The sequence below is a fragment of the Paraburkholderia sp. BR13444 genome, assembly GCF_040948755.1.
GTDB classification, from domain to species: Bacteria; Pseudomonadota; Gammaproteobacteria; order Burkholderiales; family Burkholderiaceae; genus Paraburkholderia; species Paraburkholderia youngii.
Genome location: NZ_JBFPKM010000010.1, coordinates 1 through 228,697, shown reverse-complemented (window position 1 = coordinate 228,697; position 228,697 = coordinate 1). Strand labels below are relative to the sequence as shown.

203 protein-coding genes, 3 tRNA genes and 2 riboswitches (1 of these 208 cut by a window edge) are annotated in these 228,697 nt (G+C 63.6%); of the genes, 113 read left to right on the top strand and 93 right to left on the bottom strand.

What is annotated here, in order from left to right:
- The 5 genes from AB3X95_RS26790 to AB3X95_RS26770 form a co-directional block, all read left to right on the top strand.
- Positions 1-1,744 carry the 3' portion of an efflux RND transporter permease subunit gene (locus AB3X95_RS26790; protein ID WP_368622976.1) on the top strand. Its footprint begins 1,439 nt before the window's first position, so the window shows 1,744 of its 3,183 coding nt (coding positions 1,440-3,183); its start codon lies beyond the left edge, outside the window; it ends in the stop codon at positions 1,742-1,744.
- Between the two features lie 103 nt (positions 1,745-1,847).
- Positions 1,848-3,164: an efflux RND transporter periplasmic adaptor subunit gene (locus AB3X95_RS26785; protein ID WP_368622975.1), complete on the top strand. Its 1,317-nt coding sequence runs from the start codon at positions 1,848-1,850 to the stop codon at positions 3,162-3,164.
- Between the two features lie 8 nt (positions 3,165-3,172).
- Positions 3,173-4,741 carry an efflux transporter outer membrane subunit gene (locus AB3X95_RS26780; RefSeq protein WP_368622998.1) on the top strand — a complete coding sequence of 523 codons (1,569 nt, stop codon included), beginning with the start codon at positions 3,173-3,175 and terminating at the stop codon, positions 4,739-4,741.
- 218 nt (positions 4,742-4,959) lie between these two features.
- Complete coding sequence (locus tag AB3X95_RS26775) at positions 4,960-6,150, top strand: MFS transporter (protein WP_309235073.1); 1,191 nt, start codon at positions 4,960-4,962, stop codon at positions 6,148-6,150.
- Between the two features lie 283 nt (positions 6,151-6,433).
- A complete protein-coding gene (locus AB3X95_RS26770; protein WP_008923386.1) occupies positions 6,434-6,616 on the top strand; it encodes a hypothetical protein in 183 nt (60 codons plus the stop codon).
- A 102-nt stretch (positions 6,617-6,718) separates the two neighbouring features.
- Here the strand turns inward: AB3X95_RS26770 and mgrA are convergent, their stop codons facing one another.
- A complete protein-coding gene (mgrA, locus tag AB3X95_RS26765) occupies positions 6,719-7,762 on the bottom strand; it encodes an L-glyceraldehyde 3-phosphate reductase (protein ID WP_368622974.1) in 1,044 nt (347 codons plus the stop codon).
- A 227-nt stretch (positions 7,763-7,989) separates the two neighbouring features.
- Here mgrA and AB3X95_RS26760 point away from each other — a divergent pair, with 227 nt between their 5' ends.
- Positions 7,990-8,196 (top strand): DUF3185 family protein, encoded by a 207-nt coding sequence (locus AB3X95_RS26760; RefSeq protein WP_152851698.1) that lies wholly within the window; start codon positions 7,990-7,992, stop codon positions 8,194-8,196.
- A gap of 30 nt (positions 8,197-8,226) precedes the next feature.
- Here the strand turns inward: AB3X95_RS26760 and AB3X95_RS26755 are convergent, their stop codons facing one another.
- Positions 8,227-8,988 carry a phytanoyl-CoA dioxygenase family protein gene (locus AB3X95_RS26755; RefSeq protein ID WP_176367385.1) on the bottom strand — a complete coding sequence of 254 codons (762 nt, stop codon included), beginning with the start codon at positions 8,986-8,988 and terminating at the stop codon, positions 8,227-8,229.
- Positions 8,989-9,503: 515 nt separating this feature from the next.
- Here AB3X95_RS26755 and AB3X95_RS26750 point away from each other — a divergent pair.
- The gene (locus AB3X95_RS26750) at positions 9,504-9,866 is read left to right on the top strand and encodes a hypothetical protein (RefSeq protein WP_176367384.1); all 363 of its coding nucleotides are present in this window, start codon (positions 9,504-9,506) and stop codon (positions 9,864-9,866) included.
- 173 nt (positions 9,867-10,039) lie between these two features.
- Here AB3X95_RS26750 and metK read toward each other — a convergent pair whose 3' ends face one another.
- A complete protein-coding gene (gene metK, locus AB3X95_RS26745) occupies positions 10,040-11,227 on the bottom strand; it encodes a methionine adenosyltransferase (protein WP_176122339.1) in 1,188 nt (395 codons plus the stop codon).
- 285 nt (positions 11,228-11,512) lie between these two features.
- On the opposite strand from metK, the gene AB3X95_RS26740 reads away from it, so the two are divergent.
- The 9 genes from AB3X95_RS26740 (at position 11,513) to hslU (ending at position 21,249) form a co-directional block, all read left to right on the top strand.
- A complete protein-coding gene (locus AB3X95_RS26740) occupies positions 11,513-12,397 on the top strand; it encodes a lipid A biosynthesis lauroyl acyltransferase (RefSeq protein ID WP_368622973.1) in 885 nt (294 codons plus the stop codon).
- Positions 12,398-12,626: 229 nt separating this feature from the next.
- Positions 12,627-13,562 carry a diaminopimelate epimerase gene (gene dapF / locus AB3X95_RS26735; protein WP_176122340.1) on the top strand — a complete coding sequence of 312 codons (936 nt, stop codon included), beginning with the start codon at positions 12,627-12,629 and terminating at the stop codon, positions 13,560-13,562.
- Between the two features lie 57 nt (positions 13,563-13,619).
- Positions 13,620-14,366: a DUF484 family protein gene (locus AB3X95_RS26730; protein WP_176122341.1), complete on the top strand. Its 747-nt coding sequence runs from the start codon at positions 13,620-13,622 to the stop codon at positions 14,364-14,366.
- Positions 14,367-14,389: 23 nt separating this feature from the next.
- Positions 14,390-15,313, top strand: a complete 924-nt coding sequence (xerC, locus tag AB3X95_RS26725; RefSeq protein WP_368622972.1) for a tyrosine recombinase XerC — start codon at positions 14,390-14,392, stop codon at positions 15,311-15,313.
- A gap of 61 nt (positions 15,314-15,374) precedes the next feature.
- A complete protein-coding gene (locus AB3X95_RS26720; RefSeq protein ID WP_184226142.1) occupies positions 15,375-16,577 on the top strand; it encodes a class I SAM-dependent rRNA methyltransferase in 1,203 nt (400 codons plus the stop codon).
- Positions 16,578-16,811: 234 nt separating this feature from the next.
- Positions 16,812-17,912 (top strand): GTP-binding protein, encoded by a 1,101-nt coding sequence (locus tag AB3X95_RS26715; RefSeq protein WP_184226143.1) that lies wholly within the window; start codon positions 16,812-16,814, stop codon positions 17,910-17,912.
- Between the two features lie 684 nt (positions 17,913-18,596).
- Entirely contained in the window at positions 18,597-19,016 is a 420-nt protein-coding gene (gene dksA / locus AB3X95_RS26710; RefSeq protein ID WP_008923580.1) for an RNA polymerase-binding protein DksA, read from the top strand.
- 339 nt (positions 19,017-19,355) lie between these two features.
- Positions 19,356-19,892, top strand: a complete 537-nt coding sequence (gene hslV / locus AB3X95_RS26705) for an ATP-dependent protease subunit HslV (RefSeq protein WP_176367378.1) — start codon at positions 19,356-19,358, stop codon at positions 19,890-19,892.
- Between the two features lie 10 nt (positions 19,893-19,902).
- Positions 19,903-21,249 carry an ATP-dependent protease ATPase subunit HslU gene (gene hslU, locus AB3X95_RS26700; protein ID WP_176122345.1) on the top strand — a complete coding sequence of 449 codons (1,347 nt, stop codon included), beginning with the start codon at positions 19,903-19,905 and terminating at the stop codon, positions 21,247-21,249.
- Positions 21,250-21,341: 92 nt separating this feature from the next.
- Here hslU and AB3X95_RS26695 read toward each other — a convergent pair whose 3' ends face one another.
- Positions 21,342-21,884 (bottom strand): response regulator transcription factor, encoded by a 543-nt coding sequence (locus tag AB3X95_RS26695; protein ID WP_013088076.1) that lies wholly within the window; start codon positions 21,882-21,884, stop codon positions 21,342-21,344.
- Positions 21,881-23,191 carry an ATP-binding protein gene (locus AB3X95_RS26690; protein ID WP_176122346.1) on the bottom strand — a complete coding sequence of 437 codons (1,311 nt, stop codon included), beginning with the start codon at positions 23,189-23,191 and terminating at the stop codon, positions 21,881-21,883. Before AB3X95_RS26690 ends, AB3X95_RS26695 begins: the two co-directional genes overlap by 4 nt.
- A gap of 126 nt (positions 23,192-23,317) precedes the next feature.
- Between AB3X95_RS26690 and AB3X95_RS26685 the strand changes: the two genes are divergently transcribed.
- Positions 23,318-24,952 carry a tetratricopeptide repeat protein gene (locus AB3X95_RS26685; protein ID WP_184226294.1) on the top strand — a complete coding sequence of 545 codons (1,635 nt, stop codon included), beginning with the start codon at positions 23,318-23,320 and terminating at the stop codon, positions 24,950-24,952.
- A 34-nt stretch (positions 24,953-24,986) separates the two neighbouring features.
- On the opposite strand, the gene AB3X95_RS26680 is transcribed toward AB3X95_RS26685, so the two are convergent.
- Positions 24,987-25,214, bottom strand: coding sequence for a cysteine-rich CWC family protein (locus AB3X95_RS26680; RefSeq protein WP_176109814.1), 228 nt, complete (start codon positions 25,212-25,214; stop codon positions 24,987-24,989).
- A 266-nt stretch (positions 25,215-25,480) separates the two neighbouring features.
- Here AB3X95_RS26680 and argB point away from each other — a divergent pair, with 266 nt between their 5' ends.
- The 7 genes from argB to AB3X95_RS26645 all read left to right on the top strand — a co-directional run bounded on the left by argB (position 25,481) and on the right by AB3X95_RS26645 (position 32,778).
- A complete protein-coding gene (gene argB, locus AB3X95_RS26675) occupies positions 25,481-26,380 on the top strand; it encodes an acetylglutamate kinase (protein ID WP_013088074.1) in 900 nt (299 codons plus the stop codon).
- Positions 26,381-26,555: 175 nt separating this feature from the next.
- On the top strand, positions 26,556-27,323 hold the full coding sequence (locus tag AB3X95_RS26670) for a pyrimidine 5'-nucleotidase (RefSeq protein WP_368622971.1): 768 nt from the start codon (positions 26,556-26,558) through the stop codon (positions 27,321-27,323).
- A 41-nt stretch (positions 27,324-27,364) separates the two neighbouring features.
- A complete protein-coding gene (gene slmA, locus AB3X95_RS26665) occupies positions 27,365-28,063 on the top strand; it encodes a nucleoid occlusion factor SlmA (RefSeq protein WP_176380663.1) in 699 nt (232 codons plus the stop codon).
- A 320-nt stretch (positions 28,064-28,383) separates the two neighbouring features.
- Positions 28,384-29,529 (top strand): homoserine O-acetyltransferase, encoded by a 1,146-nt coding sequence (locus tag AB3X95_RS26660; protein ID WP_176367374.1) that lies wholly within the window; start codon positions 28,384-28,386, stop codon positions 29,527-29,529.
- Complete coding sequence (metW, locus tag AB3X95_RS26655; protein ID WP_013088070.1) at positions 29,526-30,134, top strand: methionine biosynthesis protein MetW; 609 nt, start codon at positions 29,526-29,528, stop codon at positions 30,132-30,134. The genes AB3X95_RS26660 and metW overlap by 4 nt, the downstream gene beginning before the upstream one ends.
- 14 nt (positions 30,135-30,148) lie before the next feature.
- Positions 30,149-31,543: an AmpG family muropeptide MFS transporter gene (locus AB3X95_RS26650; RefSeq protein ID WP_176122350.1), complete on the top strand. Its 1,395-nt coding sequence runs from the start codon at positions 30,149-30,151 to the stop codon at positions 31,541-31,543.
- Positions 31,540-32,778: a M48 family metallopeptidase gene (locus AB3X95_RS26645; RefSeq protein ID WP_309235072.1), complete on the top strand. Its 1,239-nt coding sequence runs from the start codon at positions 31,540-31,542 to the stop codon at positions 32,776-32,778. The genes AB3X95_RS26650 and AB3X95_RS26645 overlap by 4 nt, the downstream gene beginning before the upstream one ends.
- A gap of 60 nt (positions 32,779-32,838) precedes the next feature.
- On the opposite strand, the gene AB3X95_RS26640 is transcribed toward AB3X95_RS26645, so the two are convergent.
- The 5 genes from AB3X95_RS26640 to gatC all read right to left on the bottom strand — a co-directional run bounded on the left by AB3X95_RS26640 (position 32,839) and on the right by gatC (position 38,068).
- Positions 32,839-33,618 (bottom strand): exodeoxyribonuclease III, encoded by a 780-nt coding sequence (locus AB3X95_RS26640; RefSeq protein ID WP_176109821.1) that lies wholly within the window; start codon positions 33,616-33,618, stop codon positions 32,839-32,841.
- Positions 33,619-33,670: 52 nt separating this feature from the next.
- Positions 33,671-34,510, bottom strand: a complete 840-nt coding sequence (locus AB3X95_RS26635) for a PPK2 family polyphosphate kinase (RefSeq protein ID WP_368622970.1) — start codon at positions 34,508-34,510, stop codon at positions 33,671-33,673.
- A gap of 132 nt (positions 34,511-34,642) precedes the next feature.
- Positions 34,643-36,118 carry an Asp-tRNA(Asn)/Glu-tRNA(Gln) amidotransferase subunit GatB gene (gene gatB, locus AB3X95_RS26630; RefSeq protein ID WP_176109823.1) on the bottom strand — a complete coding sequence of 492 codons (1,476 nt, stop codon included), beginning with the start codon at positions 36,116-36,118 and terminating at the stop codon, positions 34,643-34,645.
- A 5-nt stretch (positions 36,119-36,123) separates the two neighbouring features.
- Positions 36,124-37,611, bottom strand: a complete 1,488-nt coding sequence (gatA, locus tag AB3X95_RS26625) for an Asp-tRNA(Asn)/Glu-tRNA(Gln) amidotransferase subunit GatA (RefSeq protein WP_368622969.1) — start codon at positions 37,609-37,611, stop codon at positions 36,124-36,126.
- A 157-nt stretch (positions 37,612-37,768) separates the two neighbouring features.
- A complete protein-coding gene (gene gatC / locus AB3X95_RS26620) occupies positions 37,769-38,068 on the bottom strand; it encodes an Asp-tRNA(Asn)/Glu-tRNA(Gln) amidotransferase subunit GatC (protein WP_176109825.1) in 300 nt (99 codons plus the stop codon).
- Positions 38,069-38,441: 373 nt separating this feature from the next.
- Here gatC and AB3X95_RS26615 point away from each other — a divergent pair, with 373 nt between their 5' ends.
- From AB3X95_RS26615 to rodA, 5 genes are all read left to right on the top strand, one after another.
- The gene (locus AB3X95_RS26615) at positions 38,442-39,485 is read left to right on the top strand and encodes a rod shape-determining protein (RefSeq protein WP_004189550.1); all 1,044 of its coding nucleotides are present in this window, start codon (positions 38,442-38,444) and stop codon (positions 39,483-39,485) included.
- Positions 39,486-39,639: 154 nt separating this feature from the next.
- Positions 39,640-40,806 carry a rod shape-determining protein MreC gene (mreC, locus tag AB3X95_RS26610; RefSeq protein ID WP_368622968.1) on the top strand — a complete coding sequence of 389 codons (1,167 nt, stop codon included), beginning with the start codon at positions 39,640-39,642 and terminating at the stop codon, positions 40,804-40,806.
- Positions 40,803-41,315, top strand: a complete 513-nt coding sequence (mreD, locus tag AB3X95_RS26605; RefSeq protein WP_176109827.1) for a rod shape-determining protein MreD — start codon at positions 40,803-40,805, stop codon at positions 41,313-41,315. Before mreC ends, mreD begins: the two co-directional genes overlap by 4 nt.
- 79 nt (positions 41,316-41,394) lie before the next feature.
- Complete coding sequence (gene mrdA / locus AB3X95_RS26600) at positions 41,395-43,770, top strand: penicillin-binding protein 2 (protein WP_176367368.1); 2,376 nt, start codon at positions 41,395-41,397, stop codon at positions 43,768-43,770.
- Positions 43,771-43,780: 10 nt separating this feature from the next.
- Positions 43,781-44,929, top strand: a complete 1,149-nt coding sequence (rodA, locus tag AB3X95_RS26595; RefSeq protein WP_176109829.1) for a rod shape-determining protein RodA — start codon at positions 43,781-43,783, stop codon at positions 44,927-44,929.
- 80 nt (positions 44,930-45,009) lie between these two features.
- Here the strand turns inward: rodA and AB3X95_RS26590 are convergent, their stop codons facing one another.
- The 14 genes from AB3X95_RS26590 to def form a co-directional block, all read right to left on the bottom strand.
- Positions 45,010-45,747 carry a tetratricopeptide repeat protein gene (locus AB3X95_RS26590; protein ID WP_184226150.1) on the bottom strand — a complete coding sequence of 246 codons (738 nt, stop codon included), beginning with the start codon at positions 45,745-45,747 and terminating at the stop codon, positions 45,010-45,012.
- Positions 45,744-46,526 (bottom strand): HpcH/HpaI aldolase/citrate lyase family protein, encoded by a 783-nt coding sequence (locus AB3X95_RS26585; RefSeq protein WP_176380653.1) that lies wholly within the window; start codon positions 46,524-46,526, stop codon positions 45,744-45,746. Before AB3X95_RS26585 ends, AB3X95_RS26590 begins: the two co-directional genes overlap by 4 nt.
- Before the next feature lie 204 nt (positions 46,527-46,730).
- Positions 46,731-47,174, bottom strand: coding sequence for a 6-carboxytetrahydropterin synthase QueD (gene queD, locus AB3X95_RS26580; protein ID WP_026228977.1), 444 nt, complete (start codon positions 47,172-47,174; stop codon positions 46,731-46,733).
- Between the two features lie 9 nt (positions 47,175-47,183).
- A complete protein-coding gene (queE, locus tag AB3X95_RS26575) occupies positions 47,184-47,816 on the bottom strand; it encodes a 7-carboxy-7-deazaguanine synthase (protein WP_368622967.1) in 633 nt (210 codons plus the stop codon).
- 54 nt (positions 47,817-47,870) lie between these two features.
- Positions 47,871-48,602 carry a 7-cyano-7-deazaguanine synthase QueC gene (gene queC, locus AB3X95_RS26570; RefSeq protein ID WP_176122360.1) on the bottom strand — a complete coding sequence of 244 codons (732 nt, stop codon included), beginning with the start codon at positions 48,600-48,602 and terminating at the stop codon, positions 47,871-47,873.
- Between the two features lie 395 nt (positions 48,603-48,997).
- A tRNA-Phe gene (locus AB3X95_RS26565) sits at positions 48,998-49,073 on the bottom strand.
- Between the two features lie 94 nt (positions 49,074-49,167).
- Positions 49,168-49,857, bottom strand: a complete 690-nt coding sequence (gene esaR, locus AB3X95_RS26560; RefSeq protein ID WP_176367365.1) for a response regulator transcription factor EsaR — start codon at positions 49,855-49,857, stop codon at positions 49,168-49,170.
- Positions 49,858-52,284 carry a PAS domain-containing sensor histidine kinase gene (locus AB3X95_RS26555; RefSeq protein WP_176122361.1) on the bottom strand — a complete coding sequence of 809 codons (2,427 nt, stop codon included), beginning with the start codon at positions 52,282-52,284 and terminating at the stop codon, positions 49,858-49,860.
- Positions 52,274-52,873: a DUF4390 domain-containing protein gene (locus tag AB3X95_RS26550; RefSeq protein ID WP_176109835.1), complete on the bottom strand. Its 600-nt coding sequence runs from the start codon at positions 52,871-52,873 to the stop codon at positions 52,274-52,276. Before AB3X95_RS26550 ends, AB3X95_RS26555 begins: the two co-directional genes overlap by 11 nt.
- The gene (rsmB, locus tag AB3X95_RS26545; RefSeq protein ID WP_176122363.1) at positions 52,870-54,309 is read right to left on the bottom strand and encodes a 16S rRNA (cytosine(967)-C(5))-methyltransferase RsmB; all 1,440 of its coding nucleotides are present in this window, start codon (positions 54,307-54,309) and stop codon (positions 52,870-52,872) included. The genes AB3X95_RS26550 and rsmB overlap by 4 nt, the downstream gene beginning before the upstream one ends.
- A 198-nt stretch (positions 54,310-54,507) precedes the next feature.
- Positions 54,508-55,365: a zinc metalloprotease HtpX gene (htpX, locus tag AB3X95_RS26540; protein WP_013088049.1), complete on the bottom strand. Its 858-nt coding sequence runs from the start codon at positions 55,363-55,365 to the stop codon at positions 54,508-54,510.
- A 105-nt stretch (positions 55,366-55,470) separates the two neighbouring features.
- On the bottom strand, positions 55,471-56,112 hold the full coding sequence (locus AB3X95_RS26535; RefSeq protein WP_176367364.1) for a LysE family translocator: 642 nt from the start codon (positions 56,110-56,112) through the stop codon (positions 55,471-55,473).
- 116 nt (positions 56,113-56,228) lie between these two features.
- On the bottom strand, positions 56,229-57,224 hold the full coding sequence (gene fmt, locus AB3X95_RS26530) for a methionyl-tRNA formyltransferase (protein ID WP_368622966.1): 996 nt from the start codon (positions 57,222-57,224) through the stop codon (positions 56,229-56,231).
- A gap of 29 nt (positions 57,225-57,253) precedes the next feature.
- Positions 57,254-57,757: a peptide deformylase gene (gene def / locus AB3X95_RS26525; protein WP_176122366.1), complete on the bottom strand. Its 504-nt coding sequence runs from the start codon at positions 57,755-57,757 to the stop codon at positions 57,254-57,256.
- Between the two features lie 278 nt (positions 57,758-58,035).
- On the opposite strand from def, the gene dprA reads away from it, so the two are divergent.
- From dprA to AB3X95_RS26510, 3 genes are all read left to right on the top strand, one after another.
- A complete protein-coding gene (dprA, locus tag AB3X95_RS26520) occupies positions 58,036-59,265 on the top strand; it encodes a DNA-processing protein DprA (RefSeq protein ID WP_176367362.1) in 1,230 nt (409 codons plus the stop codon).
- A gap of 101 nt (positions 59,266-59,366) precedes the next feature.
- Complete coding sequence (locus AB3X95_RS26515; protein WP_176122368.1) at positions 59,367-59,744, top strand: thioredoxin family protein; 378 nt, start codon at positions 59,367-59,369, stop codon at positions 59,742-59,744.
- A gap of 310 nt (positions 59,745-60,054) precedes the next feature.
- A complete protein-coding gene (locus AB3X95_RS26510; RefSeq protein WP_176122369.1) occupies positions 60,055-62,721 on the top strand; it encodes a DNA topoisomerase III in 2,667 nt (888 codons plus the stop codon).
- A gap of 195 nt (positions 62,722-62,916) precedes the next feature.
- On the opposite strand, the gene AB3X95_RS26505 is transcribed toward AB3X95_RS26510, so the two are convergent.
- Together AB3X95_RS26505 and AB3X95_RS26500 are read right to left on the bottom strand one after the other, a co-directional pair.
- Positions 62,917-64,023, bottom strand: a complete 1,107-nt coding sequence (locus tag AB3X95_RS26505; protein ID WP_176109843.1) for a LysR family transcriptional regulator — start codon at positions 64,021-64,023, stop codon at positions 62,917-62,919.
- A 338-nt stretch (positions 64,024-64,361) separates the two neighbouring features.
- Positions 64,362-66,218 carry a phosphoenolpyruvate carboxykinase (GTP) gene (locus AB3X95_RS26500; RefSeq protein WP_368622965.1) on the bottom strand — a complete coding sequence of 619 codons (1,857 nt, stop codon included), beginning with the start codon at positions 66,216-66,218 and terminating at the stop codon, positions 64,362-64,364.
- Between the two features lie 386 nt (positions 66,219-66,604).
- Between AB3X95_RS26500 and AB3X95_RS26495 the strand changes: the two genes are divergently transcribed.
- Positions 66,605-67,618 (top strand): D-2-hydroxyacid dehydrogenase family protein, encoded by a 1,014-nt coding sequence (locus AB3X95_RS26495; protein WP_368622964.1) that lies wholly within the window; start codon positions 66,605-66,607, stop codon positions 67,616-67,618.
- A gap of 58 nt (positions 67,619-67,676) precedes the next feature.
- Here AB3X95_RS26495 and AB3X95_RS26490 read toward each other — a convergent pair whose 3' ends face one another.
- Entirely contained in the window at positions 67,677-68,555 is an 879-nt protein-coding gene (locus AB3X95_RS26490) for a patatin-like phospholipase family protein (protein ID WP_018436957.1), read from the bottom strand.
- Positions 68,556-68,625: 70 nt separating this feature from the next.
- Entirely contained in the window at positions 68,626-69,030 is a 405-nt protein-coding gene (locus AB3X95_RS26485) for a PaaI family thioesterase (RefSeq protein WP_368622963.1), read from the bottom strand.
- 200 nt (positions 69,031-69,230) lie between these two features.
- Here AB3X95_RS26485 and AB3X95_RS26480 point away from each other — a divergent pair.
- Positions 69,231-69,306: transfer RNA gene (locus tag AB3X95_RS26480), tRNA-Lys, on the top strand.
- Positions 69,307-69,462: 156 nt separating this feature from the next.
- Positions 69,463-69,636, top strand: coding sequence for a complement resistance protein TraT (traT, locus tag AB3X95_RS26475; protein WP_368622962.1), 174 nt, complete (start codon positions 69,463-69,465; stop codon positions 69,634-69,636).
- 111 nt (positions 69,637-69,747) lie between these two features.
- Here traT and AB3X95_RS26470 read toward each other — a convergent pair whose 3' ends face one another.
- Positions 69,748-71,265, bottom strand: a complete 1,518-nt coding sequence (locus AB3X95_RS26470; RefSeq protein ID WP_368622961.1) for a diguanylate cyclase — start codon at positions 71,263-71,265, stop codon at positions 69,748-69,750.
- Positions 71,266-71,291: 26 nt separating this feature from the next.
- Entirely contained in the window at positions 71,292-71,585 is a 294-nt protein-coding gene (locus AB3X95_RS26465; RefSeq protein ID WP_309235071.1) for a hypothetical protein, read from the bottom strand.
- A 422-nt stretch (positions 71,586-72,007) separates the two neighbouring features.
- On the opposite strand from AB3X95_RS26465, the gene AB3X95_RS26460 reads away from it, so the two are divergent.
- Positions 72,008-72,595 (top strand): LysE family translocator, encoded by a 588-nt coding sequence (locus tag AB3X95_RS26460; protein WP_176122377.1) that lies wholly within the window; start codon positions 72,008-72,010, stop codon positions 72,593-72,595.
- 49 nt (positions 72,596-72,644) lie between these two features.
- Here AB3X95_RS26460 and AB3X95_RS26455 read toward each other — a convergent pair whose 3' ends face one another.
- The 6 genes from AB3X95_RS26455 to cadR form a co-directional block, all read right to left on the bottom strand.
- The gene (locus tag AB3X95_RS26455) at positions 72,645-73,511 is read right to left on the bottom strand and encodes an AraC family transcriptional regulator (protein WP_368622960.1); all 867 of its coding nucleotides are present in this window, start codon (positions 73,509-73,511) and stop codon (positions 72,645-72,647) included.
- Between the two features lie 141 nt (positions 73,512-73,652).
- Complete coding sequence (locus AB3X95_RS26450) at positions 73,653-74,447, bottom strand: ABC transporter substrate-binding protein (protein ID WP_176109853.1); 795 nt, start codon at positions 74,445-74,447, stop codon at positions 73,653-73,655.
- 64 nt (positions 74,448-74,511) lie between these two features.
- The gene (locus AB3X95_RS26445) at positions 74,512-75,666 is read right to left on the bottom strand and encodes a pyridoxal phosphate-dependent aminotransferase (RefSeq protein WP_368622959.1); all 1,155 of its coding nucleotides are present in this window, start codon (positions 75,664-75,666) and stop codon (positions 74,512-74,514) included.
- 332 nt (positions 75,667-75,998) lie between these two features.
- Complete coding sequence (gene dbpA / locus AB3X95_RS26440) at positions 75,999-77,402, bottom strand: ATP-dependent RNA helicase DbpA (RefSeq protein WP_368622958.1); 1,404 nt, start codon at positions 77,400-77,402, stop codon at positions 75,999-76,001.
- A gap of 23 nt (positions 77,403-77,425) precedes the next feature.
- A complete protein-coding gene (locus AB3X95_RS26435) occupies positions 77,426-77,626 on the bottom strand; it encodes a hypothetical protein (protein WP_176109856.1) in 201 nt (66 codons plus the stop codon).
- 125 nt (positions 77,627-77,751) lie between these two features.
- Positions 77,752-78,183 carry a Cd(II)/Pb(II)-responsive transcriptional regulator gene (gene cadR / locus AB3X95_RS26430; RefSeq protein ID WP_176109857.1) on the bottom strand — a complete coding sequence of 144 codons (432 nt, stop codon included), beginning with the start codon at positions 78,181-78,183 and terminating at the stop codon, positions 77,752-77,754.
- Positions 78,184-78,264: 81 nt separating this feature from the next.
- Between cadR and AB3X95_RS26425 the strand changes: the two genes are divergently transcribed.
- Positions 78,265-80,691 (top strand): heavy metal translocating P-type ATPase, encoded by a 2,427-nt coding sequence (locus AB3X95_RS26425; protein ID WP_368622957.1) that lies wholly within the window; start codon positions 78,265-78,267, stop codon positions 80,689-80,691.
- A gap of 29 nt (positions 80,692-80,720) precedes the next feature.
- On the opposite strand, the gene eutC is transcribed toward AB3X95_RS26425, so the two are convergent.
- Both eutC and AB3X95_RS26415 read right to left on the bottom strand, forming a co-directional pair.
- The gene (eutC, locus tag AB3X95_RS26420) at positions 80,721-81,512 is read right to left on the bottom strand and encodes an ethanolamine ammonia-lyase subunit EutC (protein ID WP_176122382.1); all 792 of its coding nucleotides are present in this window, start codon (positions 81,510-81,512) and stop codon (positions 80,721-80,723) included.
- On the bottom strand, positions 81,509-82,903 hold the full coding sequence (locus tag AB3X95_RS26415) for an ethanolamine ammonia-lyase subunit EutB (protein ID WP_368622956.1): 1,395 nt from the start codon (positions 82,901-82,903) through the stop codon (positions 81,509-81,511). Before AB3X95_RS26415 ends, eutC begins: the two co-directional genes overlap by 4 nt.
- Before the next feature lie 316 nt (positions 82,904-83,219).
- Here AB3X95_RS26415 and AB3X95_RS26410 point away from each other — a divergent pair, with 316 nt between their 5' ends.
- Positions 83,220-84,101 (top strand): GyrI-like domain-containing protein, encoded by an 882-nt coding sequence (locus AB3X95_RS26410; RefSeq protein WP_368622955.1) that lies wholly within the window; start codon positions 83,220-83,222, stop codon positions 84,099-84,101.
- Positions 84,102-84,587: 486 nt separating this feature from the next.
- On the opposite strand, the gene gyrB is transcribed toward AB3X95_RS26410, so the two are convergent.
- From gyrB to dnaA, 3 genes are all read right to left on the bottom strand, one after another.
- Positions 84,588-87,059 (bottom strand): DNA topoisomerase (ATP-hydrolyzing) subunit B, encoded by a 2,472-nt coding sequence (gene gyrB, locus AB3X95_RS26405; RefSeq protein ID WP_176367351.1) that lies wholly within the window; start codon positions 87,057-87,059, stop codon positions 84,588-84,590.
- A 114-nt stretch (positions 87,060-87,173) separates the two neighbouring features.
- Positions 87,174-88,277 (bottom strand): DNA polymerase III subunit beta, encoded by a 1,104-nt coding sequence (gene dnaN / locus AB3X95_RS26400; protein WP_176122385.1) that lies wholly within the window; start codon positions 88,275-88,277, stop codon positions 87,174-87,176.
- 483 nt (positions 88,278-88,760) lie between these two features.
- Entirely contained in the window at positions 88,761-90,359 is a 1,599-nt protein-coding gene (gene dnaA / locus AB3X95_RS26395; protein ID WP_217710764.1) for a chromosomal replication initiator protein DnaA, read from the bottom strand.
- 383 nt (positions 90,360-90,742) lie between these two features.
- Here dnaA and rpmH point away from each other — a divergent pair, with 383 nt between their 5' ends.
- From rpmH to yidC, 4 genes are all read left to right on the top strand, one after another.
- Complete coding sequence (gene rpmH / locus AB3X95_RS26390) at positions 90,743-90,877, top strand: 50S ribosomal protein L34 (RefSeq protein ID WP_004198824.1); 135 nt, start codon at positions 90,743-90,745, stop codon at positions 90,875-90,877.
- 10 nt (positions 90,878-90,887) lie between these two features.
- Entirely contained in the window at positions 90,888-91,376 is a 489-nt protein-coding gene (locus AB3X95_RS26385; RefSeq protein WP_368622954.1) for a ribonuclease P protein component, read from the top strand.
- 112 nt (positions 91,377-91,488) lie between these two features.
- On the top strand, positions 91,489-91,719 hold the full coding sequence (gene yidD, locus AB3X95_RS26380) for a membrane protein insertion efficiency factor YidD (RefSeq protein ID WP_013091032.1): 231 nt from the start codon (positions 91,489-91,491) through the stop codon (positions 91,717-91,719).
- Between the two features lie 30 nt (positions 91,720-91,749).
- A complete protein-coding gene (gene yidC, locus AB3X95_RS26375) occupies positions 91,750-93,408 on the top strand; it encodes a membrane protein insertase YidC (RefSeq protein ID WP_176109866.1) in 1,659 nt (552 codons plus the stop codon).
- Positions 93,409-93,504: 96 nt separating this feature from the next.
- Here yidC and AB3X95_RS26370 read toward each other — a convergent pair whose 3' ends face one another.
- Positions 93,505-93,912, bottom strand: coding sequence for an XRE family transcriptional regulator (locus AB3X95_RS26370; protein WP_368584819.1), 408 nt, complete (start codon positions 93,910-93,912; stop codon positions 93,505-93,507).
- A 380-nt stretch (positions 93,913-94,292) separates the two neighbouring features.
- Here AB3X95_RS26370 and mnmE point away from each other — a divergent pair, with 380 nt between their 5' ends.
- The 3 genes from mnmE to AB3X95_RS26355 all read left to right on the top strand — a co-directional run bounded on the left by mnmE (position 94,293) and on the right by AB3X95_RS26355 (position 97,473).
- Complete coding sequence (gene mnmE, locus AB3X95_RS26365; RefSeq protein ID WP_368622953.1) at positions 94,293-95,687, top strand: tRNA uridine-5-carboxymethylaminomethyl(34) synthesis GTPase MnmE; 1,395 nt, start codon at positions 94,293-94,295, stop codon at positions 95,685-95,687.
- A 188-nt stretch (positions 95,688-95,875) separates the two neighbouring features.
- Complete coding sequence (locus AB3X95_RS26360) at positions 95,876-97,066, top strand: tyrosine-type recombinase/integrase (RefSeq protein ID WP_368622952.1); 1,191 nt, start codon at positions 95,876-95,878, stop codon at positions 97,064-97,066.
- Positions 97,067-97,311: 245 nt separating this feature from the next.
- Positions 97,312-97,473 carry a hypothetical protein gene (locus AB3X95_RS26355; RefSeq protein WP_176109870.1) on the top strand — a complete coding sequence of 54 codons (162 nt, stop codon included), beginning with the start codon at positions 97,312-97,314 and terminating at the stop codon, positions 97,471-97,473.
- A gap of 98 nt (positions 97,474-97,571) precedes the next feature.
- Here AB3X95_RS26355 and AB3X95_RS26350 read toward each other — a convergent pair whose 3' ends face one another.
- Positions 97,572-97,901, bottom strand: coding sequence for an ecotin precursor (locus AB3X95_RS26350; protein WP_176122391.1), 330 nt, complete (start codon positions 97,899-97,901; stop codon positions 97,572-97,574).
- 273 nt (positions 97,902-98,174) lie between these two features.
- Here AB3X95_RS26350 and AB3X95_RS26345 point away from each other — a divergent pair, with 273 nt between their 5' ends.
- Positions 98,175-99,290 carry a diguanylate cyclase gene (locus AB3X95_RS26345; RefSeq protein ID WP_368622951.1) on the top strand — a complete coding sequence of 372 codons (1,116 nt, stop codon included), beginning with the start codon at positions 98,175-98,177 and terminating at the stop codon, positions 99,288-99,290.
- A gap of 27 nt (positions 99,291-99,317) precedes the next feature.
- On the opposite strand, the gene AB3X95_RS26340 is transcribed toward AB3X95_RS26345, so the two are convergent.
- Entirely contained in the window at positions 99,318-100,157 is an 840-nt protein-coding gene (locus AB3X95_RS26340) for an SDR family NAD(P)-dependent oxidoreductase (RefSeq protein WP_368622950.1), read from the bottom strand.
- 174 nt (positions 100,158-100,331) lie between these two features.
- On the opposite strand from AB3X95_RS26340, the gene AB3X95_RS26335 reads away from it, so the two are divergent.
- The gene (locus AB3X95_RS26335; RefSeq protein WP_368622949.1) at positions 100,332-101,267 is read left to right on the top strand and encodes a GlxA family transcriptional regulator; all 936 of its coding nucleotides are present in this window, start codon (positions 100,332-100,334) and stop codon (positions 101,265-101,267) included.
- Positions 101,268-101,370: 103 nt separating this feature from the next.
- A complete protein-coding gene (locus AB3X95_RS26330; RefSeq protein ID WP_018436978.1) occupies positions 101,371-101,796 on the top strand; it encodes an HIT family protein in 426 nt (141 codons plus the stop codon).
- 203 nt (positions 101,797-101,999) lie between these two features.
- On the opposite strand, the gene AB3X95_RS26325 is transcribed toward AB3X95_RS26330, so the two are convergent.
- Positions 102,000-102,179, bottom strand: coding sequence for a hypothetical protein (locus tag AB3X95_RS26325; RefSeq protein WP_176109876.1), 180 nt, complete (start codon positions 102,177-102,179; stop codon positions 102,000-102,002).
- Between the two features lie 492 nt (positions 102,180-102,671).
- Here AB3X95_RS26325 and sap1 point away from each other — a divergent pair, with 492 nt between their 5' ends.
- A complete protein-coding gene (gene sap1, locus AB3X95_RS26320; protein WP_013091020.1) occupies positions 102,672-103,010 on the top strand; it encodes a surface attachment protein Sap1 in 339 nt (112 codons plus the stop codon).
- A gap of 253 nt (positions 103,011-103,263) precedes the next feature.
- On the opposite strand, the gene araH is transcribed toward sap1, so the two are convergent.
- The 4 genes from araH to AB3X95_RS26300 all read right to left on the bottom strand — a co-directional run bounded on the left by araH (position 103,264) and on the right by AB3X95_RS26300 (position 108,627).
- Positions 103,264-104,268, bottom strand: a complete 1,005-nt coding sequence (gene araH / locus AB3X95_RS26315) for an L-arabinose ABC transporter permease AraH (protein WP_018436979.1) — start codon at positions 104,266-104,268, stop codon at positions 103,264-103,266.
- 74 nt (positions 104,269-104,342) lie between these two features.
- Positions 104,343-105,902 (bottom strand): L-arabinose ABC transporter ATP-binding protein AraG, encoded by a 1,560-nt coding sequence (araG, locus tag AB3X95_RS26310; RefSeq protein WP_368622948.1) that lies wholly within the window; start codon positions 105,900-105,902, stop codon positions 104,343-104,345.
- Positions 105,903-105,995: 93 nt separating this feature from the next.
- Complete coding sequence (locus tag AB3X95_RS26305; RefSeq protein WP_176122396.1) at positions 105,996-107,000, bottom strand: arabinose ABC transporter substrate-binding protein; 1,005 nt, start codon at positions 106,998-107,000, stop codon at positions 105,996-105,998.
- A 178-nt stretch (positions 107,001-107,178) separates the two neighbouring features.
- On the bottom strand, positions 107,179-108,627 hold the full coding sequence (locus AB3X95_RS26300) for an aldehyde dehydrogenase family protein (protein WP_368622947.1): 1,449 nt from the start codon (positions 108,625-108,627) through the stop codon (positions 107,179-107,181).
- Positions 108,628-108,797: 170 nt separating this feature from the next.
- Here AB3X95_RS26300 and AB3X95_RS26295 point away from each other — a divergent pair, with 170 nt between their 5' ends.
- Positions 108,798-109,775 carry a LysR family transcriptional regulator gene (locus AB3X95_RS26295; protein WP_176109880.1) on the top strand — a complete coding sequence of 326 codons (978 nt, stop codon included), beginning with the start codon at positions 108,798-108,800 and terminating at the stop codon, positions 109,773-109,775.
- Between the two features lie 142 nt (positions 109,776-109,917).
- Positions 109,918-110,472, top strand: coding sequence for a YaeQ family protein (locus AB3X95_RS26290; protein WP_176122422.1), 555 nt, complete (start codon positions 109,918-109,920; stop codon positions 110,470-110,472).
- A 44-nt stretch (positions 110,473-110,516) separates the two neighbouring features.
- On the opposite strand, the gene AB3X95_RS26285 is transcribed toward AB3X95_RS26290, so the two are convergent.
- Positions 110,517-110,942, bottom strand: coding sequence for a VOC family protein (locus tag AB3X95_RS26285; protein WP_176380613.1), 426 nt, complete (start codon positions 110,940-110,942; stop codon positions 110,517-110,519).
- Positions 110,943-111,348: 406 nt separating this feature from the next.
- Between AB3X95_RS26285 and ada the strand changes: the two genes are divergently transcribed.
- The 4 genes from ada to AB3X95_RS26265 all read left to right on the top strand — a co-directional run bounded on the left by ada (position 111,349) and on the right by AB3X95_RS26265 (position 116,028).
- On the top strand, positions 111,349-112,539 hold the full coding sequence (gene ada / locus AB3X95_RS26280; RefSeq protein ID WP_368622946.1) for a bifunctional DNA-binding transcriptional regulator/O6-methylguanine-DNA methyltransferase Ada: 1,191 nt from the start codon (positions 111,349-111,351) through the stop codon (positions 112,537-112,539).
- Positions 112,536-113,456, top strand: a complete 921-nt coding sequence (locus AB3X95_RS26275; RefSeq protein ID WP_368622945.1) for a DNA-3-methyladenine glycosylase — start codon at positions 112,536-112,538, stop codon at positions 113,454-113,456. The genes ada and AB3X95_RS26275 overlap by 4 nt, the downstream gene beginning before the upstream one ends.
- 218 nt (positions 113,457-113,674) lie before the next feature.
- On the top strand, positions 113,675-115,291 hold the full coding sequence (gshA, locus tag AB3X95_RS26270; protein WP_176367338.1) for a glutamate--cysteine ligase: 1,617 nt from the start codon (positions 113,675-113,677) through the stop codon (positions 115,289-115,291).
- 221 nt (positions 115,292-115,512) lie between these two features.
- The gene (locus AB3X95_RS26265) at positions 115,513-116,028 is read left to right on the top strand and encodes a hypothetical protein (RefSeq protein WP_368622944.1); all 516 of its coding nucleotides are present in this window, start codon (positions 115,513-115,515) and stop codon (positions 116,026-116,028) included.
- 51 nt (positions 116,029-116,079) lie between these two features.
- Here AB3X95_RS26265 and AB3X95_RS26260 read toward each other — a convergent pair whose 3' ends face one another.
- Entirely contained in the window at positions 116,080-117,642 is a 1,563-nt protein-coding gene (locus AB3X95_RS26260; protein WP_368622943.1) for a DHA2 family efflux MFS transporter permease subunit, read from the bottom strand.
- 212 nt (positions 117,643-117,854) lie between these two features.
- Positions 117,855-118,361, bottom strand: a complete 507-nt coding sequence (locus AB3X95_RS26255; protein WP_176122405.1) for a MarR family winged helix-turn-helix transcriptional regulator — start codon at positions 118,359-118,361, stop codon at positions 117,855-117,857.
- Positions 118,362-118,618: 257 nt separating this feature from the next.
- Here AB3X95_RS26255 and AB3X95_RS26250 point away from each other — a divergent pair, with 257 nt between their 5' ends.
- Positions 118,619-119,023, top strand: coding sequence for a hypothetical protein (locus AB3X95_RS26250; protein ID WP_176367335.1), 405 nt, complete (start codon positions 118,619-118,621; stop codon positions 119,021-119,023).
- Between the two features lie 256 nt (positions 119,024-119,279).
- A complete protein-coding gene (locus AB3X95_RS26245; protein ID WP_176122407.1) occupies positions 119,280-120,875 on the top strand; it encodes an efflux transporter outer membrane subunit in 1,596 nt (531 codons plus the stop codon).
- A 106-nt stretch (positions 120,876-120,981) separates the two neighbouring features.
- On the opposite strand, the gene AB3X95_RS26240 is transcribed toward AB3X95_RS26245, so the two are convergent.
- The 8 genes from AB3X95_RS26240 to gspG all read right to left on the bottom strand — a co-directional run bounded on the left by AB3X95_RS26240 (position 120,982) and on the right by gspG (position 127,117).
- Positions 120,982-121,761, bottom strand: a complete 780-nt coding sequence (locus AB3X95_RS26240; RefSeq protein WP_176380605.1) for a type II secretion system protein N — start codon at positions 121,759-121,761, stop codon at positions 120,982-120,984.
- Positions 121,762-121,789: 28 nt separating this feature from the next.
- Positions 121,790-122,293 carry a type II secretion system protein M gene (locus tag AB3X95_RS26235; RefSeq protein ID WP_176122409.1) on the bottom strand — a complete coding sequence of 168 codons (504 nt, stop codon included), beginning with the start codon at positions 122,291-122,293 and terminating at the stop codon, positions 121,790-121,792.
- Positions 122,290-123,699, bottom strand: coding sequence for a type II secretion system protein GspL (gene gspL, locus AB3X95_RS26230; RefSeq protein WP_368622942.1), 1,410 nt, complete (start codon positions 123,697-123,699; stop codon positions 122,290-122,292). The genes AB3X95_RS26235 and gspL overlap by 4 nt, the downstream gene beginning before the upstream one ends.
- Before the next feature lie 28 nt (positions 123,700-123,727).
- Positions 123,728-124,837: a type II secretion system minor pseudopilin GspK gene (gene gspK / locus AB3X95_RS26225; protein WP_368622941.1), complete on the bottom strand. Its 1,110-nt coding sequence runs from the start codon at positions 124,835-124,837 to the stop codon at positions 123,728-123,730.
- A gap of 1 nt (position 124,838) precedes the next feature.
- Positions 124,839-125,513, bottom strand: a complete 675-nt coding sequence (locus AB3X95_RS26220; protein WP_176126664.1) for a type II secretion system protein J — start codon at positions 125,511-125,513, stop codon at positions 124,839-124,841.
- Entirely contained in the window at positions 125,491-125,934 is a 444-nt protein-coding gene (gene gspI / locus AB3X95_RS26215) for a type II secretion system minor pseudopilin GspI (protein ID WP_176369922.1), read from the bottom strand. The genes AB3X95_RS26220 and gspI overlap by 23 nt, the downstream gene beginning before the upstream one ends.
- 1 nt (position 125,935) lies before the next feature.
- Entirely contained in the window at positions 125,936-126,475 is a 540-nt protein-coding gene (locus AB3X95_RS26210; RefSeq protein WP_368622940.1) for a GspH/FimT family pseudopilin, read from the bottom strand.
- A gap of 177 nt (positions 126,476-126,652) precedes the next feature.
- On the bottom strand, positions 126,653-127,117 hold the full coding sequence (gspG, locus tag AB3X95_RS26205; RefSeq protein WP_176109896.1) for a type II secretion system major pseudopilin GspG: 465 nt from the start codon (positions 127,115-127,117) through the stop codon (positions 126,653-126,655).
- A 136-nt stretch (positions 127,118-127,253) separates the two neighbouring features.
- On the opposite strand from gspG, the gene AB3X95_RS26200 reads away from it, so the two are divergent.
- Positions 127,254-127,667, top strand: coding sequence for a type II secretion system protein N (locus AB3X95_RS26200; RefSeq protein WP_176109897.1), 414 nt, complete (start codon positions 127,254-127,256; stop codon positions 127,665-127,667).
- A 76-nt stretch (positions 127,668-127,743) separates the two neighbouring features.
- Here AB3X95_RS26200 and gspF read toward each other — a convergent pair whose 3' ends face one another.
- The 3 genes from gspF to gspD are packed head-to-tail and all read right to left on the bottom strand — an operon-like array spanning position 127,744 to position 132,921.
- Complete coding sequence (gspF, locus tag AB3X95_RS26195; RefSeq protein WP_013090994.1) at positions 127,744-128,961, bottom strand: type II secretion system inner membrane protein GspF; 1,218 nt, start codon at positions 128,959-128,961, stop codon at positions 127,744-127,746.
- Between the two features lie 4 nt (positions 128,962-128,965).
- Positions 128,966-130,480: a type II secretion system ATPase GspE gene (gspE, locus tag AB3X95_RS26190; protein WP_368622997.1), complete on the bottom strand. Its 1,515-nt coding sequence runs from the start codon at positions 130,478-130,480 to the stop codon at positions 128,966-128,968.
- A gap of 5 nt (positions 130,481-130,485) precedes the next feature.
- Positions 130,486-132,921, bottom strand: coding sequence for a type II secretion system secretin GspD (gene gspD / locus AB3X95_RS26185; RefSeq protein ID WP_368622939.1), 2,436 nt, complete (start codon positions 132,919-132,921; stop codon positions 130,486-130,488).
- A gap of 497 nt (positions 132,922-133,418) precedes the next feature.
- Between gspD and AB3X95_RS26180 the strand changes: the two genes are divergently transcribed.
- Both AB3X95_RS26180 and AB3X95_RS26175 read left to right on the top strand, forming a co-directional pair.
- Positions 133,419-133,862 (top strand): lytic transglycosylase domain-containing protein, encoded by a 444-nt coding sequence (locus AB3X95_RS26180; protein WP_176125355.1) that lies wholly within the window; start codon positions 133,419-133,421, stop codon positions 133,860-133,862.
- Between the two features lie 145 nt (positions 133,863-134,007).
- Positions 134,008-135,360, top strand: a complete 1,353-nt coding sequence (locus AB3X95_RS26175) for a GTP-binding protein (RefSeq protein WP_368622938.1) — start codon at positions 134,008-134,010, stop codon at positions 135,358-135,360.
- A gap of 99 nt (positions 135,361-135,459) precedes the next feature.
- Here AB3X95_RS26175 and AB3X95_RS26170 read toward each other — a convergent pair whose 3' ends face one another.
- The gene (locus tag AB3X95_RS26170) at positions 135,460-135,738 is read right to left on the bottom strand and encodes an HU family DNA-binding protein (protein ID WP_013090989.1); all 279 of its coding nucleotides are present in this window, start codon (positions 135,736-135,738) and stop codon (positions 135,460-135,462) included.
- A 446-nt stretch (positions 135,739-136,184) separates the two neighbouring features.
- On the opposite strand from AB3X95_RS26170, the gene mnmC reads away from it, so the two are divergent.
- The 8 genes from mnmC to AB3X95_RS26130 all read left to right on the top strand — a co-directional run bounded on the left by mnmC (position 136,185) and on the right by AB3X95_RS26130 (position 145,555).
- Positions 136,185-138,152, top strand: coding sequence for a bifunctional tRNA (5-methylaminomethyl-2-thiouridine)(34)-methyltransferase MnmD/FAD-dependent 5-carboxymethylaminomethyl-2-thiouridine(34) oxidoreductase MnmC (gene mnmC / locus AB3X95_RS26165; RefSeq protein WP_368622937.1), 1,968 nt, complete (start codon positions 136,185-136,187; stop codon positions 138,150-138,152).
- 419 nt (positions 138,153-138,571) lie between these two features.
- The gene (locus AB3X95_RS26160; RefSeq protein ID WP_184226306.1) at positions 138,572-139,018 is read left to right on the top strand and encodes a hypothetical protein; all 447 of its coding nucleotides are present in this window, start codon (positions 138,572-138,574) and stop codon (positions 139,016-139,018) included.
- A 108-nt stretch (positions 139,019-139,126) separates the two neighbouring features.
- Positions 139,127-140,332 (top strand): cation:proton antiporter, encoded by a 1,206-nt coding sequence (locus AB3X95_RS26155; RefSeq protein ID WP_368622936.1) that lies wholly within the window; start codon positions 139,127-139,129, stop codon positions 140,330-140,332.
- Positions 140,333-140,419: 87 nt separating this feature from the next.
- Positions 140,420-141,535, top strand: a complete 1,116-nt coding sequence (locus AB3X95_RS26150; protein ID WP_176125359.1) for a YbdK family carboxylate-amine ligase — start codon at positions 140,420-140,422, stop codon at positions 141,533-141,535.
- A 569-nt stretch (positions 141,536-142,104) separates the two neighbouring features.
- Complete coding sequence (locus AB3X95_RS26145) at positions 142,105-142,743, top strand: MarR family winged helix-turn-helix transcriptional regulator (protein ID WP_368622935.1); 639 nt, start codon at positions 142,105-142,107, stop codon at positions 142,741-142,743.
- 130 nt (positions 142,744-142,873) lie between these two features.
- Positions 142,874-143,587, top strand: coding sequence for a glutamine amidotransferase (locus AB3X95_RS26140; RefSeq protein ID WP_368598819.1), 714 nt, complete (start codon positions 142,874-142,876; stop codon positions 143,585-143,587).
- Between the two features lie 109 nt (positions 143,588-143,696).
- Positions 143,697-144,809, top strand: a complete 1,113-nt coding sequence (locus AB3X95_RS26135) for an NADH:flavin oxidoreductase/NADH oxidase (RefSeq protein ID WP_176368613.1) — start codon at positions 143,697-143,699, stop codon at positions 144,807-144,809.
- A gap of 212 nt (positions 144,810-145,021) precedes the next feature.
- Positions 145,022-145,555, top strand: coding sequence for an SET domain-containing protein (locus tag AB3X95_RS26130; protein ID WP_176125362.1), 534 nt, complete (start codon positions 145,022-145,024; stop codon positions 145,553-145,555).
- An 83-nt stretch (positions 145,556-145,638) separates the two neighbouring features.
- On the opposite strand, the gene AB3X95_RS26125 is transcribed toward AB3X95_RS26130, so the two are convergent.
- Both AB3X95_RS26125 and AB3X95_RS26120 read right to left on the bottom strand, forming a co-directional pair.
- A complete protein-coding gene (locus AB3X95_RS26125) occupies positions 145,639-147,153 on the bottom strand; it encodes a sensor histidine kinase (protein ID WP_176125363.1) in 1,515 nt (504 codons plus the stop codon).
- Positions 147,154-147,320: 167 nt separating this feature from the next.
- Positions 147,321-148,007 (bottom strand): response regulator transcription factor, encoded by a 687-nt coding sequence (locus tag AB3X95_RS26120; protein WP_013090980.1) that lies wholly within the window; start codon positions 148,005-148,007, stop codon positions 147,321-147,323.
- Between the two features lie 149 nt (positions 148,008-148,156).
- Between AB3X95_RS26120 and AB3X95_RS26115 the strand changes: the two genes are divergently transcribed.
- A complete protein-coding gene (locus AB3X95_RS26115; RefSeq protein WP_176109909.1) occupies positions 148,157-148,381 on the top strand; it encodes a DUF3717 domain-containing protein in 225 nt (74 codons plus the stop codon).
- 101 nt (positions 148,382-148,482) lie between these two features.
- On the opposite strand, the gene AB3X95_RS26110 is transcribed toward AB3X95_RS26115, so the two are convergent.
- Both AB3X95_RS26110 and phhA read right to left on the bottom strand, forming a co-directional pair.
- On the bottom strand, positions 148,483-148,797 hold the full coding sequence (locus AB3X95_RS26110) for a 4a-hydroxytetrahydrobiopterin dehydratase (protein WP_368611160.1): 315 nt from the start codon (positions 148,795-148,797) through the stop codon (positions 148,483-148,485).
- 92 nt (positions 148,798-148,889) lie between these two features.
- On the bottom strand, positions 148,890-149,780 hold the full coding sequence (phhA, locus tag AB3X95_RS26105; protein ID WP_368622934.1) for a phenylalanine 4-monooxygenase: 891 nt from the start codon (positions 149,778-149,780) through the stop codon (positions 148,890-148,892).
- Between the two features lie 146 nt (positions 149,781-149,926).
- On the opposite strand from phhA, the gene AB3X95_RS26100 reads away from it, so the two are divergent.
- Positions 149,927-150,418, top strand: a complete 492-nt coding sequence (locus tag AB3X95_RS26100; RefSeq protein ID WP_013090976.1) for an Lrp/AsnC family transcriptional regulator — start codon at positions 149,927-149,929, stop codon at positions 150,416-150,418.
- An 87-nt stretch (positions 150,419-150,505) separates the two neighbouring features.
- On the opposite strand, the gene AB3X95_RS26095 is transcribed toward AB3X95_RS26100, so the two are convergent.
- The gene (locus tag AB3X95_RS26095) at positions 150,506-151,042 is read right to left on the bottom strand and encodes a class IV adenylate cyclase (protein WP_176125366.1); all 537 of its coding nucleotides are present in this window, start codon (positions 151,040-151,042) and stop codon (positions 150,506-150,508) included.
- Positions 151,043-151,282: 240 nt separating this feature from the next.
- On the bottom strand, positions 151,283-152,182 hold the full coding sequence (locus AB3X95_RS26090; RefSeq protein WP_368622933.1) for a LysR family transcriptional regulator: 900 nt from the start codon (positions 152,180-152,182) through the stop codon (positions 151,283-151,285).
- Positions 152,183-152,329: 147 nt separating this feature from the next.
- Here AB3X95_RS26090 and AB3X95_RS26085 point away from each other — a divergent pair, with 147 nt between their 5' ends.
- The 26 genes from AB3X95_RS26085 (at position 152,330) to AB3X95_RS25960 (ending at position 182,914) form a co-directional block, all read left to right on the top strand.
- Entirely contained in the window at positions 152,330-153,883 is a 1,554-nt protein-coding gene (locus AB3X95_RS26085; RefSeq protein ID WP_176125368.1) for a CoA-acylating methylmalonate-semialdehyde dehydrogenase, read from the top strand.
- 139 nt (positions 153,884-154,022) lie between these two features.
- Positions 154,023-155,738 (top strand): GMC family oxidoreductase, encoded by a 1,716-nt coding sequence (locus tag AB3X95_RS26080; protein WP_368622932.1) that lies wholly within the window; start codon positions 154,023-154,025, stop codon positions 155,736-155,738.
- A gap of 300 nt (positions 155,739-156,038) precedes the next feature.
- Positions 156,039-156,818, top strand: coding sequence for an ABC transporter ATP-binding protein (locus tag AB3X95_RS26075; RefSeq protein ID WP_018418872.1), 780 nt, complete (start codon positions 156,039-156,041; stop codon positions 156,816-156,818).
- Positions 156,815-157,573, top strand: coding sequence for an ABC transporter ATP-binding protein (locus tag AB3X95_RS26070; protein ID WP_176368609.1), 759 nt, complete (start codon positions 156,815-156,817; stop codon positions 157,571-157,573). Before AB3X95_RS26075 ends, AB3X95_RS26070 begins: the two co-directional genes overlap by 4 nt.
- Before the next feature lie 62 nt (positions 157,574-157,635).
- Positions 157,636-158,850 (top strand): ABC transporter substrate-binding protein, encoded by a 1,215-nt coding sequence (locus AB3X95_RS26065; RefSeq protein WP_368622931.1) that lies wholly within the window; start codon positions 157,636-157,638, stop codon positions 158,848-158,850.
- Positions 158,851-159,040: 190 nt separating this feature from the next.
- Positions 159,041-159,925, top strand: a complete 885-nt coding sequence (locus tag AB3X95_RS26060) for a branched-chain amino acid ABC transporter permease (protein ID WP_176109917.1) — start codon at positions 159,041-159,043, stop codon at positions 159,923-159,925.
- Positions 159,925-160,896 carry a branched-chain amino acid ABC transporter permease gene (locus tag AB3X95_RS26055; RefSeq protein ID WP_368622996.1) on the top strand — a complete coding sequence of 324 codons (972 nt, stop codon included), beginning with the start codon at positions 159,925-159,927 and terminating at the stop codon, positions 160,894-160,896. The genes AB3X95_RS26060 and AB3X95_RS26055 overlap by 1 nt, the downstream gene beginning before the upstream one ends.
- A 558-nt stretch (positions 160,897-161,454) precedes the next feature.
- On the top strand, positions 161,455-162,621 hold the full coding sequence (locus AB3X95_RS26050) for an ABC transporter substrate-binding protein (RefSeq protein WP_184226182.1): 1,167 nt from the start codon (positions 161,455-161,457) through the stop codon (positions 162,619-162,621).
- Between the two features lie 417 nt (positions 162,622-163,038).
- Positions 163,039-164,199 carry an ABC transporter substrate-binding protein gene (locus AB3X95_RS26045; protein ID WP_176380012.1) on the top strand — a complete coding sequence of 387 codons (1,161 nt, stop codon included), beginning with the start codon at positions 163,039-163,041 and terminating at the stop codon, positions 164,197-164,199.
- 220 nt (positions 164,200-164,419) lie between these two features.
- On the top strand, positions 164,420-165,475 hold the full coding sequence (locus tag AB3X95_RS26040; protein WP_176125374.1) for a branched-chain amino acid ABC transporter permease: 1,056 nt from the start codon (positions 164,420-164,422) through the stop codon (positions 165,473-165,475).
- Between the two features lie 4 nt (positions 165,476-165,479).
- Complete coding sequence (locus AB3X95_RS26035) at positions 165,480-167,264, top strand: ATP-binding cassette domain-containing protein (RefSeq protein WP_368622930.1); 1,785 nt, start codon at positions 165,480-165,482, stop codon at positions 167,262-167,264.
- Positions 167,264-168,040 (top strand): ABC transporter ATP-binding protein, encoded by a 777-nt coding sequence (locus tag AB3X95_RS26030; RefSeq protein WP_176368603.1) that lies wholly within the window; start codon positions 167,264-167,266, stop codon positions 168,038-168,040. Before AB3X95_RS26035 ends, AB3X95_RS26030 begins: the two co-directional genes overlap by 1 nt.
- A 176-nt stretch (positions 168,041-168,216) precedes the next feature.
- The gene (mnmG, locus tag AB3X95_RS26025) at positions 168,217-170,175 is read left to right on the top strand and encodes a tRNA uridine-5-carboxymethylaminomethyl(34) synthesis enzyme MnmG (protein WP_368622929.1); all 1,959 of its coding nucleotides are present in this window, start codon (positions 168,217-168,219) and stop codon (positions 170,173-170,175) included.
- The gene (gene rsmG / locus AB3X95_RS26020; protein ID WP_176125378.1) at positions 170,172-170,855 is read left to right on the top strand and encodes a 16S rRNA (guanine(527)-N(7))-methyltransferase RsmG; all 684 of its coding nucleotides are present in this window, start codon (positions 170,172-170,174) and stop codon (positions 170,853-170,855) included. The genes mnmG and rsmG overlap by 4 nt, the downstream gene beginning before the upstream one ends.
- 69 nt (positions 170,856-170,924) lie before the next feature.
- Positions 170,925-171,716 (top strand): ParA family protein, encoded by a 792-nt coding sequence (locus tag AB3X95_RS26015; protein WP_176125379.1) that lies wholly within the window; start codon positions 170,925-170,927, stop codon positions 171,714-171,716.
- 18 nt (positions 171,717-171,734) lie between these two features.
- A complete protein-coding gene (locus AB3X95_RS26010; RefSeq protein ID WP_129956626.1) occupies positions 171,735-172,622 on the top strand; it encodes a ParB/RepB/Spo0J family partition protein in 888 nt (295 codons plus the stop codon).
- A 574-nt stretch (positions 172,623-173,196) separates the two neighbouring features.
- Positions 173,197-173,742: an ATP synthase subunit I gene (locus AB3X95_RS26005; protein WP_176368600.1), complete on the top strand. Its 546-nt coding sequence runs from the start codon at positions 173,197-173,199 to the stop codon at positions 173,740-173,742.
- A gap of 165 nt (positions 173,743-173,907) precedes the next feature.
- The gene (gene atpB, locus AB3X95_RS26000) at positions 173,908-174,759 is read left to right on the top strand and encodes a F0F1 ATP synthase subunit A (RefSeq protein WP_013090956.1); all 852 of its coding nucleotides are present in this window, start codon (positions 173,908-173,910) and stop codon (positions 174,757-174,759) included.
- An 81-nt stretch (positions 174,760-174,840) separates the two neighbouring features.
- Complete coding sequence (gene atpE / locus AB3X95_RS25995; protein ID WP_007180033.1) at positions 174,841-175,110, top strand: F0F1 ATP synthase subunit C; 270 nt, start codon at positions 174,841-174,843, stop codon at positions 175,108-175,110.
- Positions 175,111-175,246: 136 nt separating this feature from the next.
- The gene (locus AB3X95_RS25990) at positions 175,247-175,717 is read left to right on the top strand and encodes a F0F1 ATP synthase subunit B (RefSeq protein WP_176125381.1); all 471 of its coding nucleotides are present in this window, start codon (positions 175,247-175,249) and stop codon (positions 175,715-175,717) included.
- 2 nt (positions 175,718-175,719) lie between these two features.
- Positions 175,720-176,259 (top strand): F0F1 ATP synthase subunit delta, encoded by a 540-nt coding sequence (locus AB3X95_RS25985; protein WP_176125382.1) that lies wholly within the window; start codon positions 175,720-175,722, stop codon positions 176,257-176,259.
- A 56-nt stretch (positions 176,260-176,315) separates the two neighbouring features.
- The gene (gene atpA, locus AB3X95_RS25980; RefSeq protein ID WP_368622928.1) at positions 176,316-177,857 is read left to right on the top strand and encodes a F0F1 ATP synthase subunit alpha; all 1,542 of its coding nucleotides are present in this window, start codon (positions 176,316-176,318) and stop codon (positions 177,855-177,857) included.
- Between the two features lie 140 nt (positions 177,858-177,997).
- Positions 177,998-178,882 carry a F0F1 ATP synthase subunit gamma gene (atpG, locus tag AB3X95_RS25975; protein ID WP_176125383.1) on the top strand — a complete coding sequence of 295 codons (885 nt, stop codon included), beginning with the start codon at positions 177,998-178,000 and terminating at the stop codon, positions 178,880-178,882.
- A 101-nt stretch (positions 178,883-178,983) separates the two neighbouring features.
- Complete coding sequence (gene atpD / locus AB3X95_RS25970) at positions 178,984-180,378, top strand: F0F1 ATP synthase subunit beta (protein ID WP_176109931.1); 1,395 nt, start codon at positions 178,984-178,986, stop codon at positions 180,376-180,378.
- 158 nt (positions 180,379-180,536) lie between these two features.
- The gene (locus AB3X95_RS25965) at positions 180,537-180,962 is read left to right on the top strand and encodes a F0F1 ATP synthase subunit epsilon (protein ID WP_008917918.1); all 426 of its coding nucleotides are present in this window, start codon (positions 180,537-180,539) and stop codon (positions 180,960-180,962) included.
- A gap of 221 nt (positions 180,963-181,183) precedes the next feature.
- Positions 181,184-182,914 carry an AMP-binding protein gene (locus tag AB3X95_RS25960; RefSeq protein WP_368622927.1) on the top strand — a complete coding sequence of 577 codons (1,731 nt, stop codon included), beginning with the start codon at positions 181,184-181,186 and terminating at the stop codon, positions 182,912-182,914.
- An 818-nt stretch (positions 182,915-183,732) separates the two neighbouring features.
- On the opposite strand, the gene AB3X95_RS25955 is transcribed toward AB3X95_RS25960, so the two are convergent.
- Positions 183,733-184,524: a transporter substrate-binding domain-containing protein gene (locus tag AB3X95_RS25955; protein WP_368622926.1), complete on the bottom strand. Its 792-nt coding sequence runs from the start codon at positions 184,522-184,524 to the stop codon at positions 183,733-183,735.
- A gap of 294 nt (positions 184,525-184,818) precedes the next feature.
- Between AB3X95_RS25955 and hemE the strand changes: the two genes are divergently transcribed.
- From hemE to AB3X95_RS25935, 4 genes are all read left to right on the top strand, one after another.
- Positions 184,819-185,919: a uroporphyrinogen decarboxylase gene (hemE, locus tag AB3X95_RS25950; protein WP_184226187.1), complete on the top strand. Its 1,101-nt coding sequence runs from the start codon at positions 184,819-184,821 to the stop codon at positions 185,917-185,919.
- A 465-nt stretch (positions 185,920-186,384) separates the two neighbouring features.
- A complete protein-coding gene (locus tag AB3X95_RS25945; protein ID WP_368622925.1) occupies positions 186,385-188,631 on the top strand; it encodes a primosomal protein N' in 2,247 nt (748 codons plus the stop codon).
- A 169-nt stretch (positions 188,632-188,800) separates the two neighbouring features.
- Entirely contained in the window at positions 188,801-190,231 is a 1,431-nt protein-coding gene (locus AB3X95_RS25940; RefSeq protein ID WP_176368594.1) for a YeiH family protein, read from the top strand.
- 5 nt (positions 190,232-190,236) lie between these two features.
- On the top strand, positions 190,237-190,473 hold the full coding sequence (locus AB3X95_RS25935; RefSeq protein ID WP_368622924.1) for a hypothetical protein: 237 nt from the start codon (positions 190,237-190,239) through the stop codon (positions 190,471-190,473).
- Between the two features lie 107 nt (positions 190,474-190,580).
- Here the strand turns inward: AB3X95_RS25935 and AB3X95_RS25930 are convergent, their stop codons facing one another.
- Positions 190,581-190,751, bottom strand: a complete 171-nt coding sequence (locus tag AB3X95_RS25930; protein ID WP_176109938.1) for a hypothetical protein — start codon at positions 190,749-190,751, stop codon at positions 190,581-190,583.
- Between the two features lie 323 nt (positions 190,752-191,074).
- Here AB3X95_RS25930 and putA point away from each other — a divergent pair, with 323 nt between their 5' ends.
- Both putA and AB3X95_RS25920 read left to right on the top strand, forming a co-directional pair.
- Positions 191,075-195,013: a trifunctional transcriptional regulator/proline dehydrogenase/L-glutamate gamma-semialdehyde dehydrogenase gene (gene putA, locus AB3X95_RS25925; protein ID WP_368622923.1), complete on the top strand. Its 3,939-nt coding sequence runs from the start codon at positions 191,075-191,077 to the stop codon at positions 195,011-195,013.
- Positions 195,014-195,101: 88 nt separating this feature from the next.
- Positions 195,102-196,250 carry a branched-chain amino acid ABC transporter substrate-binding protein gene (locus AB3X95_RS25920; RefSeq protein ID WP_176368592.1) on the top strand — a complete coding sequence of 383 codons (1,149 nt, stop codon included), beginning with the start codon at positions 195,102-195,104 and terminating at the stop codon, positions 196,248-196,250.
- Positions 196,251-196,352: 102 nt separating this feature from the next.
- Here AB3X95_RS25920 and AB3X95_RS25915 read toward each other — a convergent pair whose 3' ends face one another.
- The 8 genes from AB3X95_RS25915 to AB3X95_RS25880 all read right to left on the bottom strand — a co-directional run bounded on the left by AB3X95_RS25915 (position 196,353) and on the right by AB3X95_RS25880 (position 207,599).
- Complete coding sequence (locus tag AB3X95_RS25915; RefSeq protein WP_368622922.1) at positions 196,353-198,080, bottom strand: thiamine pyrophosphate-binding protein; 1,728 nt, start codon at positions 198,078-198,080, stop codon at positions 196,353-196,355.
- Positions 198,081-198,318: 238 nt separating this feature from the next.
- Positions 198,319-199,707: an L-serine ammonia-lyase gene (locus AB3X95_RS25910; RefSeq protein WP_368622921.1), complete on the bottom strand. Its 1,389-nt coding sequence runs from the start codon at positions 199,705-199,707 to the stop codon at positions 198,319-198,321.
- A gap of 28 nt (positions 199,708-199,735) precedes the next feature.
- Positions 199,736-200,866: an alginate lyase family protein gene (locus AB3X95_RS25905; protein WP_368622920.1), complete on the bottom strand. Its 1,131-nt coding sequence runs from the start codon at positions 200,864-200,866 to the stop codon at positions 199,736-199,738.
- 124 nt (positions 200,867-200,990) lie between these two features.
- Positions 200,991-203,927 (bottom strand): aminomethyl-transferring glycine dehydrogenase, encoded by a 2,937-nt coding sequence (gene gcvP / locus AB3X95_RS25900; RefSeq protein WP_368622919.1) that lies wholly within the window; start codon positions 203,925-203,927, stop codon positions 200,991-200,993.
- An 82-nt stretch (positions 203,928-204,009) separates the two neighbouring features.
- The gene (gcvH, locus tag AB3X95_RS25895) at positions 204,010-204,390 is read right to left on the bottom strand and encodes a glycine cleavage system protein GcvH (protein ID WP_013090937.1); all 381 of its coding nucleotides are present in this window, start codon (positions 204,388-204,390) and stop codon (positions 204,010-204,012) included.
- Positions 204,391-204,451: 61 nt separating this feature from the next.
- Positions 204,452-205,570 carry a glycine cleavage system aminomethyltransferase GcvT gene (gene gcvT, locus AB3X95_RS25890; RefSeq protein WP_368622918.1) on the bottom strand — a complete coding sequence of 373 codons (1,119 nt, stop codon included), beginning with the start codon at positions 205,568-205,570 and terminating at the stop codon, positions 204,452-204,454.
- Between the two features lie 80 nt (positions 205,571-205,650).
- A riboswitch (glycine riboswitch) is annotated at positions 205,651-205,811 on the bottom strand.
- Between the two features lie 20 nt (positions 205,812-205,831).
- A riboswitch (glycine riboswitch) is annotated at positions 205,832-205,934 on the bottom strand.
- 49 nt (positions 205,935-205,983) lie between these two features.
- Positions 205,984-206,334 carry a hypothetical protein gene (locus tag AB3X95_RS25885; protein WP_368622917.1) on the bottom strand — a complete coding sequence of 117 codons (351 nt, stop codon included), beginning with the start codon at positions 206,332-206,334 and terminating at the stop codon, positions 205,984-205,986.
- Positions 206,335-206,549: 215 nt separating this feature from the next.
- Positions 206,550-207,599, bottom strand: a complete 1,050-nt coding sequence (locus AB3X95_RS25880) for an oxidoreductase (protein ID WP_368622916.1) — start codon at positions 207,597-207,599, stop codon at positions 206,550-206,552.
- Between the two features lie 248 nt (positions 207,600-207,847).
- Here AB3X95_RS25880 and AB3X95_RS25875 point away from each other — a divergent pair, with 248 nt between their 5' ends.
- Positions 207,848-209,932 carry a UvrD-helicase domain-containing protein gene (locus tag AB3X95_RS25875; protein ID WP_176109948.1) on the top strand — a complete coding sequence of 695 codons (2,085 nt, stop codon included), beginning with the start codon at positions 207,848-207,850 and terminating at the stop codon, positions 209,930-209,932.
- 116 nt (positions 209,933-210,048) lie between these two features.
- On the opposite strand, the gene AB3X95_RS25870 is transcribed toward AB3X95_RS25875, so the two are convergent.
- On the bottom strand, positions 210,049-210,948 hold the full coding sequence (locus AB3X95_RS25870) for a cytochrome c5 family protein (protein WP_176368587.1): 900 nt from the start codon (positions 210,946-210,948) through the stop codon (positions 210,049-210,051).
- A 307-nt stretch (positions 210,949-211,255) separates the two neighbouring features.
- Here AB3X95_RS25870 and AB3X95_RS25865 point away from each other — a divergent pair.
- The 3 genes from AB3X95_RS25865 (at position 211,256) to AB3X95_RS25855 (ending at position 213,682) form a co-directional block, all read left to right on the top strand.
- Positions 211,256-211,331 (top strand) — tRNA-Arg (locus tag AB3X95_RS25865).
- A 377-nt stretch (positions 211,332-211,708) separates the two neighbouring features.
- On the top strand, positions 211,709-211,990 hold the full coding sequence (locus AB3X95_RS25860; protein ID WP_368622915.1) for a hypothetical protein: 282 nt from the start codon (positions 211,709-211,711) through the stop codon (positions 211,988-211,990).
- Between the two features lie 357 nt (positions 211,991-212,347).
- Positions 212,348-213,682: an SEL1-like repeat protein gene (locus AB3X95_RS25855; RefSeq protein WP_368622914.1), complete on the top strand. Its 1,335-nt coding sequence runs from the start codon at positions 212,348-212,350 to the stop codon at positions 213,680-213,682.
- Positions 213,683-213,847: 165 nt separating this feature from the next.
- On the opposite strand, the gene AB3X95_RS25850 is transcribed toward AB3X95_RS25855, so the two are convergent.
- The 11 genes from AB3X95_RS25850 to AB3X95_RS25800 all read right to left on the bottom strand — a co-directional run bounded on the left by AB3X95_RS25850 (position 213,848) and on the right by AB3X95_RS25800 (position 220,997).
- Entirely contained in the window at positions 213,848-214,282 is a 435-nt protein-coding gene (locus AB3X95_RS25850) for a P27 family phage terminase small subunit (RefSeq protein ID WP_368622913.1), read from the bottom strand.
- A 203-nt stretch (positions 214,283-214,485) separates the two neighbouring features.
- Positions 214,486-214,872, bottom strand: coding sequence for a hypothetical protein (locus AB3X95_RS25845; RefSeq protein ID WP_368622912.1), 387 nt, complete (start codon positions 214,870-214,872; stop codon positions 214,486-214,488).
- Positions 214,873-214,883: 11 nt separating this feature from the next.
- On the bottom strand, positions 214,884-215,201 hold the full coding sequence (locus AB3X95_RS25840; protein WP_368622911.1) for a hypothetical protein: 318 nt from the start codon (positions 215,199-215,201) through the stop codon (positions 214,884-214,886).
- A complete protein-coding gene (locus tag AB3X95_RS25835) occupies positions 215,198-216,283 on the bottom strand; it encodes a phage major capsid protein (RefSeq protein ID WP_368622910.1) in 1,086 nt (361 codons plus the stop codon). The genes AB3X95_RS25840 and AB3X95_RS25835 overlap by 4 nt, the downstream gene beginning before the upstream one ends.
- 68 nt (positions 216,284-216,351) lie before the next feature.
- Positions 216,352-216,615 carry a hypothetical protein gene (locus AB3X95_RS25830; RefSeq protein ID WP_368622909.1) on the bottom strand — a complete coding sequence of 88 codons (264 nt, stop codon included), beginning with the start codon at positions 216,613-216,615 and terminating at the stop codon, positions 216,352-216,354.
- Complete coding sequence (locus AB3X95_RS25825; protein ID WP_368622908.1) at positions 216,612-216,911, bottom strand: hypothetical protein; 300 nt, start codon at positions 216,909-216,911, stop codon at positions 216,612-216,614. The genes AB3X95_RS25830 and AB3X95_RS25825 overlap by 4 nt, the downstream gene beginning before the upstream one ends.
- Before the next feature lie 56 nt (positions 216,912-216,967).
- The gene (locus AB3X95_RS25820) at positions 216,968-218,194 is read right to left on the bottom strand and encodes a hypothetical protein (protein WP_368622907.1); all 1,227 of its coding nucleotides are present in this window, start codon (positions 218,192-218,194) and stop codon (positions 216,968-216,970) included.
- A gap of 340 nt (positions 218,195-218,534) precedes the next feature.
- Positions 218,535-218,735 (bottom strand): helix-turn-helix transcriptional regulator, encoded by a 201-nt coding sequence (locus AB3X95_RS25815; protein ID WP_368622906.1) that lies wholly within the window; start codon positions 218,733-218,735, stop codon positions 218,535-218,537.
- 144 nt (positions 218,736-218,879) lie between these two features.
- Positions 218,880-219,422 carry a hypothetical protein gene (locus AB3X95_RS25810; RefSeq protein WP_368622905.1) on the bottom strand — a complete coding sequence of 181 codons (543 nt, stop codon included), beginning with the start codon at positions 219,420-219,422 and terminating at the stop codon, positions 218,880-218,882.
- The gene (locus tag AB3X95_RS25805; protein ID WP_368622904.1) at positions 219,419-220,570 is read right to left on the bottom strand and encodes a tyrosine-type recombinase/integrase; all 1,152 of its coding nucleotides are present in this window, start codon (positions 220,568-220,570) and stop codon (positions 219,419-219,421) included. Before AB3X95_RS25805 ends, AB3X95_RS25810 begins: the two co-directional genes overlap by 4 nt.
- Positions 220,571-220,865: 295 nt before the next feature.
- Positions 220,866-220,997: a hypothetical protein gene (locus tag AB3X95_RS25800; protein ID WP_309235106.1), complete on the bottom strand. Its 132-nt coding sequence runs from the start codon at positions 220,995-220,997 to the stop codon at positions 220,866-220,868.
- A 167-nt stretch (positions 220,998-221,164) separates the two neighbouring features.
- Here AB3X95_RS25800 and AB3X95_RS25795 point away from each other — a divergent pair, with 167 nt between their 5' ends.
- Genes AB3X95_RS25795 through rffA form a run of 7 tightly spaced genes read left to right on the top strand, consistent with a single transcriptional unit; the run spans position 221,165 to position 228,372 of the window.
- Positions 221,165-223,420, top strand: coding sequence for a glycosyltransferase (locus AB3X95_RS25795; protein ID WP_368622903.1), 2,256 nt, complete (start codon positions 221,165-221,167; stop codon positions 223,418-223,420).
- A complete protein-coding gene (locus tag AB3X95_RS25790) occupies positions 223,417-224,115 on the top strand; it encodes a WbqC family protein (RefSeq protein ID WP_176368585.1) in 699 nt (232 codons plus the stop codon). The genes AB3X95_RS25795 and AB3X95_RS25790 overlap by 4 nt, the downstream gene beginning before the upstream one ends.
- Before the next feature lie 26 nt (positions 224,116-224,141).
- Entirely contained in the window at positions 224,142-224,966 is an 825-nt protein-coding gene (locus tag AB3X95_RS25785) for a phytanoyl-CoA dioxygenase family protein (RefSeq protein WP_368622902.1), read from the top strand.
- A gap of 12 nt (positions 224,967-224,978) precedes the next feature.
- Positions 224,979-225,614 carry a class I SAM-dependent methyltransferase gene (locus tag AB3X95_RS25780; RefSeq protein ID WP_368622901.1) on the top strand — a complete coding sequence of 212 codons (636 nt, stop codon included), beginning with the start codon at positions 224,979-224,981 and terminating at the stop codon, positions 225,612-225,614.
- A complete protein-coding gene (locus AB3X95_RS25775; RefSeq protein WP_254906083.1) occupies positions 225,527-226,276 on the top strand; it encodes an acetyltransferase in 750 nt (249 codons plus the stop codon). Before AB3X95_RS25780 ends, AB3X95_RS25775 begins: the two co-directional genes overlap by 88 nt.
- Positions 226,273-227,202: a hypothetical protein gene (locus AB3X95_RS25770; RefSeq protein WP_368622900.1), complete on the top strand. Its 930-nt coding sequence runs from the start codon at positions 226,273-226,275 to the stop codon at positions 227,200-227,202. Before AB3X95_RS25775 ends, AB3X95_RS25770 begins: the two co-directional genes overlap by 4 nt.
- A gap of 9 nt (positions 227,203-227,211) precedes the next feature.
- Complete coding sequence (gene rffA, locus AB3X95_RS25765; protein WP_176368581.1) at positions 227,212-228,372, top strand: dTDP-4-amino-4,6-dideoxygalactose transaminase; 1,161 nt, start codon at positions 227,212-227,214, stop codon at positions 228,370-228,372.
- The last annotated feature ends 325 nt before the right edge of the window (positions 228,373-228,697 follow it).

Below are 228,697 nucleotides of genomic sequence, written 5' to 3'. Positions count from 1 at the left end.
GCTCGTGCCGACGCTCGCGAAATATCTGCTGCGCTATCACCACAAGCCCGCTGATCTGCATCACGCACCGGCGCAAACGCGCAATCCGTTCATGCGCGTGCACTATGCGTTCGAGCGCGGTTTCTCGCGTTTGCGCGAGCGCTATCGCGTGTTTCTCGAAGCGCGTATCGCGCGGCCGGGTCTGTTCGTCACGCTGTTTCTCGTGTGCTGTGGCGCGTCGCTGCTATTGCTGCCGTTTATCGGCCGCGACTTTTTCGCCGCCGTCGATGCCGGCACGATCGCACTGCATATGCGCGCAAAAACCGGGATGCGGGTCGAGGAAACCGCGGTGCTGACCGATCGTGTCGATGCGCGCATCCGTCAGCTGATTCCGGCCGGCGAACTGCATTCGATCATCGACAACATCGGCCTGCCGGTGTCGGGTATCAACCTGTCGTACAGCAACACGGGCACGATCGGCACCTCCGACTCGGACATCCTTATCACGCTGAATCCCGAACATCATCCGAGCGCCGGCTATGTGCGCACCTTGCGGCGCACGCTCACCGACGAATTCCCCGGCGTGCAGTTCGCGTTTCTGCCGGCCGATATAGTCAGTCAGACGCTGAACTTCGGCATGCCGTCGGCGATCGACATCCAGATCGTCGGCCGTGAGGTGGCCGCCAATCGTGCGTTCGCCGCGAAGCTGCTGAACCGTCTGCGCACGGTGCCGGGTCTCGTCGATGCGCGCATCCAGCAGCCCGCCGATCTGCCGCGGATTTTCATCGACGTCGATCGCACGCGCGCGCAGCAAGCGGGCTTTTCGCAGCGCGATATCGCGAGCAATCTGCTGATCACGCTGTCGGGCAGCCAGCAGACCACGCCGACGTTCTGGCTCAACCCGCGCAACGGCGTCAGCTACAACGTGATCACGGAAGCGCCGCAATACACGATCGATTCGCTGCAATCGCTCGCGAACATTCCGTTGAACGCCAACGGCCGCAACAACATTCTCGGCTCGCTCGCGACGATGCGCCGCGAAGCCAGCAACGCGGTGCTCACGCACTACAACGCGCAAACCACGATCGACATCTACGGCACCGCCGACGGCCGCGACCTCGGCGGCGTGTCCGACGACATCCGCAGGATCATCGACGAATCGAAAGCCGAGCTGCCGAAGAGCTCGACGATCGAACTGCGCGGCCAGGTGCAAACGATGAACGAGTCGTTCGCGGGCCTGCTCGCCGGTCTGCTGTTCGCGGTGCTGCTCGTGTATCTGCTGATCGTCGTCAATTTCCAGTCGTGGCTCGATCCGTTCATCATCATCACCGCGCTGCCGGGCGCGCTCGCGGGCATCGTGTGGATGCTGTTCCTCACCCACACCACACTGTCGATCCCGGCCCTCACCGGCGCGATCATGTGTATCGGCATCGCGACCGCGAACTCGATTCTGGTGATCAGCTTCGCGCGCGAACAGCTGCTGCTGCACGGCGACGCGACCCGCGCGGCGATCGAAGCGGGCTTCACGCGTTTCCGCCCGGTGCTGATGACCGCGCTCGCGATGGTGATCGGCATGGTGCCGATGGCGATCGGTCTCGGCGAAGGCGGCGAGCAGAATGCGCCGCTCGGACGCGCGGTGATCGGCGGGCTCGCGGTCGGCACGCTGGCCACGCTGATCTTCGTGCCGGTGGTGTTCTCGATGATCTATCGACGGCTCGCGGCGCGGCATCAGCGTGCCGCGGAACACGTGGTGCAGAAGCCATGAACATCCAGCACGCGATGACCGTACCAACTGACACGCGCAACATGCGATGCCACGACACAAGAGGCGGCCTCGACTGCCCATGCAATTTCGAAGGGGAAGCTTGATGGAAGCACAACGTCCCGGCGGCTCGGGTTCGGGTTCGGGCTCTGGCTCTGGCGGTCACGCCGCGCATGATCCGGCGAAAGCGCGACGCACGCGCCTCATCATGATCGCCGCCGCCGTCGCGGTGCTCGCGCTCGCCGCGCAAGGCATCTGGTCGCGCCACGATGCGCATGCGGCGCTCGAACGCGATGCCGAGCACACGAGCCAGATTAGCGTCGAAGTCGTGCAGCCGCAGAAGTCGTCGGCCGGGTTCGATCTGACGTTGCCCGGCAACGTGCAGGCCTTCCTCGACACGCCGATCTACGCACGCACCAACGGCTATCTGAAGAAGTGGTACGCCGACATCGGCGCGCGCGTGAAGAGCGGCCAGTTGCTCGCGGAAATCGACACGCCCGAAATCGACGACCAGTTGCGCGCCGCCCGCGCCGATCTCGCCAACGCCGAAGCGAATTACACGCTGGCGAAGAGCACCGCGGATCGCTGGACGGATATGTTCAGAAGCAAGTCGGTGTCGAAGCAGGAGACCGACGAAAAAGTCGGCGACATGCTCGCGAAAAAGGCCACGCTCGACGCCGCGCGTTTCAACGTCGCACGACTCGAAAAGACCCAGTCGTTCCAGAAAGTCTATGCGCCGTTCGACGGCACCGTGACCGCGCGCAACGTCGACGTCGGCGCGCTGATCGACGCGGGCAGCTCGGGCGGTCCCGCGAAGGAACTGTTTCATGTCGCGCAGGCGGACCGGCTGCGCGTCTATGTGAACGTGCCGCAAGCGTACGCGCAGCAGGTGCGCGCGCAGCAGAGCGCGTTTCTGACGCTGACCGAGATGCCCTCGCGGCACTATCCGGGCACGGTCGCGCGCACCGCCGGCGCGGTCGATCCGCAGCAGCGCACGATGCTCGTCGAAGTCGACGTCGACAATCGCAGCGGCGAGCTGTTGCCAGGCGCGTACGCGCAGGTGCATTTCGCGCTCGGCGCGGGCACGGCGTCGTTCACTCTGCCAGGCAACGCGCTGCTGTTCCGCCCCGACGGCGTCAAGGTCGCGATCGTCGATCCCCAGCACAAGGTGAAGCTGCTGCCGGTATCGCTCGGCACGGACTTCGGCACGCGCGTCGCGATCGTGGCGGGCTTGCAGGGCAACGAGCAGGTGATCCTGAATCCGCAGGATTCGATCGTCGATGGCGCACCGGTGCGCATCGTGCCGCGCAAGGCGGAAGACGGTCCGGCTTCGGAAGGCGCGGCTAGCGCCGCCGGTGCGACCGGCGCGGCGGCCAGCTCGCCGGCGGCGCTAGCCGGCGCGCGGCCGGGCGCGAGGACGTGATGATGAAGATGTTGGTTTTGCGGCGCGTGCTTGCGTCTTCGGCTGAATTCGCGCGCGGGTCGGCGAGCGTTTCCATTCGCGCCCCGGCAGTCGCTCTGGCTCTCGCCGGCGCGCTCGGCGCCTGCACCGTCGGCCCCGACTACGTGAAGCCCGCCGCCGTCACGCCCGCGACCTGGCGCGAACTCGAGGGCACCGGCTGGAAGCCCGCGCAACCCGCTGACACGCTCACGCGCGGCGCGTGGTGGCGCATCTACGGCGACGCATCGCTCGATGCGCTCGAACCGCAGGTCGCGAGCGCGAACCAGGACGTGCAGGCCGCCGAAGCGCGCTTTCGCGCGGCGCGCGCGAGCGTCGCGCAATATCGATCGCAATTCTTCCCGGTGGTCACCGCGGGCGTCCAGTATTCGCGCACGCGGACCTCGGAGAACGTGCTGCATAAATCGACCGCCGGTCTCGCGCTGAACGACTATCTGGTGCAGGTCGACGCATCGTGGGAACCGGACCTGTGGGGCCGCGTGTCGCGCAGCGTCGAAGGCGCGAAGGCTGGCGCGCAGGCGAGCGCCGCCGACGTCGACGCCGCGCTGCTGTCGATGCAGGCCGAGCTCGCCACCGATTACTTCGAGCTGCGCGGGCTCGACCAGGAGCGCCGACTCCTCGAGGACACGATCAAGGCCTACCAGGAGGCGCTCGAACTGACGCAGCATCGCTACGCCGGCGGCATCGCGACCGATGCCGATGTCGCGCAGGCACAAGCGCAGCTGAAGACGACCCAGGCGCAGGCGCTCGATCTCGGCGTGCAGCGCGCGCAGCTCGAACATGCGATCGCGATCCTGATCGGCCAGCCGCCGTCGGGCTTCACGCTGCCGGTTGCGCCGCTCGTCGCGGTGCCGGTCGTCGCGGCGACCGGCGTGCCGTCCGGATTGCTGGAGCGGCGTCCCGACATCGCTGCGGCCGAGCGGCACGTCGCCGCGATGAACGCGCAGATCGGCGTGGCCACCGCGGCGTTTTTCCCGAACCTGGTGCTGGCCGTGACGGGCGGACTCGAAGCGACCAATTACAGCCAATGGCTGCTCGCGCCGAGCCGGCTGTGGTCGCTCGGGCCGACGCTCGCGGGCACACTGCTCGACTTCGGCGGCCGCGCGGCCGTCAAGGAACAGGCGCGCGCGCACTACGACGAAAGCGTCGCGCAATATCGGCAAACGGTGCTGAACGCGTTCGGCCAGGTCGAGGACAATCTCGCCGCGCTGCGCGTGCTGGAACAGGAAGCGGCCGCCCAGGACGACGCGGTCGCGGCCGCCCGGCGCGCGCTCGCGGTCGTGTCGGACCGCTACCGGAACGGCGCGATCACCTATCTCGACGTGGTCGTCGCGCAGACGACCACGCTCACCAACGAGCGCAACGCGGTGTCGATCGCGCGCCGCCGGATGGCCGCGAGCGTCGCGCTCGTGAAGGCGCTCGGCGGCGGCTGGGATACGTCGGGACTGCCGGGCGACGATGCGATCGGGCATCCGCCGTCCGCGACTTCGGGTGCGACGCAGACGCCGGCGCCGGCCAACGACGCCGGCGCGCACGGCTAGCACCCGGAGACGGGCGCGCGACATGCGAGGCGTGAAGGGCGCGCGCGTTGCCCACGCCACGGGCTCGATGCGAGTTTTCAGCGTATCCTTAACGCCTTTGCGCGTTTCCGTGTGACCCAAGGAGTTCTGTTGTGACCCTGCCGCCGCAATCCCAGCGGACTGCATCTGCCGTTCCCTCCCCCGTTGCAGCTTCAGTTGCTTCCACCCGCACCGCCAGCGTGTCGGACATCCCCTATCTCGAACGCGGCTCGCGCGCGTACTGGCGCGCCAGCCTCGCGCTGCTGTTCGCCGGCTATGCGACGTTCTCGCTGCTTTACTGCGTGCAACCGCTGCTGCCGTCGTTCTCCGAAGCGTTCAACGTGACGCCGGCGCAAAGCAGTCTGTCGCTGTCGCTGTCCACCGCGGCGCTCGCGCTGGCGATTTTCGTCGCCGGTTTCGTCTCCGAGGGTTGGAGTCGGCACAAGCTGATGACGCTGTCGCTGACGGTGTCGTCGGTGCTGACGATTGGCGTATCCGTGGCGCCGCACTGGAATCAGCTACTCGTGCTGCGCACGCTCGAAGGGCTCGCGCTCGGCGGCGTGCCGGCCGTCGCGATGGCCTATCTCGCCGAGGAAGTGCATCCCGACGGTCTCGGTCTTGCGATGGGTTTGTACGTCGGCGGCACGGCGATCGGCGGGATGGCAGGGCGGGTGATCACCGGCGTGGTCGCCGATCTGTTTTCATGGCGCGTCGCAATCGGCACGATCGGCGTGCTCGGCCTGCTGTCGATGCTCGCGTTCCGCGCACTGCTGCCTCCATCGCGCCATTTCGTGCCACGCCGCGGGCTCGGCTTCGCGCATCACCGCACGCTGCTGTTGCGGCAGTTCACGCGACCGGGCTTGCCGCTACTGTTCCTGCTCGGCTTCGTTCTGATGGGCAGCTTCGTCACGCTGTACAACTACATCGGCTACCGGCTGCTCGCGCCGCCGTATCGGCTGAATCAGACGGAGATCGGCGCGATCTTCATCGTCTATCTGGTCGGTGTGGTCGCGTCGCCGTGGTCCGGGCGCATGGCCGATACGTTCGGCCGCGCGCGCGTGCTGATCGGGAGCCTGCTGCTGATGGTGTTCGGCCTCGCGCTGACGATGCTGCATCCGCTCGCGGCGGTCGCGACCGGCATCGCATGCGTGACGTTCGGGTTCTTTGCCGGGCATTCGGTCGCGAGCGGCTGGGTCGGGCGTCTGGCGAAAGACGCGAAAGGCCAGGCCGCTGCGCTATATCTGCTCGCGTACTACATCGGCTCGAGCCTGGTCGGCTCGTATGGCGGCCACGTGTGGGCCGGTCATGGCTGGAACGGGGTCGTCGGGCTGGTCGGTGCGCTGCTCGTGATCGGCCTGGTCGCGGCGACGCGCCTGCGCGCACGCGAATAGCCGCGCGCGATCATCGATCCCGCATGGATCGGCGCAAAACGAAAGGCTTGCGTAAGTGAACGCTCGATACTTTGCGCCGTGTTTTGTTGCGCCGCGCCAATCGCCGCACGCCCGCCGCGCCGGGGTTCAGCAGCTTGCGAATACGCGCCGGCGCGCAAGCTCGCGCCGCCGCACCGCTCCATCCGTCTCCTATACTCGATTCGTGCACTGGTACTGCATGATTTCAAAACCGCAGCCTCTGCCGGAACGAAATAGCATCCATCCTGCATGGGAGGAGACGAAGATGACGTACTTCACGATCGGCGATTTCATCCTGGTCATTCCGATGGCGTTAGCGGGTGCGCTATTCGTCGGCGCGCTGCCCTGCAAAACCGAGTTGCGACACAACGCGCTGCGTGTGCTGGGCGCGCTGATCGGTGTGATGTGCGCGGTGGCGCTGGTCGAGGGTCTGCCGGCGCTCGTGTAGCGGCGCGGCGCGAAGTACCAACGAAAAAGCCGCACGCTGAGCGTGCGGCTTCGTTTTGCCCTTCGTTCCGTCTGCCAGTTGCGCGGACGGTTCCTCACGCGATCAGATCGCCTGGTCCGTCGATGGCTTTTCCCACAGGTTGATCCCGCCTTCGGTCGCATAGCGATCGATTTCGGCGAGTTCGTCGGCCGAGAATGCGAGGTTCTTCAGCGCGCCGACGTTCTCGCGCACCTGCTCCGCGCGGCTCGCGCCGATCAGCACCGACGTCACGCGCTGATCGCGCAAGGCCCATGCGAGCGCCATCTGCGCGAGGCTCTGACCACGGCGCTGCGCGATGTCGTTCAGCTTCCTCACGTGTTCGATGTTCTGCGGGCTCAGATGCTCGTCTTTCAGCGAACTGCCGCCCGGCTTGTTGACGCGCGCATCGGCCGGCACGCCGTTCAGGTACTTGCCGGTCAACAGCCCTTGCGCGAGCGGCGTGAACGCGATCGCGCCCGCGCCGACTTCGGCGAGCGTATCGAGCAGGTCGTGTTCGATCCAGCGGTTCAGCATGTTGTAGGACGGCTGATGGATCAGCAGCGGCACCTTGTATTCGGCGAGCAGCCTGGTCATTTCGCGGGTCTTCGCCGACGAGTACGACGAGATGCCGATATAGAGCGCCTTGCCCTGCTGCACCGCGCTCGCCAACGCGCCCGCGGTTTCCTCGAGCGGCGTGTGCGCGTCGAAGCGATGTGAATAGAAGATATCGACGTATTCGAGGCCCATGCGCTTCAGGCTCTGGTCGAGACTCGCGAGCACGTACTTGCGCGAGCCGCCGCCCTGGCCGTACGGACCCGGCCACATATCCCAGCCGGCCTTCGACGAAATCAGCAGTTCGTCGCGATACGGCTTGAAATCGTCCTTGAACAGACGGCCGAAATTGGTTTCCGCGCTGCCGTACGGCGGGCCGTAGTTGTTCGCCAGATCGAAGTGCGTGATGCCGAGGTCGAACGCCGTGCGCAGGATGTCACGCTGCGTCGAGATCGGCGTGGTGTCGCCGAAGTTGTGCCACAGGCCGAGCGACAGCGCCGGCAGTTTGAGACCCGACTTGCCGCAGACGCGGTATTGCATGTCCGAATAGCGTTCTGAAGCTGCTTCGTAAGCCATTGCTAGTGTCCTTGTCGATGAGATCGCCCGAGAATTGCGGGCGTGAGGATTCGCGCGTTGCGGGAGGCTTGCTGCTCGGGGGATTTATTGTCGTGATGTCGCCGTGGTGCGGCTAGACCGCTATGTTAGCCAATCGACGCCGCGCTTGCAGGCACCCAGTATGCGGGATGGACGAGCACGCGCGGCTCACCTACACTCTGGCCGGTTCAAGTTGATGGGAGGTGCAGATGGCGAAGGCGATTTCGATCGCGCTGATTGTCGGCGGCATCGTGCTGCTGTATTTCGGCGGGCAGGCGTTCAATTCGGTGAGCAGCGACGTGTCGCGCTTCTTTACCGGTTCGCCGAGCAACAAGGCGATCGTGCTGATCGTCGCGGGCGTGGTGGCGACGCTCGCCGGGCTGACGGGAATCGCGATGTCGGGGCGCAAGCGCTGAGCGTCCGCACGAGGCCCGCGACGAAAATAGCTAGAACGCGATCTCGGGCTTCGAGGCCGAGCGCGTGCCGGGCAGCGGCACGTTGCTTACGCCGTGATAGGTGAACACGAGCGAGAACTTCACCTGATCGCTAAGATTCTTGCCGGCCGAGTGGAGCGTGTTGCAGTGGAAGAACACCACGTCGCCGGTCTTCAGCTCCGGCGACACCGCGGTGCGGATCGCCGCCTCGTTCTCGGCGAGATCCGTGCGGAAAAACTTCGCTTCGTCGAAACGGTCGGACGTGAAGGCGGCGCCATGCGATTGCGGCACGAACCACAGCGCGCCGTTATCGATGGTTTCCGGGCCGACCGCGAGCCACACCGACACCAGGTCGTCGCGCTCGAACGACCAGTAACGCACGTCGCGATGCCAGCCGGTCAGGCTGCCGTATGCGGGGTGCTTGGTCATCATGCAGTTGTGATGCGCGCGCGACAGTCGCGGCTCCTCGCCAAAATACAGTTCCATCCAGCCACGGATTTCGGGTGCGGTCGCCCATTGCGCGAACGCGGGGTGACGACCGTACGCGTCGAGCAGGCGCCGCACCGTATGTCCGCCCGGCGCATCTTTCGATGACGGCGCGCCCGGATACTTCAGATCCGCTTCGAATTCGATCGGCGCCGCCGCTTCCTGCAGCTGCCGCTGTGCGATCCGCTTCAGCTCGTCGCAACGCTCGGGCGACACGAGTCCTGGCACGACGACAAAACCCTGCTCCCGCAACGTTTGAATCTGCTCTTTCTTCGAATGGAGTGACATGGCGTTCCGTTAACGTCGACTAACTGATGTTCGATTGTAAAACGGGCGCGATCGGGGTGCGTTGTTTCGCGGCGCGCCAATGCACCGGTTTCAGGCGTGCTGTGCACCCGCGCCGCACATTCGCTGGGCAACTATGCACGTAAATCGCCCGTCAAAAGTGAGACCAGATTGTTGTTGGCGACGATTCGATCCTGAGGGAATTCGATCTCGCAGGGTACTAACCCGACTTTCTGACGTCACGATTCCCGTGTAGCCTGCTCGCATGTCGATCGCCGCTTACGCAGTTTTCTATTGTGCGCAGGCCGTCAAGGCTCGTGCCGTCGGTTTCTCCGCGTTGTACCTTCGCTGCGCTGCGCGCCGTGTTTCGCGTCGCGATCTCTCGCGACACGACGCGCACCGAATTTCCGGCTTTCAGGCCGTTCATCGCAACCCCGTCATTGGCACATATGGTGCTGTTTGTCCGTGCACATCCGATGCACGCGCCGACGTGCGGTTCATTGCCTAAATGTGAAGCCATGCATACTCTTTTGAGCACCCGTCTTACCCGCGCCGCGCTGAAAGCGGCGCGTCCCGCGCGCCGTCATATGATGCGGGCGCTGCGTCACCATGCCGCGCGCACCCGCGCGCTCGGCGAGCAGTGGCGCGACGCGAAGGCCGTCGACGGCTTTCGCACCTGGTTCCATACGTTCTTCTCGGCGCTGCGCCAGCAGAGTGGCACGCGCCGTCTGTCGCTGCGTACATTGCTGCGCAAGCCGACACCGTTGCACCTCGCGGTCGCGAAACGCGAGCCGGCGGTGCGCACGCCTGCGAGCCGCCGACCGCGTCGGCTGTCGACGAGCAGCAGCGGGTGGTTCGCGTTTGCGTTTGCGAGCCGCTGAAATTGCTGGGCCGGTGAGTTGCTGTTGCGCGTTGAGTGGCAAGACTTCGCGCGCGACGGCATCGTTAAGCGATCGACGGACAAAGAAAAAACCCCGCCCGGCTCACGCCGGCGGGGTTTTTCGCTTTCAGGTAACGATCGACTCGCGCTGGTTACGCGCTGGTTACGCGCTAGTTACGCGATTGCCGCGACCGGCTCGGTGCCTGCCGCTTCGGCGAGTGCGAGCGCCTTGTCGGTGGCTTCCCACGTGAATTCCGGCTCTTCGCGGCCGAAGTGGCCATACGCCGCGCTCTTCTCATAGACCGGGCGCAGCAGGTCGAGCATCTGGATGATGCCCTTCGGACGCAGGTCGAAATGCTGACGCACGAGTTCCGTGATCGTCGCATCCGACACGCGGCCGGTGCCAAACGTGTTGACCATCACCGAGGTCGGCTGAGCGACGCCGATCGCGTACGACACCTGGATCAGGCAGCGCGACGCGAGGCCCGCGGCCACGATGTTCTTCGCGACGTAACGGCCGGCGTAAGCTGCCGAGCGGTCGACCTTCGACGGGTCCTTGCCCGAGAACGCGCCGCCGCCGTGCGGTGCCGCGCCGCCGTATGTATCGACGATGATCTTGCGGCCCGTCAGACCGCAATCGCCCTGCGGACCGCCGATCACGAAGCGACCGGTCGGGTTCACGAGGTACTTGATATCACCCTTCATCAGCTCGGCCGGCAGCGTCGGCTTGATCACTTCTTCGATCACCGCTTCGCGCAGCGTGTCGAGCTCAATGTCCGGCGCGTGCTGGGTAGACAGCACGACCGTGTCGATCGAATGCGGCTTGCCGTCGACATAGCGCACGGTCACCTGCGACTTCGCGTCCGGACGCAGCCAGGGCAAACGGCCGTCGCGGCGCAGATTCGCCTGACGCTCGACGAGACGGTGCGACAGGTGGATCGGCAGCGGCATCAGTTCCGGCGTTTCCTCGCACGCGTAACCGAACATCAGACCCTGGTCGCCCGCGCCTTGATCGAGGTTGTTGTCGTGCGCGCGGTCCACGCCCTGGGCGATGTCCGGCGACTGCTTGTCGTAGGCGACGAGCACCGCGCAGCCGCGGTAGTCGATGCCGTAGTCTGTGTTGTCGTAGCCGATGCGCTTGATCGTGTTGCGCGCGATCTGGATGTAGTCGACGTTCGCGGTGGTGGTGATTTCACCGGCCAGCACGACGAGACCCGTGTTGCACAGCGTTTCGGCCGCGACACGCGAGTACTTGTCTTGAGCGAGGATGGCGTCGAGGATCGCGTCCGAGATCTGGTCCGCGACTTTGTCGGGATGGCCTTCGGAAACGGATTCGGAAGTGAAGAGATAGTCGTTTGCCACGTTGCAGACTCCTGTTAGTGGTTACGGTTGCGTTCCACGTAGCCGACTTCGGGAGTCTGAAGCGGCGACGCTTTAGCGGATTACCTTACCGATGGACGCTTGACTCATGGAAACCCATGGACCGCACCCGCCGGCTTCGCCCCGCAAGTTGTCTATTAACTCGGCGAAGCCCTTATTATAGCGACTTCCTTTGAATGTCACAGAGTGTCCACGAGTGCGGTATCACGCCAATTTTTCCGCTCCCTGCAATCCCGCCCCTAGCAGCGCCGTGCGCCCGGAGGCTGCATGCTGAGCAGCTACGGCGCGAAGCTCGCGGTCGGGCTGCTCAAACTCTTTGCGTTGTTGCCGTATGGATTCGTCGCCCGTCTCGGCGACGGGCTCGGCTGGCTGCTCTATCAAATCCCGAGCCGTCGCAAGCGCATCGTTCATACGAATCTGAAGCTGTGCTTCCCCGACTGGAGCGACGAGCGCCGCGAGGACGTCGCGCAGAAGCACTTCCGTCACGCGATCCGCAGCTATCTCGAGCGCAGCGTGCAGTGGTTCGGCTCGGCGAAGAAGCTCGAGAAGCTGATCCAGCTCGACAGCGCAATCGATCTGACCGACCCGAAGCTGCCGCCGACGCTCTTTCTCGGCTTTCACTTTGTCGGCATCGAGGCCGGTTCGATTTTTCTGAACTACTCATTGAAGCGCCAGTGCGGCTCGCTGTATCAGCCGATGTCGAATCAGGAGCTCGAGGCAGTCGCGAAAGCGGCGCGTGCGCGTTTCGGCGCGGACATGGCAAGCCGCGCGGACAGCGCGCGCGTCGTACTGCGCTGGCTGCGCGAACGCAAACCGGTGATGCTCGGCGCGGACATGGACTACGGCGCGCGCAATTCGACGTTCGTGCCGTTCTTCGGCGTGCCGACCTGCACGCTGACCGCGGTCGGCCGTCTCGCTAAGGTCGGGCACGCGCAGGTGGTACCGTTCATCGGCGAAGTGCTGCCGAATTACAAGGGCTACCGGCTCAAGGTCTTCAAGCCTTGGGACAACTATCCGACCGGCGATGATGACGCCGATGCGCGACGCATGAACGAATTTCTCGAAGAGCAGATTCCGCTGATGCCCGAGCAGTATTACTGGGTGCACAAGCGGTTCAAGACGCGGCCACCGGGAGTGCCGGGGGTGTATTGAAGATGGCGCTGGGACCCGGCTCCCAGCAGTCGGAGCACGTCGATCAGTGCACGTGAGGCGGCATCCAGGCCCCTTGCCCGCCATACCGTTTCCGATGGGCCAACGTGTATCATCTGCTATTGGCCCAACCCGGCTCGAAAGGGTGATTCACCCAACAGCCGGCAAGGCCCGGATTTTCGGCTCCGCCCGCACGCGCGAAGCCCTACGCAGCAACGGATACACGAAAAACGTGAAGCTCAAATTCACCAAAATGCACGGCGCGGGTAACGACTTCGTCGTGCTCGACGGCTATACCCAACCGCTTGAACTGACCACGGCGCAGGTGCGCGCGCTCGCGAATCGCCATTTCGGCGTCGGTGCCGACCAGTTGCTGCTGGTCGAAAAGCCGACCGTCGAAGGCGTCGATTTCAGATATCGCATCTTCAATTGCGACGGCGGCGAGGTCGAACATTGCGGCAACGGCGCGCGCTGCTTCGTCAAGTTCGTGCGCGAGCGCGGTCTCACCGACCAGCGCAGCGTGCGCGTGCAAGTCCAGAAAGGCACGATCACGCTGACGATGCAGGACAACGGCGAGGTAATCGTCGACATGGGCACGCCCGTGTTCGATCCCGAACTCGTGCCGTTCGCGACCAAAGGTCTGCAAGGCCGCCGCGAAGGCGCGGACACGCTCTGGCCGCTCGACGTGAACGGCACGACACGCTGGATGTCGGTGGTGTCGATGGGCAATCCGCACGCGGTGCAGGTCGTCGACGATGCCGAGGCGTTCCCGGTGCTCGTCGAAGGTCCGGCCATCGAGCGGCACACGCGCTTCCCGCAGCGGGTCAATGCGGGCTTCATGCAAATCGTCAATCGCAACGAGATCAGGCTGCGCGTCTACGAACGCGGCGCGGGCGAAACGCTCGCGTGCGGCACCGGCGCGTGCGCGGCGGCCGCGGCGGGTATTCGGCGCGGGCTACTGGATTCGCCGGTGCTCGTGCACACGCACGGCGGCGATCTGACGATCACGTGGGACATCGCGCAACCAGGCGCGCCGCTGCTGATGGCCGGCCCCGCGGCCACCGTCTTCGAAGGGGAGATCGAGTTGGCAGAAGAGGCGTCGAGCGCATCGCCCGACTCGTCGCAGCACAATCCGTCCAGCCCGGCCGCCGTGGCGCCCTCCGTCTAACTCATTGACCTACGCGCCGCCGCAAGGCGGCCATCTCGTAGTCCTCCAGCCGAAACCATGAACGATCGCGAAGTCGCCGAATACCTGCTCGCCAATCCCGAATTCTTCGTCGAACACGCGGAAACGCTCGCGACGATCCGGCTCGCGAACCCGCACGGCAAAGCCGCAGTGTCGCTGCAGGAGCGGCAAATGGAGATGCTGCGCGACAAAAACAAGCATCTCGAACGGCGTCTGGCCGAACTGCTGCGCTACGGTCACGAGAACGACAGCATCGCGGCGAAGTTCAACCGCTGGACCATCCGCGTGATGGCTGAGCGCGATCCGTACGCGCTGCCGCGCACGATCGCCGGCGGTCTGCTCGATATCTTCGACGTGCCGCAAGCGGCACTGCGTGTGTGGGACGTCGCCGAGCCATATGCGCAAGCCGACTTCGCGCGCCACGTCAGCGAGGAAGTGCGGATTTTCGCGGGCAGCCTGAGCACGCCGTACTGCGGCGCGAACACCGGCTTCGAGGCCGCGCAATGGCTCCCGCAGGCGGCGAGCGCGTCCAACGGCGCGGCCAACCCGCCGGCGAGCGCGACCGACGACCCCAGCGCCCCGTCGAGCGAAACGGCGCAGACCACCGAATCGATCGCGCTGCTTGCGCTGCGCGACCCCGAAGGTGCCGAAGACGCGCCGACGTTCGGCCTGCTCGTGATGGGCTCGTCCGACCCGCGACGCTTCCACGAAGGCATGGCCACCGATTTCCTCACGCAGATCGGCGCGCTCGCGAGCGCCGCACTGAGCCGGCTGCTGCCGCGCTGAGCCACGCAACGTCACCGCCCACCGTGACCGCCGCCGACCCGATCGCCGCCTATCTGTCGCATCTCGAGCACGAGCGGCGGCTGTCGGAGCATACGCTTCGCGGCTATACGCATGAGCTCGCGGAACTGAAGCTGCTCGCCAAAGGCAGACAGCTCGAAAGTCTCACCGCCGTCGACATCCGCGGCGCCGTCGCGCGCGCGCATGCGGGCGGCCTCACCGCGCGGTCGATTGGCCATCGGCTGTCGGCGTGGCGCGCGTTTTATCGCTGGCTTGCGGGCCAAATCGAGCTGCCGGCCAATCCGGTCGCCGCGGTGCGCGCGCCGAAGCAGGCGAAAACGCTGCCGAAGGCGCTTTCCGTCGACGACACCGCGCGCCTGATGGACAGCGCGCCCGCCGACTCCCCCGAAGGCCTGCGCGATCACGCGATGCTCGAGCTGTTCTACTCGTCGGGCCTGCGCCTCGCCGAACTGGTCGGCCTCGACGTGCGTTTCGCCGACATCGACGGTTATCGCTCGGCCGGCTGGCTGAAGCTCGATTCCGGCGAAGTCGAAGTGCTCGGCAAAGGCAACCGGCGCCGCGTCGTGCCGGTGGGCAGCAAGGCGGTCGCGGCGCTGAATGCATGGCTCGCGGTGCGCGAACGCATGGTCCGCCACGATTCGCATCCGCTCTTCCTGTCGGCGCGCGGCAACCGGCTGTCGCCGAACGTCGTGCGCGAGCGCGTGAAGCGCGCGGCGCTCGCGGCCGGCATTCCTGCCAACGTGCATCCGCACGTGCTGCGCCATTCGTTCGCGACGCACGTGCTGCAGTCGAGCGGCGATCTGCGCGCCGTGCAGGAGTTGCTCGGACACGCCAGCATCACCGCGACGCAGGTCTATACGGGCCTCGATTTCCAGCACCTCGCCCACGTCTACGACAGCGCGCATCCTCGCGCAAAGAAACGCAACTGATCACGCGACTGCCGCCGCGCGCCACGACGCGCCGCCATCGCTAGTACCTGACCGACACCTGATGAATACCGTTACGCTCAAACCGTCGAAAGAAAAATCGCTGCTGCGCCGCCATCCGTGGGTGTATGCCAATGCGATCGAACATGTCGACGGCCGCCCCGCGCCCGGCGCGACCGTGCTCGTGCGCGCGCACGATGGCCGCTTCCTCGCGCGCGCCGCCTACAGCCCGCACTCGCAGATCCGCGCACGCGTGTGGAGCTTCGACGAAGCCGAGCCGATCGATCACGCGTTCTTCAAGCGCCGCGTGCAGCGCGCGTTCGCGCATCGTCAGGCGATGGTTCGCGACACCGGCGCCGTGCGACTGATCTTCGGCGAGGCGGACGGTCTGCCGGGCCTGATCGTCGATTACTACGTCGCCGAGGACGCGGGTCAGCGCAGCCAGATCGTCTGTCAGTTCATGGCGGCCGGCGTCGAGGCGTGGAAGGACGCGATCGTCGCGGCGCTGATCGGCGCGACCGGCTGCCCGAACGTCTACGAGCGCTCGGACGTGTCGATCCGTCAGAAGGAAGGGCTCGAGCAGGTCACCGGTGTGCTCGCGGGCGAGCCGCCTTCGGAGCAGCTGATCTCAAGCGAAAACGGCGTGCGCTATCACGTCGACGTGCGCAACGGCCACAAGACCGGCTTCTATGTCGATCAGCGCGATAACCGCCTGCTCGTGCAGCAATTCGCGAAAGATCGCGACGTGCTGAACTGCTTCTGCTACACCGGCGGCTTTTCGCTCGCGGCGCTCAAGGGTGGCGCGAAGCGCGTGGTGTCGGTCGATTCGTCGGGTGAAGCGCTCGCGCTCGCGCAGCAGAACGTCGCGGCCAACGGCTTCGACGCCGATCGCGCGAGCTGGCTCGACGCCGACGCGTTCAAGACACTGCGGCGCCTCTACGACGAAGGCGAGCGCTTCGACCTGATCGTGCTCGATCCGCCGAAGTTCGCGCCATCGCGCGAGCACGTGGACCGCGCGTCGCGCGCGTACAAGGACATCAACCTGACGGGCCTGAAGCTGCTGCGTCCGGGCGGTTTGCTGTTCACCTACTCGTGCTCGGGCGCGATCGATCCCGAACTGTTCCAGAAGATCGTGTCCGGCGCCGCCGCCGACGCCCGCGTCGACGCACGCATCCTGAAGCGGCTCGGCGCGGGCGTCGATCATCCGCTGCTCACGGCATTCCCCGAAGGGGAGTATCTGAAGGGCCTGCTGTTGCAAATCGCCTGAGCGCCCATATTTCGTGGGCAATTGCGCGTGCCGGCGGCGGCTGCGGCCAGCCTCCGCGCAGCCGGCCATCAGCCGGCCGCAAGGCGGCCGCCCCTGCGCCCGCCAGGCAAATATGTTTCAATAACCGGCTGGACAGGACCGCGCCATCTGGCCGCGGCGGCCGGCCTCACGCTTCTGGCTAGCCTTGCGCTAGCGTTCGATCACGCACCGTTTCACGACTTACAGGCGACCCACATGATTCCAGTCACCATCCTGACCGGCTTTCTCGGCAGCGGTAAAACCACCCTGCTCAAGCGCATCCTGAACGAAAAGCACGGCATGAAGATCGCCGTCATCGAGAACGAGTTCGGCGAAGAGAACATCGACAACGAGATCCTCGTGCAGGACACGACCGAGCAGATCATCCAGATGAGCAACGGCTGCATCTGCTGCACGATTCGCGGCGACCTGTCGCGCGTGCTCAACGATCTGGCCGCGAAGAAGCAGGCGGGCGAAGTGGACTTCGACCGTGTCGTGATCGAAACCACCGGCCTCGCAAATCCGGGCCCGGTCGCGCAAACCTTCTTCATGGACGATCAGATCGCGAGCGAATTCCTGCTCGACGCGATCATCACGCTGGTCGATGCGAAGCACGCGGACCGTCAGCTCGACGAGCACGAAGTGGTGCAGCGCCAGGTCGGTTTTGCCGACCGCCTGTTCATCACCAAGGCCGATCTCGTCGACGAGCGGCAGGTGGGCGATCTGCGTCACCGTCTGCTGCACATGAACCCGAAGGCGGCGATCAGGGTCGTTAATTTCGGCGAAACGGACATCAAGGAAATTTTCGATCTGCGCGGCTTCAACCTGAACTCGAAGCTCGAAATCGACCCGGACTTCCTCGCCGAAGACGAACACGCGCACAGCCACGCGCATGCGCACGACGAACACGGCCACACGCACGGCGACCATGATCACGATCACGCGAACTGCGATCACGACCATGGCCATTGCGATCACGAAGGCCACGATCATGGGCATCACCACCACGCGCATCACGACGACAAGATCAAGTCGTTCGTGTACCGCAGCGATCGTCCGTTCGATCCGAACAAGCTCGAGGACTTCCTCGGCGGCATTCTGCAGATCTACGGCGAGCACCTGCTGCGCTACAAGGGCGTGCTGTACATGAAGGGCGTCGATCGCAAGGTCGTGTTCCAGGGCGTGCATCAAATGATGGGCAGCGACCTCGCCGCGAAATGGCAACCGGCCGAGAAGAAGACCAACAAGATGGTGTTCATCGGCATCGAACTGCCGCGCGACCTGATCACCGACGGTCTCGACGCCTGCCTCGCCTGAGCGGGCGCAGCGCCGTCACACCAGCAAACCCCATAGAAGGCCCACGACACGCCGCGCATAGCGCGGCATGCGTCGTGCTACTTCTATTGCGCCGAGACGCCCGACGCCGCCTGCGCGGGCGTGAATCCTCTGCAGAAACTGCGATGCCGTGGCACCGAGACCGTGCGATTGCCGGCTATATGAAAACCGCGTGAAAACCCTGCTGCATTAAAGCGTGCACGACCATCGCTTTTTGGCTTTGTGCGCGTTATATTTTCGGGATATCGCTGCACCGCAGGCGGAATTTCGGCAGTTGCGGTGCCGGATTGTGATTCAGTTACAATACGTGCCCACTGGAGAATGACAACGAATTGCCCGGTCGCGCGTATCCCGCGACGGGCCTGAAACGGCGCCGGAAAATCTTGTCCGGAGACACGCCGAAAACGCCGGCGGGCACGGCCTGAAAGGGCAAGCGCTTGTCGGCGAGCGATGCCTCAGGAGCATGTGTGAATCGGTTTCCAGAGGAGTTCGGCCCCGCAGCGGCGTAGCTAGCAACGCCCGGTGTGTGTGGGCGCCAGGCGCTTCGGCGTCACGACAGCCCAACGTTCGTGACCACCCTGCGCCGCGCGTCCACGCGACGCGTTTGCGGGCAATACGAAAGTGCGGGCACTATGAGTTTTGCCTCACATTGAAGAAGTAAGCCAGATGACGACGAAACGACTCTTGACCGAAGCCGAAATCCTGAAGATGAGCGACAAGGATTACATGAATGAGGATCAGCTCGCCTTCTTCAAGAACAGGCTCGAACAGTTGCAGGCGGACATTCTCCGCAATGCTGGCCAGACGACCGAGAACCTGCGTGAAACGGTCATCGTGCCGGACCCGGCCGATCGCGCCACGATCGAGGAAGAGCATGCGCTCGAACTGCGCACGCGCGACCGCGAACGCAAGCTGCTGAAGAAGGTGCAGCAATCGATCGCGCGCATCGAGGCGGGCGACTACGGCTGGTGCGAAGAAACCGGCGAGCCGATCGGCATTCCGCGTCTGCTCGCACGGCCTACAGCCACGCTGTCGCTCGAAGCACAAGAGCGCCGCGAACTGCGCCAGAAACTGTTCGGCGACTGATTAGCTGAGGCGCGGCTTCGGCCTGGCGCCCTGAAAACGCTGCTTCGTCTAGAGGCGCACGGTGATCCGTGCGCCTTTTCTTTTTGCGCGACATCCGCGCAAGCTCCGCCATCCCTCCCGTCCCGCCTCGCGTTCCCGCCTCGTTTCTCAGGCTTCCTGAGCGGATTTTCAGTTTTTCTCCCAAGGCCTTCCGGCGGATCTTGATATGACCGCGCCCGCCCTAAAATAGATCGGACATGCGCTCACGAGCGCGCCAGCCGGCGCGCCGTCCGCTGACTGGATTCATGCGGTAGCGCGCAGCGCTGTCGCGTCCTACCCGTTTTGCAAAGAGGAACGCATATGGAGCAATTTCACGGCACGACGATCGTTTCCGTGCGCCGCGGCAACAAGGTGGCGCTCGGCGGCGACGGCCAGGTGACGCTCGGCAACATCGTCATGAAAGGCGGCGCGAAGAAGGTCCGGCGCATCTATAACGGCAAGGTGCTGGTCGGCTTCGCCGGCGGCACGGCGGATGCCTTCTCGCTGCTCGACCGCTTCGAGGCGAAGCTCGAAAAACATCAGGGCAATCTGACGCGCGCGGCCGTGGAGCTCGCGAAAGACTGGCGCACCGATCGCATGCTGCGTCGTCTCGAAGCGATGCTGATCGCCGCGGACGCGACCACCACGCTCGTCATCACCGGCAACGGCGACGTGCTCGACCCCGAAGGCGGCATCTGCGCGATCGGCTCGGGCGGTGCGTACGCGCAGGCGGCCGCGAGGGCGCTTGCCGACAACACCGAGCTATCGCCGCGCGACATCGTGGAGAAATCGCTGGAAATCGCCGGCGACATGTGCATCTACACGAACCATAACCGCGTCATTGAGACGATCGAGTAAGGACCCATCGATGAGCACCATGACCCCCGCCGAGATCGTCTCCGAGCTCGACAAACACATCATCGGCCAAGGCCGCGCGAAGAAAGCCGTGGCCGTCGCGCTGCGCAACCGCTGGCGCCGTCAGCAGGTCGACGAACCGCTGCGCCAGGAAATCACCCCGAAGAACATCCTGATGATCGGACCGACCGGCGTCGGCAAGACCGAAATCGCGCGGCGTCTCGCGAAGCTCGCGGACGCGCCGTTCATCAAGATCGAAGCAACCAAGTTCACCGAAGTCGGCTACGTGGGCCGCGACGTGGACAGCATCGTGCGCGACCTGATCGAAATTTCGGTCAAGCAGACTCGCGAAACCGAAATGCGCAAAGTGCGGACCAAGGCCGGCGATCTCGCCGAAGACCGCATTCTCGACATCCTGCTGCCGACCGCACGGCCGGTTGGCTTCGGTTCGAGCACGAGCTCGACCGATACCGCCGATGAAGGCAGCACGACGCGTCAGACGTTCCGCAAGCGCCTGCGCGAAGGCCAGCTCGACGATAAGGAAATCGAGCTCGACGTCGAGCAGCCGCAGGTCGGCATGGACATCATGGGGCCGCCGGGCATGGAAGACATGACCGAGCAGATCCGCTCGATGTTCGCCAACATCGGCGGCGGCAAGAAGACGCGCCGCAAGATGAAGGTGAAGGAAGCGCTGAAGGTGCTCACCGACGAAGAAGCCGGCAAGATGCTGAACGACGAAGAGGTGAAAACCAAGGCGGTGCAGAACGTCGAACAGAACGGCATCGTGTTTCTAGACGAAATCGACAAGATCGCGTCGCGCAACGAAGCCGGCGGCGGTGAAGTGTCCCGTCAGGGCGTGCAGCGCGATCTGCTGCCGCTCGTCGAAGGCACGACGATCAACACCAAGTACGGCATGGTGAAGACCGATCACATCCTGTTCATCGCGAGCGGCGCGTTTCATCTTGCGAAGCCGAGCGATCTGATCCCGGAACTGCAGGGGCGCTTTCCGATTCGCGTCGAACTCGACTCGCTGTCGGTCAACGACTTCGAATCGATCCTCGTGTCGACGGATGCGAGCCTTGTCAAGCAATACCAGGCGCTGCTCGCGACCGAAGACGTGCACCTCGAATTCGCCGACGACGGCATCCGCCGTCTTGCCGAGATCGCGTACTCAGTCAACGAGAAGACTGAGAACATCGGCGCGCGGCGTCTTTATACGGTCATCGAAAAACTGCTCGAGGAAGTGTCGTTCTCGGCCGGCAATCATTCGGGCCGTACCGTGCAGATCGACGCGGCGTATGTCGATCGCGCATTGAACGAAGTCGCGGAAGACGAGGATCTGTCGCGCTACGTGCTGTGATATGCGCGGTGACAGCGCCAGGCGCTGATGCATGAAAAGCGGGCTGCCTTTGCATAGGCAGCCCGTTTTGCTTTGTGCCGCCCGATCGCGGCCTACTGTCTCACCGGCCGCTTCGCCAGCTTGCGCTGCAACGTGCGCCGATGCATGTTCAACGCCCGCGCGGTCGCCGAGATATTGCCGTTGTGTTCGGCGAGCACCCGCTGAATATGTTCCCATTCAAGCCGCGCCACCGACAGCGGCTGCGGATGCTCGATCGCCTCTTCGGCCTGCAACGCGCTCGCCTCGCTTTGCAGCGCCGACAGGATCGTCTCGACGTTGGCGGGCTTCGCGAGATAGTTGTCGGCGCCGTCCTTGACCGCCTGCACCGCGGTGGCGATGCTCGCGTAGCCGGTCAGCACCAGCATGCGTGCATCGGGCTGCAGATCGCGTAACGGCGCGACGAGCGTCAGGCCGGAGTCATTGCCCAGATGCAGGTCCACGGTGATCTCGCTGAACTTCTGCTGATTCGCGAGCCGGATCGCCTCGTCCGCGTTGTGCGCTTCGCTCACCGTGTAGCCGCGCCGCGTCAAGCCGCGCGCCAGGATGCCGGAGAACACCTCGTCGTCGTCGATCACCAGAAAATTCTTTTCGCTCATGCCTGTTTCTCCGTGTTGGATGGCGCGGCGCCTTGCGGGCTCGCTCCGGAAATCTTGCGCGCGCCGAGCGGCAGTCGCAGCACCGCACGCGTGCCGCGCGGCCGCCCGCCGTTGGCGTCGGTCAGCTCGATCGATCCCTTCAGACGCGCCGCCGCCGAAAACGCCAGATACAAGCCGACGCCGTGACCGCCCTGCGTGCTCTCCACCGGCATCGTGCCGAGCGAGCCGCGCAGCGCGACTGGAATGCCAGGACCGTGGTCACATACTTCGAATACGATCTGGTCGCCGCGCGGCGCGCGCGTGCAAGACAGCGTCACGTGATCGCGGCTGGCGCGCGCGGCGTTGTCGAGCAGGATCGTCAGTATCTGGCTGACGGCCACCGTGTCGTTGAGACTGACATCGGCGGGCGGCGTACCGAGCCGCTCGAACTTCACGTGCGGATGGCGCAGGCGCCATTGGTCGGCAAACGATTCGAGCCATTCGTCGACCGGCTCACGGTTCGTCGTGGTCGTCGCGCGGCTGCGCAAGCGCGCGAGTGCCGACGTGCACAGCGTCATCTGCTGCTCGAGCAGTTCGAGATCGGCGCGGTAGGGCGCGAGTCCCGCGTCGGTGCGCGCCGCGTCGCGCAATTCTTCTGACAACATCGCGATTGTAGACAGAGGCGTACCGATTTCGTGAGCCACGGTGGCCGCCTGCACGCCGAGCGCGACCGCCCGTTCGTCCTGAAGCAAGCGCTGCTGCGCTTCTCCAAGCGCTGCGTCACGAAGCCGCAGTGCCCGCGACATGCGCGCGACGAACCACGCGATCAGCCCTACGCTGACCATGAAATTGACCCACATGCCCGAGCGGTAGTAGTCGAACAGGTTGGCGGGATTCTCAAGATTGAGCGGCACCGAATCGAAACTGAGCATCGCGTAGCAGGCCACCGCGAACGCCGCGAGCCAGGCCATCAGATACCACGGCAGCACGGCCGCCGCGATTGCAAGCGATGGCAGGTATAGCGATACAAACGGGTTGGTGGTGCCGCCGGACAGGAACAGCAGCGCCGACAACGCGCCGAGATCGACCCAGATCTGCCCGAACAGCTCGATGTTGGACTCGGGTCGCTGCTGCGACACGCGAAACCATGTGAGCGCATTGAACAGCACTTCGAGCCCGATCACGAGCAGCATCGCGGGCAACGGCAGATTGGCGCCGATGAAGATCTGCACGAACGCGATCGTCAGCAGCTGACCAATGATCGCGAGGCTGCGCAGCCAGAACAGATGACCGAGATTGACGCGGCCGGTGTTGGTTATACGTTGCATGATCCTAGTCTACCCGCTCGGACCCGCATGGCTGACCAGGCGGCCGAGTGCCGGTAACATGACTGTCTTCGAAATAGCATCGCGCGTCGCCAGGCTGCATTGACGACTGCTCCGCGCCATCCGTTCATGGTACCCACCGCGATTCGCGAAGCCGACGCTTCGTCCGCATTCCTGACCTTGCTGCGCGATGCCGCCGCGGCCCGAGCCAGCGGCGCCACGGCGGACGAAGCCCGTTCCCTCGACGCCGCGGACAAACTGCATCCGCTCGACGGCGCCTCGCTCGACGCGCTGATCGCCGCGTGGCTCGCGCAGAAGCGCCACGCGGAGGCGATCGAACTCGCCGCCATTATTGCCGAACTCGATGCGGGGAGCGCCGTCGCGCACTTCCGCGCCGGCTACGCGCTGCAGATGGCCGGCCGGCATGCCGACGCGATCCCTGCGTATCGTCGTGCGCTGGCGCTCGACCCCGCGCTGCCGCAGCTACGCAACAATCTCGCGAGCGCGCTGACGCTTACCGACGGAGATCTGAGCGAACGGCTCGCGCTGCTCGAAGCCGCGATTCGCGATGCCCCCGACGATGGCAACGCATGGATCAACCTCGCCAACGCGTATCGCCAGAGTCTGGACTTGCCCCACGCGCTCGAAGCCGGTGCCCAAGCCGTGCAGCGCGCGCCTGGCAGTCCGCTGGCTTACAACAACTATGCGCTGACGTTACGTGAAGCGCAACGCTGGGACGACGCCGAACAGGCCGCCACGACGGCCTGCGAGCTCGCCCCGCAGAGCCCGACGATGCGCTCGAACCTCGGCATGCTGCAACTCCTGCGCGGCCGATACGCCGAAGGGTGGGCATCGCACGAGGCGCGCTGGGACGGCTCCAGGGAGCTCGGCGGCAGCCGTCCCGTGATGCCGGCGCCGATCTGGCGCGGCGAGCCGCTCGCCGGCAAGACGCTGCTCGTATGGGGCGAACAGGGGATGGGCGACGTGCTGCAGTTCAGCCGCTATATCCCGATGCTGGCCGAGCGTGTGCATCGCGACGGCGGCCGCGTGGTGTGGAATTCGTTTCCGCAGATGGGCGCGCTGCTCGCGCGCAGCCTCGGCGCTCATGTCGACGGTTTCTCGTCCGGCGGCGGCGTCGAATCGCTGCCGCCGATGGACTATGAAATTCCGCTGCTGAGCTTGCCGCTAATCTTCGATACCCGCGAAGAGACCATTCCAGCCGCGCCCTACCTGTTCGCCGATGTGGCCGCGCTTGCGGCGTGGCGCGGACGCGTTGCCGACGGGCGCCGCCTGAAGGTCGGCCTCGCCTGGACGGGTAGCCGCGGGCATCAGCGCAACCCGTTTCGCAGCGTCGGCTGGCAGCGCTATGCCGCGCATTTCGCCGGCATCGACGACGTCACCTTCTACTCGCTGCAGCCGGGCGCGGCCGCGGAGGTCGCCGCCGCCCGCGCGGCCGGCCTGCGCATCATCGATCACACCGCGAGCCTCGCCACCTTCGACGACACCGCCGCCTTCGTCGGCGCGCTCGACCTCGTGATCACCGTATGCACATCGGTCGCGCATCTGAGCGGCGCGCTCGGCCAGCGCACGTGGGTGCTGCTCGACGTCAATCCGCATTGGGTCTGGTTGCTGGAGTGCGGCGACAGCCCGTGGTATCCGAGCGCCACGTTGTATCGGCAGCCGCGGTTCGGCGAGTGGGAGCCGGCGCTGGAAGCAGTGGCGCGCGATCTGCGAGCGCTGGTGGCGCAGCATCGCGGTGCATAGGCGGGTTCAGATTGGCCGTTGGCAAACGCAGCGTTTACGGCCGTTCAACGCCACTTGCCTCGCGTGTCGCCTGGGCAATCTCCGCGGCGAGACATTCCGGGCACAAGCAGCGGCCCCCCGGCTTCAGCCGCTCGGCCGGCAGCGGTGGCAAAGCACGGCACCAGCACGGAGATGATGTCTCGCCCTGCATGCCGCAGTCGAAGGCATTGCCGCAGCGCGGACAGCGCGCGCTGCTCCCGGAACGGGTAGAAGACGGTTTCATTGCGGATGGGCGCGAAAGGCCGGGGGCATCGGTCAGATCATGATGCCATGACTGATACGCCTAGGTGCAGCCGTCCGTTCGGCCAATGCACGGCCGTCACGCAAGTGCGTTACGCTTGCTGTTTGCCCGCCCCCGCGGCCCGTCATGGTGCGGTCCGCCAAGCCTGCACCGACCGTCGCTCGCGCCGCTGCCGAAAACCCTGTTGCAGCGCGCCAGTCCTGTACAATTCGCGCTGTTTTAACTGTTCCGTGCCCGAGCCTGCCGCCATGTCCGAGCTTCCCGACCTCTCGCAGATTGCGCCCACCCTGAAAGCCGAAATTCTGGCCGAGGCGCTGCCTTACATCCGCCAGTATCACGGCAAGACCGTGGTCATCAAATACGGCGGCAACGCCATGACCGAAGAGCGTTTGAAGCAGGGTTTCGCGCGCGACGTGATTCTGCTGAAGCTGGTTGGCATCAACCCGGTCATCGTGCACGGCGGTGGTCCGCAAATCGACCAGGCGCTTAAGAAAATCGGTAAACAGGGCACGTTCATCCAGGGCATGCGCGTCACCGACGAAGAGACGATGGAAGTCGTCGAATGGGTGCTCGGCGGCGAGGTGCAGCAGGACATCGTGATGCTGATCAACCACTTCGGCGGCCACGCGGTCGGCCTGACCGGCAAGGACGGCGGCCTGATCCACGCGCGCAAGATGCTGATGCCGGATCGAGAAAAGCCTGGCCAGTACGTCGACATCGGCCAGGTCGGCGAAGTGGAAGCGATCAACCCGGCGGTCGTGAAGGCACTGCAGGACGACGCGTTCATTCCGGTGATCTCGCCGATCGGCTTCGGCGAAGACGGTCTGTCGTACAACATCAACGCGGACCTCGTCGCGGGCAAGCTGGCGGTCGTGCTGAACGCCGAAAAGCTCGTGATGATGACCAACATCCCCGGCGTGATGGACAAGGAAGGCAATCTGCTGACCGACCTGTCGGCGCGCGAAATCGACGGCCTGTTCGAAGACGGCACGATCTCCGGCGGCATGCTGCCGAAAATCTCGTCCGCGCTCGATGCGGCGAAGAGCGGCGTGCGCTCGGTGCACATCATCGACGGCCGCATCGAACACTCGGTGCTGCTCGAAATCCTGACCGAACAGCCATTCGGCACGATGATCCGCTCGCATTGAGCGTTGCGGCATCCCCGGCACAGGGGTCGCGTCCGAGCGGCGCGACGCCTGTGCCGCACCTCGCGGCCGGCAGCCTATGCGCGCCCCCGGGCGTCGATGCGGCAAACTCTCCGCATCCGCATCCGCATCCACATCCGCAGCATGAAACGCCCGTCAGCGGCTGAAGACCTCCACCATGCGCACCCCCACTTCGCGGCGCCGCCGTCCTGACATCGCGAGCGGCAAGCCAGTCTGGCTGTTCGATCTCGATAACACGCTGCATCGCGCGTCGCATGCCATTTTTCCCGCGATCAATCGCGGCATGACCCAGTACATCATTGACGCGCTGCAAGTCGACATCGACGAAGCCAACCGTCTGCGCACCGGCTACACGCTGCGCTACGGCGCGGCACTGCTCGGGCTTACGCGTCATCATCCGCTCGACGCGCACGACTTCCTGAAGGTCGTGCACACGTTCCCCGACCTCGGCTCGATGATCCGCCACGAGCGCGGCGTCGCGCGGCTGGTCGCGGCGCTGCCGGGCCGCAAGATCGTGCTGACCAATGCGCCCGAAACCTACGCGCGCGCGGTGCTCGCCGAGTTGCGCATCGAGCGGCTGTTCGAGCGCGTGATCGCGATCGAGCACATGCGCGATCGCCGCCAATGGCGCGCGAAGCCCGATCACGCGATGCTGCGCCGCGCGATGCGCGACGCGCACGTGTCGCTGAAAGACGCGATCCTCGTCGAGGACACGCGCTCGCACCTGAAGAACTATCGGCGGCTCGGCATCCGCACCGTGTGGATCACCGGGCACCTGCCGCGCAAGCCGCACGCGGACGGCGTACCGATGCGACTGCCGGGCACCGGCCGGCCGCATTATGTCGACCGCAGCATTCGTTCGCTAAAATCGCTACGACTGGGCACGCGCGCGGTTCGATGGAAGGGACGCAAGCCGGGACAGTAGGGACGAAAGCCGCCAACGACATCAGCCGGGGGACGACAGCCATGCAGCCGATCGACAAGCCTGACGAAGCCTCAGCGGCATCCTCCGCCGCGACACGCGCAACGCGTCCGAAGCCGGGCGAGCGTCGCGTGCACATCCTGCAGACGCTCGCTAGCATGCTAGAGGCGCCGAAAAGCGAAAAGGTCACCACGGCCGCGCTCGCCGCCCGGCTCGGTGTGTCGGAAGCCGCGCTGTATCGTCATTTCGCCAGCAAGGCGCAGATGTTCGAAGGGCTGATTGAGTTCATCGAGCAGACGCTGTTCGGCCTCATCAACCAGATCACCGGTCACGAAAGCAACGGCGTGCTGCAGGCGCGCTCGATCGCGCTGATGCTGCTCAACTTCCCCGCGAAAAATCCCGGCATGACGCGGGTGCTGACCTGCGAGGCGCTGGTCGGCGAGCACGAACGGCTGACCGAGCGCGTGAACCAGATGCTCGAACGGGTCGAGGCATCGCTGAAGCAGTGCTTGCGGCTCGCGCAGACCGAAGCGCTTGCCCGTGCCGATAACCACGCCACTGGCCATACCGACCCGCAGATTGCGCCGCAATCCACCGCACTGCCCGCCGGCTACGATCCCGCGATTCGCGCGAGCCTGTTGGTGAGCTACGTGATCGGCCGCTGGCATCGCTATGTGCGCAGCGGTTTCGCGCGGCCGCCCGCCGAACACGCGGACGAGCAACTGCTGCTGATTCTTCAGTAGTCCGCGAGGACTCGCTCCCTTCGCGCGGCACCGCCCGCGCCGCTGCCGCGTGGTATTTTCCGCTATACTTTGCGCCTGACGCCGCCGCGGTCCCACGATGCATAACAGACCGCGCCAAGGCATCCCGAACGCGTTGCACCCGGTTTCACCCCCTTTCACGCGCCGATTTGCTGACTCGATTGCGGGCGCGCGAACCTTGGGCCTCAGGCCCGCGGTTCACTATAAATGCGGCTAAAGAGGTCGTCAGCTGCGCACACCGCCCTTCTCCTCGTGCTTCGCCGACGCCGTTTAGCCGCCCTGTTGACTCAATGGCGGAATGAATGGACTCCATCGGCATCGTCGCTCCCCAAAAAATGCATTTCACCGAGCCGCTGCGATTGCGCAACGGCAGCTCGCTCGCGGGCTACGACCTGATGGTCGAGACCTACGGCACGCTCAATGCCGCGCGCAGCAATGCGGTGCTCGTGTGCCACGCGCTGAACGCATCGCATCACGTGGCGGGCGTGTACGCCGACAATCCGAAGGACATCGGCTGGTGGGACAATTTGGTCGGCCCCGGCAAGCCGCTCGATACCGACAAATTTTTCGTGATCGGCGTGAACAACCTCGGCTCGTGCTTCGGCTCGACCGGGCCGATGAGCATCGACCCGGCCACCGGTAAGCCGTATGGCGCGACGTTTCCGGTCGTCACCGTCGAAGACTGGGTCAACGCCCAAGCGCGCGTCGCCGACGCGTTCGGCATCACTCGCTTCGCCGCCGTGATGGGCGGCAGCCTCGGCGGCATGCAGGCGCTCGCGTGGAGCATGATGTATCCGGAGCGCGTCGCCCATTGCATCGTGATCGCATCGACGCCGAAGCTGTCCGCGCAGAACATCGCGTTCAACGAGGTCGCGCGCTCCGCGATTCTGTCGGACCCCGACTTCCACGGCGGCAACTACTACGCGCACGGCGTGAAGCCGAAGCGCGGCCTGCGCGTCGCGCGCATGATCGGCCACATCACGTATCTGTCGGACGACGACATGGCTGAGAAATTCGGCCGCTCGCTGCGTCGCGCGGAAGGCGCGCTCGATGACTACAACTTCAGCTTCGACGTCGAGTTCGAAGTGGAATCGTATCTGCGCTATCAGGGCGACAAATTCGCCGACTACTTCGACGCCAACACCTACCTGCTGATCACGCGCGCGCTCGACTACTTCGATCCGGCCAAGGCCTTCGACGGCGATCTGACCGCCGCGCTCGCGCACACCACCGCGAAGTATCTGATCGCGAGCTTCTCGACCGACTGGCGTTTCGCGCCGGCTCGCTCGCGCGAACTGGTGAAGGCGCTGCTCGATCACAAGCGCACGGTCACCTACGCGGAGATCGACGCGCCGCACGGCCACGACGCCTTCCTGCTCGACGACGCGCGCTATCACAACCTGCTGCGCGCCTACTACGAACGCATTGCAAACGAGGTCAACGCATGAACCAGCGAGCACTTGATTACCTGGCATCGCGCCCGGACTTCCGCGCGATCGCCCGCTGGGTCGAACCGCGCGCGACCGTGCTCGATCTCGGCTGCGGCGACGGCTCACTGCTGTCGCTGCTGAACGAGGAACTGGAGGTGCAGGGCTACGGCATCGAGATCAACGACGCCGGCGTGCTCGCCGCGACGCAGAACGGCGTCAACGTGATCCAGCAGAATCTCGAAGACGGCCTGCGCCTGTTCGAAGACGGCAGCTTCGATTTCGCGGTGCTGTCGCAGACGCTGCAGACCATTCATCAGACCGCTGCGATCCTGCGCGAGACGGTGCGGGTCGGCAAGCAATGCATCGTGTCGTTTCCGAATTTCGGCTACTGGGCGCACCGGCTGTCGGTGCTGCAAGGGCGCATGCCGGTGTCGAAGTCGCTGCCTTATCAATGGCACAACACGCCGAACGTGCGCGTGCTGACGATCAAGGACTTCGAAGCGCTCGCGCCCGAAGTCGGCATCGAAATTCTCGATCGTGTCGTGCTGCACGACGGACAGGTGGTGCGGTGGGGCGTGAACTGGCGTGGTAGTCTTGCGGTCTATCGCGTCAAGAAAAGCTAACCTCAGTTATCCACATGTCGAACCCGCCGCACGAGGCGCCCGCACTTACCGCTCACGAAGAACATCCCGGCTGGCGCGCGTTTTTGAATACGCGCATGCTGATTTGCGTCTTTCTCGGCTTCACTTCGGGATTGCCGCTGTTTACGCTCGTCTACCTCGTGCAGGCGTGGCTGCGCTCGGAAGGCGTCAATCTGAAGGAAATCGGCCTGTTCGCGCTGATCCAGTTTCCGTACACCTGGAAATTCGTCTGGGCACCGCTGATGGACCGCTATGTGCCGCGCGTGCCCGGCTGGCGGCCCGGCAGACGGCGCGGCTGGATGCTCGTCACACAATTGCTCGTGGCCGGCGCGATGGCGACGCTCGGTTTCGTGTCGCCGCGCGAAGCGATCTGGAGCGTCGCCGCGCTGACCGCGCTGGTCGCGTTCTTCGGCGCGAGCTCCGACATCGTGATCGACGCGTACCGGCGTGAATTGCTCAGCGACACGCAGCAGGGCCTCGGCAACGCGGTGCACGTGAACGCGTACAAGATCGCGGCGCTCGTGCCCGGTTCGCTCGCGTTGATTTTGTCCGATCATCTGCCGTGGAGCACCGTGTTCATCGTGACGGCCGCGTTCATGCTGCCTGGCGTTCTGATGACGCTGGTCGTGCGCGAGCCCGAGGTGCACGGCCAGCCGCCGAAGAATCTGCGCGAGGCGATCGTCGAGCCGTTCAGGGAATTCATTCAGCGCGACGGCTGGCGCGGTGCCCTCTTCGTGCTCGGCTTCATCTTTCTCTACAAGCTCGGCGATACGATGGCGACCACGCTGTCCACGTCGTTCTTCCTCGACATCGGCTTTTCGCGCACGCAGATCGGCGTGATCGCGAAGACCACGGCATTCGGCGCGAGTCTCGCGGGGGGCATCATCGGCGGCATCTGGCTGATGAGGATCGGCATCGGCCGTGGCTTGTGGATCTTCGGTTTGCTGCAGATGGTGTCGACGCTCGGCTTCGCGTGGCTCGCGCATCTCGGCCCGGATTCACCCGGACTTGCCGCGATTTACAACATCGCCGTCGCGCTGAGCCAGGGCACGACGAAGCTGCTGTCGTTGGTCGGCATCGACTGGAGCGTGCAGCTCGATCCGCGCTCAGTCGCGCTCGCGCTGGTGTACGGCTTCGAGACCTTCGCCACCGGTCTGACGATGGCCGCGTTCACCGCATATATCGCGAGCACCACCGATCCGCGCTACACCGCGACGCAGTTCGCACTGTTCACGAGCCTCGCGTCGGTGCCGCGCACGCTCGCGTCGGCGGCGAGCGGCTTTGTGGTCGCGCGGATCGGCTGGTTCGACTATTTCATCCTCTGTACCGCGCTCGCGCTGCCGGGCATGCTGCTGCTGGTGCGCATCGCGCCGTGGAGGGACCGGTCGTGAAGGTACCGTTTCCGACCCGCGCGCGCCGCACCGCACTCAGCGCCGCAGGCGTGCTCGGCTGCGCGAGCGTCGCGCTGGCGATGCCGATGGGCGCCTATGCGGCCGGCACACCAGCGACTGGCGCCAGTCCGGTGAGCGGCGCGCAAGCGCCCGCGCCGGCTGCCGCCGCCGCGACCACGAGCGGTGCGACAGCCAACCCGGCCCCGACGCCTGCGGCCAAGTCCGCGCCAAGCGGCGCCAGCGCCGAAAGCGCGACCTCGGCTGCGGCCGGCAACAACAGCGGCGCCGGCGGCGCCAACACCGGCGCGAATAACAGCACCGGCGCCAACGCCAACGCCGGTCCCGCGGGCGCGTCCGGCGCTAGCGGCAGCGCTCCGAGCGCCGGCGCGTCGGCCCCCGCGGCCGTCCCGCCGCCCTACTACGTGAGCCCCCAACTGCGCTACGGCGGCTACATGGTGTTCCGCAATCTGATCCCGTCGTCGATGCTCGAGGCGCAGGCCGCCGAAGAGTTCAGCCAGATCGTCTACGGCGCCAGCCACGCGAACCGCCTGTACGGCGACACGGACGCGCGCGTGACGCGCGTGCGCTCGATCATCGACCGGATGATTCCGTACTCGCTGAAATGGAACGAGCGAGCCAAGGGCTGGAAGTGGGAAGTCGCGGTGGTGCGCTCGAACGACATCCGCATGTACTGCCTGCCGGGCGGCAAGATCGTCGTCTACAGCGGGATACTCGATCGCGTGCGCCTGAACGACAACGAGGTCGGCATGCTGATCGGCCACGAGATCGCGCACGCGTTGCGCGAGCACGCGCGCATGCGGCTCGGTCAGTTGCAGGCGAGCCAGCTCGATTCGTCCGGCACGATCCCGCAACTGTTCGGACTCGCCGATCTGGGCATGGCGCCGCTCGGCATCGGTTCGCGTCTGCTGGAAATGAAGTACGAGAGCACCGACGAAACCGAAGCCGACGTGATCGGCAGCGATATCGCGTCGCGCGCCGGCTTCGATCCGCGCGCGGCGGTCACGCTGTGGGACAAGCTCGCGCAAGCGACGCGCGGCAATCGCGAGCAGGGCTTCATCTACGTGCACCCGTACACACCGGCGCGCCGCGACGACATCATCAAGCGGCTGCCGGACATGCTGTCGCTGTATGCGAAGGCAATCGGCAAGAGCGTCGACGAGTTGCCCGATTACGCGGGCATCGGCCGGCCGACCCGCAAGACGGCGCGCGACTGACACCCCGCTTCTACCGACTGCTGGCGGGCCACGGCGCTGCACGCGCCGCGGCTGGTGGGCTTACTTGTTGACCTTGTGGTCGTAGTCGACGGTCAGCGGCGCATGGTCGCTGAACTTGATGTCGCGGAACACGTCGGTGCGCTTCGCCTTGCTTGCGATGCCCGGCGTCGCGATCTGGTAATCGATCCGCCACCCGACGTTCTTCGCATACGCCTGACCGCGATTGCTCCACCACGTGTACTGCTCGGGCCGCTGGTCGAGCGTGCGGAACACGTCCACATAGCCGACTTCGTCGAACAGTTTGTCGAGCCACGCGCGCTCTTCGGGCAGGCAGCCCGAATTCTTCTGGTTGCTCTTCCAGTTCTTGATGTCGATTTCCTTGTGCACGATGTTCACGTCGCCGCATACGATCACCTCGCGTTCCTTCGCCAGCTCGGCGAGATGCGGCATGAACTCGTCCATGAAACGGAATTTGGCCTGCTGGCGCTCGTCTCCGCTCGACCCCGACGGCACATACACCGAGACCACCGACAGCTTGCCGAAACGCAGCTCGACATAGCGCCCTTCCGGGTCGAACTCCTCGCTGCCGAAGCCGATCACCACTTCGTCCGGCTCATGACGCGTATAGACGCCCGCGCCGCTGTACCCCTTCTTCACCGCGTGCTGAAAATAGCCGGTGAAATCGTGCGGCGCCATGAACTCCGGCGTCATATCGTCCTGCGAGCATTTGATTTCCTGCACGCACAGCACGTCGGCGCCCTGTTCGCCGAACCATTCGAAAAAGCCCTTCTTCGCCGCCGAGCGGATGCCATTGAGGTTGGCGGTAATCACACGCAACATGTCGTTCCTCTTTTGTTCGATTCGTTTCTGAAGCCAAAGGGCGAGGCCGCGTTCACTCGACCTTGACGCCCTTCAGCGCTTCCTTGGCTGGCGGATATTCGAGCTTCAGCGCATTGAGCGTGCGCAGCAGCAGTTCGGCGACCATCACGTTGCGATGCGTCTTCGAGTCGGCCGGAATCACGTACCACGGCGCGTATTCGGTCGACGTCGCGGCCAGCGCGTCGCGATACGCGGACTGATATGCGTCCCACTGCTTGCGCGCTTCGAGATCCGACACGTCGAATTTCCAGTGCTTCAGCGGATCGTCGATGCGCTCCTGCAAACGCACTCGCTGCTCGTCCTTCGAAATATGCAGCATGCACTTGACGATCGTCGCGCCGCTGTGGGCGAGCAACTGCTCGAACTGACGGATGTGGCAGCAGCGCTGCTGGAACTCGTCCGCGTCGAGTTCGCCCTGCACGGTCGGCACGAGCAGGTCTTCGTAGTGACTGCGATTGAAGATCGTCAGCTCGCCGGCCGCGGGTGCCTGCGAATGCACGCGCCACAGGAAGTCGTGCGCGAGTTCGACGGGCGTCGGCGCCTTGAACGGCACGATGCGCAAGCCGAGCGGGTCGACTTCGTGAAATACCGCGCGGATCGTGCCGTCCTTGCCGCTCGTGTCCATGCCTTGCAGCACCAGCAGAACGCGACGCTTGCGCTGCGCGTGCAGCCGCTCCTGCAGGTTGTCGAGCAGCAGGCCCACTTCCGACAGACGCGCGCGGTCCGCGTCTTTCGAGCCGCTCGAAAACGGCTTCGCCTTCGGATCGTAATGGTCGAGCGAGAAGTGGTTCTTCTTCTTGCCGTCGTCGAAGTACGGCACGCGGAAATCGTCGAGATCGGGATGATTTGTCATGCACACACTCCGTGGTCTACGCTTAACCGGCTGAAGCGGGTCCGCAAAATAAAACGGGCCGTTGCCCTGCTTCGATCCGGCAACGGCCCGTGGTGACACGGCCGTGATCACGCCCGGCCGCGGCACTTCAACTCAGGACAACTTTTTCTTGAGCAATTCATTGACCTGAGCAGGGTTGGCCTTACCCTTGGTTGCTTTCATCGCCTGGCCGATCAGCGCGTTGAACGCCTTTTCCTTGCCGGCGCGATATTCGTCGACCGACTTCTGGTTCGCGGCGAGCACTTCGTCGATGATCGCTTCGAGCGCGCCGGTGTCCGAGATCTGCTTCAGCCCCTTCGCCTCGATGATGCGATCAGCGGCGGCTTCGTCGGTGGCCTTCTCTTCCCAGATCGCGAGGAAGATTTCCTTCGCGATCTTGTTCGAGATCGTACCGTCGGCAATGCGTTGCAGAATCACCGCGAGCTGCGCGGCCGAGACCGGGCACGCGGCAATGTCGAGGCCTTCGCGATTGAGCTGCGACGACACTTCACCCATCACCCAGTTCGCCGCGACCTTCGCGTTGGCCGGACCGACTTTCGCGACCACCGCTTCGTAGTATGCGGCCGTCGCCTTGCTCGAGGTCAGCACGTTCGCGTCGTAGGGCGTGAGGCCGTACTGCGACACGAAGCGCCGCTGAATCGCTTCCGGCAGCTCAGGCATCTCGCTCTTCACGCGCTCGACCCATGCGGCGTCGATCACGAGCGGCATCAGGTCGGGGTCGGGGAAATAGCGGTAGTCGTGCGCGTCTTCCTTGCTGCGCATCGAGCGCGTTTCGCGCTTGTCCGGATCGTACAGACGCGTTTCCTGCACCACCGTGCCGCCGTCTTCGATCAGCTCGATCTGGCGACGCACTTCGTACTGGATCGCTTCTTCGAGGAAGCGGAACGAGTTCAGGTTCTTGGTCTCGGTGCGGGTGCCGAATTCCTTCTGGCCGACCGGACGCACCGACACGTTCGCGTCGCAGCGGAACGAGCCTTCCTGCATGTTGCCGTCGCAGATGCCGAGCCACACGACGAGCGTGTGCAGCGCCTTCGCGTAGGCAACGGCCTCGGCCGCGCTGCGCATTTCCGGCTCGGTGACGATTTCGAGCAGCGGCGTGCCGGCACGATTCAGGTCGATGCCGGTCATGCCCGCGAAGTCTTCGTGCAGCGACTTGCCCGCGTCTTCCTCGAGGTGGGCACGGGTCAGGTTGATGGTTTTCTCGTACGCTTGCGTGCCCGTCTTTTCATTGGCCGGCACCTGGATCGTCACCTGGCCGCCCTGCACGACGGGGATTTCGTACTGGCTGATCTGATAGCCCTTCGGCAGATCGGGGTAGAAGTAATTTTTGCGCGCGAAGATGCTGCGCGGCGCCACCGTTGCGCCGATCGCGAGGCCGAACTGAATCGCGCGTTCGACCGCGCCGCGGTTCATCACGGGCAGCGTGCCCGGCAACGCCAGATCGACGGGACTGGCCTGAGTGTTCGGCGCGGCGCCGAATTGCGTCGCGGTGCCCGAGAAGATTTTCGAATGCGTCGACAACTGCGTGTGGGTCTCCAGACCGATCACGACTTCCCATTGTTTGGTCATGGTGCTCACACTCCTGCCGGTGCCTGACGGTGCCAGTCGGTGGCGCGCTGGAACGCGTCGGCCACCTGAAGCATCCGGGCTTCATTGAAATAGTTGCCGATGATCTGCAGACCGACCGGGCGCTGCGCATTCGCGCCCGCGCCGAAACCGCACGGCACGCTCATGCCCGGCAGGCCGGCGAGGCTCACCGACAACGTGTAGATGTCGGCCAGATACATCTGCACCGGGTCGTCGCCCTTCGCGCCGATGTCCCATGCCACCGACGGCGCGACCGGTCCCATGATCACGTCGCACTGCTTGAACGCTTCCTGGAAGTCCTGCGCGATGATGCGGCGGATCTTCTGCGCCTGCAGGTAGTACGCGTCGTAGTAGCCGTGCGACAGCACGTAGGTGCCGACCAGAATGCGGCGCTTCACTTCGGGGCCGAAGCCTTCGGCGCGCGACTTCTTGTACATGTCGAGCAGATCGCGGTACTCGGCCGCGCGGTGGCCGAAGCGCACGCCGTCGAAACGCGACAGGTTCGACGAGGCTTCGGCCGGCGCGATCACGTAGTAGACCGGGATCGACAGTTCGGTTTTCGGCAGAGACACCTCGACGAGCGTCGCGCCGAGCGCTTCGTATTGCTTCAGAGCGGCGTCGATCGACGCGCGCACGTCGTCGGCGAGACCGGCGCCGAAGTACTCCTTCGGCAGGCCGATGCGCAGGCCGTCGAGCAGCTTGTCCGCGCCGCCGTCCCGCCACGACTTGCCGAGGTAGCGCGTGTAGTCCTCGTGCTCGTGCGACAGGCTCGTCGAGTCGCGCTCGTCGAAGCCGGCCATCGCGTTGAGCAGCGTAGCGCAGTCCGCGGCGCTTTGCGCCATCGGGCCGCCCTGATCGAGCGACGACGCGAACGCGATCATGCCGTAGCGCGACACGCGGCCGTACGTCGGCTTGATGCCGGTGATGCCCGAGAACGACGCCGGCTGGCGGATCGAGCCGCCGGTGTCGGTGCCGGTTGCGGCGGGCGCGAGACGCGCGGCCACGGCGGCCGCCGAGCCGCCCGACGATCCGCCCGGCACGGCCTTGCGGTCCCACGGATTCTGCACGGCCCCGAAGTACGAATTCTCGTTGGACGAGCCCATCGCGAACTCGTCCATGTTGGTTTTGCCCACGCACACCATGCCGGCGTTCTGCAGACGCGCGACCACGGTCGCGTCGAACGGACTTTCATAGTTCGCGAGCATCTTCGAGCCGGCCGTGGAGCGCCAGCCCTTCGTGACGAACACGTCCTTGTGCGCGATCGGCAGGCCGACGAGCGGGCCGGCGTGGCCGGTGTGCAGCAGCGCGTCGGCGGCTTTCGCCTGCGCGAGCGTCAGTTCGGGATCGACCTGGATGAACGCGTTCAGGCTGTTGGCCGCGTCGATCCGCTTCAGGTACAACTGCGCCAGTTCGACTGCGGAGCATTCCTTGGCCGCGAGCGCGGCGCGCAGTTCGGTCAAACTTTTTTCATGCATTGCGTTTTATCCTGGAAAGCGCGGCAGCGTGGTCACGCTGCCGTGGAGGCGTTCGGTTGCCCGTCGGCAGACGGCCCGGCACGGCTCGCGGCGAAGCCGCGCGCCTGCGCACGAAAGGCTCGTGCCGGCGCCGGGCCCGGGGTCTGACCGACGGGTCTTATTCGATCACCTTCGGCACGAGGTACAGGCCGTCTTGAACGGCCGGCGCGGGGCGCTGGAAAGCCTCGCGCTCGACCGTCTCGCTGACGGCGTCGTCACGCAGACGCAGCGCGACGTCTTCGATCTGCTCGATCGGGTGGGCAAGCGGGGCGATGCCGGTGGTATCGACCGCCTGCATCTGCTCGACGAGTCCGAAAAAATCATTGAGCTGGGCACGCGTGTGCTCGGCGTCGGAATCGGCCAGTTCGAGCCGCGCGAGATGCGCGATGCGTTTTACATCGGTCAGGGTCAGAGCCATGCAATCACCGGAGAGGGTGGAATGTCACTACAGTTAAAAAGTCGCGCTTTAACAGCGGGTTACGACAAGATAGGACAATCTAAAAAAAGGAGCGGCAACGGCAAAATGTACGCTCCGTTTCCTTCAAAACATCCAAAATTATAAGGTATGATTACGCGTTCGACCCAAACCCGGACCGACTTACCAAGGCCTTACGGACAATTCAAAGAACGTCCGGCGTTTTCCGCCCTGGCTTTGCAACGGCCTCCGGTAGACTCCCCCGCGGCTTCAAGTTCATGTGGCGTCGCTACCGCCCGGTTGAAGCTGTTATTTATTCCGCTGCCGTCCTACGCATACGGTGCGAGGCCCGGCCCCCAGCGAGACAGGATTTTGAATGTTCGGTTTTTTGCGCAGCTACTTCTCCAACGATCTGGCCATTGACCTCGGCACCGCCAACACGCTTATCTACATGCGCGGCAAGGGCATCGTTCTCGACGAACCGTCGGTCGTGTCGATCCGCCAGGAAGGCGGCCCGAACGGCAAGAAGACCATTCAGGCAGTCGGCAAGGAAGCCAAGCAGATGCTCGGCAAGGTGCCGGGCAACATCGAGGCGATCCGCCCGATGAAAGACGGCGTGATCGCCGACTTCACCGTCACCGAGCAGATGATCAAGCAGTTCATCAAGACTGCTCACGAATCACGCATGTTCTCGCCGTCGCCGCGCATCATCATCTGCGTGCCGTGCGGTTCGACCCAGGTCGAGCGCCGTGCAATCAAGGAAGCCGCGCATGGCGCGGGCGCCTCGCAGGTGTATCTGATCGAAGAGCCGATGGCCGCCGCGATCGGCGCGGGCCTGCCGGTGTCGGAAGCAACGGGTTCGATGGTCGTCGACATCGGCGGCGGCACGACCGAAGTCGGCGTGATCTCGCTCGGCGGCATCGTGTACAAGGGCTCGGTGCGCGTCGGCGGTGACAAATTCGACGAAGCGATCGTCAACTACATCCGCCGCAACTACGGCATGCTGATCGGCGAGCAGACCGCCGAAGCCATCAAGAAGGAAATCGGCTCCGCGTTCCCGGGCTCCGAAGTCAAGGAAATGGAAGTGAAGGGCCGCAATCTGTCGGAAGGCATTCCGCGCAGCTTCACGATCTCCAGCAACGAAATCCTCGAAGCGCTGACCGATCCGCTGAACCAGATCGTGTCGTCGGTGAAGATCGCACTGGAACAAACGCCGCCGGAACTCGGCGCGGACATCGCCGAGCGTGGCATGATGCTGACCGGCGGCGGCGCGCTGCTGCGCGATCTCGACCGACTGCTCGCCGAAGAAACCGGCCTGCCGGTGCTCGTCGCCGAAGATCCGCTGACTTGCGTCGTGCGCGGCTCGGGCATGGCGCTCGAGCGCATGGACAAGCTCGGCAGCATTTTCTCGTACGAGTAAGCGAGCCTTCCTCCCATGTCAGCAGCGCGGATCTGGCACACGGCCCCTTGCGGGCCGCTTTGTCGTTGGCTGGGCCGACCAGCCTCCGCGCGCTGAACGCGCTTGCCTAGCGCGCCGCCGTCTCACCCAACCGCTCACGCCCCCGGCGCCGACCATGGAATACAGTCCGCCGCCCCTATTCAAGCAAGGCCCCTCCGCTCTCGCGCGACTGGTGTTCTTCGTCGTGCTGGCGCTCGTCCTGCTGATCTCCGACGCCCGCTTCCAGACGCTCGAAATCGTCCGCGGCGTGCTCGGCGCGGGTCTTTATCCGTTGCAGCGCGCGGCGCTCGTGCCGCGCGACATCTTCATGGGCGCCGCCGACCTCGCCGTGACGAGCGCCACGCTGCGCAACGAAAACGCGAAGCTGCGCGAGAAGGACCTGCAGCTGTCGCAGCAGGCCAACACGGCCGCGTCGCTCGCTGCCGAAAACAGTCATCTGCGCGCACTGATGCAACTGTCGCAGCAGCTGACCACGCAATCGCTTCCCGCCGAAATCCAGTACGACACGCGCGATCCGTTCACGCAGAAGGTCGTGATCGGACGCGGCGCGCAGCAAGGCATCCAGAACGGCTCGCCGGTCGTCGACGAGGACGGCGTGATCGGCCAGGTCACACGGGTGTTTCCGCTGCAGGCCGAAGTCACGCTGCTGACGGACAAGGACCAGGCGGTGCCGGTCGAAATTCTGCGCACCGGCTTGCGCAGCGTGATCTACGGCACGCCGAAGGGCGACACGCTCGATCTGCGCTTCGTGCCGATCAGCGCCGACGTGCAGACCGGCGACGAGCTCGTCACCAGCGGTCTCGACGGCGTGTATCCGCCGGGGCTGCCGGTCGCGAAGGTCGTGCGCGTCGACAGGCAGGCCGACACCGCGTTTGCCCGCGTGGTCAGTCTGCCGGTCGCGGCGGTGCGCGGCGCGCGTCAGGTGCTGGTGCTGCACGTCCAGAACACCGCGCCGCCGCGCCCGGCCGACGAGCCCGACGCGGCGACCGTCGCGAAAGAAGCGAAAGCGAAGAAGGGCGCCAAAGCCGCGGAAGGCAAGGGCGCGGCGGACAAATCCGCGGCCGCCAAGTCGGCCGACAAGAACACCGCCGACAAAGCCGCGGCCGAAAAGCCGGCAGCCAAATCCACGGAGAAGGCGCCGGCCAAACCCAGCGCCGACAAGAAGTCCGAAAAACCCGCCGCCGACAAGAAGTCCGAAAAGCCCGCAGCCGACCGAAAAGCCGACAAACCGGCCGCCGCGAAGAACGCGAAGCCGCAAGCCGAGCCGGGGGCTCAGCCATGAATCGCCCGCAATACATCCTGCAGCCAGTCAACCCGTACTTCATCGCGTTCAGCCTCGCCTCCGCGTTCCTGCTGAACCTGATGCCGTGGGGGCGTCTCGCCGGCGTGCCCGATTTCGTCGCGCTCGTGTTGCTGTTCTGGAATGTGCATCAGCCGCGCAAGGTCGGCATGGGCATCGCGTTTTTTCTCGGCCTGCTGATGGACGTGCACAACGCGAGCCTGCTCGGCGAGCACGCGCTCGCCTACACGCTGCTGTCGTACGGCGCGATCACGATTCACCGCCGCGTGCTGTGGATGTCGCTCGGCGTGCAAACCTTCGCGGTGATGCCGCTACTCGTCGTCGCGCAACTGGTGCCGTTCGTGATCCGGTTGTTGACCGGTGCGGCGTTTCCGGGCTGGAGTTATCTGATCGACGGTTTCGTCGAAGCCGCGCTGTGGCCGCTCGCGAGCATCTTGCTGCTGATGCCGCAGCGCCGCCCCGCCGACCCGGACGATACCCGCCCCATTTGAACCCGCATCGGGCCCACCGCCCGCAGCCAGTTTGGGCGCACACTCTTGATGGCCGCATGCCGGCCTTTTGCAGAATCGCATGACCGAATTCAAGGACACTCAACAGCAGCTCACGAAATTCCGCCTGCGCGTCGCGGCGGCGGGCCTGTTCGTGTTCGTCTGCTTCGGGCTGATTGGCTTTCGCTTCCTGTTCCTGCAGGTCTGGCACTACAGCAAGTACTCGCTGCAGGCCGATGAAAACCGCATCTCCGTCGCGCCGATCGTGCCGAACCGCGGCATCATCACCGACCGCAACGGCGTCGTGCTCGCAAAGAACTACTCGGCCTACACGCTCGAAATCACACCGTCGAAGCTGAACGACACGCTCGATAACGTCGTCGACAACCTCGCTACGGTAGTCTCGATCGACGCGCGCGACCGCCGCCGCTTCAAGAAGCTGCAGGAAGACTCGAAGAACTTCGAAAGTCTGCCGATCCGCACGCGCCTGACCGACGACGAAGTCGCGCGCTTCACCGCGCAGCGCTTCCGTTTCCCCGGCGTCGAAGTGCGCGCGCGGCTGTTCCGTCAGTACCCGCTCGGGCCGACCGCCGCGCACGTGATCGGCTACATCGGACGGATTTCGCAGCGCGACCAGGACCGCATCGACGACGCCAGCGATCAGAACGACAGCGATCCGGACCACTACGATCCGCGTCTGGACGCGAACAACTACAAGGGAACCGATTACATCGGCAAGATCGGCGTCGAGCAGAGTTACGAAACCGAGCTGCACGGCCAGACCGGCTTCGAGGAAGTCGAGGTGACGGCGGGCGGCCGCCCGGTGCGCACGCTGTCGCGCACCCAGGCGACGCCGGGCAACAACCTCGTGCTGTCGCTCGACATCGGCCTTCAGCAGGTCGCCGAGCAGGCGTTCGCCGGACGTCGCGGCGCGCTCGTGGCGATCGAGCCGTCCACCGGCGACGTGCTCGCGTTCGTGTCGGCGCCGAGCTTCGACCCGAATTCATTCGTCGACGGCATCGACCAGCAGACCTGGGACGAGCTGAACAACTCGCCCGACCATCCGCTGCTGAACCGGCCGCTACACGGCACCTACCCACCGGGCTCGACCTACAAGCCGTTCATGGCGCTCGCCGCGCTGTCGCTGCACAAGCGCACGCCGAGCTGGGGCTTCCAGGACCCCGGCTACTACACGTTCGGCGGTCACACGTTCCGCAACGACGTGCGCTCGGGCCAGGGTTGGGTGGACATGAACCGTGCGATCGTCGTGTCGAACGACACGTACTTCTACATGCTCGCGCACGATCTCGGCGTCAACAACATCGCGAACTTCATGAAACCGTGGGGTTTCGGGCAGATCACCGGCATCGACATCGCCGGCGAAGCGAAGGGCATCCTGCCGTCGACCGACTGGAAGCGCCACGCGTACCGCAAACCCGAGCAGCAGAAGTGGTACGAAGGCGAGACGGTCAGCCTCGGCATCGGCCAGGGCTACAACTCGTTCACGATCCTGCAGCTCGCGCATGCCACCGCAACGCTCGCGAACAACGGCGTCGTGATGAAGCCGCACCTCGTGCGCGACATCGAGAATCCGATCACGAAGGACACGCGGCCGGTGGTGCGCGACCCGAGTGACAGGATCGCGGTCAAGCAGCAGGACATCGACTTCATCAAGCATGCGATGGAAGGCGTGATCACGAACGGCACGGCGGCCAAGGTGTTCACCGGCGCGGCGTACCAGGCGGCAGGCAAGACCGGTACCGCGCAGGTGTACTCGCTGCAAGGCGCGAACTACAAGGGTCACGCGATCGCTGAGAATTTGCGCGATCACGCGCTGTTCATCGCGTTCGCGCCCGTCGAGCAACCGAAGATCGCGCTCGCGCTGATCGTCGAAAACGGCGGCTGGGGCGCGGAGGCGGCCGGTCCGATCGCGCGCAGGGTGCTCGACTATTACCTGGTCGGCAAGAACAAGCCCGGCGTGGTCGAAGCAGCCGTCGCGGCAGCGGCATCGAACACCGTCGAAGCGTCCGCGCCACAGGTCGGTGAGACGCCGGCGCAGCATGAGGGCGCCCAGCCGCTCAGGATTGCGGCGGGCTTCAAGGCACTGCCGGTGCCGGGGGCGGCGGCTGCCGCGGCGGCCTCGGGTGCGTCGGCGGCTGTTGCGGCTTCGGGCGCGAACGGCGCGTCGGTGCCGGTGGCGGCATCGGCTGGCGCGGCGGCAACGGTGCCGGCCAGCGCACCGGCAGCGGTTTCAGCCAGTGCGGCGCGGGCGGCGTCGGCGGCCAGGGCGGCATCGGCTTTGGCCGCGGCAAAGAAATCCGCGTCGCGTACGTCCGACGCCCCGCACAAACCCCGTCCGGCCAGCGAGCCGGCGCCGAGCGTCGCGGCCCCATCGCGCGAGGACAGCGTCCAGGGCGCGTCACCGCGCCAGCCCGCCACCGGCGGTATCGACGAATAAGGAGAAAGGCATGCAATTCGACAAGCGCGCCTGGCTCGACCGCATCAAGCGGATGTTCGCGGGCTTCGACCGTCCGCTCGCCCTGATCGTTTTTCTGCTGCTGTGCGTTGGCATCGTCACGCTGTACAGCGCGAGTCTCGATATGCCGGGCCGCGTCGAAGACCAGTTGCGCAACATCCTGCTCACCTTCGTGCTGATGTGGGGGCTCGCCAATGTGCCGCCCAACACGCTGATGCGCTTCGCGGTCCCGCTCTACACGTTCGGGATCGCGTTACTGGTCGCGGTCGCGATGTTCGGTCTCACGCGCAAGGGCGCGAAGCGCTGGATCAACGTCGGCGTGGTGATCCAGCCATCGGAAATCCTGAAGATCGCGACACCGCTGATGCTCGCCTGGTACTACCAGCGCCGCGAAGGCGTGATGCGCTGGTACGACTACCTGGTCGGCTTCGCGATCCTCATCGTGCCGGTCGGCCTGATCGCGAAGCAGCCCGACCTCGGCACGGCCGTACTCGTGTTCGCCGCCGGCCTGTTCGTGATTTACTTCGCGGGGCTGAGTTTCAAGCTGATCGTGCCGGTGCTGATCGCAGGCGTGATCGCGGTTGTGTCGATCGCGGCGTTCCAGGACAAGATCTGTCAGCCCGAAGTGCAGTGGCCGCTGATGCACGACTATCAGAAGCACCGTATCTGCACGCTGCTCGATCCGACCTCGGACCCGCTCGGCAAAGGCTTCCACACGATTCAGGCGGTGATAGCGATCGGTTCGGGCGGCCCGCTCGGCAAGGGCTGGCTGAAGGGCACGCAAGCGCATCTGGAGTTCATCCCCGAAAAGCACACCGACTTCATCTTCGCGGTGTTTTCGGAAGAGTTCGGATTGGCGGGCGGGATCGTGCTGCTCACGCTGTACATGCTATTGATCGCGCGCGGGCTCTACATCGCGGCAAATGGCGCGACCTTGTTCGGGCGATTATTGGCCGGCTCGTTGACGATGGCGTTCTTCACGTACGCGTTCGTCAATATCGGCATGGTGAGCGGGATTTTGCCGGTGGTCGGCGTGCCGTTGCCGTTCATGAGTTACGGTGGCACCGCGCTGACCACGTTGGGTGTCGCGACCGGGCTGATCATGAGTGTCGCGCGACAGAAGCGGTTGATGCAGAGCTAAGCGTCGCTTGCGGCACGCAGCAATCGAAAATGCAAAAAGGGCGCTCGTTGCGAGCGCCCTTTTGCTTGATTGCTGCCTCATTACTGCGGCTTCACTTCCTTCTGATCGCGCAACTGCGCGCTCAACTGCTGATACTTCAGGCGCGCGGCCGGATCGCCCTGTGCCGCCGCCGCCGCGTAATACGCGCGCGCCACATTCAGATTCCGGTCGACACCATCGCCGCCGCGTTCGTAGAACGAGCCGGTCACATACTGCGCGGTCATGTCACCGCCCTGCGCCGCCTTCTTGTACCAGACGAACGCCTGCTTGTTGTCGCGCTCGGTACCACGTCCGTCGAGGAACTGATTCGCGAGCGCGAGTTCCGCCTGCACATGCCCCTGTGCAGCGGCCTTCATGAACCAGCGATGCGCCTCCACCGGGTCGCGCTCGACGAACTCGCCATCGTCGTACATCTTGCCGTACACGTATTGCGCGTGCGACATGTTCGCGTCGGCGGCCTTGCGCAGCCACTTCTTGCCTTCGTCGACGTTGACCGGCGTGCCTTCGCCGTTGAGCAGCATCATCGCGTAGTTGAATTGGGCGAGCCGGCTGCCGCGCTCGGCGGCCTCGCGGAATTCGGTCAGCGCAGCGGCGAGGTTGCCGGCGTTGTAATCGGCCACTGCGGATTGCGTCTGCGGATCGTTCGACCTGGCGACGTGATCCTGTGCGTACGCGGCGCTCCACGCGGTACTCGCGAGCAGCGCCGCCGCCGTGATGGTCACTTGCGCGGTCGCCCGCGCAATCCTCGGCCCGGCGCCCCCCTGCACTCTGCCGTTCATGACCTCACCTCCTGTAATGCCTGGCGCGTCGCGCGCAACATCCAGATCACGTCGGCGGCCAGCGCCACGAAGCGAAAGCCCGCGTCGCGATGCTGCCGCGCGCCGGCCACGTCCATCGCGAAGATGCCGGCGGCAATGCCGGCTTGGTCGGCCGCGCTGACGATGCGCGCCATCGCCGCCTGCACGTCCGCGTGCTTCGCGTCGCCGAGGTGACCGAGGCTCGCGGCCAGATCAGCCGGCCCGACGAACACGCAGTCGACGCCCGGCGTCGCCGCGATCTGCTCGACCTCGCGCAAGCCGCGCGCCGATTCGATCTGCACAATCGTCGCGATCTGTGCGTTGGCCGTCTGCACGTAGTCGCGCCGCATGCCGTAGCCGGCCGCACGCACGACGCCCGCGACACCGCGCAGGCCGTCGAGCGCCTCCGCGGTCGGATATTGGGTGAGCCGCACGGCGCGTGCCGCGTCTTCAGCGGATTCGATGTTCGGGAACATCAGCGTGCGCGCGCCGGCGTCGAGCACGCGCTTGACGAGCCACGGCTCGCTCGCGGGCACGCGCACCACCGGCTCGCTCGGCAAATGGGCGGCGGCGATCGCGCGCAATTGCGACTCGACGCCGCCGCTATCGTTCGGCGCGTGCTCCATGTCGATCAGCAGCCAGTCGAAGCCGGCGTGCGCGAGCGCTTCGGCGGCGGCCTCGCTGCCGAGCGACAACCACAGCCCGAACAGCGGCGCGTTGTCCTTCAGACGTTGTTTGAGGGAGTTGGTGAAGGTGCTCATCGGCTGGCCTCGCGCAGGTTTGCGATGCGAAGCGGGGCCAGATAGCGAATCAGGCAGGCACCGGGGCGCTGACGGCCTCGATGCCTGCTGCGACGCGATGCGGTGACCGGCATGTCTCGCTCCGTGTGTTGGTCGGAACGATCATACCGTGACAATAACGCGAGAGTTCGCGCGCGCGGCGGGGGTGTGGATTCAGGCGGGAAGCTAGTCGCGGACCACGTCGGCCCAGCAGTTCGGCGTCTCGTACAGACGCACTTTATGCAAGCGCAGGTTCACGCCGTAGTGCGCGTCGTAGACGTTCGCGAGGATATCGAATGCAATCGCGGCGAGGTTTTCGACCGTGGGAATGCGATCGATCACGACCGTCTTGTGACCCGCCATGCTGTCGAGAAAGCCACGCACCTGCGTGTCGCCTTCGTAGACGAGAAACGCGTGGTCCCACTTGTCGACCAGGTGCTCGTTTGCGAGCGACTTCACGTCGGCGAAATCCATCACCATGCCGCGGTCGGGCGCGCCTTCGGTGTCGACCAGATCGCCTTGCAGCGTGATTTCGAGCACATAGCGATGGCCGTGCAGATTACGGCACTGGCTGCGGTGATCGGGGATGCGGTGGCCCGCGTCGAATTCGAGTTTTCGGGTAATCGTCAGCACGGCAAATCAGGGAATGTTCAGATACTTGTGAGTCTGCATCGACAGGCGCCACTGCGGATGACGCTTGCACCAGTCGATCGCGAGCTTCGTGTTGATGTCGCGCGACGGACCGTCCATCGGCTGGACGAGGAAATACTCGAAGTCGAGCTTCGCGTAGTCGGCGAGGCGCTGGTTGTCCTGCGGGATCACGACCTTCAGTTCGTTGCCCTTCGTCACGACGAGCGGCGCGTCGGCCTTCGGGCTCACGCAGATCCAGTCGATCGTGTCGAGCACCGGCAGCGAGCCGTTGGTCTCGATCGCGATCTCGAAGCCGGCCGCGTGCAGCGCGTCGACGAGCGGCGGATCGATCTGCAGCATCGGCTCGCCGCCGGTGCACACGACGAAGCGTTCGCCCTCGCCTTGCGGCCATTGCGACGCGATCATCGCGACGAGTTCGTCAGGTTTGCGGTACTTGCCGCCGTTCTCTCCGTCAGTGCCGACGAAGTCGGTGTCGCAGAAACGGCAGACGGCTTCCGCGCGATCCTCTTCGCGGCCCGACCACAGATTGCAGCCTGCAAAACGGCAGAACACGGCCGGCCGCCCGGCATTCGCGCCCTCGCCCTGCAACGTGTAGAAGATTTCCTTGACCGCGTACGTCATGCTGCTTTCTGTCCTGTGTTCCTGAATCAATGATGCGCGCTCTTGCGCGAACCGTCACACGGGCTCGGTGACTTTCTCACCGGCGAGGTAAGCCTCATAGCCACGTTTGCGCAACCGGCATGCCGGGCATTCGCCGCAGCCGAAGCCCCATGAATGCAGTTCGGCGCGTTCGCCGAGGTAGCAAGTGTGGGTCTCGACGCGCACCAGTTCGACCAGTGCGTCGCCGCCGAGCTCGTGCGCGAGACGCCAAGTGTCGGCCTTGTCGAGCCACATTAGCGGTGTCTCCAGCGCAAAACGCTTGTCCATGCCGAGATTCAGCGCAACCTGCAACGCCTTCATCGTGTCGTCGCGGCAATCGGGGTAGCCCGAGAAGTCCGTCTCGCACATCCCGCCGACCAGCACCTGCAAACCGCGCCGATACGCGATGGCCGCGGCGATCGTCATGAACATCAGATTGCGGCCCGGCACGAACGTGTTCGGCAACCCATTGGCCGTGGCTTCGATCTCGATCTCGCGCGTCATCGCGGTGTCGCTGATCGCGCCGAGCAGCGACAGGTCGATCGTGTGATCGTCGCCGAGACGATCGGCCCACGCCGGAAACGCACGCGCGACGGCCTGACGGAACCCCTCTCGGCATTCGAGCTCGACCCGATGACGCTGACCATAGTCGAAGCCGATCGTTTCGACCGTGTCGTAACGATCGAGCGCCCATGCGAGACATGTGGCGGAATCCTGGCCGCCGGAAAACAGCACGAGCGCGCTACGCTTAGCGTCTTTGCGGATCACCGTGATACTCCGTGAATGAGAGCGCCACGTCGCGCTGCGCGAGATGCGCTATGCGAGCAACGCGGCGCGACGTGTGCCGGCATTGTGCCGGCCCAAAGCAGTATAGGTCGCGCGTTGCGCGTGAACGTGGCTGGGCGCTTATACCGCCGATCGTCGGGCGAAGGATTGGGTGCTTCGGTGCGATACGCTCGGCACCGCATTCGCGCGGTATACGACCGCGTGCGACGCCTGCATGCAAGTCCTTGAACTGGCGCGATTTTATCACGCGACACCGAATGTCACCGACGCCTGTTGTCCTACGCGTCGCGGCTCCAACTGCATGGCGAGCCAAAGTGACGACTTGTCCGCCAAACGGAAAAGCCCCAGGAATCTTGCGATTTCCTGGGGCTGAATCCTGGTGGCCTGGGGCGGAATCGAACCACCGACACGCGGATTTTCAATCCGCTGCTCTACCAACTGAGCTACCGGGCCAACGAAGAACGAAACTATATCAAGCGATCTGCAGTTCAGCAAGCCCTTTCATAAAAAATATTGCCGGGCCGCGTTTGCATGCAACAGGTGGCGCTTACTCGCCCTTGTTCTTGCCGAGATCGACGCCGAGTTGCTTCAGCTTGCGATAAAGATGCGTGCGCTCCAAACCGGTTTTCTCCGCGACGCGCGTCATGCTGCCGTTCTCGCGCGCGAGGTGATATTCGAAGTACGCGCGCTCGAACGCGTCGCGCGCATCGCGCAGCGGAATGTCGAACGAGATGGACGCGGTTTGCGCGGCGAGCGCACCGCCGCTGACGCCATCGGCCGAAAGCATCGGCAACGCGGCCGCCGACGCGACCGACGATGCGCTGACCGGCAACGCCGGCTTCGCGGCCACACCGCCAGGCACGGCCGCCGAGTTGCCGCGCGCAAGTCCCTGCTCGACCGCCTTCAGCAGCTTCTGCAACGCGATCGGCTTTTCGAGGAAGTTGAGCGCGCCGATTTTGGTGGCCTCGACCGCGGTGTCGATCGTCGCGTGACCGGACATCATGATGACGGGCATCGTCAATTGACCTTGCGCGGCCCATTCCTTGAGCAGCGTTACGCCGTCGGTGTCCGGCATCCAGATGTCGAGCAGCACGAGGTCCGGCGCCTGACGCAGCCGGAACTCGCGCGCCTCCTGCGCGTTTTCAGCGGCCTCCACGACGTGTCCCTCGTCGCTGAGGATCTCCGAGAGCAGTTCCCGGATGCCCATTTCATCATCTACCACCAGGATGGTTGCCATTTACGCTGCCCTTGTCTGCACTGTTGCTTTTGTCGTTCCCTGCGACGCGCCACCATGCGCCAGATGCGCACCCGAACCAGGTGCACCTGGCTGCGCGGGCTCGTCCGCCAGTTGAAGGAAGAGAATCGAAATCTGCGCGCCTTCGATCACGTCGCCAGCCTTCATGCGATTGCGAATGTCGATGCGCGCGCCATGTTCGTCGACGATCTTCTTGACCATCGCAAGTCCCAGACCCGTACCTTTGGCCTTGGTCGTCACATACGGCTCGAACGCGCGCGTGAGGATACGCGCGGGGAAGCCCGGTCCGTTATCCGACACGGTCAGACGTACCGCGACGCGCGCTTTGCCTTGCACGTCGGGGTCTCCGTATTCTACTGTCCTCGTCTCGAGCAAAACACGCGGATGCGCGACTTCCGCGACCGCGTCCTGCGCGTTCTGCAGCAGGTTGTGGATCACCTGACGCAATTGCGTCGCGTCGCCGCGTATTGCCGGCAAGGCCGCAAGCTCGACCTGGATCACGCCCTTGCCTTCCTCGATACCGTACAGCGTGAGCACCTCGCTGACCAGATCGTTCAATTGCAGATGCGCGAGGACCGCGGGCGGTGTGCGCGCGTAGTCGCGGAAATCGTCGACCATCTGCTTCATCGCCGCAACCTGATTGACGATCGTCGTCGCACCGCGCTTCAGCACGTCCGCATCCGACGGCGCGAGCTTGTCGGCGAGCTTCATCTGCAAACGCTCGGCCGACAGTTGAATCGGCGTGAGCGGATTCTTGATCTCGTGCGCGAGGCGCCGTGCGACTTCGCCCCATGCAATCGACCGCTGTGCGGAAATCACGTCGGAGATGTCGTCGAACACGACCACGTAGCCCGAGGTCTGGATGTCTTCGGCATCGCGCTCGTTCGCCGCGACGAGCCGTGCGCCGCGCACGAGCAACGTCAGCGGCTCGGTCTCGCCGGGAACCGGCACCGAGAACTGCTGCTGCCAATGGCCGTTGTCGTCATGGCCGTCTTCGCTCGCCGCTTCGCGATCGGCGAATGCCTTGCGCACCATCGCGCCGAATTCGCCGAGCACGCCGATCTGATCGAGCGACGAACCGAGCACCGTCTGGAACGGCTGACGGAAAATCCGCTCGGCGCCGCGATTCGCGGTGGTCAGCCGGAACTGCCGGTCGAATACGAACACGCCCGCGGTCAGGTTCGCGAGGATGCTCTCGAGATACGCCTTCGAATGCTCGAGCGCGATACGATTTTTCTCGACGGCCCCGCGCGCTTCCGCCAATTGCCGCGTCATCGCGTTGAACGACTGAGTCAGGAAGCCCAGTTCGTCGCGCGATTTGATCTCGCGCTTCGGCGTGTAGTCGCCCTCGGTGATTTCCTTCGTGCCCTGCGCGAGCAGAAACAGCGGCCGCGCGAGCTGATTGCCGAGCGCGAGCGCGAGCATCATCGCGATGAAGGTCGCGAGAAACAGCGACAGCGTCAGCGTGCCGATGTACATCTTGCGCAGGCCGGTGCGGCCGAGCGCCTTCTCCTGATACTCGCGATATGCGCGCTGCACCGCGTCGGCATTGCGCGCGAGTGTCGTCGAAACTGGCTGCGTCAGTTGCAGGAAGCGCTCGGCGGGCTGCAATAGCGATGCGTTCGCATCGGGAATACGCTGCACCACGCGCAGACGCAGCGCGCCCTTGCCGCCCTGCGCGTGCGCATCGCCGTCCACCTCGCCTTCGATCGCCGCATAGCCGTGGCCTCGCGCCTGCTCGATCATCAACGGTGTCGGCAGATCGTTCGGCAGCAGCATCGCGTAATTGCTGGACGCTTGCGCGACCACGTGCATGTCCGGCGTCGCGCCCGACATGCTGCGGGTCGGCTCGACGATCGTCGCGTCCTGCACGCCGAACTGGTCGCGCAGACGCAGCAACGTCAGCGTGGTGCCGGCCGCATCCGCGCTCGCGATCTGCTCGGACATCAGACGCGCCTTCGTCTGCAAATCCGACAGCGACGCGTCGAGCATGCCGCGCCCGAGATTGAGGCCGGACGCTAGCGCGGTTTCGACGTTCACGTCGAACCATGACTCGATGCTGCGCGACACGAACTGGTACGACACGATGTAGATTATGCCGCCCGGCACCACGCCGACCAGCGCCATGAAGAACGCGAGCTTCGCGAGCAGCCGTGTGCCGAATTTGCCCGTGCGTAAGCGCACGACGATGATGACGACGAGCGTCGCCACCACCAGCAGAAAGATCATCGCGACCGCGACGTTGGCCGCGTACAGCCACTGGTAATAGCGGTCGAAGAATTCGGTGTTCGCGCTCGCGGCGGCCAGCAATACGAGCAGCAGCACGGCCGTGACCGCGACCGTCGACACCAGCACGCGCACGACGATGCTGCTGACACTGGTGGAAGATGAGCGCACTTTATTTAGCACGATCGGCCGCCGTGAAAGTGAAGCGCTTCCAATCGGAGGCGAGGTTCCAGTCGCGGTTGTTCACCGCGTCGATCTGGAACGGCTTGGGCATCAGCCCGATGTCGAGTTGCATGCGCACCGACGCGTTATAGGTTTCGCCGACACGCACCTCATTGCGGTCGATCACGTGCCACGACGTCACGTGTTTGATCACAGCGAGCGCATCCTTCAGCGTGGAAAAGCCGAGCTGCAAGCCGCCCGACTGCACGCTCGACACGCGATATTCGCGCGTGAGCGGCTGGAACGACAGCCGCAAGCTTTGCGACACGCTGACCGGCTGCTCGTCGAACCAGTACCAGCGCGGCCGGCTCAATTCGAAATCGGTCGTGAAATAAAGCGGAATGCCCTTGTTGACCGCGTCTTCGAGATTGCTGTTCAGCTCGAATTCGAAATGCGCATCGAGACTCCAGCCGCCGTTGTCGGCCTGCAGCGACGCCCGCTGCACCGCGATCGAGTCAGCGTGCGCCGCGCCCGGCGCTGCAAGCCAGACGGCCAGCGCGATCCAGAGCACGGCAGCGAGCCGAAGCGGGAAGAAGCGTTTTATGGTCACCGTTTCTGAAAGCGCGCGTAGAAAAATCCGTCGTGGTCTGAGTTCGTGCCGGCGCTGAATTCAGCGGGTCGTCCAGCATGAGAACCGGCCGATGAGTCGGCGGGCGCGCGAGCAACTGAGGGTAAAAGCTGCCCCGGCGCGTCCAATCGTACCGCATCCTGATGCTGGTTTCCAAACCACTGAGCCTGCAACTCGCCTTCTTCGGGGAAGACCGAACAGGTAACGTAAAGCAACTCGCCGCCGGGTTTCACGAGCGGCCACAGCGCGTCGAGAATGCGGCGCTGTTCGGCGACGAGCGCGGCGATATCCGACTGGCGACGCAGCCAGCGGATATCCGGATGACGCCGCACGATGCCCGACGCAGAGCATGGCACGTCGGCGAGGATGCGGTCGAACGGTTGGTCAAGATCGTCGTGCCACTGCGCAGGGTTGCCCGCGTCGCCGATGCGCACTTCCGCTTCGAGCTTCAGACGCCGCAGGTTTTCGCCGATGCGGCGCGCGCGCGACGCATCGCTTTCGAGCGCAACGAGTTGAATGTTGGCGAGTTCGAGCAGATGGCCGGTCTTGCCGCCAGGGGCCGCGCATGCGTCGAGCACGCGCATGCCGTCACGCACGCCGAGCAGTTGCGCGGCGAGTTGCGCGCCTGCATCTTGTACAGACACCACCCCTTCGCTGAAGCCCGGAATGCGCTCGACCGGCATTGGCATAGCGAGCGTGACCGCGTGCTCGCCGGCCTTGCTTGCGGCGATCTGCTGGCGTTGCAGCTCTTGCAGATAGGCGTCGACCGTCGAATGGCGCGCGTTCACGCGCAACGTCAGCGGACCTTGCGTGTTGCCGACGGCCAGCACCGATTGCCACGCCTCGGGCCATGCGCGCTTCACCGCGTCGATCCACCAGGCCGGATAGTTCCAGCGCGCGGCTTCGTCGGCTTGCACGGCGGCGAGCAACGTGTCGCGCTCGCGCAAGAAGTTACGCAGCACCGCGTTGACGAGCCCCTTCGCGAACCCGAACTCGCGGCGCGCGCCGATCGCCCTGACCGCCTGGTCGACGACCGTAAACGGCGTGTAAGCGGCGCTCGCTTCGTCGTCGACGAGCAGTGCGAGCGCGCACGCAAGCACATGCGCGACGTGCGGCGGTGGCGCTTTCTTCACGAGCTTCCCAATCAGCCACTCGGCGGTCGCGAGACGGCGCATCGTGCGATAGGCGATGTCCTGCACCGCGCCGCGCGCCGCTGCGGCGTTGCCCTCGGGCATCGACACGAACACGCTTTGCAGCGCTGCGGGCAAGGCCGCGCCGAGACGCACGGCGCCGACGGCCTGAGCCGCGCAGTCGAGCGCGAACCCGAGCGATTCGGGCGCCAGATGCAGCGCCGACAAACGGGATTCGCGCGAGCGCGCCGACGAGGAAGCAGAACGCGAAGAAGGCTTTGAAGTCATGAAGGGAGCAAGGGCCAGCCGCACGGTGCGCGCGGCGCAATCAGCGCACATTGTAGCGTGGCGCCGGTGGGGCGCCGCCGTGCGGGGGCGGCGGCACACGCTGTCGCGCGGTTGCGACGAACGGTGCAAAAAAAAAAGCGGGCCTCGCGGGCCCGCTCTTCAGTACTTCAGGATCGACGCGCCGAACGACGCGGCGGCTCAGTCGAAGCGCCCGGTGCGCGCCATTTCCATCAGACGCGCGATGCGTTCTTCGGTCGCAGGGTGTGTCGAGAACAGGTTCGCGATACCGCCGCCCGAGAGCGGATTCATGATCATCATCTGCGCGGTGGCCGGATGCGCCTCGGCCGTCGGGAACGGAATGCCGCTCGCATAGCGATGGATCTTGTCGAGCGCCGACGCCAAGGCCTGAGGGTCGCCCGAAATCTGCGCGCCGCCACGGTCGGCTTCGAATTCGCGCGCACGCGAAATCGCCATCTGGATCAGCGCGCCCGCAATCGGCGCGAGCAGCGCAACCGCGATGCTCGCGATCGGGTTCGCGGGACGCCCGTTTTCGTCGCGGCCGCCGAAGAACATCGCGAAGTTCGCCAACGCGGAAATCGCGCCGGCCATGGTCGCAGAAATCGTCGAGATCAGAATGTCGCGGTGCTTCACGTGCGAAAGTTCGTGCGCCATCACGCCGCGCATTTCGCGCTCGGACAGCACGCGCAGAATGCCGGTGGTCGCCGCGACCGCCGCGTGCTCCGGATTGCGGCCGGTGGCGAATGCGTTTGGCGCGTCTTCGTTGATCAGGTAGACGCGCGGCATCGGCAGGTTCGCGCGCGTGGCGAGATCGCGCACCATCCGATAGAACTGCGGCGCACTGTTTTCGTCGACTTCCTGCGCGTTGTACATGCGCAGGACCATCTTGTCGGAGAACCAGTACGAAAAGAAATTCATCCCAAGGGCGATCACGAGCGCGAGCATCATGCCGCGCGACCCGCCGATCATCCCGCCGATCACGATGAAAAGGGCCGTAATCGCGGCCATCAACATCGCGGTTTTCACCCAATTGAACATGTCTGCAACTCCTTGCCCCGAGCGTGGCCTTCGTCTCCGTGCCGCGCGATTGCGGCGCCAGATTGTAAGCGAAACGTTAGATATGGGTGATGCGGGAAAATTCAATCATCGCGAGGCGGTCGCGAGTTTGATGCCGAGGCCCACGAACGCGCTGCCGACGCCGCGATCGAGCCAACGCTTGACCGTCGGCTTGCCCGAGAAACGCTGCGTGACGCTGCCCGCGATCCACGCGACGAAGCTGTTCCAGACCATGCTCATCAGCACGAAGACCGCGCCGAGCGCCAGAAACGCGAAGGTCTTGTGTTCGCTGCCCGTCGCGACGAACTGCGGGAAGAACGACACGAAGAACAGCACGACCTTCGGGTTCAGCACATTGGTCCAGAAGCCTTGCAGGAACAACTGCCGCAGCGACTTCGGCGTGGACGGCGCACGCGCGTCGCCGGCAGGGGCAACCGCGGCCGGCTTCGTGAAGATCAGGCGCACACCCAGATAGATCAGATAAATCGCGCCGACGAATTTGACGATGGTGAACGCGGTGGCAGACGCGGCCAGTAGCGCGGTCAGGCCGAACGCGCAGGCCAGCGAGTGAATGCAGCAGCCCGCCGAAATGCCGAGCGCCGACATCAGCCCCGCGCCGCGGCCCTGGGCGACGCTGCGCCCGACGATATAAGCGGTATCCGGCCCCGGCGTGATGTTCAGGAGAAAAACCGCGACGATGAAAAACTCGAAATGGACGATGCCGAACATGTGATGAACCCTCGAAAACCTAGTCTGCTGCATGGAGGATTCTAACGCGCGGCGGGCTCGCGGCGCGCGCAGGGAACGCCGGCGGAATCGACGATGCTCCGGGGCGCGCGCCGCGCTTATTGCGCCTCGGGAAGCTCGAAGCGCTGGCCTGCGGCGAACGGCGAACCGGCAAGGAATTCGCGCACCGGCAGGCGCTTGCCACCGGGCTTCTGCAATTGCGTCAGACGCAGTGCGCCTTCGCCGCAAGCGACCAGCACGCCGTCGGGAGAAACCTCGGTGATGGTGCCTGGCGTCTTGTCGTTGCCGGAGGTCGGCGAGGCCACGGCGGTGGCGGCCCAGATCTTGACGGTGCTGCCGTCGGCGAGCGTGCCGGCGCCGCCGGGGAACGGATCGAACGCGCGCACCTGGCGCGCAAGCGCCTCGGCCGGGCGGCGCCAGTCGAGCGCCGCTTCGTGCTTGGCGATTTTCTCGGCGTAGGTTACGCCGTCGGCCGGTTGCGGGGTCGAGGCCAGCTTGCCGCTGCGCTCGAGCTCGATCAGGGCATCGACGATCAGTTGCGCGCCGTGCTCGGCGAGGCGGTCGTGCAGCGTGGCGGTGGTGTCGTCGGCGGAGATCGGGGTCCGGACTTCGGAGATCATCGCGCCGGTGTCGAGGCCGGCGTCCATCTGCATCAGCGTGATGCCGGTTTGCGCGTCGCCCGCTTCGATTGCGCGATGAATCGGCGCCGCGCCGCGCCAGCGCGGCAGCAGCGACGCGTGAATGTTGATGCAGCCGAAGCGCGGAATGTCGAGCACTTCCTGCGGCAGGATCAACCCGTAGGCGGCGACCACCATCACGTCGTGCGGCGTCGCGCGCAGTTGCTCGATGCCGGCGGCGGCTTCCTCGGGGTACTTGCCGACGCGGCGCAGCGACGTGGGCTGCGCGACTGCGAGGCCATGCTCCTGTGCGTAGCGCTTGACCGGGCTCGCCTGCAGCTTCATGCCGCGTCCCGCGGGCCGGTCCGGCTGCGTCAAGACGAGCGGCACGGCAAACCCGGCGCGATGAATCGCGGCCAGCGCGGCCGCGGCGAATTCCGGCGTACCGGCAAAGATGACGCGCAACGAATGAGTCATGAATGAGCGGCGGGCAAGTTGAAAGCGCGTTACATCGCGTGGGCGAGCTTCTTCATCTTGCTCTTGATGCGCGTTTGCTTCAGCGGCGACAGATATTCGACGAACACGCGGCCCATCAGGTGATCCATCTCGTGCTGGATGCACACGGCGAGGAGGCCCTCGCAATCGAGCTCGAACGTTTCGCCCTTCTCGTTGAGCGCACGCACGCGCACTTTCTCGGCACGCTCGACGTTGTCGTAGATCCCGGGCACCGACAGGCAGCCCTCTTCCGACAACTTCCTCTCATCGCTCGACCAGATGATTTCCGGGTTGATGAACGCGAGCAATTCGTCGTGCGTTTCCGACACGTCGATCACGATCACGCGTTCGTGCACGTCCACCTGGGTGGCGGCGAGGCCGACGCCGGGCGCCGCGTACATCGTTTCGGCCATGTCGGCGACGAGGCGGCGGATACGGTCGTTGACCTCCTCGACTGGCTTCGCCACCTTGTGCAGCCGTTTGTCGGGGTAATTGAGGATATTCAGTAAAGCCATGATTTCGAGTGTGATTTCAGACGCCGCTAACCATTGGAGGCTCGCGTTGGCCATTCGGCCAGGTTGTCAGCCCGTCGTAATACGCAGAGGATAGATGGTGTCGAACCAGTTCGATTCAACGCGCCTCGCGCGCCCGACGACGAACCCGCGCGCTCACGCGCGGCGCCGCGGTATTCGCGGCTCATTGCCGTTCTATTGCAGCACGGTTTTATTTCGGATCATGAAAATTTTAGCATGGCGCCCGCCTGCCCGCAGGCCTCGCCAGAGGAGCGACCCACATGCACACCTTGCCCGCAACCCGTATCGAACTGGCCGCCTGGCTACGGTTGTCGCTTGCACCGGGCCTCAGACCCGCGGCGTTGCGCCTGTTGCTAGCCGCATTCGGACTGCCTGAAGCGCTGTTTGCGCAGTCGCCGGATGCGCTCGCCGAGGTCGCCGGTGAGCCCGCGGCGCGCGCGGTGCTGGCGCCGCCGGGACCAGCGTTCGACGGCCAGCTCGAGGTGGTGCTCGCATGGCGCGAGCAGCCGGGCAACCAGATCGTCACGCTCGACGACCCCGCCTACCCGCCCGCGCTGCTGACGATGCCCGATCCGCCGCCGCTTCTATATATAAAGGGCCGGCTCGATCTGCTGCATACGCGCGCGGTCGCGCTGGTGGGCAGCCGCAGCGCGACGCCGCAGGGCATCGAGGATGCGCGGCGGTTCGCGCGAGCGCTGTCGGCAGCGGGCGTGACGGTCGTCTCGGGGCTCGCGCTCGGCATCGACGGCGCCGCGCATCGGGGCGGGCTCGAAGGTGTCGGCGGGACGGTCGCGGTGATCGGCACCGGCGCGGACCTCGTATATCCGGCCGCGCATCATGCGCTCGCGGGGCAGATCGGGACGCAGGGCGCAATTCTGTCGGAGTGGCCGCTCGGCACGCCCGCGCGCGCCGCCAACTTCCCACAGCGCAACCGGCTGATCGCCGGGCTGGTCAGCGGAGTCGTGATCGTCGAGGCGGCTATGCGCTCCGGTTCGCTGATTACCGCGCGGCTCGCCAACGAGATGGGGCGCGACGTGTTCGCGTTGCCAGGATCGATTTACGCGCCGTTGTCGCGCGGCTGTCATCGGATGATCAAGCAGGGCGCGCGGCTCGTGGAAACACCGGACGAGGTGCTGGAAGAGCTGGGTTTTGTCCGACGGACGGCGAACCACGCGGGACGCGCAGCGAAACAGGCCGCTCCGCTGGATCAGGCGCGTTTGCGCGTTTCGTCGGGCGGGACCGCTTTGCGAGCTGCGAGCGCCGCCTTCGCCGATACACGGCCGATCGGGCCGGCCCCACAGCCGGCACTCGCCCCCGACTCCCAACGTCTGCTCGCCGCGCTCGGCCACTCACCGACCACGCTTGAAATTCTGGCCGCTCGCACCGAGATGGAGGACGCGGCCCTGCACGCCGCCCTGCTCCGGCTCGAACTCGCCGGCGAGGTTACGCTGCTGCCCGGCGGCCGCTTCATGCGAGCCCATCATGACTGAGCCGAGACTGACCGGCATCAACGCAGATTGGCAACTCTTCGCGACCGGCCATGCTACATTCGCGCCAAAGCACCCGACAAAGCACACAAGGAAATCACTTCATGCCCGCGCTGAACCTCGACACCGACCAGGACCGGATCGCCGAGCGCGTCAACGACCCCGACACTCTGTTCGTTGCATGCCTGTGCGCGGAGTGGTGCGGAACGTGTCGCGAGTACCGGGACGCCTTCAACCAGCTGGCCGAGCGGCACCCGGAAATCTGCTTCGCATGGATCGACATCGAAACTCACGCGGATCGGTTCGACGATCTGGACGTCGAGAATTTCCCGACCGTCCTGATCGAAGACTCGGTGACGACACGGTTTTTCGGTACGGTTTTGCCACAGGTGTCGATCGTCGAGCGGATGCTGTCGGATCTGACCGCACTGCCCGGCGTGACCGGTGCGCCGAAGCTGCGGCCTGCGCTGGCGGTCGCCTGAAGGCGGCTTCGCGCGCCGCACGGCCAAACGGAAAGCCTCGCGAAGCGCGGCTTGCGGCACGGGCCGTCGCCGACCATTTCTGGGACAGCATCGCCGCTGGCATCGCTGTCCGCACGCGGCGTTTGCCGCAGTTGATCAACCGCCGGACGCCCAATTATGATGGCGCGCTTTTATCGTACTTGACCCGTTGGGTTCGCGCCTTGTGCTATAAAGCGGTCGTTATTGGGTCGAAAGAGGTCTCAAGCGAGCGTCGCGCGCCATGTTGGCGCTCAAGGCCACCAACCCGGATCTACCAACCTCACATCGAGTCATGTCCAAAGCACTGATCATCGCCGAAAAGCCTTCTGTCGCGAACGACATCGCGCGCGCTTTGGGCGGCTTTACCAAGCATGACGAGTACTACGAAAGCGACGACTACGTTCTTTCGTCGGCAGTGGGCCATCTGCTGGAAATCGCCGCACCCGACGAATACGAAGTCAAGCGCGGCAAGTGGAGCTTTGCCAACCTACCCGTCATTCCTCCGCATTTCGATCTGAATCCGATCGCGAAGAGCGAGTCGCGCCTGAAGGTGCTGACCAAGCTGATGAAGCGCAAGGATATCGACCGTCTGATCAACGCATGCGACGCGGGGCGCGAGGGCGAGCTGATTTTCCGCCTGATCGCGCAGCACGCGAAAGCCAAACAGCCGGTGCAACGGCTGTGGCTGCAGTCGATGACGGCCGGCTCGATCCGCGAGGGTTTCGCACGCCTGCGCAGCGACGAAGAGATGCAGCCGCTCGCCGACGCGGCGCGCTGCCGCTCGGAAGCGGACTGGCTCGTCGGCATCAACGGCACGCGCGCGATGACCGCGTTCAACAGCAAGGGCGGCGGCTTCTTTCTGACCACGGTCGGTCGCGTGCAGACGCCGACGCTGTCGATCGTCGTCGAACGCGAAGAGAAGATTCGACGCTTCGTGCCGCGCGACTACTGGGAAGTGAAGGCGGAGTTCGTCTGCGCGGCCGGCTTTTATGAAGGCCGCTGGTTCGACCCGAAATTCAAGCGCGACGAGTTCGATCCGGAAAAGCGCGATTCGCGCCTCTGGTCGCTGCCCGCGGCCGAGACGATCGTCGCGGCCTGCCGTGGCCAGATGGGCGTGGTGACCGAGGAGTCGAAACCATCGACCCAGCTGTCGCCTGCCCTTTTCGACCTGACCAGCCTGCAGCGTGAAGCCAACGGCCGCTTCGGCTTTTCGGCGAAGAATACGCTGGGCCTCGCTCAGGCGCTGTACGAAAAGCACAAGGTGCTGACCTATCCGCGAACCGACGCGCGCGCACTGCCGGAAGACTATCTGGACACGGTCAAGCAGACGCTCGGCATGCTCAAGGAGAGCAACAACTACCTGCCGTTCGCGAAACAGGTGCTCGACAAGGGCTGGGTGAAGCCGAACAAGCGCATCTTCGACAATTCGAAGATCAGCGACCACTTCGCCATCATCCCGACGCTGCAGGCGCCGAAGAATCTGTCCGAGCCGGAACAGAAGCTCTACGACCTCGTCGTCAAACGCTTCCTCGCGGTGTTCTTCCCGGCCGCCGAATACCGTGTGACGACGCGCATCACCGAGGTGGTCGGCCATTACTTCAAGACCGAAGGCAAGGTGCTCGTCGAGCCGGGCTGGCTGCAGGTCTACGGCCGCGAAACCAGCGGCGAAGATGCGAACCTCGTGCCGGTGCAGAAGGACGAAAAGGTTAAGACCGACAAGATCGCCGCACAGCAACTGGTCACGAAACCGCCCGCACGCTACAACGAAGCGACGCTGCTGTCGGCGATGGAAGGCGCGGGCAAGCTGGTCGAAGACGACGAATTGCGCGAAGCGATGGCGGCCAAGGGGCTCGGCACGCCGGCGACGCGCGCGGCAATCATCGAAGGTCTGCTGACCGAAAAGTACCTGATCCGCGAAGGCCGCGATCTGATTCCGGCCGCCAAGGCCTTCCAGCTGATGACGCTGCTGCGCGGCCTCGGCGTGAAGGAGCTGACCGCGCCCGAACTGACCGGCGAATGGGAATACAAACTGTCGCAGATGGAGCGCGGCAACCTGCCGCGCGACGCGTTCATGCAGGAAATCGCGCGCATGACGCAAACCATCGTCAAACGCGCGAAGGAATACGATTCGGATACGATCCCGGGTGATTACGCGACGTTGCAGACACCTTGCCCGAATTGCGGTGGCCAGGTGAAGGAAAATTACCGGCGCTTCGCGTGCTCGAAGTGCGAATTCTCGATCTCGAAGATCCCGGGTGGCCGTCAGTTCGAGATCGCCGAAGTCGAAGAACTGCTGCAGAACAAGACGATCGGACCGCTGTCTGGCTTCCGCAGCAAGATGGGGCGGCCGTTCTCGGCGATCCTGAAACTGTCGCTCGACGACGAGATCAAGAATTACAAGCTCGAGTTCGACTTCGGCCAGGACGCTGCCGGCGAAGACGGCGAACCGCCTGACTTCTCCGATCAGCAGCCGGTCGGCGCGTGTCCGAAGTGTCAGGGCCGCGTGTTCGAGCACGGCATGAGCTACGTCTGCGAAAACTCGGTCGCGAGTCCGAAGACATGCGACTTCCGCTCCGGCAAGGTCATCCTGCAGCAGGAAATCGCCCGCGAGCAGATGGCCAAGCTGCTCGAGGAAGGGCGCACCGATCTGCTGACGAACTTCAAGTCGTCGCGTACCGGCCGAAACTTCAAGGCGTTCCTCGTCAAGCAGAACGACGGCAAGATCGGCTTTGAATTCGAGAAGAAGGAGCCGGCGGCGGCGAAGACCGCGGCAGCGAAGACTTCAGGTGCTCGTTCGGCCGCGAAGGCGATGCCGGAAGCGGACGAAGGCGATACCGCGGTGGCAGTGAAGGCCGAGCCGGCGGAAAAGAAGGTGGCGGCGAAGAAGGCGCCCGCCGCCAAGACCGCGGCGGCCAAGAAGGCACCGGCGAAAAAGACCGCGGCGCGAAAAATCGGCTAATTAGGCGGGATTCGGATCGGCGGCTCGCGGGGGTAGAAGGAATGGCTACATTCCGCCGCCGCGATCGGCGATCCGTGCATAGCCCGCGCTTTGCTCCGCATCCGCATCTGCCGATAGAAAAAGGCGCAGTCACTTCAGGTGACTGCGCCTTTTTATTGTCCGCCCGCATCGCTGCGGGCTTAGACATTCAGCGATTTAGAGCGGCGACAACGCCGTCGGACGGCTGCTGCGGTTGGACGACTTCGTCATCGGCTTCGGCACGGCAGGCGCCAGCTCGCTATCGAGCAGCCGCGAAAGCGGCTCCGCGCCATCGAACGCTTCGGGGGCGCGGGACTCGGCAGTTTCGAACGCGGCCGACGTCGCCGGGCGCTCCAAACCGTCCTTGATCCACTGTTCGCCGAGCACGCTGTTCGGCGTCTGGCTGAAGTGCTCGACCAGATGATCGATGAACGTGCGCACCTTGGCCGGCAGGTGACGGCGGCTCGGGTACGCAATGTTGATCTCGACCTGCGGCAAGCGGTAATCGCCGAGCAAACGCACGAGCCGGCCACGCGTCATGTCGCGACCGATCAGATAGCTCGGCAGAATCGCGATGCCCATGCCCAGCAGCGCAAACTGCCGCAGCATCTCAGTGTTGTTGGCGACGATCACGTTCGACGGCCGCACGCGCACTTCGCCTTCCGGCCCCGTGAACACGCGTTCATCGCCCCAGTATTCGGACGGCAAGCTCAGGCACGGGTGTTCGAGCAGATGCTCGGGACGCGTCGGCGTGCCATGCTTTTCCAGATAAGCCGGCGTCGCGCAGACGGTCATACAGCCGGTGGTCAAACGCCGCGTGACGATGCTCGCGCTGCGCATTTGCCGCGCGATCACGACGCCGACGTCGAAACCTTCCTCGACCAGATCGACCTGACGATCGACCAGCGTGACGTCGGGAATGACTTTCGGATAGCGCTCCGCATAGGTTTGCAGCACGGGCGCGAGGTTATGCAGCCCGAACACGACGGGCGCCACGATGCGCAGGGTGCCGACGGGTTCGTGATTGCGAGCGACCACCATCTGTTCGACGTCTTCCAGTTCGTCGAGAATTTGACGGGCCCGCTCGAGATAGACCTGACCGGATTCGGTCAGCGACAAGCTGCGTGTCGTGCGATTGAGCAGCCGCGTACCAAGACGGCCTTCGAGGTCGGCAACATGACGGGTGGCAACCGCATTGGAAATATCCATCGCGCTCGCGGCGCGGGCAAAACTGCCGAGATCCGCCACCTTGACGAAAACTCGCATCGACTGCAAATGATCCATGACAACTCCCTGCCTTGTTACTGCTTCCTGACAATAGGTGAAAACCAGTGAAGCGAACTTGGAATTCTCCTACGACTCGCAATATCGTGCAGAAGTTGCCCGCAAAACAGGAAATATTGTCGATTTTGGTACGACTGTGTCGATAAAACCGGGTCCGACCAGCGATTGTTCCCAAATCTAAAACAATCTGCTGCGCTGCAGCTTGCACTGTCTTTTTTGTCCGAACAGATGCAACGGTCGCCCCGGTGTTGCGGAAATCGAAAGGATTGGCACAAACCCGGCCCCAAAGAAAAAGCCGCCCGAGGGCGGCTTTTCAAGCTGAGTGGGCACTCACATAGTCAAGCAGTGAGCTTTTCCTCTAGCGCCCGCTTAGCTTCGGATAGCGCCGGCGGCAGACCGTGTTGCAGTGTGTCAAACAGCTTTGTGTGCAACACGAGCTCGTCGCGCCATGCAGCGGCGTCGACGGAAATCACCTGCTCGAACTGCTCGCGGGTGAAGTTCAGACCGCTCCAGTCGATGTCCGCATAGTGCGGCGAAATGCCGAACGCATGCTCTTCGCCCTGCGCGGTGCCTTCGATGCGACCGACCATCCAGCTCAGCACGCGCATGTTCTCGCCAAAGCCGGGCCACACGAACTTGCCGTCCGGACCCTTGCGGAACCAGTTGACGCAGAAGATTTTCGGCAGCTTCGCGCTCAGCTGCTGCAAACGCTCGCCGGTCTTCAGCCAATGGCTGAAATAGTCGCTCATGTTGTAGCCGCAGAACGGCAGCATCGCGAACGGATCCCGGCGCACCACGCCCTGCTGGCCAGCGGCCGCGGCGGTGGTTTCGGAGCCCATCGTCGCTGCCATGTAGACGCCCTCGACCCAGTTGCGCGCTTCGGTCACGAGCGGCACGGTGGTCGAGCGACGGCCGCCGAAGATGAACGCGTCGATGGCGACGCCCGCCGGATTCTCCCAGTCCGCGTCGATCGATGGGCACTGCGAAGCCGGCGCCGTGAAGCGCGCGTTCGGATGCGCCGCCTTGCGGCCGGTTTCCTTTGCGTCGGCCGGCGTCCAGTCCTTACCCTGCCAGTCGATCAGGTGCGCCGGCGGCTCGTCGGTCATGCCTTCCCACCACACGTCGCCGTCGTCGGTCAGCGCGACGTTCGTGAAGATCACGTTTTCCTTCAAGGTGGCGAGCGCGTTGAAGTTGGTTTTTTCACTCGTGCCCGGCGCAACGCCGAAGTAGCCGGCTTCCGGATTGATCGCGTACAGGCGGCCGTCCTTGCCCGGCTTGATCCACGCGATATCGTCGCCGATCGTCGAGATTTTCCAGCCGTTCAGGCCGGCCGGCGGAATCAGCATCGCAAAGTTGGTCTTGCCGCACGCCGACGGGAACGCCGCCGCCACGTGATGCTTGCGCCCTTCCGGCGAGGTGACGCCGAGGATCAGCATGTGTTCGGCGAGCCAGCCCTCGTCCCGGCCCATCGTCGATGCAATGCGCAGCGCGAAGCACTTCTTGCCCAGCAGCGCGTTGCCGCCATAGCCCGAGCCAAAGCTCCAGATTTCGCGCGATTCGGGGAAATGCACGATGTACTTGGTCTTGTTGCAAGGCCACGACACGTCCTGCTCGCCCGCCGCGAGCGGTGCGCCGACCGAATGCACGCACGGCACGAACGGGCCGTCCTCGCCGAGCACGTCGTACACCTTGCGGCCCATGCGCGTCATGATGCGCATGTTGGTCACGACGTACGGGCTGTCGCTCAACTCGACGCCGATGTGCGCGATCGGCGAGCCGAGCGGGCCCATCGAGAACGGCACCACGTACATCGTGCGGCCGCGCATCGCGCCGTCGAACAGGCCGTCGAGCGTCGCGCGCATTTCGGCCGGAGCGATCCAGTTGTTGGTCGGGCCGGCGTCCTCGGCGCGCTGCGAGCAGATGAAGGTACGGTCTTCCACGCGCGCGACGTCGGACGGATCGGACGAGGCGAGATAGGAATTGGGACGCTTGGCGGGGTTGAGTTTCTTCAGGGTTCCTGCTTCGACCATCTGCGCGCACAGGCGGTCATATTCTTCCTGCGAGCCGTCGCACCAGACCACTTGTGCGGGCTTGGTCAGCGCTGCGACGCGCTGGACCCAGTCGATCAGCTTTCGGTGTTTGACCCATGTGGGCGCCTCGATAGTGGGCGGCCCTTCGAACGAGGGAAGATTCATCGACTTGTCTCCGTTTGAAGCAAAGAAAAAACGGTACAAGCCCTGGGACGCTGCATGCGAGAGGCATTGAATTCATCACGCCGACGTGCCAATTTCCGACTGCAGGCGCATGACTGCGCAGATCGTCCTGGGCCACACAGCTTGCCAGGCGGAGGCCCGCGTCTACAAGGCTTCTGCAACCTTGTGTAAAGCGGCTTGCCTCAACACGCAACAAACTGCTAAAAACGTTCTCAATTCGCCTTCAAGTAGCGCTGCCGTTCTTTTTTGGTGCGGCAACTTCTACGGTAGGGCATCTAGCCAGACCAGCGTGTGACCTAAGTCACATGCTGGGACAGTCAGCATAACATTCGGTTCGCACCACCCGGGTGCGCCGCAAATTACATACCATGAAGATTGCCATCCTCGACGATTACCAGGACGCCGTTCGGAAGCTCGACTGCTTTCAATTGCTGGCCGACCAGGAAGTCAAAGTATTCAACAATACCGTGCGCGGTCTCGGACAACTTGCGAGCCGTCTTGCGGAAGTCGACGCCCTCGTCCTGATCCGCGAACGTACCCGCATCACGTCGCAACTGCTCGACAAGCTGCCGCGTTTGCGGATGATCAGTCAGACCGGCAAAGTGGCGAGCCACATCGATCTGGCGGCCTGTACCGAGCGCGGCATTGCCGTGCTCGAGGGCAGCGGTTCGCCGGTCGCGCCGGCCGAACTGACGTGGGCACTCATCATGGCCGCCCAACGTCGTATTCCGCAATACGTGGCAAACCTTAAGCAGGGCGCCTGGCAGCAGTCGGGGCTGAAGACGTCGGCGCTGCCGCCGAACTTCGGTTTGGGGCAAGTGCTGCGCGGCCAGACGCTGGGGATTTGGGGCTACGGCAAGATCGGCCGGCTGGTCGCCGGCTACGGCAAGGCGTTCGGCATGAATGTGCTGATCTGGGGCCGCGAGCATTCGCGCGAAACCGCTCGCGCCGATGGCTACGGCGTCGCGGCGAGTCGTGAGGAACTGTTCGAGACCAGCGATGTGTTGTCGCTGCATCTGCGTCTGCACGACGACACGCGTGGCATCGTCAAACAGGACGATCTGATGCGCATGAAGCCGACCGCGCTGCTCGTGAACACGAGCCGCGCCGAGCTGCTCGAAGAGAATGCGCTGGTGAACGCGCTGTCGCACAACCGCCCGGGGATGGTCGCGATCGACGTCTACGAAAGCGAGCCGATCCTGCAGGGCTACAGCCTGCTGCGCATGGAAAACGTGATCTGCACGCCGCACATCGGCTACGTGGAGCGCGAGAGCTACGAGCTATATTTTTCGGCGGCGTTCAAGAACATCCTCGCTTTCGATGCCGGCGATACCGCCAGTGTCGCGAATCCGGAGGCACTGCAGGGCGGGCGTCGGCGGTGATGGGTGGGCGAGGTGGCCGGCGGGTCAGGTGTGTCCCGCCCCGCCCTACCGCATTTACTCACCGCGCTTCGTGCGCTCCCGCCTCCATCAATGCGGGGATGCGTTCAAGAAAGACCTCGCCGTCGGCACGGCCAAGGTTATAGGCGTGCACCATCTGCGATGGACTCGTGTAATCCCAACTCGAAATCGGCACCTTGCGCGACGGCTGCACGTAAAGCCGTTGCTGCACGCCGTGCGGCACGACAAACATCTGCGGCCGCGGATAAAGACGCGTGACCATCACGAGCACGTTGCCGGGCGTGTCGGCATCTAGTGCGCCGACCGGCACGTTATCGACCATGCCGCCGTCCAGCACCGGCCGGCCGTTGCGCCGCAGAACCGGCGTGAACGGCGGTGTACTCGACGATTGCAGGATCAGGTCTGCCAACTCGTCGACGCTCGCGCAATCCTGCGCGCGCACGAATTCAGGATGAAAGCCGAGCGTCCGACCAAGCGTCGGATGCAGCGTCTTGCGCACGTATTTTTCGATGTTGTACGCGACCAGCCCCGCCGCGACCGCGCTTCGCGCGCCGAGCCAGCGCGGCAGATGCGACACGCCGATGCGGATTTCCGGCGCCTGTGCGAGCCTCGAAAACTTGTCGCCATAGATATCGAGCAGCGCCTGCCGGTAGATCCGGTAATGCGGGAACACCGACTCGCCGCGCAGCAGGTTGCCCCAGTAGGCGTTGCGCGTGTTGTGGCGCAGCGCGTCCTCGTAATAACGCATGACCCAGTCGGAATCACCGCGCGTGTAAATCATGCACGCAGTTGCGGCGCCGGCCGAAATGCCGGTGATCACGCGCGGACGGATGTCGAGCCGCGGCTGCACGACGTCCCAGAAACCCGCCTGCCACCAGCAGCGGTTGCCGCCACCGGCGAAAACGACCTGATCGAACATGCTGCTTTTCCTTGCTTTGCTTTGCTCTTGCTACGGTGGATTGTGTGGCCGGCTCGGGTCCGTCGGGCGTTCACTCGAGCAACGCGTAGGTCGTGGTGGCATGAACGGCCATGTTGCCGCCTTCGTCGAACAGTTCGACTTCGCCGAACACGAGATTGCGGCCCATGCGCAGCACGCGCGCCTTGATCAGCACATCGCCCTTGCGGACCGCGCGCATGAAGTTGATGTTCAGCGACACCGTGCTCATCGGCTTGAAGCCGCCAAGCGCGGCGGTGATGGCGACGACCATCGCCGTATCCGCGGCCGCCATGAACACCTGGCCACTGATCATGCCGCCCGAGTGACGCCAATCGCCAGAGAACGGCAGACGCAGCGTGGCGCTCTCCTCGTCGACCTTGACCGGCGTCAGCGTGAGCGCCCGGACCCATGGCGCGAGAACTCGGTCGAGCAACTGGGTAATCTCTTTGTCATCCATGGCAATCCCGGTCGAAAGCCGCGATGCTGCACGCAGCGTAGTGTCCGCGACATGATACCGGCCGCGTTGGACGCGACGATGTTTTCTGGACGGCGGCTTTGTCGAGGGAACGCTCAAGTTCGGGCGATGCGATTTTTTTAATAAAACGGCGAATAGGGCTTGGCAATCTCGAAAAGATCCTGCATAATTTCGCTTCTGTTGGGGCGTTAGCTCAGTTGGTAGAGCAGCGGACTCTTAATCCGTAGGTCGAGTGTTCGAGTCACTCACGCCCCACCACCAGATTCAAGCAAAAAGCCCGGTCACTGCGACCGGGCTTTTTGCGTTCTGGGCGCGGTTATATCGACCATTCTCTACTCATTTCGCATAATTTCTCTACTTTCCCTCAAGTTTCTCAAACAGCAGCCGACATTCACATGCCCTTCCTTTCCTCACATGAATGGAGGGGCGAGTATCAACAAAGAAATAAATTCAAATGATTGGCCAGCGTGCAGCAGAACGTATCAGACTCGCATCTTGAGCGTCGCCAACAAAGTGAATCTCGAGTTCGCTGAAGCCGCGCCGCCGCTGCGTAGTGGGCTGGTGCGCGTGATCGCTGGCCCGTTCTAAGCCGTCGACCGCTAGCGTCAGTTAGCACGACGCGGAAATTTAAAGAGGGTTGCACGCGAAAGCGACGCAACCCTTTTTCATTTCCGACGCAAAACCATCACGAGCGACCGATCACCCAACTCTCATCTGCGCGACCATATTCCGGCCACCGGCCTTTGCCGTATACAACGCCTCATCGGCAGCGCGAACGACGGCTCCGACATCCGTCACCCGATCCGGACGAGACGTGGTCGCGCCGATGCTGACCGTCACTCGCCCAAACTCGCAGCCCTCGTGCGCGATGCCCAGTTCGCCGATCGCCGCGCGGATTTTCTCGCCGACCACCCCGGCGCCGCTCACGTCGGTATCCGGCAGCACCACGACGAACTCCTCGCCGCCGTATCTGCCGACGCAATCGCCCGGCCGCTGGATCACTCCGCGGATGCAGCGCGCGACCGCGGTCAGTGCGACGTCGCCGGCCTGGTGACCATACGTATCGTTGTAGGCTTTGAAGTGATCGATATCGACAAATAGCAGCGACAACACGCTGTCGGTGCGGCGCGCGCGCAGCCATTCGCGATCGAGCGTTTCGCACAGTGCGCGGCGATTGGGCAAGCCGGTGAGCCCGTCCGTGCCGGCAAGCCGTGCGAGTTCGTGCTCAACCTGCTGTCGTCGCCGCAACTCGGCGCCGAGCCACGCCGCCAGCACGATCACGCCGATCCCCAGGATCAGCATCAGCGAACCGATCGTCAGCGCGCGCTTCCACCAGCCCGCGTAGATATCGGCAGTCGAATCGGCGACCAGCACGATCAGCGGCAATTGTGGAATCCGTCTGAACGAGTAGAGGCGCTCGACGCCATCGAGCGGCGAAGACGCGATAAAGCTGCGCTCGTCTTTCGCAAGCAGCCGCTGGAAGAGCTCCGTCTTGCTGATATCGGTGCCGGTTACGTTTCGATCGTCGGGCCGTCGCACGATGATCGTGCCGTCCGTTCTGACGATCGACACCGAGCCGTGCTGCCCTATCCTCAGATCCGCGAACAGGCTGGCGAAATACTCCTGATCGATACCGAGCGCGACGATTCCCGCAAACGATCCATCCGGCCGCGACAGTCGCCGGCTCAGCGCGATGCTGCGCGAACCGGGTCTGAGTCTCGAGTTATACGGCGCGCTGACATAGAGTCCGAAATTCGGATCTTCGCGTTGAATCCTGAAGTACTGGCGGTCAGAGAGGTTTCCCCTGCGCGGCACGTCGTTTTCCGAATCGATCACGACGTTGCCCACAGCGTCGAGCACCACCATCGCGCCGACGTATTGCCCGGTCGCCGCGCGATCGAACAGGATCTCGCGCCACAACCGCGGCGAATCGAGCACGCCCGGACGGCCGAGGCCCTCGGCGACTGCCTGCAGCGACAGCGAGTACAACTCGAAATTGCGCGCGATGTCGCGCTGGGTGATCGTCGCGACATCGCGCGTTGAATCCAGTGCACGCGCGATCGCATCTTCGCGGCTCTGATACAGCGTGTAGCCGCACAGCGCGAGCATTGCCAGCACCACGCCGCATCCGGCGTAGATAACGCCATCGCGCGGCACCCGCCATCCGCGCGCCCGTGCGATCAGCAGGCGAAACCGGCCCTTTCTTCTGTGGATCATGTGCTCTGCGTTTCCAACGGCGGGAGTCAGTTTGTCGAAGTGCTCACTACGCTTCCGGTTTGTTGGGACAGAACACTCAGCAGATAGCGAATCCTCCCGCTATCTTCGTCGGACAGGTCGCTCAGGTGCCAGCATTCGAGATCACGCAGGTTGTCGCGTAGTCGCTTGAACGAGCGCTGCGTCGCATCGACGATCGGCCAAACGTGCAGCAGATACGCGAGCGGAATCACGCACCTGCGCTCGCACCAGCCGTCGAATAACGCGAGACACAGCTCGTTCAATTCGTCCGCAATTTTCTGCCTGCTCACATGGGGACCCACATGCACTCCTTCATCCATTCGACTGGCCGCTTCCAGCAGAAACGGAACAGCCTATTGATACTGATGAAAAGCACTCACCGCGCGCTCGATGCATTTAACTTCGTGCGCGTAAGTCGTTAAGCACTGTATCGCTGATTTTTCGAGGTCTCGGCCTGTTTATCGAGCCGAATACTTGCGCGCTGCATAGGGACATATCATAGCTATCGATCGGTACAATTTGCCTGATAATTCAGAAATTAATTTTTTGGGTAACGTTTGCGCGTAATTAGCTCTAAATTCAAACGCGTGTTTGTTATCGAATCACCGCGTCGTCGGATTATGTTTTGGTTTCAGTTGGGTAATTTCCTTCAATACATGCCCTCGCCGTCTCGTTACCGTTGAGCGTCGCAATTCATTCGCACACTCACGTTTCGAGGCATCCGATGACCGCATTACTTTCGATGGCCGCGTTCGCGCTCGCCAGTTCCATTTCTCCCGGCCCGGTCAACGTCGTCGCGCTGAGCGCCGGCGCGCAGCACGGGCTCGCCGCGAGTCTGCGGCACGTCACTGGCGCGACGGTCGGTTTCACGTTGCTGCTTCTGTTGATCGGCCTTGGCTTGCACGCATTGCTCGCGCGCTTTCCCAATCTGATCGAGATCGTCAAATGGGCGGGCGTTGGCTTTCTGCTCTATATGGCCTACAAGCTCACCATCGATAACGGCCAGCTCGGCGCGGGCAAGCCGGCGCGGGGGCCGTCGTTCGCGCACGGCGCGGCGATGCAATGGCTCAATCCAAAGGCGTGGCTCGCATCGCTGGCCGGCATGGGCGCATATGCGGCGGGCGGCGACGGCGGGCTCGTCTGGCAATTCGCGGCGCTGTACTTCGTGCTCTGCTATCTGTCGATCGCGAGCTGGGCCTATGCCGGCACGTTTTTGCGCAGGCATCTGCGTGAGGCGAAACGAGTCCGGGTGTTCAATCGCGTGATGGCGGCGCTGCTCGCTCTCAGTGCGATGTATCTGCTCGTGGAGTGACCTGAGTCGCGCCTGCTTGCCGATGCGGCTTCACCACGCCGCGTCATGCTCAGCTGCGATATTGCCCCGGCGTTGCCGCCACCAGCCGCTTGAAGGTGCGCTGCAAGTGCGCCTGATCGGCGAAGCCTGCATCGAGCGCGACATCGGCGATCAGCGCGCCGCGCCGCAGTTGCGCACGACTGTACTGGATGCGTCGGTTGATCAGATACGCGTGCGGCGTCATGCCGTAGCGCAGCTTGAACGCGCGTATCAGATGTGAAGCGGACAGCCCGGCGGCTGCGCATACGTCGTCGAGTTTCAGCGCGCGCGTGCAGTTTTCGGCGATGTACTCCGCGGCACGCGCGAGCTGGCCGCTCGCGGCACGCTCGGGCAGGCTCGCCGGATTGAGCGTTTGCTGCACGTTCGAGAAGAAAGTGATGGCCGCGCTTTCCTTGCGCAGCGTGTCGATGTCGCCATCGTTGCTGGCGAGAATCGCGCACAGCCGGTTCAGGCCGTCGAACAACGCGGCGTCGAGCGTCATGATCTGCGAAAACGCGCGGAACGCATGGCTCTCGTTCAAGCCCAGCTCGTGCTGAAGTTTCGTGAACCAGGCAACGTCGACGTGCAGCATCCGGTACGACCACCGCTCGCCGGCAACCGGGTTGCACGCGTGCACATCGTCGGGGTTCATCATCACGACGGCGCCCGCGCCGATCCATTCTCGCGCGTGTCGGTTCAGATACACGCTGCGGCCGCCCGTCACCGCGCCGATCGAGAACGTTTCGTGCGAATGCTTGGCGTAGCAGACCTTGCGGCCATCGTCGATCGAGCGTGCTTCGATGAACGGTAGCGCCTCGCTACGCCAGAAGCGCGGCGCGTCCGCACCTTTTGCGCGTGCGGTGTTTGCAGCGCTCGCCGCTTCGATCGTCTCGCTCATGCGCGCTCTCCGGTTGATCCGCCGACTTCGCCGTTGTCTGCGACTTCGCGAAGCCTCCGTATCGTAGCCGTCAAACGCCCGACCAACAAGCGAACGCGCGACGCCGCCCGCAAACGGCGCCGCCGGCCGAACGCGAGGCGATTACTTGGCGCTGACGTCGATATTGCCGAGATATTTCGCGGCGAGCGTCTTTACCGTGCCATCGGCTTGCACTTTCGCAATCGCAGCGTTCAACTGGTCGCGCAGCGCGGTATCGCCCTTGCGAATGCCGTATGCGATGCCGCTGCCGAGAATCTTGTCGTCACGCACCGGTTGACCGACGAACGCATAGCCCTTGCCTTCGGGCTTCGACAGAAAGCCCGTTTGTCCGGCCGGCGCCAACACCAGCGTGCCGTCGAGACGGCCCGCGGTCAGATCGGTATAGACCTGGTTCTGGTCCTGATACGGCAGAACGGTCACGCCGGCCGGTTCCCAATGCACCTTCGCGAAGGTCTCCTGAATCGAGCCTTGCAGTACGCCGATGCGCTTGCCCTTCAGCGACTCAGGCGTCGGCTGCAGACCGCTGTCGCTGCGTGCGATCAGTTGCGACGGCACGCGATAGACGACGGTCGTGAAATCGATCGCCTGACGGCGCTGTTCGGTCGCGTTCATCGCCGAATTGATCGCGTCGAACTTGCGGCCCTGCAGTGCCGGAATCAGGCCGTCGAACGAGGTTTCGACCCACTTGCACGTCATATGCGCGGCCGCGCAGACCGCGTTGCCCACGTCGATATCGAGCCCTTGCAGTTCGCCGTTCGGTCCTTTCGATTCGAACGGCGGGTACTGCGCTTCGAGGCCGAAACGCAGCGTCGCGGTATCGGCGGCGCTGGCGGCCGACCATGTGGCGAGCGACGCGCCGGCACAGGCCAGCGCCAACAGGCATTTAAGAATCTTCATAACGTCTCCCTTCTTTCTGCGAATACCTTGATCACTTCGATACGTGGAGTGTGCTCTCGCGCATTCAGATTTCACACAAACGCCGCGCGCCTTCGAGCAGCGTCGCGTCGTCCTTCGAGAAACTCAGGCGAATCAGCCCCGAATCCGTGCCGTCGGTGTAGAACGCCGACAACGGAATCGTCGCGACGCGCGCATCGCGTATCAGGCGCAGCACGAAATCGCTGTCGCTTTCATCGGAGAAGCCGCGGAACCGGGCGAGCATAAAGAAACTGCCTTCGCTCGGCAACAACTCGAAGCGCGATTCGCGCAGCGCATGCGCGAGCAGATCGCGTTTCTTCTGATAGAAGTCGGACAGGCCGAGATAGCTGTCGCGATTGGCGAGCGCGTCCACGAACGCGTGTTGCATCGGCGTATCGGCGGAGAACACCATGAACTGGTGGACCTTGCGGATTTCGTCCATCAGCGCGGCGGGTGCGAGGCAATAGCCGACGCGCCAACCGGTCACGTGATACGACTTGCCGAACGACGACACGATCACGCTGCGCTCCGCGAGTTCACAATGGCGCGCCATGCTCTGATGCTTCGCGCCGTCGAACACGACGTGCTCATAGACCTCGTCGGACAGAATCACGATGTCGGTATTGCGCGTGAGCGCCTTCAGCCGCTCGATATCGGCGTCGCTAAAGATCGTCGCGGTCGGATTGTGCGGCGTGTTGACGATGATCATGCGCGTCTTCGGCGTGATCGCCGCGGCGACCTCGTCCCAGTTCACGCGGAAGTGATCGAGCGACAGCTTGATCGCAACCGGCTTCGCGCCTTGCAGGCGCACGATCGGTCCATAGCTGTCGAACGACGGCTCGAAGTAGATCACTTCGTCACCCGGATGCACGAGCGCGCTGATCGTCGAGTAGAGCCCTTCGCTCGCGCTCGCGAGCACCGTCACTTCGCTGGCCGGGTCGTAGCGCACGCCGTACAGCGATTCCACCTTGTCCGCGAGCGTTTCACGCAGCGCGACGATGCCGGCCATCGGCGCGTACTGGTTGTGACCGGCGCGCATCGCCTGTGCGACGCCGTCGACGAGCTTCGGGTCCGGCGCGAAATTCGGTGCGCCCTGCGACAGGTTCAATGCATCGTGTTGCGCGGCCAGCTGGCCGATCACGGTAAAAATGGTGGTGCCGACGTCCGGCAGTTTCGAGCGGGCTTGCGTGGCGCTCTGCATAAGACTTTCTCCCTTTCTTCAGCCGCTGGCGGCCGCACGAAACGGCGGCGGCGGGGCGTTCCTTCCAGTGGGGTGATTAGGCATCAGCCACAGAACGCTCACAATCGAAACTTTGTCATGCGCGGCATGCGTTTTCGTCATGGCTCGCGGTAGGCCGCTGCGCGCCGGGGTAAGCCAGCGGGATCATGGTTTGTGGGGAGGCGGTGGCGAATGCGGGAACCCGCGTAGGTATGAAGGAATGTGATGCTGAGCGGTTTGCCTACGAAAACGGCCGCAGATGCGGCCGTTTTCGAGTTATCGGACTTTCAAGGAAAGCCGGCGCTTCGCGTGAATCACGCTTCGTCCATTAAACGGACCTTGACCTTGCGCCCCTTCAGCTTGCCCGCGCTGAGCCGGCGCACCGCCTCGCGCGCGATGCTGCGCTCCACCGCGACATAAGTCGACATGTCGGTCACGTTGATCTTGCCGATCTGCGAGCCCGCGAAACCGGCGTCGCCGGTCAGCGCGCCGAGCACATCGCCGGGACGGATCTTGTCTTTGCGGCCGCCGAGGATCTGCAGCGTTTCCATCGGCGGCAGCAGCGGGTCGTTGCTGGCCGCCTTCAGCTCGGCCAGCTTATGCCATTCGACGTCGCGCTTGTGCGCCTGCTCGATCCCGCCGACACGCCCCATCTCGTCCATGCTCGCGAGACTCAGCGCCCAGCCTTCCTGATCGGCGCGGCCCGTGCGGCCGATGCGGTGCGTGTGCACTTCCGGGTCCGGCGTCACGTCGACGTTGATCACCGCTTCGAGTTGCGCGATATCGAGGCCGCGCGCGGCTACGTCGGTCGCGACCAGCACCGAGCAGCTGCGGTTCGCGAACTGGATCAGCACCTGATCGCGCTCGCGTTGATCGAGTTCGCCGTGCAGCGCGAGCGCATGAAAGCCTTGCGCGCGCAGTACGTCGAGCAGATCGCGGCACTGCTGCTTCGTGTTGCAGAACGCGATCGTGCTGACCGGACGGTAGTGATTCAACAGCAGGCCGACCGCGTGCAGACGCTCGTCTTCGGTCACTTCGTAGAAACGCTGACGGATCTTGCTGTCGTCGTGCCGCTCGGCGAGTTTCACTTCCTTCGGGTTTCGCAAGAATTGCTGGCTCAGCTTGGCGATGCCCTCCGGGTACGTCGCCGAAAACAGCAGCGTTTGCCGCTCTTTCGGGCATTGCCGCACGACCTTCGCGATGTCGTCGAAGAAACCCATGTCGAGCATGCGGTCGGCTTCGTCGAGCACGAGCGTGTTCAGCGCTTGCAGCACGAGCGTGCCGCGTTCGAGGTGATCCATGATGCGGCCCGGCGTGCCGACCACGACGTGCGCGCCGTGTTCGAGGCTCGCCGTCTGCGGACGCATCGGCGTGCCGCCGCACAAGGTCAGCACCTTGATGTTTTCTTCCGCGCGCGCGAGTCGGCGGATTTCCTGTGTGACCTGATCGGCGAGTTCGCGCGTCGGGCATAGCACCATTGCCTGCGTGTCGAACTTGCGTGCGTCGAGACGCGCGAGCAGCGCCAGCGAAAACGCCGCGGTCTTGCCGCTACCGGTTTTCGCCTGAGCGATCAGATCATGGCCAGCGAGCGCGATCGGCAGGCTCGCGGCCTGGATCGGCGTCATCTCGAGGTAGCCGAGCTGCGTCAGGTTCGCGAGCGTCGCGGGCGGGAGCGGCAGTTCGCTGAATGCGGCGCCGGCGGGGGTGGGACTATTCATAGGGTCGTCTGTAGAAATCGCGATTACTCGGCCATCGGGCCATGATCGGGGCGGCCCGGCAGCTGCTCGTACAGCACCTCGCCGTCGTCGCCGTCGAAACGCTCGACGTAGTTGCGCGCGCCGCACAGCGGACAGCGGAACAGGAGCCCCTGGCCTTCGTTCTTGATGACGACGTCGGATTGCTCCCACTGCGCGCCGCAGGACTGGTTTCTACAGGTGAACACGTTGATTCTCCAACTGGATTCGATGATCGATCGGCAAGGTCGCTCGCGCGGCCTTGCCGTGTCTGGGGTTGTTGCGCCGGCGCCGCTTCGTGCCTTCAAAGCGCACGACGACGGCCGGCATAGCGTCAGCCGAGATGCGTATGCCGCGGACGCGGCACGGCCACATCCATGTCGGTCAGGCCGTGCACGATGCCGCAGTCTTCGACCGGATGCTCGCCGTGGCATTGATCGCGCAGCGTCGTCAGTTGCGCCTTCAATTGATGCAGTTCTTCGATACGCGTGTCGACATGCGCAATGTGCTCTTCGACCAGCGTATGCATGCCGCCGCAACCGTTCGCCGGCGCGTCGGTCAGACGCAGCAATGCGCGGATTTCGTCGTGGGTCATGTCGAGCGCTCGGCAATTGCGGATGAAACGCAAGCGCTCGACGTGCTTCGCCGTGTAACTGCGGTAGTTGGCTTCGGTGCGCTCCGCCTCGGGCAGCAGGCGCTCTTTTTCGTAAAAACGGATGGTTTCCGTCGTGCAATGAGCGATTTTCGCCAGTTCGCCGATTTTCATGGACCTTTCCTCCACGCGGCCTTGACCTTGTAGTGGCTTCAAGGTGTTTACTAGACCACAAATCGCACGAGGAAGCCACCAATGCCTGAAGTCAACCGTTATGCCACCGATCGTCCAGAAGTGGGCGAAGCCTGTAGCCACGGGGCTTGCGGGGAGGTTGATGCACGGCACGACCATGCTCATAGCAGGGATACGGATGGGGAACGCGGATATTCGCATGGGCATGAGCACGTTCATGGTGCCGACGCGGGTAGTGGTCATCAGCATGAGGGACACGATCATGACGATGGCCATGACCATGACCACGGTCACTCTCACGGCGCCTGCTGCGCCTCCACCGCGTTCACGCCGACGCAGTTGCGCCTGCCGGCGTCCGAGGCCGTCGGCGACGACCTGCGCACCGCGATCCGCATCCTGCAGATGGACTGCCCGACCGAAGAAGCGCTGATCCGCAAGAAACTCGCTCGCATGCCGGATGTGCGCAGCATGGACTTCAACCTGATGCAGCGCGTGCTGACCGTCGTCCACGCGTCGGATGCGCTCGAACCGGTCCTCGCCGCGCTGCGCTCGCTCGACTTCACGCCCGAACTGGCGAGCGATGCCAGCGCCGGCAATGCCAGCGCGGCGTCTATTGCGGCTTCTGGCGCCGTACAGAAGCCGTGGTGGCCGTTGATCCTCTCCGGCGTGATCGCGGCGACCTCAGAAGCCGCTAGTTGGCTTGGTGCGCCTGTGTGGGTAGTGGCGGGTCTCGCGGTCGTCGCGATCGCCTCCTGCGGGCTCACGACGTATCGTAAGGGCTGGGTCGCACTGCGCAACGGCAACATGAACATCAATGCGCTGATGAGCATCGCCGTGACCGGCGCGGCACTGCTCGGCCAATGGCCCGAAGCTGCGATGGTCATGGTGCTCTTCACGATCGCCGAACTGATCGAGGCGCGCTCGCTCGACCGCGCGCGCGACGCGATCGAAGGGCTCATGCGGCTCACGCCCGCCGAGGCGAGCGTGCAGCAGCCCGACGGCGCGTGGCAGTTCGTGCGCGTCGACTCGATCGCGCCCGGCGCGCTGGTGCGCGTGAAGCCGGGCGAGCGGATCGCGCTCGATGGCGAAATCGTCGCGGGCCGGTCGAGCGTCGATCAGGCGCCGATCACCGGTGAGAGCCTGCCGGTCGACAAAGCCGTCGGCGACGATGTGTTCGCCGGCACGATCAACCAGGCGGGCTCGTTCGACTACCGTGTGACGGCTGCGGCTGGCAACACGACGCTCGCACGGATCATCCATGCGGTCGAGGAGGCGCAGGGCACGAAAGCGCCGACGCAGCGCTTCGTCGATGAATTTGCGCGGGTGTATACGCCGATCGTGTTCGCGATTGCGCTCGCCGTCGCGCTGATACCGCCGATCGTGTTTGGTGGAGCGTGGCACGCGTGGGTGTACAAGGCGCTGGTGCTGCTCGTGATCGCGTGTCCGTGCGCGCTCGTGATTTCGACGCCGGTGACGATCGTCAGCGGGCTCGCGGCTGCCGCGCGCAAGGGGATTCTGATCAAGGGCGGCGTTTACCTCGAACAGGGGCGCAAGCTGAGCCGCCTGGCGCTGGATAAAACCGGGACGATTACGCATGGCAAGCCGGTACAGACGGAGTTCGAGGTCATTAGCAATGAGGCCGACGCCCTCCGGTATCGCTCGCTCGCGGCGAGCATCGCGGGCCGCTCCGATCATCCTGTTTCGATGGCGATTGCTGCTGCCGCGAATGATGATGGCGTCGAACACCTGCACGTCGATGCGTTCGAAGCGATCGCTGGACGCGGCGTGCGCGGCGACATCGGCGGCATCGCCTACTGGCTCGGCAATCATCGCCTGATCGAAGAGCTGGGCCGCTGCTCGGCGCAACTCGAAGCGCGTCTCGATGCGTTCGAAGAGCAGGGCAAGACCGTCGTCATGCTCGCCGACGCGCAACGCGTGCTCGCGTTGTTCGCGGTCGCCGACACGGTGAAGGAGACGAGCCGCGCCGCCGTCAGCGAATTGCGGCGGCTCGGTGTCAGCACCGCGATGCTGACCGGCGACAACCGCCACACTGCCGAGGCGATCGCACATCAGGTCGGCGTCGATGAAGCGCGCGGCGATCAGTTGCCCGAGGACAAAATCGGCGCGATCGCGCAATGGTCCAGCGATGGCGCGACGGTCGGCATGGTCGGCGATGGCATCAACGATGCGCCCGCGCTCGCGCGCGCCGATATCGGCTTCGCGATGGGGGCGATGGGTACCGACACGGCGATCGAAACCGCCGACGTCGCGCTGATGGACGACGATCTGCGCAAGATTCCGGCGTTCATCCGGCTGTCGAAAGCGACGTACGCGGTGCTGGTGCAGAACATCTCGCTCGCGCTGGGCATCAAGAGCGTGTTTCTCGTGCTGACGTTGATGGGCTTCGGCACGATGTGGATGGCGGTGTTCGCCGATGTCGGTGCGAGCTTGCTGGTGGTGGGAAATGGGTTGAGGTTGTTGCGAAAGTGAGTGGGTCCGAGGTCTACGCTCGTTGCACCCTACGTTGAACCGTCGCTCACGGCCGGATGCGTCGGCGCGTTTGCCAGCAGATCATCGCTGTCGTCTTTCAAACCCACTCCCGTGAGTCTCAGCGTCCTCGCCTGCGTGAGCAGATAGTGCAGTTTATGCGCGGCCTGCGGATAGTCGAGCCCTTCGGGGCGCACGTTCGAAATGCAGTTGCGCTGCGCATCGCTGCAACCCACTTTCGGCGCGTACGTGATGTAGATGCCGAGGCTATCGGGCGAACTCAAACCCGGCCGCTCGCCGATCAGCATCACTACGATTTTCGCGTCGAGCAATTCTCCGATCTCGTCGCCAAGCGCGACGCGTGCCTGACGCGCGACCACTACGGGACCGATGGTCCAATCCGCCAGCTTTGGATGTATCGCTTGCAGCAACGGTACAGCCTGCTTCGATGCGGCAAACGCCGATAGGCCATCACCGATCACGAACAGCACATCGTTTGATTGCGTTGGCAGACGCGCAAGCGTGGTGCGACTCTCATCCGACAGACGCCGCCCAAGATCAGGTCGCCTCAAATAATGCTCGCGATCCGGCGCGGCGCTATGCACGTCGAGCGTGTTGAAACCCTGTTCTTGCAATCGTGCGTGAAGCGCGTCCGCATCGAGCGGATGATGCACAGCGTCGCGTGCCTGCGCATGTGCGAGATTGAACGCGAGCAGCGGCGCGGTCGGCAGGCTGTTGCCCGCGCGGCCCAACGCGATGCGTGCCTGCGTAAACCGACGCAGCGCGTTCCACGGGTCCTTGTCGAGTGCGTCGTTCTCGCTCATGCGATCCCCATCCAGTCGCGCGCGCCTTCGAGCAGCGGTTGCCGCGCCGATGCGCCGATCAACGCGCCGCGTTCATCGATGATCTGCATCGACTCCAGCCATTCCTCGAATTCAGGCGCGCGCCGCAAACCGAGCACGTCGCGCACGTACAGCGCATCGTGAAACGACGTGCTCTGATAGTTGAGCATCACGTCGTCCGCACCCGGCACGCCCATGATGAAATTGATGCCCGCGACGCCGAGCAGCGTCAGCAGATTGTCCATGTCGTCCTGATCCGCTTCCGCGTGATTCGTGTAGCAGATGTCGCAACCCATCGGCACGCCGAGCAGTTTGCCGCAGAAGTGATCCTCGAGACCCGCGCGCGTGATCTGCTTGCCGTCGTACAGATACTCGGGGCCGATGAAACCGACCACCGTGTTCACCAGAAACGGCTTGAACTTGCGCGCGACCGCGTATGCGCGCGCCTCGCAGGTCTGCTGATCGACGCCGAAATGCGCATCCGCCGACAACGCGCTGCCCTGCCCCGTTTCGAAGTACATCAGATTGCTGCCGACGGTGCCGCGTTTGAGCGACAGCCCCGCCTCGTACGCTTCCTGCAACAGCGCGAGCGAAATGCCGAAGCTCGCGTTCGCTTGCTCCGTGCCCGCGATCGACTGGAACACGAGATCGACCGGCGCGCCTTTTTCGATCGCGGCGATCGTGCTGGTTACGTGCGTCAGCACGCATGATTGCGTCGGGACCTGATAGCGCTGGCGGAAGTCGTCGATCATCTGCAGCAGTTTCGTGATCGCGGTGAGATTGTCGCTGGCGGGGTTGATGCCGATCAGGGCGTCGCCGCAGCCGTACATCAGGCCGTCGAGCATCGAGGCGGCGATGCCTTTGACGTCGTCGGTTGGGTGGTTCGGTTGCAGGCGGACGGACATGCGGCCGGGTAAGCCGACCGTGTTGCGAAAGCGGGTGATGACCGGGCGTTTACGGGCAGCGGTGATCAGGTCCTGGTTGCGCATCAGCTTCGAGACCGCGGCGACCATTTCTGGTGTGAGGCCCTGGGTGACGCGGGTTAGTGCGTCGGTGTCGGTGGCGGTGCTGAGCAGCCAGTTGCGGAAGTCGCCTACTGTCAGATGGGAGATTTGGGCGAAGGCTTGTGGCGAGTGATCGTCGATGATCAGGCGGGTGACTTCGTCGGTTTCGTAGGGGATCAGCGGTTCGTTCAGGAACGTGCGCAACGGCACTTGTGCCAGCGCCATTTTGGCGGCGACACGCTCTTCTTCGCTTGCTGCCGCGATGCCGGCGAGCTGGTCCCCGGAGCGTTGCGGGCTCGCTTTTGCGAGCACGGTTTTCAGATCGGCGAAGCGGTATGTGCGACTGCCGATCGATTCGGTGTAGCTCATGGTTGCGGCTCCATTGCTTCGCGCGAGCGCGGGTAGGAATGGGAACGGCGGTTTGATGCTGCGGGTTGCTTGCTGCTGGTGGTGCGCACTACACGATAGCGCCAAATTGGGGCAGCGTCACGTTGCCGGGGTTGGCTGCCTACCGGGGCTGCGCCGGGCACTTCCGTTTGTGCGCGCGCATCGCGCGGTCAACAGGTGCTTAATCCGCTTGTCGCGGACTACGTTAAATCCGCAGGTTTTGGTAAACGGCTGGCATGCGCCAGCGTGGTACCTTGTTCGCATCCTCTCGCGCCAATTTTCTGCGGTCCAGTCAGTCATGCACGAATCAGATCAACGGGCTCGATACGAAACGCGACTCGCACGCGTACTCGACCATATCTACGATCACCTCGACGAACCGCTCGATATCGGACGGCTGGCGGAGATTGCCTGTTTGTCGCCATATCACTGGCACCGGATCTATCAGGCGATGTATGGCGAGACGGTCGCGACCACCGTGCGGCGCTTACGGTTGCATCACGCAGCGGGGTTTCTTGCGAATAGTTCGATGCCGATTGCTCAGATCGCCGAGCGTGCGGGGTATAGCAGTTTGCAATCGTTTTCGCGGACGTTTCGCGCGGTGTTTGGTGTGCCGCCGGCGGAGTATCGAAAGAAAGGCACTCATAGCCGGTTTCGGCCGGCGCTCTCAGGAGACGATCAGATGACGACGATTCGTGAGGTCGTGATTCGTTATGTGGAGCCGATGGAGATTCTGTCGGTCGATCATGTCGGGCCTTATATGCAGATCGGCAAGGCTTTTGATGCGTTGTTTGGGTGGCTTGGGAAACATAATCTGCTTGCGGGGCAGATGCGGATGATCGGAGTTTACTTCGATGATCCGGGGGTGGTCGAGGAAGCTGCCTTGCGGTCGAAGGCGGGGGTGTTGTTGCCGGGGCCGGTGATGGCTGAGGCGGCACGGGCTGTTGGGATGGGTGGGGCGGTTTCTGTCACGCGTATACGCGGTGGGGAGTATGCGGTGTTGCGGCATGTTGGGCCGTATAGCGATATGCGGGCGGCTTATGAGTGGATATATGGGACCTGGCTCGTGCAGTCTGGACGAGAGGCAGCAGATGCGCCGGTGTTTGAGGAGTATTTGAATAGTCCCAAGGAGACGGCGCCGGCGGAGTTGGTTACGGAGATTTGTTTGCCGTTGGCGTGAGGGGCGCGTGGCTGGGATGTTGCTGCCGTTGTGTGCGCATACGGTGCGCGGATTCCGGCTTGCTTCTCTGTTTTTATAGAGTTTGTATATGTATACGTAGTAATAGTTAACAAGTGATGCGTTCGGCTGTGGATAACTTGGAAGTTCGTTTACGGATCAACGCGCTGCGGAATCGATAACCCTTGGGAGCGCGCGCGGACAGGTTAACGGAGCCAGGGAAAATTTTTTATCGACCCGTAAACGCTGAGGCTTTATCAAGGTTTCGCCCACAACGTGTTCGGCGGCTTTTACAGGAGTTGTCCAGAGGGCGATGTGGATAAGTTGGAGGTTAACCTAACGTCATTTTTTGTAGCGACGAATATCGTAGCGCCTCTCCCTTAGGCATGCGATGGCGGCAAAAAAGAAAGGGCCTGCAAGTCTTCCAACTTGCAGGCCCGGACAAACACCGATCGCCGGTTAAATCATCGGCCCGGCCAATCCTCCACTTCAAACATCAATATTCCCCGCCCTAAGCGCATTAGACTCAATGAAAGCCCGACGCGGCTCCACATCATCCCCCATAAGCGTAGTAAAGATGCCATCAGCAGCAATAGCATCCTCAATCTGCACCCGAAGAAGACGCCGCACTTGCGGATCCATGGTCGTCTCCCAAAGCTGCTCAGGATTCATCTCACCGAGGCCTTTATAGCGCTGCTTGGACATATTCCGCTCAGCGTCGGCCAGCAACCACTTCATTGCACTCTTGAAGTCGGTGACAGCCATACTCCGCTCCCCGCGCTTGATCACAGCGCCAGCCCCAATCAACCCCTTAAACGTATTAGCGGTATTAACAAGCTGCTGATAATCGGCAGTCAGCTGAAACTCTTCATCGATCACGGAAATCTTCTGATTCCCATGATGCGTGCGCGCGACGCGCAGCGAGCGCAGTTCCCGCACCGGGTCATACATCGTGGTCACGGTCACATCGGGCTTCAGCGCATCATCCCGCAGCTTCGCTTCGAGCGCGCGAGCCGAAGCCTCGGCCGCCTGCTCGCTGGAGAGGTCGACAGCGACGCCATCCATCACCGCCTCGAGCGCGCCAGCGTCGTACAGTCGGCTCAACCGATCAACTACCGCCTGTGCCAACAGATACGACCGAGCCAACTCACCGAGCGCATCCCCAGTGATCGGAGTCGCACCTTCAGAAGCCGCCAACTCCGACCCCTGCAACGCGAGCCGAAGAATATGCGCATTAACTTCCGACTCATCCTTCAGATACCGCTCATCCTTCCCCGCCTTGATCTTGTACAGCGGCGGCTGCGCGATATAGATATACCCGCGCTCGATCATCTCCGGCATCTGCCGATAGAAGAACGTCAACAACAGCGTCCGGATGTGCGCGCCGTCAACGTCAGCATCGGTCATGATGATGATGCGGTGATAACGCAGTTTGTCGAGGTTGTAGTCTTCCTTGCCGATGCCGCATCCAAGCGCGGTAATCAGCGTAACGATCTGCTCGGAAGAAAGCAGCTTGTCATAGCGCGCCTTCTCGACGTTGAGCACCTTACCGCGCAGCGGCAAGATAGCCTGGAACTTCCGATCACGCCCCTGCTTCGCCGACCCACCCGCCGAGTCACCCTCGACGATATAAATCTCCGACTTCGCCGGATCCTTTTCCTGACAATCCGCGAGCTTCCCAGGCAAACCAACGCCATCGAGCACACCCTTTCGACGCGTCATCTCACGTGCCTTGCGCGCCGCATCGCGCGCACGCGCCGCATCGACAATCTTGCCGCAGATGATCTTCGCGTCGCCCGGCGTCTCGAGCAGGAATTCCTCGAGCGCCTTCGCGACTACTTCTTCCACCGGCGCGCGGACTTCCGACGACACCAGCTTGTCCTTCGTCTGCGAGCTGAACTTCGGCTCCGGCACCTTCACCGAGAGCACGCACGACAGCCCTTCACGCATGTCGTCGCCCGACGTTTCGACCTTCGCCTTCTTCGCGACTTCGTGATCGGCGATGTACTTGTTAAGCACGCGCGTCATCGCCGCACGCAAACCGGTAAGGTGCGTGCCGCCGTCGCGCTGGGGAATATTGTTCGTGAAGCACAGCACGTTTTCGTTGTAGCTGTCGTTCCACTGCATCGCCACTTCGACGCCCACACCATCCTTTTCACCCATGATGTGAAAGATGTTCGGGTGCAGCACGGACTTGTTCTTGTTGATGTACTCGACAAAGCCCTTCACGCCGCCGACGAACGCGAAATCTTCCTCTTTGCCCGAGCGCTGATCGAGCAAGCGAATCCGCACGCCGTTATTGAGGAACGAAAGCTCACGAATCCGCTTCGCGAGAATGTCGTAGTGATATTCGACGTTGCCGAAAATCGTGTCATCGGCCATGAAATGCACTTCGGTGCCGCGGTTTTCGGTGTCGCCGATCACCTGCATCGGCGACGTGGTCACGCCGTCGATTTCTTCGAGCACGCGGTTCTGCGGCACGCCACGGTGGAATTCCATGAAGTGCTTCTTGCCGTCGCGGCGCACCGTGAGGCGAAGCCACGCCGACAGCGCGTTGACGCACGACACGCCGACACCGTGGAGGCCGCCCGACACCTTGTAGCTGTTCTGGTCGAACTTGCCGCCGGCGTGCAGCTCGGTCATCACGATTTCGGCGGCGCTGCGCTTCGGATCGTGCTTGTCGTCCATCTTCAGGCCGGTCGGCACGCCGCGGCCGTTGTCGGTGATCGAGATCGAGTTGTCCGCGTGGATGATCACCTGAATGTCGTTGCAATGCCCGGCGAGCGCTTCGTCGATCGAGTTGTCGAGCACTTCGAACACGAGGTGGTGCAGACCGGTGCCATCCGATGTATCCCCGATGTACATTCCAGGCCGCTTGCGCACGGCTTCCAGACCTTCGAGGATCTGGATGGACGAGGCGCCGTAGCTATTATCGGGCTGCGTATTGTTCATGTCAGTCATGGATTTTTTCCGGTTCTGCGTTACTGCGAGATTGCTGCTCTGGACTTTTCAAAACGCCATAAAAACGCCAAAGGGGCGCTGCGCCCCTTGGTGTTCTTCTTGATGTTGGACGCGTCAGATGCGCATCGGCATCACCACGTACTTGAATTCGTCGTTCTCGGGAATCGTGATCAACGCGCTGGAGCTGGCATCACCCAGGCTCACCTGCAACATGTCGACCTTCAGGTTCGCGAGCACGTCGAGCAGATACGTGACGTTGAACCCGATGTCGACGCTGTCGCCGTCGTATGCGATTTCCAGTTCTTCCTGCGCCTCTTCCTGATCGGCGTTGGTCGACATGATCTTCAACTGGCCCGGCTCGACGATGCAGCGCACGCCCTTGAACTTATCCGACGTCAGAATCGCCGCACGTTGCAGCGAGCGCTGCAGTTCTTCACGGCCGATCTGGAATTTGTTCTTGTGGGACTTCGGAATCACTCGCTGGAAGTCGGGGAACTTGCCTTCCACGAGCTTCGACACGAGTTCGACCTGGCCGAACGTGAACTTGACCTGGGTCTGCGCGATGTCGATCTTGACCGTGTCGTCGATGTCTTCGAGCAGGCGCTGCAGTTCGAGAATCGTCTTGCGCGGAATGATCACTTCCTGGCGCGCGAACGAGCCCTCGATCTTCATCGACGAGAACGCGAGACGATGGCCGTCGGTCGCGACCGCCATCAGCTGATCGCCGTCCACCACCAGCAGCATGCCGTTCAGGTAGTAGCGGATGTCCTGCTGGGCCATCGAGAAATGGACCATGCCGAGCAACTGGCGGAACGTCTTTTGCGGAACCACGAGGCTCGCGCCGTAGTCTTTAGCCTGAGCGACGGTCGGGAATTCGTCCGCGGCGAGCGTCTGCAGCGCAAAGCGGCTCTTGCCGGATTGCACTGTCAGGCGCTTGTCGTTCAACGTCAGCGTGACCTGGCCGTCGGGCATGGCGCGCAGAATGTCGAGGAGCTTGCGCGCCGCCACCGTGGTCGCGACCGAATCGCCACCCACGCCGAAATCGGCGCGCGTGGTGATCTGCAACTCGAGGTCGGTCGACAGGAACGATACGTCAGGACCGTTCTTGGTGATCAGCAAATTGGCGAGGATCGGCAACGTATGGCGGCGTTCGACGATGCCGCTCACGGTTTGCAGCGGCCTGAGGAGGTTGTCGCGTTCGGTCTTGACCAGTTGCATAGGGTTCCTTCGTTGATATAACGGCCTGCACGCCTTACGGGACAAGCATTTCAGCGTACAGCCACGGCTCCCCGCCGGCGCCCTGAAAAGCGCCCGACACGGCGTGAAATCCGCCCGTCGCCGCCGGGCGGTTAAACCTGTATTGTGCCTGAAAACGGGACCGCCTCACTAAAATGGGGGCGAGTTCGGGAATAAACAGGTCGATTTTGCGGGACGTAGTCCGGGTTGCCGACGGTTTTTCACGCCGCTGCCCGGCGCTACCGGTTCGCAGGCGCGTTTTTCCGCCACTCCGCGCCGGTTCCACCGCAAATTCATCGCGGGTTCGCCGCGTTTTTGCGTCGCTTCTGCCCGCTTGCCGTCGCGTTCCTTGCCATTCCCCGTCAGGACCCGGCTGCGCCGCCGGGTTGTTGGTCCCCTGCCCGTTTCTCTATGTCACAGCGATTGGGCCGCCGTCTGTTTCGCAGTCGCGTGCGGCCAGCCCATTTAGCCCTTCAGTGTCTGTTCCAGCACGTGCAGTTCGTGGTTCAACTGCGCGTCCTTGCTGCGCTCGTCGGCGATCTTGCGCACAGCGTGCAGCACCGTTGTGTGGTCGCGCCCGCCGAACAGCTCGCCGATTTCCGGCAGGCTCTTCTGCGTCAGTTCCTTCGCCAGGTACATCGCGATCTGCCGCGGCCGCGCGATGTTCGCCGGACGCTTCTTCGAATACATGTCCGCGACCTTGATGCTGTAAAAGTCGGCGACCGTCTTCTGGATGTTTTCCACCGAGATCTGCCGGTTCTGCACCGTCAGCAGATCTTTCAGCGCTTCCTTGGTCAGTTCGATCGTGATTTCGCGGCCATGGAACTTCGAATACGCGAGGATCTTGCGCAGCGCGCCCTCGAGCTCACGCACGTTCGAGCGCAGATGCTTCGCGACGAAGAACGCCACGTCCTCGTTCAGGCTCACGAACTCCGATTGCGCCTTGCGCATCAGAATCGCGACGCGCATTTCGAGTTCGGGCGGCTCGATCGCCACCGTCAGACCCGAGTCGAAGCGTGAGATCAGGCGGTCGTCGATACCCGAGATTTCCTTCGGATACGTATCGCTCGTGATGATCACCTGCGCCTTGTTTGCGACCAGCGCCTCGAATGCGTAGAAGAATTCCTCTTGTGTGCGCGACTTGCCCGAAAAGAACTGAATATCGTCGATCAGCAGCAGGTCGAGCGAGTGGTAGTAGCGCTTGAAGTCGTCGAACGCCTTGCGCTGGTACGCCTTCACGACATCGGACACGTACTGTTCCGCGTGGATGTAGCGAATCCGCGCGCCGGGCTTGTCCATCAGCAACTGGTTGCCGATCGCATGGATCAGGTGGGTCTTGCCGAGGCCCACGCCACCGTACAGGAACAGCGGGTTATACGAGATGCCGGGATTGTCGGCGACCTGAATCGCCGCAGCGCGGGCGAGCTGATTCGCCTTACCGGTCACGAAGTTGTCGAAGGTCAGGACGGGGTTCAGCTTCGAGCGCTCGTACATCGAGTCGCTTTCGCTGGTTGCCGCCGCGCCCGCGCCTTGGCCCGGCCGCCACGTGCGGCGCCCAGCGGCGGCTTCGTTCGCGTCGAGGCTCGGCAGATCGAGGTCGGCGGCGTCTTCGGCGGCGCTGCGCGGATTCGCGTTTTGCGCGGCGAGCGCCGCTGCCGCGGCTGCGGGATTCGCGCGCGCGGCATGCGCGGCCTGCACGGCGCCAACGGCGGCATCCACGGCTGCGACGCCGCCGGCATTACCGCCTTGCGGCGCGGTCGAAGCCGGGCGCGCCGACGACGGAGTCGGCGCAGCGGCCGCCGGGCCGCGCATACCGGCTTTCGGATCCAGTACGAATTGCACGTCCACCGGCGCGTGCCAGAAATCGCGGGCCATATCCGCGATGCGGCCGGAGAACTGGCTCTTGACCCAGTCGAGCTTGAAGCGGTTCGGCGCGGCAATGCTCAACGTGTTCGCATCGGCGTCGAAGGCGACCGGGGCCAAGGGTTTGATCCACGTCACGTACTGCTGGGGCGTAAGCTCACGCTCCAGCAATGCGGAACAGTGTTGCCAGAATTCGTTCATCAAGTTGCTATCGTTATGGTGTGCACGGCGGTCGCCGCTGCCCCTGTCGCGCGCCCGCAACAAGGCCCTGAGCAGCCAGGCGTAACGGCCCCAGGCGCTTGTGCCACAAGGGTCTGCGGGACAAGCGTGCCGGAGCGACGTGCAACATTTTTGGGAAGTAAGGCGAGATTCTAACGCCAAAACGGACCCGAAAGTGAGTTATCCACAGGGTCCGATCACCGCGCCCGGCAAACCCCGGCTGCGTCGGAAGCAGGCTAAACTATTGACGGCCAACGGAAAACCAGTTTAAATAGCGGGTTCCGCGAAAACCAATTCCAGTAAACCACCGGCCATTGCGCTTTCAGCGATGATCGCGCGGTTTTTTTCGATCAAGTGAGAGCAACATGAAACGTACTTACCAACCTTCCGTTACCCGTCGCAAGCGCACCCATGGCTTCCGCGTTCGCATGAAGACCGCTGGCGGCCGCAAGGTCATCAACGCACGTCGCGCGAAGGGCCGCAAGCGCCTCGCGATCTAAGGCAAGCGGATTGCGCGCTGTGACCGAAGCCCGCGGCGAAGCGGGAGCGGCCGGGGCGCAGCAACCGGGCTCGGTTCCGTTGCGAGCGCAAGCCGCCTTCCCCAAAGCCGCAAGGCTGCTAAAAACGGATGAATTTTCATCCGTTTTTCGTTTGCGGCCGTGGCGCCGTACCGCGCACTTCGTCGTGTACGGTCGCCCCACCGGCAACGAGGCGCGTCTTGGCCTCGTGATCGGCAAGAAGTATGCGCCGCGCGCGGCCACGCGGAATCTGGTGCGTCGGATTGCGCGTGAAGCCTTCCGGCTGCGTCGCGCGGAATTCGGCGGTTGGGATGTGCTGCTGCGTCTACACACGCGTTTCGACAAAAAAGCTTTGCCGAGCGCGGCATCGCCGCCGTTGAAGGCGCTGTGCCGCAGCGAAATCGAGGCGTTGCTCGACAAGGCAGCGCGCGAAATTACCCGTCGTCAGGCGCCGCCCGCGGAGGCGCCCAGGACGGAATGACGCAGTGACCGCCCGCACAGCGGTCGCCGCAACGGGCGTTGCGCCGGCAGCTACAGGGCGCGGGCGTCGCCCGGTACTCCACGTTGCGCGGCGCCGTACGGCCGCATCTGCCATGCAAACGGTACTTCTCGCTTTATTGCGTTTTTACAAGCTTGCCGTGAGCCCCATGCTCGGCAACCGGTGCCGTTTTTACCCTTCCTGCTCTGATTACGCGCGCGAGGCAATCCAGTATCATGGCGCCGCGCGCGGGACTTATCTCGCCGTGAGGCGTGTTTGCCGCTGTCACCCGTTTTCCGCGGGCGGCATCGATCTCGTCCCGCCACCCACTTCTGAAAAGCGCTGACGCGCCGTTCCATCGACACTGAGACAACGCATGGATATCAAACGCACCGTCCTATGGGTCATCTTTTTTATGTCAGCTGTCATGCTGTTCGACAACTGGCAACGCGACCACGGACGCCCGTCGATGTTCTTCCCGAGCACGACGCCAACCCAGACCGCCGGCACTGCCGCGCCGGGCACCACGACGCCGGGCACCCAGCCGGCCGACCTGCCGGCCACTAACGCGGCCGCGCCCGGCAACGCGCCGGCGGCCGAGCAATCGCATCTCGTGAAGTTCGGCACAGACGTCTACACCGGCGAAATCGACACCCGCGGCGGCACACTGTCGCGCCTGTCGCTCATCAAGCAGGGCGACGGCAAGCAGCCGGATCTCGTGATTACGCTGTTCGACAAGACCAACAGCCACACGTATCTCGCACGCACCGGCCTGCTCGGCGGCGACTTCCCGAATCACAACGACGTCTTCACGCTGATGCCGAATCAGCCGACCCAGCTGGCGGAAGGTCAGAACTCGTTCCAGATGAGTTTCGAGTCGCCGGAAAAGGGCGGCCTCCGGGTCATCAAGACGTACACCTTCACGCGCGGCAGCTACGTGATCGGCGTCGAGACGAAGGTCCAGAACGTCGGCACCTCGCCGGTGACGCCGCAGGTCTATATGGAACTCGTGCGCGACGACCAGCCGGTCGAAACGCCGCGCTTCTCGCACACGTTCATCGGACCGGCCGTCTACACGGACGAGCATCACTTCCAGAAGATGACGTTCAGCGATCTCGACAAGAACAAGCAGAACTTCGTGGCGTCGGCCAACGACGGCTGGGTCGCGATGGTCCAGCACTACTTCGCGTCGGCCTGGATTCCGCAGGAAGGCGTGAAGCGTGACTTCTACGCCGAGAAGATCGATCCGTCGCTGTATCGCGTCGGTATGAAGCAGGCAATGCCGACCATCCAGCCGGGCCAGACCGTCAGCGTGTCCGCGCGTCTGTTCGCCGGTCCGGAAGAAGAGCAGATGCTCGCGGGCATCGCGCCGGGCCTCGATCTGGTGAAGGACTATGGCTGGGTCACGATCATCGCGAAGCCGCTGTTCTGGCTGCTGTCGAAGATCCACAGCTACGTCGGCAACTGGGGCTGGTCGATCGTGCTGCTCACGCTGCTGATCAAGGCGGTGTTCTTCCCGCTGTCGGCCGCGAGCTACAAGTCGATGGCGCGCATGAAGGCGATCACGCCGCGCATGCAGGCACTGCGCGAGCGCTTCAAGGGCGATCCGCAGAAGATGAACGCGGCGCTGATGGAGCTGTACAAGACCGAGAAGGTCAATCCGTTCGGCGGCTGTCTACCGGTCGTGATCCAGATTCCGGTGTTCATCTCGCTGTACTGGGTGCTGCTGTCGTCGGTGGAAATGCGCGGCGCGCCGTGGATTTGGTGGATTCAGGATCTGTCGCAGCAGGACCCGTATTTCATCCTTCCGGTGCTGATGGCCGTATCGATGTTCCTGCAGACCAAGCTGAACCCGACGCCGCCAGACCCGGTTCAAGCCAAGATGATGATGTTCATGCCGATCGCGTTCTCGGTGATGTTCTTCTTCTTCCCCGCGGGTCTCGTGCTGTACTACGTCGTGAACAACGTGCTGTCGATCGCGCAGCAGTACTACATCACGCGGATGATGGGCACTTCGAAGGCGAAGCCGGCCTGATATTGCGTCGCAAAGCTGAAAACGAAAAGCCGCCCGGCGCGAACCGGGCGGCTTTTTTCATGGTGCGGTCGAAGCAAATGCGACGGTTTTCGACGTTCACTCTTCGTCGGAATCTTCGCCGTAAAAGCGCACGATCATTTCCTCGACCAGATTCCGATCCTTTGGGGTCAACGATGCAATCTTCGACGCGAGCTCGATCGTTTCGGGTGTCGGCGGATATTTTTCGCCACGGGCCATCGGCCGTGCGCTGGCGCCGGGCGGCGGTCCGTAATGGAGCCAGTGCTCGTTGACGTTCAACCATTCGGCGAGCGTGCGCAACTTGTCCGGCTTCGGAATCGTCGTACCCGTCAGCCATTTGTGCGCGGTCTGGGGTGTTACGGGACGCTCGCCGTGATAGCGAAGATTGAACTGCTCGGCGAGTTTCGTCCCGCCGCGGATTTTCAGCGGCTCGAGCAGATCCTTCAGCCTCTTGGCGAAGGCGGCTTTTTCTTTGTCGGTCGGCATGGGCCAGATTGTGCAATTCAGCGTTCGACCAGTTGACAACCGACCAAGCTTTGTTTTCTCTTATTTGAGATAGTTTTAGCTTGCAGCGTGCGCCCGATAAAGCGTTGCCCGAATTCGATTTTTTTCATCTCTTTATTGACTGGCTTGGCTTTGCCTGAACAGCAGGTGCTGCCGAGTCTCAATTATTCTTAAGTAGCGCGATAATAATCCTAGCTTACTTGAGATAAATCTGAGATGTTCAAGCGATAGCGAAAACAGACGCGTCACCCGCTTCGTGTCCTTCCCGCGAGCCCTTTCGTCAGAAGCGCGCGCGTTACAATGCCTCGCGCCGACTCGACCAACGCGGCCCTGCCCTTCCCCTCCCGTTTCGCAGACTTCACATGCACACGACCGACTCCGATCCCATCGTTGCCATTGCTACCGCGCCCGGCCGGGGAGGCATCGGCGTCGTGCGGATTTCGTTCGGCCGTGCCGGCGCGGCGGCGGCCCAGCCTTTGATGCAGGCCCTCACCGGCCAGACGCTCGCGGCGCGTCACGCGAGCTACGTGCCGTTTCTCGACGCGAGCGGCAATCCGCTCGACCGCGGCATCGCGCTGTACTTTCCGGCGCCGCATTCGTATACCGGCGAGCACGTGCTCGAACTGCAGGGCCATGGCGGGCCGGTCGTGCTGCAATTGGTCCTGCAGCGCTGCATCGACGCCGGCCGCGCGTTCGGCCTGCGGCTCGCCGAGCCCGGCGAATTCACGCGTCGCGCGTTTCTGAACGACAAGCTCGACCTCGCGCAGGCCGAAGCCGTCGCCGATCTGATCGAGGCGAGCACCGAGGCCGCCGCGCGTTCAGCCGGCCGCTCGCTCGACGGCGCGTTCTCGCGCGACATCCACGCGCTGGTCGAAGAGGTGATCACGCTGCGGATGCTGGTCGAAGCGACGCTGGACTTCCCGGAAGAGGAAATCGACTTCCTCGAAGCCGCCGACGCGCGCGGCAAGCTCGCGCGCATTCGCGAGCGTCTCGCGCATGTGCTGAGCGAGGCACGCCAGGGAGCGCTGCTGCGCGAGGGTTTGTCGGTCGTGCTGGCGGGGCAGCCGAACGTCGGCAAGTCGTCGCTGCTGAATGCGCTCGCTGGCGCCGAACTCGCGATCGTCACACCGATCGCCGGCACGACTCGCGACAAGGTCGCGCAGACAATCCAGATCGAAGGCATCCCGCTCCACGTGATCGACACGGCGGGCCTGCGCGACACCGAGGACGAGGTCGAGAAGATCGGCATCGAGCGTACATGGGGCGAGATCGAGCGCGCGGACGTGGTGCTGCATCTGCTCGACGCGCGCGCCGGCATGACGACCGACGACGAAACGATCGCCGGACGTTTTCCGCGCGGAGTGCCGGTCGTGCGTGTGCTGAACAAGACCGACCTGACCGAACTCGCGCCCGCCACGCAGGCGCTCGACGCCGATCTCGAACTCAGCGAGGTGCGGCTCTCGGCGAAGAAGGGTGACGGCGTCGCGTTGTTGCGCGACGAACTGCTGCGGATTGCCGGCTGGCAGGCGGGCGCGGAGAGCGTCTATCTCGCGCGCGAGCGTCACCTGATTGCATTGCGTGCGGCCGACGAGCATCTGGCGACCGCTGCCGCGCATGCGGAGCAGAACGCGCAGGCACTCGATCTGTTCGCCGAGGAATTGCGGCTCGCGCAGGATCAGTTGAATTCGATCACGGGTGAGTTCAGCTCGGACGATCTCCTCGGAGTGATTTTCAGCCGATTCTGTATCGGCAAGTAACGCCGAACTCGCGAGTCAGCAGAATTCCGCGGCGACATAACGTTCTGCGGTCGAATAGCCGCTGCTGCCACGCAATCGAAAATCGCATTCTGTCAACCAAAAACCCCTAAGATTTTTGGTACACAACCGTGGTAAAAGTCTAAAATCCCCGCTGTCCGAACCTTAACGACGTACAGCGTCCCCAAAGCATGCCCCGCCTCGCCACCCCGCTCACCGAATCCGAGATCCGCGCGCTCAAACCGCGCGCGACCCGCTACTGTGTCGCCGACGGCAACGGCCTCGTGATCGAAGTCATGACGACCGGCACCAAGGTCTGGCGCTTCCGCTATACGTTGAATGGCAAGCGTCAGCCGCTCGCGACGATCGGCGATTACCGGATGATTTCGCTGCGCGTCGCGCGCGCGAAGGCCCAGAGGTACGCGGCACTCGTCGCGCAGGGCATCTCGCCGGTCGCGACCGCGCGGCGCGATCGAGGTGCCGAAAGCAAGGCCGACGTGCTGCGCGAAGCGGCCGAGCTTTATCTCGCGACGGCGCTAGCCGGCAAGTCGGACGAATATCGCCGCACCACCCGGCGCGCGCTCGACAAGGACGTGCTGCCCGCGATCGGCAACAAGCCGATCGGCGCGGTCACCGCTGACGACATCGTCGCGATCTGTGAGCGCATCAAAAGCCGCGGCGCGCCGAAAATGGCGCTGCACACGCGCAACGTCGTGAAGCGCCTGTACGCATACCTGATCGCACGTCAGCTTGCGACCAGCAACCCCGCGGAAGTCGTGCCGGCGCGCTCGATCGCGACCTTCGACAGCCGCACCCGCGTGCTGTCCGGCGCCGAGATCGGCGTCATGCTGCGCACCATCGACACGTCGAATATCCGCCGTCCGCTGAAGCTAGCGCTGCACCTGCTGGTGCTGACGATGGCGCGCAAATCGGACCTCATCGAATCCAGATGGGCCGAGTTCGATCTCGACAACGCGCTATGGACAATCCCCGCTGCCCGCCTGAACGCGCGCGAGGACCGCATCGTACGTCTGCCGCGTCAGGCGGTTGCGCGGCTGCGCGAGCTGCAGCGCGCGCGCACCAGCGAGACGTACGTGTTCCCGAGCGTCAGGGGCGACGATCGGCCGATCGCGAAAAGTACGCTGAACCAGGCGGTCAAGGCATTGGGGCTCGACGTCGAGCATTTCGTGCTGCATGACTTTCGTCGCACCGCGTCGACGCATCTGCGCGACATGGAGCAGCAATCAGCCGCGACACGCGACATCACGAATCGTGAAGCAACCGACGAAGCAGCGCGGGACCGTCGCATGCTTCAGAGTTGGGCGGACTTTGTCGATAGCCAGATGGAAGTCGCACGGCAGACCGCGAACGGGAAGGCTTGACGGCATCGTCATGGGTTTTGGCGAGATGTGACGCTTGCCGCCATGCCGGAATCGGGATGGTACACAGGCCGATGCGACCTCGTCGCAAACCTAATCAAACAAAGGAAAGTCATTAAAAAATAAGGTTTCTAAACCGCGCGAAAATGCGCCTTTTTCCGCTATTCACGACCGTTTCACATCATCGTTCTTTCCCCGCTTCCTTCGCCTACACTGAGAGATGGATGCAAGCAGATACGGAGGTTTCGATGCCTGAATCAATGCTCGCCTATCTGATGGGGCCTGCGGTCATGCTGGTGGTCGGCTTCGCCATCTGGATGATGTCGCGTCACCGCGACCCGTCCAAACCGCCCAAGCTCGAGCGCTGGCTCGACACGCATTACGCGGAGTGGCTGCATCACAAGCATTAAGGCGTGCCTCAATGAAAAAAGGCCGTCGCATCGAGCGACGGCCTTTTTGTCTGCGCGCTGCCAGTCTGGATCATCCGCGCATCAGAACCATGCCACGTTCACCACTGCGGCTCGGGTTGCGGCTGTGCATAGCCGTACTGTCCGGGCGGCGGTGCGCCGCACGCGACATAGGCGCGCTGATACTGGTCATAGCAATAGCCGGGCGGCGGTGCCACGTAGGCCGGCGCGGGCTGATACGCGGGCTCGGCATAAACCGGCTGCGGATACGCGACCAATGGTGCCGGCGTCAACGCCGAGCTGACCACCGCGCCCAGCACCGCGCCGCCGATCAGCGCACCCAACACGTCGCCGCCGTGTCCGTGCGCGGACGCCTGGGCCGCCACCGTCAAACTACCCGCCATTACCAACGCCGCTGCGATCTTTTTCATATTGAGCTCCCGCCGTTCAAGCATGGACGAATTGTCGCTGGCGCGGGCGGAAATAGATGCTGCAGTTGGTAACCGGACATTAACTCTGTAACAGGCGCATAACGTCGGAAGCGTCAGCCTACGCAGAGCATTGCGCCGCTTCAGCGAGGACGATTGCCGGGCTGGTCTTGTCGCGGGCGCCGACTATTATCTGACCAAAGGCAATGGTCAAAGAGCGCCCCGCCTCTCCGCAATCTGACGTGCCTTCCCTGACCTTCATTCGCGCTGAACCACATGGACACCTCTAAACCGCCCCAGAACGTCGCAACGCTGCATCCCGCAGACGAAGCACAGGCGCAGGCGCATGCGCTCGTCGCGGAGGATCCACCGCGTCTCGCCATCGACGACTCGTTCGCGCGCATCCTCGCCGGCGCGCCGGCGGGCGAGTGCCCGATCACGGTGCTGCTGGTCGATGACCAGTCGGTCATCGCCGACGCGGTGCGCGAGGCGCTCGCCGACGAGCCGGGCGTCGACTTTCACTACTGCGCGTCCTGGGAAGACGCGGTGCGCTGCGCCGAGGAAACTCGCGCGACGGTGATTCTGCAAGATCTCGCGATGCCGGGCGCCGACGGTCTGACGCTGGTGCGGCAATATCGGCTGAACGCGGCCACGCGCGACATCCCGATCATCGCGCTATCGACCAAAGAAGAGCCGCTCGTCAAAAGCGCGGCGTTCGCGGCCGGCTCGAACGATTACCTCGTCAAGCTGCCGGATCGCATCGAGCTGATCGCGCGCATCCGCTATCACTCGCGCTCGTATCTGAACCTGCAGCAGCGCGACGAGGCATACCGCGCGCTGCGGCAGTTAAAGCAGCAACTACTGGCGACGAATCTGGAGTTGCAGCGGCGCACGCATTCGGACGGTCTGACCGGCCTGTCGAACCGCCGCTACCTGGACCAGCATCTGGCCGACGAATGGCGCCGCGGCACGCGCGACAACACCGGCCTCGGCCTCCTGATGATCGACGTCGATCACCTAAAGGCCTACAACGACACCTACGGGCACGTCGCCGGCGACGAAGTGCTGAAGAGCGTCGCGCATACGATCGAAGCGTGCCTCGGCCATTCACCGGATCTCGCCGCGCGCTTCGGCGGCGAGGAGTTCGCGGTGGTCGTGCCGGGCACGTCGGCGGGCGGCTTGCGCCTGCTCGCGGAGAAAATCCGCATCGCTGTCGAAGACCTTGCGATCACGCATGCGGGCTCGGCAGAGGGTGTCGTCACGGTCAGCATCGGCGCGGCGATGGTGCTGCCGTCGGCGGCCGAACCGGTCACGTCGCTGATCGAGGCCGCCAGCGTCGGCCTGTATCGCGCGAAACACGACGGCAAGAATCAGGTCGCGGTGAGCGGCTGAGTCTTGCGCTGCCCTACCCCCTTTGTTTCACGCCGCCATGGCGCGCGTATAGCGCTCGGCCGGCGCGCTGCGCGACAGATTCGGCTGCAGATGCAGACGCGCGCTGTTCAGACGCTCCCAGTCGGCGGCATCGGGCAACGACGGGATCGTCACCAGCTCACCCTGGTCGAGACCGGCAAGCGCCGCGTCGACCATGTCCTCGGCGCTCATCACGATCTGCGCAGGCAGGTTCTCGACCGCGAGACCCGCGCGATCCCAGAACGCGGTACTCGTCGCGCCCGGCAGCACCGCCTGCAGCCGCACACCCTTGCCGCCCACCTCGTGATGCAGCGACTGCGTGAGGTTCAGCACGTACGCCTTGGTGCCGCTATAGGTGCCGTTCAGCAATTCCGGCGACAGCGCGACGATCGACGAGATATTGATCACCGTGCCCGCGCCACGCGCGATGAAACCCGGCAACACGGCCGCCGTCAGGCGCGTGAGCGACGTGACGTTCAGGTCGATCATCTTCTCGAGTTCATCGATATCGGAGTCGAGCAGCGTCGCGGTCGCGCCGACGCCCGCGTTGTTGACCAGCATCGTGATGCCGCGCTCGGCGCGCAACTCGTTCTCGATGCGGCGCACGTCGGCCTTGTCGGTCAGATCGGCGCTGACGGTGCTCACGCGCCGGCCGGTCTCCTTCGTCAGCCGCTCGGCTAGGCTGCTGAGGCGCGCGCCGTCGCGCGCGATCAGCAGCAGATCGTAGCCGCGTCGCGCGAGCCGGTCCGCGTAGACCGCACCGATCCCCGACGATGCGCCAGTGATCACCGCCGTGCCCTTACCTCCGTTCGAATCGCCTTGTACGCCCTTCTCTGCCTGCGTTGTCATTGAAGCTCTCCTTGCGGGCTGCGCACGATGCGACCGCCCTGACTGGTGAATGGGAACATCCGTGAACTCGCCGTCTCGCAGCTTTCGCACTGATGCGGCGGTGTTGACGAGCTGAGTCTAAGCGCGTACCGTCTTGTCTCAAATGTCATATTTCCCTCGTTTCAGGACATCGCAATGAAACGCATAGGCGTAGTGGTGTTTCCGGGCTTCCAGATCCTCGACATGGTCGCGGTATCGATTTTCGAACTCGCCAATCAGCACACCGACGAACCCGCGTACGACGTCACGGTGATCTCCGAGCACGGTGGCATGGTGCGCAGCTCGGCAGGGGTCGAGGTCGCGACCCGGCCGTTCGGCGATCCCGCCTACGACACGGTGATCGTCACCGGCGCGATGGAAATCGCGCCGTCGTCGCCGGGACTGCTCGCGTTTCTGAACGAGGCCCTCGCCGCCTCACGCCGCACCGCGAGCATTTGCACCGGCGCGTTCGTCCTCGCCGAAGCGGGCATCCTGGACGGCCGCCACGCGACCACTCATTGGGCGCATGCGCGCGATCTGCAGCGGCGCTTTCCGCGCGCGCGGGTCGATGAGGACCGCATCTTCATCGTCGACGGCTCGGTGTGGACGTCGGCCGGCATGACCGCGTGCATCGATCTGTGCCTCGCGCTGGTCGAGAACGACCTCGGCGTCGCGGCGTCGCGCGCGATCGCGAAAAAGCTCGTCGTCTATCACCGCCGCACCGGCGGGCAGTCGCAATACTCGGCGATGCTCGATCTCGAACCGAAGTCCGATCGGATCCAGAACGCGCTGTCGTATGCGAAGAGTCATCTGCGCGAGCCGCTGAGCGTCGAGCAGCTCGCCGACGTCGCGCATCTGAGCCCGCGTCAGTTCAGCCGCGCGTTTCGCGACGAGACTCGCCAGTCGCCGGCCCGCGCGATCGAGGCGCTGCGCGTCGAAGCGGCCCGCACGATGCTCGAAACCGGCCGTCATTCGATCGAAACGGTCGCAGCCGACACTGGCTTCATCGACCCCGAGCGGATGCGGCGCGCGTTTTTGCGCGCCTTCGGCCAGCCGCCTCAAGCGATCCGGCGCGCCGCACGCGTGGCGTAAGCATTCGGGTAGAAAATAGGAAGCCCGCGATGCGGAGCTGCGCGAAACCGCAGCGTCCCGCTCGACCCATGAATCGAAACCAGATCAAACGAAAGGAAACGCGATGAGCTACAACGACAGCAACCCGTTCGCCAAAATCTTGCGCGGCGAACTACCGTGTATCAAGGTGGCCGAAAACGACCAGGCGCTGGCTTTCATGGACTTGATGCCGCAAGCCGACGGTCATCTGCTCGTCGTGCCGAAGGAAGCGGTCGCGGAGATTTTCGATCTGTCGGATGTGGCGCTCGTCGCGTCCGCGCGCATGGCGCAAAAGCTCGCGATCGCGGTGCGCGCGGCACTGCGTCCGGACGGCGTGTTCATCGGCCAGTTCAACGGCGCGGCGGCGGGACAGACGGTGCCGCACGTCCATTTCCATGTGATTCCGCGCTGGGAAGGCCAGCCGCTGAAGCTGCATGCGCGCGAGGTCGCCGACGCCGACACACTTGAAGCGCTCGCCAAACGGATTCGCGCACACTGGCGCGCCCATTGAAGCGCGACCTGTGCGCCTGCCGACACATTGCCGCGCCAGGCATAACGGTCACGTGCGGTAACAACTGTAAAAGCCGTTGAAACCCACCGATTGGCGCGTCGCGACTAGACTGCTATTGCCTTGTGTTCCAGGCATTGAGTGTGGATCTCTTTTTTAGCCTGCCCTTGTGGCAGGCTTTTTTCTTCAGGGGTCCGCTCGCAGCCTCAGAGCCGATCGCGAGAACGGCGTAGCGGATGGCGCCAGTCGATGCGCCGCGGACGCGGTGACAACGGCCGACCGTCGTGCAGGTCGCGATGTTCTTGCCACAGTTCGTCGGAAAAAAGAAACATCACGATCAGCAGCGGAACGACCAGAAAAATCCCGAGTATTACGTGCTCGTTCACGATAGCCTCCAAGTGCGGGAGATTTGTTCCAATTGTAGAGCAGCGCCTGTATCCGCAAGCCGTTGCAGGCCCTTCACGAAAGCTGCGGGAGACGGCTGGCACTATTTGTTTTCTGCACCTGCCGCGTTATTGCACGTAGCGGCTTTCGCCCGCCGAATGACTTTGTGTGCGACGCACAAACTGGTTGATTAAATTGTACTAAATCACTTAATTGGAGCTACGCGTTTACGCGAATACGGGCGCAAAGCTTTACCAGTTAAAGCGATGAGCGAGTTGGACTTTTAGTAATTCTTTTCATTGCTATTCGATCACGCGTCTGCTCAAGCTTTAATCAGCCCTGAGAGCGGGTGCGACAATTAGCCACTGTTGCGACCGCACACAAGATGTGCTTGTCGTTCTTCTTGGTTCTCCTAAAGTGAAAGCTGTGGGTCCATCGTTAAAGTTAAATGCATAGCTAACCGAGTATTTTTTCGGCCCGCCCCGGAGGAATAAATGAAAACTCGAATTGCCGTTGTTTTCGCCATCGCGGGTTTGGCTGCCGCTAGCGTTCAGGCGCAAGACGTCGTGATCAAGCCGCAGCAAACGATCCAGTTCAAGGCCAATGCGTATGGCTGCGTATCGAAGGACAAGCTCGATGCCGTCGATCACCATGCGCAAGCCGGTGAACAGCAGCAGATGCAGGAATTCTTCTCCGGATATCAATGCGTATCGACACCGACCGACTCGAGTTTCCGGGTGGTGCGCGTGGTCGGCCACGACGTCGAGTTCGTGAATGCAGCCAATAGCGACACCGAGGGGCTCTGGGCGAACGACCGATTTATCAAGCAATAAGTACAACACCGGTATTCCGGCAAAAGCCGGAACACGGTCGCATGCGTCTGCACTGCGGCTTTAAAGTCGCAGCCGTGAACGTGTGAGCTAAAAAAGGACGGCTTGGGCATTCAGATGCCAAGCCGTTTTTTTTATTACTTTTCATACAGGCCGGGCTTCACGCGCAATAAAAAAGCCGATGCGGGTTTTATCCACCCGCATCGGCAGTACGCCTTCTCGCAAAGCGCAGGAACCGGCCAGGTGCAGCGGCGCGTCAGTGCACGCGCTTGCTGCGGCGGAACTGGTCGAACAGCACCGCGAGCAGCAGGATGCCGCCGCGGATCAGGTATTGATAGAACGTCGGCACGTTAAGCAGGCTCATCGCGTCCTGTACCGAACCCATGATCAGCACGCCGACCAGCACGCCGGAGATGGTCGCGACACCTCCTGTCAGCGACACGCCGCCGAGCACGCAAGCGGAAATCACGCCGAGTTCGAGCCCGACCGACGTCTTCGGATCGCCGAGACTCATGCGCGACGCGAGCATCACGCCCGCGAAGCCGGTCACGAGCCCTTGCAGCACGAATACGGTGATCTTGATCCGCGTGACGGGCAGCCCCGCGAGCACGGCCGCTTCGCTATTGCCGCCGACGGCCAGCACGTTCTTGCCGAACACGGTTTTTTTCAGCAGGAAGCCGAACAGCACGAAGCCGATGATGTTGCTCCAGATCGGATAAGAAATGCCGAGGAACGAGCCACCGCCGAGATCGAAAAAGCGCTCCTCGGAGATCATCACCGCGTCGCCGTTCGACGTGATGTAGGCGAGGCCGCGCACGACCTCCATCATCGCGAGCGTGACGATCAGCGAGTTGATCTTGTAGCGCGCGACCAGCGTGCCGTTGACGAGCCCGACCGCGCCGCCCGCGAGCACGCCGGCCGCGACGCCGACGAACACGCTATGTGTCGCGGTGATCAGCACGGAAGCCACCACGCCGGAAAACGCGACGATCGACGCGACCGACAGGTCCACCTCGCCGAGCGCGAGCACGAACATCATCGTGACTGAGATCGAGCCGATCAGCGTGACCGACAGCAGCAAGCCCTGGATATTGCGCGAGCTCAGAAAGCCCGGGACCGTGAACGACAGCACCGCGAACAGGATGATGAACACCATCACGATGCCGGATTTGTTGATCAGGTCCCAGGTGCGCGCGGCACGCGCGGTCAAGCCGGCGGAGGCGACGGCGGGGGTCGAGGAATCGGTGGAAGGTATGCTCATGATGTCTGTTCCATTCAATGCCGTATTCGTTGCGGTATTCGATAAGAGGTCTGGTGGCGAGAGCCGTTGGCCGATCAGCGCGGCAACGCCAGCTTGATCAGCGCATCCGGCGTGGCTTGCGCCTTCGGCAGATCGCCGACGATGCGGCCTTCCTTCATCACGATCACGCGATCGGTCACGCCGATCACTTCGGCGAGATCGCTCGATACGACGATGACCGTGCGGCCCGCCTCGGCGAGCCCATACAACAGCCCGTAAATCTCGCTACGAGCCCCGACGTCGATGCCGCGCGTCGGCTCGTCCATCAGGAACACGTCGATTTCTTCGGCGAGCCAGCGCGACAGGATCACCTTCTGCTGATTGCCGCCGGACAGCGTGCCGATCGGCGTGTCGCCGTTGCGGGTCTTGATCGCGAGCTTGCCGATGAACTCACGCGTGGTCTGCGCTTCCTTGCGGCCGTTGAGCACGTTGAAGCGACTGAAGTGGCGCCGGCAGCTGATGTTCAGGTTGTCCGACACCGACGCGATGGAAACGATGCCTTCCTGCTTGCGATCCTCGGGACACAGCGCGACACCAGCGCGCACCGCGTCGCGCGGCGTGGCGAACTGCACGCGCTTGCCCTTCAGCGCGACCCCGCCGGCGCTCGGCTTGACCGCGCCGTAGATCAGCTTCATCAGCTCGGAGCGGCCCGCGCCGACGAGCCCGAAAAAGCCGACGATCTCCCCCTTGCGCGCCGAAAACGACGCCGGTTCGCGCAGGCCCGGTCCCATCAGACCGTCGACCTGAAGCTGCACGTCGCCGTGCTCGCGCGCGCGATAGCCGTACACATCGGTGATCGAGCGGCCCACCATGCAGCTGATCAGCCGATCGCGATCGAGTCCCGCGCCTGCCTCGAAGGTGTCGATGCGGCGGCCGTCGCGAAACACGGTGACGCGATCGCACAGTTCGTAGACTTCATCCATCCGGTGCGTGACGTAAATGATCGCGCGGCCTTCGGCCTTCAGCGCGCGGATGATGCGGAACAGTTGCGTGGTTTCGCGCGACGACAGCGAGCTGGTCGGTTCGTCGAACGCGATCACCCGCGCGTCGCGCATTAGCGCTTTGCCGATTTCGATCATCTGCCGCTGACCGATCGACAGATGCTTGACCTGCTGCGACGGATCGAGCTTTTCGCCGAGCCGTTCGAGCTCGCGCATCGCGCGCGCGACCAGGGCCTTTTCGTCCAGAACCCCGAAGCGATTCGGCAGCGCGCCGAGCATCAGGTTCTCGGCGACGGTCAGCTCCGGCACCAGATGCAGTTCCTGATAGATGATCGCGATGCCCGCGGCGATTGCCGCCTTGGTCGTCGCGAACTGCTGCTCGACGCCATCGAGCGACAGCGTGCCCGACACGGGATGATTGACGCCGGACAGCACCTTCAGCAGCGTCGACTTGCCGGCGCCGTTTTCGCCCATCAGGCCGTGCACCTCGCCGCGGCGCACTTCGAGCGACACCTGGTCGAGCGCGAGCACGCCCGGGAAGCGCACGGTGATGCCGTCGAGCTGGAGATAGGGGGCGTCGGATGCGGGCGTCGGTGCAGGCGAGGGCGCAAGCGCCGCGTCGCCGACATGAGACCCGGTGAATAAGGACGTCATCGGAAAAACCTCGAACGGATGGAACCAGAGCGGGCCACGCTCACGCTAAACCCAACGCGCGATGCGGCCCGCCGTCTGCTGCGAGAACTTCGCTTAAATACCCAGTTCCTTGCGCACGTCCTGCCAGTTGCTACGGACCATCAGCTTGCCGGTGGTCTGCGTATCGGCGGGCGGCTGCTTGCCGTTCTTGATCCATTCGACGAGGTTTTCGGTGCTCTCCTTGCCGTGGTTCGTCGAGCTGACCGCGATCGTGCCGTAGAAGCCCGTCGGTTCCTTCTTCTGGAACTCGGCGAACGCCTCGCCCGCGCCGTTGATGCCGACGCCGATCACGTCCGTGCCCGGAATGTGCAGCTGTTCGGTCGCGCGCACGCCGCCGAGCACGCTTTCCTCGTTGAGCGCGAAGATCACCCACTTCTTGATGTTCGGATGCTGCGCGAGCACCGGCGACACCGCGTTGAAGCCGCCTTCGTCGTCGGTGGTTTTCTGCGGCGCGTCGAAGATGTTTTCCTTCTTGAAGCCGCCGGCGAGCAGCGACTGCGTCGCGCCGTCGGTGCGCAGCTTCGCGGTCGGCAGTTCGTAGTCGGTGATGCGCAGCGCGCCGACTTCCTCGGGCTTCCAGCCGCGGCGCTTCATTTCCTCGGAGATCGCCGTGCCGACCTGATTGCCGATCTTGAACGCGGACATGCCGAGGTGCGGCACGTTGGCAAGCGGCTTGCCGGTCGAATCGACCAGCTGGTCGTCGACCGTCACGAACTTCATGTTGTAGCGCTTCGCGCGTGCCTGGATCGCCGGTCCGAGACGCACGTCGGGCGCGCAGATCACGAAGCCCTTCGCGCCTTGCGCGCCGAGGTTGTCGATCGCGGCCAGCACTTTTTCGCCGTCGGGCGTACCGATGTTGACGACCGAGAATCCGTCCTTCTGGCCGAGCGCGGTTGCGGCTTTCTGTTCGTTGATGAACCACGCCTGTTCCGGCATCTTCACGAGGAAGCCGACTTTGAGCGGCTCGTCCGCATGCGCGGACAGTTGCGCGGCAAACGGCGCGGCGAGGGCGGCGGCGGCGATCGCGGTCAGAGTCAAACGGCGAAGCTTGCTGGTCATCTACTGTCTCCTGAGGTTGAAAAGCTGCATTGATGTCGTGGTAGTTGCAGCGGGGTAACGCGGGCGGCGCCAGCCGACGCGCGGATCTGGGTGGATCTGGGCTCGGCAAGCCGGGCGATTCGTGGCGCGGGGCGCACGGTGAGTGGCGCGGCGAAAATCGTGGTGCGGCTCATCGGTTCTAGCCCGCCACGTACGCCGTTTTCACGGCGGTCCAGAACGCGGCGTCGCTCGCGCCATAGGCCGACGCCTTGCGCCCGCCGCCGGGTCCGTGATGTTCGACGGCCGTGGTCGGCAGGTTGATCGTGACGAGACCGCTCTGCACGTGGCGGCGGAAATGCCGCGCGCGTTCGAGCGAGCGCGTGCAAATGCCGGCGCACAATCCGTAGGTGGTGTCGTTCGCGAGATGCAGCGCGTGTTCGTAATCGTCCGCACGCAGCACGACCGCGAGCGGCCCGAAAATCTCTTCGCGCGCGATGCGATGCTCCGGTTCGCCGACAAACAGCGCCGGCTCGAAAAAATAGCCGCGCGTCGCGCGCTGCAGCTGCCTACCGCCGCGCAGCAACTGCGCGCCTTCCTGTTCGCCGATGTGCACGTATTCGAGATTGCGTTCGAGCTGCGCGGCGTTCGCCGCCGGGCCGATGTCGGTGCCGTGCTTCAGCGCGTGATCGACGGTGAGTTTCGCGAGCTTCGCCTGCAACGCGTCGACGAACTGCGCGAACACCGCGCGCTCGACGATCAGCCGCGCGGCCGCGGTGCTGCGCTGGCCCGTCGCGCTGAAGGCGCCGGTCAGCGCGGCATCGACCGCGCCGTCGAGATTGGCGTCGGCCAGCACGACGAACGGATTCTTGCCGCCCATCTCGAGCTGCACGCGTGCCTGGCGCGTCGCGGCGGCCTGTAGCACACGTGTGCCGGTATCGGACGAACCGGTGAAGCTGATCGCGGCGACGAGCGGATGCGCGACGATTCGCGCACCGACTTTGCGGCCGCTGCCCATCACGAGGTTGAACACGCCGGCCGGCAAGCCCGCGCGACTGACGATCGACGCGAGCGCCGCCGCGCAGGCCGGCACCGATTCGGCCGGCTTGTACACGACGCAGTTGCCATGCGCGAGCGCGGCACCGATCTTCGCCGCGGCGATCGCGAGCGGCGCGCTCCACGGCGCGATGACGCCGACCACCCCGAGCGGCTCGCGCGTCACGTCGATTTCGACGCCGGCGCGCGCGGACGCGAGCGGTTCGGCGAACGCGCGCAGCGCCTCGGCGGCGAACAGCTTGAACAGTTGCCCCGCGCGCGTCGCTTCGGCGAGCGCCTCAGGCAGCACCTTGCCGACTTCACGCGCGAGGAGACGCGCCAGTTCCTCGCGGCGCGCGAGCATTTCGCTGCCGATCGCGTCGAGCGCGTCGGCGCGGCGCTGCGCGGAGGCAAGCGACCAGTCGCGAAACGCCGCGTGCGCCGCCTCGATTGCGCTGTCGGTCTGCCGCACGTCGGCCCGCACGTATTCGCCGACCGGTTCGTCGAGGTCCGACGGATTGAGCGACACGCCCGCGGTCGCACCCGTCTCCCATCCGCCATTGATGTAATGGCGAAACGGGCTGGTAACGAGGGGGACGAGCGGATCGCGGTTCATCGGCGGAAAAGGCGCACCGGAAGTTCACAAAAGTCCACGAATGGTATGAGTCGTCCCAATAACTTTCCAATCCCTTTTTAGGCTTCTCCGATATCAGTTTCGATATGGCATCATGGGAACTTCAAAGCAGAACGTACAAACATCGCCCGTAAAAACCTGGAGACCCTGCGATGACGCGTAGCTATTCGAACTGGTTCGTGCGCGCGCGCCTGAAGACGCGCCAGTTGTTGCTGCTTGCCGCGATGGAGGAGGAGGGCAACGTGCGCCGCGCGGCTGACGTGCTCGGCATGACGCAGCCGGCCGCGTCGCGCCTGTTGAAAGAACTCGAGGACATGCTCGGCGTGAGCCTGTTCGACCGCACGCCGCACGGTATGCACGCGACGCTGTACGGCGAGGTGATGATCCGCCACGCGCGCATGGTGCTGTCGAACCTGAGCCAGGCGCACGACGAAATCTCGGCGCTGCGCTCGGGGCTTGCGGGTCAGGTGCGCATCGGCGTGATCGCCGCGGCTGCCGCGACGATGGTGCCGCGCGCGATCGCGAGCGTGAAGGAGCGTTATCCGCAGCTGCAGATCTGGACCGAGGTCGAGACCTCCGACGTGATGCTGCCGCGGCTCGCCGAAGGCGATCTCGACATCATGATCGGCCGCGTGCTCGAACGGCAGAATCAGTTCAAGACCGACGTGCGCTACGAACCGCTCGCCGACGAACCGCTGTGCGTGGTCGCCCGTCCTGGCCATCCGCTCGAAAACGAAACGGGATTGACGCTGCGCGGTATCGTCAACGCGGCGTGGGTGCTGCATCCGCCTGGCAGCGTGCTGCGCCACCGCTTCGATCTGATGTTTTCGCAGATTGGCCTGAATCCGCCGCAGAACGTCGTCAATACGAATAACTTCCTCGCGATTTCGAGTCTGCTGCTGCAAAGCGACATGTTGGCTGTATTGCCCGATGAAGTGGCGCGTCAGTACCAACAGTACGGGGTATTGAAACGCGTACCGATCGATTTACCGTGCAGGATGGACACATTCGGTATCATCACGCGCCAGTCGCATCTGTTGTCTCCGGCGGCCGCCGTCGTGCTCGAGGCGCTGCGGGAGGCGGCTCGCGACGTGTACGGCACCGCCATGGAACCGGTGGTGGCCCGCTAAATGCTTCCTTCCGTGTCATAGGCACCGGCCGACGGCGCGGGAGGAACAGACGATGTACAGCAAACACAAGAAACGGCAACGCGCCGTCGACGATTCATTTTCGCTGCGCTCCGGTGGAGCGAGCGCCTGGTTTAGCAACGGCATGGCTCTCAAATCGACGATATACAAGGCTGAATTGCAGATCGCGGACATGGACCGGCACTATTACGCCGACCATTCACTGACGATCGCCCGTCACCCCTCGGAAACCGACGAACGGATGATGGTCCGCGTCGCCGCGTTCGCGCTGTTCGCACAGGAGCGGCTGGAGTTTTGCAAAGGTTTGTCGGATGTCGACGAGCCGGATCTGTGGGCGAAGGATCTGACCGGCGCGATCGACACCTGGATCGAGGTCGGCCAGCCCGACGAGCGCCGCATCGCGAAGGCGAGCGGCCGTGCCAATCACGTGATCGTGATCGCGTATGGCGGGCGGACCTCGGAAATCTGGTGGCAGGGCGTGCGCAACAAGGTCGAGCGCCTGCGCAACGTGACGGTCTGGACGCTCGGCGAGGACGTCGCGGCATCGCTCGACTCACTCGCCGAGCGCACGATGCGGCTGCAATGCACGGTGCAGGACGGCGAAGCCTGGCTCGGCAGTGCCGAAGCCGACGCGGTGAAGATCGACTGGACCGTACTGAAAGCGCCCGCCGACGCGTGATGGAACCGGTCCGAACCGGTTTTTGCGCAGTTTCGTTTTCGCTTTCAGAGCGACGTGATTCGCGCCGCCTCCGGCGGCCCCTTCAGTTCGACCATGTTGCCCTCCGGGTCGAACAGATACAGCGACGGTCCAAACCCGTCCGCGCCATAACGCACCCCCTGTTCGCCGAGCCGCGCGCCATGCGCGCTCAGATGCGCCTTCAGCGCGTCGGCGTCGAACGACTCGACGCGCAGACACAGGTGATCCATGTTGCGCCCCGTGCCCGCCTCACCGTTTTCCGCGCGATCGAGCTTAGCGCCGACCTGCAGCAGATCGATCAGCGATCGGCCCGCGCGCAGCTGCGTGAGGCCGAGTTCGCGCTGCTCCTTTTCAACGCTGCAACCGAGTACGTCGCAGTAAAAGCGCGCGAGGGTCTCGACGTGCGTCGCCCGGATCACGACGTGGTCGATCTCGCGAATGTGGATTTTCATGTTGAACGCCCTTTCGCTAGTTCTGAGAACCGATTAGGAAGTGTAGGAGAAAGGGCGGGGGGCGGATCGGCGGGCAAAAAAAAGCCCGCTCAAGTGGAGCGGGCTGAATCCATATCAGGAGGAGACATGGAGGAGACAGGTACTAATATACACATCGGCTTGGTGCGACGCAATAACTTTTTAAGGGAAAACCCGATATCGTGCAAAATTGTCGCAGTTTGAGGCAAAACGCCTGGCCGCGGGGCGTTCCGCGGCGTTTCGGACCGCGATTTGCCGGGTTTGACCCCACCACGGGTGAGGACAAGCGCGTCCGAATGACAGAGCAAGAACCGGCGCGTACTGTGTAGCGAACAGGCCTAGATTGATGAGCATCGACACTGACTGCCCATCCGGGCCCCAGGACATCATGAACGCCACCACTCGCCATTCCACCCCCTGGCGCACCACCGCGGACGCCGGCGCCACCCAGTGGCTCACCGACGACGAGCGCTGGGACGCCGTCACCCACCGCGACCACGATGCCGACGGCGCATTCTTCTACGCGGTCAGGACGACCGGCGTGTTCTGCCGGCCGTCGTGCGCGTCGCGCCAGCCGCGCCGCGAAAACGTCGCCTTCTTCACCGATGCCGCCGCCGCGCGCGCCGCGGGCTTCCGCGATTGCAAGCGCTGCCAGCCGGGCGGCCTGCCACGCGAGCTTGACATCGTCGCGAGGGCCTGCGCGGCGCTCGACGCCGATCCGCAGCAGCGCCTCACGCTCGCGCAGTTGAGCGACGCCGTGCACGTGAGCCCGTTTCATTTGCAGCGCCTGTTCAAGCGCGTCGTCGGCGTGTCGCCGCGTCAGTACCAGGCGGCGCAGCGCGGCGCCGCGCTGCGCGACGCGCTGCAGGGCGGCGCCGATGTCACGCGAGCGACACTCGACGCCGGTTTCGGCTCGCCGTCGCGCATGTACGACAGCGCGCCGGCCGAGCTCGGCATGGCGCCGTCCGCTTACCGGCGCAAGGGTGCCGGGCTCACGGTGCGCTATGCGAGCGCGCCGACCTCGCTCGGCTTCGTGCTGGTCGCGGCGACCGATAAGGGCATCTGCAAGATCGGTTTCGGCGACGACACCGCGCTGTTGATCGACGAATTGCGCGGCGAGTTCTCGAACGCCGAGTTGCGCGAGGACGCTGGGCGCCTAGCACCGTTCATCGCGCAGATCGATGCGTACCTGCGCGGCACGCGCCAGGACTTCGACCTGCCGCTCGACATCGCGTCAACCGCGTTCAAGCAGCGCGTGTGGGATGCTTTGCGACGCATCCCGTACGGCGAAACGCGCAGCTACTCGCAGATCGCCGAGGCGGTCGGTTCGCCGCGCGCGGTACGCGCCGTCGCAAGTGCCTGCGCGACCAATCCGGTCGCGCTCGCGATTCCTTGCCATCGCGTCGTGCAGAAGGGCGGGGCGCTCGCCGGCTATCGCTGGGGGCTGCCGCGCAAGGCCGCGTTGCTCGACAATGAGGCGCAGCACGCAGGCGGCGCTTCAGCCGGCGACGCGCCGCGCCGCCGCGCAAGCCGCCCCGATGGCGATTCCCGCCACTCCAACCTGGATCACGCCGCTTGAGCACGCTTAACGACGTCGCAACTCTGGAATTGCCGTTCAAGGCGCCGTTCGACTGGCCGCGGCTGCTGCGTTTTTTCAGCGGCCGCGCGACGCCTGGCGTCGAAGCCGTCGAGGACGGCGCGTATCGTCGCGCGATCGACTGGAACGGCGACAGCGGCACACTCAGCGTCCGGCTGCATCCTCGCAAGCGCTGCGTCGTCGCGAGCATCGAAGGGCCGGCGAGCCGGCATGCCGATGCACTCGCCGCGCCGATCGCGAAGATGTTCGATCTGCGCGCCGATCCGAAGAAGATCGCCGCCGGACTCGCCGCGGACCCGTGGCTCGCGCCGCTCGTCGCCGCGGTGCCTGGCCTGCGGGTGCCGGGCGCATGGTCGGGCTTCGAACTGGTGGTGCGTGCGATCGTCGGTCAACAGGTCAGCGTGAAGGCCGCGACGACCATCATCGGACGGCTCGTGCAGCGCGCGGGCCAACGCATCGACGGCCATCCGCACCAGGACACCGCGTGGCGTTTTCCGACGCCGGCCGCGCTCGCCGAAGTCGATCTCGCGCAGATCGGCATGCCCGGCAAACGCGTCGCCGCGTTACAGGGCTTCGCGCGCGCGGTCGCGAGCGGCGACGTCCCGCTCGACAGCAGCGACACCGTCGACGCCGCAAGCCTGCGCGCTGCGTTGCTCGCGCTCGCGGGCATCGGCCCATGGACCGTCGAATACGTCGCGATGCGCGCATGGCGCGACCCCGATGCATGGCCCGCGTCGGATCTCGTGCTGATGCAATCGATCTGTGCGCGCGATCCTTCGCTGATACGGCCTGCACAGCAGCGCAGCCGCAGCGACACGTGGCGGCCGTATCGCGCGTATGCCGCGATGCATCTGTGGAACGAGGTAGCGGATCGGGCGGGCGCGGCGCGCGGCGGGTGAGTTGAGCTGAGCGTCGTCACGACGCGCTGATGGCGATGGCGCAGTTCAGCGCGACCCCGCCATGCGCGCTCAAACCCCGCCGAAGCGGCCGCAAGCAGCCGTTCTGGCGAGATGTTAAAGTGCCCGCTACTGAAAATTCCGCCGAACGTTGTCGGCCGCTGTATCGCCTGTGAATCGTCTGGCGATACACGGCGACCGGCAACGCCCGACCTGCATCAATGCCAAACACCACACCATCCGGCACGACCGACGTGCTTTCGCACCGCCTGTCCGTGCTCGACTCGAGCCCGCAGCGCGATGCGCTGATACGCGGCCTGCGCGGCATCGAAAGGGAAAGCCTGCGCGTCACGCGCGACGGCCAGCTCGCGATGACGCCGCATCCGCGCGCGCTCGGCTCGGCGCTCACGCATCCGTCGCTGACGACCGACTACTCCGAGGCGCTGCTCGAGCTGATCACGCCGGCCGAGCAGGACGCCGCCGAAACGCTCGCGCAGCTCGACGTGCTGCATCGTTTCGTCTACGCGCAGCTCGGCGACGAGATCCTGTGGAACAACTCGATGCCGGGGCTGCTGCCCGCCACCGACGACGGCATTCCGATCGCGCACTACGGCACGTCGAACATCGGCAAGCTGAAGTACGTGTACCGGGTCGGCCTCGCGCTGCGCTATGGCCGTACGATGCAGTGCATCGCGGGCATCCACTACAACTATTCGCTGAACGAAGAAGTGTGGCGCCTGCTGCACGCCGATCAGCAATCCACCGCGAACGCCGTCGACTTCCAGTCCGACCGCTACCTCGCGCTGATCCGCAATTTCCGCCGCACGAACTGGCTGCTGATGTATCTGTTCGGCGCGTCGCCCGCGCTCGATCGTCGATTCCTCCGCGATCGCAAACACACGCTCGACACGTTCGACGCCGACACGCTGTATCGCCCGTACGCTACGAGCCTGCGCATGAGCGATCTCGGCTATTCGAACACGACCGCGCAAGCCGCGCTGCACGCCGACTACGACACGCTGCCCGGCTATCTCGACGCGCTCGCGAAAGCCGTGAGCCAGCCGTATCCCGCCTACGAGCAAATCGGTACGCAACGCGACGGCGAGTGGGTGCAGATCAACACCAACGTGCTGCAGATCGAAAACGAGTTCTATTCGACGATCCGTCCGAAGCGCGTCACGTATCCGGGTGAGCGGCCGCTCCATGCGCTCGCCGTGCGCGGCGTGCAATACGTCGAAGTGCGTTGCATGGATATCGATCCGTTCGAGCCGACCGGCATTTCGCTCGAAACATCGCGCTTTCTCGACGCTTACCTACTCGTGTGTGCGCTCGACGACAGCGCGCCATTGCCTCCGCCCGCCTACACCGAAGCGAATCAGAACTTCGGCCGCGTGACGATGGAAGGCCGCAAGCCAGGCCTCGAACTGGTTCGCGACGGCAAGCCGGTCGCGATGACCGAATGGGCCGACGAACTGCTCGTGAAAATCGACGCCGCGGCGGCCGTGCTCGACGGCTTGAGGGGCGGCGACGAACACGCGCGCGCGGTCGCCGCGCAACGCGCGAAGCTCGCGGACGTATCGCTCACGCCATCGGCGCGCGTGCTGCAAACGATGCGTGACCAGCAGCAGAGCTTTCTCGCGTTCGGCCTCGCGCAAAGCGAAGCGCACGCCGCGTACTTCCGCGCGCGTCCGCTCGATGCCGTGCAGTCCAAGGCGTTTGCGGACCTCGCGGTGCAATCGCTCGACGAACAGGCGAAGCTCGAACGCGAGGAGGTTGGTTCGTTCGACGCGTTCGTCGCCGCGTATCGGGCCTATACGCTCAATCGCTTCAGTGTCTGAGCGCTCGGACCACAACAACTCGAGAAGTGATCAAGCGGCCCACGTGGCCGCTTTTTCTTTGTCGTGCCAATCCCGCAAGTAAACTCTACGGATTGCTCTCTTCGAGCGCACGCAATCGGCAAATTCTCCATGCGCCGTCGCGATTCTCTGATCTGGGTGAAACACCGCCTGGATCGGGTGGTCCAAAATGTTATGACAGGCTTCGCAGGGGAGGTACCGACGTGAAGAACAAAGCTCTGTTGGCCGCACTGTGTCTCGTAGCGACTGCGGGATGCTCAACGCAGGGTCAGGTCAATCCGGACGTCATGCAGATCGCGACCAAGCCATTGACGTGTTCGAACAAGGCCGAATGCGACCTCTGGTGGCAACGGGCGCAATCGTGGGTCGCGAGTCATTCGAAGTACAAGATCGAGACCGCTAACGACTCGCTGATCCAGACCGCCGGCCCCGACGGTGGCAAGCGGGCTCTCGCGTTTCAGATCACGCGCGCCTCGGAACCCGATGGCACCGTTACGATCGGCTTTTCCGCGCACTGCGACAGCTCGCTCGGCTGCAAGCCGAATCCGTGGGAGGCCGGTGCTGATTTCAAGCAGTATGTGAGAGGCACCACGGGCACAGCCGACAGCGCGCCGCAAGGCAGTGCGACGCCATCGCAGAACGCGCCCGATGCGACGCATCCAGAGACGATGCCCGGAAAGACCACCAGGCTGCCGAATGGCGAGGCGATGTCGCAATAGCTGAAGCTGTGGCGGCAGCGGCGATGCATTCGCCGCTGCCGCGTGTTTGCTTCAGTGTCCTAACGAGGGCCCGCTGCCCTTGCGTGGCTTGGTGATCCACACGAGCACGGCCAGCACGATAAACGCCGCGCACGAGATGCGAAAAAAATCGTTGGTGGCCATCATGTACGCCTGGCTAGTCACCACCTGGTTCAGCTGCGCGGTGAGACTATCGCCGGACAGCCCGGCGCCCGCGAGCGCATTCGTATAGGCGTTGGTGTTGGCCGAATACGTGTTGACCGTATCGGCGAGCATCGCGTGGTGATAGATCGTGTCGTTTTCCCAGAACGTCGTGCTGATCGCAGTGCCGATCGCGCCCGACAACGTGCGGAAAAAGTTCGACAGACCCGACGCGCTCGCAAGACGCTCGTCGGGCACGCTCGACAGCGTGATCGTCGTCATCGGCACGAAGAAGCACGCGACGCCGATGCCCTGCACGAGCCGCGGCAGGATCACGTGGCCGAACGGCACGTCGAGTGTGAACGTCGAGTTCCAGAACGACACGATCGCGAACACGATGAACGCGAAGCTCGCGACCATGCGCAGATTCAATCGATGCATGTTCTTGCCGATCATCGGCGATAGAAACAACGCAAGCAGTCCGACCGGTGCCGTGGCGAGACCCGCGAGGCCCGCCGTGTAGCCCATCACCGTTTGCAGCCATAGCGGAAAGATCACCACCGAGCCGAAGAACGCCATGAAGCCGAACGAAATGATCACGACACCAAGCGCGAAATTGCGATCCTTGAACAGCGACAGGTCGACGATCGGCTCCTCCTCGGTCAACTCCCACACGAGCAGAAATGCAATCGACATGAGCGCTATCACGGCGAGCGCGACGATGAACGTCGAGTTGAACCAGTCGCGGTCCTTGCCGAGGTCGAGCATCATCTGCAGGCAAGACACGCCGCTCACGAGCAGCACGAGGCCCACTACGTCGATGCGCTGGCGCGTCGTCTGCGTTTCGCGGCCACGCAGCAGCAGATACGCGCAGAACGCCGAGAACAGGCCGATCGGAACGTTGATGTAGAAGATCCACGGCCAGGTGAAGTTATCGGTGATATAGCCGCCCATCACCGGGCCGAAGATCGGCGCGCAGATCACCGTCATCGCCCATAAGCCGAGCGCGAGGCCGCGCTTCGCGGGGGGGTAGGAGCGCATCAGAATTGTCTGCGACAGCGGCACCATCGGCCCGGACACGAGCCCTTGCGCAAGCCGGAATGCGATCAGCGATTCGAAGTTATGCGCGAAACCGCAGGCCGCCGACGCGATCGTGAACAGCAGCACCGACAGCGTGAAGAGCCGTACCTCGCCGACGCGTCGCGCGAGCCAGCCGGTCAGCGGCACGGCAATCGCCGAGGCGACCGAGTACGACGAGATCACCCAGGTGCCCTGACTGGCCGCGACGCCGAGACTGCCGGAAATGGTCGGCACTGCGACGTTCGCAATCGAGGTGTCGAGCACCTCCATGAAGGTGCCGAGCGCAAGGCCGACGGTCAGCAGCGCGAGTGTGCCGCCTTTGAGCGGAGCGGGTTCGGCTGCGGGCAGCGCGGCGTTGGAAGCCGTGGCATCCATAATTTTGGTTCTCCTCAGGCGGCAAAAGCTTGTCGTGGCAGCTTTATCGGGCGTTCCAGTCATGATGCTTACATGCCGCATCACCCTCTGCCCAGACAGATATCTGATGACAATGGCGCCTTGGAAAGGCGCCTTGTGATTGTCTTGCTAGTACTTCGTGATGAAGCGCCGCCGCCCTCCGACGACGATCGCGCCTCGACGCACGCTTCGGCTCATCGCCGCGGCTCGTCCGGCGGTGGCGCCGGTCCGCACCCCACGTCGGCTTCCCCCTCGGGACCGTTTGCGATGAAACGGGCGAGCAGGTGAATCAGCGTCGCGTGCTCCTCGGCGGTAAAGCCGCGCAGTTGGTCGTTCAGTACGGTCGCGCCGAGGTTCGGCAGTTGCCGCGCGGCCTCATGGCCTTGCGGTGTCAGCTCCAGTTTCACCATGCGACGGTCGTCGTTGCTGCGCGTGCGCACGACGAAGCCTTTCTTCTCCAGGCGATCGAGCAGTCGCGTCATCGAGCCGCTGTCGTACGACATCGCGCGCGACAGCTCGAAAGGCGTGCTCGCGCGTCGCGACGACAGCATCAGAATCACGCCGATCTGCTGCGCGGTGAGTCCGAGCGGCTTGACCGCACGGTCCGTGCGCTCGACCAGCACATTGCGCGCTTTCGTCAGGTAGTAGCCAAGACTGCTCGTGAGCTCGACTTCGTCCGCTTTGTAGGGGCCATCAACCATGGGGTATCCGAAACATCCAGGCAAGACGAAGTTTAGCTGCCTAAGCAGACAAGTCAAATCACATTTTGCGGTGCGCAACGAGCCAGCCTAAAAACAACAGTCGAATCATTTACGCCGCACAGTATCTTGAAATTTGATTGCATGGTCAATATTATGACAAGCAATGAGTTTCGCGCGTCCTGCGCCATTCGAGACCATGTTCTGACCGATCGACCGCACGCCGCCCGCCTCGCGACGCGCGCCAAAGGATTTCCCCGATGCTGTACCTCAAAAACACGCTTGGCGGCCTCAGCCGCTCACTGACCGATTCCGCACTCCAAAGCTTCCAGGGCCGGCACCGCTGGTGGAAGCTCGCGCTATTCGCGGGATTGTTCGTGCTGCCGGGCGGGTCCGTGGGCGTCGCGCTGCTCGCTTGGGCCGAGCATCGACGGGAAACGAAGCGGGCCAAGAAGGGCAACGCCGTAATCGTGGATTCCAGCGAAATCGTATTGCCGAAGGAAAGCTTCGCGATTGAGACGGAAAACGTCGTCGCCGCGACAGCCAACAGCGGCAACGCTTGCCTCGCATCCGGTGGTGCGTCGTGCCGGGCCTCGGCTGGCAGGCTCGCGTGTCAGCGTCAGCGTCAACGCCAGCAGACCCAATCAACGGAAACGAGGCTCTGAAGGGGTACCGAATCGCCGCGCCTTTCTCGCCATTTCAAACACCGCAAACCCGCTGCTCCTCGCTTCGCCGGTAACAACGCGTAACCATCGCGTCACCGCAAGTAACACACCTGCGCACCGCCTCGCATTAACCTTTCAGCTTTCGGTTTCCCGCGCTCGCGCGGGCCCATACGCTAACATTCCGGCAGACCACGATCTCGCCCTGTCGCTGGCGCCCTTCCCAGCCATACCGCGGCGTCCAGAAGGAATTCATTGCATGCAGTCTGTTCGAATCTCGCGCGCGCGGGCATTTGCACCGCGCGTCCTATCCCTTGCCGTCAGCGCGGCCTGCGCGGCACTCGTCGCCGCCTGCGCGGTCGGCCCGAACTATCAGCGGCCGGCCACCGAGATCCCCGCGTCGTTCAAGGAGGCCGCGCCCGGCTGGAAGGTTGCCGAGCCCGCCGATCAACACGACCGCGGCGACTGGTGGGCGATCTACGAAGACCCGAAGCTCAACGAACTCGAAGACAAGCTCAACGCAGCGAACCAGACCATCGCGCAATTCGCCGCGAACTACCGGCAGGCGCGCGCGCTCGTCGGCGAAGCGCGGGCCGCGTACTTCCCGACCATCGGTGCGTCGGCGGGCGCGACCCGCTCGGGCAACGGCGCGCAAACCGGCGGCAATGCGACGACGGCGACGAGTCGCGAAGGCATCAATAACAGCTTCAACGTCCAGATGACGGCGAGCTGGGAGCCGGACCTTTGGGGCTCGGTCACACGCTCGGTCAACGCACAGAAAGCCGGCCAGCAGGGCGCGGCCGCCGAACTCGCAAACGCGCGCCTGTCCGCTCAGGCGACGCTCGCGCAGACCTACTTCCTGCTGCGCGCGCTCGACTCCACGCAAAAGCTGCTCGACGACACCGTTCTCGCCTATCAGCGCTCACTGCAGCTCACGCAGAATCAGTACGCGGCCGGCGTCGCCGCGCGCTCGGACGTGATCCAGGCGCAAACGCAGCTGCAATCGGCGCAGGCCGCCGCGATCGAGAACGGCATCCAGCGTGCGCAGGACGAGCACGCGATCGCGGTGCTGATCGGCGTACCCGCGTCGATGTTCTCGCTGCCGCCGATGCCGCTCACCGCGACGCCGCCCGCCGTGCCCGCGCAGATGCCGTCCGCGCTGCTCGAACGCAGGCCGGATATCGCATCGGCGGAACGCAAGGCCGCGGCGGCCAACGAGCAGATCGGCGTGGCGATCGCCGCGTTCTTCCCGTCGCTCACGCTGTCGGCGACCGGAGGCTTCGAGAACTCGGTGTTCTCGCAATTGTTGACGTTGCCGTCGCGCTTCTGGACGCTCGGCCCGCAACTGGCCGGGACGATCTTCGACGCCGGCCTGCGCAAGGCCCAAACCGAGGCCGCGCGCGCCACCTATGACGCGGATGTCGCGACCTATCGGCAGACGGTGCTCGCCGCGTTCCAGGACGTCGAGGACAACCTTGCGTCGCTGCGCATCCTCGAGCAGGAAATCGTCGTGCAGCGGCAGGCGGTCGACTCGGCGCGCCAGGCGCTCGCCATCGTGACGAACGAGTACAAGGCGGGTACGGTCGGCTTCGTCAACGTGCTGACCGCGCAAACCACGGCGTTCACGGCCGAACAGAAGCTCGAGAATATCGCCGGGCAGCGGATGGTGTCGTCGGTGGGGCTCGTGAAGGCGCTCGGCGGCGGCTGGGATGCGTCGCAGATGAATCGCGAGACCGGCGATGTCGCGGCGCCCGCGCCGCTGCCGGCATCGGCTCCGGCGGCTGCGGCTGCGGCAGTTGGCGCGGCGTCCATCGCACAGGGCAATGCGCCGCAAGCGCGGGTGCAAAGCAAATAATTGCCCGCTGCGCCCGCCGCGCAGCAGAATCGCAATATAGAAGAGGCATGACCGCGATTCGCGGCCATGCCTCTTTTTTCATCCCGCTACGTGCGCGAAGCGCACCTCAGTGCATGAACGTCAGCGCCACCGTATCCGGCCCGCTCGGCCGGCCAAGCAGGTTCAGCAGGCCGGCGAGGTTGTCATGCTGTTCCGGCGCGGCGCTCGCCGTGCCACGAAACGACGTCGATGCGGCCGACATCGTGCCGCTGCCGGTCAGCGTCAACGGTCCTTTGATCGTACTCAGATCGAGCGCCGACGACTTGCCCTGCGCCTGAAACCTGACCCGGTACGACCCGAGCGGCTTCACGAGCGACACACGCGAGCTGACGTCGTCGAGCGTCATCGTCAGTTGGCCGAACGCTTCGCCGTTGAAGCTGCGCCAGTCCGTCCACGACAACTGCACATTGCCCTGCAGATCGAGCGTGTTGAATGGCGCGCCAAGCCCCGCGAGCAGCGACGCCGGCACCGCGAGCACGCCCGGCGTGACGGTTGCGCCGCGCGGCGTCGCATCGACGGTGATCGGGTCGGGCATTGCCTCGCTATGGCGCATGACCATGCGCACGCGTCCGGTGAAAAGCGGCCAGAACGCGGTGCGCCACTCGATCCGCCCGGGCAGCAGCGTCGCCGCGCTCATATCGGAGCCAGCGGCCAGCATCAGCGTCGCCGAGCCGTGCCACAGCGAGCCCTCGGCGTCGACAAGATTGACGTGCCCGTGCGTTTGGCGCGCGAACTGCGGCGTAATCCACGCGGCCGGCAGCAGCGCGAGCGTCACGGCCGCCACCGACAAAACGGCGACCACCAGCCACGGCAGCGCCCTACGCAGGCGCCACATCCAGTAATTCATGCGAGATCCTATAGCGAGCGGCGCGTCGTTATTTCGCGCTCGACGGTTGCAGCGCGACCGTCAGATCCACCTGGCCGTCGTCTTTCAACGCGGTGATATGCGCCTCGGAGACCTGCACCTTGAACTGCTTTCGCACGTCATCGACCCACGCGGTCCAGGCCGGAAACGCGACGTTTTTCATCTGCACCTGCACCGCGTTGCCGACGAACTGCACCTGCGTCGCGGCGAGGCCATGCTCGCTGAGCGATGCGGAGAGCGCGTCCTTCAGCGCCGCGCCGGTCGGCGCGACACCTTGCGCGGCCGCCGACAGCGCACGCGCCTCGTTCGCCTGCGCGGTCATCTGCGCGAGCTGCCGCTGCAGGCTGGGCAGCGATTGACGCAAATGCGCGCGGCCTTCCTGCGCGGGCGCCCATAGCACCGACCACGCGATCGCCACCGCGAGCGCGGCGCCGCCCCACGTCAGCAGCGCCTTTTCGCGATCAGTGCGCTGGTCCCAGAAGCCAGCCCATGTTTGAGCGAGTTCAGCTTTCATTGTCCGTTCCTGATGGTCCACTTGCCGGTGCTGCTGTCGATCGCGCCGGTCAGGCCGTTGCGCGCGAGGCGCTTGGCGAAGTCGGGGTCGACCTTGATCGCGGGTTTGAAGGTCACGTCGAGGCGGTGCTCGTGATAGTCGAGCGCGGCGATGCCGTTGACCGGCAGCGGCGGCAACGAGCGTGCGAGGCCGTCGGCGAGCGACAGGAAATCCTCCGGCGACAGCTCGCCCGCCGCGACGCGCAGCTGTTGCACCTGACGCGCCATCTGATCGGGCGCGTCGAGCACGACGGTCGTCTTCGGGAACGTGTTGAGCAGCAGCTCCGTCATCTGCGTGTTGATCGCGTCGCGCTGACGCGCGAGCATCAGCCACTGCACGTTCGCGCCGATGATCGCGACGACGAGCGCGGCGACCGCGAGCACGATCGGCAAACGCAGACGCCGCAGCGTCGCGCGATCGAGGCGCCACGGCTGCGACGCGAATTCGAACTGGCACAGGTCGAAGCGGCATTCGAGCGCGCGCCGAGCGAGCTGCTCGAACGGCAGCGGACTCGCGCCGTGGATATGCGAGGCGAGCCGCGCGGGACTCGTCGTGGGGTGGTTGGGCTCGTTACCCGGCACTTCGGTCAGCATGTACAGCGACACCGGCGCCGCTCCCGCCAGTGCGGAGAGCGTCGCGTTCACCGCATTGGCCGGGGCCGCGAGACCCTCGCCCTGCACGCCGCGCGCAATCGCCAGTTCGACGCGCGGCACGCCGCTGTCGACCGCGCCTTCGACCAGCAGCGCGGGCGCGGTCTGCACGACCGCACCGAGCACCGCGGCCACCATCGGCACGATGGACGGCGCCTCGGGCGCGACCACCGGCGCGACGCCCGGCAGCGACGTCGCGACGCTCGCCGCGCCAGCCATCACCGGCTCGCGCGCCTCGGCGGTTTCGTCGACGTTCGCGGCGACTTCGGTCACCGGCGCCGGCGGCAGGCAACGCGTGACCGGCACCGCGCGCAGGCTGCGATGACCGGCCGCCGTGAACGCCTCGCAGATGAAACGGAACCAGCCGCGATCGATGATCGCGAGCAGGTGCCGGCCTTCCCCAAGCCCCTGCGGATCGACCGCGATATGACAGGTCTGCGGGTCCTGGATCAGTTGATCCTCGACGATATTGGGCAGCGCCTGGCGCAGCTTCGGGCCGCGCAGCGGCGGCAGCGTCGCGGGCATCAGCAGCAGGTCGCGCGCGGCGACCATCAGCACCGTCGTGTTCGCGCGCGGCAGCAGCGCGAGCGCCGAGCGCCCGGCGCGCTGCATGCGCTCGGCCTTGTCGAGCAGCACGAACGGCAGCTCGGGCAGTTGCCACTCCTGCGAGGGCACCGCCGGATCACGCGGCGGCAATAAGACGATCAGCGTGCTCAAAGGCCACTCTCTCTGTGGATTGCGTTATTCATAGTTGGTCTTGTACCCGCACGATACGCGTAGTGTGAGTCAGCGGATCGCGATAGACGAGTGTCGTGCGATCCACTTCGGCGCGCTCGTGCTGCACAGTGCCGTGGACTAAAAAGTAGCTCGAAGTGACGTCGAACTGATTCGGATCGATCGACGCCGATTGCACGCCGGCGGCGGTCAGCGCGAGCTGCACGTCGCCGGCGTTGCGGAAAAACACGGTCTGGCGCCGCGCGACCAAGGCCTGCGCCTGCGACACGGCCATGCCCGGCACCACCGCCGCGATCACTTCGGCCGACGCGGTGTTCATGTTGACCGCAGTGACGGTCGGCAGCACGGTGACGAACGGCCGCAGCTTTGCGACGATCTCCGGTGTGTAGCCCGGAATGTCGAGCAGCGAATCGACGCCCGTCATCAAGAGCGGCGCGACCGCCACGTTGTCCTCGCCGTCCTCGATGCCGGGCTGGTTCGTGAAGTTGCCGCCCGTCATCCCGCCGCCGCCGACCTGCGGCGAGCCGCTGATGGACGTGCCGGTCTGAAAGCGCGTCGCCGATTGTGACAGCCCCGCGCGCACGTGCAGCGCGGTCACTTTGGCCAGCTGCCCGCTCAGGCCGAGCGACACCAGCAGGCGCTGATACGCGCCCATCTGCTCGGCGCTGATTTGCGTCACGCCGGGCGCCGGACTCGCGACCAGATTGCGCAGATTGAATCTGGACTGCGCGTCCTCGATCGAGCCCGACAGGTACGTGGCCGCGCCTTGCTCAGCGCGCACCTCGCCGATCTGGCCGAGAAAATCCGACAGCCGCGTTTTCGCGATCGGCACGCCCCACAAGCCGCCCAGATACGTGATGCCCGCCGACGTGTCGCCTTCGGAGCGCAGGATCAGCCGGGTCCAGTCGAGCGCGCCGCGCGCGACCCATTGCGCCTGGGACAGCAGCCGCTGATTCTCGATGCGGCGGATCTGCACCTGCTGGCGCCACAACATGCCGGACACGAGGATCGCCGACAACGCGACGACGAGCAGCGCGCTGATGATGGCGGCGCCTCGCTCGCGTGTACGTGCGCGCGAAGCGGATGGGGACTTCTTCGGCAACGACGAGGAGAACGTCATGTCATTCTCCGACCAGAAAAACGCGCGTGACCGGCTTTGCGAGCGATGTCGCGCCGATGCTGACCTGGAGCCCCGTCACCGAGCGCGGCATCGGCGCGTTGCCGAGTTGCGGCACCTTCAGATTGTTGACGGCCTGGTTCATCGCGGTTTGCACGTCGTTCATCTGGATGGTCCAGCCGAGCTTCGGCACATACATGCGCGCCGAGATCGAGCCGACGCCGCCCATCAGCGGCACCGCGGTCCAATCTTCGTCGCTGCCATGCAACGCGCGCCGCAAGTCGCCGACGTTGCCGACCGGCGGCGACGCATAGCGCACCACGCGGCCGTTCGAGATCTGATAGCGCACCACCTGCAGACGCGGCGCGGTGCCCGGCAGCACCATGTGCCGCACGATCTGCAGCGTGTTGCCGGAGACCGACACCGCGGCCTGGCTGGCTTCGTCGTCGCTGGCGGCCTGGCGCGCGTCGATGCGCATCTGGTCGAACAGCTGGGCGAACACCCGCTCGTCTTCCATCGCGTTGGTGATCGTCGAGCGGGCACGGATGATCTGATCGAGCCCGCGCCACGACAGCACGGCGATCACCGCGAGGATCGCGATCGCGACCAGCAGTTCGATCAGCGTGAAGCCGCGCGCGCCGTAACGGCGGCGGCGCTCACAGCGAGCGGTTGATTTCATTCGCGACCACCGTGACCATCTGGGCGAGATTGCCGGACTGGCCGGGCATCGTCACCATCACTTCGACACGGCGAAACACCGGATTCGGCGTCGCCGTCACATGCTCGGTACAGCGCAGTTGCAGATTGCCTTGCGAGCAATCGAAGCTCGTCGAGCCGATGTCCGGCCATGCATGCTTTAGATGCAGGTCCGCGAGCGCGTTGTCCGCGCTCCAGCCGGCGAGCAGACGCCGGTGCAGATCCGCTTCGCCGCTCGCCAGACTGCCGACCGCGCGCAGCGACGCGGCAAGCGCCACCGCGATGATGGCGAGCGCGACCAGCACCTCGATCATCGTGAAGCCGCGCTGGTTGCGGCACGCGATAGCGCGCGTGTTGCAAAGAGAAGAGGCATGGGCGGGCCTGCCATAACGTCGCATCCGCATGTCAGCGCACCTCGTAGCGGCCATTGCCGGTACTGACGATCGTCGCCTGTCCGGCCGCCGAAAACAGCGTGACCTGCACCGGCACGTCGATCGCCTCGGTCCCGAACACGATGCGATCGGCGTGCGAATCCGAACCCGGGAAACTGATCGCGACACTGGTCACGCCGCCTTCCCACTTACGCGGCCCGAGCAGATCGTCGCGCAACGGACGCCAGCCGTCCTGGGTGCGCTGATCGAAACGGAAGCCGCCTTCGAACGGCTGCCACGCGATCGGCCGCGCCCGCACCTGCGCTTCGTCGCCAGCCGATTCGAACAGCAGCGCGAGACGCTGCGCTTCTTCGTTCAGATCCGTGCGCGGATTGCGGGTCATCGTCAGCGCGGTCAGCGACACGAGCAGACCCGCGATCACGAGCACGACCATCATTTCGAGCAGCGTGAAGCCAGCCGCGCGGCCGCGGCGTTGCCGGAAGCGCGGCCGCGAAGCCGCACACGGAGTGTCCACACGGGACTTGCAAGCGGACGTGCGCATAGTGCCGGCCATCGACGATCAACGAATATTCAAACAGCAATGCATCGGTGAAGCACGCACGCTTCGTCGCGCCACGCAAATTGCGGCACGGCGGGCAGGGCGCCCGGTGAAACCAGCGGCCAACCCAGTGGCAACGAGGGCGCGTGCGTGAACATCATCGAGCCTGGCGGGATGCTCTGTTCAGCGTGCTTATTGCCAGGACCCGACGTCGGCATCGTTGCCTTCGCCGCCCGGCTTGCCATCGGCACCGTAGCTGAACACATCGATCTCACCGTGCACGCCCGGATTCAGATACTGATACGCGTTGCCCCACGGATCGTTCGGCAGACGCTCGAGATAGCCGCCGTCCTTCCAGTTGTTCGGCACCGGGTCGGTGGACGGTTTTTCGATCAGCGCGTGCAGGCCTTGCTCCTGGGTCGGATAGCGGCCGTTGTCGAGGCGATAGAGCTTCAACGCCTGCATCACGGTGCCGATGTCCTGTTTCGCGGCGACGCGCCGCGCTTCGTCCGGACGGCTCATGATCTTCGGCACGATCAGCGCGGCGAGAATGCCGAGAATCGCGATCACGACCATGATTTCGATCAGCGTGAAACCGCGTTGACGACGGCCGCGTGAACCCGCGTTGTCAGCGCGGCGAATGGTCGACAGTTGCATAGCTTGCTACCTCTTTTCAGGTGAAATTTTCGGCTCGGGTTGTCAGATTGAACACGCCGGGCCGGTCATTTTAATGTCATGCAGTTGAAGGCTTTCAACCCACCGCAATCTTCACAATAGTCCGTACAATGTGCGCATGAACGCCATCCAAATCCGCCTCCTGTCGCTCGCGCTGTTCGCCGCTTTCTGCGCGACGCTCACCTACTGGGTCATCACGCTCACCACGATGTCCGGCGCGCCGCTACCGGCTGCCGCCGCACACGCGCAGGTCTCGACCGACCAGGCCGCGACGCTGTTCGGCGGACAGCTCGCGCGCAACGTAAATCAGGACATCCATCTGTTCGGCATCCTCGCGTTGAGCGAAGGCGCCGCGGCGATCGTCAGCGTCGGTGGCGAGCCGCCGCACGCGGTGTCGCTCGGCAGCACGCTGATGCAAGGCACGAGGCTCTCCGAAGTTCGCGCCCGCTCGATCATCATCGACCGCAACGGCGCCCACTCGGAAATCTTCCTGCCCGCCAATTCCAGCGGTCCCACCATCTACGTGCGCTGAAACTTGAAGCGGTTGCGCGGCTGATACGGCACGCCGCGCAAATCCTTTCTCTTCCTTCCTCGCGCTACGGCTACCGCTACTGCACGAGGTTGTTCAGCTCGATGATCGGCAGCATCACCGCAAGCACGATCACGAGCACCACGCCCCCCATCGCCAGAATCAGCAGCGGCTCGAGCAGGCTCGTCAGGAACATCGTGCGACGCTCCAGTTCGCGCGCTTCGCCGTCGGCCGCGCGATCGAGCATCGTCGTCACGTCGCCGGTCGCTTCACCCGAGCGGATCAGGTGCACGAGCACCGGCGGAAACGTCTTCGTGTTGCCGAGCGCGCGCGACAGCGACGTACCTTCGCGGACCCGCACGATCGCATCGTCGATGTTCTCGCGCATTGCGTTGTTGCTGAGCGTATCGGCCGCGGCCTGCAACGCGCGCAGAATCGGCACGCCCGCCGCGGTCAGAATGCCGAGCGTGCTGGCGAAGCGCACGGTGTTATAGCCGCGCACCAGCTTGCCGAGCAGCGGCGCGGTAAGCAGCCAGCGGTCGAAGGCAAGACGCGGCCCCGGTTGCCTGAGCGTCGCGCGCACCAGATAGACGACCACGATCACGCCGATCAGCATCGCCCACCACCAGTGCCGCACGAAACCGGACAGCGCCATCATCATGATCGTCAGAAACGGCAGCTGCTGCTTGGTGCTCGCGAACACGTTGACGACCTGCGGCACCACATAGCTGAGCAGGAACGTAACGATGCCGAACGCGATGATCGTGACGATCGTCGGATACGTGAACGCCAGCACGATCTTCTGCTTCAGGGCATTGCGCTGCTCGATGTAATCGGCGAGCCGCGACAGCACCAGGCCGAGCTTGCCCGTGTGTTCGCCGGCCGCGACGAGCGCCCGGTAGATCTCGGGGAAATCCTTCGGATGCTGCTGCAGCGCGTTCGCAAGCGAATGACCGCCGAGCACTTCGGCGCGAATCGCCGCCATCAGCTCGCGGATGTAGTCGCGCTCCGACTGCTCGGTCAGCACCGAGAGCGCTTCGTCGAGCGGCAGGCCCGCGATCAGCAGACTCGCGAGCTGCCGCGTCAGAATCGCCTGCTCGCGCTGCGACAGACGACGCCCGAGCGCGAGCCGCTGATTGCGCTCGCCGCGCGTGCGCGACGCCGCCGGTTCGACGACGAGCGGTGTGAGTCCCTGCGAACGCAAGTTGGTGCGCGCGCCGCGCGCACTGTCGGCGTCGAGCACGCCTTTTTGTGCCTTGCCCGCCGCGTCGATCGCTTCAAAACGGAATGCCGGCATGCGCTTATGCTCCGCCCGTCACGCGAATCACTTCTTCGAGCGACGTCAGTCCCGATGCGAGCCAGCGCTCCGAATCCTCGCGCAGCGTGCGCATGCCTTGGGCGCGGCCCGCTTCGAGAATTTCGGCATCGGCCGCGTTGCGGTGGATCAGCGAGCGGATCGTTTCGTCGATCAGCAGCAGCTCGTAGACGCCGCGGCGTCCCGCGTAACCCGACTGGCCACAACGGTCGCAGCCGACCGGATGCCAGCGCTTGCTGCCGTCTTCCTCGGTGCGCTCTTCGCGGCACACCGGGCACAGTCGCCGCACCAGCCGCTGCGCGAGCACGCCGAGCAGCGACGAGGCGAGCAGATACGGCTCGACGCCCATGTCGGTCAGACGCGTGACGGCCGATGCCGCGTCGTTCGTGTGCAGCGTGGCGAGCACCAGGTGGCCGGTCAGCGATGCCTGCACCGCGATCTGCGCGGTTTCGAGGTCGCGGATTTCACCGATCATGATGACGTCCGGGTCCTGACGCAGAATCGAGCGCAATGCGCGCGCGAAGCTCATGCCGATCCGCTCGTTGACCTGCGTCTGGCCGATGCCGGACAGGTCGTATTCGATCGGGTCTTCCACCGTCATGATGTTGGTGGTTGCCGTCTCCAGTCGCGACATCGACGCATACAGCGTCGTCGTCTTGCCTGAGCCGGTCGGGCCCGTCACGAGCACGATGCCGTGCGGCTTGCCGATCAGCTTGTCGAACTGGCCGAGCGTGTCGGATGCCATGCCGAGCGCTTCGAGATTGAGCCGCGCCGCGTCTTTCTCGAGCAGACGCAGCACCGCGCGCTCGCCGTGGCCCGTCGGCAGCGTCGATACCCGCACGTCGACCGGACGACCGCCAACGCGCAGCGTGATGCGGCCGTCCTGCGGCAAACGTTTTTCCGCGATGTCGAGTTGCGCCATGATCTTGATCCGCGAGATCAGCGCGCCGTGCAGCGCTTTCTTGGGCCGCACCACGTCGCGCAGCGTGCCGTCGACGCGAAAACGCACTACCGACGCATTCTCGAACGGCTCGATATGGATATCCGATGCCTGCTCGCGCGCCGCTTGCGTGAGCAGCGCGTTGATCATGCGGATGATCGGCGCGTCGTCTTCCGATTCGAGCAGATCCTCGACCTCGGGGATGTCCTGCATCAGCCGCGACAGATCGACTTCGCCTTCCACTTCGCCGACCACCTGCGCGGCGCTGCCGTCCTGGCGCGCATAGGCCTGGTTGATCGCCTGCGCGAGATCGTCGGCGGGCACGCGCACGACCGACACTACGCCGTAGTTGCGCGCGATTTCGGCAAGCGCGGCTTCGCTCGTGCGTTCGCTGATCCAGACTTCGAGGCTATCGGCATGCTGATGCGCGACCAGGATCTGGCCGCTGCGCGCAAAACCGTATGGCACGAGCCGGGCGGCGAGCGGCGAGGGTGCCGCGCGCTCGCCGGCCGCGGCATCGCCGTTCAGCGGACGTTGCGAGGGCGCGGTTTGCGCGGGCATCTGCGTCACGGACGCGCTCCCGGCGACACCGTGCTCGGCACCGGGCCGCTCGCCGGCTCGACGACGGCCGGTTGCGGCATGGTTTGCGGCACCGTCTGCGGCACGGGTTGGGTTGTAGTCTGCGCGCCAGCTTGCGGCACGGCCGGCGCGCCAGCTTGGGGTACGGCCTGCGGCGGTACCTGTTGAGGAACCTGTTGCGGTGCCTGCTGCGGCATCATCTGCTGGCGGCGCATCTGGTTCAGGTCGAACAGGTTCATCGCCGGCGCCCCGCCCTGGCTCGGGCCGAGCGGCATCGGCGGCACGACCGGATCGTCGCGATCCCTCATGATGTTGTTGTCCTGACGGTACGCGCCCTGCACACCCTGGATGTAGTCGTAGCGGTTCGCCGTGACGGCCTGCGTGGTGTCGCGGTCGGCGAGAATGACCGGGCGCAGGAACACCATCAGGTTAGTCTTGTTGCGCGTCTTCTGCTCGGAGCGGAACAGCTGGCCCAGCCAGGGAATGTCGCCAAGCAGCGGCACCTTGCTGTTGCTGACCTGGTAGTTGTCCTGCATCAGGCCGCCGAGCACGATGATCTCGCCGTTATCGCATAGCACGGTCGACTGGATCGAACGCTTCGTGAATTCCGGGCCCGCCGGGTTCGTCGCCGCGTTGTTCGTACCGTTCACGATCGCCGAATCTTCCGTGTAGAGCAGCAGCTTCAGGATGCCGCCGTCGGTAATCTGCGGCTTCACGTGCAGCGTCAGACCGACGTCGACCCGGTCGAACGTGTTGAACGCCGCGCTCGTCGTGCCGCTCGTCAGGTTCGAGTACGAACCGGTCTGGATCGGCACGTTGGTACCGACAATGATCTTCGCTTCTTCGTTGTCGAGCGTGATCAGGTTCGGCGTGGACAGCACGTTCGCGTCTGCGGTCTGCGACAGCGCCTGCAGCAGTGCGCCGAGACCCTGCACGCCGAAGATGTTGTGGATCCAGCCGACGTTCAAGCCCTGTTGCAGGCCCTGGCTGCCCAGCGCCGTCGCGAGACCGCCGGTCGAACCAGCCGCGGCCGCCGCGGCCGTCAGGTTGATGATGCTGTTGCCCGAGCCAGTCGCCAGGTTGGTACCGGCAAACAGGTTGCCGTTCGCGACCTGCCACTGAATGCCGAGGTTGCCGCTCGTATTCGAGTTCAACTCGACGATCAGTGCCTCGATATACACCTGCGCGCGACGCGCATCGAGCTGGTCGATCACCGCGCGCAAGTTGCGGTACGTCGCTTCGGGCGCGGTGATGATCAGCGAGTTGGTCGCGGAATCGGCGGTAATCATGCCGCCGCCCTGATCCTCACTCTTTTCCTTGTCGCCGCCGAGAAATCCGCCGGTATTACTGCTCGAGCCCGAAGCGCCGCCGCCCATCGGCGAGTTCATCGAGCCGCCGCCGAGGCCGCCCGACGGCAACGGCGGCGTGCCCGACGAGCCCGTCGAATAGCTGCTGCTCGACAGACCGCCACCGCCGCCACCACCGCCGCCGCCGCCGCCGCCGCTCGTGTTCTGGTTGAACGAGTTCGCCTCGTTCGCGCCACCCGACGAGCCCTCGCCTCCGCCCTTGCCGAGCATGCTGCGCAGCGTGCGCGCGAGCTTCGTCGCGTCGGCATTGCGTAGCGGCACGACGTGGATGTTGCCCGGCATCGCGGTCGGCATGTCGAGCTGCTTGGCGAGCTCCTTGGCCGCCGCGAGGCGTGCGGTGTTCGACGCGCGCATCAGCAGCGAGTTGGTGCGCGGATCGGACGAGATCGACACCTTGAGCGTCGCGTCCGTGCTGCCGATCGAGCCCGGATCGAGCATCTTGTTCATCTGCTGCGCGATGTCGATCGCATTCGCGTTCTTCAGCGGCACGACTGCAACCGCCTGGCCGGCCGCGCTATCGACACCCGCGATGATCTGGGCGATGCGCCGCACGTTGTCGGCGTAGTCGGTGACGACGATCGTATTGTTGGAGGGGTAGGCCGCGACCGTGTTGTTCGGCGAGATCAGCGGACGCAGAACCGGCAGCAGATTGTTGGCCGACTCATTCCTCAGCGTGAAGACCTGCGTGACGACCTGGTCGCCGCGCGCCGTCGGCGCGTTGCCGACGTAGGTCGGCACGCCCTGTAGCTTGGCGTCGGCCTCGGGCACCACTTTCAGCACGCCATGATCCTGCACGAGCGCGAACCCCTGCATGCGCAGCGCGGACTGCAGGGTTTTGAGCGCCTGATCCTGAGGCACAGAATTTTCGGACACGAGGTTCAGTTGCCCCTTCACCCGCGGATCGACGATGATCGTCTTGCCGGTCGCCGCGCCGATCGCCTTGGCGACCTGGTCGATGTCGGCGTTGACGAAGTTGAGTGTCACCTGCGCCTGTGCAGTTTGCGCGGTGATCAGTCCAGCCACCAGCAGCGCCGTTGCCACCCGACGCAAAGTCATACAATTTCTTCTCATGGGATGTGATATCGATGCCGGCAGCCTCTGGCCACCGACGGTCATGCGATGCGGACCCGGCGGCAAGTTACCGCTCGGTCGGTTTGTGAGCCGGCCCTAAAAGCGAGTTTCGCTTCGAGCTCCAACGTCCCGACGTCCGAAAAAATCGAACAGTAACAGCTTTTCATGTCGGAATTGAAACAAAACAAGGGGCCCCATGCGAATCCACGAAGATCGCAGAGCTGTTATTAAATTGAAAGCTACCCGTCACGGCACACTCACGCCATTACCCGGCCTTGTGCGGTCTTATGTCGGTTAGCCAACTTGACGAAGGTCGGACTGCCGGTATGATACGAGCCGTTCGACCCACTGTTATGTGTTTGCTGACGCGGGTTTTCCCCGATGCTCGACAAACGCCCGGCCAGCTTGCCGTTGCGGCCGAGAGGCGGTCGGTGAACTGCCTTACCGATTCTTACCTCGGGTTTGCTTAGTCCTATTGACCGATGAAACGTCCGCTCCTCACCGTTGCCGCCACGCTCGCGCTGCTCGCCGCAGCCGGTTCCGCGCGCGCCGACTGCTTCGATGAAGCCGCGAAGTATCAGAAGGTCAATCCGCTGATCTTACGGGCTATCGCGTGGCAGGAGTCGCACAACCGGCCGGACGCGCAGCACAAGAACGCGAACGGCTCGACCGACTACGGTGTGATGCAAATCAATTCGGTGCATCTGCCGGTGCTCGCCCAGTACGGGATCTCGCAGGGCACGCTGATGGAGCCGTGCAAGAACGTTTACATCGCGGCGTGGCATCTGCGCCGCCAGATGAACAAGTACGGCAATACCTGGCAGGCGGTCGGAGCATACCACTCGGAGACGCCGACGTTGCGGGACAAATACGCGCAACAGATCGCTGCGATTCTGCGCAGCTGGAAGTTGATGCCCGCGCAGTAAGCCATTCCAACGCTGTCGCTCGCACGAGCCGGACGCATTTTAATGCACAATGCGACTTCGTGCTTTTGTCGCGCCGTCGCAGCGACGCCGACGATTTGGCCCCACGCCCGGCACGCCTTCCAATCTTCCCGTATTTCGTACCGCGATGAACCAGCCGCTATTGCCCATCACCGTGCTGTCCGGTTTTCTGGGCGCTGGCAAGACCACGCTCCTGAACCACATCCTCGCGAATCGCGCCGGTTTGCGCGTCGCCGCGATCGTCGACGATCTGGCCGACGTCAATATCGAGCCGACGCTCGTGCGTGATGCGGCCGAGCTGTCGGGCGTCGACGAGCAGATCGTCGAACTCAGGAACGGCTGCATTTGCTGCACACCGCGCGACGATCTGCAAAGCGAAATCCGTCGCCTCGCCGGCGAAAAGCGCTTCGACGTGCTGGTGATCGAATCGAGTGGCATCGCCGAGCCCATGTCGATTGCCGAGACCATCACATTCGATGGCGACGAACCATCGCCCGGCGAAGCCGCCCGGCTCGATACGATGGTCACGATCGTCGATGCGTTCAACTTCCTGCGCGATTACGCGTCTGCCGATGCGCTCTCCGAACGCGGCGTCACGGTCGACGAAGGCGACGACCGCATGATCGTGGAGTTGCTGATCGAGCAGATCGAGTTTTGTGACGTGCTCGTCGTGAACAAGATTGATCTCGTCAGCGCGGACGAGCTCGCGCGTTTGCAGCGCATCCTCGCGCGCCTGAACCCGCGCGCGGTGCAGCTCGCGAGCCGCCTTGCCGACGTGCCGCTCGGTCAGGTGCTGAACACCGGACGCTTCGATATCGACGAAGCGTCGAATGCGCAGGGCTGGCTCGCGGCGCTCGAGCACAAGCACGAGAATGAGCACGGCGGTAAAGATGGCCGCATGCATTACAGCGAAGCCGACGAATACGGCGTCGGCTATTTCGTCTATCGCGCGCGCCGGCCGTTTCATCCGCAGCGGCTATGGGAGCTGCTGCACCAGGAGTGGAAGGGCGTACTGCGCAGCAAGGGATTCTTCTGGCTCGCGACGCGCAACGATATCGGCGGTTCGCTCTCGCAGGCCGGTGGTGCTTGCCGGCACGGCCCCGCGGGCATGTGGTGGGCCGCGCAGGATCGCAGCGAATGGCCGGAAGGCGACGACGAGCTGGCCGCCGAAATCGCCGCCGACTGGTACGGCGAGCCGGACGATATGAGCATCGGCGATCGTCGTCAGGAGTTCGCGCTGATCGGCGTCGATATCGACCCCGCCCTCTGGCGCGCGAAGTTCGATGCCTGTCTGCTCACCGACGACGAATACGCGCTCGGGCCGCAAGCCTGGCAGCAGTTCCCCGATCCGTTCCCGGCATGGGAGTTCGACGACCACGATCACGATCACGACCAGCATCACCATCATCATCACGGGCACGGCGACGACTGCGAGCATTGTGGACATGACCACGGCAAGAACGCGCATCGTCATGACTGAACGAAGCACGCCGCGCATTCGAACCTCATGCACGGACGAAAAAAAACCCGCCACTGGCGGGTTTTTCTCGCGGGTGTCAACTGCCCGGCAGTAGTCTGCTTAGCGCTTGTTGACTGCGTCCTTGAACGCCTTGCCTGCCGTGAACTTGACAGTCTTGGCAGCCGGGATCTTGATGGTTTCGCCGGTCTTCGGATTACGCCCCGTACGCGCTGCGCGCTTGCCCGAACCAAAGCTACCGAAGCCGATCAACTGGACCGCCTCACCCTTCGACACAGACTTCTTGATCACTTCAAGCAACGTGTCCAGCGTTTCACCGGTTTGAGCCTTGCTGGCGCCCGTCTGTCCTGCGACAGCGTCGATCAGTTCCTGTTTGTTCATTAAGGTTCCTTTCTGAGTTTAGGTTGATACGAACAGCGCGACCGCGCCGATTATACGTGCGCGCACCGCGCCGTCGAGCAGCTACGGCCCCGATCCTGAAGATCTCCCACGCCGGACAGGATACTGTTCGGCGGCCGTGCTGCCGCTCCCTTCGCGGCGCTTGCTATGATAGCGCAGCGCAAACCCAATCAGGATAAGGGTTTCGAGGAATTGCACGGTTTTCGGGCCGTTCTTGCAAGTAAATCGAAATTTTGCCCTTCAGCACCCCCTAAACGAGGGCTGAAACCCAGTCCTGGCGGGGGTTAGCGTTGGTTTTTGCCAACGCAGCAAAGCGTCTGAAAGCGTCCTGATGGGTCTCTTGCGGCGACTCGCGCGCGGCGCGCGCCGACTCCGACCATCGAACCCGCTCTTTCGAGCGATCTTTTGAGCGTGTTTTCCCGTCGCGCATGACCGATCCGCTGATCCCCGCCGTCCTCGCTTTCCGCGACAACGGCAGCCCCTTTTCACCGCACTACGACGACATCTATCACAGCGCCGTCGGCGCGCTCGAGCAGGCTCGCTACGTCTTTCTGCGCGGCAACGAATTGCCCGAAAGATGGCAGAGCCGTCGAACCTTCACCGTGCTCGAAACCGGCTTTGGCATCGGCATCAACTTTCTCGTCACGTGGGCCGCGTGGCGCGCCGATCCCGCACGCTGCGAGCGGCTGCATTTCGTGTCGACAGAGAAGCATCCGTTTAGCGCCGCCGATCTGCGCCGCGTCCACGCATCGACGATCTCCGATCCGCTGATCGCCCAACTCGCGGACACGCTCGCGAACGCATGGCCGATGCTCGTGCCCGGTACGCACCGGCTGGAATTCGAAGGCGGCCGCGTCGTGCTGACGTTGATCTTCGCCGATGCGCTCGACAGCCTGCCCGCATTGCGGCTGCGTGCCGATGCTTTTTATCTCGATGGTTTCGCGCCCGCGAAAAATCCCGAACTGTGGAGTCCGGCGATCTTCAAGGCGCTCGCGCGCGTCGCCGGCGACGACGCGACCTTCTCCACCTATAGCAGCGCGGGCGACGTCAAGCGCGCGTTGACGCAATGCGGCTTCGAGTATCGCAAGGTCGACGGCTTCGGCTGGAAACGCGCGATGCTGGTCGGACGCTTCGCGCCGCGCTGGCGTGTGCGCCGTTATGAACCGCCCGCGCCGTTCGGCCATGATGAACGACATGCGGTCGTGATCGGAGCGGGGCTGGCCGGCTGCGCAGTGATCGAACGGCTTGCGGCACGCGGCTGGCGCGTGACTTCGCTCGAGCGGCATGGGTCGGTTGCGCAGGATGCGTCGGGCAATCCGGCCGGCGTATTCCACCCAATGATTTCGCGCGACGACAGTGTCGCGTCGCGCGTCACGCGAGCGGGCTTTCTGTACTCGCTCAATCGTTGGACCGCACTCGAAAACGCAGGGCATCGACTGGCCCGCGGAGATCGCGGCCTACTGCAGATCGCCGCGGACGACGACGAATCGCGCGCGATCGGCGCGGCCATCGCCACGTTTCGCTATCCGTCCGACTACGTGACGCCGGTCTCCGCGGACGATGCAGCGCAACTTGCCGGCATGCCGCTCGCGCGTGGCGGCTGGTTCTTTCCGCGCGGCGGCTGGATCGATCCCGCCTCTCTTTGCGCGGCGCAATTGGCATCGGCAGGCGGCTTGCTCGAACGACGCTTCGGCGTCGACGTCGCGCGGCTCGAACGTTGCGGCGACCAGTGGACCGTGTTCGATATCGCGGGAAAGGTGGTCGCGCGAGCGCCGGTCGTGATCGTCGCCGGTGCGCATGAAGCTGCGCGCATCGCTGGCTTGCGTCATGCGCCGACTCGCAGCATTCGCGGTCAGTTGAGCTTGCTGCCGGCGGGGACCGTCGCGCCGCTCGCGCTGCCGGTGATCGGCGAGGGCTATGCCGTGCCGCTCGCGAACGGCGTCACGCTGACAGGCGCGACCTATGAGCTCGACGACCACGACACGTCGCTGCGCGCGGACGGTCACCGCGAGAATCTCGAGCGCGTCGCGCAGATGCTGCCGTCATTCGCAAGCGCACTCGATGACGCCTCGCTGACCTCGCTCAGCGGACGCGTTGCGTTTCGCTGCGTGACCTCGGACCGCATGCCGATGATCGGCCAGCTCGCCGACGAAGCCGCTGCCGCACGCGATGCTGCCCGCCTGCGCGGCGCATGGCCGCTCGATCTGCCGCGCGTCGATGGTCTATACGGCGCATTCGCTTATGGTTCTCGCGGGCTGGTATGGGCCGCGCTCGGCGCTGAACTGATCGCATCACAGATCGAAGGCGAGCCGTGGCCGCTGGAACGCGATCTCGCCGAGGACATCGACCCCGCGCGTTTTCTGCTGCGTTCGTTGCGGCAGGGGACGATCGGTTAACCGGCTTCGACCATCGCGGCAGAGTTAACGCCCGGCACGTTAACTCCGCCCGCGCTGTAAACCACGTTAACCGACACCTCCGCTTATCCACCGCAACCTGTGGATAACCGCGCAGTTAACCGGCGCAAGTGGTGTGGAGCCGTTGTGGACGTAAACGGGGTAACTGGGACATCGAGAAAAAGTGCGAAAAGTTGCTCGCGTATACCGGCCGCAGCCGCACATGCTGTCCATCCGGTTATGCGGCCGACAACCTGATGATTTATTTCGGTAAACATAGGTTATCCACAGAAACCGAGGCAGCTTGTTAACTGTTACTACGTATACATACGGTAAACCAGTAAACAGCAAAGACGGGGGCTAGCGCCCCGCCTATCGGGCTGGATGAATTTCGTTCGAGCTCACGTAAACGGATTAACTCGATGCGCGCCGTTAACCTGGGAGGAGCGAAAGAAACGCAGACCAAACCGCGCATCAAGGTCACGCACGCGGACGTGACGCCAGGGAGCGGATTCACCGTTCGCGATGTTGTTGAAATTGACGGGATACCTCGAAAAAAGGTCGCTTTTTCCGTTCGGTATGAAAATAACGTACTTTTTTACCGTTTTGCCAGCGAGTTAACGTGTTTTCGGTTAACGCGGAACAAGCTATGGCACAATCCCGGTTCTTTTCCGCGTCGTGCCACCGCATCTGACGGCACGCGCAGCAACGGAACGGTGCCGGTCAAACAGAATCTGATTCAGGTCGACGGCGTTCCTTCACCGTGCCTGTTGCTACTGCCGCATCCCGTGAATGTGCCCGACTCAGTGCGGTTTTTTGCGGCCGCGGCGCATTCCGATCATCCGATCATTGAAACCTCGCAACGCTGACTTCGCGAAGCGCTTGCGACAACGAGCGCTCTCGTTTCGCTCGTGCCACGGCGTGCGTGTGCGCCGGTTCGTGTCGTCTGCCGTTGCTGCCAAGGAGAACCCATTACGATGAATTCGGCGTTTTCGTTTCTGCCAGCGTGGCCGCTTTCACCAGACGCCATTTTCTGGGCAGGTCTCGCATTGCTTGTCGCTGGTCTGTGCGGCGAGCTTTGCTTTCGCGCGTGGCATTTACCGCGCATTTCCGGCTATGCGGTGATCGGCCTCATAGCCGGCGGGGCCGGTTTTGGCGTAATCGATGCGGATTCCGCGAGCGCCGCGCGGCCGCTGCTCGACGTCGCGCTCGGCCTGTTGCTGTTCGAACTGGGCAGCCGGCTCGATCTGCGCTGGATCCGCCGTAATCCGTGGCTGATTCTGTCGAGCGTGGCCGAAGCCACGCTGACTTTCGTGCTGGTGCTGCCGGTGCTCCTATTCCTTCACGTGCCGCTGATGGTCGCGACCGTGCTGGCCGCGATCGCGATGGCGACATCTCCCGCGATGGTGATCCAGCTCAAAACCGAACTGCGCGCCGAAGGCCAGGTCACGCAGCGTCTTCTGACCTTGACCGCGCTGAACAGCATGTACGCGGTCGTGATCGAAAAGCTCGTGTCGAGCTGGCTGCATCAGGAGGTTTACGGCAACGTGTTCGCGACGATCCTGCAGCCGTTGTACCTGCTGGTCGGCTCGCTCGTGCTCGCATATCTGCTCGCGCGCACCTGTACGTTCTTCTATCGGCGCCTGAACATGCACGACGAGCATTCGTTCGTCGCGCTGTTCGGTCTCGTGCTGCTTGCGATCGCAATCGCGCATCTGTTCAAGCTATCGACGATTCTCGCGCTGCTCGCCGCGGGCATCATCGTCAAGAATCACGAAGCGCGTCCGCAGTTGTGGCCGCAGCATTTCGGCACCGCGGGGTGGCTGCTGACGGTGATCCTGTTCGTGCTGACGCTGACGTCGTTCGAATGGAGGCACATCGCGTTGGGCGGAGTCGCGGCGCTGGGCCTGATCGTTGCTCGTCTCGTCGCGAAGCTGGTCGGCGTGCTGGCTTTCGCGAAGCCGAGCGGCCTGAACCTGAAGCAGGGCATCGCACTCGGCCTGTCGTTGTCACCGATGTCGGCGCTCGCGTATCTGCTCGTCGACGACACGTACAACCTGTATCCGAGCTTCGATCCGCAACTGCGCGCGATCGTCATGTGTTCGATTTTCGTGCTGCAGATTCTCGGGCCGTGGCTCGTCTATCGCAGCCTCGCGCTCGTCGCCGAGCGGCGCGTGGGGTGAGCGTGAAACGCGCGTGGGTGCCATGCGCGTTTCACGAACCCGTCTTTTCAATTCCTTCGCCTCAAACGACCTGACTCAGGGGACGCCATGTCACTCGAACCCTTCATCGATTCGAAACCGTTCACGTTCGGTGTCGAACTCGAAATGCAGATCGTCAATACGCACGACTATGATCTGACCAAAGCTGGCACCGATTTGCTGCGCCTCATCAAGGACGAAAAAATCCCCGGCAACATCACGCCGGAAATCACCGAAAGCATGATCGAGCTGTCGACCGGCATCTGCACGTCGCACGAACAGGCGGTCGCCGATCTGCGCAAGATTCGTGACACGCTGGTATCCGCGGCCGACCATCTGAACGTCGGTCTGTGCGGCGGCGGAACGCATCCCTTCCAGCAATGGAGCGAGCGGCAGATCGTCGATACGCCGCGTTTTCAGTATCTTTCCGAGCTGTACGGCTATCTCGCGAAGCAGTTCACGGTGTTCGGCCAGCACGTGCACATCGGTTGCCCGAATCCGAACAGCGCGCTGTATCTGCTGCATTCGATGTCGCGCTTCATCCCGCATTTCATTGCGCTGTCCGCGTCGTCGCCTTTCGTACAGGGTGTCGATACCGGATTTCATTCGGCACGACTGAATTCCGTGTTCGCGTTTCCGCTGTCGGGCCGCGCGCCGTTCGTGCTGACGTGGGACAGCTTCGAGGAGTATTTCTCGAAGATGGTCCACACGGGCGTGGTCAACAGCATGAAGGATTTCTACTGGGATATCCGTCCGAAGCCGGGGTTCGGCACGATCGAGGTTCGGGTGATGGATACGCCGTTTTCGGTGGATCGCGCCGCGGCGATCGCCTGCTACATCCAGACGCTCGCGCGTCATTTGCTGCTCGACAAGCCGATCACGCCGCAGGAAGACGACTATCTGGTCTACACGTTCAACCGTTTCGAAGCCTGCCGTTTCGGACTCGGCGGCACCTGCATCAATCCGCAAACCGGTGAACGAAAGACGATTTCCGAAGATATCCTCGAAACGCTCGAACAGATCGGATCGCATGCAGAAGCGCTCGGCTCGGTCAATGCGCTGGCCGAAGTCGGCGCGATCGCGCGTGGCCAGGTCAACGACGCGACGTGGCTGCGCAGCGTGTTTGCGCAGGAGAAGTCCTTGCATGAAGCGGTTCGGCAGCAGTGTTTGCAGTGGCGAGCCTAGCCGCGAATACCTCATGAAACCGTTTGCGTGCGGCAGTTGCGCGACGTTCCGACGAAACCCGCCCCGTGCGGGTTTTTTTTCGTAAAAAAATTTTTATGACTTTTCGTGCGCGCAACCCTTCAGGTTTGTCGAAAGTTTACGTATACCAGCCTAGGGGCAGTGAGCAGGCGTCGTCAAAGGCTGTGGACAACTGAATAAATACCTGCAAAGTCAATGCTCTGGGGAATTGATAACCAGGCTGACGAGAGGCGCTCCGGCCACGCCTGGCAAGGGCAACCGAGGAAACGCTCGACACGCTGCAAGTCCTTGTTGCAAAACGGTACACAGGCTATCCAAACGTTTTCCCCTGCTTATCCACAGCTCGCGTTGGATAAGTTAGCTGTACGATTTGCAGGTCTCGCATAGAATGTCGTTTTTCGCCGCCTTCGGCTTCCAAGGCGGTGTATTTTTGAGATAGTACAAACGGCTTCATCCGCGGTTGGACGAAGCTACCCACACACGCGACGGGTGTACCCCGGCAGGCAACCGCCGGCATCGCACCAAAGCGGTAAATAAACGAATCGAAGATTATGAGCGAAGGCGTATACGGAGAACAGGCAAACGGGCGAGTGACCCACAGCCTCTTGCGATTGAGCACGGCGATGCGAAGCCAGGCTTGGGAATGGGCGGAAGGCGCGGGCCTGACGCCGACCCAGGGTGAGATCCTCGTGCTGTTGATGCAACGCAAGGGGCCGATGCGTCTCGGCGAGATCGCGCGCGAAACGGCGTTGACCGCCGCGACCACCAGCGATGCGGTCAGCACGCTCGAGACCAAGGGTCTCGTCGAAAAGCGTCGCGCACTCGACGACGGTCGCGCGCTCGCGGTACGCCTGACCTCGCGTGGCCGCACCGCTGCCAAACGCGCCGCGCAATGGCCGGACTTCCTGTCCAAGGCGGTCGGCACGCTACGCGAGGACGAACAGTCGGTGTTCTATCGCACGCTGCTCAAGACCATCTATCAGCTCGAAGCGCAAAACACGATTCCGTCGCATCGTATGTGCCTGAGCTGCACGCATTTCCAGGCAAGCAAGAATCCGAAGAAGACGCCGCATCATTGCGCGCTGCTCGACCTGAACATGTCGGATACCGATGTGCGTCTCGACTGCTCCGTGCACGAAACGGCGGACATCGCCACCCAGAAGAAGACCTGGAGGATCTTCGCCCAATAACCGGCAATCCGCTAACATGACCTGGCCGGCTACGGCGGGCGGTATACGCCGCCTGCTTGCCGGCTGGTGCCGTGCAAGGATAAAGTCGTTGGCGGCAACTCGTTAGTCAACCTGAAGATAGGGCAGGCCGATGAATCGGGAAGTACTCGCCATCCGCCATGTGCACTTCGAGGATCTGGGCAGTCTCGAGCTCGTGCTCGGCGAGCGCGGGCGTCCGGTCCGCTATCTCGACGTGGGCGTTGCCCGTATCGAGGCGCCCAATCCGATTGCCGCGTCGCTGATGGTCGTGCTGGGCGGCCCCATCAGTGCCACCGACGATGCGCTGTACCCCACGCTCGCGCCGCTGCTGTCGTTGATCGAAAAGCGCATCGCGGCCGGGTTGCCGACACTTGGTATCTGCCTTGGCGCACAGCTGATCGCCCGGGCGCTCGGTGCGCGCGTCTACCCCGCGGCTCAGGCCGAACTAGGCTGGGCACCGCTTACGCTGACCGATGCGGGCCGCGCCTCGCCACTGCGTCATCTCGATGGCGCTCATACGTCGATGCTGCATTGGCACGGCGACACCTTCGATCTGCCCACCAACGCGACCCGTCTCGCATCGACTCCGGCCTGCGAGAATCAGGCCTTCGCATGGGGCGATCACGTGCTGGGCTTGCAGTGTCATCCCGAGATCCGCACCGATCGGTTCGAACCCTGGCTGATTGGCAATGCCAATGAACTGTCGGGTCACGGCATCGACGCGCGTCAGTTGCGCGCCGACACCGCTCGATACGGTCCCGCGCTCGAAGCCGCCGGGTGCCGCATGTTCGGCGAATGGCTCGATCAGGTCGAGACGAAGGTCTGAATGGCTGGCCGCATGGCGACGTAAGTGGCCAGCGAGGTGTCCCCTTTCTGCAGCAAACCGCGTGCGGTGCTATGCTCGATCGCTCTCGGGCTTTCACTGGACGTAATCCATGAGCGCGCTTTTTTCTCCGCTCACGCTGCGCAGCGTGACGCTTCCCAACCGTATCGTCGTCTCCCCGATGTGCCAGTACTCCGCCGAGCGCGGCGAAGCGACCGCATGGCACATGATTCACCTCGGCGGGCTCGCGCTGTCCGGTGCGGGCATGCTGTGCATCGAAGCGACCGCCGTCGAACCGGATGGCCGCATCACCCCCGGCGATCTCGGTTTGTGGGACGACTCGACCGAAGAGGCGCTCGTGCCGGTGCTGGCCGCGATCCGCAAGCATTCGCACATCAACGTGACGATGCAACTGGCGCACGCGGGCCGCAAGGCGTCCAGCCATGTGCCGTGGGAAGGCGGCCAGCTGATTCCGGTGTCGCAAGGCGGGTGGCTGCCGCATGCGCCGTCGGCGCTGCCGCACAAGCCAGGCGAGGAGCCGCCGCTTGCGCTCGATGTCGCCGGCCTGCACCGGATTCGCGAGGCGTTCGCCGCGTCCGCGCGCCGCGCTGCGCGTCTTGGCATCGATGCGCTCGAAGTGCATGCTGCGCATGGCTATCTGCTGCATCAGTTCCTGTCACCGATCGCGAATCAGCGCACCGACGACTATGGCGGCTCGCTGGAAAACCGCATGCGTTTCCCGCTCGAAATCTTCGACATCGTGCGGGCCGCATTCCCTGCCGACAAACCGGTCGGCGTGCGCGTGTCGGCGACCGACTGGGTCGAAGGCGGCTGGACGCTGGAAGACACGATCGCGTTTGCGCACGAGCTGGAAAGGCGCGGCTGCGACTGGATCGACGTGTCGTCGGGCGGCGTGTCGCCGCTGCAGAAAATTCCGCTCGAGCCGGGCTATCAGATTCCATTCGCGAAGGCGGTCAAGCACGCAACCGGTCTCGCGACGATCGGCGTCGGGCTCATCACCGATCCGCTGCACGCCGAGCAGCTGATCGAAGCGGGCGATGCCGACCTGATCGCGCTGGCTCGTGCGCTGCTCTATAACCCGCGCTGGCCGTGGCATGCGGCCGCCAACCTCGGCGCGACCGTCGAAGCGCCGCCGCAGTACTGGCGTTCGCAACCGCGCGACCAGAAGGCGCTGTTCGGCGACATTACGTTCGGTCAACGGTGACGCTCGTCGCACGTTGAACACACGCATCGGCTGACGGTTGAAGGAAGCCGTCGACAGCGTGTAGGATGCCGGTTGTGGCGCGATGCGCGTCGCAAGTCGACGCGGCGCTCGCAGGGCGCCGCGTTTGCTATTCGCGTCAGAAAAAGCCGCGCGCGAGACGCGCCTGACGATTGCCAGACTTGATCCCCCAGTTCTTCACAAGGATTCATTCAATGAATTCACGCAGGATCGCCGTGCGCCGTTCGGGTGTGCACGGCAAAGGCGTGTTCGCTCTCGAACCGATCGCGGCGGGCGAACGACTGATCGAATACAAGGGCGAGCGGATTACCTGGAAAGAAGCGTTGCGCCGTCATCCGCATGATCCGGCTGAACCGAATCACACGTTTTATTTCGCGCTGGATAACGGCAAGGTTATCGACGGCAAGGTGAATGGCAATAGCGCGCGCTGGATCAATCATTCATGCGCGCCGAACTGCGAAGCCGAGGAAATCGACGGACACGTGTACGTGCATGCGCTGCGCGATATCGCGGAGGGCGAGGAAATCTTTTACGACTACGGCCTCGTGATCGACGCGCGGCAGACGAAGAAGCTGAAGAAGGAATACGAATGCCGTTGCGGCGCGCGCAAGTGCCGCGGCACGATGCTGGCGCCGCCGCAAAAGGGCAAGGGCGGCGGCAAGTCGGGTAAAGGTGCCGACAAGGACCAGAAGTCCAGCAAATCGGCGAAGAAATCGAAGAAGAAATGAGCCACGGGCCGGCGCGCGGCGTTAGCTGTCCGCGCTGATCGAGGCGCCAAGGCGAACGCCGCCGGGGCAGCCCGACGAACCTTCTACAAATCAACCGGCGCCGAGTGCGCCGGTTTTTTCGTGGCGCGTCGCTCGTTGGCATCGCTGGCGGTGGCAGCGTCTGCCGACGCGCTGGGCGGCAGCAACGGAATCCTCACGATAAAGCGTGCGCCACCCTCCGGCGCGTCCTCGTAATGCACGCTGCCGTGATGCAGCACCATGATGTCGTGGACGATCGCAAGGCCCAGACCCGCGCCGCTTTCGACGCCCGCCTCGGTCTGCCCGTCGCCGCGGAAGAACCGCTTGAACAGATCCGCCTGCTGCGAACGCGGCACGCCCGGCCCGTTGTCTTCGACGACGATCTCGGCCATGCGCAGATCGTCGATCAGGGTCTGCGAAACCGTCACCGTGATGCGTCCGCCGTCGGCCCGCGAAGGCGGCACATACTTCAGCGCGTTATCGAGCAGATTCGCGATCACTTCGTGCAGCAGTACCGGGTTGCCGCGCGCCATCAACGGGGTGTCGTTCGACGGATCGTCGAGGCGCTGGAAGCCGAGGTCCACGTGTACCGCTAGCGCGCGCGGCACCCATTCGGCGCCCGTATCGAAGGCGAGCGCGGCCATGTCGAGATTGACGAAGCGGGCCGCCTGTTCGCCCGGCTCGGCGCGCGCGAGGGACAGCAATTGATTCGACAACCGCACGGCGCGATCGGCCGCGGCGCGCAGTTCACGCACGGCGGCGAGCGTCTGCTGCGGATCGCGCGCGACCACCGCCTGCTCCGCATGCAGCTTAACCGCGGTTAGCGGCGTGCGCAGCTGATGCGCGGCATCGGCGATGAATTTGCGTTGCGCATCGAGGGCGGCTTTCAGACGATCGAGCAGCGCGTTCAGCGCGCCCGTCAGCGGACGGATCTCGACCGGCACATAGGTTTCATCGACCGGCTCGAGCGACGTGTGCGTTTGCCGGTTCAGCGAATCGGCGAGCGCGGTCAGCGGATTGAGCTGCTGATTGACGACGCGCCACACGATCACCCAGCCGGCGAGCAGCAGCAGCAGCAACGGCATCATGATCGCGATCAGGAACTCCGCGGCGATGCGGTAGCGGTGATGCACGGGCTGCCCGACTTCGACGACGATCGGATTGCCGCTCGGCTGATCGACGCGCACCTGAGCGACCCGCACGGTCACGCCTTCGTGCTGCGTCTCGAATACGTACGCGTAATGCATGCGGCGCACGTTGGTGCCTTGCAGCGGCAGATTATGGTCGCCGGCGATTTCGCTGTCGCCGGTGCTGATCCGGTAGACCAGATGTTCAACCGGGTCGGAGAACATCGCTTGCGCGAGCGGCGGCACCGTGATCGGCGCTTCCGGTCCGGCAATCTGGATCTGTTTGGAAATAGCGGTCGCGAGGTCCGCGAGCGAACGGTCGACCACGTGCTGCGTGTACTGCCAGGCGAGCCAGTAGGCGATCAGGCCGCTCATCAGCGCGAGCAGCGACAGGGGAGCAGCGAGGCGCCGCAGCAGCGTGCGGCGCAGACTATTGGCGGCCGGCTGGTGCATGATCTTAGGCGCGGGAAAGTTGTGACTGCGGTGGAAACTGCGGTAGCAACGGCGCGAAGCGCCTTGAGGCAGTCCGGTGGCCGGCACGACGCGCAGCGGGCACAGCCGATGCGCGGCGCCGGTCCGGCGCAGTCAGGCCGCGACGCAATGCGCGGCCTTCACGACGATCATGCGGCTTGGCGGATTTCCTGCAACAGATAGCCAAAGCCACGCACGGTGACGATTTCGACACGGCAGTTCTCGAGCTTCTTGCGCACACGGTGCACATAGACTTCGATCGCGGTATCGCCGAGATCGCCGCCGAAGTGCGTCAGGTGATCCTGCAATTGCGCCTTGCTGACGACGCGGCCGTGACGCAGCAGCAGCATTTCGAGCACTGCGAATTCGCGCGGCGACAGTTCGAGCGGTTTGTCGTCGTTGAAGATGCGGCGGTCGACGCCCGACAGCCGCACGCCACCCAGTGACACTTCCGGACGCGGCATGTCACCGTGCGGACCGCTGCGGCGCATCACCGCGCGAATGCGCGCTTCCAGCTCGGCCGGCTCGAACGGCTTCAGCATGTAGTCGTCCGCGCCGGAGTTCAGGCCTTGCACGCGGTCGTTCAATTCGTCGCGCGCGGTCAGGATGATCACCGGCGTGTGACGGTTGCTCTGGCGGAAACGCGACAGCAGCGTCATGCCGTCGATACCCGGCAGACCCAGATCGAGGATCACGAGTTCGTGGCGGTTTTGGGTGAGGGCCTGTTCGGCAAAGATGCCGTCATGGACCATGTCGACGGTGAAGCCGGCTTGTTCGAGACTGCTTTGGATGCCGCGTGCGATGGGGCGGTCATCTTCGATCAGAAGGAGTCGCATGGATTTCGCTCAAGTACAATGGGTTTAGGCGTTTTGGCAAGCGGTTCGCCGGGGCGCCTGCAACACAGCCAGCGTGCGACGCGGTGGCAGGGGCCCCACGAAGCAGCTGTCGAGCCGACTCGAAGCGCCGTGCCAGTCATCACGAAGTCATGTCCGAGATCAGCATTCACGAACTGGAAGCCGCGATCAACTTCTGGCGCGCCCGCTCACCTTCGAGCGGCGACGAACACGTTCTGTGCAAGGAGGCAAGCGCACTATCCAAGCCGTATGCGCTGCTGATTGTACAGCGTCAGAAGTCGCTATCACTCGATCGTTTTGACCCGATTGCAAGGCAGGCCTGGGAAGCTTACGTTCAACTTAAAGATAGCCTGTAAAACTGAAGGTTTGCCCAGGATATTGCCTGCATTGTCCTTTCATTGTGGACCGATTACGCGGCAAGTTGTATATAAACACGCATAAGGGCCCGCAATTTGTATTAGGTAGTAACACTGTCGATGAATGTCGCAAGCGCGATGTCGCGTTCGGTCACGCCGTTCGCTTCATGGGTGGACAGCGTGATATCGACCTTGTTGTACACGTTGAACCACTCCGGATGATGATCCATTTCCTGCGCCTTGATCGCCACGCGCGTCATGAAGCCGAACGCCTCGTTGAAGTCGGCGAATTCGAAGCTGCGGCGAATCGCGTCACGCTCCGCCACGCTTTCCCAGCGATCCAGTTTGGCCAGTTGCTGGGTGCGCTCGTCGGAAGTCAGTTTCTGAATCATGGAGTCACCTCGTTGGTCGAACACGCTCGCCGGCAGGCGGGCGAAACCGGTATTTTTTCACGATTGTGCAACGCTCGCCGTGCGCCGGGCCGGGTGGGTCTAAGGCGGCTTGGCGTTTAAACGTCGCCGCTGGTTTGCCATCCCTCTCGGGTTCCGCGCGAGATCACGCGGTCGCCGTCGAGCACGTCGCCCGCTGCGTAGGCCGGTGCATGGGCGAGCTTCGCCAGCAGCGGCGCGAAGTCCGTTTGTGCGACGCGGAACAGTTGCGCGAAGTCATCGATGACGAAGTAGGTTTGCTGGAACGTATCGATGCGGTAACGCGTGCGCATCACACGTTCCAGCGCGAAGCCGAGCCGGTTCGGCGCCGCGCTTTGCTCGCTGTATACCGTCTCGGCCTTGCTCGAGACGATGCCGGCGCCGTAGATCTTCACGCCGTTCGGACTCGCGGCATCGCGGATCAGCCCGAACTCCACTGTGTACCAATAGAGCCGCGCGAGCAGCGGCAGCGCGCCCGCTTCATTGGCGGCGAGCGCGGCGCGGCCGTACGCGTGCATGTAGTCGGCAAACACCGGGTTGATCAATAGCGGCACATGGCCGAACAGATCGTGAAAGCAGTCGGGCTCCTGCAGGTAGTCGAGCTGGTCGGGTCGGCGCATCCACCACGTAACCGGAAAGCGGCGATTCGCCAGATGCTCGAAGAACACCTGATCCGGCACGAGGCCGGGCACGGCGACGATGCGCCAGCCGGTTGAGGGTGTCAGCTTCGCGTTGACGTCGTCGAAAGACGGCACGCGCTCCGACGGCAGGCCGATACGCTCGACGCCCGCGAGGAATTCATCGCACGCACGGCCTTCCAGCAAGGCGGTTTGGCGCGCGTACAGTTGTCGCCAGACCGCATGGTCAACCGTGCCGTAGCGTCCGAGCGGCTGGTCGATCGTAAAGTCGGCTCGGGTCTCGAGACCGGCGTCGAACTGTTCTTTGAGTTTGGCGGTGTTGGCGGCGGACATGGCGAAGCTTTAACGGGGAAATCGCAGGAAATCGGTACATGCGAGTGTAGAGCGGAGTACATGCGGAATGGGCGCAAGTTAGGCGTGAAAACCAAGAGGTATGCAATAATCGTGCGTTAACTAGCCAATTTATGCGGGATATCAACATGCTTGAACTCGACCACTTCGATCTCGCGCTGCTCGACGTGCTGCAGCGCTTTGGCCGCGCCACGCATCAGCAGTTGGCCGAGCAGGTGCCGCTGTCGCCGTCGCAGATTGGGCGACGGCTGCAGCGGCTGGAACAGGTCGGCGTGGTGGATGGCTATCGGGTCGTGTTGCGGCCCGAAAAGCTCGGCCTCGGCGTCACCGCTTTCACGAGCCTGAAGCTGAAGCATCACGGCGATTCGATCATCGAGCAGTTTCAGCAGCAGATCGACGTGCTGCCCGAAGTACTGGAGTGTCACGCGGTCGTCGGCGATGCCGACTATCTGCTGCGCATCGTCGCGCCGGATCTGAATTATCTGTCGACCTTCGTGATGAAGAAGCTGATGCGCGTGCCGGGTGTCGATAGCGTGCGCTCGAATATCGTGCTGACCACGTTCAAGCGCAATGGGCCGTTGCCGCTCGGGCATCTTGCGCCGGGGGCTGCGCCGGTTTGAAGGTTTTAGGCCGTTGCCGGCGGGTGTCGACAAGCCGGCAGAGGGGGCCGCGCGCGTGCCGCCGCGGCCCCTGCAGTGACGCGATCCTTATGCCGCTCGCTTCGGCTCGTCGTCCGCATTCAGCAGATCGACATACGCGACCGGCACCAGATCCGCCTGGGATACGCCGAGGCTCTTGAACAGCGCTTCCGCTTCGGCGTGGCCGCCTTCTTCGTCGTCGTCCTGCGCGAGCACCACTTCGAGTTCGACGAAATCGCCGAGACCGTCGACGCGATCCAGATGAATCCGCGTGCGCCCGCTCAGATACACGTGCCGCTCTTTCGAGACGATGCCGCGCGTGGTCAGCGCGGTCGCGAGCAGCGCATGCATCGCTTCGGGGTTCGTGACCGGACTGCGCGTGTAGTACGACGCCTTCGGGCCGTCTCGGTCGTCGCGCTGGTAGAAGATCAGTTCGGCCGGCGTGCCGTCGTCGAACTGGCGCAGCTTCAGGCGGCCGCGCGGCACGTCGTAGAAAAAGTCCTGCTGGCGAAAGATCAGCGGCGCGTCCGTCGCGAGCTGCGCGGCGCGCTCGCGCAGTTGGTCGAAATGCTGGGCGCGGGCTTTGATTTCGATGTTGCGTGCCATGTGGGCTCCTTTGGATGGGCGGAGTGATCGACGGCTTCCGGGGCCGCTGGTGGTGCCGGGGAGAAGCCGCCCGGAAGGGACGAAGTCGGGCGGAACGGAAAGCGCTACGAGGGCGCTGCGCGAGCGCAAACCGACAATCTAGCAAAAACTTCGTGACGGAATGCTTTCAGCCCGGGCGGCAGGTGGGACGAGTGCGGGCATTAGCGAGACTCATATCGCAGCGCGTCAGACGGTCCTCGCTCAGATCGCCCACTGCTGATCGATCAGCTTCAAGGCCGCCGCGATCGCCGGCTCGTCTTTGCGCTCGTCGAGCGTGATGAAGCTCAGCTGCGTCGGCACGGTGATGCCATCGACGATCGTCAGCGCGTGCGCATGCGCCTCGGCGATTGCGGTTGCGTCGCGCGCAAGCGTGAGTCCGACTCCCGACTTGACCAGATCGAGCATCGACGGCTCCTGGTCCACCTCGGCCACCTTGACCGGTTTCACACCCGCCTCGCCGAAACAGCGCGACAGCAGCCGGTTGTGCGCGGACGCCGGCGGCGTCCAGATCCACGGCAGCGCCGCGAGCGAGCGCCAGTCCCGCGCACCCTTCACGCGATCTTTCCAGCCCGCCGGCGCGAGCACGCGATACTGGAAATGCGTGAGCGTGACCGCGTGAAACGTGGCGCCGTCGCGGGTGTCGTCGTCGGAGGGCAGGCCGATGTAATAGCCGACGTCGAGCTCGCCCGCCCGAATCTGCTCGCGTACCCAGCCCGACATGCCGTGGCGCAGCGCGGTTTCGATCTGCGGGCAGGTCTCGACGAGTTGCTTCAGGAAGCCGCCCAGGCGCAAAAACTCGGGGTCGAGAATGGTGCCGATGCGCAGGCGCCCGCGCACTTCCTGGCGGAGCGTCTGCGCGGCGCGCTGTACGTCGGCTGCCGCGCCGAGCGCGCGTTCGGCGTGCGGCAGCAGCGCCTGGCCGTCGCGCGTCAGCGCGAGCCCGTGCGAAGTCCGCGTGAACAGCGTCACGCCGAGCGTTTCCTGCAAGTGCTTGATTTGCAGGCTGACGGCGGGTTGGGTCAGATGTAGCTGCACCGCGGCGCGCGTGAGGTTGCCCTCGCGTGCGACGGTGACGAAAGCCCTAAGCAGAGTCAGATCCATATCCTGATATTAGCGCGGCTTATAGCGCAGTTGAGCATTACTCATTGGATTTGTCGCTCGTAGACGCCGTACGCTGAGCGTTGAGCAATGCTTCGGCGCGCGGTATCGAGCGCGAAGCGGGAGATTTCACAGCAAAAGAGGAACGAGATGAGCGAGACATATTCCGACGCAACCGCGCAGCACGACGCCGCACGCAGCGCGGCGAGCGCACGCGCGCTGAGCCATTTCATCAACGGCAAGACCGTCGAAGGCACGAGCGGGCGCTTCGGCGACGTCTTCAATCCGGCGCTCGGCAGCGTCAGCGCGCGCGTGCCGCTCGCGAGCGTCGCCGAGGTGGACGCTGCTGTTGCCGCGGCCAAAGCCGCGTTTCCCGCATGGAGCGAAACCGCGCCGATCAAACGCGCGCGGGTGCTGTTCAAGTTCAAGGAACTGCTTGACCGCCATCACGACGAACTCGCGGAGCTGATCACGCGCGAGCACGGCAAGGTGTTTTCCGACGCCAAGGGCGAAGTGATGCGCGGCATCGAAATCGTCGAATTCGCGTGCGGCATCCCGAATCTGCTGAAGACCGATTTCACCGATCAGATCGGCGGGGGCATCGACAACTGGAATCTGCGCCAGCCGCTCGGCGTGGTCGCCGGCATCACGCCGTTCAATTTCCCGATGATGGTGCCGTGCTGGATGTTCCCGGTCGCACTCGCGTGCGGCAACACCTTCGTGTTGAAGCCGTCCGAACGCGATCCGTCCGCATCGATCCGGCTCGCCGAACTGCTGAAGGAAGCGGGCCTGCCGGACGGCGTGTTCAACGTCGTGCACGGCGACAAAGTCGCAGTGGATGCGCTGCTCGTGCATCCCGAAGTGAGCGCGCTGTCGTTCGTCGGCTCGACGCCGATCGCCGAATACATCTACACGGAAGGCACGAAGCACGGCAAGCGGGTGCAGGCGTTGGGCGGGGCGAAGAATCATCTCGTCGTAATGCCCGACGCCGATCTCGACCAGGCTGTCGATGCACTGATCGGCGCCGCCTACGGTTCGGCCGGCGAGCGCTGCATGGCCATTTCGGTGGCGGTCGCGGTGGGGCATATCGCCGATGAACTGATCGAGCGTCTGACGCCGCGCGTGAAGAGCCTGAAGATCCTCAACGGCATGGAAGCGGCGGCCGAGATGGGGCCGCTCGTCACCGGCGCGCATCGGGACAAGGTGGTCGGCTATATCGACGCTGGCGTCGCCGCGGGCGCGAAGCTCGTCGTCGATGGACGCGCTCATCAGGTCGTGGGGCACGAGAAGGGCTTTTTCCTCGGCGGGACGCTGTTCGACGAAGTGTCGCCCGACATGAAGATCTACCGCGAAGAAATCTTCGGACCGGTGCTGTGCGTCGTGCGCGTGCCCGACTTTGCCTCGGCGGTCGAGCTGATCAATGCGAATCAGTTTGCGAACGGCGTATCGCTATTTACGTCTGACGGCGGCATTGCGCGCGCGTTTTCCCGGCAGATCGAGATCGGCATGGTCGGCATCAACGTGCCGATTCCGGTGCCGATGGCCTGGCATTCGTTCGGCGGCTGGAAGAAGTCGCTGTTCGGCGATCATCACGCGTACGGCGAGGAAGGCGTGCGGTTCTATACGCGCTACAAGAGCATCATGCAGCGCTGGCCCGACAGCATTGCGAAGGGCGCAGAGTTCACGATGCCGGTCGCCAAATAAGCTGGCGGCTTTGCGCCGCATCAAGTCGGCGAACGCGCGAGCAAAAGAGTAAAAGCGAATAAAAGCGCGTCGCGGCGCAAGCGTGGAAGCGATCGAGCTTCCACGCCTGCGCTGCAAAAAATGCTTAGGAGACTGAACGATGGGTCATACCGACAGTACGCCTCGCGCCGTACGGCGGCTCGAAGGCGAGTTCGACTACATCATTGTCGGCGCGGGCACTGCGGGCTGCGTGCTGGCGAACCGGCTCACCGAAGATCCCGAGATCCGCGTGCTGCTGCTAGAAGCTGGCGGGAAAGACGACTATCACTGGATTCATGTGCCGGTCGGCTATCTGTATTGCATCGGCAATCCGCGCACGGACTGGCTGTACAAGACTCGGGCAGAGCCGGGTCTGAACGGCCGCACGCTGTCGTATCCACGCGGGCGTGTGCTCGGCGGCAGTTCGTCGATCAACGGCATGATCTATATGCGCGGTCAGCGTGAAGACTACGACGAGTGGGCGCGTGTGACCAACGACAGCACGTGGTCATGGAACGCGGTGCTGCCGGTCTTCAGGCGCAGCGAGGATCACCACGGCGGCGCCAACGAAGCGCACGGCGCGGGCGGACCCTGGCGGGTCGAGAAGCAGCGCCTCAAATGGAAGATTCTGGAAGAGTTCGCGCAAGCCGCGCAGCAAACCGGCATTCCCGCCACCGACGATTTCAATCGCGGCGACAACACGGGCGTCGGCTACTTCGACGTCAACCAGAAGCGTGGCATTCGCTGGAATGCGTCGAAGGCGTTTTTGCGGCCCGCGTTGAAGCGGCAGAACCTCACAGTTATTACTGGTGCCCACACGCAGCGTGTCGTGTTCGACGGCCGCCGCTGCACCGGAGTCGAATATCGTGGCGCCGAGGTCGACTATGTCGCCAAAGCGCGTTGTGAAGTGATCCTTTCCGCCGGCGCGGTCAACTCGCCGCAACTGCTCGAATTGTCCGGCGTCGGCAATGGTGCACGTCTGCAGAATCTCGGCATCGAGATCGTTCAGGATCTGCGCGGCGTCGGCGAGAATCTGCAGGACCATCTGCAACTGCGCATGGCGTTTCAGGTGCAGGGCGTTCGCACGTTGAATACGATGTCCGCGCACTGGTGGGGCAAGCTGATGATCGGCATGCAGTACGCGTTGTTCCAGAGCGGACCGATGTCGATGTCGCCGTCGCAACTCGGCGCGTTCGCGAAGTCCGATGCCGACGATCGCTCGCTGACCCGACCCGATCTCGAGTATCACGTGCAGCCTTTGTCGCTCGACCGCTTCGGCGAACCGCTGCATCGCTTCAATGCGTTCACGGCGTCGGTGTGTCAGCTGCGCCCCACGTCGCGCGGCAGCATTCATATTGCGTCGGCCGATGCGTCCGCACCACCATTGATCGCTCCAAATTATCTGTCGACCGGGTACGACCGCCACGTCGCAGCAAACGCGCTACGTCTGACGCGCCGCATCGTCGCGGCGCCCGCGCTCGCGCGCTATCAGCCGCGCGAGATTCTGCCGGGCCCGCAGTATCAAAGTGAAGAAGAATTGCAGCAGGCCGCGGGCGCGGTCGGCACGACGATCTTCCATCCGGTCGGCACCTGCCGCATGGGCACGACCGACGATCCCGCCGCGGTCGTCGACAACCGGCTACGGGTTATCGGAGTGGAAGGCTTGCGTGTCGTCGATGCATCGGTGATGCCCAACATCACGTCGGGCAACACCAATTCGCCGACGCTGATGATCGCCGAACGCGCGAGCGACATGATCCGCGAGGATCGTCGCGCGCGCGTGAGCGGCAGCATCGCAGCGCAAATGGGTGTGGCTGCGTCGATGTCATCTGTGTGACATGCAACGTGCGATGGAAACGGAGCGGATCGGTCATGATTTCCGCCGCGTTCGTGAAGCGTGCTAACCGCATGTCACGCACGCACGCCGCAGGCCTCGTCCACTAAGTGCAAATCCCAATGAATGCGCTGCATCATTGGGGCGACAATGGCAGCCATGCTGCGTGCCGCGCCATGGATCACCGTCCGTATTGGTGCAGCACGCCAACGAGCGGCAAGGGGTGCCGCCAAAATAACAAGTCGCGCAGAACTTCGCGCGGAAAGATCGTAGTGCTTCGCCTTACTCCGTATGGAAGGGAACATGATTCTCGGCGATACGATTCTCGAAACGCGCGGCCTCACCCGCGAGTTCAAAGGCTTTGTCGCCGTAAACGGCGTGAACCTGCGCGTGCGCCGTGGCTCGATCCATGCGCTGATAGGGCCCAATGGAGCGGGCAAGACCACCTGCTTCAATCTGCTCACCAAATTTCTCGAACCCACCGCGGGCCAGATCGTTTTCAACGGTGTCGATATCACCGGCGAACGTCCGGCGCAGATCGCGCGGCGCGGCATCATCCGGTCGTTCCAGATTTCCGCGGTATTTCCGCATCTGACGGCATTGCAGAATGTGCGCATCGGGTTGCAGCGCTCGCTCGGCACCGCGTTTCACTTCTGGAAGAGCGAGCGTACGTTGCGGCGTCTGAACGATCGCGCGATGGATCTGCTGACTCAGGTCGGCCTGACCGATTTCGCCGATGTGTTGACGGTGGAGCTCGCCTACGGCCGCAAGCGCGCGCTCGAAATCGCGACCACGCTCGCGATGGAGCCCGAACTGATGCTGCTCGACGAGCCGACGCAAGGCATGGGTCATGAGGACGTCGACCGCGTGACTGCGTTGATCAAGAAAGTATCGGCGGGCCGCACGATCCTGATGGTCGAACACAACATGAATGTGATCGCCGGTATCTCCGACACGATCACCGTGCTGCAACGGGGTGAAGTGCTCGCCGAGGGCAGCTACGCGGAAGTGTCGAAGAATCCGCTCGTGATGCAAGCCTACATGGGCAGCGCCGACGCGGCGCTCGCCGGAGCCCACGCATGAATACGACGGTCGAGCGCGAAGGCCTCGAAGCGAACGAAACGAAAAGCGGCGCGCCCGCGCTGGAAATCGCGGGACTGCAAGCCTGGTACGGGGAATCCCACATTCTGCACGGCGTCGATCTGTCGGTAGGCCGCGGCGAGGTCGTGACGCTGCTCGGACGCAATGGTGCGGGCCGCACCACGACGCTGCGCGCGATCATGGGTCTCACGGGCCGCCGTACCGGCTCGATCCGGATCGATGGACGCGAAACGATTGGCCTGCCCACGCATCGCATCGCGCATTGCGGCATCGGCTATTGCCCCGAAGAGCGCGGTATTTTTTCGAGTCTGTCGTGCGAGGAAAATCTGCTGCTGCCGCCGCCCGTCGGCGACAAGGCGCACATGATGTCGCTCGAGGAAATCTATGCGATGTTCCCGAATCTGCACGAGCGGCGCACGAGCCAGGGCACGCGGCTCTCGGGCGGCGAACAGCAGATGCTCGCTGTCGCGCGGATTCTGCGCACCGGCGCGAATCTGCTGCTGCTCGACGAAATCTCGGAGGGGCTCGCGCCCGTGATCGTGCAGGCGCTTGCACGGATGATCATCACGTTGAAGGCGCGCGGCTACACGATCGTGATGGTCGAGCAGAACTTCCGCTTCGCGGCGCCGCTCGCGGATCGTTTCTATGTGATGGAGCACGGCATGATCGTCGAGCATTTCGGGGCTAGCGAGCTCGAAGGCAAGATGCCGGTGCTGCACGATTTGCTGGGCGTATAGACACGGACACGCACGCGCCCGACTGCCTCTGATAACCACAAGCGAAGAACCAGGAGACATGCATGAAAAAGAACCCACGCGCGCGAATTGCCTCACTCTGCTTCGCGGTCGCCGCCGGCGCCGCACTGACGCTGGGCAGCGCGCAAGCGGCCGACGATGCCGTGAAAATCGGCTTTATCACGGATCTGTCGGGACTGTACGCGGATATCGACGGGCAGGGCGGTCTTGAAGCGATCCGGATGGCGGTCGCCGACTTCGGCGGCAAGGTCAACGGCAAGCCGATCACGGTGCTGTACGCGGATCACCAGAACAAGGCGGACATCGCGGCGTCGCGCGCTCGCGAATGGTTCGACCGCGATGGCGTCGACTTGGTGATCGGCGGCACCAACTCGGCGACCGCTCTGTCAACGAACACCGTCGCGGGCGAGAAGCACAAGGTCTACATCAACGTCGGCGCGGGCGCCGATACGCTGACCAACGAGCAATGCACGCCGTACACGATCCACTACGCATACGACACCACGGCGCTCGCAAACGGCACCGGCTCGGCGGTTACGAAGCAGGGTGGCAAGACGTGGTACTTCCTGACCGCCGACTACGCGTTCGGGAAGGCGCTCGAAAAAGCGACCTCGGACGTCGTGAAGGCGAATAGCGGTCAGGTGCTCGGCTCAGTGCGTCATCCGCTGTCGGCGTCGGACTTCTCGTCGTTCCTGTTGCAGGCGCAGGCGTCGAAGGCGCAGATCCTCGGCCTCGCGAATGCGGGCGGCGACACGATCAACTCGATCAAGGCCGCCAAGGAATTCGGCATCACGAAGACGATGAAGCTCGCTGCGCTGCTGATGTTCATCAACGACGTGCACAGCCTCGGTCTCGACACGACGCAGGGTCTCGTGTTGACCGACAGCTGGTACTGGAACAAGGACGCCGACACGCGCAAGTGGTCGCAGCGCTACTTCGACAAGATGAAGAAGATGCCGTCGAGCCTGCAGGCTGCCGACTACTCGGCGGCGATGAACTATCTGAAGGCGGTCCAGGCGGTGGGCTCGACCGATCCGGACAAGGTGATGGCGCAACTGCGCAAGACGAAGATCGACGACTTCTACGCGAAGGGCTACATCCGTCAGGACGGCAGCATGATCCACGACATGTACCTGATGCAGGTGAAGACGCCGGCCGAATCGAAGGAGCCGTGGGACTACTACAAGATCATGGCGACGATTCCGGGCGATCAGGCCTTCACGACCAAGGCGCAGACTCGCTGCGCGCTGTGGAAGTAAGCCCGGGAGGGCAGGATGCGGTCCAGGACCGCGCAGACCTGAGAGAACCGCCGGCGCTGCAGCGGTACGCGCTGGCGGGGAACCGTTTCAGAGCCGCACGCGATGGGCAGCGTCGCCGCACGTCGCGTGCCGGCCGGATCGTGCGGTACCGATCTCACCTTGACGATGGCTTGAAGGGCTAAGGGCTTCAATGGACATCTTTGGCGTTCCGCTGCCGGCGATGCTGAGCCAGCTTCTGCTCGGGCTCGTGAACGGCTCGTTCTACGCGATTCTGAGCCTCGGGCTGGCTGTGATTTTCGGCCTGCTCAACGTGATCAACTTCGCGCATGGCGCTCTGTTCATGCTCGGCGCGATGCTCGCGTGGATGGGGCTGTCGTATTTCAATCTGCCGTACTGGGTGATGCTCGTGCTCGCGCCGCTGATCGTCGGACTCGTCGGCGTCGCGATCGAGCGCTCGATGCTGCGCTGGCTTTACAAGCTCGATCATCTGTATGGCCTGTTGCTGACGTTCGGCATCACGCTCGTGATCGAAGGCGTGTTCCATTCGATCTACGGCTCGTCGGGCCAGCCGTACGACGTGCCGTCGGCGCTGTCGGGTGCGACCAATCTCGGCTTCATGTATCTGCCGAACTATCGCGCGTGGGTGGTCGTCGCGTCGTTGATCGTGTGCTTCGTGACATGGTTCGTAATCGAGAAGACACGGCTTGGCGCGTATCTGCGAGCGGGCACCGAAAACCCGAAGCTCGTCGAGGCATTCGGCGTCAACGTGCCGCTGATGATCACGCTGACCTACGGCTTCGGCGTCGCGCTCGCGGCGTTTGCCGGCGTGCTCGCCGCGCCGGTGATTCAGGTCTCGCCGCTGATGGGCCAGCCGATGATCATCACGGTGTTCGCGGTGGTCGTGATCGGCGGCATGGGTTCGATCATGGGCTCGATTCTGACCGGCCTGATGCTCGGCGTAGTCGAAGGACTGACGCGTGTGTACTACCCCGAGGCGTCGGCGACCGTCGTCTTCGTGATCATGGCGCTCGTGTTGCTCGTGCGTCCGGCGGGTCTTTTCGGCAGGGAAAAATGATGCAGAGAAAAGTGCTCTACGGTCTGCTGCTGATCGTGCTGCTCGCGGTGCCGGTGCTCGGCATCTATCCGCTCTTCGTGATGAAGGTGCTGTGCTTCGCGCTGTTCGCGGCCGCCTTCAATCTGCTGATCGGCTACACGGGCTTGCTGTCCTTCGGCCATGCGATGTTTCTCGCGTCGGCCGGTTATGTGACCGGCTATGCGATGCAGACGCTCGGCTTTTCGCCTGAGGTGGGCGTGCTGAGCGGCACCGCGGCGGCCACGCTGCTTGGCCTCGTCGTTGGCTTCTTCGCGATTCGCCGTCAAGGCATCTACTTCGCGATGGTGACGCTCGCGCTCGCGCAGATGGTCTACTTCGTGTTCCTGCAAGCGCCGTTCACGCACGGCGAAGACGGTCTGCAAGGCGTGCCGCGCGGAAAGCTGTTCGGCCTGTTGAGTCTTTCGTCCGATGTCGCGCTGTATTTCGTCGTGCTCGCGGTGATCGTCCTGGCGTTCCTGCTGATCGTGCGGATCGTGCATTCGCCGTTCGGGCAGGTGCTCGTCGCGATCAAGGAAAACGAGCCGCGTGCGGTGTCGCTCGGCTACGACACCGACCGTTTCAAGCTGCTTGCCTTCATTCTGTCGGCCGGCATCGCGGGTCTCGCGGGTTCGCTGAAGGTGCTCGTGCAAGGCTTCGAAACGCTGAGCGATGCCTATTGGACGATGTCCGGCCTCGTGATCCTGATGACGCTGGTGGGCGGCATGGGCACGCTGTTCGGGCCGCTGCTCGGCGCCGCACTGATCGTATCGCTCGAAGACCGGCTCGGCGATATCGGCTCGACGCTCGCGTCGATGACCGGCATCGAGTGGTTTCGCTCGCTCGGCGAATCGGTGACGATTGTCACGGGGCTGATTTTCATCGCGTGTGTGCTGGCGTTCCGGCGCGGCATCGTCGGTGAGATCGTTGCGCGGGTGCGACCGTTGCGGGCTTGAGATTGGCTGCCTGATCCCGCTCGGCAAGGCGCGTGCTTGATGCAGTGCGAAACGTGATTGCTTCGACCTCCGATTTAATTGCGGCTTGTGCTGAAGGTCCGCTGGATCAGGGGTATGGGCGAACCTGTGGCGAACCTTGTGATGAAATGGGCATAATACGCCCCAATCCGGTGCCGCAGTGCACCACTAGGGTAATTGCTAGTTGTGACTGCTGGGGTCGTCGTTTAATCTTCATCCAGTTCTGATGCACCACGAATTTGCAGGTGGAGAACGAGGAGACAATTGAGGCACTAAGTGCCCAGAAGAAAGCGCTGTTGGATTGATATCCAACAGCGCTTTTTCATTTGTGTTTTTCGAATTACTTGATGCGATCTCCCGCTTATTTCGCGCGCCATTTTTTATTCCTCGGCAGCCGCTGCAGCTAAACATCACAAGCCTTCGAAACGCTTGCAGCACGACACTTGCGTCCGCTAAACTCGCTATTCACCGACCACTGGGTTGGCAATTAAATCCGTGGATTTAATTGCAATTGAATAACGGATTTAATAGAGGAGCAGGATGAAGTCGGCATTGCGTTGGATCAGCGCGGCATTGGTCGCCACCGGGGTTTCGGCTGCATGGAGCGGCCATGCATTCGCGGACGTGAAAATCGGCGTCACCGTGTCGGCAACAGGGCCGGCCGCATCGCTCGGTATTCCGGAAAAAAACACCATTGCGCTGCTGCCGAAAGAAGTAGCGGGCCAGAAGATCGACTACATCGTCCTCGACGACGCAACCGATTCCACCCAGGCGGTCAAGAACGCCCGCAAGCTCACGAGCGAAGACCACGTCGATGCATTGATCGGCTCGACCGTCGTGCCAAATTCGCTCGCCATGATCGACATTGCCGCCGAAACCTCCACGCCGATGATCTCGCTGGCCGCGGCCGCGGGCATCGTCGAACCGATGGACGCGAAACGCGCATGGGTCTTCAAGACGCCGCAAAACGACATTCTGATGGCCACGGCGATTGCGCAGCACATGGCCAATCACGGCGTGAAAACGGTCGCGTTCATCGGCTTTTCCGACGCGTACGGCGAGAGCTGGTTCAAGGAATTCAGCAAAGCCGCTGACCTCGCGAAGATCAGGATCGTCGCGAACGAGCGCTTCGCGCGCAACGACGCGTCGGTCACGGGCCAGGTGCTGAAGATGATGTCGCAGAATCCGGACGCCGTGCTGATCGCCGGCGCGGGCACGCCGGCCGCATTGCCGCAGAAAACGCTCAAGGAGCGCGGCTACAAGGGCAAGTACTATCAGACGCACGGCGTCGCGAACAACGACTTCCTGCGCGTGTGCGGCAAGGATTGCGAAGGCACGTGGCTGCCCGCCGGCCCGCTGCTGGTCGCCGAGCAATTGCCCGAGGCGAATCCGGTGAAGAAAAGCGCGCTCGCGTACAAGCATGCGTATGAAACTGCGTACGGCGCGGGTTCGGTGTCGACGTTCGGTGGTCATGCGTGGGACGCGGGTCTGCTGCTGCAGCGTGCGATCCCGCTCGCGTTGAAGAAGGGACAACCGGGCACGCCGGCATTCCGCGACGCGCTGCGTGCCGCAGTCGAAGGCACGAAAGATGTACCCGCGTCACACGGCATCTTCAACATGAGCGCGAACGACCACGCCGGACTCGACCAGCGGGCGCGGGTGATGGTGCAGATCGTCGACGGCAAGTGGAAGCTGGCCGGCGACTGAGCGAAGGCTCTGCGCCACGGGACCTCATCGAAAAAGACGCGTGCAGTTGACGCGTCTTTTTTATTACCCGGGCGAGGTGTCTGCAGCGCTTAAAAGTGTGGTTTCGGTGCTTCAGGACAAACCCGCATTTAGCGCACGCTCTCTTGACCGTCGATAATGCAGAACGCAAGCTACTAACATATTAGTGGTTTATGAAAGTCTCGTTGGAATGGAGCCGCGGCAAAGAAACGCGGCGTATGACGCGAATGCGCACTCGCGCGACGCGAGAGGAGCGGTACCCGACAAAGCGGGGAAGGTATGCGCGCCGAGCAGGGAAAACCATGCTTGGCACACCTGAACTCGCTCACTAGATTCAGACACCCGGCCCAGCAAGCCGGCTTATAGATAGGCGCTTTTGAAGGCGTTTGGAGACTCGCAATGAAAAAGACAAGGCATTGGGTACGCACCGGCATCGCGATGGCGCTGATGTGCGGCGCGGGGGCGGCATTCGCGCAGGTGAAGATCGGCGTCACGTTGTCGACGACGGGGCCGGCCGCGTCGCTCGGAATTCCTGAGAAGAACACGATCGCGTTGTTGCCGAAGGAGATCGGCGGCAAGAGCGTGCAATACATCATCCTCGACGACGGGTCGGACACCAGCAAGGCGGTGCAGAACACGCGCAAGCTGATCGACGAAGACCACGTCGACGCGATCATCGGCTCGACCGTCACGCCGAATTCGCTCGCGATGCTCGATCCGGCCGCTGAGGGCAAGACGCCGGTGATCTCGCTCGCGGCGTCGGCAGCGATCATTCAGCCGATGGATGCGAAGCGCGCATGGGCGTTCAAGCCGCCTCAGAACGACAGCCTGATGGCCGACGCAATCGCCGATTACATGCAGCACCACGGCGTGAAGACGGTCGGCTTCATCGGTTTCTCGGACGCCTATGGCGACAGCTGGAACTCGACGTTCGAGGCCGTCGCGAAAGCGCACAACCTGAAGATCGTGTCGAACGAGCGCTTTAACCGCACCGACGCTTCGGTGACGGGCCAGGTGCTGAAGACGATGGGCGCGAATCCCGACGCGGTGCTGATCGCGGGCTCGGGTACGCCGTCGGCGCTGCCGGCCAAGACGCTGAAGGAGCGTGGCTACAAGGGCAAGATCTATCAGACGCACGGTGTCGCGAACAACGACTTCCTGCGTGTATGCGGCAAGGATTGCGAAGGCGAACTGCTGCCGGCTGGTCCGATTCTCGTCGTCGATCAATTGCCGGATTCGAACCCGGTGAAGAAGTCGTCGGAAGCCTATAAGAACGCCTATGAGAAGGCTTATGGCGTGGGTTCGGTCGCGACCTTCGGCGGTCACGCATGGGATGCCGGCCAGATGTTGCAGGCCGCGATTCCGGTCGCGCTGAAGACCGCACAGCCGGGTACGCCCGAGTTCCGCGTGGCGCTGCGCAACGCGCTCGAAAACATCAAGGAGCTGCCGGTGTCGCACGGCATCATGAACACCACCGCGAACGACCACAACGGCCTCGACCAGCGCGCGCGCGTGATCGTGCAGATCGTCGACGGCAAGTGGAAGCTGCAGAACGACTGAGACGATTTACAAAAACAACTAGCGGTACGCGCCTCTCGCGCAATCTGCGGTGCATGACGCCGCATTGCCATTGTGTTCGACGACAATGGCATCGACCGCCGCGCCGTGACCCGGCGCGGCGGTTGTCTTTTCAGACATTGCAGATGGATGGCCGGCTACGCGCCGCGCCGTCACGACTGTTTCCCGGTTTTTCGATTTCGACGCTTCAGGACGAGGAAGTATGGATCTATCAATTGCGGCGATCCTCGCGCAAGACGGCATCACGACCGGCGCGATCTACGCGCTGCTCGCGCTTGCGCTGGTGCTGGTGTTCTCCGTCACGCGGGTGATCTTCATCCCGCAAGGAGAGTTCGTTTCGTACGGCGCGTTGACGCTCGCCGCACTGCAAACGCAGAAGTTTCCTGCCACCTGCTGGCTGTTGATGGCGATGGGCGCAGCATGCTTCGTCGTCGAGACGGTGGCCGTATTGCGGCATGCTGAGCGGCGTCGTCATGCGGCGCGCACGCTGCCTGTGCTGGCAGGGAAGTACCTGCTGTTTCCGATCGCGGTCTACGCGCTCACGCGCGGCATCTTCCTGCAGCCGCTGCCGATGATCGTGCAGATCGCGCTGACGCTGCTGATCGTGATCCCGATGGGTCCGTTCGTTTATCGCCTTGCCTATGAGCCGATCGCGGAGGCGGCCACGCTGCTGCTGTTGATCGTCGCGGTGGCCGTGCATTTCGCGATGGTCGGTCTGGGCCTCGTGATGTTCGGCGCCGAAGGCTCGCGCACCAACGCGTTTTCCGATGCGACGTTCAACGTGGGCACGTTGTCGATCTCCGGGCAGAGCCTGTGGGTGATCGGCACCGCGGTCGTGCTGATCGGTGCGCTGTATCTGTATTTCGATCGCTCGATCTCGGGCAAGGCGTTGCGCGCGACGTCGGTGAACCGGCTCGGCGCACGGCTCGTCGGTATCGGAACGACGCAGGCGGGACGCCTCGCGTTCACGCTGGCGGCTGGACTCGGCGCACTGTGCGGCATCCTCGTCGCGCCGCTCACGACGATCTACTACGACTCGGGCTTCCTGATCGGTTTGAAGGGCTTCGTGGGCGCGATCATCGGCGGTCTGGTCAGCTATCCGCTCGCGGCGGCAGGCTCGATTCTCGTCGGTCTGCTGGAGTCGTATTCGTCGTTTTGGGCCAGTGCTTATAAGGAAGTGATCGTGTTCACGCTAATCATCCCGGTGCTGCTGTGGCGCAGTCTTGCGAGCCCGCATGCCGAAGAGGAAGAGGAGTGACACGATGAAACGGATCATGCAAAAGAAGTTCTTCTGGTTGTTCCTCGTGGTGCTGTTCGCTTTGCCGGTTCTGCCGCAACCGATTCATGTGCCGGAGTACTGGGTCACGCTGCTGAACTACATCGGTCTCTATTCGATCGTTGCGATCGGCCTCGTGCTGCTGACCGGTATCGGCGGCATGACGAGCTTCGGGCAGGCCGCGTTCGTGGGCATCGGCGCTTATGCAACCGCGTATCTGACGACGAACTTCGGTGTGTCGCCGTGGCTTGCACTGATCGCAGGCGTGATCGTGACTGCGCTGGTCGCGCTGATGCTCGGTCTCGTGACGATGCGCCTTTCCGGCCACTTCCTGCCGCTCGGCACGATTGCGTGGGGGCTCGCGCTGTTCTACCTGTTCGGCAACCTGGAGATGCTCGGCAAGTACGACGGCATCAACGGCATCCCGGTGCTGAATGTTTTTGGGATCAACCTCGAGTCCGGCCGCCATATCTATTACTTGATCTGGGTGGTCGTGCTCGGTTCGGTCGTTTCTGTTCAGAATCTGCTTAATAGCCGTCCGGGTCGCGCAATTCGCGCGCTGCGCGGCGGTGGTCTGATGGCCGAGGCAATGGGTGTCAATACCGGGTGGATGCGCGTCGTGATCTTCGTCTATGCGGCGGTGCTTGCGTCGGTATCGGGCTTTCTGTACGCGCACTTGCAGCGCGCGGTGAATCCGACGCCGTTCGGGCTGAATCACGGCATCGAGTTTCTGTTCATGGCGGTGGTGGGCGGTGTCTCGCACGTCTGGGGCGCGGTGCTTGGCGCGGCAATCCTCACGGTGCTGCAGGATTATCTACAGACGCTGCTGCCGAAACTGCTCGGCGAGAACGGCAACTTCGAAGTGATCGTGTTCGGCATCATCATGGTGCTGCTGCTGCAGTATGCGCGGCAGGGCGTGTGGCCGTTCGTCGCACGCTTTTTTCCGCGTGGCCCGCGGGCGCATCTCGCAGACCACGCGGTCCCTCTGCCGCAGCGCAACAAGCCGCAGGCCGGGGAAGACCTGCTGACGCTGAACAAGGCGCGCAAGCAGTTTGGCGGCCTCGTCGCCGTGAACGATGTCAGCTTCGAAGTCAAAGCGGGGCAGATCATCGGGCTAATCGGACCGAATGGCGCGGGTAAGTCGACCACGTTCAATCTGGTGACCGGCGTGCTGCAGGCGACGAGCGGCGAGATCACGTTCCGCGGCGAGCGCATCGATGCGCTGAGTTCACGTGAAATCGTCAAGCGTGGCATCGGCCGGACCTTCCAGCACGTAAAGCTGTTGCCGGGCATGACCGTGCTCGAGAACGTCGCGATCGGTGCGCATCTGCGAGGCCATGCAGGTGTGTGGCGCAGCGTCGTGCGGCTGAACAGCTCGGAAGAGGCGCGGCTGATGGCCGAAGCCGCTCGGCAGATTCGCCGCGTCGGCCTCGAACGGCATATGTATGACGAAGCGGGCAGCCTGGCGCTCGGTCAACAGCGCATTCTCGAAATTGCGCGCGCGTTATGCTGCGATCCGACTCTGCTTTTGCTCGACGAATCGGCAGCTGGCCTGCGCTATCAGGAAAAGCTGCAGCTCGCCGATCTGCTGCGCAAGCTAAAGGCGGAAGGGATGAGCGTGCTGCTCGTCGAGCACGACATGGATTTTGTGATGAATCTGACGGACCGGCTCGTGGTGATGGAGTTCGGCACGCGAATCGCTGAAGGTCTGCCGCAGGAAGTGCAGCAGGATCCGGCGGTGCTCGAAGCGTATCTGGGTGGGGTGGAATGATGGACAACATGACAACGACCGGCGTGGCGGCCGCGGGACCGATTCTCGAAGTGGACCATCTGTCGGTCCGTTACGGCAAGGTCGAGGCGCTGCACAATGCAGCGATCAAGGTGCGGGCGGGGCAGATCGTCTCCGTGATCGGTCCGAACGGCGCGGGGAAGTCGACGCTGCTGAATGCGATCATGGGCGCGTTGCCGCCGTCTGGTCATGCGAAAGGCGCGGTTTCTTACCAGGGCGAGGACGTCAGTGCGATGCCGGTGGAAAGGCGGGTCGCACTGGGTATGTGTCTGGTGCCGGAAAAACGCGAGTTATTCGCGTCGATGACCGTCGAGGACAATCTGCTGCTTGGTGCCTACCGACGCAAGCGGGCAGGAGAGCGCAACTTTCTAGATCAACTGGAACCGGTGTTCGAACTCTTCCCACGACTAAAGGAGCGGCGCAAGCAGGCGGCGGGCACGCTTTCGGGCGGCGAACGGCAGATGCTTGCGGTCGGCCGTGCGCTGATGGGCAAGCCCGATCTGCTGATGCTGGACGAGCCGAGCCTCGGTCTCGCGCCGCTGATCGTGAAGGAAATATTCCACATCATCAGCGCATTACGGCAGACGGGCGTCGCGACGCTGTTGATTGAACAGAATGCACGCGCCGCATTGCAAATCTCTGACTATGGCTACGTGCTGGAAACCGGTGAGCTGGCGCTGGAAGGGCCGGCGAGCGACCTCGCGCAAAATCCTCGGGTGATCGAAACCTATCTCGGCTTGGCTAAAAAAGTCGCATAAGCGCGCACTTTTTCGGCGATAGCTGTCTGTGGAAGCGGTGTGTTTCACGTGAAACACACCGCTTTTTTTATTGTTTCACCATTCGGACGAAATTCGGGCCGAAACTTAACCCGTTATAATTCGCCCATACATTTTCCTTTGAAGGCTCACGCGACGATCTGGCGTGAGATCCCGCGATGCTTTTTCCCACAGAATTTGACGTAATCGTCGTCGGCGGCGGTCATGCCGGCACCGAAGCCGCTTTGGCGTCGGCGCGCATGGGCAATAGAACGCTGCTTTTGACCCATAACATCGAAACTCTTGGTCAGATGAGCTGCAATCCGTCGATTGGCGGCATCGGCAAAGGCCATCTGGTCAAGGAAGTCGATGCGCTCGGCGGCGCCATGGCGGCTGCCACCGACGAAAGCGGCATCCAGTTCCGCATCCTCAATTCGTCGAAAGGACCGGCGGTCCGCGCGACGCGCGCTCAGGCCGACCGCGTGCTCTACAAAGCGGCGATCCGCCATCGTCTGGAGAACCAGCCGAATCTGTGGCTGTTTCAGCAGGCCGTCGACGATCTAATGGTCGAGGGCGACCGCGTGGTCGGCGCCGTCACGCAAGTGGGTATTCGTTTCCGGTCCCGCGCGGTGGTACTGACGGCTGGCACGTTCCTCGACGGCAAGATTCACGTAGGCTTGAACAACTACACCGGCGGCCGCGCCGGTGACCCCGCCGCGGTCTCGCTGTCGGCTCGGCTGAAAGAGCTGAAGCTGCCGCAGGGCCGCCTGAAGACGGGTACGCCGCCGCGGATCGACGGTCGCACGATCGACTATTCGCAACTCGAAGAGCAGCCGGGCGATCTGGACCCGGTGCCGGTGTTCTCGTTCCTCGGGCGCGTCGAGCAGCACCCGCGCCAAGTGCCGTGCTGGGTCACGCATACGAATCAACGGACACACGACATCATCCGCGGCGGTCTCGACCGTTCACCGATGTACACGGGCGTGATCGAGGGGGTGGGGCCACGCTATTGCCCGTCGATCGAGGACAAGATTCACCGGTTTGCGTCGAAGGAATCGCATCAGATCTATCTTGAGCCGGAAGGTCTGACCACTAACGAGTTCTATCCGAACGGGATCTCGACCAGCCTGCCGTTCGACGTGCAGCTCGAGCTGGTGCGATCGATGCGCGGTCTGGAGCATGCCCATATCCTGCGGCCCGGCTATGCGATCGAGTACGACTATTTCGATCCGCGTGGGCTGAAGGCATCGCTGGAAACCAAGGTGATCAGTGGGCTGTTCTTCGCGGGCCAGATCAACGGTACGACTGGCTATGAAGAGGCGGCAGCGCAGGGCGTTCTGGCCGGCATCAACGCCGGCCTGTTCGTGCAAGGCAAGGAAGCATGGTGCCCGCGGCGCGACCAGGCTTATCTCGGCGTCCTCGTCGACGATCTGGTCACACGCGGGGTGTCCGAGCCGTACCGGATGTTCACGAGCCGTGCGGAGTACCGTCTGAGCTTGCGCGAGGACAATGCCGACATGCGGTTGACGGAGATCGGGCGCGAGCTCGGTGTAGTCGATGACGCCCGCTGGGACGCCTTCAGTCGCAAGCGTGACGCTGTTTCACGTGAAACACAGCGCTTGTGTTCAACGTGGGTCAATCCTAAGACTTTATCCGCGGAACAAGCCACCGCATTGCTCGGCAAGCCGATCGACCACGAGTACAGTCTCGCGGACCTGCTGCGTCGTCCGGGTGTCAGCTACGACGGCGTCTGCGCGCTGCGCGATGGTACGTGTGGCGCGCCTGAAGCACTAGCGGAAGACCCCGTGCTGCTCGCGCAGATTAAGGAGCAGATCGAAATCGGCGTCAAATATCAAGGCTATATCGACCGACAGGCCGGTGAGATCGAACGCAACGAGGCGCAAGAGAATACCCGTCTGCCCGAAGGGCTGGACTACACCGAGGTGCGTGGACTGTCGTTCGAAGCCCGCCAGAAGCTGATGCAGTTCCGGCCGGAAACGATCGGCCAGGCGTCGCGTATTTCGGGCATCACGCCTGCCGCGATCTCGCTGCTGATGGTCCATCTGAAGCGTGGCCTCGGGCGTCGCCCGTCGAAACCTGCCGAGCCCGGCGCCGACAGCACGCCGGTGGTGCAATGACGGCAGCACAAAGGGGAATCGACCAGCAGGCGTTGGCGTCATTGCTTGCGGACGGTGTCTGTGAACTTGGCCTCGAACTCCGCGACGTGCAGCAGCGCAAGCTGCTCGATTACGTCGCGCTGCTCGCGAAGTGGAACAGCGTCTACAACCTGACGGCAATCCGTGATCCGCGGCAGATGCTGATTCAGCACATCCTCGATTCGCTGTCGATCGTGCCGCACCTGGCGCCGCGCGGACCGTCGTCAGTGCTCGACGTGGGCTCGGGCGGTGGCATGCCGGGCATCGTGCTCGCGATTGTGCTGCCCGATTGGACCGTCACGACGAACGACATCGTCCATAAGAAGACGGCATTTCAATCGCAGGCAAAGGCCGAATTGGGCCTCGCGAACCTATCGGTCGTGACCGGCCGGGTGGAGACGCTGCAGCCTGGCGCCGAAGTACCGGCAAAGTTCGACGTAATCGTCTCGCGCGCATTCGCAGAACTCGCGGATTTCGTTACACTGGCCCGTCATCTGGTTGCGGAGCAGGGCGCGATCTGGGCGATGAAGGGTGTGCGGCCGGATGCCGAAATCGCGCGTCTACCGGCGGCTGCCCACGTGGAACAGATCATCCGGCTGAACGTGCCGTCGCTCGACGCCGAACGGCACCTGATTGAGGTGCGAGTGGACAGCGAAAGCTAACGGCCACGCGGCCTCCAGGCACCCCAGCGATTTTCACTTCATCCAAGCAGCAAAAGGGACACACCAACGATGGCAAAAATCTTCTGCGTTGCGAACCAGAAGGGCGGTGTCGGCAAGACGACCACCGCAGTCAATCTGGCCGCGAGCCTGGCAGCGCAGGGACAGCGAGTCCTTCTCATCGATCTGGACCCGCAAGGCAACGCCACGATGGGCAGCGGTATCGACAAAGCCGAATGTACGAACACGGTCTACGAGGTGCTCGTGGACAGCGTGTCGGTGGCCGATGCGCGCGTGCGGCCCGAGGCGATCGGATACGACGTGCTGCCCGCGAACCGTGAGCTCGCGGGCGCCGAGGTCGAGCTCGTCGGCATGCAGAATCGCGAGCGTCAACTAAGGACGGCGCTCGCTGCGATCGAGGGCGAGTACGATTTCGTGCTGATCGATTGCCCGCCGGCTCTGTCGCTGCTGACGCTCAACGGACTATGCGCCGCGCACGGCGTCGTCATTCCGATGCAGTGCGAATACTTCGCGCTCGAAGGACTGTCCGACCTCGTCAATACGATCAAGCAGGTGCACGCGAACCTGAATCGCGACCTCAAGGTGATCGGTCTGCTGCGCGTGATGTTCGATCCGCGCATCACGTTGCAACAGCAAGTCTCGGATCAATTGAAAGAGCACTTCGGCGACAAGGTGTTCGACGCGGTGATTCCACGCAATGTGCGATTGGCCGAGGCACCCAGCTACGGGCTGCCCGGTGTGGTGTTCGACAGGGCGTCGCGAGGCGCGCAGGCGTACGTGCAGTTCGGCGTCGAAATGATTGAGCGGGTGCGCGCGCTGAATGACGCGCCCCAGGCATCCTAAGCGGATCGAGGAAGCACGATGAACGCAGTAGCAAGAAAGAAGGGACTGGGCCGCGGTCTGGAGGCATTACTCGGCGGCACCGCGGATATCACCGAAGCAGCGGTGATCGACGGTGCGCCGAACGTACTGCCGCTCGGCAAGATGCAGGCTGGCAAATACCAGCCGCGTACGCGCATGGACGAAGGTGCGCTGCAGGAACTCGCGGCAAGCATCCGCGCGCAAGGGCTGATGCAGCCGATTCTCGTGCGTCCGATCGCGGCGGATCGCTACGAGATCATCGCGGGCGAGCGGCGTTTTCGCGCAGCGCGACTCGCGGGCCTCGATGAGGTGCCGGTGCTCGTGAAGGACGTGCCCGATCAGGCCGCCGCGGCGATGGCGCTGATTGAGAACATCCAGCGCGAGGATCTGAATCCGCTCGAAGAGGCTCAGGGCATCCAGCGCCTGCTGGACGAATTCAATTTCACGCATGAGCAGGCGGCAGAGTCGGTGGGCCGTTCGCGCAGCGCGGTGTCGAACCTCCTGCGGCTGCTGAATCTCGCGACACCGGTACAGACGATGTTGCTCGCCGGCGATCTCGACATGGGTCACGCTCGCGCGCTGCTAGCGGTCGATGCCGCGACGCAGATCACGCTGGCCAATCAGGTCGTCAACAAGCGCCTGTCTGTGCGCGAGACCGAAAAGCTGGTCGCGATGACCACGAAAGTGACGCCGGCGGTCAAGGCGCGCGCGAACCCGGATGGCGGCCGCGACACGCGACGGCTAGAAGAGGAACTGTCGGACCTGTTGTCGGCGACGGTGAAAATCAAGCTCGGTCGACGCGGTCGCGGCCAGGTACTGGTGGACTTTGGCGATCTCGACGCGTTGGAAGGTATTCTTGTTCGCTTGCGCGGGAACGCGAACGTCTGAGCGCAGAATGGCGTTTAGCAGCGAAGGGTGGTGAACGGCTGGCGGCCTGTGCATGAGCACTGCCGCGAGTTGGTTTACCTCAGTGCGAGCAATTATCGTGGATTCCAAACAAACGATGCAAAAATAATCAGGAATCCTAGTTTCAAGCCTTCGACATCGACGCGGTAATCATCCTTACGAGCCGCTATCGCAAAGCGGCTCGATCATCATGAAAATCGCGGCGATTATGGCTCAGTTCAATTGAAGAGCCGTCTCGTTTAGCCCTTAAAAAAGCGGCGTTTGTTGCATTTTCGAGACGTCCGTCGCAGCGTCGAAACGGCCTGCCAAAGAGCTTCGATCCGCGCGACTACCCCCACTTATTTTGCCGCCCCCCGTCCACCTTACATTTGACGTGATTCGCGTCGTTAGCATATGTTTTACCGCATCGTGAAGGCACGTTTCACGCCGTTATAGGTTGGCCTAAAGTCTTGAATTGCCTGCAACTATCGCTTACAATCGCCCGGATTTAATTGCACGGCAACCCCGTAAGCGCTGCGTAAACTCGCAGGCTGAACGAGACTTTCGGAACATTGGGATGGCGGTTAAAACGTCGAATCTGTCGCCGAAAAATGGTGACGACAGACACCGCGCTGAACGCTCCGCACCCGAGACGTCCGCCAGTCGGCAGTTCGATCCGGCCGAAGCGTGGGATGACGCGCAGGAAGATAACAATATCGTTCCGCTCACGCGGGCCGAGGCGGAAAAGCTGTTTGGTCCCGGCGTGGGTCGTCCATCGCGCGTGACGCCGTTCCGGGTCGTCGCAGCGCAAATGGTTTTGTCCCTGGTTGCAACGCTGTTGTGGTGGCTGTTCTACAAGCCGCCGGGCGCTGCTGCGCTGTCAGCGTTCCTGGGGGGGGCGATCTGCTGGGTGCCGGGTGCGTTGTTCGCGGCGCGACTGGAAAAGCTGAGCGGCGCCGAGACCGTGATGAGTTGGATGATCGGCGAAGCATTAAAGATGGGGACAACGATTGCGATGTTTGTCGCAATCGCCTTCTGGTATCACGACGTACGTTGGATTCCGCTGCTGGTGACCTACCTCATCGCGCTGAAGACTTACTGGATCGCCTTGGCGTGGCGCTAAGGTAGCAGCACAAAAAATAGCAGCAAAAAGAATTTAAGGCCGGCGCATAGCGCCGGCACGGGTGTGCGGACGAGGCAGGGCCCGCACCCGGCGCGTTCCCGCAATACGGTATTTTGGTGGGAACGGCCTAGAACGATTTTCGACAATTTGGGTGGCTTTAACGATATGGCAGCTAGCGAAGGCACGCGCGCAATGGATCCGTCCGAGTACATCGCGCACCACTTGCAGAACTTTTCCACCGCACACCAGACGTCGATTTTCGACATCCATGTGTGGAATCTCGACACCCTTTTCTGGTCGATCGTGTGCGGTCTCGTCACGATCCTCGTGCTGCATCTGGCAGCCCGCAAGGCGACGTCCGGCGTGCCGGGCCGCTTCCAATGCGCGATCGAAATGCTGGTCGAAATGGTCGAGGATCAATCGAAGGCCATGATCCACGGCTCGCGCACCTTCATCGCGCCGCTCGCGCTGACGGTGTTCGTCTGGGTCGCGCTGATGAACTCGCTCGACTTTATCCCCGTCGACCTGCCGGGTCGCTTGATCGGCTGGCTGGGCCTCTCCGAAGTCATTCCGCACCACCGCCTCGTGCCGACCGCCGACCTGAACGGCACGATCGGCATCGCACTCGGCGTGTTCGTGCTGATGATTTACTACAACTTCAAGATCAAGGGCGCTGGCGGCTTCGTGCATGAACTGCTGTCCGCTCCGTTCGGCGCGCATCCGCTGCTGTGGATCCCGAACCTGGCACTGAACATCATCGAGTTCGTCGCGAAGACGGTCTCGCTCGGCATGCGGCTGTTCGGCAACATGTACGCGGGCGAACTGTTGTTCCTGCTGATTGCCCTGCTCGGCAGCATCTGGAGCTTCGGCGCGGACACGACGGTGCTTGGCTTCATCGGCCACGTGGTCGCCGGCACAGTGTGGTCAATCTTCCACATCCTGATCGTTCTGCTGCAGGCGTTCATTTTCATGATGCTGACGCTGGTGTACATCGGCCAGGCACACGACGCGCACTAACCCGCGTTGTCGGCAAAGAATCGTAGTTTTTTAAATCCCAGTTCCAACCAGTTCTAAAAGACTTTTCACAAAGGAGTGATCATGCAAGCTTTCATCGCCAACATCCAGGGTCTGACCGCCATCGGTATCGGCATCATCATCGGCCTGGGTGCTATCGGCGCCTGTATCGGTATCGGTCTGATGGGCGGCAAGTACATCGAAGCGTGTGCCCGTCAGCCGGAACTGATGAACCCGCTGCAAACCAAGATGTTCCTGCTGGCTGGTCTGATCGATGCGGCGTTCCTGATTGGCGTTGGTGTGGCAATGCTGTTTGCGTTCGCGAACCCGCTGCTCTCGAAGCTGGCAGGCTGAGGTTCCTCGGAGGTTTGCGCCTGAGCTATAACAAGTAAAGGCGCAGGGCGGAACGGGTACTGGGGCGCTGATCGAGCAGAATCGATGAGCGCCTTGCCGTTTCACTTTCCGAACAAGCAACGTTTAAGGAAACACCGTGAATCTCAACGCAACCCTGTTTGCGCAAATGGTCGTGTTCCTGATCCTCGCGTGGTTCACGATGAAATTCGTGTGGCCGCCGCTGATCAACGCCCTCGACGAGCGCGCGAAGAAGATCGCCGACGGTCTGTCCGCCGCGGAAAAGGGCAAGCAGGAACTCGAAGCCGCTCATAAGCGCGTCGACCAGGAACTGGCTCAGGCTCGCAACGATGGCCAGCAACGCATCGCCGACGCTGAAAAGCGCGCTGTCGCAGTCGCCGACGAAATCAAGGCTCAGGCGCAGGCGGAAGCCGCCCGCATCATCGCGCAGGCGAAGGCCGAAGCGGACCAGCAAGTCGTGAAAGCGCGCGAAGCGCTGCGTGGCGAAGTCGCTGCACTCGCTGTGAAGGGCGCTGAACAGATCCTGAAGCGCGAAGTCGACCAGGCAGCTCACGCTGACCTGCTGAATCAACTGAAAGCCGAGCTCTGATCATGGCCGAACTTGCAACCATCGCCCGTCCGTACGCGGAAGCGCTGTTTGGCGTGGCCGAAGCTGGTGACATCGCCGCCTGGTCCACGCTCGTGCAGGAGCTGGCACAGGTTGCGCGTCTGCCCGATGTGCTGTCGATCGCCTCGAGCCCGAAAGTGAGCCGCGCCCAGGTTAGCGATCTGCTGCTTGCTGCGGTCAAGTCGCCGCTCAAGGACAACGCGCAAGCGAAGAATCTGGTGCAGATGCTGGTGGACAACCATCGCCTGCAGCTGCTGCCTGAAATCGCCTCGCAGTTCGAAGAGTTGAAGAACGCCCGCGAAGGCGCGGCAGATGTGCTGATCGTCAGCGCATTCCCGCTCGAAGGTGCGCAGTTGAACGAACTCGTCGCAAGCCTCGAACGCAAGTTCAAGCGCAAGCTGAAGCCGACGGTCGAAATCGATCAGTCGCTGATCGGCGGCGTACGCGTGACGGTCGGCGACGAAGTGCTCGATACCTCGGTCCGCGCGCGGCTCGCCAGGATGCAAACGGCCCTGACGGCCTGAAGCGCTTCGCGCTTTAGCGGCTGGCACGCAACAGAATTGACTATCAGGAGCGAATAATGCAACTCAATCCCTCTGAGATCAGCGAGCTGATCAAGAGCCGGATCCAGGGCCTTGAAGCGAGCGCAGACGTTCGCAACCAGGGCACCGTGATCTCCGTGACCGACGGTATCGTGCGTATCCACGGTCTGTCGGAAGTGATGCAGGGCGAAATGCTCGAATTCCCGGGCAACACCTTCGGTCTGGCGCTGAACCTCGAGCGCGACTCGGTCGGCGCCGTGATTCTGGGTGAATACGAACACATTTCGGAAGGCGACATCGTCAAGACGACGGGCCGCATTCTCGAAGTGCCGGTTGGTCCGGAACTGCTCGGGCGTGTGGTCGACGCGCTCGGCAACCCGATCGATGGCAAGGGCCCGATCAACGCGAAGATGACCGACGCAATCGAAAAGATTGCACCGGGCGTGATCTGGCGTAAGTCGGTTTCGGAACCGGTCCAAACCGGTCTGAAGTCGATCGACTCGATGGTGCCGATCGGCCGTGGCCAGCGTGAGCTGATCATCGGCGACCGTCAGTGCGGCAAGACCGCAGTCGCAGTCGACGCGATCATCAACCAGAAGGGCAAGAACCTCGTCTGTATCTACGTCGCGATTGGCCAGAAGGCTTCGTCGATCATGAACGTAGTGCGTAAGCTCGAAGAATCGGGCGCGCTCGAATACACGATCGTTGTCGCCGCTTCGGCTTCGGATTCGGCCGCAATGCAATACCTCGCGCCGTACGCCGGTTGCACGATGGGCGAATACTTCCGCGATCGCGGCCAGGACGCGCTGATCGTTTATGACGACTTGACCAAGCAGGCTTGGGCATACCGTCAGATCTCCCTGCTGCTGCGCCGCCCGCCGGGCCGTGAAGCTTACCCGGGTGACGTGTTCTATCTGCACTCGCGTCTGCTCGAGCGTGCTGCTCGGGTCTCGGAAGAGTACGTCGAGAAGTTCACCAACGGTGAAGTGAAGGGCAAGAGCGGTTCGCTGACGGCACTGCCGGTCATCGAAACGCAGGCAGGCGACGTGACCGCATTCGTTCCGACGAACGTGATCTCGATTACCGACGGCCAGATCTTCCTTGAAACCGACCTCTTCAACGCAGGTATCCGCCCGGCAATTAACGCTGGCGTGTCGGTGTCGCGTGTGGGTGGTGCGGCTCAGACGAAGGTCGTGAAGAAGCTGTCGGGCGGTATCCGTACCGACCTCGCGCAGTACCGTGAACTCGCTGCGTTCGCGCAGTTCGCATCGGACCTCGACGAAGCGACCCGCAAGCAGCTCGAGCGCGGCCGCCGCGTGACGGAACTGCTGAAGCAGCCGCAGTATCAGCCGCTGCAAGTGTGGGAACTGGCTGTGTCGCTGTTCGCAGCGAACAACGGCTATCTCGACGACCTCGAAGTTGCCCAAGTCCTGCCGTTCGAGAAGGGCCTGCGCGATCACCTGAAGTCGAGCCATGCTGACCTGGTCAAGCGTATCGAAGATACCAAGGAACTCTCGAAGGACGACGAAGGCCTGCTGCACACGGCCGTCAAAGACTTCAAGAAGTCCGGCGCGTATTGATCCGCGAGTGATCCGCAAGGCATAAACGGACCTTGAAGCGGCGCGGGCCGCATGCGAATGCTCCCGCGCTGCTTCGGCCGCTTTGCATGGGACCCGAGTCAGCGCTGAAACGCTAACTCGGGCCGACAAAGGAGCAAGCAATGGCTGGAATGAAGGAAATTCGCGGCAAGATCAAGAGCGTCCAAAACACGCGCAAGATCACGAAAGCGATGGAGATGGTGGCCGCATCAAAGATGCGCCGCGCTCAGGAGCGCATGCGCGCTGCTCGCCCGTATGCCGACAAGGTCCGCGACATCGCCGCGCACATGAGCCGTGCGAACCCGGAGTATCGTCACCCGTTCATGGTGTCGAACGAAGGCGCAAAGGCGGCCGGTATCATCCTCGTCACGACTGATAAAGGTCTTTGCGGCGGGATGAACACCAACGTGCTGCGCGCGTCGCTGCAGAGGTTCAAGGAACTTGAAGGTCAGGGCAAGACGATCGAGGCAACCGCGATCGGCAGCAAGGGTCTGGGCTTCCTGAACCGTCTGCAGGCGAAGGTCGTGTCGAACGTCGTGCATCTGGGCGATACGCCGCATCTGGAAAAGCTGATCGGCGCGGTGAAGGTGCAACTCGACCTGTTCTCGGAAGGCAAGATTTCGGCGGTGTACCTCGCGTACACGCGCTTCGTCAACACGATGAAGCAGGAGCCGGTGATCGAGCAACTGCTGCCGTTGTCGGCGGACCAGTTCGAGCGCACGGAAGAAGACGGTACGACGCCGAGCACGCAGTGGGACTACATCTACGAGCCGGATGCGCAAGCAGTGGTGGACGAACTCCTGGTGCGTTATGTCGAAGCGCTGGTCTATCAGGCCGTCGCGGAAAACATGGCATCGGAGCAGTCGGCCCGCATGGTCGCGATGAAAGCCGCTTCGGACAACGCGAAGACGGTCATCAGCGATCTGCAGCTCGTGTACAACAAGAGCCGTCAGGCCGCGATCACGAAAGAACTGTCAGAAATCGTCGGTGGAGCGGCGGCCGTCTGACCTCGGTCAGACAGGTCGTTGCGTGTGCGCCCGAGCGGCGCACCCATCGGAGAAACTGCGCCTTTGCGCGAGTGAAGAATTGAGTATCTAAAGGAAAAGCGATGAGTACTACTGCTTTGGTAGAAGGCAAGATCGTACAGTGCATCGGCGCGGTGATCGACGTGGAATTTCCGCGTGAATCCATGCCGAAGATCTACGACGCGCTCATTCTCGAAGGTTCGGAGCTGACGCTCGAAGTCCAGCAGCAGCTGGGCGACGGCGTGGTCCGTACCATCTGTCTGGGTGCTTCGGACGGTCTGCGCCGCGGCACGATCGTCAAGAACACCGGCAACCCGATCAGCGTGCCGGTCGGCAAGCCGACCCTCGGCCGTATCATGGACGTGCTGGGCCGTCCGATCGACGAAGCCGGCCCGATCTCGAGCGAAACCACGCGTGCGATCCACCAGAAAGCTCCGGCGTTCGACCAACTGTCGCCGTCGACCGAACTGCTCGAAACCGGCATCAAGGTTATCGACCTGATCTGCCCGTTCGCAAAGGGCGGTAAGGTGGGTCTGTTCGGTGGCGCCGGTGTGGGCAAAACCGTGAACATGATGGAACTGATCAACAACATCGCGAAGGAACACGGCGGTTACTCCGTGTTCGCCGGTGTGGGCGAGCGTACCCGCGAAGGGAACGACTTCTATCATGAAATGAAGGACTCGAACGTTCTCGACAAAGTCGCGCTGGTGTACGGCCAGATGAACGAGCCGCCGGGCAACCGTCTGCGCGTTGCGCTGACCGGTCTGACGATGGCCGAGCACTTCCGTGACGAAGGCCTCGACGTGCTGTTCTTCGTCGACAACATCTACCGTTTCACGCTGGCCGGTACCGAAGTGTCGGCGCTGCTCGGCCGTATGCCGTCGGCAGTGGGCTATCAGCCGACGCTGGCTGAAGAAATGGGTAAGCTGCAAGAGCGGATTACGTCGACCAAGACTGGCTCGATTACGTCGGTGCAGGCCGTGTACGTCCCTGCGGACGACTTGACCGACCCGTCGCCGGCTACGACCTTCGGCCACCTGGACGCAACCGTCGTGCTGTCGCGTGACATCGCTTCGCTCGGTATCTACCCCGCGGTGGACCCGCTCGATTCGACCTCGCGTCAGATCGACCCGCACGTGATCGGCGAAGAGCACTACTCGATCACGCGCGGCGTGCAGCAAACGCTGCAGCGCTACAAGGAACTGCGCGACATCATCGCGATTCTGGGCATGGACGAACTCGCGCCGGAAGACAAGCTCGCCGTCGCGCGTGCTCGTAAGATCCAGCGTTTCCTGTCGCAGCCGTTCCACGTCGCTGAAGTGTTCACGGGTTCGCCGGGCAAGTACGTGCCGCTGAAGGAAACGATCCGCGGCTTCAAGATGATCGTCGAAGGCGAGTGCGATCACCTGCCGGAGCAAGCGTTCTACATGGTCGGCACGATCGACGAAGCCTTCGAAAAGGCCAAGAAGATCCAGTAAAGGTCGGGTGTAACGAAGCGGGCGCGGGCCTCGCGCATCACGACTGCCAAAACGGTAGTGTTGAGCAAAGCCAGCGTCTCTTATTACGCTCAACCCGCCTTGCATGGGACGAGGGTCAGCACTAAAGCGCTGACTCTCGTCGACAGGAGTCGACACATATGGCAACCATTAAAGTAGACGTCGTCAGCGCGGAAGAGGAAATCTTCTCGGGCCAGGCGAAGTTCGTCGCGCTGCCAGGCGAAGCGGGTGAACTCGGCATTCTGCCGGGCCACACGCCGCTCATCACGCGGATCCGTCCGGGTGCGGTGCGCATCGAAGTTGAAAACGGCGAAGAAGAGTTTGTGTTCGTCGCCGGCGGCATCCTCGAAGTCCAGCCGGGCGCAGTGACGGTTCTCGCCGACACCGCGATTCGTGGCAAGGATCTCGACGAAGCCAAGGCCGAAGACGCACGCAAGCGTGCGGAAGAGGCGCTGCAGAACACGGGTTCGAACCTCGAGTACGCGACCGCACAAGCGGAGCTCGCGTACGCGACCGCACAACTCGCGGCAATCCAGCGTCTGCGCAAGCTGCGCGGCCAGCACTAAAGCAGCACGTAGCAGAAGAAAGCAGCCCACGCGGCTGCTTTTTTTTGATATCTAGTTGACGTTTACGTAAAGGACGGCAAAATCCATGAGGGTGGAGACATAGGCGTCGGTCGGCTCGATGCGGTGCGGGTAAGACTTGATGCCGGCCCGGTACGCGCCGGTGCACAATCGATTTCAAATTCATTTCAATCGAGCGCGCTCGCGCTCACGGAGACAACACCATGGCAACGCATAGCTCGGGCGAAGGTGCGCTCATCGAACCCGCAGATGGACTGTCGTACGTGCGCGGGTCGACTGAAAATCCGTTGAGCGAAGCGACCGTCGGCGAATTTCTGCGCGACACCGCGGCGCGCTTTCCCGAACGACCGGCCGTGGTCTTTCGCGAGCAGCGCATTCGCTGGACGTGGAGCGAATTCGCGCAAGAAGTGGACGTGCTGGCGTCCGGGCTGCTTGCACTCGGCATCGCCAAGGGCGACCGCGTAGGCATCTGGTCGCCGAACCGCGTCGAGTGGCTGCTGACGCAGTTCGCGACCGCGCGTATCGGCGCGATCCTCGTCAATATCAATCCGGCCTACCGGCTCGCGGAGCTCGAATACGCGCTGAACAAGGTCGGTTGCAAGGCGATCATCACCGCGGAGCGCTTCAAGACGTCGATGTACCTCGAGATGCTGCAGGAGCTTGCGCCCGAACTCGCGACGCAGCCGCCGGGCGAACTGCATGCCGCGCGGCTGCCGGAGCTGCGCTACGTGATCCGCATGTGCGACACGGAGACGCCAGGCATGCTGAGCTTTTCCGATGTGATCGAGCGTGGGCGCGCGTCGTTCGACGTCACCCGGCTCGATGCGATCGGCGCGACGCTGTCGTGCCGTGAACCAATCAACATCCAGTTCACCAGCGGCACAACGGGCAATCCAAAGGGCGCGACGCTGACGCATCGCAACGTCGTGAACAACGCGCGCTATATCGCGATGGCGATGCGGCTCAGTGAGCAGGACGGCCTGTGCATTCCAGTGCCGCTGTACCACTGCTTCGGGATGGTGCTGGCGGTGCTCGCATGCGTGTCGGTCGGGGCGAACATGGTGTTCCCGGGCGAGGGCTTCGATCCGGCCGCGACGCTCGCCGCGACGGCCGAGGAAAAATGCACCGCGCTGCACGGCGTGCCGACGATGTTCATCGCCGAACTCGATCATCCGACCTTCGCGTCTTACGACTTCTCGCGGCTGCGCACCGGCATCATGGCGGGCTCGCCGTGCCCGATCGAGACGATGAAGAAGGTCGTCTCGAAGATGCACCTGAGCGAGATCACGATCGCCTACGGCATGACGGAAACCAGCCCGGTCTCGTTTCAAAGCTCGACGACCGATCCGCTCGATAAGCGGACGACGACTGTCGGGCGCATCCAGCCGCATCTCGAAGTGAAAATCGTCGATCCACTGGGCAATATCGTCCCGGTTGGCGAAACCGGCGAGCTATGCACGCGCGGCTACTCGGTGATGCTCGGTTACTGGGGCGACGAAGCGAAGACGCACGAGAGCATCGTCGACGGCTGGATGCATACGGGCGACCTGGCGACGCTCGACGCCGAAGGCTATTGCAACATCGTCGGCCGGCTGAAGGACATGCTGATTCGCGGCGGCGAAAACATCTATCCGCGCGAGATCGAGGAGTTTCTGTTCCGCCATCCGAAGATCCAGAGCGTGCAGGTCTTCGGCGTGCCCGATACCAGGTACGGCGAAGAAGTATGCGCGTGGATCGTGCTGCGGACGGGCGAACAGGCAACGGCAGAAGAGATCCAGCAGTTCTGTCACGGACAGATTGCGCACTACAAGGTGCCGCGATATATCCGCTTCGTCGACGAACTACCTATGACCGTGACCGGCAAGGTACAAAAATTCGTGATGCGCGAAAGCATGATCAGCGAATTGAAACTAAGAGAGGACAAGACGGCATGACGCTGCCGCGGCAGGCTCCGCAGCCAAACATGAGCAATGGGTGAGGAGTAGAACCGAAGTTGCGCGGCGGACATTCGTCGCGCGCAAACGTTTGAGCAGACGAAAAAAAAGCGGGCCTGGAGCCCGCTAAAAACCACACGCTACGGGGTTAGCGCGAGGAGACCAATGATGGGACGGTTATGCCGACGACCCTGCGTCGATCACGGCCCCAGCAGGGATGCCCCTTCACAGGGCTTCGGCAACCGCCGACCGGCAAGTGCATCGTATCCGCTCACACCACGCACACAGCCACATCCGTGTTGAAACCGTTGAGGGCATTGTGGGCGAATTAACCTACGAAGGCGGTAACAAAGTGTTTCAGGTTGTAACGCCCGCCAGATAAGGCGTTGCGGGATTTATTGCCAAAATAAAAGCGTGTGAAACGTAGTTTTTACCGATGCCTGCGACCCAATTCAAGACGCATGATTGATGCCAGCCAGGACGCACATCGCGGTATAAATTGGGTCATTCATCAGCGTGAAATGGTTGCATTTGCAGCTTTCGAGCGACGAACTTCCTGCGGGACCAGCGCTGCGACTAGGCCCCGACATATTCGCAAACCGGCGAAAATCTGCGCTGCAATGCAGCGACACGAAGCCGCTTGCGCCACTGGTTAAAAAGGGGCGCATGTCTTCCTTATAGAGCTGATCCGGCAGTTATTACAGCTCGAAGAGGTCGCCCTTCGTTACATCCTCGCCGATGCGACGCCTTCAGGCCTGCGCCAACCGCCCTTGCCGCAATTGGTTAGCAGCCGACGGCCCGGCACGGACATGGTCGGCTTATTTCAACCACTTGTCCGAAACAATCTGATACTCGCCGCTCGCTCGGGCGAGGTGCAGCCACTGATCGACGTATTGCTGGAACGCGACGTCGCCGCGCGGCAGCAGCCATGCCTTCTCGCCGTACTGAAACGGCCTGTCCGGATGCACCGAGCATAGGCCGGGATTGAGCTTCTGCTGTAGCAAGGTCTCCGACGCATCCGTCACCATCACGTCCGCCTTGCCCGCGAGAATCTGTTTGAAGATCGTCACGTTGTCCGGATAAACGGTCACGTTCGCGTGCGTGAAGTATTGCTTCGCGAACTTCTCGTTGGTGCCACCCGGGTTGACGATCACTCGCGTGGACGGTTGATCGATCTGCGCGACCGTCTGATATTTGTTTACGTCGTCGCAACGGACGATCGGCGTCTTGCCGTCGATCATGTAAGCCTGAGTGAAGAACGCATGCTTCTGGCGCTCGAGCGTCGGCGACACACCGCCGATGCCGATGTCGCACTTCGCGACGAAGTCGTTCAGCAGGTTCGACCACGACGTCTTGACGAACTCGACCTTCACGCCGAGCGACTTCGCGAGCGACTCAGCCATGTCGATATCGATGCCCTCGAACTGGCCATCGCCTTTGTAGAACGAGTACGGCTTGTAGTCGCCGGTAGTGCAGGCGCGTATCGTGCCGCGGTTGATGATGTCGTCGAGCCTGGACGGCGCGGCCGCGGCGCCTTGGGCGTTGGCCACGCCGACATGCATCAGGACGCCGGCGAGCGCGCCGAGCATTGCGAGAGCTGCCTTCTTCATCGAGTCTCCTGGTGGTGTGTAGTGTGTAATTCATCGGTAAAGCTGTCGGATAGTAGCTTGGCAGCGCGGGCTTGAACATCGGCCGTTCAGCCAGGGTGACCGGGGCAGCAGAAGACAGCGACCCGAAGCCGTACACGCAGTGGCGGCCGGCAACTGGCGGAGGTGCGCCCGAACTGCACTTCGCCCGCTTCCCACGACGCGCCGTCGCAACGTCGATTACCCCGCGATGCGCGATGACCGCCGCCGCCTCCGGTAAAATGCTCTTTTGCCCTCAGCCCTCCAGTCGCACGCAACGTGGCCCATCAACTCCTGAACGACACTTTCCTGCGCGCGTTGCTGCGCCAGCCCACCGACTACACGCCGATCTGGCTGATGCGGCAAGCTGGCCGCTATCTGCCGGAATACAACGCCACGCGCGGCCGCGCGGGCAGTTTCCTCGCTCTCGCGAAGAATCCGGCTTTCGCGACGGAAGTCACGCTGCAGCCGCTCGATCGGTATCCGCTCGACGCCGCAATCCTGTTCTCCGACATCCTGACCGTGCCCGACGCGATGGGCCTCGGCCTCGATTTCGTCAACGGCGAGGGGCCGAAATTTGCCCGTCCGGTGCGCACCGAAGACGACGTCGCGCGCCTCGCGGTGCCGGACATCGACGCGACACTGCGCTACGTGACCGACGCCGTGCGTGAAATCCGCTCGGCGCTAAAGGACGCGCAAGGCCGCCAGCGGGTGCCTTTGATCGGCTTCTCGGGCAGTCCGTGGACGCTCGCGTGCTACATGGTAGAAGGCGGGGGCTCGGCGGACTTTCGCACGATCAAATCGATGCTGTACGCGCGTCCCGATTTGCTGCAGCGGATTCTCGAGATCAACGCGCGCTCGGTCGCGGCGTATCTGAACGCGCAAATCGAAGCCGGCGCGCAAGCAGTGATGATTTTCGACACATGGGGCGGAGCGCTCGCCGATGGCATCTATCAGCGCTTTTCGCTGCGCTACATCGAGCAGGTGGTCAGTCAGCTGAAGCGCGAGCACGACGGCGAAAAAGTGCCCGTGATCGCCTTCACGAAGGGCGGTGGCCTGTGGCTCGACGATATCGCCGCGAGCGGTGTCGACGCGGTGGGCCTCGACTGGACCGTGAACCTCGGTAAGGCGCGCGAGCGTGTCGGTGGCAAGGTGGCGCTTCAGGGCAACATCGATCCGTCGGTGCTGTTTGCACCACCCGCCGCTATCCGCATCGAAGCGCGCGCGGTGCTCGACAGCTTCGGCAATCATCCCGGCCACGTTTTCAACCTGGGTCATGGCATTTCGCAGTTCACGCCGCCAGAGCATGTTGCCGAGCTGGTCGACGAAGTGCATCGTCACAGCCGCGCGATTCGTAGTGGTGCACATACGCCCTCGTGAGACTGTAATCGTTACCGTTTCGTGTTGCATTGCAGCGAATTGGGCTCTGGGCCTAAGGACCTTGCTTCCTCGAAGAGGCCGTCAGATGGTGGTCTTACGAAAGTCAAGAGTTGACTTATGCACACTTCGCACGCTGCGGCGCAGTAGAGGCTTTAATCGTGGCCGGATCCTTGCACATAGCCGGCGCATTTGATCTGAGCCTTGTCGGGCAAGGCTTTGCGGCGAGCGGGATGAAATGTGCGGAATCCCACACAAGGCCGTCGCTAGGCCATTTGCGGCCCGTCGAAGCGAAGTTCTCAACAAAGTTATCCACAGGGCCACGCGCCGAGCGGAATTGTTCAGCCGAATCCAAAACTTAGCGGTGAAATTAAGGTTTTACTTTAACTTCGACGGTATCGCCTACCGCACGAGCCACCGCGCGCCGCGGTTTAGCCTCGTGCCGGCTCGTCCTCAGCGCCTCGCCGAGTGAACGAAGTGTTCGTCCGCGTCGCGCTCGATCATCCGCTGCCGACCTTGTTCGACTACCGCTGCGGCACATCCGAGGCGGCTGTCGTGGGCGCGCTCGTCAGCGTTCCGTTCGGCAAACGGCACGTGGTGGGGCTGATCTGCGAGGTGGCCGCTCACAGCGAGGTGCCCGCCGAACGCCTGCGGGATGTGGATAAGGTCTGCGCGTCGTGTCCGCCGGTGTCGGCGCATTGGCTCGCGCTCGCCGGGTTCGCTGCGGACTACTATCAACGCGGTCTCGGCGAAGTGGCGCTGCCCGCGCTGCCGCAGGCGCTGCGCGACGCGTCGCGCTGGTCGCGGCTGTTGGCGCCGGAAGAGCGCTATCGGTTGACGCCTGAGGGTCGCACGGCATTGCCTGACGCGTTGCCGGCCCGCGCGACGGCGCTCCGAGCGTTCGCGCAAGCACTCGCGCAAGCCGACTTCCTGCTCGCCGCCGACGCCCGCGCGCTGCATCCGAAAGCACTGGCGACACTCGACACATGGCAGGCCGCTGGCTGGGTGACGCTCGACGTGATCGACGCCGCCGCGGTGCCCGCCGCCGCTTCGCTGCCGGACGCGCCCGCGCCGGTCCTGCCGACCCTGACCGACGAGCAGGCGAGTGCTGTGGAAGCTATCCGCGCCGCCGACGGCTTCGCGCCGTTCCTGCTGCACGGCGTGACGGGCAGCGGCAAAACCGAGGTGTACCTGCGCGCACTCGCCGCGATTCTGGCCGCCAGGCCGGATGCGCAAGCGCTCGTGCTGGTGCCGGAAATCAACCTGACGCCGCAGTTCGAGGCGGCGTTCCGTGCCCGCTTCGCCGCGCTCGACGCCAGCGCGATCGTCACGCTGCACAGCGGCCTCGCCGAAGGCGAGCGCGCCCGCAACTGGTTTGCCGCCCACACCGGCCGTGCGCGCATCGTGCTCGGCACACGGCTCGCGGTACTCGCGTCGCTGCCGCGGCTGGCGATCATCGTTGTCGACGAAGAGCACGATCCGGCCTACAAGCAGCAGGAGGGCTTGCGCTATTCGGCGCGCGATCTCGCGATTTATCGGGCGAAACAGCTCGGTGTGCCGGTCGTGCTCGGCTCGGCGACGCCATCGCTCGAGAGCTGGTGGCAGGCCGATCAGGGCCGCTACAAGCGGCTCACGCTGTCGCGCCGGGCCGTCGCCGACGCCGCGCTGCCGGCCGTACGCCTGATCGATCTCGAAGACGAGCGCCGCCGCGGGCGGGCGTCGATCGAAGGCTTGTCGGGTCCGTTGATCGCCGCGATGAAGGCGCGGCTCGAACGCGGCGAGCAGAGCCTCGTGTTCCTGAACCGACGTGGCTACGCGCCGCAACTCGCCTGCGATGCGTGCGGCTGGGTGGCCGGTTGTCCGCGCTGCAGCGCCTACGTCGTGCTGCACAAGCCCGAGCGCGCGCTGCGCTGCCATCACTGCGGCTGGGAGTCTCGTATCCCGCGTTCGTGCCCGGAGTGCGGCAACGTCGACATCGCACCGCTCGGGCGCGGCACGCAGCGCGTCGAGGAAACGCTCGCCAGCGCGGTTCCCGGCGCCCGCGTGTTGCGTATCGATGCCGATAGCACGCGCCGCAAAGGCAGCGCGCAGGCGTTGTTCTCCGACGTGCACGCGGGCGAGGTCGATATTCTGGTCGGTACACAGATGATCGCGAAAGGGCACGATTTCCAGCGCGTGTCGCTGGTAGGCGTGCTGAATGCGGATACCGCGCTGTTTTCGCATGATTTCCGCGCAAGCGAGCGCCTGTTCGCACAGCTGATGCAGGTGAGCGGCCGCGCGGGCCGCGCCGGTCTGCCGGGCGAAGTGCTGGTGCAGACGCGCTATCCGCGTCACGCGCTGTATCACGCGCTGGGCCGTCACGACTACGTCGGCTTCGCCAACTCGACGCTCGCGGAGCGACGCGACGCGCACCTGCCGCCGTTCGTCTATCAGGCGCTGCTGCGAGCCGAAGGCCGCACGCTCGAAGCGGCGCTCGCGTTCCTGCAGCAGGCCGCCGCCGAGCTTGCGCAGATTCCGGCCGCCGAGCGTGTCACCGTATACGACGCGGTGCCGCTCACGATCGTCAAGGTGATGCACGTTCATCGCGCGCAGTTGCTGATCGAAAGCGCGTCGCGCGCCGCGCTGCAGGCCACGTTGCGTGCATGGCAGCCGCTGTTGCGCGCGCTCAAGGGCGTGCTGCGCTGGAATCTCGAAGTCGATCCGCTCGACATCTGACGCCACGGCCCAGGTGACGCCGGCCTTACTTCTTTGAGTCATATCCATAGAGCGAATGATCGTTTCGCTTTGCGATAGCGCTCGCCTATATTCGCCAAATCGGCGCATTTTGCGGCTAAACGACAATAATTTCGCGCCGATGCCACTCAACTTTCTCGGGGCATCTGCAATGAGCGACACCCATCATCCCGCACCGGCGGGCGCCGCACCGGGTCATCGGCAAGGTACACAAGACGCGCAAACCGCACGAGGCAGCGGCTTTTCGCTGACCGAAGACTGGCTCGCCGCTGGCGTCGGCCTGCTCGTGATCGTGATTGCGTGGGCGCTGTTCGCGTCGGGCAGCAGCATCAAGTGGCTCGCGGTCGCGCCGGCCAAATGGTCGAGCGTCGCGCAGGCCGCGCAGGACATCGGCAAACATCTCCCCAACTACCTCGCGCTGTTCGCGACATTCGCGGTGCTGTTCGGAGCGAGCGTCGCTCTGCTCAGGCAGCGCGTCGGCGCGTTTCTCGCGGCGTTCGTCGTCGTATTCGTCAGTTCCGCGCTGATCCTGACGCTCGGAGCGTGGGTCGACGCGTCGAAGTACAACCTCGAGCCGCCGCTGGTTGCGCTCGCGCTCGGGCTGCTCGTGTCGAACCTGTTCACGCTGCCGCAGTGGCTCGGGGCGGGGTTGCGCGTCGAGTTTTACATCAAGGTCGGTATCGTGCTGCTCGGCGCGACGCTGCCGTTCACGTTGCTCGTGTGGGCCGGGCCGGTTGCGGTCGTGCAGGCGAGCATCGTGTCGTTGGTGACGTTTTTCGTGATCTTCTTTGTCGCGCGCGCGTTCGGGCTCGATCGGCGCTTTGCCGCCGTGCTCGGTGTCGGCGGCGCAGTATGCGGCGTGTCGGCGGCGATCGCGATTGCCGGCGCGGTACGGGCAAAGCGCGAGCAGGCGTCGGTCGCGATCACGCTGGTCGTCCTATGGGCGGTCGTGATGATCTTCGTGCTGCCGTTCGTGTCGCGCTCGCTCGGCCTGTCGACGGCCGTCGCCGGCGCCTGGATCGGCACCTCCGAATTCGCCGACGCCGCGGGCATCGCCGCCGCCCAGGCCTACGGCGATTTCGCGCGGCACGCAGGCGGCGCGATCGCCGGCGCGCCGGAAGCGTCGTTGCAGGCGTTCACGCTGATGAAGGTGGTCGGCCGCGACATCTGGATCGGCATTTGGGCGTTCGTGCTCGCAATCGTCGCGACGACACGCTGGGAAGCGCAGGACAGCGGCGTCACCGCGCGCGCGAATGCCGGTGAGATCTGGGCGCGTTTCCCGAAGTTCGTGATCGGTTTCGTGATCGCGTCGGCGTTGGTCACGTGGATCGCGAGCCATTATTCGCTCGCCGACTACCGCAAGGTCGTCACGCCGGAGTTCGTCGCGCCGATCACGGTGCTGCGCACGTGGGCGTTCACCTTCTGCTTCCTGAGCATCGGTCTTACGACGCGCTTCCGCTCGCTTGCGGCGACCGGTCTGAAGCCGTTCCTCGCGTTCACGGCGGGCGTGGTGGTCAATATCGCGATCGGCTATGCGCTGTCCGCGCACGTGTTCGCGTCGTACTGGAACAGCCTCGGATAATGCCCGTGAAGGTTTCCAAGGATCGTGGCGCGGCGGGCACGCCGTGCTGCGCCGGGTGCCGGCATCGCGTGAGTGAACGGGACGCGCTCGAGCAGCGTATTCCAGGGCTTGTCGCGTTTAGTTCGGGGTTCGGCGCGAGCGTCGCCGATAGCAGGCTGTGTCGTCTGCACGACCAGCTGGTTTCCCCCGGCGATGTCTGTGCGCAGTTCGAGCCCGTTGCGCCGTCGCTCGGGCCGCGCTGACCCGTAAGCGACCTTCAGGCGCCAAGCTCCGCGCACCAATCCAACTGCAAGTTCGCACACCCGCGCGCGTCCGGCTTCATGAGCCGTCGCGCGGGCTCCCCCCGATCTCAGTCGTTCAGCGCGTTTCGCGTATCGCCCGCCGATCCACGCGAGGCCGCGCTTGCCTGTTTGCGCTCGTCTTCGCGCGGATTCGAGCTTCTGGTCGCGCCTCGAATGAAAAACACCGCACAGGCCGCGCACATCACCCAGATGCCCAGTATTACCAGCCACTTTTCCATCACACCAACCCTCGGGAACCCCGTTTATCTATTCTGCGTGCCCTGAAACCGACGTTTCCGGCCGTCCATCGTCGTGCTTCTGTATATCGGCGCGCGAAGCCGTTTGATAAGGCTTATTTCAAAAAGAATCACGCCAGGGAAAGTACCGATCGAAAACACCACGGTCCGACTCGCGCTCACCGCCCGGAAAGCCCCGTCCCACAAGGCTCGCGGCATGGTGCAACCAACCTGTCGAATTGGTTGCACCTTTTTATTTGTAGGCGTACGATTCGCCCAACTTTTAGTCTTTCGCCAGGCTCACGCCCGGTATCAAAGAAGGAAACATGGCTAGCACCACCCTTGGCGTCAAGGTCGACGACCTCCTGCGTTCCCGGCTCAAAGATGCCGCCACCCGCCTCGAGCGCACCCCCCACTGGTTGATCAAGCAGGCGATTTTCGCCTACCTCGAAAAGATCGAGCACGGCCAGTTGCCGGCCGAACTGTCGGGCGCAACCGGCACGGCCGATCTCGCCGACGGCGCGGCGGTCGAGAACGAGGAAGATGGCGCGTCGCATCCGTTCCTCGATTTCGCGCAGAACGTACAGCCGCAGTCGGTGCTGCGCGCGGCGATCACCGCCGCGTATCGCCGCCCTGAACCCGAATGCGTGCCGTTCCTGCTCGGCCAGGCGCGTCTGCCGGCCAACCTCGCGGGCGACGTGCAGGCGATGGCCGGCAAGCTCGTCGAAACGCTGCGCACGAAGAGCAAGGGCGGGGGCGTCGAAGGGCTGATTCACGAATTTTCGCTGTCGAGCCAGGAAGGCGTTGCGCTGATGTGCCTCGCCGAGGCGCTGCTGCGCATTCCCGACCGCGCGACCCGCGACGCGCTGATCCGCGACAAGATCAGCAAGGGCGACTGGAAATCGCACGTCGGCCAGGCGCCGTCGCTGTTCGTCAACGCGGCGACCTGGGGGCTGATGATCACCGGCAAGCTGGTGACGACCAATAGCGAGACGAGCCTGTCGTCGGCGCTTACGCGGCTGATCGGCAAGGGTGGCGAGCCGCTGATCCGCAAGGGCGTCGACATGGCGATGCGCCTGATGGGCGAGCAGTTCGTCACCGGCGAGAACATTTCCGAAGCGCTCGCGAACAGCCGCAAGTACGAGGCGCGCGGTTTCCGCTATTCGTACGACATGCTCGGCGAAGCGGCCACCACCGAGGCCGACGCGCAGCGCTACTACGCCTCGTACGAACAGGCGATCCACGCGATCGGCAAGGCCGCGGGCGGCCGCGGCATCTACGAAGGCCCGGGCATTTCGATCAAGCTGTCGGCGCTGCATCCGCGCTACTCGCGCGCGCAGCAGGAACGCACGATGAGCGAGCTGCTGCCGCGCGTGCGTTCGCTCGCGATCCTTGCGCGCCGCTACGACATCGGCCTCAATATCGACGCCGAAGAAGCCGACCGCCTCGAACTGTCGCTGGATCTGCTCGAAGCGCTGTGCTTCGATCCGGAGCTGCAAGGCTGGAACGGGATCGGCTTCGTCGTGCAGGCGTATCAGAAGCGCTGCCCGTTCGTGATCGACTACATCGTCGATCTGGCACGTCGCAGCCGTCACCGCATCATGGTGCGGCTCGTGAAGGGCGCGTACTGGGATACGGAAATCAAGCGCGCGCAGGTCGATGGCCTCGAGGGCTATCCGGTCTACACGCGCAAGGTCTATACCGACGTGTCGTACCTCGCCTGCGCAAAGAAACTGCTCGGCGCGCCCGATGCCGTGTATCCGCAGTTCGCGACGCACAACGCGCACACGCTGTCGGCGATCTATCACCTCGCCGGCAACAACTACTACCCCGGCCAGTACGAGTTCCAGTGCCTGCACGGTATGGGCGAGCCGCTGTACGAAGAAGTCACCGGCCGCGACAAACTGAACCGCCCGTGCCGCGTGTACGCGCCGGTCGGCACGCATGAGACGCTGCTCGCGTACCTCGTGCGCCGGCTGCTCGAAAACGGCGCGAACACGTCGTTCGTGAATCGCATCGCCGACGAATCCGTCGCGATCAAGGACCTGGTCGCCGATCCGGTGGAGGAAGCGTCGAAGATCGCGCCGCTCGGCGCGCCGCACGCGCGCATTCCGCTGCCGCGCAATCTGTACGGCGCCGAGCGGCTCAATTCGATGGGTCTGGATCTGTCGAACGAGCATCGGCTCGCGTCGCTGTCATCGGCGCTCCTCGCGAGCGCGCATCATCCGTGGCGCGCGGCGCCGATGCTCGAAGACAACCAGATCGCCGTCGGCGCCGGGCGTGACGTGCGCAACCCGGCCGACCATCGTGATCTCGTCGGCACCGTCGTCGAAGCGACGCCGGAGCACGTGAGCGCGGCGCTCGGCCACGCGGTGGCCGCCGCGCCGATCTGGCAGGCGACGCCGGTGGAGGCGCGCGCCGATTGCCTCGCGCGTGCCGCCGATCTACTCGAAGCGCAGATGCACACGCTGATGGGACTCGTGGTGCGCGAGGCCGGCAAATCGCTCGCCAACGCGGTCGCGGAAATCCGCGAGGCGATCGACTTCCTGCGCTACTACTCGGCGCAGATCCGCGACGAGTTTTCGAACGACACGCATCGGCCGCTCGGTCCGGTGGTCTGTATCAGCCCGTGGAATTTCCCGCTGGCGATTTTCATGGGCCAGGTGGCCGCCGCGCTCGCAGCCGGCAACACGGTGCTCGCGAAGCCGGCCGAGCAGACGCCGCTGATCGCAGCTCAAGCTGTGCGGATTCTGCGCGAAGCGGGCGTGCCGGCGGGCGCGGTGCAACTGCTGCCGGGTAATGGCGAGACGGTCGGCGCCGCGCTGGTCGCCGATCCGCGCACGCGGGCGGTGATGTTCACCGGTTCGACCGAAGTCGCGCGTCTGATCAACAAGACGCTGTCCGGCCGACTCGATCCGGATGGCAAACCGATCCCGCTGATCGCCGAAACCGGCGGCCAGAACGCGATGATCGTCGACTCGTCGGCGCTCGCCGAGCAGGTCGTCGCCGACGTGCTGCAATCGTCTTTCGACTCGGCTGGTCAACGGTGTTCGGCGTTGCGCGTTCTATGTCTGCAGGACGATGTTGCGGACCGCACACTCGAAATGCTGACGGGCGCGATGCGCGAGCTCGCGCTCGGCAATCCGGACCGGCTGTCGACCGACGTCGGCCCGGTGATCGACCTCGACGCCAAGCGCGGCATCGATGCGCACATCGCGGCGATGCGCGACAAGGGCCGCAAGGTCGAGCAACTGCCGCTGCCGGAAGGCGCGACGCAAGGCACTTTCGTGCCGCCGACGCTGATCGAGCTCGACAGCATCGACGAGCTGAAGCGCGAAGTGTTCGGCCCGGTGCTGCACGTGGTGCGCTATCGCCGCAGCCAGCTCGACAAGCTGCTCGAACAGATTCGCGCGACGGGTTACGGTTTGACGCTCGGCATTCACACGCGCATCGACGAAACGATCGCGCACGTGATCAGCCGCGCACACGTGGGCAACATCTACGTGAACCGCAACGTGATCGGCGCGGTGGTCGGAGTGCAGCCGTTCGGCGGCGAAGGGCTGTCGGGTACGGGCCCGAAGGCCGGTGGCGCGCTGTATCTGCAGCGCCTGCTCGCGACCCGTCCGGCTGGTTTGCCGAAGTCGCTCGCGAAGGCGCTGGTGGTCGAAGTGCCGCAGGCGGCGCAGGCAGCAGAAAAGGGCGACAATCCGGCGGCCGCGCTGACCGCGTTGCGCGACTGGCTGATCGCCGAGCGCGAGCCGCAGCTTGCCGCGCGTTGTGACGGCTATCTGTCGCATGTGCCGGCGGGCGCAACCGCGGTACTGTCGGGGCCGACGGGCGAGCGCAATACATACACGCTGGGCCCGCGCGGCACGGTGCTGTGCATCGCATCGACGGCGAGCGGCGCACGCGTGCAGTTCGCGGCGGCGCTGGCTACGGGAAATCGTGCGTTGTTCGAAGGCGCGGCCGGTGAACAATTGGTCTCGCAATTGCCGGCGTCGCTGAAGGCGCATGCGAGCGTGAAGAAGAGCGCCGACGCACCGTTCGACGCCGTGCTGTTCGAAGGCGACAGCGACGAGCTGCTCACGCTCGTGAAAGAGGTCGCGAAGCGCGCGGGGCCGATCGTGTCGGTGCAGGGCGTCGCGGCCCGGGCGCTTGCGAGCGGCGAAGAGGACTACGCGCTCGAGCGTCTGCTGACCGAGCGCTCGGTCAGCGTGAATACCGCGGCGGCAGGCGGTAATGCGAATTTGATGACGATCGGTTGAGCGAACCTCGACGATTTCTTCAATAGAAAGGAAGCGGGCACGGCGACCCCGACACCGCTTCATCCACACCTGGTATCAAGGAGAAGCTATGCAACACAAAATGAAACAGCTGGCAGGCGCAGCTCTGGTTGCCGCTATGTCGCTGGCGGGGACGGCCAACGCTCAATCGACGGAAGACGTGAAGATCGGCTTTGCTGGTCCGATGACGGGCGCACAGGCGCACTACGGCAAGGACTTCCAGAACGGCATCACGCTCGCGGTCGAAGAGTTCAACGCGACGAAGCCGGTGATCGGCGGCAAGCCGGTTCGCATCGTGCTCGACTCGGCCGACGACCAGGCCGACCCGCGTACCGGCACGACGGTCGCGCAGAAGCTCGTGGATGACGGCATCAAGGGCATGCTCGGCCACTTCAACTCGGGCACGACGATTCCGGCCTCGCGCATCTATGCGAACGCGGGCATTCCGCAGATCGCGATGGCGACCGCGCCGGAATACACGCAGCAGGGCTTCAAAACCACCTTCCGCATGATGACGTCCGACACGCAGCAAGGCTCGGTCGCTGGCACGTTCGCGGTGAAGAACCTCGGCATGAAGAAGATCGCGATCGTCGACGATCGCACCGCTTACGGCCAGGGGCTCGCGGATCAGTTCGAGAAGGCAGCGAAGGCGGCCGGCGCGACGATCGTCGATCGTGAATACACGAACGACAAGGCCGTCGACTTCAAGTCGATCCTGACCAAGCTGAAGTCGTCGAACCCCGATCTGATCTACTACGGCGGCGCGGATTCGCAAGCGGCACCGATGGTGAAGCAGATGAAGCAGCTCGGCGTGAAGGCGCCGCTGATGGGCGGCGAAATGGTCCACACGCCGACCTTCATCAAGCTCGCCGGCGACGCGGCGAACGGCACGGTGGCATCGCTCGCCGGTCTGCCGCTCGAAGAAATGCCGGGCGGCAAGGCGTACGTCGAGAAGTACAAGGCGCGCTTCAACGAAGACGTGCAAACGTACTCGCCGTACGCGTTCGATGGCGCGATGGCGATGTTCAACGCGATGAAGAGCGCGAACTCGACCGATCCGGCCAAGTACCTGCCGGTGCTCGCGAAGACCTCGAAGCCGGCCGTCACGACGGCCAACCTCGCGTACGACGAGCGCGGCGATTTGAAGAACGGCGGTATCACGCTGTACAAGGTCGTCGATGGCAAGTGGACGACGCTGCAAAGCGTGGGCGGCAAGTAAGCTTATTTGCTGAACCCGGTTGACCATAAAAAACCCCGCTTCGGCGGGGTTTTTTGATTGACGGCGCATTCGAAGCCGCGCAGTCAGTTCAGGTGGCGATTTTCACTCCCCCCGCATTCTCCTCCCCTGCTCTCGAATCATCTCGAGCGTCGCCGCGGGCGTGCTCGCTTCCTGCGGCATGCGAATTTCGATCACGGCCGGCAGTTGCGATTCGATCGCGCGCTGCAACGCCGGCAGAAAATCCGCGGTACGTTCAACGGTCTCGCCATGCGCACCGAACGACCGCGCAAATGCCGCGAAGTCCGGATTCGTGAGACCGGTGCCATGCACGCGATGCGGATAGTGCCGCTCCTGATGCATGCGGATCGTGCCGAAGTGGCTGTTGTTGACGACGATGAACAGCACACGCAGGTCGTACTGCATCGCGGTTGCCAGTTCCTGCGCGGCCATCATGAAGCAGCCATCGCCGGCGAGCGCGACCACCGCGCGTTGCGGATACAGCGACTTTGCCGCGAGCGCCGCCGGCACGCCGTAGCCCATCGCGCCGCTCGTCGGTGCGAGCTGCGAACGGAAGTGTCGATATGAGAAATGTCGATGCAGCCACGTCGCATAATTGCCCGCGCCGTTGGTGACGATTGCGTCCTCGGGCAAGTGCGCGCGCAATTGCTCGATCACTTCCCCCATCTGCACGTCGGCGGGAGTCGGACGCGGCTTGCGCCATTCCAGATACGCGCGATGCGCTTCTTCAGCGGCACCCGCCCAGGCGAGCTTGCCGGACGTTGACGGCTTCAGTTCCGCCAGCACCGCCGTGAGTTCAGGCATGCCGGAGACAATCGGCAGATCGGCCGCATAGACGCGCCCCAGTTCTTCCGCACCCTGATGCACGTGCACCAGCGTCTGTTTCGTCTTCGGGATGTCGAGCAGCGTGTAGCCGTTGGTCGTCGCTTCGCCGAGGCGCGGACCGAGCGTGAGCAGCAGGTCCGCGTCGCGAATGCGCTGAGCGAGCGCGGGATTGACGCCGAGACCGACGTCGCCCGCATAGTTCGGATGCTCGTTGTCGAAGGTGTCCTGGAAGCGGAACGCGAGGCCGATCGGCAACTGCCAGTTTTCGATGAAGCGCCGCAGGTCCGCGCATGCGGCCGCTGTCCAGCCGCTGCCGCCGGCGATTACCATCGGCCGTTGCGCGCCTTCGAGCAACTCGCTTAGTCGCGCGATCTGCGCTGCTGAAGGCGATGCGGCCACGCGGTGATAAGCGGGCGCGCCAGGCACCGCGTCGCAGGCATCGCTCAAGACGTCTTCGGGCAGCGCCAGCACGACCGGCCCCGGCCGTCCCGAGGTGGCCGTATGAAACGCATGGCTCAGATATTCGGGGATGCGCTTAGGGTCGTCGATCTGCGCGACCCACTTCGCCATCTGACCGAACATGCGCCGGTAGTCGATCTCCTGGAACGCCTCGCGATCGAGATGTTCGCGCGCGCACTGGCCGATCAGCAGGATCATCGGCGTGGAGTCCTGAAACGCGGTGTGCACGCCGATCGACGCATGCGTCGCGCCCGGTCCGCGCGTGACCAGCGCGACACCCGGACGGCTGGTCAGCTTGCCGACCGCTTCGGCCATGTTCGCGGCCGCGGCTTCGTGACGACAGACGATCGTCTGGATGCGCTCGGTTTCGTCGTGCAGCGAATCGAGCACGGCGAGAAAGCTTTCGCCCGGAACGCAGAACACACGTTCGACGCCGTGCGTGAGCAACGCATCGACGACGAGGCGCGCGCCGGTCGTGCGTGCGGTATGGGAACCGGAATGGGCAGCGGGAGCATTCGGCAGCGACATTGCGAAGAAGCCTCCTGGCAGTGCGTGAGTGCGTTGTGATGGAGCCGCATCGGCGGAACCTGCAACAGCGGCCGATGGGTGCTTCGACAGCTTACGCCGAGCACGTGGGCGCTGTCATGGCGCAGCGCAACTGTTCGATCGGCGTGGACGCAACGCGGTCGCCCAAATGAAAACGCGGGCCACAGAGCCCGCGCTTTTCCGATGCGATCGCATGCAATTGAATGCCGCGCTCACCGACTCAACACTCGACGATATTCACCGCGAGGCCGCCGCGCGACGTTTCCTTGTACTTGGTCTTCATGTCCGCGCCGGTTTCACGCATCGTCTTGATCACCGAATCGAGCGACACATAGTGGCTGCCGTCGCCGCGCAGCGCCATGCGCGCGGCATTGACCGCCTTCACCGATGCCATCGCATTGCGCTCGATGCACGGAATCTGCACCATGCCGCCAACCGGATCGCAGGTGAGCCCGAGGTTGTGCTCCATGCCGATTTCCGCGGCGTTCTCGACCTGCTTCGGCGTGCCGCCCATCACCGCGGCCAGCGCCCCCGCGGCCATCGAGCAAGCGACGCCGACTTCGCCCTGGCAGCCCACCTCCGCGCCGGAGATCGACGCGTTCAGCTTGTACAGGATGCCGATCGCGGCGGCCGTCATCAGGAAGTCGATCACGCCCTGCTCGTTCGCGCCCGGCATGAAGCGCGTGTAGTAATGCAGCACCGCCGGAATGATGCCGGCCGCGCCGTTGGTCGGCGCCGTGACGACGCGCCCGCCCGCGGCGTTCTCTTCGTTGACGGCGATCGCGTACAGGTTGATCCAGTCGACCATCGACAGCGGGTCCTGCAACGCGCGCTCAGGGTTGCCCGTCAACGCACGATACAGCTGCGGCGCGCGCCGCTTCACCTGGAAGGGGCCGGGCAAGTGACCATCGGCGTCGGGATTGTTGATGCCGCACCCGCGCGCGACGCATGATTGCATCACGTCCCAGATCTTCAGCAGACCCGCGCGCGTTTCTTCCTCGCTATGCCAGACACGTTCGTTTTCCCACATCAGCTGCGCGATGCTCTTGCCGCTCGACGCGCACAGCGCGAGCAACTCGTTGGCGGTGCGAAACGAGTGCGGAAGCTGATCGACGGCGCTCAACACCTTCGTGTTCGGTGCGCCAGCCGTCACGACGAAGCCGCCGCCGACCGACAGATAGGTCGACTCGCGCAGCGTCGCGCCTTGCGCATCGAACGCGAACAGCTTCAGGCCGTTCGGATGCTCGGGCAACGCCTGGCGATAAAACGCGATCTGCTCCTTCTGCACGAAAGGCACCTCGTGCGTGCCGAGCAGCGCGAGTTTGCGCAATGTGCGCACCGCTTCCAGCCGTTGCGCGATCGTGTCGGGATTCACGGTGTCGGGCGCATCGCCCATCAGGCCTAGCATCACGCCGCGATCGGTGCCGTGCCCCTTGCCGGTCGCGCCGAGCGAGCCGTACAGCTCCGCTTTCACCGCTGCGGTGGCATCGAGCAGCCCATCGCGCTCGAGTCCCTGGACGAACATCAGCGCCGCGCGCATCGGCCCGACCGTATGCGAGCTCGACGGACCAATGCCGATTTTGAAGAGATCGAAAACGCTGACTGCCATGTACTGCTCCCTGCCTATAGATAAGAGTTTAGCGCGCCGCCAGCGGCAAGCACACGGCGAGCCACGCGGGCGGCGTCGGTGCGAGCTGCAGCGCGACTGGCGTAAAGCGTCCATCGAGACGCGCCGCCAGGTGAAACAGTTCCGCCGCGTTCTTCGGATCCCACCGACCCGAATAGCCGGGCAAGCCGGCCTCGCGACGTTTTGCATCGAACGCGACGTCCGAATGCACGAATTCCTCATGCGTCTGGGTGCCCATCGCAAACGGCACGAGCCAGTTCAGCGCGGCGAGCAGCGTCGCGCCGTTCGCGCCCTTCTCCTGCAGCCAGTTGCGGTTGTGGCGGCGCGCGGCAAGCGCGGCCGTCACCAGCGGTTGCAGATCGTAGGTGACGTAGTGCAGCGCATCGCGCTCGCCGAAGTCGATCGTCGAGCCGTCCGACGCGATGTTGTCGCCGATATGCTCGACGAACAGCCGTTGCGCGGCATTGATCATCTTGCGATTGTCGAGCGTGAACGCGGCCATCGAGATCAGCTTGATACGGTGGCTTTGCCAATTGTTACGGAACGTGCCGGTGAGCGGCCGCGGCTGCGCGTCGATCTGTGCGATATAGCCGTTGGAGAACTTCGTTAGAAACGCCATTGCCGCATTGCGCGTTTTGACGGGCAGCGCGCTCGCTGTCATGTCGTAGGCGAGGATCAGCCCTTCGAAACCCGTTTCGTCGATCGGATTGAAGCTCGGCTGATAGGTCGTGACCCATGTATACAGCAGACGATCGACGAGCTTCAGGAAGCGGTCGTCGCTGGTCGCGCGCCACGCGAGCGCGGCATCGCGCAGCAGGTCGAGATCCTTCTGCGCTTCGACGCTCTGATCGTAGATGCCCTCGTGCGGCAGCGTGCCTTCGGTGTGCAGTTTCGCGAGCGCATGGGGCTGCTCGTTCAGATGCGCCTGCACGTTGGCGACGAGCGCCTTGACGCCGGGATCGGCATTGGTGCGCTCGCTCGTTTGCAGCGCCGGCGCCGCGCAGAAATTCATCGCGGCCTGCGCCTCGCGCAGCGGCAGCAGCACGGCCGCAGCGGCCAGCAGCACAGCGTAAGCGGGTCGCCACGGACGGAGACCCGCCGCCTCGTCCCGGCTTTGCATCAATCGCACCTTTCGCGCCATGCGAAACTCCTCGTTAGGCTGATTCGGTGTGTGATGTTAGCCGGTTGCGGCTTTCAACAACAGGATCGCGCGCGGACGCTGACGGACCTTCGCAGCGCCGCGCGTGACTTCCCTTGACTCGCTCTTACTCGTAATCGGCGATCGGCACGCACGAGCAGAACAGGTTGCGGTCGCCGTACACGTTGTCCGCACGACCGACCGGCGGCCAGTACTTGTTCGCGATCAGCGTCTTCAGCGGATACGCAGCGGTCTCGCGCGCATACGCATGCTTCCAGTCGTCGGCGATCACGACCGCCGCGGTGTGCGGCGCGTGCTTCAGCGGATTGTCCTCGCGGTCCGAGCGGCCTTCCTCGACCGCGCGGATTTCCTCGCGGATCGCGATCATCGCCTCGATGAAGCGATCGAGCTCTTCTTTCGACTCCGATTCGGTCGGCTCTACCATCAGCGTGCCCGGCACCGGGAAGCTCATCGTCGGCGCGTGGAAGCCGTAGTCGGCGAGGCGCTTGGCGACGTCGTCGACGGTGATGCCGCTCGTGTCCTTGATCGGACGCAGATCGAGAATGCACTCGTGCGCGACGAGACCGCCGGGGCCCGAGTACAGCACAGGATAGTGCGGCGCGAGCTTGTTCGCGACGTAGTTCGCGTTGAGGATTGCGGTTTCGGTCGCGGCCGTCAGGTTCTTCGCGCCCATCATCGCGATGTACATCCACGAGATCGGCAGGATCGACGCCGAGCCGTACGGCGCGCCCGACACCGCGCCGATGCCGTTCTCCGCGCGCTGATAGCCCGACGAAGTCTGGTTCGGCAGAAACTGCGCGAGGTGCGCGCCGACCGCGACCGGACCGACGCCCGGTCCGCCGCCGCCGTGCGGAATGCAGAAGGTCTTGTGCAGGTTCAGGTGCGAGACGTCGCCGCCGAACTGGCCCGGCGCGCACAGGCCGACCATCGCGTTCATGTTCGCGCCGTCCACGTACACCTGGCCGCCGTGCGCATGCACGATCTCGCAGATTTCGCGGACGTTCTGCTCGAACACGCCGTGCGTCGACGGGTACGTGATCATGATCGCAGCGAGCTTATCGGCGTGCTGCGCGGCCTTCTTCTTCAGATCTTCGATATCGACGTTGCCCTGCGCGTCGCATGCGACGACCACGACCTGCATGCCGGCCATCTGCGCCGACGCCGGGTTCGTGCCGTGTGCCGAAGCGGGAATCAGACAGACGTTGCGATGCGCTTCGCCGCGCGACGCGTGATATGCGTGGATGATCAAGAGACCCGCGTACTCGCCCTGCGAGCCCGCGTTCGGTTGCAGCGACACGGCCGCATAGCCGGTTGCGGCGACCAGCATCTCTTCGAGCTGATCGATCATCTCGCGGTAGCCGACGGTCTGTTCGGCCGGTGCGAACGGATGGATCTGGCCGAACTCGGGCCACGTGACCGGCAGCATTTCCGAGGTCGCGTTCAGCTTCATCGTGCACGAGCCGAGCGGGATCATCGAGCGATCGAGCGCGAGGTCCTTGTCCGACAGGCTGCGCAGATAGCGCAGCATTTCCGTCTCCGAATGATGACGGTTGAACACATGATGCGTGAGGTACGCGCTCGTACGTTCGAGCGCGGCCGGCACCGACGCGATGTTCGATGCGCTCAGCGCGGCGTCGAGCGCGTCGACTTGCGGCACGTCGCTCGCGAAGGCCGCTTGCGCGAACACCGCGAGCAGGTCGGCCAGATCGTGGCGCGTGGTGGTTTCGTCGATCGACAGACCGACTTGCGTCGCGCTCACGCGGCGCAGGTTGATGCGCTTGCCCGTGGCAGCGTCAAGCAGCGCTTGAGTGCGTGCGCCGGTGTCGAACGTAAGCGTGTCGAAGAACGTTTCGTTGACGAGCTTATAGCCGAGCTGCTTCGCGCCTGCGGCGAGCAGCGCGGCGACGCGGTTCACGCGCAGCGCGATCGTCTTCAGACCGCGCGGGCCGTGATAGACCGCATACATGCTGGCCATGATCGCGAGCAGCGCCTGCGCGGTACACACGTTCGAGGTCGCCTTCTCGCGGCGGATGTGCTGCTCGCGCGTTTGCAGCGCGAGACGCAGCGCGGGGTTGCCTTGCGCGTCGACGGTCACGCCGACCAGACGTCCCGGCATCTGCCGCTTGAATTCGTCGCGCACCGCGAGGTACGCGGCATGCGGGCCGCCGAAGCCAACCGGCACGCCGAAACGCTGGGTATTGCCGACCGCGACGTCCGCGCCCCATTCGCCCGGCGGCGTCAGCACCGTCAACGCCAGCAGGTCGGCGGCGACGACCACATGGCCGCCCGCCGCGTGGATCGCTTCGGTCAGCGCGCGGTAGTCGCGCACGTCGCCGTTCACGCCCGGATATTGCAGCAGCACGCCGAATGCGTTGGCGTCGGCGGCTTCAGCGGCCGGGCCGACCTTCACTTCGATGCCGACCGGCGTCGCGCGCGTCTTCACGACTTCGATGGTTTGCGGCAGCACGTCGTCGGCGACGAAGAACACGTTCGACTTCGGTTTGCCGACGCGTTGCAGCAGCGTCATCGCTTCGGCTGCCGCGGTCGCTTCGTCGAGCAGCGAAGCGTTCGAGATCGCGAGGCCGGTCAGGTCGGTGACCATCTGCTGGAAGTTCAGCAGCGCTTCCAGACGGCCTTGGGAAATTTCAGGCTGATACGGCGTGTACGCGGTGTACCACGCCGGATTTTCCAGCACGTTGCGCAGGATCACCGTCGGCGTATGGGCGTTGTAATAGCCTTGGCCGATGTAGGAGCGGAACACCTGGTTCTTGTCCGCGAGCTCGCGCAAGGCGGCGAGCGCTTCGGCCTCGCTCTTCGGTTGCGCGAAGGGGCCGAGCGGCAGCGCTTCGGTGCGGCGGATCGTCTTCGGGATGACGGCGTCGATCAATGCCGCGCGCGATGCGAAGCCGAGTGCTTCGAGCATCGCTTGCTGGTCGGCCGCATCCGGGCCGATATGCCGTTCGGCGAAGGCGTCGTGCACTTCGAGCGCGGCGAGCGAGAGAGGAGTGCGGTTCATCGGACGATCCGGGTGTTCGAGCTTCATGGGTGTTCCTGGCGGCGCGGCGCGCGCCGTTGTGCAAGCGCCGCGCCTGACGGTTAAAACGAAAAGTGAATCAGGCAGTAACTCAGGCGCCGATCGACTTCGCGTACGCGTCGGCGTCGAGCAGACGCTCGAGCGACGCGTCGGCGGCCGGCTTGATCTTGAACAGCCAGCTGTCATACGGCGTGCTGTTGACGGTGTCCGGCGAGTCGCCGACGGCCGTGTTCGCTTCGATGACTTCGCCCGAAACCGGCGCGTAGATATCGGAAGCGGCCTTCACCGATTCGATCACGGCGACGGTGTCGCCGGCGGTCACGGACTTGCCGAGTTCCTGGACTTCGAAGAAGACGATGTCGCCGAGCGCTTCCTGCGCGTGGTCGGTGATGCCGACCGTCAGCGTGCCGTCCGCTTCGGTGCGGACCCATTCGTGCGATTCGGTGTATTTCAGATCGGCCGGGATGCTCATCGGATGCTCCTGAACGGTATGTTCGGTAGTGGTTTGAATGTTGGGGGCGTGCGCCGGCCGCTTAGACCGCCAGCACCTTGCCGTTGCGCACGAACGGCAGTTTTACCACGCTTGCGGGGCAGGCTTTGTCGCGAATCTGGACATGCACCGTGTCGCCCGGCTGCACGCCTTTCGGCACGCGCGCGAAGGCGATCGATTCCTGTATGGTCGGCGAGAACGTGCCGCTGGTGATTTCGCCGTCGCCGTGCGGCGTGACGACTTTCTGATGCGCGCGCAGCACGCCGGCAGCCTTGCCGTTGTCCTTCAGCAGGATCAGGCCGACGAACGCGGCGCGCGAGCCGTCGGCTTCGAGGCTGCTCTTGCCGATGAAGTCGCGCGGTGAGGTGAGGTCGACGGTCCATGCGAGGCCGGCGTCGAGCGGCGAGACATTGTCGTCCATGTCCTGGCCGTAAAGATTCATGCCGGCTTCGAGGCGCAGCGTGTCGCGTGCGCCGAGACCGGCCGGGCGCACGCCGTGGGCGGCGAGCGCGTTCCACAGCGCTTCGACATGCGCAGCGGGCACGATGATCTCGAAACCGTCTTCGCCGGTGTAGCCGGTGCGCGCGACGGTCAGCTCGCCGAACGGCGTGCCGTCGATGCGCGCGGCGTTGAACGGCTTCAGCGCTTCGGTCGCGGCGCGCGCGGCCGGCACGGTTTGCCACGCTTTTTCGCGCGCGTTCGGGCCTTGCACGGCGACGATCGCCAGATCGCGGCGCGGCGTGATGGTGAGGCCGAAGCCGCCTTCGGCGTTGAGCTGGCCGAACCAGGCGATGTCTTTGTCGGCGGTGCCGGCGTTGACGACCACGCGGAACTGGTCTTCGCCGAAGTAATAGACGATCAGGTCGTCGATCACGCCGCCGTTCGGATTCAGCATGCAGGAGTAGAGCGCGCGGCCCGGCGTCTGCAGCTTCGCGACATTGTTCGCGAGCGCGTATTCGAAGAACGCGCGGACGCGCTCGCCGGTGAAGTCGACCACGCACATGTGGGACACGTCGAACATGCCGGCGTCGGTGCGCACCGCGCGATGTTCCTCGATCTGCGAGCCGTAGTTGACGGGCATGTCCCAGCCGCCGAAGTCGACCATGCGTGCATTGAGCGCACGGTGAGCGGCGTGGAGCGGGGTGTGTTTGAGTTCGGTCATGGGGCCTCGGGCGTCTCGCGGAACAAAAAAGGCCATGCGGCGCACTGCCTCGCGGCCTTGTGCCTGCGAGCGTGGTTCTGCATGACCCCTCTGTCCTCGATACCTGAGAGATTGCGCCGCCGCGACTGGCTCAATGAGCTCGATTCGTCACGGGGAAACGCGCGCCCCTTCGGTGGGCAGCTTGCCTGCGGTGCACGACGTGCGACGCGGATGGCTACTGCCGCTCTCCAGAGTGCGAAAAAACCGCCGAAAGACGGGTTTTTCGACGCGGTCGGTCCTTTTGCCTGAGAGTTTGCGGGTGTGCCCCTTCGGCGGCGCGGCCTGCGATTTTTCGCTTGCCAGCACGCTCTCCCGACGCGTGCGGCGAATGTACGCGACGGGCCGGGGCTTGTCAAATAAAGGGCCGGGAGCGCTCACTCGCCGATCGCATGAGCCGCATTGTCCAGTTCCTGGTTCAGCACGCGCTGTTCTTCCGCGGACAAACCGCCACGGTGTTGCGAGGCCATGTCACGCGCTTCCTGACGGATCGTCTCGAGGCGGTGATGCAGCGCGGCGCCTTGCGGCGGTGGGTAATAGCCCTGATTCACCCGAGTGTCGATACGGCGCGCGAGATTGTCGATGCGGCCCTCGACCTGATGCAGGCGCTGGTCCGCGATCTGCTGCGGAGTGGGGCTCGGGTGCGGGGCCGGCGGCGGCGTTACCACGCAGGCGGCGACGGAGCCGAGCAGTGCGCATGCAACAAGGGCACGGATGATTCGAGACATGGATTCTCCAGGAGTCGTTGTCGTATCGATTGCTACCTCGCTAGCAACGGATGACGAGGAACGCCCGCTGACTCGGCAGCGGGCGAATTTGTAACGTTATGTTCCTTTCTGGAACGTCAGGAAAGGCCCGCGCCGACGGCCTTTGCGGCGCGGAAGGTCATCCTGTTTTCGGTACACAGACCGCGCGAGCACGGTGCCACGCGCAGCGGCAAGGCTCAGCGAATGCGCTCGAACGGCAGCCGCACGCCTTGCTCGGAGCTGCGCGCGGCCAGTTCGATGATCGTCATTACGTCGACCGCGTCGCGCGTGCTGACCGGAAATGCGACGCCGTTCTGGATCGTATCGGCCAACGCAATATAGAAGCCTGCGTACTCGCCGTTGCGGGTGGGCAATTCACGTTCGACTTCCTGGTCGCCTTCGAGCACGCGCAGCACGCCGGGGGTGTTGCCGGCGCCGAAGCCTGCGTCGCCGGGGCGCAGGCCGGCTTTCAGCTGATCTTCCTGGGTGTCGAGGCCGTGTTTCACATAGCTGCCGCGCGTTCCATGGATCGCAAAGCGCGGTCCCGGCAACGCGGTCAGCGCGCTTGCATGCAGCACGACCTCGAACTCCTCGTAGCCGAGCAGGATGTGCACGTAGTCGGGTGCGCTTGCGTCGTCGCGATGCGTGCGCACCGTCGCCGAGACGGTCTGCGGTGCGCCGAAGAGGGCGAGCGTCTGGTCGATCAGGTGCGGACCGAGATCGAACAGCAGACCGCCGCCGCGCGTCACATCCTCGCGCCAGCGCTGACGCACGCCCGGCCGGAAGCGGTCGAAATGCGATTCGTAATGCGTGACGCGACCCAGTTCCACGCGCGCGAGCAGGTCGCGTACGGTCAGAAAATCGCCGTCCCAGCGGCGGTTGTGAAAGGGTGCGAACAGCTTGCCGCGGGCGAGCGCGATATTGGCAAGTGTGTGGGCGTCGGCGGCGCTCAGCGTGACAGGCTTGTCGACGACCACGTGCTTGCCGGCTTCGAGCGTGCGGCGCGCGAGGTCGAAGTGGGTGTCGTTGGGCGTCGCGATCACGACGCAGTCGATGTCGTCGAGCGCGAGCAACGCGTCGAGATCGGCGACGATCTTCGCGTGCGGATAGTCGGCGTGCGCTCTCTCGGATTGCCCGGTCGCAATCGCGGCGACGCTCGCGCGTCCGCAATGTTCGATCACCGGTGCGTGAAACGTCGCGCCGGCGAAGCCGTAGCCCATCAATCCAACCTTCAGCGATGCGGACATGCGATTCTTCCTGAGGAACGGCGCGCCGCCTTGCCACCGCGGCGGCGGCGCGCAATCTCATCATTGTGGCATTTGTGGGCTGGACCGGGGGCTGAGCATCACCCCATCGCGCAGTCCATCGCGGTTGTCCATGTTAACATCGCACCTCTCGCGCGCATCGAGCCGCGCAGCATGTCCCGGGCCTTCGGCCGGCGTCTCCCGCCGGTCCGACCTCAGCGGCCCTCAACCGTCTCACCCATCCACAAACGATGTCCGCAGGCCTGAACCCCGCTCAAAGTGAAGCGGTCCGTTATCTCGACGGTCCCTGTCTCGTACTCGCCGGCGCCGGCAGTGGCAAGACGCGCGTGATCACGCAGAAAATTGCTCACCTGATCGAAGCGAAGGGCTTCGAGCCACGCCACATCGCCGCCGTCACGTTCACGAACAAGGCCGCGGCGGAAATGCGCGAGCGCGTCGGCAAGCTGCTCGAAGGCAAGACGCTGACCGCGCCGGGCAAGGAAGGCCGCAAGGTGCCCGTGAACCAGCTGACGGTGTGTACCTTCCATTCGCTCGGCGTGCAGATCCTGCGGCAGGAGGCGGAACACGTCGGCCTGAAGCCGCAGTTCTCGATCATGGATTCCGACGACTGCTTCGGCATGATCCAGGAACAGGTCGGCTCGACGGACAAGGGCTTCATCCGCAAGATCCAGTCGATCATCTCGCTGTGGAAGAACGGCCTGATCATGCCCGAGCAGGCGATCGCGACCGCATCGACCGAGGACGAGCATCAGGCGGCGATCGTCTATCGCAACTACGTGGCGACGCTGCATGCGTACCAGGCGGTCGATTTCGACGATCTGATCCGCCTGCCCGCCGAGCTGTTCGCGAGCAACGAGCAGGTGCGCGACCGCTGGCAGAACAAGCTGCGCTATCTGCTGATCGATGAGTATCAGGACACCAATGCGTGCCAGTACGAACTGGTGAAGCTGCTGGCCGGCAAGCGCGCGGCATTCACGGCGGTCGGCGACGACGACCAGGCGATCTACGGCTGGCGCGGCGCGACCCTCGAGAACCTCGGCCAGCTCGGCAAAGATTTTCCGAATCTGCACCTGATCAAGCTCGAACAGAATTACCGCTCGACGGTGCGTATCCTGACCGCCGCGAACAACGTGATCGCGAATAACCCGAAGCTGTTCGAGAAAAAGCTGTGGTCCGAGCACGGCATGGGCGACACGATCACGGTAACGGGCTGCAACGACGAGGAGCACGAGGCGGAGTCCGTCGTGTTCCGGCTGTCCGCGCACAAGTTCGAGCGGCGCGCGAATTTCCGCGACTACGCGATCCTGTATCGCGGCAACTTCCAGGCGCGCATCTTCGAGCAGGTGCTGCGCCGCGAACGGATTCCGTACGTGCTGTCGGGCGGCCAGTCGTTCTTCGACAAGGCCGAGATCAAGGACATCTGCGCGTACCTGCGCCTGATCGCCAATGCGAACGACGACCCCGCGTTCATCCGTGCGATCACGACACCGCGCCGTGGCGTCGGCAATACGACGCTGGAGGCGCTCGGCGCGTTCGCGGGCCAGGCAAAGGTGTCGCTGTTCGAGGCGGTCTACATGGGCGGCATCGAGGCGCGTCTGTCGCCGCGTCAGATCGAGCCGATGCGCGCGTTCTGCGACTTCATGCAGCGCCTGACCGACCGTGCGGAGAAGGATGCGGCGGGCACGCTGCTCGACGAGCTGATGGAAGCGATCCACTACGAAGCGTATCTGTACGACGCGTTCGACGAACGCCAGGCGCAGGCGAAGTGGCAGAACGTGCTCGAGTTCATCGAGTGGCTGAAGCGCAAGGGCACGAAGGAGGAGCCGGCGGCCGGCAGCGAGGCGACCGGCTACGACACCGCCGACGGCCTCGGCGACACCGGCAAGAACCTGCTCGGCCTGATCCAGACGGTCGCGCTGATGTCGATGCTCGAAGGTCGCGAGGAAGATCCGGATGCGGTGCGGCTGTCGACCGTGCATGCGTCGAAGGGGCTCGAGTATCCGCACGTGTTTCTGGTCGGCGTCGAGGAAGGCATCATGCCGCATCGCGGCGGCGCGGACGACGAGCCGATCGACGACGCGCGCATCGAGGAGGAACGCCGGCTGATGTACGTCGCGATCACGCGCGCGCAGCGCAGCCTGCATCTGAACTGGTGCAAGAAGCGTAAGAGGGCGCGGGAGACGATCGTCTGCGAGCCGTCGCGCTTTATCAACGAGATGCTGCTCGACGATGCGCCGCCGCCGACGCCGGAAGAGGCGCCGATGTCGCCGAAGGATCGGCTCGCGAGTCTGAAGGCGCTGTTGCAGAAGGCGTGAGCGGGTGAGGCTTCAAGTGCCTGCCCGGTGCGGTTGCTTATCGTTGCGCATAAAAAATCCCTGCATCGCGTTAGCGCATGCAGGGATTTTTCGTTTAGCGGCTGATCCCGCCCGTTTTACTTCACCGCGCTGACCATATAGTCGACCGCGGCCTTCACGTCCGCATCCGAAGCATTCGAGCCGCCCTTCGGCGGCATCGCGCCCTTGCCGTGCAGCGCGAAGTTGTAGACCGTGTCCATCGAGTCCTTCAGGCGCGGCGCCCATGCTTCCTTGTCGCCGAACTTCGGCGCATTCAGCACGCCGGCCGCGTGACAGGCCTGACATACCGACTGATACAGCGCCTTGCCGGCCTGCGACGCATCCGCGCTTTGCGCGCCGCCTGCTGCCGGGGCGGGAGTCTGCGGCACGCTGGCCATGGCGGCCATCGCCGCGGCGGCCTGGGCCGCGCCCGCGTCCGATGCGGCTGCCGTACCGGATGCCGCAGCGGCACCCGATGCCGCGGCTGCGCCCGCCGCCGGCTGCGCCGGCTCGGGGAAGCTCGCGCCCGAATTGTTCGCCATATAGACGACCGCGCGCGCGATCTCGAAGTCGCTGTAGTCGTCGGGGCTCGTGCCGCCGCGCGGCGGCATCGCGCCCTTGCCGGACAGCGCGGTGTGCCACAGCGTGTCGAAGCCTTGCGCGATGCGCGGCGCCCAGTCGCCGGTGTTGGTGAATTTCGGCGCGCCTGCCGCACCCGACGCGTGACACGCTGAGCAGACCGCCTTGTAGACTTCCTCGCCGCTCTTGTAGACGCGCGGCGCATTGGCGTCGCGGATTTCGACCCGGGCGATTGGATGGATGCGGGAGTTGACTTCGGCTTCGGCGAGGGAGTCGGTGCCGGCGCCGGTGCGTGTCGAATTATCGACGTAGACGGCGAGCAGGACGATGATGACGATTGGCACAGCAAACCCGGCGATGACCGCGGCGACGAGCTGTGCTGGGGTTTTGATCGGGGCTCCGTGTGGTGCTTCGCTCATGCTTGTCTCGTCTCCGTGGGTATGTGAGCGGTACAGCGCGACGGCAACTTCTTGTTCTTTATCAGCCACGGACGATTATAGACGCAAGGTTTCGGCGGCGGCGAGGGGGCCTGGATGGTGTTCAGCAGGCGTTTACCCGCATCGGCATGGACGATGGCGGGACTCGGGGAAGAAGTTGGAGCGGGCGTCGGAGGCCGTCCGGTGGACGGTTCGGCCGAAACCGGGTATCCTTGCGGTCTCTCGCGTTGGCGTCGCGTCCGTTCTGGTTGTCGCGCTTTCGTGTTAATTCCCCGCAGTTTGTAGTGATGCGCCCGTAGCTCAATGGATAGAGTACTGCCCTCCGAAGGCAGGGGTTGCTGGTTCGATCCCAGCCGGGCGCGCCAAGTCAGTCAAGGCTTTCAGCGATTTTCCAGTACGTAGCGGCAGGCCAGTACGTAAAAAGTACGTAACTAAGCGGCGCAGTACGTAGCGGAGTACGTATCCGCTCCCCCTCACAGCAGCACCCCCAATGGCACCCATGCGGTGCTTTTTTTACGTCTGTGCTCCAGCGCATAATCCCGAGGCGCACTCACAGGGGGAAGGACATGGCCGATGGGCGCTTTGGGATGCTCTGCAGCGACTTCGGGAGGCCTGCAGGCGCAGGCATAGGGCACCGCCTGATGAGCCCCCAAATCTGTGGAGTCACAGTTATGCACCGCGCGCATAATCTCGCGAGCAGCATGAATCCAATGCTGGATCGTTGTTCACGAGGAGGAAGGCCATGTCGGACGGAAGGATTGCAACGCCTGTGATCGCATGGCTCGACACGCCTGCACGAGAGCGCCTGCAGGAACTCTGCAGCGGCATGAATGCGGTCCCGGAACGGCTTGCTGGGGATTTGTTGACTCGGGCCTTGCATGAGTACACGCGAGGGCAGCAGCGGGCGCAAAGTCTCCGAGAGGAGCAGGCTGAGAGGATTACCGAGGCAGAGATGGCCAAGGGTCCGCAGAGGAAGGTGGTGGTTCGCAGCCAGAAGGAATGGGCGAACGGCAAGCGAAGGTGAATGTGTGCCTCCCAAGCATTGCCCGGATCACATGCGACCATGCGATCCGGGCTCCTTTTACTCCGCCGCGCGTCCAGCGGGGAATTACCGGAGCATCAAAAGGCACGTCAGCAGCATAGCCTTGCGAGCAAGGGAACATGAAGTCATGTGTATAAGTCGGGACGTCATCGAACAGACACCGTCAGAGCCAGCGAAAGCTGCTGGAACACAGGTGGCGAAAGTCGGCCCCGACCTTCCTGACGCTCGGCGCGTACGCTTGCATCTCTCAAAACGACCCTAAACGGACAGTGAAGTCAGTGAAAAGGAGACATTCGGCGTTCGATATACTTGGCGAAAATTAAGACATCAGGGGCGCGTATGCGGGGCAAACTGAAGGGAATCTCATTGGCGAGAGTGGCTTCGTCGATCGTGCGCGATGACTATCCGGCCAAATCGGTGCGACTGGTTGCAGCGCTAATTGGAATATTGTTCGAAGTTCACGTGTGTGCGGCAGCAATGTCAATCGACGATGCGCAAAAGGATGTCTCGAGAGCAATACAAAGCAAGAATGCGAGCGCGGTAGATCAATTGCGGCACGCGGCGGAATCAGGTGACCCCGTTGCACAAGATTGGCTCGGTGTGTATTACGCGGCGGAAGGAGATTTTGTTCATGCCGCCGAGTGGTACCGCGCAGCAGCGAGTCAGGGCTATCCCGCGGCGCAAAACAATCTAGGCTTGCTTTATGACAGCGGGCACGGCGTCCCAAAAGACCCCGCTTTAGCGTTTGAGTGGTTTCATAAGGCTGCGGAGCAAGGTCTAGCAGATGCTCAGAGCAACATTGGGTTCGCCTACTCTCACGGTCGTGGTGTCCCGCAGAGCTACCCCGATGCGATCGAGTGGTATAGGAAGAGTGCAAATAGCGGAGACGCCGTTGCGCAGATGAACATGGGCGTCATGTATGAGAGAGGACGAGGTGTGCAGCAGAGCTACGCTTGGGCCGCTGGGTGGTATCGCATGGCCGCGGAGCAAGGGAAGGCACACGCGCAGTACGCCTTGGGCAGAATGTATGACATCGGCGAAGGCATAGAAAAGGACGAGACCCAAGCCGCGAACTGGTACAGAAAGGCAGCTGTGCAGGGTGATGTCAAAGCGGAGTACAACTTGGGGCGGTTATATGAGTTCGGGCGAGGCGTACATCAAGACTATACGCAAGCCATGCATTGGTTTAGTGCCGCCGCCGAACAGGGAGATGCTCTGGCTCAGATCGGCGTGGCCTCGCTTTACGAAAACGGCTGGGGCGTAGTGCAGAACGGTCCCCTAGCTGTCCAATGGAATCGAAAAGCCGCCGAGCAGGGTAATCCCTTCGCCGAATTTAACCTGGCGCTGATCTACGACTGTGGTCGAGGCGTGCCTCAGGATTCGGCTCAAGCGCTACAGTGGTATCGGAAGTCTGCGGACCGGGGACTTGCCGAGGCGCAATACAACCTCGGTTTCATGTATGCCCGCGGCGAGGCAGTCCCACGGAACTACGTGAAAGCTTACGCGTTATATGCGCTGGTCGCCCAAAGTGATTTTCAGCAAAAAAGTCGCGCAGCCTCTGTCAGGGATCGACTCGCGTCCAAAATGACAACAGCGCAGATAAAAGCGGCGCAAACGCTGACGCTCAATATGCGAGAGAAAGGCGTGCTCACGGCACTCGACTATCCCGATTGACTCCGAGGAGTAGATTGTCACCAATCTGGACTCGTCGGTCCAGTGACCGGTTGTGGCCGAACTGAGACCGACGGCTGACACCGTCTGTCAAATCAAGTCCAGATTTCTACAAGCATGCTATGTGCGGACGGATATTCGCGTGCGCCGCCCGCCTCGCACTATTCCCTAGTCCCCGAAGAACCTGCGCGCGATCTCTTCGTCCTCGGTTGCCTCGTCCATAAGCTCCACTGCAGACAGGTCCAGCATCGCGCGCCCTACCGGGCTCACGCCGAAGCGCATGGCAATGCGTTCGTAGATCATCAGGGCCTTGTTTGCAGCGCCCACCAGCGGGTTCTGGATGTGGTTGCCGTTGGACGTGCGGATGATCACGCCGTTGGTCTGCGGGTCCTTCCTCGCCATCATCGCCAGCGCCTTCTCTGCCCTGTACCAGCGCGCGTAGGCGAGGCAGCACCCGGCGAGCAGGCCACGGTCGAGCGGCTTCGCGAGCCCTGCGGGAGCCATGCTCGCGAGCATCCGTTTCCACTCCTCCAGGGCGTCCGGGTCTTCCTGCACAAGCTCGGGCGGCTCGGGCAGTTTGCGCGAAGGCTTAATGCTCGCCATCCCTCTACCGTGGCGGGAGGTGCGGTGAGTGCCCTGTACGAGGTGCAACTCGCGGGGTTTACGGGGTGTTGGCACGGCGGTCGGCCCCTGTTGATGAAGCGGCTTCGATTGAAAAAATGTGAACAATTGGGGTGTCCAAGGCCCCTTCCGTTCGGGCGACACTCCCCCCCTGCCTCTCGTCGCCGCCCGCGCGCCTGCCCTGTCTACTTGAACACGACACTGCCTTTGCCGGGGCGCTTGCGCGGAGGCTTCGCAGTCGTGCCCACCTTCGCCGTGGCGCTGCTGCCTGCAATGCCACGAGGGAGGAGCACGCCGACGCCGCCGTCGAGTTCAACGAGCACGCGTGCCGTCGCATCGTCGAGCGGTCTGCCAGCCTCGCGAATGATGGCCGCACTGACGACACGGGAACGCGCTGCCGCGTGCCGCACAGCCAGTCCAGCCATTGCGCGTGCCACTTCCAGATCGCTCATGAGGCCAACGTGCTCGCCTGCACCTTCGTGTGCGAGGATGCGACGCGATACGGTGTCGAGGGACCGTCCCTCAACGATGGTGGATGCCAGCAGCGTTGCTCTTGCCTTTGCCGTAGCCATACCTGCCTCCCTCAGTTGATCGTGCGTGCATCGAGGAACGGGATGACCACATGCCGCTGGTCTGCCTGCCTGTCTATGAACTCGACCAGCAGGTTCGGCGCGCCGTCGAGGTCGATGATGCCCACGTTGGTGATGCACTGCAGGCCGACCGCCAAGATTGCATCGTGTGCCAGTGCTGCCACACGCACGAGCATCTGCGCCTCGGATGCGTCGAGCGCTCTGCCGATGTCCTGCGACACGCACGAGAGGAGTTCCGCAGTCAGGGTGTTCAGCGCCGGGGTCGGCCCCTGCGCGTCGTGCGCGTTGCGCTCCAGATCGTGGCCGGTCATGCCGTCTCTCCCTTCGTCTTGGTCTGCTTCTGCAGCACGGCAGGAGTCGTCGCCGCAGGCGCTGCGCGCGTCGGTGCTTCCGCTCCGAGCATCGGCGCATCATCGACCCACACGCAGGTATCCGCGAGCGGCTTCCAGTAGCAGAAGAGTTCGCTTCGCAGCGCGGCGCAGTTGGACTGCCACAGCGAGAGCAGGGTCTGCGACCCGTTGTCGTCGAGCGTCATCGTGGCGTGCGTTGCCATCGCAGGCACAATCGGGCCGTCATAGACCGCGATGCGCGAGGCATCCACGAGCGCAATCATGCCATCGGGCGCGCCGTTGACGACGATTGCAGGCAGGCCGAGCAGGAAGCCGCCAGCCGCGCCGAGCGTCGATTCGATGCCGAACTCGTCCACGAGCGCGACCGCCATCTTCGGTGAGAAGAGCCAGAAGGCGCGGCTCAGATCGCCCGCGAACGCGTTGATGAGCATTGCAGCGTCGGCGGTAAGCGAGCCGGTCGAGGGCAGCGGAGCCGTGCCGTAGAGCGCGCCACCGGGCGAGGTAGCAGAAGGCGCATCGTTGCTCGCGAAGGTGGCGTTCAGTTCATCGGTTACGGCGCGCACGAGGTCGCGCTGCAGTGCCGCGTCGATCTGGTCGCTGCCGATCTTCAGAAGCTCTGCCGACACGACAAGCGTTGCAGTAACCTTGCGCACTTCCATCGGGCTGATGGCGAACTCCGCGCCGCTTATGGGTTTGAGCGCCGCTTCCGCCACCCACGAGGCAACCGCGCCCGCGACCTGCGTCGCGATGGCCTTGAACGGAATCACGTTGCGCCAGCCACCCGGCACGGCAGAGGCCACGAGGCCGAGCACCGAACGGCGCGCGACAAGGCGCACCACCTCGGGGTCGGAGACTGTCACCGCGTCGTCGTCCGAGGTGACAAGGCTCCCGGTTGCCGTGATCTTCGTCGCGCGCTCGAAGAACTCACGCGCGCCTGCATCGGATCGGATCGAGAGCGCCTGCCGCGCGCGCAGTTTGAGGTTCGAAACGTTGTCGTCGCGGGACGCCGCGAGCAGTCGAACCACCTTGAGAAAATCCCCCATGCCTGCCTCCTGTCCGTTGATCGGTTTGCCGGGTTCCGGCCTATGCAATTTCTGCATAACGCGAGGCGTCAGTCCAATCCGTGCTGCGCGTCCTTTTCGGAATCCGCGAGGAAGGCCGCGATTGTGTGCAATGGATACCACCTGTGACGCGCGTAGCGGCGCGTCGGTTGCAGCGGACTGCGGCCCTCGTTGATCCACAACCGTAACGCCGCTGCGCTCACGCCGAGCAGGAGTGCGGCAACTGGCTCGCTGACCTCTCCGATGCCAGAGATCACATGGCCGCGCTCTTCGCACCACGCGCGCAACACCTGCTCGATCTCCTCTGCGTTCACCGCACGAGCCGCCACGGGTCGAGGAGCTTCGCCCGGTATCCGTGCCGTCCTTTCAACAGCACGCGAACCTCGCCCGCACTCTTCTCTGCCTCTTCGCCGCCGGAGGCAGAGATTGTCACTGCGTTCGCGGTGGTCCCTCCGACCTGCGACAACACGAACATCGCTTCGTCAGCGGCGCGCGCGCGGTCGCTCAACAGCGTGGAGAACGTGGTTCCGCTGCCGCTTCCTCTGCCACTCGGCGCGGACGCCATCGCCCGCAACGGGCCCTGCATGATGTTCAGATAGACCTCGGTCATTGCCTGTCTCCCTGCTGCATCGTTGAAACGAGAAGGGCGCATCTCTGGTTCTCCGGTTAGTGCCTCGTTTCATTGCCTGCGTGGGAAAAGGAGCCCGCCGCAGCGGGCCGGTTAAAAAGACGCTTGCCTGCTGCCTCCTGCTGCTGCGCGTTGCTCTTCTGTGCCTTCATGCGTGCGTAGAGCGCGCTGCCCACGAGATGCCATGTCGGAGCCTTGCCGGTGCTCTGCGCCTTCTCTACCGCGTCGAGGCACGCGGCCTCGAACAGCGCTTCGTCTACATCGCGGTTCAGAACGAGCCACGTGCCGATGTCGAGACGCGTGTGCGTGGCACTCCACGAAGGCCGATCGATGTGCCGGAAGAGAATCGCCTCCCGCGCCTGCGCCGCAGCGATCTCCTCCTTGCTGTACTTGTGCGAATGCGCTCCTCCGACAACCGACGCGCGCTCCTGCACGATGACGCCGAGCGCATAGTCAATCGCGCTCCAGTGCGGTGCAGGCCCCTTCGATTTGCCCGCTGCCTGCACGAACGCTGCGCGCAGGTCTTCGAGGGTCGCACCTTGCCTCTGACGATCGCTCCAGTCCTTCTGCGGATCATCCCGACCTCGCACGACGCATTGCGCGACGATGCCTTCGAAGGTTGTCTCTTCTTCGCTTTCATGCGGCTGCACAGTGCGCGTTTTGCAGCGCACTGCTTCGGCGGTTTGCGCACCGTTCACGCATTCACTCCGTAGATCGGTTGAAGGTTCACCTGCGGCCGTAGCTGCGCGCTGCGAAACGCGCGCAGTGCCGTCGTTGCTTGTTTTAAAACGCTCTATAGAACGCTCCTGTAAACGCTCTAAAACGCTAGTACCGCATGGTGAGGTAATCCGAGGGGTCCGATGCGGTAATCCACCGTTGTTCATGCGGTAATCCGACACCTCGGATGCGGTAATCCGCTTGGCGGCGAACCTCTGCTGCTTCGCACGACCACCCACAAGGTACTCGTCCCAATCGATGTTCTCGGGATAGAGTTCGTGCAGACGGTGCATGTCAACGCGCCGGGCGATCTGCTTCTTAGGCTTCGGATTCTTCGGGTCGGGCGGGATCACAAAGTCGGGCAGGCGCACCGTAAGCCCTTTGCGGTCGAACTCGGTGAGCACGCGCTGCGCGGTCGCCTCGCTCACGCCTGCGCGATATGCGATCTTCAGCGCGGACGGCCACACCACGCACTCGTCATCCTTGATGTGGGCAACGAGCGCGCGGGCGACCGTCTGCCTCGCATCGGGAAAGGCGTGCGAATCCAACGCAAGGTCTGCCTTGCGACGCGCGCTCGGGTTCTCTGCAGTCACTTCGCGAGGAGCGCTCATGACGATGCCTCCTGCAGCGCTTGCGACGCCGCGACAGGAGCGCTAAGCTGGCGATGCTTTAAGCGCCTATCGCAGCCCGCGCCCCCTATGCGGGCTTCTTTTTTCCTGCTCTGCCTGCTGTTCATCTTCACCCTCCGTAACAAATTGGTTGCGTGCGCAAGCACCGCGCGCAGTGATGCGCGCAGTGAACCTGCGTCCCTTGGGGTGTCCTCTATTGCGCGGCGAACTGTCTGTGTGTGCGCGGCCCGACTGATGCGAGCCTGCGGTGATGCGGGTGCTATGCGGCGGCGGTGCTCTCCGTCATGCGCTCGACCCATGCGCGCAGCGCCTCATCCGTCACGAAGACGCGCCGACCGATGCGCGTGCGCGCAGGCCCTTCTCCACGGACCCACAGGTTGTGCAGCGTCGCGATGGACACGCGGGCGCGCTCAGCCGTCTCCGGGATCGTGAAGTATTGTCCGATAAATTGAGTGTTCATTAGCACTCCCTCTCTGTAGGTTTGCCCCGCTCTTCGTTAATAGAGCGGTTGAGAGGGAGATTAGAGAGCTTGGCTGAGGGCAACTAGCCTAGAACGCCACCCTGATCTATGTGCATAGTTACGGGTGGCGATCTATTGCAGTTGTTACGGCTCCTCATCGGGCGCGCCGAACTGATGCCGGTAGTCCGCGAGGTAGAAGTCCCGCGCCTCGCGGTAGCTATCGTGGTCATACACGTTGCTACGGAAGCTCACGGGGTCAACATCAGGGTATCGCTCGCACAGTTCCCGGATTGCCTGCGCCACGAAGCGCTTGCCGGGGCGCGCCGCCACGTCATATGCAACCTCGCGCAGTAGATCCAGATTGCGCTGTCGCCGGGGACTTGCGGCGTCGTGCTTCTCGCCAAAGAGGTAGGGTGAGTGCTTCTCCCACCGCACGCGCTCGGCCTTCGTCCTGGGCTCCCTGAGGAAATGAAGCACGAGCACGTGCGCCGCAATCTGCTCCGGCGTCGGGGCCTCCGGCAGCGGTGGGGTGGTCCCTGCGAACACCTGAATGGCGAGGCGCAGCAGATCGGCCTCGGCGCGGTGCTCCTCCCGCTCTACTTCTGCGGAGCCGTCGCGGTCGAAGAGCGCCAGATATTCCGCCCACTTCGCAGCCAACCCGGCGCGAGCCTTCTCCAGATCGATCATGCCGCCCCCTGATGCACAAGAGAGGGCATCGCGTCGAGCATCGCGCGCAGCGTGCTCGCATCAGCGTGCTCGTAGTGCTTCGCGATCATCTCGACCGAGGTTCCTGCAATGCGCGCCACGAGCACCGATGTCATGCCGCCCGCGATCAGTGCCGTGATTGCCGAGTGCCGCAACGTGTAGGCCACAATATCCGCCCCGAAGCCAGCGACGGTCGCGGCCTCGCGGAACCCGTCGCGCCACTCGAAGCGCGTCCACTGCAGGCCGTTCGCCTGCGTGAAGATCAGCGCTGCAGGCAGCTTGTCCTTTACCTCTGCGCGCAGGAAGTCCACGGCCTGCGTGGAGACCGGCACGACGCGCCTCCCTGTCTTGCCGTCTAGCGCAAGCGTCCCGGCCTTCGCGTCGAAGTCCCGCACGCGCAGCGCTGCGATCTCTCCAGGGCGCGACGGGATCAGCGCCAGTGCGCTCATGAAGGGGCGCAGCGCGTCAGGCATTGCAGAGAGCAGGCGCGCAGTCTCATCCGGCGTGAGCACGGCCTCCCGGCGCTTGCCGACGCCTTTGTACTTCGCAACCGTTTTCCAGCCCGCGTCGGTCGCAACGAGCCTGTCCTTCATGGCCTTGTTCAGCGCCGCCTTCAGGCTCGCGAGGTTCCTGTTCGCGCTGTCCTTCGCGCGGCGCAGGTCGTCCGGGTCGTCTGCCTCTGCGCCGTCTACCTGCCCGTGCAGCCACTTCTCGATGTGCGAGGTGCGAAGCCTGTCCAGCGCGATCAGGCCAATCGGAGCGTCGTCCACGAGTCGCCGGAAGCGCCCCGCAGCGTCCTTGCCTGCGTCCGCGCTCTTGCGATGCGTGATGTCGAGCACGTAGGCGGCGCAGGCCTCCTTCACGGTCGGAGCCTTGGCAGTGACGCCGTTCTCGGTGGAGAGCGCCCACCGCTCGGCCTCGCGCTTCGCGTCATCGAACGATGCAAGCTCTCCGAGCGAGCGGAAGTCGTAGCCCTTCGCCTCGTTGCGTCGGCGCGCAATCCACGAGCCCCCGTCTGCCGTCATTTTGCGGAACCCGAGATGCAGGCCTTCCGTCAATTTGTGCCAGTACGGATCACGGCGCAGAGCCAGCGCTGCACGACCCTTTTTTGTGGTGATGTCCTGTTTCATGGCGCTTCCTGTTCCTTCCGAGTACGTAACCAGTACGTAACTATAGAGCGATTTAGGCTCCTCTAACACTGTTTATGAAAATCCATATGCGTGTAAAATCAATCGCTTATAGATTTGTCTGGATAGTGTTAGAGTGAATCCTCTTCCCTCCGAAGGCAGGGGTTGCTGGTTCGATCCCAGCCGGGCGCGCCAAGAATTCTTCCCCCTGAAGTTCATAGTCGGCGGTCGATTGCCCGGGCAAGGCACGCTCGTCAATCCGCTCCCGCGCCGCGCTTCGCCAAAATCGCCCCGGTAATCAAATCGAAAGACGATCGGCGCGCGCATGGCCGTCGGCCTGCGCGCGGGCGAGCAACGCCGCGCCGGCCGCTCGCAGCGTCACGCACGACGCATGAAGCGCCGACTCCAGCTCCTCGATCGCCCCCGTCAAACACGACGCATTACCGCCGATTCTTCTGGATCAATGGACTAGCAGAGGAATTGGCGAGGATTTGACCGTTAGTTCGGGGGTTTGTTTGAGCCCAATCCGATTTAGTCTCATCCTCGTCTATAGCGATGCGCTGATCGGCTCCCCCCTTCCCGGCAAAGTAGAAATTCATGAATCGCCAGCTGCAATTGTTTGCCAAGCTCAACTCGCCGTACTACGTCTATGCACCGGATTTCACGCTTGCATCCGGCGGCATTCGCGCGATGCACTACCTGTGTCATGCGCTCAATCTGGCAGGCGAAGAAGCCTACGTCATGACCGACAAGGTGTCTCCCGGTCTGCGCACGCCCACGCTCACGCTTAAGGAGGCCGAGCGTCATCGCGCCGAAAATCGCGAGCCGATCATCGTTTATCCGGAGGTCGTGAGCGGCAATCCTTCCAACGCCCGCCACGTCGTCCGCTATCTGCTGAATGTGCCGGGCTTTCTGCATCAGAAAGGATATACGTGGGGCGCCGACGACCTCATTTACGCGCATGGAAGCTGTGTCGTTCCTGCGGGTGTGGAAGCGGATCTGCTGCAACTGCCGCTCATCAATACGAGCATTTACAACCGCGACGGCGTCGACGATACGAAGCGCTCGGGCAGTCTGGTCTTCATTAATCGCTATTTGGGCCGCGGGGGGCAACTCAGTCCGATTACGGAAGGGTGCACGGAAATATCGTTCCGTGTCGCGCGGCGCACGCCCGAACAGCTCGCCGCGCTTTATCGGTCGGCCGAATTCCTCTACACGTACGAGCCCTCGACAGCCTGCTTCGAAGCGATGCTGTGCGGATGCCCGGTCGTGTACCTGCCGAATAACGTAATGCTCGACATGCCGCCGCCGAGCTACCTGACCGATGTCGGTTCGGCGTGGGGCAATTCGCCCGAACAGATCGAGCATGCGCGGCGCACGATCCATCGCGTTCCCGAGGTCTACGAGCAGGTCAATCAATCGTTCCTGCGCGAACTCGAAGCTTTCATCGATCGGACTCAAGCGCGTGTGCGCAAAATCGCGTCCGCGCAAGCCGCGCAAGCCGCGCAAGCCGCGCAAGCCGCGCAAGCCGGCCTGATTCCCGCAAAAAAGCGCGTGATTTTGTTGTCGGCCGATCCCGCGGGCGCCACCGCGCCGCTCATGCGCCTCATCAAGCCGCTGGGTCTCGCGCCGGACGACTGGGAAGTCGTGTCCGGGTTGCAGGACGGTCAGGTCAAGGTCGACCTTACGAATCCGCCGCAACTGATTGTGCTTCAACGGGCCATCGTCGGCATGTTCTCGCTCGATGCGCTGAAACAGTTGTTCCGTCTCGGCATCCCCATTGTCTACGATACGGACGCGCGTTTCGATGCGCAGAGCGAGCAGTTCAAGGCATCGATCGACTATGCCGTGCAACATGCCCATGCGGTAATCGTGGCCAATGAGCAATTGGCCGAAGCGTATCGCGCGATTTCGTCGCGCGTGCATGTCGTACCGAGCCAGGTGGTATTCGAGCTCTTCGAACATCCGGTTCGCGCGGCCGCGCCGGTGGTTCGTATCGGTATATTCAGCAATTCGCTCGAAGCGTCGAATTTCGCGGTGCTCGACAAAGCGCTTCGCAAGATTCATGACCGTTACGGCAACCAGGTCAAATTCGCGTTCGTGGGCGAGACATCTCCTGCGGGCTGGGGTGCAGGCCGGGGCGCCCGGTTCGTCAAAGTCGCGCCGACGCTCGACGAGCGCGCGCGTCAAATGCATGAGCTCGAACTCGATATCGCGCTTGTGCCGCTCGACAATACCGCGTTCAATGAAAGCGGCTCGACGGCGTCGTATCTGGAATTCTCCGCGGCCGGTATGGCCACCATCGCGAGCGCGCGCGCGGCGTTTGGCGCGGCGATCCAAAACGGTTACGACGGCTTGCTGGCGAACGACACCGAGCAAGACTGGATCGATGCCATCGGCAAATTGATCGAGACGCCGTCGCTGCGCCGGCAACTGGCGCATACGGCGCAGGCCAAGGTGCGCAGATGGCATTCGCTGCGCGAATTGCCCGCGTCTTTGGAAGGCGCGCTAATGAGCGCGTTGGGTGTCGAACAACCCGCGCCGCCGTCGCAAACGGAGAGTGCGTCGGAAATCGTGCGCGGCGTGCTCGTTCTCGATCCCGAAGGTTGCGGCGAGCAGATCGACCGGACCTTCGGTTATATCGACTCCACGCCGTACAAGGATTTGATTCGTGTCGTGCTGACTACGCAGCAGGACACCCTGCCGGAATGGACGACGAAATTGCGATATCTGAAAGCCGCCAATCCGCGGGAATATGAAGCCGCCGCCGCTCAACTGCTCGCGCTGCCGACTTTCGATTGGGCGCTTGTGACCGAGGCGGGAACCATTCGAGCAGGAATGCAAGTGCAATGAAAAGAGTCGCCATCGTCCAATCCAACTACATTCCGTGGAAAGGATATTTCGACATGATCGCGGCCGTCGACGAGTTCATTCTCTACGACGATATGCAATACACGCGACGCGACTGGCGCAATCGCAATCAGATCAAAACGCCGCAAGGCGTTCAATGGCTGACGGTGCCCGTGCGCGTCAAGGGCCGTTACGACCAGAAAATCAATGAAACGGAGATAGACAGCGATACGCCCTGGGCCGGCAATCACTGGAAGGCGCTGACGCAGAACTACCGCCGGGCGCCGCACTTCGAAGAAATTGCGGCCTGGCTTGCGCCGTTCTACGAGGAAAAATCGTTCGTCTTGCTTTCGGATCTCAATCGAAGTCTGATCAGCGAGATTTGCGGGTATCTGGGCATCAAGACGCGTATTACGAGTTCGTCGGATTACGTGCTGGCGGATGGCAAAACGGAGCGGCTGGCCGATCTCTGTGCGCAAGCCGGGGGGGCGACCTATATCTCGGGACCGGCGGCGAAAGACTACGTCGACGAGAGCATTTTTCAGAATGCCGGAATCGAATTGCAGTGGTTCGAGTACGCCGGGTATCCCGAGTATCCGCAGCAGTGGGGAGAGTTTACGCACGGCGTGACCATCCTGGATCTGCTGTTCAACTGCGGGAAATCCTCGGCGCAGTATATGAAGTACGTCGCGTCGTGATGTCGGAAGACGGGAAAACTGAAACCATGTTCGTCGAACGCACTGTCCCCACCGCCCGTTACGGCATAACGGAACAGATCCAGGGAACCTCCGAAGCAGAACTCGCCGCCGAAAGCCTCCGCAATGTCGGCTATGCCGTTCTCGACGCCGGATACGACGCCGCCGGTTTGCAGGCATTGCAGGCGGAATTCGAACGGGTGCGCCATGCCTATATCGATCATTTCGGCGAAGAACGCCTGCGCCGTCTGAACGAGTTTCATACGGTGCGCTCGCCGCTGACGCTCGATAGCCGCTCGTTCCTCGACCTGGCCTTGAATACGGCGCTACTCGATACGCTCAGGTGCACCATCACCGGGACGTTCATTCTGAATCAGCAGAATGCACTGGTGAATCCGCCTGGAGAGGCGTACAGCCAGGCCGCGTGGCACCGGGATTTGCCGTACCAGCATTTTGTGGCGTCGCGTCCGATCGCCATCAACGCGCTCTTTTGCGTCGACGATTTCACGAGCCAGAACGGTGCGACCTTTATTCTCCCGGCCTCGCACAAGTCCGAGAAATTCCCGAGCGACGAGTACGTGCGCCGCAATGCGCTTCAGGTCGAAGCCAAAGCCGGCTCGTTCATTCTGCTGGACTGCATGCTTTACCACTGCGGCGGCATCAACAGTTCGCCATTGCAACGCCGCGCGGTGAATCACGTATTCACCATTCCGTACCTCAAGCAGCAGATCAATATTCCAGCCAATCTGGCTTCGGCGGCGTTGACGCCCCGGGATCAGGCGATCCTAGGCTTCGGTCATCAGGAGCCCGCCTCTGTCGATGCTTATTTCGCGCAGCGCGAATCGCGACAGTAATCAGGAAAAAATATGACCCGCAATAACGACACGATTCACGCCGAAGTGGCGAAGTACTACAGCGGCAAGCTCAGCGAGCACGGGGAAAGCCCGCGCGGCGTTGACTGGAACGGCGAGGAAGGCCAGACGCTGCGATTCGTCCAGCTTTCCAAAGTGATCGCCCCGGATCGACAGTTTTCGATCAACGATATCGGCTGCGGGTACGGCGCGTATTACGACTTTCTGTCGACGACGCATCGCGATTTCAGTTATGTCGGCACCGACATCAGCAACGACATGGTGGTCGCCGCGCGCAATCGCCATGCAGAAGCCGATAACGCGAAATTCCTGCTTACCGAACGCCCCGCCGAGCCGGCCGACTATAGCGTGGCGAGCGGCATTTTCAATGTGCGGATGGAGCGCACGGACAGCGAGTGGCTCGACTACGTCAAAGCAACGCTCGATGTGATCGCCGAATCCAGTCGTGAAGGTTTCTCCTTCAATTGTCTGACGTCGTATTCCGACCGCGACAAGATGCGCGACTACCTCTATTACACCGACCCGGCCTGGGCATTCGATTTTTGCAAGCGCCGTTATTCCCCGCACGTCGCGCTGTTGCACGACTACGGTTTGTACGAGTTCACCATCCTCGTAAGGCAGAAACCATGAAGAAACCCTTGGTGATTTTTGGCGCCGGTGACATTGCTGAGCTCGCGCATTTCTACTTCACGCACGATTCGGATCGTGAAGTCGCCGCGTTTACGGTCGACGAGGCCTGGATCGACAAGCCGGTGTTCTGCGGTCTGCCGGTGGTTGCGTTCGAATCGCTGGCCTCGACTTACCCCGCTGACAAGTACGACATCTTCATCGCTCTGAGTTATTCGAAGCTCAATGCGATTCGCAAAGAGAAATATCTAGCGGCGAAGGCAATGGGTTATGGCATCGCCAGCTATGTCAGCTCGCGTGCGTATGTGCCGGACCCCAACCGGATCGGCGAGAACTGTTTCATCCTCGAAGACAACACGATCCAGCCGTTCGCCACGATCGGCAACAACGTGACGCTCTGGAGCGGCAATCATATCGGCCATCACTCGCAGATCGGCGATCACACCTTCGTGGCTTCGCACATTGTCGTGTCGGGCGGGGTAAAGATCGGCGAGCAGTGTTTTATCGGCGTCAATGCGACGCTTCGCGATCATATTCAGATCGGCGATAAATGCGTGGTTGGCGCCGGCGCCATCCTGTTGGCCAATGCCGAAAGCGAAGGCGTCTATATCGGCCAGGCGACGGAACGTTCGCGCGTTCCCAGCACGAGGCTCCGCGGGATATGAACAGGACGCTACGGTGGGAGAAGCAGCGATTGATCTTCTGCCCGCCCGAAACAGGAGGGCATCCCAAACTGCTTTCGCACGCGGCTAATCCACTGCCTTTGCAGCTGGACGGCGACGTCTATCGCATCTTCTATAGCGGCCGCGATGAGCAAAATCGCTCGTCGGTCGGCGCGGTCGATGTCGATATTGTCCGGCGCGAGATTGTCGCGACGCATCGCGAGCCATTCCTGATCCACGGCCCCGCAGGCAGTTTTTACGCCGCCGGCGTGAGTATCGGCAATTGCTATGTCGCGAACGGCATCCGCTACATGCTGTTCATGGGCTGGCAAAACCCCGAAGGCGGACATTGGCGCGGAGATATCGGCCGGGTGCCCGTTACCGACGATCTGATGCTCGACGAAAGTCGCGTCGAAATGCTGATGGGCTCCGATGCCTGCGATCCCGTCAGCTTGTCGTATCCGTGGGTGATGGACGCCGAGGGCGGCGGTTTGCAGATGTGGTACGGCTCCACCGTGACGTGGAATGCCGGTAACGGCGAAATGCTGCACGTCTTCAACTACGCCACCTCCGACGACGGCGATCAGTGGGTCCGTCACGGTCAGGTCGTGCCGCATCAACTCGGCGCGGCACAGGCGTTTTCTCGCCCCACCGTTTGTCTGCATCCGCAAGGCGGCTACGAGATGTGGTTTTCGTATCGCAGCGGCAGCGGCACGCCTTATCGGATCGGTTATGCAAAAAGCGCCGACGGCAAAAACTGGGTGCTCGCGCTCGACGAAGTCGGCATCGAGCCATCACCGCAAGGTTGGGACGCCAACATGATCGAATACCCGTACGTGTTCGATCATAAAAACGAACGATACATGCTTTACAACGGCGACCGGTTCGGAGCGACTGGATTCGGACTCGCAATTCTGCGTCGAGACTAGGGTCATAAAATGAAAAAGATCCCGTTCAATCAGCCCCATATGGGCGGCAAAGAGCTGTTCTATATTGCACAGGCTCACATCAACGGAAAACTGGCCGGCGACGGCCCGTACACCAAGCGATGCCACACCTGGCTGGAAACGACGACCCGCTGCGATAAAGCGCTGCTCACGCACTCGTGCACCGCGGCGCTCGAAATGGCCGCGCTATTGCTGGATATCCAGCCCGGTGACGAAATCATCATGCCGTCCTATACCTTCGTATCGACGGCCAATGCGTTCGCATTGCGCGGCGGCATTCCGGTATTTGTCGATATTCGGGAAGACACGCTCAATCTCGACGAGCGTCTGATCGAAGCCGCAATCACGCCGCGTACGCGCGCGATCGTGCCGGTGCATTACGCAGGCGTTGCGTGCGAAATGGACACGATCATGGAGATCGCGCAACGCCATAATCTCAAGGTGGTGGAAGACGCCGCGCAAGGGGTGATGGCGACGTACAAGGGACGGGCGCTCGGCAGCATCGGCGACCTCGGCACCTACAGTTTCCACGAAACGAAAAACGTGATTTCGGGCGAAGGCGGCGCATTGCTGGTCAATCGGCCCGAATACGCCGAAGCTGCGGAAATCATCCGTGAAAAAGGCACGAACCGAAGCCAGTTTTATCGCGGCCAGGTCGATAAGTACACGTGGCAATCCATCGGTTCGTCGTTTCTGCCCGGCGAGCTGATTGCCGCTTTTCTTTGGGCCCAGCTGGAAGAGGCCGAGCAGATCACGAAAACGCGACTGGAAAACTGGTCGCGCTATCACGCCATGCTGGAGCCGTTCGAGGCGAAAGGCATGCTAAGGCGGCCTATCGTTCCGGAGCACTGCCAGCACAATGCGCATATGTATTACGTGCTGGTCGAATCGCTCAACGAGCGACAGCGTATTCTGGAACGGCTGCGTCAAAACGGGATCGATGCGGTCTTTCACTATGTGCCGCTGCATTCTTCGCCTGCGGGGCTGCGTTATGGCCGCACGCACGGCTCGCTCGCGGTGACGGAATCGCAGGCGAACCGGCTGATCCGGTTGCCGCTTTGGCTCGGCATGACGGAGGCCGACCAGCAGCAGGTGACTCGCGCATGTGCTGCGTTCCAGATTCGAGAAGGGAATTTCGTCGAGGCAGTATAGAGCCCCCAGGTTGAGCCTTCCGGCGTCGGAAAAGGGGGCGAAGATCGAGGACGAGGCAGCTTTGCCGGCGGTCGCAGCCGAATGCGAAGGCACCCGAACATGAGCGGGGGGACTCACGCGGACGAAACCGGGATCGTTGAGGATATGCCGCCAGGGAGATCGCCGGACGGCGGTGCGCGTCGCGCACAGGCCTAATTGGTCGGGTCTGAAAAATTCGAAGAGCCCTGTGCAACAAGGGTTTAAAGCGGAAAGTGGTTGATGCATTTGCAGGAACCTGGCATTTTATGGGTAATTTCCTGCAAATTCTGTCGAGGTCTGGATGGGT

What these genes read in the sequence shown, in the direction of transcription:
- AB3X95_RS26240 (WP_176380605.1), bottom strand. Translation starts at nt 121,761, where the DNA reads ATGAATTACTGGATGTGGCGCCTGCGTAGGGCGCTGCCGTGGCTGGTG.
- AB3X95_RS25955 (WP_368622926.1), bottom strand. Translation starts at nt 184,524, where the DNA reads ATGAAGAAGGCAGCTCTCGCAATGCTCGGCGCGCTCGCCGGCGTCCTG.
- AB3X95_RS26295 (WP_176109880.1), top strand. Translation starts at nt 108,798, where the DNA reads ATGACGCGTAGCTATTCGAACTGGTTCGTGCGCGCGCGCCTGAAGACG.
- AB3X95_RS26490 (WP_018436957.1), bottom strand. Translation starts at nt 68,555, where the DNA reads ATGTTCGATCAGGTCGTTTTCGCCGGTGGCGGCAACCGCTGCTGGTGG.
- AB3X95_RS26150 (WP_176125359.1), top strand. Translation starts at nt 140,420, where the DNA reads ATGTCACTCGAACCCTTCATCGATTCGAAACCGTTCACGTTCGGTGTC.
- atpG (WP_176125383.1), top strand. Translation starts at nt 177,998, where the DNA reads ATGGCTGGAATGAAGGAAATTCGCGGCAAGATCAAGAGCGTCCAAAAC.
- AB3X95_RS26510 (WP_176122369.1), top strand. Translation starts at nt 60,055, where the DNA reads ATGTCCAAAGCACTGATCATCGCCGAAAAGCCTTCTGTCGCGAACGAC.
- mnmE (WP_368622953.1), top strand. Translation starts at nt 94,293, where the DNA reads ATGCACACGACCGACTCCGATCCCATCGTTGCCATTGCTACCGCGCCC.
- atpB (WP_013090956.1), top strand. Translation starts at nt 173,908, where the DNA reads ATGGCAGCTAGCGAAGGCACGCGCGCAATGGATCCGTCCGAGTACATC.
- AB3X95_RS26690 (WP_176122346.1), bottom strand. Translation starts at nt 23,191, where the DNA reads ATGCAACGTATAACCAACACCGGCCGCGTCAATCTCGGTCATCTGTTC.
- AB3X95_RS25805 (WP_368622904.1), bottom strand. Translation starts at nt 220,570, where the DNA reads ATGAAACAGGACATCACCACAAAAAAGGGTCGTGCAGCGCTGGCTCTG.
- AB3X95_RS25790 (WP_176368585.1), top strand. Translation starts at nt 223,417, where the DNA reads ATGAAAAGAGTCGCCATCGTCCAATCCAACTACATTCCGTGGAAAGGA.
- AB3X95_RS25985 (WP_176125382.1), top strand. Translation starts at nt 175,720, where the DNA reads ATGGCCGAACTTGCAACCATCGCCCGTCCGTACGCGGAAGCGCTGTTT.
- AB3X95_RS26345 (WP_368622951.1), top strand. Translation starts at nt 98,175, where the DNA reads ATGGACACCTCTAAACCGCCCCAGAACGTCGCAACGCTGCATCCCGCA.
- AB3X95_RS26590 (WP_184226150.1), bottom strand. Translation starts at nt 45,747, where the DNA reads ATGAACGGCAGAGTGCAGGGGGGCGCCGGGCCGAGGATTGCGCGGGCG.
- dprA (WP_176367362.1), top strand. Translation starts at nt 58,036, where the DNA reads ATGCACACCTTGCCCGCAACCCGTATCGAACTGGCCGCCTGGCTACGG.
- AB3X95_RS26070 (WP_176368609.1), top strand. Translation starts at nt 156,815, where the DNA reads ATGAATACGACGGTCGAGCGCGAAGGCCTCGAAGCGAACGAAACGAAA.
- gcvH (WP_013090937.1), bottom strand. Translation starts at nt 204,390, where the DNA reads ATGAGCATCCCGGCCGATCTGAAATACACCGAATCGCACGAATGGGTC.
- eutC (WP_176122382.1), bottom strand. Translation starts at nt 81,512, where the DNA reads ATGAGCGAGAACGACGCACTCGACAAGGACCCGTGGAACGCGCTGCGT.
- AB3X95_RS26245 (WP_176122407.1), top strand. Translation starts at nt 119,280, where the DNA reads ATGCAGTCTGTTCGAATCTCGCGCGCGCGGGCATTTGCACCGCGCGTC.
- AB3X95_RS25880 (WP_368622916.1), bottom strand. Translation starts at nt 207,599, where the DNA reads ATGTCCGCATCGCTGAAGGTTGGATTGATGGGCTACGGCTTCGCCGGC.
- AB3X95_RS26660 (WP_176367374.1), top strand. Translation starts at nt 28,384, where the DNA reads ATGGACTCCATCGGCATCGTCGCTCCCCAAAAAATGCATTTCACCGAG.
- AB3X95_RS26300 (WP_368622947.1), bottom strand. Translation starts at nt 108,627, where the DNA reads ATGAACCGCGATCCGCTCGTCCCCCTCGTTACCAGCCCGTTTCGCCAT.
- araG (WP_368622948.1), bottom strand. Translation starts at nt 105,902, where the DNA reads ATGACGTCCTTATTCACCGGGTCTCATGTCGGCGACGCGGCGCTTGCG.
- ada (WP_368622946.1), top strand. Translation starts at nt 111,349, where the DNA reads ATGAACGCCACCACTCGCCATTCCACCCCCTGGCGCACCACCGCGGAC.
- AB3X95_RS26145 (WP_368622935.1), top strand. Translation starts at nt 142,105, where the DNA reads ATGAGCGAAGGCGTATACGGAGAACAGGCAAACGGGCGAGTGACCCAC.
- AB3X95_RS25905 (WP_368622920.1), bottom strand. Translation starts at nt 200,866, where the DNA reads ATGGCGCGAAAGGTGCGATTGATGCAAAGCCGGGACGAGGCGGCGGGT.
- mreC (WP_368622968.1), top strand. Translation starts at nt 39,640, where the DNA reads ATGGAATACAGTCCGCCGCCCCTATTCAAGCAAGGCCCCTCCGCTCTC.
- slmA (WP_176380663.1), top strand. Translation starts at nt 27,365, where the DNA reads ATGCAGCCGATCGACAAGCCTGACGAAGCCTCAGCGGCATCCTCCGCC.
- dksA (WP_008923580.1), top strand. Translation starts at nt 18,597, where the DNA reads ATGACGACGAAACGACTCTTGACCGAAGCCGAAATCCTGAAGATGAGC.
- AB3X95_RS26085 (WP_176125368.1), top strand. Translation starts at nt 152,330, where the DNA reads ATGAGCGAGACATATTCCGACGCAACCGCGCAGCACGACGCCGCACGC.
- AB3X95_RS26200 (WP_176109897.1), top strand. Translation starts at nt 127,254, where the DNA reads ATGAACGCCATCCAAATCCGCCTCCTGTCGCTCGCGCTGTTCGCCGCT.
- rpmH (WP_004198824.1), top strand. Translation starts at nt 90,743, where the DNA reads ATGAAACGTACTTACCAACCTTCCGTTACCCGTCGCAAGCGCACCCAT.
- AB3X95_RS26125 (WP_176125363.1), bottom strand. Translation starts at nt 147,153, where the DNA reads ATGCACCAGCCGGCCGCCAATAGTCTGCGCCGCACGCTGCTGCGGCGC.
- AB3X95_RS25780 (WP_368622901.1), top strand. Translation starts at nt 224,979, where the DNA reads ATGACCCGCAATAACGACACGATTCACGCCGAAGTGGCGAAGTACTAC.
- AB3X95_RS26030 (WP_176368603.1), top strand. Translation starts at nt 167,264, where the DNA reads ATGGACAACATGACAACGACCGGCGTGGCGGCCGCGGGACCGATTCTC.
- AB3X95_RS26780 (WP_368622998.1), top strand. Translation starts at nt 3,173, where the DNA reads ATGTTGGTTTTGCGGCGCGTGCTTGCGTCTTCGGCTGAATTCGCGCGC.
- AB3X95_RS26585 (WP_176380653.1), bottom strand. Translation starts at nt 46,526, where the DNA reads ATGAGCACCTTCACCAACTCCCTCAAACAACGTCTGAAGGACAACGCG.
- rodA (WP_176109829.1), top strand. Translation starts at nt 43,781, where the DNA reads ATGCAATTCGACAAGCGCGCCTGGCTCGACCGCATCAAGCGGATGTTC.
- AB3X95_RS26760 (WP_152851698.1), top strand. Translation starts at nt 7,990, where the DNA reads ATGGCGAAGGCGATTTCGATCGCGCTGATTGTCGGCGGCATCGTGCTG.
- mnmG (WP_368622929.1), top strand. Translation starts at nt 168,217, where the DNA reads ATGCTTTTTCCCACAGAATTTGACGTAATCGTCGTCGGCGGCGGTCAT.
- AB3X95_RS25825 (WP_368622908.1), bottom strand. Translation starts at nt 216,911, where the DNA reads ATGACCGAGGTCTATCTGAACATCATGCAGGGCCCGTTGCGGGCGATG.
- AB3X95_RS26155 (WP_368622936.1), top strand. Translation starts at nt 139,127, where the DNA reads ATGAATTCGGCGTTTTCGTTTCTGCCAGCGTGGCCGCTTTCACCAGAC.
- AB3X95_RS26350 (WP_176122391.1), bottom strand. Translation starts at nt 97,901, where the DNA reads ATGAAAAAGATCGCAGCGGCGTTGGTAATGGCGGGTAGTTTGACGGTG.
- AB3X95_RS26175 (WP_368622938.1), top strand. Translation starts at nt 134,008, where the DNA reads ATGAACCAGCCGCTATTGCCCATCACCGTGCTGTCCGGTTTTCTGGGC.
- gatA (WP_368622969.1), bottom strand. Translation starts at nt 37,611, where the DNA reads ATGCATGAAAAAAGTTTGACCGAACTGCGCGCCGCGCTCGCGGCCAAG.
- gspK (WP_368622941.1), bottom strand. Translation starts at nt 124,837, where the DNA reads ATGACGTTCTCCTCGTCGTTGCCGAAGAAGTCCCCATCCGCTTCGCGC.
- AB3X95_RS26010 (WP_129956626.1), top strand. Translation starts at nt 171,735, where the DNA reads ATGAACGCAGTAGCAAGAAAGAAGGGACTGGGCCGCGGTCTGGAGGCA.
- gspI (WP_176369922.1), bottom strand. Translation starts at nt 125,934, where the DNA reads ATGCGGATGCGACGTTATGGCAGGCCCGCCCATGCCTCTTCTCTTTGC.
- traT (WP_368622962.1), top strand. Translation starts at nt 69,463, where the DNA reads ATGAATGGAGGGGCGAGTATCAACAAAGAAATAAATTCAAATGATTGG.
- AB3X95_RS26685 (WP_184226294.1), top strand. Translation starts at nt 23,318, where the DNA reads ATGGTACCCACCGCGATTCGCGAAGCCGACGCTTCGTCCGCATTCCTG.
- AB3X95_RS26470 (WP_368622961.1), bottom strand. Translation starts at nt 71,265, where the DNA reads ATGATCCACAGAAGAAAGGGCCGGTTTCGCCTGCTGATCGCACGGGCG.
- AB3X95_RS26445 (WP_368622959.1), bottom strand. Translation starts at nt 75,666, where the DNA reads ATGCAGAGCGCCACGCAAGCCCGCTCGAAACTGCCGGACGTCGGCACC.
- AB3X95_RS25870 (WP_176368587.1), bottom strand. Translation starts at nt 210,948, where the DNA reads ATGAGCGAAGCACCACACGGAGCCCCGATCAAAACCCCAGCACAGCTC.
- rsmB (WP_176122363.1), bottom strand. Translation starts at nt 54,309, where the DNA reads ATGACTTCAAAGCCTTCTTCGCGTTCTGCTTCCTCGTCGGCGCGCTCG.
- AB3X95_RS26650 (WP_176122350.1), top strand. Translation starts at nt 30,149, where the DNA reads ATGTCGAACCCGCCGCACGAGGCGCCCGCACTTACCGCTCACGAAGAA.
- AB3X95_RS26340 (WP_368622950.1), bottom strand. Translation starts at nt 100,157, where the DNA reads ATGACAACGCAGGCAGAGAAGGGCGTACAAGGCGATTCGAACGGAGGT.
- AB3X95_RS26415 (WP_368622956.1), bottom strand. Translation starts at nt 82,903, where the DNA reads ATGAGCTACACCGAATCGATCGGCAGTCGCACATACCGCTTCGCCGAT.
- araH (WP_018436979.1), bottom strand. Translation starts at nt 104,268, where the DNA reads ATGAGCATACCTTCCACCGATTCCTCGACCCCCGCCGTCGCCTCCGCC.
- AB3X95_RS26065 (WP_368622931.1), top strand. Translation starts at nt 157,636, where the DNA reads ATGAAAAAGAACCCACGCGCGCGAATTGCCTCACTCTGCTTCGCGGTC.
- AB3X95_RS26220 (WP_176126664.1), bottom strand. Translation starts at nt 125,513, where the DNA reads ATGAAATCAACCGCTCGCTGTGAGCGCCGCCGCCGTTACGGCGCGCGC.
- AB3X95_RS25770 (WP_368622900.1), top strand. Translation starts at nt 226,273, where the DNA reads ATGAACAGGACGCTACGGTGGGAGAAGCAGCGATTGATCTTCTGCCCG.
- argB (WP_013088074.1), top strand. Translation starts at nt 25,481, where the DNA reads ATGTCCGAGCTTCCCGACCTCTCGCAGATTGCGCCCACCCTGAAAGCC.
- AB3X95_RS26255 (WP_176122405.1), bottom strand. Translation starts at nt 118,361, where the DNA reads ATGGTTGATGGCCCCTACAAAGCGGACGAAGTCGAGCTCACGAGCAGT.
- AB3X95_RS25850 (WP_368622913.1), bottom strand. Translation starts at nt 214,282, where the DNA reads ATGGCGAGCATTAAGCCTTCGCGCAAACTGCCCGAGCCGCCCGAGCTT.
- AB3X95_RS26045 (WP_176380012.1), top strand. Translation starts at nt 163,039, where the DNA reads ATGAAAAAGACAAGGCATTGGGTACGCACCGGCATCGCGATGGCGCTG.
- AB3X95_RS26355 (WP_176109870.1), top strand. Translation starts at nt 97,312, where the DNA reads ATGCCTGAATCAATGCTCGCCTATCTGATGGGGCCTGCGGTCATGCTG.
- AB3X95_RS26210 (WP_368622940.1), bottom strand. Translation starts at nt 126,475, where the DNA reads ATGGCCGGCACTATGCGCACGTCCGCTTGCAAGTCCCGTGTGGACACT.
- mgrA (WP_368622974.1), bottom strand. Translation starts at nt 7,762, where the DNA reads ATGGCTTACGAAGCAGCTTCAGAACGCTATTCGGACATGCAATACCGC.
- AB3X95_RS25855 (WP_368622914.1), top strand. Translation starts at nt 212,348, where the DNA reads ATGCGGGGCAAACTGAAGGGAATCTCATTGGCGAGAGTGGCTTCGTCG.
- AB3X95_RS26135 (WP_176368613.1), top strand. Translation starts at nt 143,697, where the DNA reads ATGAGCGCGCTTTTTTCTCCGCTCACGCTGCGCAGCGTGACGCTTCCC.
- AB3X95_RS26075 (WP_018418872.1), top strand. Translation starts at nt 156,039, where the DNA reads ATGATTCTCGGCGATACGATTCTCGAAACGCGCGGCCTCACCCGCGAG.
- atpE (WP_007180033.1), top strand. Translation starts at nt 174,841, where the DNA reads ATGCAAGCTTTCATCGCCAACATCCAGGGTCTGACCGCCATCGGTATC.
- AB3X95_RS26750 (WP_176367384.1), top strand. Translation starts at nt 9,504, where the DNA reads ATGCATACTCTTTTGAGCACCCGTCTTACCCGCGCCGCGCTGAAAGCG.
- AB3X95_RS26680 (WP_176109814.1), bottom strand. Translation starts at nt 25,214, where the DNA reads ATGAAACCGTCTTCTACCCGTTCCGGGAGCAGCGCGCGCTGTCCGCGC.
- AB3X95_RS26370 (WP_368584819.1), bottom strand. Translation starts at nt 93,912, where the DNA reads ATGCCGACCGACAAAGAAAAAGCCGCCTTCGCCAAGAGGCTGAAGGAT.
- sap1 (WP_013091020.1), top strand. Translation starts at nt 102,672, where the DNA reads ATGAAAACTCGAATTGCCGTTGTTTTCGCCATCGCGGGTTTGGCTGCC.
- fmt (WP_368622966.1), bottom strand. Translation starts at nt 57,224, where the DNA reads ATGACTCATTCGTTGCGCGTCATCTTTGCCGGTACGCCGGAATTCGCC.
- AB3X95_RS26305 (WP_176122396.1), bottom strand. Translation starts at nt 107,000, where the DNA reads ATGACCAGCAAGCTTCGCCGTTTGACTCTGACCGCGATCGCCGCCGCC.
- AB3X95_RS26460 (WP_176122377.1), top strand. Translation starts at nt 72,008, where the DNA reads ATGACCGCATTACTTTCGATGGCCGCGTTCGCGCTCGCCAGTTCCATT.
- AB3X95_RS26170 (WP_013090989.1), bottom strand. Translation starts at nt 135,738, where the DNA reads ATGAACAAACAGGAACTGATCGACGCTGTCGCAGGACAGACGGGCGCC.
- gatC (WP_176109825.1), bottom strand. Translation starts at nt 38,068, where the DNA reads ATGGCTCTGACCCTGACCGATGTAAAACGCATCGCGCATCTCGCGCGG.
- metW (WP_013088070.1), top strand. Translation starts at nt 29,526, where the DNA reads ATGAACCAGCGAGCACTTGATTACCTGGCATCGCGCCCGGACTTCCGC.
- yidD (WP_013091032.1), top strand. Translation starts at nt 91,489, where the DNA reads ATGCAAACGGTACTTCTCGCTTTATTGCGTTTTTACAAGCTTGCCGTG.
- AB3X95_RS26040 (WP_176125374.1), top strand. Translation starts at nt 164,420, where the DNA reads ATGGATCTATCAATTGCGGCGATCCTCGCGCAAGACGGCATCACGACC.
- hslV (WP_176367378.1), top strand. Translation starts at nt 19,356, where the DNA reads ATGGAGCAATTTCACGGCACGACGATCGTTTCCGTGCGCCGCGGCAAC.
- AB3X95_RS25930 (WP_176109938.1), bottom strand. Translation starts at nt 190,751, where the DNA reads ATGGAAAAGTGGCTGGTAATACTGGGCATCTGGGTGATGTGCGCGGCC.
- AB3X95_RS26285 (WP_176380613.1), bottom strand. Translation starts at nt 110,942, where the DNA reads ATGAAAATCCACATTCGCGAGATCGACCACGTCGTGATCCGGGCGACG.
- AB3X95_RS26060 (WP_176109917.1), top strand. Translation starts at nt 159,041, where the DNA reads ATGGACATCTTTGGCGTTCCGCTGCCGGCGATGCTGAGCCAGCTTCTG.
- gspG (WP_176109896.1), bottom strand. Translation starts at nt 127,117, where the DNA reads ATGCAACTGTCGACCATTCGCCGCGCTGACAACGCGGGTTCACGCGGC.
- AB3X95_RS26695 (WP_013088076.1), bottom strand. Translation starts at nt 21,884, where the DNA reads ATGAGCGAAAAGAATTTTCTGGTGATCGACGACGACGAGGTGTTCTCC.
- AB3X95_RS26785 (WP_368622975.1), top strand. Translation starts at nt 1,848, where the DNA reads ATGGAAGCACAACGTCCCGGCGGCTCGGGTTCGGGTTCGGGCTCTGGC.
- htpX (WP_013088049.1), bottom strand. Translation starts at nt 55,365, where the DNA reads ATGTTCAATTGGGTGAAAACCGCGATGTTGATGGCCGCGATTACGGCC.
- phhA (WP_368622934.1), bottom strand. Translation starts at nt 149,780, where the DNA reads ATGTCCGCCGCCAACACCGCCAAACTCAAAGAACAGTTCGACGCCGGT.
- gcvT (WP_368622918.1), bottom strand. Translation starts at nt 205,570, where the DNA reads ATGACCGAACTCAAACACACCCCGCTCCACGCCGCTCACCGTGCGCTC.
- AB3X95_RS26730 (WP_176122341.1), top strand. Translation starts at nt 13,620, where the DNA reads ATGAACGATCGCGAAGTCGCCGAATACCTGCTCGCCAATCCCGAATTC.
- rsmG (WP_176125378.1), top strand. Translation starts at nt 170,172, where the DNA reads ATGACGGCAGCACAAAGGGGAATCGACCAGCAGGCGTTGGCGTCATTG.
- AB3X95_RS26120 (WP_013090980.1), bottom strand. Translation starts at nt 148,007, where the DNA reads ATGCGACTCCTTCTGATCGAAGATGACCGCCCCATCGCACGCGGCATC.
- AB3X95_RS26740 (WP_368622973.1), top strand. Translation starts at nt 11,513, where the DNA reads ATGCTGAGCAGCTACGGCGCGAAGCTCGCGGTCGGGCTGCTCAAACTC.
- AB3X95_RS26035 (WP_368622930.1), top strand. Translation starts at nt 165,480, where the DNA reads ATGAAACGGATCATGCAAAAGAAGTTCTTCTGGTTGTTCCTCGTGGTG.
- AB3X95_RS25875 (WP_176109948.1), top strand. Translation starts at nt 207,848, where the DNA reads ATGTCCGCAGGCCTGAACCCCGCTCAAAGTGAAGCGGTCCGTTATCTC.
- AB3X95_RS26090 (WP_368622933.1), bottom strand. Translation starts at nt 152,182, where the DNA reads ATGGATCTGACTCTGCTTAGGGCTTTCGTCACCGTCGCACGCGAGGGC.
- AB3X95_RS26670 (WP_368622971.1), top strand. Translation starts at nt 26,556, where the DNA reads ATGCGCACCCCCACTTCGCGGCGCCGCCGTCCTGACATCGCGAGCGGC.
- AB3X95_RS26640 (WP_176109821.1), bottom strand. Translation starts at nt 33,618, where the DNA reads ATGTTGCGTGTGATTACCGCCAACCTCAATGGCATCCGCTCGGCGGCG.
- AB3X95_RS26180 (WP_176125355.1), top strand. Translation starts at nt 133,419, where the DNA reads ATGAAACGTCCGCTCCTCACCGTTGCCGCCACGCTCGCGCTGCTCGCC.
- atpD (WP_176109931.1), top strand. Translation starts at nt 178,984, where the DNA reads ATGAGTACTACTGCTTTGGTAGAAGGCAAGATCGTACAGTGCATCGGC.
- gcvP (WP_368622919.1), bottom strand. Translation starts at nt 203,927, where the DNA reads ATGAAGCTCGAACACCCGGATCGTCCGATGAACCGCACTCCTCTCTCG.
- dnaA (WP_217710764.1), bottom strand. Translation starts at nt 90,359, where the DNA reads ATGAACGAATTCTGGCAACACTGTTCCGCATTGCTGGAGCGTGAGCTT.
- AB3X95_RS26115 (WP_176109909.1), top strand. Translation starts at nt 148,157, where the DNA reads ATGTCCGAGATCAGCATTCACGAACTGGAAGCCGCGATCAACTTCTGG.
- gyrB (WP_176367351.1), bottom strand. Translation starts at nt 87,059, where the DNA reads ATGACTGACATGAACAATACGCAGCCCGATAATAGCTACGGCGCCTCG.
- AB3X95_RS26755 (WP_176367385.1), bottom strand. Translation starts at nt 8,988, where the DNA reads ATGTCACTCCATTCGAAGAAAGAGCAGATTCAAACGTTGCGGGAGCAG.
- gspD (WP_368622939.1), bottom strand. Translation starts at nt 132,921, where the DNA reads ATGACTTTGCGTCGGGTGGCAACGGCGCTGCTGGTGGCTGGACTGATC.
- AB3X95_RS26360 (WP_368622952.1), top strand. Translation starts at nt 95,876, where the DNA reads ATGCCCCGCCTCGCCACCCCGCTCACCGAATCCGAGATCCGCGCGCTC.
- AB3X95_RS26050 (WP_184226182.1), top strand. Translation starts at nt 161,455, where the DNA reads ATGAAGTCGGCATTGCGTTGGATCAGCGCGGCATTGGTCGCCACCGGG.
- AB3X95_RS26250 (WP_176367335.1), top strand. Translation starts at nt 118,619, where the DNA reads ATGCTGTACCTCAAAAACACGCTTGGCGGCCTCAGCCGCTCACTGACC.
- gatB (WP_176109823.1), bottom strand. Translation starts at nt 36,118, where the DNA reads ATGACCAAACAATGGGAAGTCGTGATCGGTCTGGAGACCCACACGCAG.
- AB3X95_RS26500 (WP_368622965.1), bottom strand. Translation starts at nt 66,218, where the DNA reads ATGAATCTTCCCTCGTTCGAAGGGCCGCCCACTATCGAGGCGCCCACA.
- AB3X95_RS26140 (WP_368598819.1), top strand. Translation starts at nt 142,874, where the DNA reads ATGAATCGGGAAGTACTCGCCATCCGCCATGTGCACTTCGAGGATCTG.
- mrdA (WP_176367368.1), top strand. Translation starts at nt 41,395, where the DNA reads ATGACCGAATTCAAGGACACTCAACAGCAGCTCACGAAATTCCGCCTG.
- gspE (WP_368622997.1), bottom strand. Translation starts at nt 130,480, where the DNA reads ATGCCCGCGCAAACCGCGCCCTCGCAACGTCCGCTGAACGGCGATGCC.
- AB3X95_RS25960 (WP_368622927.1), top strand. Translation starts at nt 181,184, where the DNA reads ATGGCAACGCATAGCTCGGGCGAAGGTGCGCTCATCGAACCCGCAGAT.
- queE (WP_368622967.1), bottom strand. Translation starts at nt 47,816, where the DNA reads ATGACGTACGCGGTCAAGGAAATCTTCTACACGTTGCAGGGCGAGGGC.
- yidC (WP_176109866.1), top strand. Translation starts at nt 91,750, where the DNA reads ATGGATATCAAACGCACCGTCCTATGGGTCATCTTTTTTATGTCAGCT.
- AB3X95_RS26720 (WP_184226142.1), top strand. Translation starts at nt 15,375, where the DNA reads ATGAATACCGTTACGCTCAAACCGTCGAAAGAAAAATCGCTGCTGCGC.
- AB3X95_RS25965 (WP_008917918.1), top strand. Translation starts at nt 180,537, where the DNA reads ATGGCAACCATTAAAGTAGACGTCGTCAGCGCGGAAGAGGAAATCTTC.
- AB3X95_RS26635 (WP_368622970.1), bottom strand. Translation starts at nt 34,510, where the DNA reads ATGACAAATCATCCCGATCTCGACGATTTCCGCGTGCCGTACTTCGAC.
- AB3X95_RS26715 (WP_184226143.1), top strand. Translation starts at nt 16,812, where the DNA reads ATGATTCCAGTCACCATCCTGACCGGCTTTCTCGGCAGCGGTAAAACC.
- AB3X95_RS26080 (WP_368622932.1), top strand. Translation starts at nt 154,023, where the DNA reads ATGGGTCATACCGACAGTACGCCTCGCGCCGTACGGCGGCTCGAAGGC.
- AB3X95_RS25785 (WP_368622902.1), top strand. Translation starts at nt 224,142, where the DNA reads ATGTTCGTCGAACGCACTGTCCCCACCGCCCGTTACGGCATAACGGAA.
- gshA (WP_176367338.1), top strand. Translation starts at nt 113,675, where the DNA reads ATGCCAAACACCACACCATCCGGCACGACCGACGTGCTTTCGCACCGC.
- AB3X95_RS26290 (WP_176122422.1), top strand. Translation starts at nt 109,918, where the DNA reads ATGGCTCTCAAATCGACGATATACAAGGCTGAATTGCAGATCGCGGAC.
- AB3X95_RS26425 (WP_368622957.1), top strand. Translation starts at nt 78,265, where the DNA reads ATGCCTGAAGTCAACCGTTATGCCACCGATCGTCCAGAAGTGGGCGAA.
- mreD (WP_176109827.1), top strand. Translation starts at nt 40,803, where the DNA reads ATGAATCGCCCGCAATACATCCTGCAGCCAGTCAACCCGTACTTCATC.
- AB3X95_RS26455 (WP_368622960.1), bottom strand. Translation starts at nt 73,511, where the DNA reads ATGAGCGAGACGATCGAAGCGGCGAGCGCTGCAAACACCGCACGCGCA.
- rffA (WP_176368581.1), top strand. Translation starts at nt 227,212, where the DNA reads ATGAAAAAGATCCCGTTCAATCAGCCCCATATGGGCGGCAAAGAGCTG.
- AB3X95_RS26095 (WP_176125366.1), bottom strand. Translation starts at nt 151,042, where the DNA reads ATGGCACGCAACATCGAAATCAAAGCCCGCGCCCAGCATTTCGACCAA.
- AB3X95_RS26535 (WP_176367364.1), bottom strand. Translation starts at nt 56,112, where the DNA reads ATGTTCGGCATCGTCCATTTCGAGTTTTTCATCGTCGCGGTTTTTCTC.
- AB3X95_RS25845 (WP_368622912.1), bottom strand. Translation starts at nt 214,872, where the DNA reads ATGGCTACGGCAAAGGCAAGAGCAACGCTGCTGGCATCCACCATCGTT.
- AB3X95_RS25815 (WP_368622906.1), bottom strand. Translation starts at nt 218,735, where the DNA reads ATGAACACTCAATTTATCGGACAATACTTCACGATCCCGGAGACGGCT.
- AB3X95_RS26410 (WP_368622955.1), top strand. Translation starts at nt 83,220, where the DNA reads ATGCACGAATCAGATCAACGGGCTCGATACGAAACGCGACTCGCACGC.
- AB3X95_RS25795 (WP_368622903.1), top strand. Translation starts at nt 221,165, where the DNA reads ATGAATCGCCAGCTGCAATTGTTTGCCAAGCTCAACTCGCCGTACTAC.
- AB3X95_RS26100 (WP_013090976.1), top strand. Translation starts at nt 149,927, where the DNA reads ATGCTTGAACTCGACCACTTCGATCTCGCGCTGCTCGACGTGCTGCAG.
- AB3X95_RS26330 (WP_018436978.1), top strand. Translation starts at nt 101,371, where the DNA reads ATGAGCTACAACGACAGCAACCCGTTCGCCAAAATCTTGCGCGGCGAA.
- AB3X95_RS26505 (WP_176109843.1), bottom strand. Translation starts at nt 64,023, where the DNA reads ATGGATCATTTGCAGTCGATGCGAGTTTTCGTCAAGGTGGCGGATCTC.
- AB3X95_RS25860 (WP_368622915.1), top strand. Translation starts at nt 211,709, where the DNA reads ATGTCGGACGGAAGGATTGCAACGCCTGTGATCGCATGGCTCGACACG.
- AB3X95_RS26770 (WP_008923386.1), top strand. Translation starts at nt 6,434, where the DNA reads ATGACGTACTTCACGATCGGCGATTTCATCCTGGTCATTCCGATGGCG.
- AB3X95_RS26005 (WP_176368600.1), top strand. Translation starts at nt 173,197, where the DNA reads ATGGCGGTTAAAACGTCGAATCTGTCGCCGAAAAATGGTGACGACAGA.
- AB3X95_RS26495 (WP_368622964.1), top strand. Translation starts at nt 66,605, where the DNA reads ATGAAGATTGCCATCCTCGACGATTACCAGGACGCCGTTCGGAAGCTC.
- esaR (WP_176367365.1), bottom strand. Translation starts at nt 49,857, where the DNA reads ATGGCAACCATCCTGGTGGTAGATGATGAAATGGGCATCCGGGAACTG.
- AB3X95_RS26450 (WP_176109853.1), bottom strand. Translation starts at nt 74,447, where the DNA reads ATGAAGATTCTTAAATGCCTGTTGGCGCTGGCCTGTGCCGGCGCGTCG.
- cadR (WP_176109857.1), bottom strand. Translation starts at nt 78,183, where the DNA reads ATGAAAATCGGCGAACTGGCGAAAATCGCTCATTGCACGACGGAAACC.
- AB3X95_RS26335 (WP_368622949.1), top strand. Translation starts at nt 100,332, where the DNA reads ATGAAACGCATAGGCGTAGTGGTGTTTCCGGGCTTCCAGATCCTCGAC.
- AB3X95_RS25910 (WP_368622921.1), bottom strand. Translation starts at nt 199,707, where the DNA reads ATGGCAGTCAGCGTTTTCGATCTCTTCAAAATCGGCATTGGTCCGTCG.
- AB3X95_RS26160 (WP_184226306.1), top strand. Translation starts at nt 138,572, where the DNA reads ATGCGCGCCGTTAACCTGGGAGGAGCGAAAGAAACGCAGACCAAACCG.
- AB3X95_RS26015 (WP_176125379.1), top strand. Translation starts at nt 170,925, where the DNA reads ATGGCAAAAATCTTCTGCGTTGCGAACCAGAAGGGCGGTGTCGGCAAG.
- def (WP_176122366.1), bottom strand. Translation starts at nt 57,757, where the DNA reads ATGGCTTTACTGAATATCCTCAATTACCCCGACAAACGGCTGCACAAG.
- AB3X95_RS25920 (WP_176368592.1), top strand. Translation starts at nt 195,102, where the DNA reads ATGCAACACAAAATGAAACAGCTGGCAGGCGCAGCTCTGGTTGCCGCT.
- atpA (WP_368622928.1), top strand. Translation starts at nt 176,316, where the DNA reads ATGCAACTCAATCCCTCTGAGATCAGCGAGCTGATCAAGAGCCGGATC.
- putA (WP_368622923.1), top strand. Translation starts at nt 191,075, where the DNA reads ATGGCTAGCACCACCCTTGGCGTCAAGGTCGACGACCTCCTGCGTTCC.
- AB3X95_RS25840 (WP_368622911.1), bottom strand. Translation starts at nt 215,201, where the DNA reads ATGACCGGCCACGATCTGGAGCGCAACGCGCACGACGCGCAGGGGCCG.
- AB3X95_RS26260 (WP_368622943.1), bottom strand. Translation starts at nt 117,642, where the DNA reads ATGGATGCCACGGCTTCCAACGCCGCGCTGCCCGCAGCCGAACCCGCT.
- AB3X95_RS25915 (WP_368622922.1), bottom strand. Translation starts at nt 198,080, where the DNA reads ATGTCGCTGCCGAATGCTCCCGCTGCCCATTCCGGTTCCCATACCGCA.
- AB3X95_RS25885 (WP_368622917.1), bottom strand. Translation starts at nt 206,334, where the DNA reads ATGTCTCGAATCATCCGTGCCCTTGTTGCATGCGCACTGCTCGGCTCC.
- AB3X95_RS26615 (WP_004189550.1), top strand. Translation starts at nt 38,442, where the DNA reads ATGTTCGGTTTTTTGCGCAGCTACTTCTCCAACGATCTGGCCATTGAC.
- AB3X95_RS25835 (WP_368622910.1), bottom strand. Translation starts at nt 216,283, where the DNA reads ATGGGGGATTTTCTCAAGGTGGTTCGACTGCTCGCGGCGTCCCGCGAC.
- AB3X95_RS25810 (WP_368622905.1), bottom strand. Translation starts at nt 219,422, where the DNA reads ATGATCGATCTGGAGAAGGCTCGCGCCGGGTTGGCTGCGAAGTGGGCG.
- AB3X95_RS25940 (WP_176368594.1), top strand. Translation starts at nt 188,801, where the DNA reads ATGAGCGACACCCATCATCCCGCACCGGCGGGCGCCGCACCGGGTCAT.
- dbpA (WP_368622958.1), bottom strand. Translation starts at nt 77,402, where the DNA reads ATGAATAGTCCCACCCCCGCCGGCGCCGCATTCAGCGAACTGCCGCTC.
- AB3X95_RS26515 (WP_176122368.1), top strand. Translation starts at nt 59,367, where the DNA reads ATGCCCGCGCTGAACCTCGACACCGACCAGGACCGGATCGCCGAGCGC.
- AB3X95_RS26130 (WP_176125362.1), top strand. Translation starts at nt 145,022, where the DNA reads ATGAATTCACGCAGGATCGCCGTGCGCCGTTCGGGTGTGCACGGCAAA.
- AB3X95_RS26235 (WP_176122409.1), bottom strand. Translation starts at nt 122,293, where the DNA reads ATGAAAGCTGAACTCGCTCAAACATGGGCTGGCTTCTGGGACCAGCGC.
- dnaN (WP_176122385.1), bottom strand. Translation starts at nt 88,277, where the DNA reads ATGCAACTGGTCAAGACCGAACGCGACAACCTCCTCAGGCCGCTGCAA.
- mnmC (WP_368622937.1), top strand. Translation starts at nt 136,185, where the DNA reads ATGACCGATCCGCTGATCCCCGCCGTCCTCGCTTTCCGCGACAACGGC.
- AB3X95_RS26055 (WP_368622996.1), top strand. Translation starts at nt 159,925, where the DNA reads ATGCAGAGAAAAGTGCTCTACGGTCTGCTGCTGATCGTGCTGCTCGCG.
- hslU (WP_176122345.1), top strand. Translation starts at nt 19,903, where the DNA reads ATGAGCACCATGACCCCCGCCGAGATCGTCTCCGAGCTCGACAAACAC.
- gspF (WP_013090994.1), bottom strand. Translation starts at nt 128,961, where the DNA reads ATGCCGGCATTCCGTTTTGAAGCGATCGACGCGGCGGGCAAGGCACAA.
- AB3X95_RS26485 (WP_368622963.1), bottom strand. Translation starts at nt 69,030, where the DNA reads ATGGATGACAAAGAGATTACCCAGTTGCTCGACCGAGTTCTCGCGCCA.